Consider the following 226349-nt stretch of genomic DNA (forward strand, 5'->3'; position numbering starts at 1 on the left):
CCGCGCCGTACGAGCTGGAGCGGGCCGACGGCGCGTACTCGCCCGTGGAGATCGCGATCCGCCGGGGCCTGGGACGGGACACCTCCGGTCCGGACGGGGACGGCGCCAACGACAGCGCCGGGTAGACGCGCGCGGCGCGGCGGGTGGGGCATGGGTGGATGTCATGTACAACGGAGGCAGAGACAGCGGTGGATCTGCGGGTGAGTGGCCGCAACGCACGATTCCAGCAGTGGGAGGCTCTCCTCCGGAATCGGACCAAGCGGCAGCGTCGCGGTGAGTTCCTCGTGCAGGGCGTGCGCCCGATCACCATGGCCGTCGAACACGGCTGGCAGATCCGAGAGCTGCTCTACGACACCGGTGCTCAGCTGTCCGGCTGGGCACAGGAGGCCCTGGACACGGTCCGAGCCGAGAAGATCGCCGTCTCCCGTGAACTGATGCACGAGCTGGGAGGCAAGGCGGACACGATTCCGGAGCTGCTGGCCGTGGTCGCGATGCCGGAGGACGACCTGTGCCGGATCCCGGCCGCGCCGGCCATGCTCACCGTCGTGTTCGATCGGCCCACCAGCCCCGGCAACATCGGGACCCTCGTCCGGTCCGCAGACGCCTTCGGCGCCTCCGGGGTCATCATCACCGGGCATGCCGCCGACGTGTACGACCCGAAGGCGGTCCGGGCGAGCACCGGCTCGCTGTTCGCCCTACCCGTGGTCCGGGTGCCCTCACACCAGGCCGTTCTGTCCTGGGTCGCCGACGTCCGCGCCAAGGGCATCGGCATGAGCATCGTGGGAACCGATGAGCACGGCGCACTGGATGCCGCCGTGTACGACTTCACGCAACCCACGCTGACCTTGATCGGCAATGAGACCACCGGTCTCAGCTCCGGCTGGCGTGAGGCCTGCGACCGGTTCGTCCGGATCCCGATGTCCGGGTCCGCCAGCTCCCTGAACGCGGCGGCCGCCGCGACCGTCGTGCTGTACGAATCGGCACGCCAGCGGACCGCCGCCGCCCGGCGGTAGCGCACTGATCGCAGGCGACGGCCCGGCGCCGAACCGCTGGATCCCCGGATCACACGCACTCTCGGCGTACCGGCTCAACGAGATATGCCTCAGAGGATGTGCATGCGGACGCCGAGGCGGCGGATGCGGTCGCGGTAGCTGTAGCGCTCCAGGTCCAGCAGGGTTCGTACGGCCTGCTGGGCCATGGGGTGGTCGCGGACGAGCATCGGGGCGATCTTCTCGGCGCGTTCCAGCTCGGCCACGGCGGCATCGCGCTTGCCGCACCACAGCAGCCCTCGCGCGTAATCGAGGTGGTGGTACCCGGCGCGGCCGGCCTGCAGGCCCTTCGGAAGCTGGACCGTCTGCGCTCGCTGCACGGCCCCCGGCCCGTCGCCCAGCTCGACGGCTACGGCGACACCGTGGATGTCGATGTTGGGCTGGTTCGTGGACAGCTGGTAGTAGTTCGTGCGCTGGCGAGCGCCGAACCGGGTGACCGCCTACGCCTCGCGGCCGGTGTCCGGGACCGAGGAGGTCGCCCGCCTGGTCGCCGCTCGATACGCGGAGCTGCGGCGGAACACGTCGCGAAGGGGCGACGGCATGAGCCCGGAGCGCCGGGCCGACGGCCCGGGGGATGTGACCCCACTGCGCTCCCCCGGCTGACGATCCGCACGGGGCCGTCGCCCGGCACGTTCCCCGGCGGCGATTACCCCTGCACCGGCGGGATTTGGCACACTGCGGGGAGCGCGCGGAGCGAACCCTCCGGCGGATGACGAGGAGTTGTGAGCCGGAGATGAGTGTCCGATGACGTCGGTGGGATTCGACCTGGACATGACGCTCGCCGACACGCGCGCCGGTATCGCGGCCGTCTTCGACGAACTGTCCCTGCGGCTCGGTGTGTTCATCGACAGTGCCGTCGTGGTGGCGAGGCTCGGGCCGCCGCTGGAGTGGGAGCTGGCCAACTGGCTGCCGCCGGAGGAGATCCCGTCGGCCGTGGCTCTCTACCGGGAGCTGTACCCCTCGCTCGCCGTGCCCGCCACCGTCCCCATGCCCGGCGCGCGCGAGGCCGTCGAGGCCGTACGGCGCGGCGGCGGCCGGGTCATCGTGGTGACCGGGAAGAACCCCATCGACGCGACGCGGACGGTCGAGTTCCTCGGCCTGGAGGTGGACATGGTCGCCGGGTCGGTCTTCGGAGCCGCCAAGGGCCCGGCCCTCGTCGACTTCGGCGCGACCGCCTACGTGGGGGACCACGTGGCCGACATCGAGGCGGCCCGGGCCGGCGGCGCGGTCAGCGTGGCGGTGGCCACCGGCGGTCATCCGGCGGAGGATCTGCGCGATCACGGGGCCGACGTGGTCCTGGCGGATCTGACCGAGTTCGGGGAGTGGTTCGGCGGCTGGCGAAACACCGCTGTCGTCGCGTAATTCCGGGGAAATAGACGGTCGCCCCCGGCGTCCTGTGGGCATAACCTACATCCATTCCTTTTCACGACAGTCTGAACGAGGTCACCCCTGTGCCGAGTGGCAAGGTCAAGTGGTACGACGCCGACAAGGGTTTCGGCTTCCTCACCCGCGACGACGGCGGTGAGGTCTTCGTGCATTCCTCCGCGCTTCCCGGTGGCGTGGACTCCCTCAAGCCAGGGCAGAAGGTCGAGTTCGGTGTGGCCGAGGGGCGCCGTGGCCAGCAGGCGCTCTCGGTTCGCGTGATCGACCAGCCCCCGACGCTCGCCAAGGCCGCCAAACCGAAGGGCAAGCGCAAGAAGCCCGACGAGATGGTGGTCATCGTGGAAGACCTGATCAAGCTACTGGATGACGTCTCCACGGCGTACCAGAAGGGCAAGCACCCCGAGCCCGCACACGGCAGGAAGATCGCCGCCATCCTCCGCACGGTGGCCGACGACCTGGAGGCCTGACCGCGCTCCGGTGGCTCCCGGTACGGCGGTGACCACCGCGGCCCCGTGACCGGCCCCCGCGTTCAGCCGTGGGGGTTGGTCAGCGGTTTGGTGTGCTTCTCCGTCTTGTCCGCCGGGTGGTCCCCGTGCCGCACGATCGTGGTGGCCGGCCCGGTGGGCTTCGGGGCGCGCCGCGTCCACCGGAGCCGGCGCGTGCCGGACGCCGGGGCGTCGTCGTGCGGCTCGCCCGCCGGGCCGCCGGACGTCGGGCCGCTGGGCACCGGGCCGTCCGGCGAGGGGCCGCCGGACGAGGGGCCCTGCGGGTCGCCGTCCGGCGCGGGCGGGGCGACGGGCCCCTCGGAGCCGGGCACGTCGTCCCCGGCGACCGTCGTGACGGCGGGGGCGTCAGATGCGGCCGGGGCGCCGGAGGCGGTCCGGGCGGCCTGGGCCCGCTCCTCCACCGCCATCGTCCGCCCGCGGCGCCGCGCCACCAGCCAGCCGAACGAGCCGCCCAGCAGCGCCGCCATCACCGCGAGCCCGGTACGGCCGCCGGCGAACAGCGACAGCAGCAGCCCGAACAGGCCGCCGGCCACCCAGGTGACCTGCAGGATCGCCTCCACCACGCCGAAGGTGGACGAGCGCACCTCCTCGCCGATCTCGCGCTGCACGATGGCGTCGAGCGCCAGCTTGCCCAGCCCCTGGGCGAACGCGGCCACCAGGGCGACGGCCACCGCCGTCCACAGGGTGAACACCACCGCCGGGACGATCGTCGCCACGGTCGTCAACGCCAGCGTGGCCAGCACGATGACCTGGGGAGAGCGGCGGCGCATCCGGGAGGCCACGGCCGTACCGGCGAGGCCGCCCGCCCCGGCGGCCACCGCCAGCAGGCCGATGGTCACCGCGGGCGCCTGGCCCGGCAGCTTGCCGTCCTGCACCAGGAACAGCAGGTAGAACAGCAGGAACCCGGACTGGGCGCGGATGGCCATGTTGGCCCGCATCGCCTCGGTCACCACCGGGCCGACGTTCAGCAGGGTGCGCCAGCGGTGCGGGCGTTCCTCCCCCTCCTCACGGAGCTCCTCCAGGTCGGGGGAGTCGACGTGGCGCGGGAGCCGTACGGCCCACACGCCCTGGAGCAGGAAGACGACCGTCGCCCCGCGCAGCATCCAGTCGCCGCCGACCCAGGCGCTGACGCCCGCGCCGACCGGGACCGCCACCCCGGCCGCCACCAGCGCGAACAACGCGACCCTGGCGTTCGCGGTGACCAGCGGGATGTCGGCCGGCAGCACGTTCGGCATGATCGCGGCGCGGGAGACGCTGTACGCCTTCGACAGCACCAGCACGGCCAGCGCCGCCGGGAAGATGGTGAACGGGTCGCCGCTGACGAACGCCGCCGCCATCGCGAAGCACAGCAGCCCGCGGCCGAACAGCGTGCCGGCCATCACGAAGCGCCGGCCGGAGCGGAAGCGGTCGAGGACCGGGCCGACGAACGGCGCGACCACCACGAAGGGGATCATCGTGATCAGCAGGTAGAGGGCGACCTGGCCGCGGGCCTCGTTGACCGGGAGCTTGAACAGCGTCCCGGCCAGGGCCGCGGTGACCAGCGCGTCGCCGGCGCTCTGCCCGGCGGTCAGTTCGATGAGCGGGCCGAGCCCGGTGCGGCCGGCCCCCTGGGCGTGGGTGAGCCGCCGCGTGGCCCGGCCCATCCGGCGCACCCCGCCGGCCGTGCCGCGACCGGCGCGCGCCGCCGCCCGCCCCGCGCCCCGGCCCGCCCGTACGGTGCCACGCCCCGCCCCGGCCGCCGCCCGGCCCGTCCGGCGGGACGCCTCGCCCACCACCCGCCGCGCCCGGTTCCACCCGTTTCCCACGCATCCAGTCTTACCCGATCGATCCGGCCCTACGATCGGCCCGCGGACCGGACCGGCCCGTTCAGCGGCGCGCTTCCGGCGGGGTCGGGACGCCTTTTTCGCACCGGGCGCCTCTTCCTGAAAAAATGGTGATGGCCAGGTCGTCCGATGGCCACGGCTCGCCCCCCGCCCCAGGGGAGGTACGGTGCCGTCCGCTCCGGACATGGGTGAGAATGAACTGTGAGTCAGCGCAACGAGCGAGCGAGCAAGCACAGCGACCGTCCGGTTGCGGGGCCGACGGGAGCGGGCTCGTGAACCGCGTCCGGACCCGCACCCCGGTTCTCGACCCCGCCTGCGCCGCCGCCGTGGACCTGGCCCGTTCCGCCGTGGAGGAGAACATCCGGCCCGACGAGGTGGGCGGGCACCTCGGAGCGCAGAGCGAGGGCGAGCGGGTCGTCACCCATTACTTCGCCTGCCTCGACCGCGCCTACGCCGGCTGGCGGTGGGCGGTGACCGTCGCCCGCGCCTCGCGGGCGCGCAACGTCACGGTCAGCGAGGTCGTGCTCGTGCCCGGCGAGGGCGCGCTGCTGCCGCCGCAGTGGGTGCCGTGGAGCGAGCGTCTGCTCCCCGGCGACCTCGGCGTGGGCGACCTGTTGCCCACCGCGGCCGACGACGTCCGCCTCGCGCCCGGCTTCACCGACACCGGTGAGGAGACCGACCGCGAGATGTTCTTCGAGTACGGCCTCGGCAGGGCCCGGGTGCTGTCCCCGGTCGGCCGTGACCGCGCCGTGCGGCGCTGGCACGCGGGTGAGGCGGGGCCGCACACCCCGATCGCGCACGCCGCGCCCGCCCAGTGCTCCACCTGTGGCTTCTACTGGCCGCTCGCCGGCGCGCTGGGCGCCACGTTCGGCGTCTGCACCAACGAGTTCGCCCCGGACGACGGCCGCGTGGTCGCCGCCGACCACGGCTGCGGCGCGCACTCGGAGGCGGCCGTGACGCCGCCCCAGGTCGAGCCGGCCGCGCCGATCCTCGACGAGCTCGCCTACGACATCACCGAGCACCTCGCCGAGGAGCTGCCGGGGGCGGACCGCGGTGGTTCGGTGGACGACGCCGCGGCCGAGCCGCTGGGCCACTCCTGACCCGGCCCCCTCCCGCGGGGCCGCGTCCCGGTCCCCGCGGGGCCGTCCGGCGCGGGCGGGCCGTTCACGGCCCGGCGGCCCGGTGCGCGACGTGACCACTGGATCCCTTCGACCCTTGGACTCATCGCTGTGACTGACATTTTCGGCCCCGACACCTTCGGCACCGACCGGATGCGCTCCGCCGTGCTCGCGGCCTGGACCGCCTCGCCCGCGCGGTTCCGCGAGGACGCCAACGCCGAGGAGGACTTCGCGCTCGGCGGCTACCGCGACCGGCTGATCGTCGAGCTCGCCCAGAACGCCGCCGACGCCGCGGTCCGCGCCGGGGTGCCGGGGCGGCTGCGCCTGTCGCTGCGCGAGGGCGTGCTGTCGGCCGCCAACACCGGCGCGTCGGTGGACGCCGCCGGGATCGAGAGCCTGTCGACGCTGCGCGCCTCCGCCAAGCGCGGCGAGGAGGACGCCGCGGGCCGCTTCGGCGTCGGTTTCGCCGCCGTGGTCTCGGTCACCGACGAGCCGGTGATCGGCTCGCTCGGGTCGGGGGTGGTCCGCTGGTCCCGTTCCCAGACCGCCGCGCTGGTGGCCGCCGAGCCGGTGCTCGCCGCGGAGCTGGCCGAGCGCGGCGGGCACGTGCCGCTGCTGCGCCTGCCGTTCCCGGCCGGCCCGGTGGAGGTGCCGCCGGGGTTCGACACGCTCGTCCGGCTGCCGCTGCGCGACGCCGCGTCCGAGGACGCCGTACGGCGGATGCTGCGGGAGGCCGGTCCGGCGCTGCTGCTCGGGCTGCCCGCGCTGGAGTCGATCGAGATCGACCTCGACGGCGAGATGCGCACGATCCTGCCGGACGGCTGGCGGGTGGTCTCGGCGTCCGGGCGGTTCACCCCCGAGGAGGTGGCCGAGCTGTTCGCCGACCGGCCGACCGAGGAGCGGAGCCGGCCTCACTGGCTGGTCCGCTGGGCCGTACCGGTCGCCGGGGAGACGGGGGAGCCCCGGCCGCTGCCCGAGCTGGTCCGGCCGGTGGTGCACGCGCCGACGCCGAGTGACGAGCCGCTCGACCTGCCCGCCCTGCTCATCGCCTCCTTCCCGATGGCGACCGACCGGCGGCACGTGGCCATGGGGCCGCTGACCGACTTCCTGGTGGAGCGCGCCGCCGACGCCTATCTCGACCTGCTGGCCGGGCTGTCCCGCACGCCCGCCCTCCTCGACCTCGTCCCCGGCCTGATGGGCAGGGGCGAGCTCGACGCGCGGATCCGCCGCGCCATCCTGCGCAGGCTCCCCGACCTGCCGCTGCTCCCCGCGCTGTCGCCGCCCGCCGACGCCGCCGTCGCCGAGGGCGCGGGCACGGGCGCGGGCACGCCGGGTGAGGACATCGTCGTCACGGGGCGGCAGGCGTCGGTGGTGGCGGCGCCGGGCGAGCTGCTTGCGAAGATCGCCGGCATGGTCCCCGGGCTGCTGCCGGCCGGGTGGCCGTCCCGGCACCCCGCGATCGCCGCGCTCGGCGTCCGGCGGGTGCAGCTGTCCGACGTGGTGGACATGCTCTCCGGGGACGCCGTCGCCGATCTCGGCCCCGAATGGTGGCGGTCGCTGTACGAGGTGCTGCCCGCCGACGACCCCGAGGCGCTCGGGGCGCTGCCGGTGCCGCTGGCCGACGGCCGCCTGGTCCGGGGGCCGCGCGGCACGCTGCTGCTGAGCGACGGTTCGGCGCTGGACCCGGCCGTGCTCGGCCCGCTGGGCCTGCGCGTGGTGCACCCGGAGGCCGCTCATCCGCTGCTGCTGCGCCTGGGCGCCGCCGAGGCGACGCCCAGGACGGTCCTGGAGGACCCGCTGACCCGCTCCGCCGTCGCGGAGTCGCTGGACGGCCCCGACCCCGAGCCGGTGGCGCAGGCGGTGCTCGCGCTGGTGGACGCCGCCGGGCTGGTCCCCGGTGACGCCCCGTGGCTGTCGGAGCTGGCGCTGCGCGGCGCCGACGGCGAGCTGTACCCGGCGGGGGAGCTGCTCCTGGCCGACGGAGCGCTGGCCGGGCTGCTCGACGCCGAGACCCACTTCGGCACGGCCGCGCCCGACCTGGTGGAGCGGTACGGCCCGCGGGTGCTGGCCGCGGCCGGCGTGCTCGACGGCTTCGCCGTGGTCAACGACGCCGACGTCATGCTCGACCCGGACGAGTTCGACCACGACCTCGACCGCGAGGAGGAGTGGCTGGAGGCGGTGCTCGACCTGCTGCCCGACATCGACGTGCCGCCGGTCGCCAGGGAGTTCTCCGCCGTCCGCGACCTGGAGTACGTCGCCGACTGGCCGTCGGCCCTGGCCCTGCTGTCGCGCCCGCCGCTTCGCTCGGTCCTGCACCCGCTGCGGGTCCTGGCGGCCGGCGAGGTCGTGGAGGTGCCGTCCTACACCGCGTGGTGGCTGTCCACCCACCCGGTGCTGGACGGCCGGCGTCCCACGCAGCTGCGGCTGCCCGCCGCCGACCCGCTGCTGTTCGGCCTGTACGGCGACGCGCCCCCCGTGGTGGACGAGGCCGCGCTCGCCATGATCGGTGTGCGGACCACCCTGACCGACCTGCTCGCCTCGCACGGCGGCCCCGACGAGCTGCTGGACCTGCTGGGCGACCCCTCGGCCGAGGTGGACCGGGCGCAGCTGCGGTCGCTGTGGGTGGCGCTCGCCGGTGTCGAGCCCGCCCGCGTCGCGCCCCCGCGGGCGGTGCGGGCGATCCTCGACGGTGAGATCGTCGTCGTGGACGCCGAGAACGGGCGGCTGCTGGCGGGACCCGACCGCGTCGGGGGCGCCGGGGCCGAGGTGCCCGAGCCGGTCGTGGTGGAGGCCCCGGACCTGCTGCCGCTGGTGGCGGACCGGCCGCTGGTGCTGGCCCCGTTCGACCTCGCCGAGGCGCTGTCGGAGCTGCTCGACCTGCCGCTGGCCGGGGAGGAGGCGGCCGGTGAGGTGACCTCCTCGGGTGCGGTCCGCGAGGTGCCGCCCGCCGTGCGATCGCTGCTGCCCACCGCGCCCGCCACGTACGTGGAGCACGAGAAGCTGCTGGTGGACGGCGTCCCCGCGGCCTGGCGGTTCTTCGAGGGCACGGTGCACGCCTCGGGTGTGGAGGGCCTGGCGCGGGGGCTGGCCTGGGCGTCGGGCCAGTGGGGCGACCGGCTGGCCGTGGCGGCGCTGCTGCGCGACCCGGCGGCCGTGCCGCTGCTGCTCGCCGAGGCCGACCTGGACAGCTGGACCGCCTCGACGAACTAGCGGCCGCCTTCCCGCCGTCCGCCGCCGGTCAGGAGGCGGGCGGCGGGGTGGGGGAGACCGGGGGGATCGCGGTGGCGGGCTCGACCGGCTCCTCGCCGGGAGCCGGGGCCGAGGCCGGGGCGTGCCGGTCGCGCCGCCGGACGTACCACAGGCCGAAGAGGCCGCCGCAGATGCCCGAGACGCAGGTCCATATCCACCAGCGGTGCCCGGCGTCGGGGCCGATGACCAGAAGTGCGACGAGGGCGGCCGCCCACAGGCCGATGCCCGTGAGGATCGTGGCCGTGTCGTTGGTCTTCAGCGGCTGGAGATCCGAGGGGCGAGACTGCTTCACGTGAGCCAGCGTAGGCGACGGGGGCTCACCGCCCGCAACCTGGCCCTGTGAGATCGCGAATCGGTCGCGAAAACATCACCATCGCGGCCTGGCTCTTCCGGCGGCGGACACGCACTGTCACCCTGCGTCCGTGACTGACAGTAAACCCACCCAAATGAGTGGTCTTGACCGTTTCTTTAGCATTTCCGAGCGCGGATCGTCGGTCGGCCGGGAGGTCCGGGGCGGCCTGGCGACCTTCTTCACGATGGCCTACATCGTGGTGCTCAACCCCTTGATCATCGCCACCGCCAAGGACGCGGACGGCCAGTTCATCGCCGACGCGACCTCCGCGCCCACCGGTCTGGTGGCCGCCGGGACCGCCTTCGTCGCCGGGGTGCTGTGCATCCTGATGGGCGTCGTCGGGAAGGTCCCGTTCGCCATGGCCGCCGGGCTCGGCCTGAACGCCTTCGTCACCTACGGCATCGCCTCGCAGATGTCGTGGGAGGCGGCCATGGGCCTGGTCTTCCTCGAAGGCGTGATCATCGCCCTCCTGGTGCTGACCGGGTTCCGGACGGCGGTGTTCAACGCCATCCCGCCCCAGCTGAAGACCGCGATCAGCGTCGGCATCGGCCTGTTCATCGCGCTGATCGGCTTCGTGGACGCCGGTTTCGTCCGCAAGGCGCCGGCCGTGCCGCTGGAGCTGGGCATCGGCGGCAACCTGACGAGCTGGCCGATCTTCGTGTTCGTGGCCGGCCTGCTGATGCTCGTCATGCTCGTGGCCCGCAAGGTGAAGGGCGCCATCCTCCTCGGCATCGTCGCGACCACCGTCCTGGCGATCATCGTGGAGGCCGTCGCCAAGGTCGGCGGCTCGGGCACGGCCGACCAGCCGAACCCCGGCGGCTGGCGGCTCGTCGTGCCCGCGATGCCGGAGAAGATCTTCGGGTTCGAGAACCCGCTGGTGCTGTTCAAGGAGTTCGACCCGTTCGGCGCGTTCGGCTCCGTCTCGGTCATCGTGGCGCTGCTGCTCGTCTTCACCCTGCTGATCACCGACTTCTTCGACACCATGGGCACGATCGTCGGCGTCGGCGGCCAGGCCGGCCTGATCGCGGAGGACGGCACGCTGCCCCGGACCCGGGAGATCCTCCTGGTCGACTCGATCGGCGCGGCGGTCGGCGGCGCGGGCTCGGTCTCGTCCAACACCACCTACGTCGAGTCGGCGGCGGGCGTCGGGGAGGGGGCGCGCACCGGCCTGGCCAGCGTCGTCACCGGCGTGCTCTTCCTGCTGGCGATCTTCGTCTCGCCGCTGGTCGCGGTCGTCCCGCACGAGGCCGCCGCCCCGGCGCTGGTCGTCGTGGGCTTCCTGATGATGACGGCCATCCGCGAGATCGACTTCACCGATTACGAGATCGCCATCCCGGCGTTCCTCACCATCGTGCTCATGCCGTTCAGCTACTCCATCGCCAACGGCATCGGCGCGGGCTTCGTCAGCTTCGTGCTGATCAAGCTGGCGAAGGGCAAGGCCCGTGAGATCCACACCCTGATGTGGGTGGTCGCGGCGTTGTTCGTCCTCTACTTCGCCCTCGGCCCGATCAAGTCCCTCCTCGGCGTCGGCTGAGAGGCACGCGGGAAAGGCCGTCGTGGCGGCGGCGCGGGCCGCCACGACGGCCTTTCCGGTTCTCACGCGGGCCCGGGTCGCCCGAGGACGGGGACCGTCTTCCCGAACAGGGCGGGCAGGTCGACCAGGAGCACATCGCCACGACGGCCGGCGGCCTCCACGAGGCCGGGGTGGAAACCCTCCAGGGAGAAGATCGCCAGCAGGGCCGAGGAGACGTCGTGCCCCTGGTCACGGAGGACCTCCTTCAGGCGTTCGAGCCGTTCCAGGTCGGCGGGGCCTCGCCGTACGAGGGTGGCCTTGGCCTCCCCGATGAGACCCACCACGGCACGGCCGGCCCTTTTGTCCAGGGCGATGACGTCGATCTCGTGCTTGGCCCTGCCGCCCTTGTCGTTGACCACCGTCGAGGCGACCAGGCCGGTTCCGCCGCGCAGCGAGGGGTCAGGGTGGCGGCGGAGCCAGTCGCGGGCGCACTCCTCGAAGTGCGGGCCCAGAACGCGGGAGACGAAGGTGGCCTGCGAGTCGTGCCACGCCTGCGCCGAACCGCCCGTTTCGACGAGATCCCGTTTCGGGACGGTGATCAGGTTGTGGAAGCGGATGATGGGGTCCGCGACGGTGATCACCGGACGCCGCTCCCAGAGTGGGTCCGTCGAACGGCTGAGGTAGCCCGAGTTCGTCAGCATCTCCAGCGGACGGCCCAGAGAGGTGCGATCCCGCTCCAGCATGCCGCCGATCTTCGCCGGGCTGGTCGCCCCGGAGGCGACCGCGTTGATGATCGCGTAGTGGAGCGAGCTGCCGGTGAACCGCGGGTCCTCCCGCAGGAGGTACTCCGCCTCGCTGCGGGAGAAGAGCGCCTGACCCGGGTCGAGGACCGTGGCGGGAATCCAGACGTCGAACTCCGGAAGACTCCGGGGCGCGGGCCCGGGGGCGAGGTTGCGGTAGCCGGGCGACCCGCCGAGTACGGCGTGCACGCGCAGGGCGGTCGCGGGATCGTCGATCCCCCAGTGCCGTGCGGTGGTGGTCAGGTCGAACGGCTGGAGGCGGAGATCGACGGCGGCCCGGCCGCGCAGCGCCTTCGTGCCGGACATGAGCTCGTTCATCACGGAGATGGCGGATCCGCATAGGATCACTCGCCCGCCCTCGTGACCGTGACCGGTCTGCGAGCGGTCGTAGAGGAGCTGGAGCAGGCCGGGGATCTCCGGTGAGTGCGCCATCCAGTAGGGCAGTTCGTCGATGACCAGGAGCCCGGGCGCACCGCTCCGGCGCGCGGTCAGGCTGATCGCCGAATCGAGGAGGGACTCCCAGCCGGCGTCGGCGCCCAGGAGATCTGCTCCGATTCCCGCATAGCGGGCGATGTCCTCCGCGAACCGCCGTCGCGCGGCCGGCGCGCCCTCTTCGGCGACCGCGGAGACGTAGAGCCCGCCCACCGAGTCGGCCAGCGCGCGCAGGAGGTAACTCTTGCCGACCCGGCGGCGTCCCGAGACCACTCCCAGGCGCAGGTGTGGGTCGGGATGCCTGACGAACTCCGTGAGTGTCGACCATTCGGAGTCGCGAGAGAGCAGACGAGAGGGCTTCTTCATTGCCGCCTCCTATTTTGTATGCTTCCAAGCATACAAAACAGGAGTCAGATCTGCATGCAATTTGCGCTCGCCTGATGTGCGAGACCGTGGCACGAGGCGCGGGGCCGGGCCGTGTGGCGGTCGCGTGGAGGGTCCCTTCGCGGGGTCCGGCGGAGAGGCCGGGGGCGCTCGCCGTACTCTGCGAACATGCGGCGGGCGCCGCTGCCCCGGGGCCGGTGACGCGCGCGAGAAACCCCTGCCCCGTCGGGAATTCCGGAGCGTCGTATATAGTTAGCAAAGGTAATGACCCATGATAATGAACCCAAGCAAGGACCAGCGCGCGAACCTGCGCAGCGACGCCGGTCTGGCCTCGGCGCTGCGCGTGTCGCTGGCGCGCCTGAACAGACGCCTGCGCAGGCAGGCCGCCGGACACTCGTTGACCCCCACCCAGCTCGCGACGCTCGCCGCGGTGGAACGGCATTCCGGGATAACCCCCGGCGAATTGGCCGAGCTCGAGAAGGTGCAACCGCCCTCGATGACCCGCGTGACCTCCGTGCTGGACGAGCGAGGGCTGGTGTCGCGCACACCGCACCCGACCGACCGGCGCCAGGTGACGCTGAGCGTGACCGAGGCGGGCTCGGCGCTGCTGAAGGAGGAGCGCCGCCGCAAGGAGGCGTGGCTGACGCGGCAGTTGAAGGAGCTGACGCCCGAGGAGAGGGCGGTGCTGCGGCAGGCGGCTCCGATTCTGGAGAAGCTCAGCCGGATCTAGCCGAACCTGAGGAACCCAGGGCCTCGGCGACCCCGCAGGACGCCGAGGCGCGCACCGTACCGGAGGGGGGGCCGGTACGCCGGGTCACGCGTCGGGTGACGCGCGCGGTGCCCGGGTGGCGGGCGGCCGCGCGCCGCCGCCGGACCGCGCGGGCGGCGGCCGCGGGCGAGCTGCAGGCCGTCGAGACCAGGACCGTTCAGCCCGTCCCCAACGTCCCCAAGTCGGGGGGCGGGATGTTCCGGTCGCTGCGCATCTACAACTACCGGCTGTTCGCCATCGGCGGCGTGATCTCCAACGTCGGCGGATGGATGCAGCGCACCGCGCAGGACCTGCTGGTGCTGGACCTGGCGCACGGCAGCGCCTTCGCCCTGGGCCTGACCACCGCGCTGCAGTTCCTGCCGCTGCTGCTGTTCGGGCTGTGGGGCGGCATGCTCGCCGACCGCTACCCCAAGCGGCCGCTGCTGATGGCCGCCCAGTCGCTCATGGGCCTGCTGGCGCTGACCATGGGCGTGCTCGTGGTGACCGGCAACGCGCAGGTCTGGCACGTCTACGTGATGGCCTTCGTCCTGGGCCTCATCTCCTGCGTCGAGGTGCCGACCCGGCAGTCGTTCGTCGTGGAGATGGTGGGCCGCAAGGACCTGTCCAACGCCGTCGCGCTGAACGCCTCCAGCTTCAACCTGGCCCGCGTGGTCGGCCCGGCCATCGCGGGCGTGCTGATCTCCATGCTCGGCGGCACCGGCCCGATGTTCCTGGTCAACGCGCTGTCGTTCGGCGCGGTCCTCGCCGGCCTGGGGATGATGCGGGCCTCGGAGCTGACCGCCCCCGACCCGGTGCCCAGGGCCAAGGGCCAGCTCCGCGAGGGCCTGCGGTACGTGCTGGCGCGCTCCGAGCTGCTGCTGCCGATACTGCTGGTCGCCTTCGTGTCGCTGTTCACCCAGTCGTTCTCGATGTCGATCGCGCTGATGGCCCGGCAGGTCTTCGGCGCGGGCGCGTCCTCCTTCGGCCTGGCCTCCAGCATGTTCGCGGTGGGCGCGCTGGGCGGCGCGCTGCTCGCGGCCCGGCGGGTACGGCCCAGCCGCAAGCTGCTGATCGGCGGCGCGCTGTCCTTCGGCGTGGCCCAGATCGTCAGCGGCCTGGCCCTGTGGTACCCGCTCTACCTGCTCTTCCTCATCCCCGCCGGGATCGCGCTGATCACGGTCAACACCGCCGCCAACACCAGCGTCCAGCTCGCCGCCTCGCCGGAGATGCGCGGCCGGGTGATGGGCATCTACGTGCTGGTCTTCACCGGCGGCGCCCCGATCGGCGCGCCGCTGCTCGGCTGGGTCGCGGAGGTCGGCGGCCCCCGCACGGGCGTCGTCATCGGAGGGGTGCTCACGATGCTCGGGGTCGGCGCGGCGATAATGCTGACCAGGGTGATCGGCAGGAGGACGCATGCGGCTGTTCGTCGGACTACTGCCGCCGCGGCAGGTGCGTGACGAGCTCGCCCGAGCCCTGGAACCCCACCGGGCGGCCTGGCCCGAGCTGCGCTGGCTGAACCTGGAGAGCTGGCACGTGACGCTGTCGTTCCTGGGCGAGGTCCCGGAGGCGGTCCTGCCCGGCCTGCACATCCGGCTGGCGCGCGCCGCGTCGCGCTACGAGCGGATGACGCTGTCGTTCGCGGGCGGGGGCGCCTTCCCCTCCGCCCGCCGGGCGCGGGTCTTCTGGACCGGGCTGCGCGGCCCCGAACCCCGGCTCGTCCGCCTGGCGGACTCGCTCGGGGCGGGGGCGTTCCGGGCCGGGGCCGAGCAGGCCGACCGGCGGCGGCTCCGGCCGCACCTGTCGCTGGCCAGGACCCGCTCCGGCGTCGACGTCCAGGACCTGGTGGACGCCTTCGCCGCGTTCTCCGGGTCCTCCTGGGAGGCGGACGCCGTGCACCTGGTGCGCAGCCACCTGGGGGCGACGGTCCGCTACGAGACGATCGAGGAATATCCCCTCGCGGCGCCCGCACCCGGTGAGCGGGGCTAAGCTCCAAAGCGTGGATCGTCCCCGTCGCTGGCTGCTGCCCACGGTGCTCGCACTGCTCGTGCTGCTCGTGGTGATCGGCGCCCTCGTCTCCTAGGCCGCCCGGGCTTCGGCCGTACGGGACTTCGCGGCTCTTCCCGGACTCCCGTCGTGCGGCTCCGCCACGCGGCCCCAGCGCCGCTCCGCCGTACGGCCTCCGTGGCTCTCCCGGCTCCCGCCGCGCGTTCTCCGCGCCGCTCCGCCGTACCGCGCGTTGCTCCGCCGTACGGCGTGCGGGTTCGCCGTACGGCGCGCGGGTTCCCGCCGGAACGGGAACCCGCGGGCCGTGTCCGCCGGTCGCCCGCTACCAGGCGTACTCCTCGGGCGCCGTCCTGAACCCGGGGAAGATCTCGTCCAGGCGGGTCAGCGCCTTGTCGTCCAGCGTGATCTCCAGGGCCTTGACGGTCCCGTCGAGCTGCTCGGCCGTGCGCGGGCCGATGATCGGCGCGGTGACGGCACGCTGGTGCAGCAGCCAGGCCAGGCCGACGTTGGCCGGGTCCTCGCCGAGCTCGTCGCAGAACGCCTCGTACCGCTCGATCTTGTCGCGGTGCTTCTCCAGCTCCTTGGCGATGTTCTCGGCGGCCGAACGGCCCTTGTCGATCTTCCGGAGGATGCCGCCGAGCAGGCCCCCCGCCAGCGGGCTCCACGGGATCAGACCCAGGCCGTAGTCCTCACAGGCCGGGATCACCTCCAGTTCGGCGGCGCGGACGATGAGGTTGTAGTGCGACTGCTCGGAGACGAGGCCGAGGCCGCCCCGGCGGCGGGCGGTCTCCTGCGCCTTGGCGATGTGCCAGCCGGCGAAGTTGGACGACCCCACGTACAGGATCTTGCCCTGCTGCTTGAGGATGTCCATGGCCTCCCAGAACTCCTCGAACGGGGTGTTCCGGTCGACGTGGTGGGCCTGGTAGAGGTCGATGTAGTCGGTCTGCATCCGCTTCAGCGACGCCTCGGCGGCCCGGCGGATGTTGAGCGCCGACAGACGGCCCTCGTTGGGCCAGTCGCCCATGTCGCCGTAGAGCTTCGTGGCGATGACGGTCTTCTCGCGGCGGCCGCCGCCCTTGGCGAACCATCGCCCGAGGATGTTCTCGGTGATGCCCTCGCCCTTCTTCCACCCGTAGACGTTGGCGGTGTCGAAGAAGTTGATCCCCAGCTCGTGGGCGCGGTCCATGATCGCGAAGGAGTCTTCCTCCGAGGTCACGGGGCCGAAGTTCATGGTGCCGAGACAGAGGCGGCTGACCTTCAGGCCGGTACGGCCAAGCTGTGTGTAATCCATGACCTTCACCCTAAATACCTGGAGCGCACTCCAGGCGAGCCCGCCGCGCGGAACCCCGACGACCGACAGGCGTCGTCGATGGCCACCTCCCGCACCTGCCGGCGCCGGCCGCGAAGTCGGACGGGCTCTGCGGCGGACTAATGGTGTATCTGGAAGAAGGGACACCATGCGGATGACCGCTCCCCCCGATTCGCCGGGGAGACTTGACGACGCCGCGCTCATCGAGCAGTCGCGGCATCGGCCCGAGTCCTTCGCCACGCTGTACGACCGCTACTTCGGCGATATCTACCGCTACATCGCCGCGCGGATCGGACCGCAGGCCGCCGACGACCTGGCCTCCGAGACCTTTCTGGTCGCGTTCCGCAAGCGAGACGGCTTCGATCCCGAGCGTGGCGCGGTACGCCGATGGTTGTACGGAATCGCCACCAACCTCCTCGCCGGCCATCGCCGAAGCGAGACCCGGAGGCTGGAAGCGCTGGCCAGGGTGCCGGTGGCCAGTCCCGCCGAAAGCGAGCACGCCGACCGCGTGGCGGCGCAGGTGACCGCGGCGGCCACGCAGCGCCGACTCGCCGCGGAGCTCAGCCGGCTGCCCGACGGCGAGCGGGACGTGCTGCTCCTTGTCGCGTACGGCGATCTCAGCTACGAGGAGATCGCTCAAGCCCTCGACATCCCTCTGGGCACCGTGGCCTCCCGGCTCAACCGGGTCCGCAGAAAGCTGCGCGCGGCGCTGAACGACATCACTGCTGAATCTGGAGGATCCGATGGATGAGCCGCACGACGACCAGGACGTCCGTCAGCCGGTCGATCCGCACCACGTGACCGCGGTACGCCACCTGCTGGGATCCCACGAACCCTCACCCGGCACGGTCGCGGAGGGCCGCGCCCGGCTGCTCGCCGAGGCGGCCGCGACCGCCACGGTCAGCAGCCTGGAACCCGTACGGCGGAGGCGGCGCGGGCGGCGGGGCCGGTGGGCCGGCGTCGGGCTGAGCCTCGCCGCCGCGGCGGCCGCGGTGGCGGTTCTCGTCCCCATGGGACTGTCCGGCGGTGGGACGTCCGTCGTGCCCCGCACCGGCGTGCCGGCTCCCGCCACGACCGAGCTGACCGCCCGGCAGGTCCTGCTCGCCGCCGCCGTCGCCGTGGAGAAGGCCCCCGCGAGCGGCGACTACTGGCGCATCGCGACGGTCGACCGGTCGACGTTGACCGACCCCACCCGCAGCTATGTGATCGAGACCAGGTGGTCCGGAGAGCAATGGCTGACGGAACGGCCGGATCTGCAGGGCTGGCGCATCAGGCGGTATCTCGGCGCCAAGCCCGTGACCCCGCGGGACGAGGAGGCATGGCGGGCCGCGGGGGCGCCCACCAGTTGGCGGTACTCCGAGGACATGAAGAGTGAACAGTTCGCCGCCCCGCCGCCCGGGGGGACGCTGGAGGCGGCGGCGGGCGAGCGGACCGCCGAGCGGCTTCGCGGCCGTTGGAAGGGCACGGCCGGTGACCTGATATGGGATTCGATCACCTGGCAGGAGGCGCGCGCGATCCCGGACGACCCCGGGAAGCTTCGGACGTACCTGGAAAAGTACGTCCGGCGGCAGGTGGCGCATCCTGACTCCGGGATAGACGTGGAGAAGGAGATGCCGCGGCTCCTTCGGGCGGTCTGCATACGGATGATCACCGGCTTGCCGGTGTCCCCCGAGGCTCGCGCGTCCGCCTACCGGATCCTCGCGTCCCTGCCCGGCATCCGGGCCGGGGGGGAGATCACGGATCCGCTGGGCCGGCGCGGGCAGGCGCTCGTCTATCGGGAGGAGGCCGAGCCGGGCCTGTTCACTGAGATCCGTTTCGTGGTCGACCCCGGCACCGGTCTGCCGCTCGCCGAAATGCGGATGAACGTGGCCAAGGGCGCCGACGGGCGGACGGTGGAGATCCCCTCATCCACCTCGTACCAGGCGATCGGCTGGACCGACGAAAGACCGGAACCGCCCGCCCACCGGGACTGAGGCGCTCACCGATCCGCGCGCGGGGACCAGGCGGGGGCCGGCCCCCGCGCGGCCCTCCCACCGATCATCGCCGCCGAAGCCGCCGAAGCCGATCATTGGCATGCTCCTTAGAGGTGTACCTCTTAGAGCCATGGTTCTAAGAGGTACACCTCTAAGATCATTCGATACGCCGAGGGAAAGCCGGAGACCGCCGGACCGGCCAGAGGCGGATGAGGGTGGTTCCCGGGTCTGCGGCGATCTCTCACGGTAGGATGAAGATCGATCCCGGGTGGAGCGTGATGACGGCTCCCCGGGATTCTCCGTTTCATGACCCCTTACCGTGCGATCCTCGGTGCCGCCGTCCCCCTCTACCTCTCCTCGGTCGCCTCCATGGCGGGCTCCCTGGTGACCGTCTCGGTCCTCGGCCGGCACGCGACCGCGACGCTGGCCGCCGCCCTGGTCGGCGCGGTCGCCACCCCGGCGATCGCCGCGGTGACCGGGGTCATGCGGGGCCTGATGCCGTTCCTCGCGCCGGTCCGCGACGACGCGGACGCGGCGGTTCCCATCATGCGCGACGCCCGGTGGCTGGCCATCGCCGTCGGGGTGACGGGCGCGCTCGCCGCGGCGTGCGTGCCGGTGATCGCCCGGATCGGCGGGGTGCCCGGCGAGGTCGTCGGCGAGCTCGGGCTCTATCCGGCCCTGACGGCACTGGAGATCCTGGTCAGGGCCCTGGCCGGCGGCGCGACCTCGGCGCTCGTCGCCCTCGGCCGGAGCCGGATGGTGCTCTGGTCGGGGCTGTCGGCCACGGCCGTCGCCGTCACGCTGACCGCCGCCCTGGTCCCGCCGCTCGGCCTGACCGGCGCGGGGATCGCCGAGGTCGCCTCCGCCTGCGTCGGCGCGGCCGTCGCCAACGTCTGCCTGCGCCGCCTGCCGCTGCTCCGGGGGCACTCGACACGCCCGGGACGGCCCCGGCCGAAGGAGATCCTCGACATGGCGCGGGTCGGCCTCCCACTGGCGGGCACCGTACTGGTCAAGTTCGCGGTGCTGGGCGTGGTGGCGTTCGCGGTGGCCCGGCTCGGCACGGGCGACGGGGCGGTCCACGCGGTCCTCAACTCCCTGATCGGATTCGTCATGGTCGCCTCCATCTCGGTGGCGCAGGCGTCGATCCCGGTGGTCGCCCGCGCCGCCGACCCGCGCGAGGCACGCCGCGCCGTCCGGGCCGCACTGGTGATCGCGCTCGCCGGGGCGTCGGCGGGCGCGGCCGTACCGGCGGTGGCCGGGGGCGGGCTGGTCGGGCTGTTCACCGGCGACGCCGCCGTGGCGGGCCGGGTGCTCGGGATGCTGCCGCTGATGATCCTGGCGGCGATGGCGGACGGCTGCCAGGCGGTGACCGGGTTCGGCCTCACCGCGCTCCGGCGGTCCTCGGCCAGCCTGACCTACTTCGCGATCCTGTACGGCCTGCTCGCCCTGGCCGCCTTCCCCGTGGCGGCGACGGCGGGCCTGACCGGCCTCTGGACGGCCAGGATCGCGGTGAACCTGCTGCTCGTCGCCGCCCAGGGAGCGGGCTTCCTCCGCTACAGCGCGCTGGTCGGGTCGCCGGCCGTACCGGGGCGGACCGCGCCGGTACAAGGCTGACCCGTCGGCTCGCGGCCCGCCCCGGCACGGCGAGGCGGGTGGCGTCCGGCGACGGCGCGGACCGGGTACGGCCGCTTCCGCGGGCCGATCGCAGGGCATTATGGCGGGATGGGGAGTAAGGCGGGGGAGATCGTGGTCCGTACGCTCGCGTCGGCCGGGGCGGTCGTGCTGGCCGGCGCGGTGGCGCTCGCCGGACCGCAGGCGCGGGCGCAGGCCCGCGAGGGGACGGCGGAGCGGTCCCGGGCGGTGACGCCTCAGGAGCAGGCGCAGGCGGGGACGCGGGTCGAGGCCCACGGGGCGCCGGGCGACGTGCGGGCCGGGGCTCCGGCGGGGGCCTCGACCCGGGCGGCGGCGTGGGACGACGACGAGGGGAGGCCGCTGTTCACCTTCAAGGACCGGCGGATCAACGAGTCGAGCGGGCTGGCGGTCTCGCCGACGCACCCGGACGTCTACTACACCCACAACGACAGCTCGGCCGCGCCGGTCTTCTACGCCGTCGGGCCCAACGGCCGTACCCGCGCGACGTTCAACCTCCGGGGGGCGTCGGCCCGCGACTGGGAGGGGATGGCGGCGTCCAAGGACCCGGCGACCGGCCGGGGGGTGCTCTGGTTCGCCGACATCGGCGACAACTTCGACGGGGCGTGGCCGGACGTCTCCGTCTACCGGGTGGACGAGCCCGCCGCGATGCGTGACGCCACCCTGCCCGCCGTGCGCTACCGGTTCCGCTACGAGGACGGCAAGCACAACGCCGAGAGCGTCATGGTCCACCCCCGCACCGGGCGGCTCTACATCGTGACCAAGCAGTTCGCCGGCGGGGTCTACGCGGCGCCGAAGCGACTGCGCACCGACCGGATCAACGTGCTCCGCAGGGTCGGCTCCGCGCCCATCATGGCCACCGACGCCGCCTACGCCCCCGACGGGTCGAGTTTCGTCATCCGCACCTACTTCTCCGCCACCGTCTACCGGGCGCCGGGCAAGGAGATCTCCCGGGTGTCGATGCCGCCGCTGGAGCAGGCCGAGTCCATCGCCTACACGCCCGACGGCAGGGCGCTGCTGACCGGGAGCGAGGGGGTCGGCAGCCCCGTCTACCGCGTCCCGCTGCCCGAACGGGTGCTCCGCGAGATCGACGCGACGCGGGCGAAGGCCGCGGAGAACCGAAAGGCCGCGCCGACCCCGACGGGGAACACGGAAGGCCGGGCCACGACGGCAGCCGACGCCGGACCGGACGCCCGGGGTGACACACGGGCGGCCGACGCCGACGCGGGGGTGCCGAACCGGGCGGTGGCACTGTGGCTGGCCGTCGCGGCGGGAGCCACCGGCGTCATCACCTTCATCGCCCGCCGCGCCAGATAGCCGGGCGGGGGCCTCGGACCCGGCGTCGGGCCGGGATGAGTGCTTTCCGCAACCGAACGGCAACCGGCGCCTGCCATCGTCGGCACCATGCCTGATCGAACCCCGCCCCCCGGTGCGCGGCGCCCGCTGGGAACGGGCTGCCCGGAGTGCGACGCGCCCATCGACGCGACGTACGACCGCTGTCCCCGCTGCGCGCTGCCGTTGCGCGGGCCTGTGGCGACCCAGCTGTGGCACGTGGACCGGGCGCTGGCCGACCTGCGGGCCAAAGAGGCCGAGCTGCTGGAGCGACGCGGCGGACTGCTCGCCCGGCTCAGGGCGGAACACGCCCCGGCCCCCGGGCCCGTGCCCGCGGGTTCCCTCGGCAGCCTCGGTGGCCCCGGTTCCCCCGGTGGCCCCGGTGGCCCCGGCGGTCCGGGCGGTCCCGGTGGTCCCGGCGGTCCGGGCGGTCCCGCCGCCCCGCGCCGGGACTTCTCGCCGCGGGCCGTGCAGAACCTCCTCCTCACGCTCGGCGGCCTGCTCCTCGTCGTCGCGGCCGTCGCCTTCACCGTGGTGAACTGGGGGCGCATCGGCATCGGCGGGCGGGCGGTGATTCTCGCCGGGCTCACCGCGCTGACCCTCGCCGCGCCGCGGCTCCTGGTGCGGCGGTCACTCGTCACCACCGCGGAGACCGTCGCGATGCTCGGCGTCGCCCTGCTTCTCCTGGACGGCTACGCGGTCCGGCGCGCCAGCCTGGCAGGAGCCGCCGACCTCGCCGGACGCGACTACGCCGCCCTGCTGTCCGCCGTGGTCGCGCTCGCCATGGCGGGGTACTCGCGGCTGCTGCCGCTGAGGCTGCCGCTGCCGGTGGCGATCGGGTTCGCCCAGCTCCCGCTCCCGCTGCTGTTCGTGCACGGGGTGGACGTCCGGAGCACCGCGGCCCTCGTGACCACGGCCGCGGCCGACGCCGTCCTCGTCGGGCTGCTCACCCGCGGGGCGCGCGGCCCGGTCTCCGTCCCCGGGACGGCGCCGGAGGCAGGCGATCCGAGGCCGGGGGCCGGTGACCCGGGGCCGGAATCACGCGATCCGGAGCCGGGGGCGGGTGATCCGGGGCCGGGGACGCGGGGTTCGGAGCGGGACGCGGGCGGGCGGTGGGCGCGGGCGACCGCGTCCGCCTGTTTCGGCCTGGCCTGGACGTCGGCCGTGCTCTGCGGGGTCCTCCACTCCGTCTTCGGGGCGCCGGCCCCCGGCGCGTTTCCGGGCGCCGCGGCCGCCGGCCTCCTCGACGGGGCTCTGCTGGTCGCGTCGGCCGTGATCGGGGTGGCCGTCGCCGTACGGCTGGGGGCTCCGGCGCGTACGGTCCTCGCGGCCGCGTCGGCGCTCGCGGCGGCCGTCGGCCTGGCCGCGCCCCTCCGATCGCTGTTCCCGGGGGAGTGGTGGGCCGTCTCCCAGGTCACCGCGGCGCTGGTCGTCGCGGCGGTCGCGCTGTACCCGCCGGGTCCGGTGAACGCGCGGATCCGCCGAGCAGCGGGCACGCCGGTCCGCGGGGGCGTGCGGATCCGCCCGGCCGCCGCGGTCTCCGCCGGTCTCCTGGCCGGGCTCGTCGCGGTTCCCACGCTCGCCGCCGGGATCCACGGGTTCTACCACCCGCTCGCCCGGCCTTGGGCGCCGCCGGTGGAGCACGTCCGGCAGCACCCGTCCCTCGTCGTCCTGGCGGTCCTCACGGTGGCCGCCCTGGCGGCGTTCCGCGGCCGGGCCGCCGGGCGCGCCGGTGCGCTCACGGCGGCGTCGGCCGCCGGACCGGTGGTCCCGGCGGTGCTGGCGGCCTCGGTCGCCCCGCCGTACGGGGTGGAGCTGGCGTTGCTGGTCGCGGGAATCGTTCCGGCGGCGTGGGCGGCGGCGCGCGGCCGCGACGGCGGGACGGTTTCCGCGGCCGGAGCGATCCCGGCGATCGGTGCCGCCGGTGTGGCCGGCGTGGCCGGCGCGCTGTGGGCGGGGTCGCTGGCGGTCTCCTGGGCGCTCGCGGCGGAATCCGCCACGCTGGCCGTGCTCCCGGCGGTGGCGGCGATCGGGGCGGCGGTCGCGGTGGCCGGCCGGGAGCCGGCCGTACGGGCCGGCGCGGCGGGCGTGGCGACGCTGCTCCTGGGCGGCGAGGCGCTGGCCGCCGGTCTGGCGGCGGGGTGGCCGGTACGGTACGCGGCGTTCGGCGCGCTGACCGTGGCCTGTGCGGCGGCGGTCGTCGCGGGCCGCCTGCGGCGGTCGGCGTTCGCGGTCGGGGTGGAGCCGGCGGGGTACGCCCTCGCCGCCGCGGGCCTGATCCTGGCCGTCACGGGTTCGCTCCCGGAGGCCGTTCGGGGCACGGCGCCGCTCACGGGGTCCGCGGTGGGCGCGGGCTCCGGCGCGGACCTGCCGGTGATGGCGCTGGCCTGCGCGGTCGCCGGCGTGCTGATGGCCGGTACGGCGCTGCGCCCCGACCGGCGGCAGGCCGGGTACGTGGGGACGGCCCTCCTGCTGGTGGCCTCCTGGCTGCGGCTGCTCGCCTGGGACGTGTCGGTGATCGAGGCGTACACGGTCCCGTTCGCGCTGGTGCTGGTGGCCTTCGGCCGGTGGCGGGCGCGCGGGGCGCGGATCTCCTCCTGGAGCGCCTACGGCACGGGTCTGGCCACCGGCCTGCTGCCCAGTGCGTTCGCGGTGTTCCAGGGCGAGGGCTGGGTCCGGCCGCTGCTGCTCGGTCTGGTCTCGATGGCCGTGCTGCTGGCCGGGTCCCGGCTGCGGCTCCAGGCGCCGGCCCTGCTCGGCGGCCTCACGCTGGCCGTCGTCGTCCTGCACGAGCTGGCCCCGTGGGTCGCGCTGGTCGTCGTGGCCGTGCCGCGGTGGGTGCCGATGGCGGCGGGCGGGCTGCTGCTCGTCGCGCTCGGCGCCACCTACGAGGCCCGGCTGAGGGACGTGCGCCGTCTGCGGGCGGCCGTGGGCAGGATGCGCTGACGACGCGCGGCTGCGGACAGGATGCGCTGACGACGCGCGGCTCCCGCGCGCGGTCCCGGCGTGCGGCTCCCGTGCGGTCCCGGCGTGCGGAGCCGGCACACGATCCCGGTGTGCGGCTCCCGCGCGCGGTCCCAGCCTTTCAGACGGTATGTGGGCAAAAGGTGACGATCGGCGGAAGGGGCTTCACCGCGGGGAAGTGTTGCCGTTAGCGTGCGGGCATGCGCTTTCTGGAGGCCGGTGCGTCCGGCGGCGCCGTCCCCCGCGGGAGCGTGGGGGTCGTCGGCGCGGGAATCGTCGGACTGGCGGTGGCCCGGCAGGTGGCCCTGGGCGGCGCCACGGTGACCGTCCTCGACAAGGAGGACCACGTCGCGGCCCACCAGACCGGGCACAACAGCGGCGTCGTGCACGCGGGGATCTACTACCGGCCCGGTTCGCTCAAGGCGCGGCTGTGCCGCGAGGGCGCGGCGATGCTCAGGGAGTACTGCGCCGAGCATCGCATCCCCTACGACGAGGTCGGCAAGCTCGTCATCGCCTCCACCGCCGCCGAGCGGCCGGGGCTGCGGGACATCGCCGAGCGTGCCCGCGCCAACGGCGTGCCGGGCATCGCCGAGCTGGACGCCCTGGCGCTGCGCGAGGTCGAGCCGAACGCCGTCGGGGTGGCCGCCGTGCACTCCCCGCACACCGCGATCGCCGACTTCCCCGCCGTCGCCCGCCGCCTGGCCCGCGACGTCGAGGAACTGGGCGGCTCGGTGCTCCTGTCGCACCCGGTCCGCGCCCTGCGGCAGACCTCGGGCGGGGTGGACGTGCTGGCCGGCGGGCGGAGGCTCCGCTTCGACCGGTTGATCGTCTGCGCCGGCCTCGGCACCGACGCCGTCGCCCGGATGGCCGGGGCGCCCGGTGACGTGCGGATCGTCCCCTTCCGCGGGGAGTACTACGCGCTGGCCGGCGCGGCCAGGGCCCTGGTCCGCGGGCTGATCTATCCCGTCCCCGACCCCCGCTACCCGTTCCTCGGCGTCCACCTGACCCGCCGGATCGACGGTGAGGTCCTGGTCGGCCCCAACGCGGTCATGGCCCTGGCGCTGGAGGGCTACTCCTGGCGCGACGTCGATCCGGGCGACCTGCGCCGGATCCTCGCCTGGCGGGGCACCCGGCGGCTGGCCGTACGGCACTGGCGGACCGGGGTGCGGGAGGTGCTCGGCTCGCTGTCCAAGGGGGCCTTCCTGTCCGCCGCCCGCCGCTACGTGCCCGCCGTCACCGCCGGCGACCTCGTCAGGGTCGAGGGCGGCGTCCGGGCGCAGGCCGTGGGCAGGGACGGCGCCCTTCTGGACGACTTCTCCGTCGACGTCCAGGACCGGGTGGCGCTGGTCAGAAACGCCCCTTCACCTGCGGCGACGTCCAGTCTGGCAATCGCCAGGCATATTGTGGGGCTAACCTCGGTGTCGTCCTTTTAACTGCGCTTTCATCTGGGGGAGTGAAGATAACCGCCGTGACCGACTCCCCCGAGGCTCGACTCCTGATCGTCGAGGACGAGCCCAACATCCTCGAACTGCTGGCCGCGAGCCTGCGGTTCGCCGGGTTCGGCGTGAACACCGCGGGCAACGGGACCGACGCCGTCGCCTCGGTGCAGCGCCACCGCCCGGACCTCATCGTCCTCGACGTGATGCTGCCGGACATGGACGGCTTCGACGTCGTCCGGCGGCTGCGCGGCGGCGGCACCGACACCCCCGTGCTCTTCCTCACCGCGCGCGACGCCGTGGAGGACAAGATCAGGGGACTGACGCTGGGCGGCGACGACTACGTGACCAAGCCGTTCAGCCTGGAGGAGGTCGTGGCCCGGATCCGGGCCGTGCTCCGCCGTACCGGGTCCGGGGACCTGCTCGCCCGGCCGCCCCGGCTCACCTTCGCCGACGTCGAGCTCGACGAGGAGAGCCACGAGGTGTGGCGCGACGGCAGGGCGGTGGCGCTGTCGCCGACGGAGTTCAAGCTCCTGCGCTACTTCATGGCCAACGCCGGGCGGGTGCTGTCGAAGGCGCAGATCCTCGACCACGTGTGGGACTACGACTTCCGGGGCGACGTCGGGATCGTCGAGTCCTATGTCTCCGTGCTCCGCCGAAAGATCGACAACACCGATCCCCGGCTCATCCACACCCTGCGCGGCGTGGGCTACGTCCTGCGACTGCCTCCCGGCGCATGATCCGCCGGGGCGTCCCGTCGCGGGCCAGGACCCTCACGGCCGCCCCGCCGCGGGTCGTGACCTTCAAGGGCACCCCGCTGCGGGTGAGGCTGATCGTGATCATCCTGGTCCTGCTGGTCATCGCGCTCACCCTCATCGGCATCGGCAGCGTCTCGATCATGCACGGCTACCTGATCGACCGGGTGGACAACCAGACCGCCCTGACCACCGCGACCGCCCTGCGCCGCGTCCAGCGGGGCAACACCATGCTGGCCGGCAAACCGCTCTCGGCCGACACCAGGATGGAGATCCGCGACCGGAACGGCGCGGTCCTCCTGCCGTTCAGCGGCTCGGACGTGGAGGACAAGCCCGGCCCGCACGTGCCGGCCTGGCGCCGGCCGGGGTCGTTCACCAGCGGGGAGTGGCGGGTCCGGGTGACCCCCCTCCCGGAAGGCGGGAGCCTGGTCGTGGCCGTGGACATGTCCGAGGTCCGCCAGATCGTCGGCCAGCTCGCCCTGGTGGAGGTGCTGGGCGGCAGCGGGCTGATGCTGGTGCTCGCCGGGGCGGGCGTGATGGTCATCCGGCGGAGCCTGCGCCCGCTGGAGGAGATCGAGGCCACCGCCCAGGCCATCGCCGCCGGAGACCTGAGCCGCCGCGTCGCCGACGCCGACCCACGCACCGAGGTCGGGCGCCTCGGCCAGTCGCTGAACGGCATGCTCACCCAGATCGAGACCGCCTTCCGGGCGAGGTCGGAGTCGGAGGCGGCGGCCCGCAGCTCCGAGGAGCGCATGCGCCGGTTCGTCGCGGACGCCTCGCACGAGCTGCGCACCCCGCTGACCTCGATCCGGGGCTTCGCCGAGTTCTACCGGCAGGCCCCGGACGTCGACGTCGCGCCGCTGATGCGCCGGGTGGAGTCCGAGGCGGTCCGGATGGGCCTGCTCGTGGACGACCTGCTGATGCTCGCCCGGATGGACCAGCAGCGCCCGATGGCGACGCGCCCGGTCGACCTGCTCGCCATCGCGGCCGACGCCGTCCACGACGCCCGTATCCTGGCCCCCGCCCGCGCCGTCACGCTCACCGTGGACGGCGCCGCGCTCATCGTCTCGGGCGACGAGGTGCGGCTCCGCCAGGTCGTGGGCAACCTGATGACGAACGCGCTCACTCACACGCCCGAAGGCACCCCGATCGAGGTGAGGCTGCGCGCCGAGGGCGGCACGGCCGTCATCGAGGTGGCCGACAAGGGGCCGGGACTCGACGCCGAGCAGTGCGAGCGCGTCTTCGAGCGGTTCTACCGCGTCGACTCGGCCCGCGGCCGCCGTACGCCCGAGGGCGGCGGCAGCGGGCTCGGCCTGGCGATCGTGGCCGCCATGGTCGAGGCCCACGGAGGCCGGGTCGCCGTGGAGTCCGCCCCGGGTGAGGGGGCGACGTTCCGGGTCGTCCTCCCCCTCGCCCCCGAGGCCGACTGACCCTTCCCGGCTCCGGGGCGTCACGGGCCGCGTTCCGGAATCGCGTGGCGGTGTTCCGGGGTGGCGCGACCTCCCGAGGTGAGCCGTACGGCCCCGGGACCCGGGACCGTACGGGCGCTCACATCCCTTCGGGCCAGCCGCTGTCGGGGAACCCGCCGGTGGCCGTGCCGCCGGGGAGCACCACCCGGTCGTTCTCCGTCAGGCCCGTGACGATCTCGACGTACCGGTCGCCGCGGACCCCGGTCTCGACGACGCGTTCGACGCCGCCCTGGACGGTGACCACCGAGACGCCGCCCGCCCGGGACCGTACGGCCTGGGCCGGGAGGTAGAGCGTCTGCTCGGCTTCGGCGACCGTCACGCGGACGGTGGCGGTCTGGCCGACCAGGAGCCCGGCGGGGGGCTTGTCGAACGCCACCGTGACCCCGTACCGCACGAGCCGCCCGCTGGTGGTGGCCGTGGGGGCGATGCGTGTCACGGTGCCGGTGTGTTCCTCGCCCTCCCGGGTGGCGAGGGTGACCCGGGCCCGCTGCCCGAGCTTCAGCCGGCCGATGTCGGACTCGGTGAACAGCGCCTCCACCTGGAGCTCGTCGAGGTCGCCGAGGGTGACGAACGCGCCGGTGCCCGCGCTGTCGCCGACGACGCCCGCCACGGACAGGACGGTCCCGTCCGCGGGCGCGACGATCCGCACGCCGTCCAGCTCCTCGCGGGCGTCGGTGAGGTCGGCCTCCGCCTGCTTCACCTCGGCTCGGGCCTGCTCGACGCTGAGCGCCTGCCGCCCGCCGGCGCCGTCCCCGGTGCCGGTGGCCGAACGGGCGGCCCCCGTGCCGTTTCCGGTCCCGGTCCCGGTTCGGGTGCCGGTTTCGGCTCCGGTACGGGTGCCGGTGCCGTCTCCGGTACGGGTGGCCGTCCGGTCGCGGCCGGAGCCCTGCTCCTGGCAGGCCGGGGTGGTGCGCGTCCCGGGGGTGCGGCCGACGGTCGGGGTGGGGCTCGCCCCGCGCCGCGCGGTCGAGGTGGGGGCGGCGGTGGGGTTCCCGCCGGGCCCGGCGGTGGGGTGCCCGCTCGGCTCGGCGGTGGGCTTCGTCCCGGGACGCGTGGGTCCGGTGGTGACCGGCGGGCGGTCCCCGCCCGGCGCGGCGGTGACCGTGACCGTGGCGGTCACGGTCACGGTCGCCGTCGGGGTCGCCGTCACCGTCACGGTCACCGTCGGCGCGGGCTCCGGGCCGGTGGAGCCGCCGGTGGGCGACGGCGAGGGGACGGCCGTCGGGGTGACCGTGGGCGTGGGCGTGGGCGTGGGGGTGGGCGTCCGCTCCGGGTTCCGGGCGGACGAAGGGACCCGTGCGGGCGCGAGGAAGTACGCGACCGGCGCGATCCCACCGGCCGGGGCCACCGTGACCTGCCGTACCGGCTCCCGTGACCCGGGCGTGGGCGCGGCCGGCGCGCCGGTCGGGACGGGCGTGCCCGTCGGGCGGGCCGTACGGTCGGTGGTGCCGCTGGGCCCGGGGGCGGCGGTGGGACGGGTCGCCGGGGCCGTGGGGGCGCAGGTGGCACGGGCGGTGGGGGCAGTGGGGGCAGTGGGGCCTGAGGTCGCGGGGACCTGTTCCCGGCCCCGCTGCTGCGGCTGTTGCGGCTGCCGGGGCTGCGCGGCCTGCCGGGTGGCCCGCGGCGCGGCGGTCTCCGAGGTCACAGATGTCTCCGAGGCCGCCGAGGTCTCCGCGTCGTCCAGCGTCTCCTGGGCCGCCGCGAGCTGTGCCTTCGCCGCGGCGTAGTGCTCGCGGGCGGCCGCCGGGTCGATCCTGGCGAGGACGTCGCCCCTGCCGACCTTGTCGCCGGCCTTGACGTGGACCTTCGTGACCGTGCCGGACGCGCCGAAGGCCAGCTCGCGGGTGTGGCCGTCCACCGTCTCGCCCGCCGCGGACACCTCGGCCGTCACCGTCCCCCGCCGGGCGGCGGCGAGTTCCACCCGGGGCGCCGGGGCGGAGCCGTCGTCGAGCGCGTAGAGCACGCCCGCGCCCGCCAGGACGAGGGCGGCCAGAGCGAGTCCCCCCGTCCGTACCGGTTTCGGGAGATCAGTCGGTCTCATGGCGGACCATTGTGGCGTGCCCGATCCACTCTCTCCTCAGGAACACCTGAGGGTTTCCTGCGGATCTTCGCCGGAGCCCCGCGGGTCCCCAGGAAACCTTCAGCGATCTGGGGGCTGCGCCTAAGGAAGGTACGCCAAGGTACCGCCCTGTGAAGCTGTCGACCAAGCGCGGAGCGCTGATCGTCAACGGGACGCTCGCCGTCCTGTTGCTGGGCGGCGCGGGGATCGCCTACTCCTCCCTGGGCGGGGAGTCCTCCTCGGCGGAGGCCGCCGGGTCCGCCGGGTCCACCGGGGCCACAGCGCGGACCGTGGCGGTGACCCGGGGCACGGTGGTCGCCTCGGTGTCGGCCTCGGGAGCGGTGACGAGCGCCCGGTCGCGTTCCCTGGGGTTCGGTACGGGCGGCACGGTGGAGAAGATCTACGTCGCCCCCGGTGACAAGGTGCGCGCGGGGCAGATCCTCGCCCGCCTGGACGACACCGCCGCCCGGGAGAGCCTGGACGCGGCGGCCGCCGCGCTCGACTCCGCCGACGACGACACCTCCACCGCCGCCTCCTACGCCCGGTACGTCACCGCCAGGAACACCTACCGGGAAGCGCAGCGGACCGTGGCGGGCACGGTCATCAAGGCCCCGTTCGCGGGCACGGTCACCGCGGTCAACGGCACCGTCGGCGGCTCGGCCTCGGGGTCGGGTTCCGCCTCGGGCTCGGGGTCGGGTTCCGCCTCGGGCTCGGGCGCGTCGGGGAACAACGCGTCGAACGGCTCCACCGCCAGGTCGGGCGGGTTCATCGAGCTCGCCGACACCGGGAGACTCCAGCTCGTCGGCAACTTCACCGAGTCCGACGTCACCAGGCTCAAGGTCGGCCAGCAGGCCGCGGTCCGGTTCGACGCGCTGCCCGGCGTCACCGCGGGCGGCGAGGTCACCCAGATCCAGCCGATCGCCACGACCAGCGACAACGTCGTGCAGTACCCGGTGACGATCTCCTTCGCCAAGGCGCCGGAAGAGGTGAGGCTCGGCCAGACGGTGACCGTCGAGGTGACCGTCGGCCGGGCCGAGGACGTCCTCGCGGTCCCCTCCTCGGTCGTCTCCACGGCGGGCGGCCGCAGCACGGTGACGGTCCTGCGGGACGGCCGGCAGGTGACGACCCCGGTCGAGGTCGGCGTCAGGGGTCTCACGCTCACCGAGATCACGTCCGGTCTCGCCGAGGGCGACCAGGTCGTCCGCCCGGCCGCCACCGGCACCTCCCAGCAGGGCGGCTTCCCCGGCCTCGGCGGAGGCGGGGGCGGCACCGGCCGCCTGGGCCGGATCGGCGGCGGTGGCGGCGGGGGCGGTGGCCGGTGAGCGTCCCCGTCCTGTCGGTCCGCGACCTGTCGAAGGTGTACGGCGAGGGCGACGCCCGGGTCCACGCCCTGCGCGGGGTGTCCCTCACCGTCGAACGCGGCGACTACGTGGCCATCATGGGCGCCTCCGGCTCCGGCAAGTCCACGCTGATGAACATCCTGGGCTGCCTGGACGTGCCGTCCTCGGGCCGCTATCTCATCGAGGGCACCGACGTCGGGTCGCTGGACGAGCGCCGCCTCGCCGTCCTGCGCAACCGGAAGATCGGCTTCGTCTTCCAGTCGTTCAACCTGATCCCCCGGATGAGCGCGCTCGCCAACGTCGAGCTGCCCATGGCGTACGGAGGGGTCGGCGCGGCCGAGCGGCGGGCCCGCGCTCTGGCGGCCCTGGAGCGGGTCGGCCTGGCCGACCGCGTCCGGCACGAGCCGAACGAGCTGTCCGGCGGCCAGCAGCAGCGCGTCGCCGTCGCCAGGGCGCTGGTGACCGCGCCGTCCCTGCTGCTGGCCGACGAGCCGACGGGCAACCTCGACACCGCCTCGACCCGGGACGTCCTGGGGATCTTCGACGAGCTGAACGTCTCCGGCCGGACGATCGTGATCATCACCCACGAGGACGACGTGGCCGAGCGCGCCAAGCGGGTGGTCCGCCTGGTGGACGGCCGGATCGTCGACGACCGCCGGCAGGCGCCCGTCGAGGGCGCCCCGCCCCGGGCCCGCACGCCGGAGGTGCCCGCGTGAGCCGGTTCGAGATCCTCCGGTTCGCGCTGCGCGGGCTGGCGGCCAACAAGCTGCGCAGCTTCCTGACCACGCTCGGCATCCTCATCGGGGTCGCCGCGGTGATCCTGCTGGTCGCCTTCGGCGAGGGCGCCTCGCGGTCCATCCAGCAGAACATCCAGCAGCTGGGGTCGAACACGCTCACCGTCTCCGCGTCCTTCGCGGGCGGCGGCCCCGGCGGGTTCGCCGGCGGGCGCGGGGGCAGGGGCGGCGGGCCGCGCACCCAGGCCAGGCAGCTCACGCTGGACGACGCGCGGGCGCTGACCGACCGCGCGCAGGCCCCGTCGGTCCGGAGCGTGTCGCCGGTGGTGACCGCGAACGGGACCGCCGCCGTGTACGAGGGGACGAGCCACACCGTCTCCCAGCTCGTCGGCACCTACCCCAGCTACTTCGAGGCGACCAACAAGGTGGTCGAGAAGGGGGCGTACTTCGTCAACGACGACGTGGTCGCCGCCCGGAAGGTCATGGTGGTCGGGCGGACCGTGGCCGACGAGCTGTTCGGAGCCGCCGACCCGGTCGGCCGGCAGGTCACCGTCTCCGGGGTGCCGTTCACGGTGGTCGGGGTGCTCAGGGAGGCGGGGTCGTCGGGGATGCAGGACGCCGACGACGTCGCGATCGTGCCGCTGCCGGCCGTACAGCAGAGCCTGACCGGGTTCGGCCCGCTCGGCTCGATCATCGTGCAGGCCACCGGCGCCGGCACGACGGACGCGGCCCAGGACGAGGTGACGGCCATCCTCGACCAGCGGCACGGCATCGCCCCCGGCGGCGTCGCCGACTACCGCATCCTGAACCAGGCCGCCCTGCAGGAGACGGTCAGCTCGACCATCGGCGTCTTCACCGCGCTGCTCGGCGCGGTCGCCGCGATCTCCCTGCTGGTCGGCGGCATCGGCATCACCAACATCATGCTGGTCACCGTGACCGAGCGGACGAGGGAGATCGGCATCAGGAAGGCCATCGGGGCGCCCCGGAGCGCGATCCTCGGCCAGTTCCTGACGGAGGCGACGGTGCTGAGCCTGGCGGGCGGGCTGGCGGGCGTGCTGGTCGCGCTGGCCGGCAGCCGGTTCCCGGTCGCGGGCATCCAGCCCGTGGTCGTGCCGTCCTCGATCGCACTGGCCCTCGGCGTCTCGGTGGGCATCGGGCTGTTCTTCGGCGGCTACCCGGCCAACCGGGCGGCCAAGCTCCGCCCCATCCAGGCCCTGCGCCACGAGTGACCCGGTACGGCGCGCGCCGCGCGCATTCAGGCTGAGGAGAGACACATGGGGCCCAAGGGGAAACACGAGGGCGCGGGACCGGACGACGGGCCGGGCGGCACCGTCCCCGCCGGGGAGGTGCTCGACAGCTCTCCCTTCGGGGACGACCTGGAGACGGAACTGACGGGCCCGCCGCGGCGCGGCCCGTCCACGCTCACGCTCGTGCTGGGCGCCGGGGTGGTGCTCGTCGCCGGGATCATCCTGGGCATCCAGGCGCACAAGGCGCTGGGCGGCCCGGCCGCGGGTCCCGCCGCGTCGAACGCCGCGGTACGGCAGGGCTCCGGGGGCGGTTTCGGCGGCGGCCAGGGCTTCGGCGGCGGCCAGCGGAACGGCCAGCCCGGACAGAACGGCCAGCTCGGACAGAACGGCCAGGGCGGTCAGAACGACCAGGACGGTCAGGGCGCGCAGAACGGCCGGACCGGGCCGGGCGGCGGCTTCGGCGGCCGAGGTGGGTTCGGCGGGGCGGCCGTCGGCACCGTGCAGCGGGTGGAGGGCACGAAGGTCTACGTCCAGACCAGGGACGGCTCCGTCGTCACGGTCAACACCGGCGACGACACGACCGTGCGGGTCTCGAAGAAGGGGAAGGTCGCCGACCTGGAACCCGGTGGCGCGGTGGTCGTCCAGGGGGAGCGGGCCGGGGACGGCTCGATCACCGCCACCGCGATCAGCGAGGGTGGCGGCCGGGGGTGACGGGCGGGCGCGGGCCCGGCGGCGACGGCGGTCCGGGACCGGGTCCGTTTCCCCGGCGGGAACGGTGGCCCCGGAATCGGATCCGTTCACGGGCGCGGGCCGTTCGCCGGGTTCGTTTCCCGGCGGTGACGGCGGTCCGCATACTGAAATCGTTTTCTCAGCAAATGTTCAGCCTGGGCTGAGCTGCGTTCCAGGGCGGTGAGCGAACCTCGTGACCGTGCTGGACAGAGCCGAGGCCAGATTGCTCGTCGTGGACGACGAGCCGAACATCCGTGAGCTGCTCTCGGCCAGCCTGCGCAGGTCCGGGTTCGAGGTGATCACCGCCGCGGACGGGCGGGAGGCGGTGCACTTCGCCGAGCGGACCCGCCCCGACCTCGTGGTGCTGGACGTGATGCTGCCCGACATGGACGGCTTCTCGGTCGCCGGGCGGCTGCGGGACGTGAACGGCCAGACGCCGGTGCTCTTCCTGACCGCCCGGGACGCGACCGACGACAAGGTCGCCGGCCTGCGGGTGGCCGACGACTACGTGACCAAGCCGTTCAGCCTGGAGGAGGTCGTGGCCCGGATCCGGGCCGTGCTGCGCCGTACCCGGGGCGACCTCGACATCCCCGCCCGGCTGCAGGTCGGCACGCTGGAACTGGACGAGGAGGCCCACCAGGTCTGGGTGTCGGGCGAGCCGGTGCGGCTGTCGCCCACCGAGTTCAAGCTGCTGCACTACTTCATGGTCAACACCGGTCGGGTGCTGTCGAAGGCGCAGATCCTCGACCACGTCTGGAACTACGACTTCGGCGGTGACGCCGGGGTCGTGGAGTCCTACGTCTCCTACCTCCGCCGGAAGGTGGACGTGAACGAGCCCCGCCTCATCCACACCCTGAGGGGCGTGGGATACGTCCTGCGCCCTCCCCGTGATGATTGAACTTTCAGCGAACACTCAGGTTCGCCTCATCTGTCCCTGAGGTTCGGCTGCTCCAATGGTCAGCGCATCACCCCAGATCTCCCCGTGACCATGGCGGATCAGGGCTCGCCTCCAGCTGCGGGGGAGACGAGACCGTTCCGGTCCGCCCTCGGGCACCGGGGACCGGGCCCCGTCGCCTACCGGATTCGCCCCCGTGATCCGGTCGTACGGCGGGGCCCTTCTCATGCGCCGGGCCGTACGCGGGCCGTTCTCCGTGGGACCCGGTCCGGGTCCGTCCGTCCTCATCAGGGCTCGTGCGGCGCCCGCTCCGCCGTCCGGCCGTGCCCGTCTCCGTCGTGGTCCGCCCGCCTTCGCCCGGTCGGACTCCGGGCGCGGAACCGATCACGTCGGACGTCTAGGCCGTTCCCTTTCGGGAAGGACCGGTCCTATGAACGGGAACGGCGGTCTGCTGGAGGCGCTGCGGGAGCTGCGGGGCCGCCTCGATCCTGACCCGCTGCCCCTGGAGACCGGCGGTGTCGAGGCGGACCGCAGGGCGCTGCGCGAGCTGGCCGGCCAGCTCGACGACTACCTGATCCCACGTCTGAGCGCGATCGACGCCCCGCTGCTGGCCGTCGTCGGAGGCTCCACCGGGGCGGGCAAGTCGACCCTGGTGAACTCCATCGTCGGGGCCGACGTCACCACGCCCGGCGTCCTGCGGCCCACCACGCTGGCGCCCACCCTGGTCACCAGCCCCGCCGACGAGGCGTGGTTCACCGAGCAGCACGTCCTGCCGGGCCTGCCCCGCGTCACCGGCGGCGGCTCCGGGGAGCCCGGCACGCTGCGGGTGGTCACCGTCGCCGGCCTGCCACCGGGGCTGGCCCTGCTCGACGCGCCGGACATCGACTCGGTCGTCGCCGCCAACCGCGAGCTGGCCGCCCAGCTCCTCGCCGCCGCCGACCTGTGGCTGTTCACCACCACGGCCTCCCGCTACGCCGACGAGGTGCCGTGGGGGTTCCTGCGGTCGGCCAGGGAGCGGAGCACGGCCCTGGCCGTCATCCTGTCGCGCGTCCCGCCCGAGGCCGTCGGCGTGGTCGAGCGCGACCTCGGGCGGCTGCTGGAGGCCAACGGACTGGGCGGGACACGCCTGTTCGAGGTGCCGGAGCTGGTCCTGCCCGAGGAGAACGCCCGCCTGCCGCGCCCGGCGGTCCAGCCGATCGCCGACTGGCTGACCGGCATCGCCGCCGACGCCCAGGCCCGCGCGGACGTGGTCCGCCAGACGCTGTCCGGCGCCCTGGACAGCCTCGCCGTACGGGTCCCCGCCCTCGCCGACGCGGTGGACCGCCAGCGCGCCGCGGCCGAGGACCTCCGCTCGATGACGGGCGCCTCCTACTCGGGCGGGCTGGCCGCCTTCGACCAGGGCATGCTGGACGGCTCGTTGCTGCGCGGGGAGGTGCTGGCCCGCTGGCAGGACTTCGTCGGCACCGGCGACCTGATGCGCTCCCTGGAGAGCCGGGTCGGCCGGTTCCGCGACCGGCTGGTGGCGATGTTCACCGGGCGGCCCGCGCCCGACAGCGAGCTGCGCGTCGCCCTGGAGAGCGGGGTGGGGGCGCTGATCAGGGCGGCGGCTGACGACGCCGCCGAACGCGCGCTGGAGTCGTGGTCGTCGCACCCCTCCGGGCGCGCCCTGCTGGAGGAGGCCGGGGTCGCGGCGGCCGGGCGTCTGGGCCGGGCCGCGACCGACCTGCCCGCCCGCTCCGAGGCCGCCGTCCGGGGCTGGCAGGAGTACGTGCTCGGCCTGGTCCGCGAGGAGGGCGCCGACCGGCGGACCGCCGCCCGCGTCACCTCCTACGGCCTCAACGGGGCGGGGCTGCTGCTGATGCTCGCGGTGTTCGCCTCCACCGGGGGCCTGACCGGCATCGAGGTCGGCATCGCCGGAGGAACCAGCGTGCTGAGCCAGAAGCTGCTGGAGGCGGTCTTCGGCGACCAGGCGGTGCGGACCCTCACCGTCAAGGCCCGGGCCGACCTGCGGGCCCGCGTCGCCTCCCTGCTCGGCGCCGAGGCCACCCGGTTCACCGACCTCCTCGACGCCGTGCAGCCGCCCGAGGACACCGCCGCGGCGCTGCGGGCCGCGGCGCAGGCCGTACGGGAGCACCGGCGCGAGATCCCGGCGGCCGCCGAGGGCCGGGGCGCGCTGCCGCCCGGCGGCGCCACCGGGGGCGTGAACGGCATGGACGGCGTGCCGCGGGGCGGCGCGGACGCCGTTCCGCTGAACGGCACCGAGGGGCGTGAGGCGTGAAGCTGCTGCGACGCAGGACCACGGTCTCCCTGGACGACCGGCTGGACGCGCTGGCCGAGGCCGCCGACCTCGCCGACGGGCGGCTGGCCCCCGTCACGGTCGCCGGGGCCCGCTCGGTGGTCGCCCGCGCCGGCGTACGGCGCAGCCTGTCGGTCGACCACACCGCGGTGGCGCTGGCCGGCGCCACCGGCAGCGGCAAGTCCTCGCTGTTCAACCTGCTGTCCGGCACCACGCTCGCCACGGTCGGGGTCACCCGGCCGACCACCTCGACCGCGCAGGCGGCCCTCTGGGAGGGGACGGGCGCCGGACCGCTGCTCGACTGGCTGGAGGTCCCCCGCCGCCACGAGGTGGACGCCGGGGCCACCGATGACGCCGTCACCGGAGGCTGGGCGAGCGGGAAGGTCCCCGGGCTGATCCTGCTCGACCTGCCCGACCACGACTCGATCGAGGCGGCGCACCGGCTGGAGGTGGACCGGCTGGTCGAGCTGGTCGACCTGCTGGTATGGGTGCTGGACCCGCAGAAGTACGCCGACGCGGCCGTGCACGACCGCTACCTGCGCCCGCTGTCCCGGCACCGCGACGTCACGGTGGTCGTCCTCAACCAGATCGACCGCCTGTCCCCGGCCGCCGTGGAACGCTGCCTCGCGGACCTGCGGCGGCTGCTCGACGACGACGGGCTGGCCGGGGTGCCGCTGGTCGCGGTCTCGGCGCGCACCGGGGAGGGCGTGGACGAGCTGCGCTCCCTGCTCGCCTCGCGCGTCGCCAACCGCCGCTCGTGGGCCGCCCGCCTGGCCGCCGACGTCGGCACGGCCTCGGACGCGCTCGCCCTGGCCGCAAGCGGAGCCGGTCTCCACGACGGGGAGTCCGTCATGGCCGGCACGGACCTCTACGCCGGCGGCTCCGGCTCCGGCTCCGGCCCCGGCCTCGGCGGAGGCCCGGCCTTCGGGGCGGTGCGCGACGCCGGCGCCTCGGCCACGGGCCCGGTCGAGGTGACCACGCCGCCGGAGGTCTCCCTGGACGGCCTCGCGGGGCCGCTGACCAGCGCCCTGTCGGAGGCGGCGGGGGTCCCGGTCGTGGTCGCCGCCGTGGCCGGGTCCCACCGGCACCGCTCCGTCGCCGCGACCGGCTGGCCGCCGACCCGGTGGATCCGACGGCTGCGGCCCGACCCGCTGCGCCGCCTCCGACTCGGTCTCCCCGCCCCGTCCGCGACGAGGGGGGCCGCCGGGTCCGCGACGCCGGAGAACGGCGGGCCCGTGGGCCGCACCTCCATCCCGGCCACGTCCGCCGTGCAGCGCTCGCGGATGGACACCGCCGTCCGCGAGGCCGCCGGGACCGCCTCGGAGGGCCTGCCCGAGCCGTGGGCGGCGGCCGTACGGCGGGCGGCCCGGGGCCGCGCGGACGAGCTGGAGGACGGCCTCGACCGCGCCGTGGCGACCACCTCGCTCGGCGCGTCGGGACGGCCCGCGTGGTGGAGGGCGGCGGGGCTGGCGCAGTGGCTGGTGCTGCTGGCGGCGCTCTCCGGGGCGCTCTGGCTGCTCGGCCTGATCGCCCTGGATTACCTGCGGCTCCCCCGGCCCTACATGCCGACCGCGGGGGAGCTGCCCTGGCCCACCCTGCTGCTGCTCGGCGGGGTGCTCCTCGGGCTGGTGATCGCGCTGCTCTGCCGGGTGGCCGCGTGGCTGGGCGGGCGCCGCCGGGCGCGCCGGGCGTCCCGGGCGCTCCGGGCGAGCGTGGGCCAGGTGGCCCGGGAGTTCGTGCTGGACCCGGTGGGAGAGGAGCTGACCCGCTACCGCCGGTTCGCCGAGATGATCGCGGTGGCCCGGGGCGCGTCCCGCTGAGCCGCTGAGCCGCTGAGCCGGCGGCTCGGCGACCCGGCCGGCGTGCTCCACCGGGCCATGGGGCCGGCGCCCGGCGTGTGCCCCGCCGGGTCGCGGGACGGCGGCCGTGCGCGGGTTCGCGTTCGGGGCGCTAGGTTGATCCTGCCTCGCCGGACGGCGCCGCCCCGGACGACGGGCGGTGAAGCCGCGAGGCGAACCGAGAAGGAGGACCGTGAACCGCAGAAGGCTCGATATCGGCGTGCCCCTCGTCTTCGCCGTCGCGATCGTGCTGACCTCGCTCTTCGGCGCGGAGGGGACCACCGTCGGGATGGTGGCGCTGGTGGGCGCCATCGCCATCGGGTTCTACTTCGCCGCGCTGCGCAAGAACATCGAGCCCTAGCCGGGGCGGCGGGCCGTACGGAGAGGCGTCCGGGACGGGCGAGGCGCGCCTCGGCGGCCGGTGGGCGGGTTCGGGACCGGCGGGTGTCTTCAGAGCCGACGCCCCGGCGGGCGGGTTCGGGGTGAGCGCCTCCCGGTCGGAGGGGGACGGCTCAGCGGAAGGAGACCCGAGGCCGGGCGGACCTCGGAGCCGTCTCCCAGGAGGCGCTCAATGGGGCTTCCTCACCGCGATGCCGACCGGCCGGTGCCGGACCGGCGCCCGGTGAGGGGCCTCGTCAGGCGACGAGGTTCACGTAGTAGCGGGAGTAACCGTTCATGTCGACCAGACGGGTGCCGACGCGCCTGGCCGCGGTGCTGCCGATGTTGAGGCAGGAGTCGAAGGCGGTCTGGTAGACGTACATCGGGCCGTAGGGGCCGGTCCAGACGGCTCCGTTGGCGGCTTCGGCGTAGAAGGCGGCGTAGCGGTTGTCGGTGTTGAGGACGAACGCCTCACCGCCCGGGTCGATGGCCCACCAGCCGCGGGTGCCCCACTGGCCGTGGTCGCGGCAGGTGACGGGGCTGTAGAACATGACCGCCACCCAGACCCTGGACACGTAGCGGTTGCGGAAGTGCAGCTCCATGGCCTACTCCTCCGGTTCCGTGAATCGCAGGGTCAGCGGCCGGTCGTCCAGCGCCTGCTCCGCCAGGGGTGGGAGGTGCTCGTCGGCGGTCGCCGTGATGACGGCGCGGTCGGCCGCCCCGGGACGCTCGTTGCGTTCCCCGGCGTCGGCCTCCGCCGCGCTCGCGAACGCCACCCGGGGGTCGGGAGGGCGTTCACCGCCGTTTTCGGGCATGATCTCACCTACATTCCTCGAATGCACAGAGTGATTCAACGACAACGTACAGTCATGGCAAAGGGCTGTAAAGGGTCGTCTTCCCCTGGTCAAGGCGTAAGTGATCGAAAGGGCGCATCGAGGGCGGAAAGGTCGGAAAAGTCGGAAAAGGTCGAACGGCCGGGGCGCCCCGGCCGTTCGGTGCCGCCTTCGCGATCCGGCCCCGCCATCGGACGGCAGCGGTCGTCACCGGGGCGGAGGCCGCTCGCCGGAGGGCGCTCGCCGGAGGGCGGCGATCACTCCTCGGCGACGACGCGTACGCTCCTGACCTCCGGGTCCGCCGCGTCCGGCACGACCATCCCGGCGTCCACCCCGGTGCGCAGATAGTCCAGCACCGCCTCGGTGAGCCGTTCACCGGGCACCGCGGCGGGGATGCCGGGCGGGTACGGCGTGAGCATCTCCGCGGAGACGCGGCCCGCGGCCTCCCGCCACGGCACCTGCTCGATGCGGCCGAAGAACGCGTCCCGCGGCAGCATGGCCTGCTCCAGCCGCAGCTCCCGTGGGTCGGGGACGTCCATCGATGGGCCCGGGGGCAGCTCGTCGGCGTGCTCGGCCAGGTCCCTCAGCCCGGTGAGCAGCCTGGCGGCGGACTCCTCGTCGTCGGCGTGGGTGAGCTGGACGCTGATCCGGCGGTGGTCGGACAGGTGCAGGTTGAGCCGGTGGTGCTCGCGGAGCCAGTCGGACGCGTGGTAGCCGCTCGGGCGCAGGCCGGAGATGTCGATGATGATCTGGAGCGGATCCATGTCGGCCGCCCGGCCGGGCCCGCAGAAGTCGTCCCGAGTGTGGACGTGCATGCCCTTGATCTCGGAGATCCGCTCGCGCAGGCTCCCGGCCAGCGCCAGCGCGTGGTCGTACAGCTCGCGGCCGTGCTCGGCCATCTGCCGCCGCCAGCCGTCCAGGGCGGCGTAGACCAGCACCGACGGGCTGGTGGTGCTCAGCAGGTCGGCGCGCGACGTGAGCGCCTCCGGGTCGATGAGGTCGCCCCGCAGGTGGAAGACGGAGCTCTGCTCCAGCCCCGATCCCATCTTGTGGACGGAGGTGACGCAGACGTCGGCGCCGGCGTTCATCGCCCAGACCGGCAGGTCGGGGTGGAAGGGCAGGTGCGCGCCCCACGCCTCGTCCACCAGCAGCGGTTTGCCCCGCTCGTGGCACATCCGGGCGAGCCCGGCCAGGTCGCCGCAGGTGCCGTACGGCGTCGGGCTGGTCACCAGGGCGCCCTTGGCGTCGGGGTGCTCGTCGAAGGCCGCGGTGAACGCCTCGACCGACGGCGGGTGGGCCAGGTGCAGGTCCGGGTCGAAGTTCGGGTCCACCCAGACCGGCCGGACGCCGGACAGGATCAGCCCGGCCACCATGGCCTTGTGGGCGTCCCTGCCGAGCACCAGCTTCTCGTGCGGGCCGGCCGCCGCCAGCATGGCGGCCTTGACCGACAGGGAGCTGCCGCAGGTGGAGAAGAAGGTGTGGTCCGCGCCGACGGCGTCGGCCATGAGCTCCTGGGCCCGCTTCAGGATCCCCTTGGAGGAGGTGCGGTCGTCCAGGCCGTTGACGGCCAGGACGTCGGAGTGGAAGACGGCGTCCCCCAGCACCGCGCGGACCCTCGGGTCGGCGCCGCGCCCCTGCTTGTGCCCCGGCGGGGTGAACGGTAGTTGCTTCTCGGCGTGGTAGGCGGCGAGCGCCTCCAGCACCGGTGCTTCTGAATGGTCCATCTCTGCTGGTTGCCCAGGTGAGAGAGGTGATAACTCGTCCCCGGCTCCGCGGGGCTCCTTCCCGCGTCCCGAACCGCCGGGCCCATGCGTCCCGAACCGCCGAGCCCACGCGTCCCGGGCCGCCGGGTCCGCGTGTCCCGGGCCGCCGGACCCGCGCGGCTCAGGCCGCCAGGCCCTCCCCGAGCGAGGCGATGACCTGCGGCCCGTAGCCGCTCGCGGCCAGCGGGGCGCGGATGTCGCGCTCCAGGTTCGGCAGGTAGCCGACCAGCAGGTCGGCCGGCCCGCTGACCCGTACCAGGCCGAGTGCGGCGGGCAGCAGCAGCGTCCGCGCCGGCCCGAGGGTCTCGCACCACCCACCGGCCTCGACCGCCACCGGGGCGCCGGCGTTGCTCACCACGAGCGCGGTGTCGAACCGGCACACCGGCGACACGCCGGCCGCCACCCGCCAGCGCTCCAGGGCGAAGTACGGCCCGGCGCAGCAGATCACCCGCTCGACGTCCTCGCCCGCGGGGATGCGCAGGCCCGGCTGGAAGTCGGGCCGCGACTCCGGCCGCCACTCCTCCAGCAGCCGTTCGATGCCGGCGTGCCACTCGCCTCTCCCCAGGGTGGAGCCGTCCTCCATGCTCCAGGGCATGGCGTGCTGCTGGATGTCGGAGGTCTGCTCGATCTCGTAGACGAGGGTGCGGGGACCGAAGCTGTGCAGCGTCCCGCCCGGCACGTACACCGTCTCGCCCGGCCGCACCGGGAGCCGCCGCATCACCGCGTCGAAGTCCTGCTCCAGGAGCGCCGCGCGCAGCTCGTCGTGGCCCACCCCCTCCTTGACGCCGACCAGGGCGGTGGCGCCGGGGACGGCGTCCAGGATGTGCCACGCCTCGGTCTTGCCGTTCGGCTGGGCCTGCAGCCGCCGCGCGGTCGCGTCGTCGGCGTGCAGGTGCACCGGAAGCATGCCGGTGGCGTCGATGAACTTCGTGAGCACCGGGAAGTGCGGCCCGTTCCAGCCGTGGCACACCAGCTCGCCCGGCCGGTCCTCGATGAGCTCCCGCAGTGTGCACCCGGCCAGGGGGCCGTTGCTCACCACCGCGCTCTCGCCTTCCAGGTCGCTCACCTCCCACGTCTCGGCGACGGGCCCCTTGGGGAGGCCGGTACGGCCCAGCCGCTCGGCGATGGCCCGGCCGCCGAAGACGTAGTCGCGGACGGGGCTGCTGAGACGCAGTGGGTACCAGTTCATCGGAAACCTCCGGGGTGCCCCCGCCCCCGGGCGGGGGCGACGTCGTCAGGTGGCCTTCCGGAGCGGCGTGCGGTCGAGCCCGTCGATCAGGTCGGGAATCGAGTCGAAGACGTGGGCGGCGCCGGCCTCGCGCAGCTCCTCGGGCGAGAACCCGCCGGTGCGGATCGCGATGCCGGGCAGGTCCAGCTTGCCGGCGGCGAGGAAGTCCCAGGTGGAGTCGCCGACCGCCACTCCCGAGGCGCCCTCGACCTTGGCGAGCGCCACCTTCATCAGGTCGGGGGCGGGCTTGGTCTTCTCGACGTCCTCGGAGGTGGTCCACGCCCTGCAGTGCTCGCGGCCGTCGATGAGGTCGAGGAAGCGATCGACGTGCTTCGGCTTGCCGGAGGAGGCGAGGACCACGGCGAACCCGCGCCGGCCCAGCTCGGCCAGCAGGTCGGTGGCGCCCTCGAAGGGCCGCACCTCGTCGATCATCTTGTCGAACTCCTCGGTCCACGCCTCCCGCAGCGCGTCGCCGTGCTCCCGCTCGACGTCCTCCCCGGCGAGGGCGGCCACGATCTGGTCGCCTCCCATGCCGATGTGCCGGTGGATGCGCCACAGCGGCAGCACCACGTCGTAGCGGTCGAAAGCCCGGTACCACGCGAGCGCGTGCTGGTAGTTGGTGTCGACCAGGGTGCCGTCGACGTCGATGATGGCGGTGTCGGCCATGCGGTCCTCCTTCGGCGGTGCGGCCGGGTGCCCGGACTTCGGCGGTGCGGCCGGGTGCCCGGAGGACCCTGCCCCCACGCGCGGCGCTCATCCCCGGTGGCGCCGGTCCGCCCTCGCGGGCCTCCGTCGGAGGCGGACGGCTCCTTCCTCGTTCCTCACCGGCTCCCACCTGCCGAAACCCCGATCGGCCGCCCGTCCCGCACCTTCCTCGCGTGACCTTCGGGTCCCGCCGTACGGCTCGCGGGCCGTACGGCGAGACCCGGCGACGCCGGACCGTGCCCGCCGGCGTCAGCCGACGTCGCGGCGGCGGAAGCCGTACAGGCCGGTGGCCACGAGCGCGGCGGCGATCGCGGTCAGCACGAGCAGCGGTGTCGCCGCCACCTCCCCGCCGGGGAGCTTGGGCAGGTGGCTGAACGGCGAGAGGTCCAGCGCCGCGGGCGGCAGGTCCAGCAGCGCACCGACCTGGCCGAGCAGCAGGAACAGCGCCAGCGCCGCCCACGCCAGCGCGGTCAGCCGCGGCAGCAGGCCGAACAGCGCGACCGCCAGCCCGGCCAGCGACCACACGGCGGGGAGCTGGGAGACCGCCGCGCCCGTCACCCCGGGGAGCCGGCCGGTGACGTCACCGGTGCTCGCGCCGTAGGCGATCCCGACCGCGACTCCCAGGACCAGCATCACCACGGCCGGCCCGAGCAGCGCGAACACCAGGTGGCCCGCCATCCACCGGGTCCTGCCCACCGGGGCGGCCAGGAGCGGCTCGGCGCGCATGAGCGTCTCCTCGCCGCGCATCCGCAGCGCGGCCTGCACGGCGTAGCCGGCGGCGCCCATCCCGAAGATGCTCAGCACGCTCGCGACGAAGACGTCGGCCACGTTCGCCGAGCCGCCCAGCCGGGCCATCATCTCCATGAGCCGCGCGTTGCCGGCCATCGTGTCGGCGGCGGCCTTCGCCGCGGCGCCGACCACCGCGCCGAACACCGCGAAGCCCGCGCTCCAGCCGAGCAGCGGCCCCCGGTGCAGCCGCCAGGCCAGCGCGAGCGGCGAGCCGAAGCCGGGCGCGGCGTCGGTGGGGCCCAGCCGCGGCGGCAGCACACCCGCCGCGAGGTCCCTGCGCCCGGCCAGGGCGTAGGCGGCGAGCGACAGCAGGACGACCGCCGCGAGCGACAGGGCGAGCGGCCACCAGACCTCGCCGGCGAAGGGACGCATCCGCTGGCTCCAGCCGAACGGCGACAGCCACGACAGCCACGAGGCGCCGGTCGAGTCGCCGGCCATCCGCGCCAGGTAGGCGACGCCGAGCGCCGACAGGCCGATCGCCCGGGCCCCGCCCGCGCTCTCGGTGAGCTGCGCGGCGACCGCGCCCACGGCGGCGAACACCATGCCGGTCGCGGCGTAGCCGAGGCCGGTGGCCAGCGCGCCGGCGACCGGGTACCCCGCCCCGGTGAAGGAGACCAGGAGGACCAGCGCCACGGCGAGGTTCGCCGACGCGGCCACGGCCAGCGCCGCCGACAGCCCCGCCTGGCGGCCCAGGACGGTGGAGCCGAGCAGCTCGCGGCGGCCGGTCTCCTCCTCCACCCGGGTGTGCCGGACCACGGTGAGCAGGCAGGCCAGACCCAGCAGCACGGGGGTGAACCCGGCGCGCCACACGCCCAGCGCTGCGGCGTTCCAGTGGGTGAACGGCCCGTACATCGCGACCAGCGCGGGGTTGGCGCCGAAGGACGCGGCGAACTCCCGCAGTCCCCGCTCGGTCGGGTACAGCTCGGCGATGCCGGCGGTCTGGGTGATCGGCAGTACGGCGAGCAGCAGCACCCACAGCGGCAGAACGAGCCGGTCGCGCCGCAGGATCAGCCGGACGAGCGAGCCGGTGCCGGTCATCGGGCGTCTCCGCTCGCCGCACGGGCGTCTCCGTCCACGGGCCCGGCGTCCCCGTTCACGGGCCGGGCGTCTCGGTTCACGGACCGGGCGTCTCCGCCGGCCGTACGGGTGCTCCCGCTCGCCGTACGGGCGTCCCCGTCCCGGTAGTGGCGCAGGAACAGCTCCTCCAGGGTCGGCGGCCGGCTGGTGAGCGAGCGCACGCCGCGGGCCGCGAGCCGCGCCAGCGCGTCGCCCAGCCGGTCGTCGTCGACCTCGAACGTCACCCGGCCGCCGTCGGCGCGCAGGCCGTGGACACCGGGCAGATCCGCCAGCCCGTCGGGCGGGCCGGCCAGCTCCGCGGTGATCGACGTGCGGGTCAGGTGGCGCAGCTCGGCCAGCGTGCCGGTCTCGACGGTGCGGCCGTCGCGGATGATGCTCACCCGGTCGCACAGCTTCTCGACCTCGGCGAGGATGTGGCTGGACAGCAGCACCGTACGGCCCCGCTCCCGCGCCTCGGTGACGCAGTCGGTGAAGACCGCCTCCATCAGCGGGTCGAGCCCGGAGGTCGGCTCGTCCAGCAGCAGCAGCTCCGCGTCGGAGGCGAGCGCGGCGACGAGGGCGACCTTCTGCCGGTTGCCCTTGGAGTAGGCCCGTCCCTTCTTGCGCGGGTCGAGGTCGAACCGTTCGATCAGCTCCCTCTTGCGAGCCCGGTCGAGACCGCCGCGCAGCCGGCCGAGCAGATCGATGACCTCGCCGCCGGACAGGTTGGGCCACAGCGTGACGTCGCCGGGCACGTAGGCCAGGCGGCGGTGGAGCTCGACGGCGTCCTTCCAGGGGTCGCCGCCCAGCAGGCGGACCGTGCCCGAGTCGGCCCGCAGCAGGCCGAGCAGGACGCGGATCGCGGTCGACTTCCCGGCGCCGTTCGGTCCCAGGAAGCCGTGCACCTCGCCGGCCCGGACCTCCAGGTCCAGGCCGTCCAGCGCGCGGGTCCGGCCGAATCGCTTCGTGACGCCGGACACCGAGATGACGTTGCTCATGTTTTAGAATGTACAGAGGCTTCAGAGAAAAATGAAAGTATCTATACGCGTTCTTGACGCTGGAGAATGCGGGAGGACACCAGAGGGGGGACGGATGCGCGACGAGGAGGCCGTACGCCGGTTCGTGGAGCGGATGGGCCGGATGCTGGCCGCCATGGGCGTCCCGCCGATGGCGGCTCGTGTGATGCTCACCGTGATGACCGCCGAGGAGGACGCGCTCAGCGCCGCCGACCTCGCCGAACGGCTCGGCGCCAGCTCCGGCGCCATCTCGGGCGCCGTGCGCTACCTCGTGGACATGGATCTGCTCCGCCGGGAGCCGGTCCCGGGCTCCCGGCGCGACCTGTACCTCCTGAGCAGCCAGAGCTGGTGGGAGGCGATGGTCGGCAAGATGAACCGGCTGCAGCTCATCGCCGACACCGTCGACGAGGGCATAGCCGCGATCGGCGGCCCCGACAGCCGCCCCGGCCGCACCATGGCAGAGATGCGAGATTTCTTCGTCTTCTGCCACGACGAGCTCCTGCTCGTGATGGAGCGGTGGGAGCAGCGGAAACCCGCCCGAGACTGACCCTCGCCCGCCCCGCGGACACGTCCCGCCGCGCCGGCCTGCGGTAACGTCCGGCAGCGGGAAGGCGGTTCCGGCCATGGGCGGGCCGTCGGCCGCGCTCGCCCGGTCCGATGTCGTGGGCGTTCCATGCCGTCCGCGCCCCTGCGGTCGTGACAGAACATGACCTTTGGGATAGACAGAGTTGATCATATTCGACGTGAACGGGGAAAAATGATCACCTTTAAGCGTGGGTTGGGTGCTGTCCTCCTAGCAGCTGCCACGGTGGCCGGCATCGGCGCGGTCGCGGCTCCTGCGGGGGCGCAGAGCCAGACGGCCTCCGGCTGGCAGTACGTCAAGACCTACCCCGGAACCGCCGCCGGGGGCAGCGAGTGCCGGGCGGACGGCAAGCAGTGGGGCGGCTCCTACCAGTGCCGCTACTACGAGGAGGGTTGGCAGGGCCAGCCGAAGTACGAGCTCTGGGTTCTCGCGTAGAGGTATGAGCCCTGAGCTCCGAAGCAGAGGTACGGGCGCCGGCACCTAGGTGTCGGCGCCCGCCGCGTCCACAGCCCGTTAAGGTCGGGAAGGGAACATCTTCGAGGCGGCGAACGGAGCAGGTGCGATGCCGGTGCTCATCGACAAGGTGGCCTGGATACGGCTGGAGGACGGCAAGGTCCTCGGCACGCGCTCCCGGGGCAAGGACGCCTACTACTTCCCCGGCGGCAAGCGGGAGGCCGGGGAGAGCGACACGCAGACGCTGGCGCGCGAGATCACCGAGGAGCTCACCGTGGAGATCCTCCCCGGGACCGTCGCCCTCCTCGGCACCTACGAGGCCCAGGCGCACGGCCACCCGGAGGGGACGGTGGTCCGCATGACCTGCTACACCGGCGACTACCGCGGCACCCTCACCGCGAGCAGCGAGATCGAGGAGGTCGCCTGGCTGTCGTACGCCGACCGCCACCGGGTCTCCCCGGTGGACCAGCTCATCTTCGACGACCTGAGGGCCGCGGGCCGGCTGACCTGAGGGCGCGCCACGCCGGCCGGTCGTCGATCATGACGCCGTGGTGGTCCGGCCCGCGTCGAGCCGCCACGGCGTCGTGATCGATGGATCGTCGATGCTCACGGGGTTGAGCCGGACGGCCAGGGCCCGGCTCTCAGTAGTAGCCCTGCACCGGGACGCGGGCCTCGTCGAACAGGGCCGGGCCCTCCTCGGCGAAGGGGAAGGTGACCGGCGCGGCGCCGGGTGACTTGAGACCGGCGAGCTGCTCGGGGGAGAGCGCGTAGACGACGCGGCCCAGGCCGGACCGCTCGATGGCGCCCGCGCACATGCCGCACGGCCGGCAGCTGGTGTACATGGTGGTGGCGGCCGCGGCGGTCCGGTCCAGCTCGCGGGCCGCCCACCTGGCCAGCTTCAGCTCGGGGTGGGCGGTGATGTCGGCGTCGGTGACGCTCGTGTTGCGCTCCTCCGCGAGGATCTCGCCGTCCGGCCCCGCCAGCAGCGATCCGAACGGCGGGTTCCCGCCCGCCCTGGCCTCGGCGGCCAGCTCGATGGCCCTGCGGAGGAGCCGCTCGTCGTCATCCGTCATGATCGCTCCGTTCGTCGGTGATGGTGTTCCCGGCGGTGAGCGTCCGCCGCCGGTCGGCGACGGCCGCGAGCGCCCGCCATGCCGTCTCCGGGTGGAGGGTCTCGGCGGGGTCCCCGCCGAACGGGTCCAGCACGACGGTCTCGGCGCCGAGCAGGCGCAGCCGCTCCAAGTCCTCGGTGACCTGGTCGATCGTCCCCTCCCCGGCGAGCCGGTCCGGCCCGGTGACCGGCGTCTCGGTGAGCCTCAGGATCATGCGGGGGACCAGCGCGGGCGCGGGCCGCCCCTCCACGGCGGCGACGGCCTTCAGCCGGTCCAGCGCCCCGGTCAGCCAGGGAAGGGTGAACCGCAGCGGGTGCCACCCGTCGCCCAGCCGTACGGCACGGCGCAGTGCGGCGTCGCTGTGGCCGCCGACCCAGAACGGTATGTCGCCGGCGCGGTAGTCGTCGTCGTCCTCCCAGGCGGCGCGGATGGCCCGCAGATGGTCGTCGGTGAGCCTCCCGCGCCGCTCGAACGGCACGCCGAGCGCCTCGAACTCCTGGCGTGCCCAGCCGGCCGCCACGCCGAGGACCAGCCGTCCGCCGCTGAGCCGGTTCAGGTTGGCGGCCATCCGGGCGACGAGCAGCGGATGCCGGTAGGGCACGATGAGCACCGTGGTGCCGAGCCGGATCCGGTCGGTGACGCCGGCCAGCCAGGAGAGCGTGGTGAACGGCTCGTAGAAGGGCGCCGGGTACTGCTCGGCGACGTCCGGGGTCACCACGACATGGTCGGAGACCATCAGCAGGTCGAAGCCCAGCCCCTCCACCGTCCGTGCCCAGCGGCGCAGCGTGTCCGGGTCGGTGCCGGGCCCGAAATTCGGGACATTGACTCCTATTTCCACCAGATCGAGGCTAGCTGTACGGTCGGCCGATCCGGAAGGGATCCCTCACGGCACGACGACCAACATCGTCTACAGCCGCACCCTGCCGTACCGAGGCCCCGGCCCCGCCATCGGGTGAGACGCGCGGCACCGGGCCGGTCCGCGTTCGACGCGTCCCCAAAGCTCGCCCCCACCGCGGCTCCTCCCGGGCGACGTGAGCGGTCAGGCGGCCTTGGGCGTGGCGCGCATGCCGATGTACACGCACGGGGTGCCGTCGGTCAGGGTGGAGAAGACGACGGGGATGTGGCCCTCGCCGTAGGCGGGACCGCCGGAGGCGGCGAACACCGTCTTCGACACCGGCAGCAGGTCCATCTCCAGCGGCGGGGAGAAGTCCTTCATGCCGTCGACGAACTCGTAGCGGATGCGCGCGCGGCCGTCCTCGTCCTGGGTGACGGTGGTGACGACGCCCTCGCGCCGGTAGGTGCCCACCAGCGGCGTCATGTCCACCGCGGGCGGGTTCGCCGCGGGACCGAAGGGGGCGGGCATCCGCACCCCGGCCAGCTCCGCCAGCAGCTCCCGGAACAGCTCGGCGTAAAGCCCGTCGGTGCCGCCGCCGTTGGTCAGCAGGACGACGGCGACGCCCGCGTGGGGGACGACGCGCAGGTAGGAGTGCTGGGCGACGGCGCTGCCGTCATGGCCGTAGCCGGGGACGCCGTCCCAGTCGTACAGGGTCCAGCCCAGGCCCCAGCCGTCGGCGCTGACGGTCCACTTGTCGGGGCTGTCGACCTCGCGGCGCTGCATCGCCGCGACGGCGTCGGCGGACAGCACGCGGGTGCCGTCGGGGGCGGTGCCGCCGTCCAGATGCATCCGGACGAACCGGATGACGTCTCCCGCGGAGATGATGACCCTGCCGTACGGCCCCGCCGAACGCGGCATCAGATCCCAGGCCGGCGCCGGGTCGGGATCCTGGCCGGGCCCGCCCAGGTGGCTCATGGCCACGCGGAAGCGAAGCGCCTCCTCGGGCAGTGTCATCGAGTGCTCCAGCCCGAGCGGGGTGAGGAGCAGGTCCTTCAACGCCTGGTCCCAGGTCATGCCGGTGAGCACCTCGACGACGCGGCCCAGTACGACGTATCCGAGGCTGCTGTAGGAGATGGCCGTTCCGGGCGGACAGTCCAGTGCGACGTCCTTGGCGGCCTCCACGTATCTGGCCAGGCAGTCGTCGCCCCGGCCGGAGTCGTAGTTGAAGTCGCAGGTCAGCCCGCCGGTGTGGCTGAGCAGCCGCCGGATGGTGATCGCGTCGGTGGCGTCGGGGTCCGGGGTGGCGAACTCGGGCAGCACGTCCACGACCGGCGTGTCCAGGTCCAGAACGCCGGAGTCGACCAGTCGCATCACCAGGGTGGCGGTGTAGACCTTGGCCAGCGAACCGGACAGGAACACCGAGTCGGTCGTCACCTCCACCCCGGTTCCCCGGTGCAGTACACCGCCGGCCAGTTCGTGGATCTCACCATCGACCAGTACGGCCAGCGACGCTCCGGGCACATGGTGGGCGGTGCGGAGCGCGTCGAAGCGGGCCTGCCAGCGGGCGGCGTCGAAGATCATCGGAATCTTCCTCATCGGGAGGTGTGCACGACCGGCACGGCCGTGGTGCGGGCACGGTGGAAGGACCGGTGCCGGTGGGGGCAGCGGTGGGGAAAGCGGCCTTACGGGGTGAGGGTCAGGAAGGGCGCGCTCCGGGATCGCCGGGCAGTTCGCCCGAGGCGCGCAGGACGTCGCGGTGGGCGCGCCACTCGGCCGCGAGGGCGGGCATCCGCTCAAGGAGGAAGTCGGCGAAGGCCGCCGTCTCCAGGAGGCGGGCCCGGCGGGCCGCGGGAGCGTCGCCCAGAACCGCGAGCCCGTGTCGCGCCAGCGCGCGGAGGGAGGCGTACTCCGTTGACTTGTCCGTCATCCTCAGCCAGATCGCGGGATGGAGGCTGACGCGGTCCATGCGCTCGCCTGCGGCGCGTGAGCGCTGGACCCAGGACCACTCCTCAAGCGCGGAGACCGCGCCGCTGACGGCGCTGCGACTCGCCCGCAGCGCCTCGCTGAGTTCGGCGATGCTCTGCTGTGGCGGATCGCAGATGAGAAGCCATCCGGCGACCCGGCCGGTGATCGGTGGCAGGCCGTTCTGCCGGGCGAAATGCCGGCCGACCTCGTCGGCGAAGGCGAGCTCGTCATCGAATGTCACGTGCATGAATTTACCTAAATATCTGAAATAACACAAATTTCTGTCATCTCAGATTTTTCCGAGTAGCCGTCGGCGACCTGTCCGGTGACTCTCCCGTATCCGCGTTCCGGCGGGCCGGTCCCCCTTCCGCCCGATGGTTGTCGTGCCCGGCGGATCCGAATACAGTTACCATCCGAATGTTGGATGCATATGTTAACGACATTTTGATTCGAGGAGAGTTCATGAGCGGGACCGAAGCGGGCGGCGGCCGTGAGGTGGGAGGCGTCCCCGAGATCGATCTCACCGACCCCGGGGTGATCCGCGACCCCTTCACCGCCTACGGGCGGGCGCGCGAGCGCTCCCCGCTGGCGCGGCTGCTGATCCCCGGCATGCCGATGTGGGCCGTCACCCGGCACGAGGACGCCCGGGCACTGCTCACCGACCCGCGGTTCGAGATCACCGAGAGCAGCTTCATGCGGCCCGACGTGCCCGCCGACTGCCTGCCGTACATGCGGACGATGAGCGAGATGGAAGGGGCGGAGCACCTGCGGCTGCGGCGGCTGGTGGCGCCCGCGTTCACCGCGCGCCGCGCCGCCGGGTTCCGGCCCCGGATCGAGCGGATCGTCGAGGGGCTGCTCGACGACCTTCCCGCTCACACCGAGGACGGCTCGGTGGACCTGCTGTGGCACTTCGCCCGCCCGCTGCCGATGGACGTCATCTGCGAGCTGGTCGGCATCCCCGAGGCCGACCGCCCGAGCTGGCGCGAGTACGGCGCGACCATCGCCTCCGGCGCGGGGCAGGCGTTCGCCGCGGCGATCCCGGCCATCATGCGGGGCGCCGAGGCGGCGGTGGCACGCCGGCGCGAGGAGCCCGGCGACGACCTGCTCTCCGACCTCGTCCGAGTCCGGGACGAGGACGGCGACCGGTTGAGTGAGACCGAGCTGGTCATGCTGGTCTGGCAGCTCGTACTGTCCGGTCAGACGCCGACGAACCTCATCGTCAACGCCGTGGCGGCCCTGCTGGACCACCCGGAACAGCTCGCCGCGCTGCGCGCCGACCCCGCGCTCGTGCCGCGCGCCGTCGAGGAGCTGATCCGCTGGTGCGGCCCGACGCTGCTGACGATCCCCCGCCACGCCCGGGAGGACGCCGAGCTGTACGGCGTGCCGATCGGCAAGGGCGAGCCCGTCACCATCGCGGTCGCCGCCGCCAACCGTGACCCGCGCGCGTTCACCGACCCCGACCGGCTCGACGTCACCCGGGTCCCCGGCACCCCCGGTACGGCGAGTCACCTCGGGTTCTCCCACGGGCCGCACTTCTGCGTCGGGGCGTCGCTGGCCCGCGTGCAGACCGAGGTCGCGCTCACCGCCCTGCTGCGCCGCTTCCCCGACCTGACGCCGGCCGTACCGCCGGCCGGGCTGCGCGCCCCCGACCCCGGCACCTGGCGCCTCACCGCGCTGCCCGTGACCGTCTGACCTTCCCGCCGCGAGGGCCCCGGCCGGGGCCCTCGCACATTTCGGGGTCCGCCCGCCTTCCGGTCCTCACGTCCGCCCGGACTCCTTCCTGGAGCGTCCGCGCGGCCGTCGTTCGGTCGAGGGCGCCGGCCCCTCGGGGCGGCGACGAAGGCGGCCCACCGGGCGGGGGAGGCGACGGGGGCCGACGTCCCGGAACACCGGGCGGTGAGGACGCACCATGCCGGAAGTCGGCGACAAGAGGCATTGTCGGTGTGAAACAAGGGGTATAGTCTGCCGCGTGTGGTAGAACGAGACGACTACGCGGCCATCCGTGATCGGCTCGTGGCCCTCGCGCGTGCCCACGGGCTGCGCTGCGACTGGGCGGAGACGAGCAGGCGGCAGCGCTTCCTGCTGCTGTGGGACCCGGCCGGGCGCGTCGTGGCGCGCGCGATCGTCCCGCTCTACCCGGGTGAGACACCCGAACTCGTGGCAGCCCTCGAACGCGGGCTCGCCGCCCTGTTCGGTGACGACTGGCTGGAGGACTGATGGCCGACGACAGCGTTGACGTTCACGTCACCAAGAACGGCACGCTGTGGCTCGCCGCCGTGGACGGCGTCGCCGGCGGCATGTCCGCCCGCTCGCTGAAGGAGCTGCACGCCGACGTCGCCGAGGGGCTGCCGTTCCTGTTCGGCGACCGCGCCGAGCCGCCGGCGCCCGTCTTCCACTACACGCTGCCCGGCCTGACCGGGGAGGACCTCAGCGCCTTCGCCGAGCTGCAGCGCCGGGCCGCCGCGATCGCCGAGGACTACAGCCGGACCGCCAGGGCGCGCGTCGAGCACCTGTCGAGCCTCGGGTTGTCCGACGCCGACATCGGCGAGCTGCTCGGCCTGACCAAGCAGCGCATCCAGCAGATCCGCACCAGCAACGCCGAGGCCCGCCAGAGCGCCTGAGCCCCTGGCCGCCGTGGTGCTTCGGCGGGACCCCGACAGCTACCTCGCCGGCCTCCGTCTACGCAGAGCCATCTTGTGGATCCGGAACCTTCAGGCCAGGTGAAGATCCGTACTCCGTACAGGTCCTGGAACGGCTCAGCCGCAGTGCCTGCTGTAGTACGTGGCGCCGTTGCCGCCGATGTATCCCTCGATGTCGATGCACTTGCCCGGAGCGGAGACGTAAACCGGGCCCGCGTACTCGCTGAAGGTCCCCGCGTCGACGGTCCACTTCAAGGTGCCCGAGCGGCGGAGCTTCACGGCCTTGTAGCCGCGCTTGGCGGGCGTGGCGTAGGTGAGGGCGCAGTTCTTCTTGGTGGACCTGGAGTAGTAGAGATGAGTGCGGCCGACCGTCTTGCCCGCGAGGTTCGAGATGTTGTACACGTCGATCTGGTAGTAGCCGCCGCCGCAGGGGCCGGCCGCGCTTGCCGGCGTAGCGCTGGCTACCAGGCAGGTGGAAACCATCGCAGCGCCGGCCAATGCCGCGAGCTTGGTCCGAATGTTCATGCCCGTCCTTTCGCTGAGCACCACCATCCCTACAGAACCCCGTAACGTCTGTGAGGGATGGGGAGATTGTTGCGGTTTTTGATCTTACAGGCGCTAAGTCTCCACTGGGGGCCTATGTCGTTCAGTTAGATCATTTGGGCAAGGCGTGCCCGGCGGTCAGGAGCTGGACGGCTCCGGCCCGGAGGCCGTGGTCGGGTTCAGGGGGAAGCCGCCATCCGGGCCGCGGGAGAAAACCGTCGAGCGCGGCTGGAACCTGCCCCTGGGGGAGGTTCCACACTGGTCGCATGATGAGCATCGGCGAATTCGCGGAGCTGACCGGACTGAGCCTGAAGGCCCTGCGCCTCTACGACGAGCAGGGGCTGCTCAAGCCGGCCTCGGTCGATCCCTGGTCGCGGCACCGGCGCTACAGCGCGGCTCAGCTCGGACCGGCCCTCCGGCTGAAGGCGCTGCGCGCGGCGGGCGTCCCGCTGGCCGACGCCCCTTCGTTCCTGGACGATCCCCGTACGGCCGCGGCGACGCTCGCCGGGCACCGCGCCCGGCTGGCGGCGGAGCGGGAGCGCCAGGACGCCGCCCTCGACACGCTCGACCGGCTGCTCGGCGGCGAGGGCGATCACGAATGGCAGGTGGTGGAACGGCATGCCGAGCGGCGGCACTGGGCGGGCGTCGTGCTGAGGGTGCCCGGCGGGGAGAACCCCACGGCGGAGGACGTCGAAAGCGCGGACGAACGGGCCAACGAGGGGTTCGCGGCGCTCTGGCGGGCGCTGGCGGAGGCGGGCGACGCGCCGGTCGGGCCGTTCTGGTCGACGCTGCGGGCCGTACCCGGCAGTGACAGCGAGGTCGAGGTGGTCTGCTGCTGGCCGGTCGCGCGGCCGCCGGCCGACGGGTTCTCGGTGCCGGGGTGGGAGGTCGAGTCCGGCACGGTCGAGGCCACGCCGGAGCTGGCGGTGCGCTGGCGGTTCGACGACCCGGTGCCGGTGGTCGACGGCGCGACCCACCCCGCGGTGCTCGCCCTGCTGGTGGCGGCCGAGGAACGCGGGCTGGACGTGGAGCTGACCCGCCTGCGCCAGATCGGGCTGCTGGAACAGGGGGAGAGCGTCGGGATGGAGGTCGCCCTGGCCGTCCATTAAGGGATCTCCCTGTCCCGCCCGGTGTGGCGACCGCGGTGGAGGACCTCGTCTTCCCCGGGCCTTCCGGGGGACGAGAACGGCGCGGTGTCGGCGCCTCGCCGTTCCCGGACGACCCCGTACGGCCGCGGTGACGCGCGGGTCAGTCCACGTCGACGTTGTCGAGGAAGGCGAGCATCGCCGTGAGGACCCGCACACAGGCCGTCACGTCGGCGTCGGTCAGGTCTCCGCCGACCTGGCCCAGCAGGGCGTGCTCGCGCGTCATCACCGCGGTGATGGCCGCCCTGCCGTCGTCCGTCAGCCGGATCAGGGAGGACCGCCGGTGGGCGGGGTTGGGGATGCTCTCGACCAGCCGCCGCGCCGCGGCGTCGTTGACCATGCGCTGCACGAACTGCCGGCTCAGCGCCTGCGCGCGGCCCATCTGCGGAACGGTCATGGGCCCGTTCTCGCAGAGCAGGTTCAGGACGGCGCGCACCCCGACGGACAGCCCCTCGATCGGCACGCCCTCCTCCACCTTGCGCTGCGCGCGCCGGTACAGGGGCCCCACGAGGTCGAACACCTCGGTGAGCCGGTGGGCGAGGTCGCCGGGGGCGAGGGGTCGTTCGGCATCGGTCACCCCTCCATGATGACACCTTGGTTGTCAAACCAACACAAAGATGGCACCTTGGTTGTCATGACCGCTACTTCCGACGCGTTCACGTTCGCGGCCGGCGACGGCCGCCTCGATTCGAGCGACCACATCGGCATGGCCGGCCGCCTCGCGCGCACCGTCGCCGACGGCCGCGAGGTCACCGTCGACGGCACCGTGCACTACCCCAACATGGAGCGCCCGGACGCCTTCAACGAGATCCTCGGCGACTTCCTGCGCGCCGTACCCGCCTGACGGAGCCGGCGGCCTTTCGGACCCGGCGGCCTTTCGGACCCGGCCCTTTTCAACAGGGCGGGATCCGCCGCAGGTCCGCCGCGGCGTCGGTGAGGGCGTCCAGCAGGGGGACCAGCAGCGGGTGGCGTTCGGCGCCGCGCCGTACGGCGGCGAAGACCCGGCGCTCCGGGCCCGCGACCGGGCGGACCACCACGCCGGACAGGTCGGCCGCGCGCAGCGCCAGCCGGGGCACCATCGCCACACCGGCCCCGGCCGCCGCCAGGGCGACCACCGCGCTGAAGTTGTCGGAGGAGTGGGCGAACTCCGGGGCGAACCCGGCGTGCTCGCAGGCCAGCGCGATCACGTCGTGGCAGGGGTTGCCGGGGTAGGGGCCGATCCATGTCTCCCCGGCGAGGTCGGCCACGGTCACCTCCCGCCCGGCGAGGGGGTGGTCGCCGGGCAGCACCACGTCGAACGGCTCGGAGTAGAGCGGGATGCGCGACAGGCGGCGGTCGTCCTCGGCCGGAGCCCCGCGGTACTCGACGGCCACGGCGACGTCCACCGCGCCGTCCAGGACCATGGTGAGGCTCTGGTCGCCCTCGGCGTCGAGGACGCGGACCTGGATGCCGGGCTCCTTGCTCCGCAGCGCGCCCACCGCCGGGGCCACGACGAGGCCGATCGCGGTGGCGAAGGAGGCGGCTTTCACCTCGCCCGCCGTACCGGTGGTGTAGGCGGCGATGTCGGCCTCGGCGCGCTGCAGCTGGGCGAGCACCTCGTTGGCGTGGCCGAGCAGGATGCGGCCGACGGCGGTCAGCCGCACACCCCGGCCGTCGCGCTCCAGCAGCCGGTGCCCCACCTCGTGCTCCAGGGCGACGAGCTGCTGGGAGACCGCGGACGGCGTCAGGTGGAGGGCCGCCGCGGCGGCGGTGACCGTACGGTGGTCGGCCACCGCGCGCAGGGTCCGCAGCCGCCGGGTGTCAATCACCCCCTCATTGTCGGGCAGCGCCCGGGGTGCGCGTACCCGGCGGGCCGCTCACTCGACCAGGCCGAAACCGCCCCTGCTGAGGGAGATGATCTCGGGGCCGACGGAGCCCTCGTCGAGGGGGGCGCGGGTGTCGCTCGCCAGCGTGGTGACGACGTAGGTCCTCCCCTTGGCGGTGCGCCCGAGGAACGCCATGTCGAGGACCCCGGCTTCGGAGCCGCCCTTGTACCAGACGGTCGGCCACGCGGCGGGGTCGAGGCCGATCCCGGCGTCGTTGGCCGAGAGCACCTCGTTCAGGCGGGCGTCACTCCGCGTGAGCAGGCCGGCGTAGGCGCGGCAGACGTCGCGGGGGGAGCCGAACCACTCGATGGTGTCGATCTCGCGGGGCCGCTCCCACACCTTGATCTTCGAGAGGGGGAGGCCGGCGACGACGTCACGGAGATAGGCACGGCGCCCCTGCGTGCCGCGCGCGAGGTAGGCGCGGGCGTGCCGGGGATAGTCGACGCCCTTCAGCAGGAACAGCTCGCGCGTGGTGAGGAAGGGGAGGTTCCGCTCGGCGTGGCCGGACCACTGGCGGACCTTCTTCTCCACGGCCTTGCGGCCGACCGTCTTCAGCAGCAGGTCGGCGGCGGTGTTGTCGCTGATCGAGATCATCAGCTTGGCCGCCTCATGGACCGTGACGGTGCTGCCGTCCGGCCGGGTTCCGAGGCCGTCCTCCGCCGGGATCTTCACCCCGGGCGTGACGGTGAGCTTCGTCTCCCAGCTCAGCCTGCCCGCGTGGATCCGGTCCGCCACCGCTCCCAGCACGTAGAGCTTGAAGATCGACCCCAGCGGGCGGGCGGTGTCCGCGTCGACGCCGTGGACGGTCTCGCACCGGCCCCGCCGGTCGATCTCGGCGGCGAGGAAGCCGGTCCGGGGGGCGGTCTTGCGGAGCCGGGCGTCGAGCTCCGCCCAGCCGGTGGGGGCGGGCGGGACCGACGGCGCGACCAGCAGGCCGTCGATCTTCCCTGAGGCGTCCACGGTGAGCCTGACGTCGGACTTCCGTCCGCCGACGGTGACCGTGCCGATCAGGAAGTCCGGGTCGGTCCTGGTCAGCTCGTCGAGCCGGATGCCGGACATGCCCTTGAGGAACTGGTTGAAGCCGTCGACGGTCACCTCCTTGAGGAAGCCGGCGTTCACGTGCTGCCCGAGCTCGTCCGCGGGGAGCGGCGCCCGGGTCGTGGCGTCCAGGAACCAGCGGAGCTGACGCCCGGCCGGGCTGTCGGGAATCTCCGGGGTGGCGGTGGCGGTGGTCGCGGGGCTGGGGGCGGTCCCCACGGCGGCCTGCCGCACCGGCGCGGCGGCGGGCCGTACGGCGTCCGCGGCGGCCGGGAGGGTTCCGCCGACGGTCAGGGGAGCGGCCACGGCGAGGGCGGCCAGGGCCAGTGTGCGGGTCGTTCGGGGCCGTAGGTGCACGGATGTCTCCTTCGCGGGCTGCTTCAAAGGCTGCGGGTCCGCCGTCACCACCGCGGTGACGGCCGTGGTCCACACGCTAGGAAGGGCACGGCGGGCGGGGTATCCGGCGGGCCACCGCCTTCCGGGGTGCGGCCGTCCACCGGCGGATGTGAGGACAACCTCATAGACGGCGGTCGCCCGGGGGGACCACACTGCGTTCCGTGCTCCCCCCGACCCCGACCCGTGTCCTCGCCGCCTCCATGGCGGCGGTGGCGATCCTCGGCATCGTCGCCGGCACGGTGCTGGAGGGCGGCCCGCCGCTCGCCCAGCTGACGTTCGTCGCGCTGGCGCTGCCGCTGCCCGCGCTGGGCTGGCTCGTCGCCCACCGGCGGCCGGACAACCTCTACGGATGGCTGCTCCTGGCCACCGCGGACTGCATGGGCCTGGGGGCCCTGGGGGTCGGGCTCCTCATCTCCGCGGACACGGGGCAGCCCACGCCGCAGCTCGTCCTCGCCGCCGTGCTGTCCTCCCTGTTCGCGCCTTTCTACGGGCTCTCGTGGGTGTTCGTCCCGCTGTTCTTCCCGGACGGGCGGCTTCCCTCGCGGCGCTGGCGGGTGGCGGCCTGGATCGCCGGGGCGGCGATCGCCACGCACTGGCTGGGGGTGCTGCTGTTTCCGGAGGACGTCTACGTCATCTCGCCGCTCGGCAACCCGCTCAGCGTCACCGGGCCGGGCGCGCTGGTCGTGGCGGGCCTGGCCGGACTGGGGCAGCTGACGGTGTTCGGCACGGCGCTGGCGGTGCTGGTCTCCCTCGCGACGCGCACCCGCCGCGCCTCCGGGCCCGGACGCCGCCGGCTCGGCTGGATGACCGCCGGGCTCGCCGCCACCCTCGGCGGGTTCCTGCTGGGCACGTTCTCCATCGTCACGGAGCCGGCGGCGACCGGGGTCCTCGTCATGCCCCTGCTGGGCGCGCTGCCCGCCGCGATCGGGGTGGCCGTGTTCCGGCACAACCTGCTCGACATCCGGGTGGGCGTCCGGGGCTCGCGCTTCTTCCTCGTCTTCGACCTGCGGCCCACGGTGGACGAGCTGCTCTCGGAGCTGGCGCCCGGCCTGGAGGAGGCGGAGCCGGGCGAGCTGCTCGGGCGGCTGGCCGAGGCCGTGCGGACGGGCCTGGACGTCCGGTGGGCGGCCGTCACGCTCGCCGACGGCACCCGGGTCGTGGCGGGCGAGGAGGAGGGCGAGCCGGAGCTGACCGTTCCCGCCGGGCAGGGGCACATCGCCTGCGGCCCTCGGGACGGCGGCCTCACCCGCGACGACCGGCGGCTGCTGCGGGCGCTGGCCGTACCGGTCGGGCTGGCGATCCAGAGCGCGGGGCTGGCCGCCCGGCTGGTCAACGCGCAGGAGGCCGAGCGGCGGCGGATCGAGCGCAACATCCACGACGGCGTGCAGCAGGAGATCGTCGCGCTCATCGCCGGCCTGGAGCTGGCCAGGGCCACCGGAGGGGACGCCGAGACGATGACGCTCCTGCGGGACCAGGCCAGGCAGACCCTCGACGACCTGCGGGAGCTGGCGGCGGGCATCCACCCGTCGGTGCTCAGCCAGGGCGGGCTGGCCGAGGCCCTGGAGGAGCGCTGCTCGCGCCTGCCGGTGCCCTCGACGGTGCGCGTCGACCCCGAGCCGCGTGTGAGACGCTTTCCCGACGAGATCGAGGGAGCGCTGTACTTCACCGTGAGCGAGGCGCTCGCCAACACGCTCAAGCACGCCCGCGCCTCCGCCGTGGACGTACGGCTGACGCTGTCCGGCGGGCGGCTGGGGGTCACGGTCGCCGACGACGGCGAGGGTTTCGACCCGGGGACGGTCACCCGGCGCGGGCTCGTGGCCCTCGCCGACCGGCTGGCCGCGCTCGGCGGCGGCCTGGACGTGGCGAGCGCGAAGGGGGAGGGGACGAGGGTGCGAGCCTGGGTGCCGGTCCATGACTGAGCCGGAGCGGGCCGCGGGACGGCCGCGGGTCGTCATCGCCGACGACCACTACCTGGTCCGCGAGGGCGTCCGGAGACTGCTGGAGACGTCCGGCAAGGCGGCCGTCACCGGGGCCGTGGGCAGCGCCGGCGAGCTGCTGGACGCCGTGCGCAGACTCCGGCCGGACGTGGTCATCACCGACATCCGCATGCCGGGCGGCCCGTTCCGGCCGGGCTTCGAGGGCATCGACGCGGCCCACCGGATCCGCGCCGACCACCCGGCGACCGGTGTCGTGGTGCTCTCCCAGTTCTCCGACGCGCTCTACGCCTTCGAGGTGTTCAAGCACGGCGCCGAGGGCTTCGCCTACCTGCTGAAGGACCGCGTCGGTGACCTGGAGGAGCTGCTCGGCGCGGTGCGGGCGGTGGCCGGCGGCGGCTCGGTCATCGACCCCAAGGTCGTGGAGGCCCTGATGGCCCGCCGCGCCGTACGGGGTCACCGGGGGGAGGAGCTGACCCCGCGCGAGCGCGACGTGCTGTGCGAGATGGCCCACGGCAGGTCCAACGGCGGCATCGCCCGCGCGCTCCACCTGTCGGTCTCCGCCGTCGAGAAGAACGTCAACGCGATCTTCATGAAGCTGGGGCTGGAGAACAGCCCCGACACCCATCGGCGGGTCGCGGCGGTCCTGGCCTATCTCGGCACGTAGCGCCGGCCGTTCCCCGGGCCGTTCCCCGGCCGGTCGCCCCTCGCCGTTCCGGAACGCCGGCCGCGGGCCCGCTCCCTGGCCGGAACGCCGGCCGCGGGCCCGTTCCCTGGCCGGAGCGCGGGAACGGGCCGGGTGGGTGTCAGCCGCGGGCGGCGACGAACGCCTCGACCGCGCGGTCCACGTCCTCGGCCGAGTGGGACGCCGAGAGCTGGACCCTGATGCGGGCCTGGCCCTTCGGCACCACCGGGTAGGAGAAGCCGATCACGTAGATGCCCCGCTCCAGCAGCCGCTCGGCCATCGCCGCGGCCTCGGCGGCGTCGCCGATCATCACCGGGACGATGGGGTGGTCGCCGGGCAGGATGTCGAACCCCGCCTCGGTCATCTTCGTGCGGAACCGCGTCGTGTTGGCGCGCAGCCGGTCCCGGGCGTCGCTGTCACCGCTGATCATGTCGAGGATGCGCAGCGAGGTGGCGGTGATCACCGGGGCGAGGGAGTTGGAGAACAGGTAGGGGCGCGAGCGCTGGCGCAGCAGCGCGCAGATCTCCCGGCGGGCGGCGACGTAACCGCCGCTGGCCCCGCCGAGCGCCTTGCCGAGGGTGCCGGTGATGATGTCCACCCGGTCCATCACGCCGTGCAGCTCGGGGGTGCCCCGGCCGCCGGGGCCGACGAAGCCGACCGCGTGGGAGTCGTCCACCATGACCATGGCGCCGTACTTCTCGGCCAGGTCGCAGATCTCCCGCAGCGGGGCGACGTAGCCGTCCATGGAGAAGACGCCGTCGGTGACGACCAGCTTGCGCCGGGCGTCGGACGCCTCCTTCAGCCGGGCCTCCAGCTCGGCCATGTCGCGGTTGGCGTAGCGCAGGCGGCGGGCCTTGCACAGCCGGATGCCGTCGATGATGCTCGCGTGGTTGAGCGCGTCGGAGATCACCGCGTCACGGTCGTCGAGCAGCGTCTCGAACACGCCGCCGTTGGCGTCGAAGCACGAGCTGTACAGGACGGTGTCCTCCTGGCCGAGGAACTCCGACAGCCGCGCCTCCAGTTCCTTGTGGACCTCCTGGGTGCCGCAGATGAAGCGGACCGACGCCATGCCGAAGCCCCAGCGGTCGAGCGCCTCCTTGGCGGCGGCGACCACCTCGGGGTGGTCGGCCAGGCCCAGGTAGTTGTTGGCGCAGAAGTTCAGCACCTCGCCGCCCCCGGCGACGGCGATGCCGGAGCTCTGCGGGGTGGTGAGGACCCGCTCGGGCTTGAGCAGCCCGGCGGAGACGATCTCGTCGAGGGTCACGCGCAGGTCGTCGCGGACGTTGTCGAACATCAGGCGGTCCAATCCAGGATGATCTTGCCGGTCTTGCCGCTCGCGGCGGTGTCGAAGGCCGCGTCGAAGTCGCGGTGGGAGAAGCGGTCGGTGATCACGGGGGAGAGGTCGAGGCCCTTCTCCAGCAGCACGGACATGGCGTACCACGTCTCGAACATCTCCCGGCCGTAGACGCCCTTGAGAGTGATCATCGAGGTCACGATGGTCGCGAAGTCGACGGAGAACTCCTCGGCGGGCAGCCCGAGCATGGCGATCTTCCCGCCGTGCGTCATGTTGGCGATCATGTCGCGGAGCGCCTGCGGGTGGCCCGACATCTCCAGGCCCACGTCGAAGCCCTCGCGCATGCCGAGGCGCCGCATGCCCTCGGCGATCGGGGTCTCGGCGACGTTCAGCGCGAGGGAGACGCCGAGCTTGCGGGCCAGTTCCAGCCGCTCGGGGCTGAGGTCGGTGATGACCACGTTGCGGGCGCCCACGTGCGTCGCCACCGCCGCGGCCATCAGGCCGATCGGCCCGGCCCCGGTGATCAGGACGTCCTCGCCGACCATGGGGAACGTCAGGGCGGTGTGCACGGCGTTGCCGAACGGGTCGAAGATCGCTGCGACGTCCGGGTCGACCGGCGTGCGGTGCACCCAGACGTTGGACGCGGGAAGCGTCAGGTACTCGGCGAACGCGCCGTCGCGGTTCACGCCCAGCCCGACGGTGTTGCGGCACAGGTGGCGCCGCCCGGCCATGCAGTTGCGGCACTTGCCGCAGACCAGGTGGCCCTCGCCGCTGACGAAGTCGCCGACCGCGACGTCCTCGACCCCGGGCGCCACCTCGACGACCTCGCCGCAGAACTCGTGCCCGACGACCAGCGGCGTGCGCAGCGTCTGCCGCGCCCAGGCGTCGAAGCTCCGGATGTGCAGGTCGGTGCCGCAGATGCCGGTGCGCAGCACCTTGATCAGCACCTCACCCGGCCTCACCTCGGGCACCGGTACGTCCATCAACCACAGACCGGGCTCGGCCTTTGCCTTGACCAGCGCTTTCATACGGATCCCCCCTCGGTTACGACCTTACGCACTGTGCCCGGTCGGCTCCGGAGGTGTCCATCGCGCTTTTCTTAAACCCGCCCACAGCGCTGCTTCACGCTCGGAAAGACGGGGACCCCCTGCCCGGGATCGGCCCGGTCATTCCCCCGCCGTACGGCACCGCCCGCCGTACGGCACCGCCCGCCGTACGGCACCGCCCGCCGTACGGCGCTGCGGGCCGTACGGCGGGCGGGAACCCGGAGGAGGAGCGGACGGGGGGTCAGGCGCCGGGACCGGCCGGGTCCCCGGTGCCGTTGGCGCCGGTCCCGCCCGTGCTCCCGTCGGCCCTGCCCGCGCCGTCGCGGCGGACGGCGGCGGCCGGGCGCTCCTCGTTCAGCCCGGCCAGCGGATCGGTGGCGGCCGGGGCGCCGGGACCGAGCTGGCGGGGGCCGATGTCCGCCTCGGACGCCTCCGCGACCGCCTCGGCCGCGGCCCGCTGCGCCGCGGCCATCTCCCGCTCGGCGGCCTCGTTGACGGCCGGAGCCTGCCGGGTGGCGGACGACTGCGGCAGCGCCTCCGTGAACGCCTTCGACACGCCCTGCAGGGCGGAGGTCACCTCGCTGGGGATCACCCAGAACGTGTTGCTATCGCCCTTGGCCAGCTCGGGAAGCACCTGGAGGTACTGGTAGGCCAGCAGCTTGGGATCGGGGTCGTTGCGGTGGACCGCCTGGAAGACCTCGTCGATGGCCTGCGACTGGCCCTGGGCTTTGAGGATCGCGGCGCTGCGCTCACCCTCGGCGCGCAGGATCGCGCTCTGCTTGTCACCTTCGGCGGTGAGGATCTGCGACTGCCGCTGGCCTTCGGCGGTGAGGATCGCGGCGCGCTTGTCCCGCTCGGCGCGCATCTGCTTCTCCATCGCGTCCTTGATGGTCTTGGGCGGGTCGATCGCCTTGATCTCGACCCGGTTGACCCGGATGCCCCACTTGCCGGTGGCCTCGTCCAGCACGCCGCGGAGCTGGCTGTTGATCGTGTCGCGGGAGGTCAGCGTCATCTCCAGGTCCATGGAGCCGATGACGTTGCGCAGGGTCGTCACGGTGAGCTGTTCGATCGCCTGGATGTAGTTGGCGATCTCGTAGGCGGCGGCCCGCGGGTCTGTCACTTGGAAGTACAGAACCGTGTCAATTTCGACAACCAGGTTGTCCTCGGTGATCACGGGCTGCGGGCGGAAGGAGACCACCTGCTCGCGCAGGTCGATCATCGGGTAGACCCGGTCGATGTACGGGATCACGAAGTTCAGACCCGGCTTGAGCGTGGTGTGGTAGCGGCCGAGCCGTTCCACGTTGCGGGCCCTGGCCTGCGGGACGATGCGCACCGAGCGGGCCACGGTGAACACCACGAACAGGACGATGAGGAGGCCGACGAGCAGCAATGGGTCCATGGTCACATCCGGGAAGTCTGTGAGTCGGTCAGAGGATCACTCTCGGGGATAGACGAGCGCGGTCGCGCCCTCGATTTCGATGACGTCCACGACCGCCCCCGGCGGGATCACCAGTGTCTCGTCATAGGCCCTGGCCGACCACTCCTCCCCGCCGATCCGTACCCGGCCGTCCCGGCCGGTCACCTCGCGCAGGACGTAGGCGGTCTTGCCCACGAGGGCCTGGACCCCGAACCGCTGGCTCTGGGGAAGCTGCCGGAGATGGCGCCTGGCGATCGGGCGGACCCCCAGCAGCCCCGCGGCGGACGCTGCCGCGAAGACCAGGAGCTGGAGTGGCACCGGAAGGCCGAGCCCCGCGGCGGCGGCGGTGACGAGGGCGGCGGCGCCGAGCAGGCCCAGGACGGTGGTCAGGGTGAAGATCTCGGCGATGCCCAGCACCGCCGCGAGAATCAACCAGATGGTCCACTCGTCCATACGCCGGCCCTCCTGCTTGTTACAACGAGTGAGATGCCCGAGAGGTTCCTTCTCCTACGGTATGACGGGACCGGCGAGCCGTCAGGAGTCCCCGCACCGGGCGCGGCCGAACCGCGCGGGCCGCGCCCCGCGCGATCCTCGCGTACGGGCGCGGCCGAACCACGCGGGCCGCGCCCGCGGGACGCGGCCGGATCCCGCGGGGCGCGGACCGCGGGATCCGGCCTCCCTCCTCGCGCGGACCGGGGTCCGCGCGAGGCGGCTCACCGGGCCGGCCGGATCGTGCCCGACACCTCTCCGAGAGAGATCACCTCGCCGCCCGGCCCGGGGGCGGTCGCGGAGATGGTGACCGTGTCCCCGTCCTCCAGGAACGAACGGACCGAGCCGTCGGCCAGCTTGATCGGCTCGGTGCCGTTCCAGGTCAGTTCGATGAGCGACCCCCGCTGGTCCGGCTCCGCGCCGGAGACCGTGCCGCTGGCGTACAGGTCGCCGGTGCGCAGGCTCGCGCCGTTCACGGTCATGTGGGCGAGCATCTGGTCGGGCGTCCAGTACATCTCCCGGTACGGCGGACGGGAGACGACCTCGCCGTTCAGCCGGACCTCCAGCGTCAGGTCCAGTCCCCAGGGCCGCTCGCGGCGCAGGTAGCCGAGCGGCTCGGGGTCCTGCTCCCGCCCGGCGACCCGGGCCTCCGACAGCGCCTCCAGCGGGGTGATCCACGGCGAGACCGAGGTGGCGAAGGACTTGCCGAGGAACGGGCCCAGCGGGACGTACTCCCACGCCTGGATGTCGCGGGCGCTCCAGTCGTTGACCAGCGTCACGCCGAACACGTGGTCCTCGAAGCGCCCCGCCCGCTCGCCCAGGCCGGTCGGCGTGCCGACGACGAAGCCGAGCTCCGCCTCGATGTCCAGCCGTACCGAGGGGCCGAACGTCCCGGCGCCGCGCTGGCCGGAGGGCCGCGTGATCGGGGTGCCGGACGGCACGACGGTCCCGGCCCGGCCGTGGTAGCCGACCGGCAGGTGCCGCCAGTTCGGCTTCAGCGGCTCGTCGTCCGGGCGGAAGATCCGGCCGAGGTTGGAGGCGTGCTCCAGCGAGCAGTAGAAGTCGACGTAGTCGGCCACCTCGAACGGCAGGTGCATCCGCACCTCCGCGAGCGGGACGAGGTACGCGGTGACCGCCGGGTCGTCGCTCAGCCTGTTCTGGATCAGCGTCCGGGTCTCGCGCCAGGCGGTGACGCCGCGGGCCATGAACGCGTTGAGCGATCCGGTGGCGAACACCTCGTCGTGCAGGGCCGCGGCGAGGTCCAGCACGTGGTCGCCGTACCGCACGCCGACGCGCGGGGTCTCGCCCTCCCTCCGGGTGAAGACCCCGTAGGGCAGGTTGGAAAGGCCCCAGGACATTACGCTTCCTCCTCTTTCTTCGTCATCGGGCCGGCGGCTCTTCCTTCGTCGCCGGGTCGGTGGCCGTACCGGCCGTCGCGGGTCCGGTGGCCGCGCCGGTCCCGTACCCCGTCGCGGCCGGCGGCGCACCGATGAGCCCCAGGGCGGTCAGGTCGTCGATCGGCGTGCTCGTGCTGCACGAGCCGTAGGAGACCAGCAGCCGCCGGGCGCGTTCGGCGGTGTCGTCCGGTACGGCCTGCGCGAGCCGTACCAGCTCGCCCACGTCGGTGGTGGTCAGCACCGGGACCGGGTCGCGGCCCTCCACCGCCGCGCAGACCCCGAGGACCAGGTTGAGGAAGCCGTGCCGGTCGGTGCCCAGCCCCGGATGGAAGTGGCGGACCGCGTTGTGCAGGCCCGCCGTCGCCTTGAACGGGATGCCGCGCTCGGCGCAGTGGGTGATGAAGGCGCCCAGCTCCCGCGGGGTGGGGAAGGCCGCCGCCGTCAGGCCGCCGCACCTGATCTTCAGCCCGCCCCCGGGCGGCGGGTCGATCGGCAGCTGCGCCGCGGTGACCTCGACGAACTGCCGTGCCGGGATGTCCAGGGCGACCGCCCGGCCGCCCGGCACCTCGACCAGTTCGACGGTGAGGCCGTCGAGCGGCGGGACCTCGGGGGTGTCGAGGATCAGCCCGAGCCGGATCGGCTCCGCCACCCGCCCGGCCGGGCCCGCCCCGTCGGCCTCGTCCGCCCGTTCGGTTCGGCCCGTACGGCCGGCTTCGTCCGCCCGTTCGGTTCGGCCCGTACGGCCGGCTTCGTCCGTCCGTTCGGTTCGGCCCGCCCGGTCGGCTTCGTCCGCCAGGGGACCCGCGCCGGGGAATCCCGCCTCCTCCAGGTGGGCGCGCAGCTCGGCGAGGCGGCTCGCCGGGCACAGGAACCGGTGGGTGAGCACCGGGCTGCCCGTGTCCAGGTCGTCGCGGTGCCGCCGGAGCGCGTCGGCCATCGGCAGCGCCGTGGGCGGGAACAGCCCCGCGTCGTCGACGAGGGCCTCGAAGAGGCTCATCGCGCCCAGGTCCACGCGTAGGCGGGGTCCTCGACCGACAGGGCGGCCGGTCCCAGGTCGAGCGGGCGGAAGGTGTCGACCATCACGGCCAGCTCACTGGTGCGCGAGTGGCCCTGCCGTACGGCCTCGATGACGGCCTCGACGGCGCCCGGCTGCGGGCCGTGGGTGAACCCGGCCGGGTGCAGCGAGATGGAGCCGACGTCGATGCCCGAGCCGCGGCGCGCGGTGTAGTCGCCGCCCGCGTAGAACATCAGCTCGTCGGAGTCGACGTTGTGGTGGTTGTAGGGGATCGGGATGGCCTCGGGGTGGAAGTCCAGCGGCCGGGGGCAGAACGAGCAGATCACGAAGTTCGGGCCCTCGAACGTCTGGTGCACCGGCGGCGGGGCGTGGGTGAGCTTCACGATGGGCTCGAAGTCGTTGATGTTGAACGCGAACGGGTACAGGCAGCCGTCCCAGCCGACCACGTCGAACGGGTGGTTGCGGTAGACCAGCCGGGTCAGCCCGCCGCGGGTGCGGACCAGCACCGGCACCTCCTCGCCCTCGACGATCAGCGGTTCCTGCGGGCCGCGCAGGTCGCGCTCGCAGTAGGGGGCGTGCTCCAGGAACTGCCCGTGCTTCGACAGGTAGCGCTTGGGCGGGCGGATGTGCCCGGAGGCCTCGATGGTGAAGGCCGTGACCCGGCCCTCGGGGACCCAGCGGTGGATGGTCCCGGTCGGGATGACGACGTAGTCGCCCTCGCCGGCCTCGATCACGCCGTAGGTCGACTCGAACCGGACCCGGCCGCTCGCGATGTAGACGCACTCGTCACCCATGGAGTTGCGGTACAGCTCGCTGGGCGTCTCGGTCGCGACGTACGACATGCGGACGTCGGCGTTGCCCGCCAGCAGCCCGCGCCCGGTCACCAGATCTCCGTTCACCGGGAGGTCCTGGGTGCGGAAGTGCCGGGGCGACAGCGGCAGGTTGGGCGTCAGCGCCGTCGCCGCCGTGGGCTCGACCGCCTCGGACTTGAGGATCGCCGTGGGCAGGTGGCGGTGGTAGAGCAGGGACGAGTCGCTGGAGAAGCCCTCCTCGCCCATCAGCTCCTCGGCGTACAGCCCGCCGTCGGGCCGCCGGAACTGCACGTGTCGCTTGCGGGGGACCTCTCCCACCATGCGGTAGTACGGCATGCGCCTCTCCGAGCCTGCAGAGGGTGACACAGAATGTCCGCTTATCGGACACTACTGTCCTTTATACGTACAACCTTCCGCCACCGGTCCGGGCCCTGTCAAACATGCCCGGCCGCGCCCCGCCTCCGGCGTGGTCAGCCGGGCTCGCCGGGCGCCCGCCGTACGGCCTGCGCCGTCAGCGCCCCGGCCAGCTCGGCGGCGGACGCCTCGGTGAGGGGGGCGTGACCGACGAGGATCCGGTACCAGAGCACGCCGAACGCCTGGTCCACCAGCAGGTCCGGGTCGGTGCCCGGGGCGGTCTCGCCGCGTTCGGCGGCCCGCTCGAACAGGCCCCGCAGCGCGCTCCGCCGCCGGGCGAGGAAGCTCCGCGTCGCCTCTCCCATCTGGGGGTCGAGCTGCGCCTCCACCATCACCTTGCGCAGCAGCCGGGCCATCGTCGCCTGTCCGGCGAGGCGGAACGTCGCGCGCAGGAACGCCTCCAGGTCTCCGGCGAGCGTCCCGGTGTCGGACGGCGGGATGTCCAGGTCGGCGCGCTCGGTCATCGCCTCCAGTAGGACGGCCCCCTTGGAGGGCCACCAGCGGTAGATGGTCTGCTTTCCCACCCCCGCCGCCGCCGCGATCGTGTCGATCGTCACCGGCGCGTCGTCGTCCCGCCCGATCAGATCCACGACGACGTCGAGGATCGCCCGCCGTGCCGCCTCGTTGCGCCGCCGCCCGGTGTGTGGGCGGCGGGCGGCCTGATCACCGCTGCCGGTCTGCATGTCCCGATCCTACTTGACGAGACTCTTAGTCTCGGCAATGATTTGTCGAGACTCTTGGTATCGACAAATCGAAGGGAGCGACCCATGTCGCTGTCCGGACGGCGTTCGCTGGTGATGGGCGGCAGCTCGGGGATCGGTGAGGCCGTCGCCAGGCTCTTCGCCGAGCGGGACGCCGAGGTCGTGATCACCGGCCGCGACCCCGTACGGCTCGACGCGGCGGCCGGGCGGATCGGCGGCAAGGTCACCGCGCGGCGGGTGGACGGCTGCTCGTCCGAGGAGGTGAGCGACTTCTTCGCCGAGGACGTCCGGTACGACCACCTGGTGCTGGCCCTCAGCGGCGGTTCCGGCGCGGGGCCGTTCACCACCCTCGACCTGGACGGCCTGCGCGACGGGTTCGAGCGGAAGGTCTGGCCGTACCTGCGGATCCTTCAGGCGGCGCTGCCCCGGATGGCCGAGGGCGGATCGGTCACCCTTCTCACCGCGTCCTCGGCGCGGGCGGCTCTGCCCGGCACCGCCGGCCTGGCCGCGATCAACGGCGCGCTGGAGGCGATGGTCCCGCCGCTGGCCGCCGAGCTGGCCCCGCTGAGGGTCAACGCGGTCTCACCCGGCGTGATCGACACCCCGTGGTGGTCCGGGCTGCCGGAGGAGCGGCGGGCGGCGATGTTCGCCGAGTACGCCGCGGCCCTGCCGGTGGGGCGCGTCGGCCGGCCCGAGGACGTCGCCGAGGCCGTCCTGCTCGTCGCGACCAACGGGTTCATGACCGGAGAGGTCGTTCCGGTCAACGGCGGTCTCGGCCTGCGGACCGGCCACTGACTCCGGAAGCCGTCCGCGGAACCCGTCCGTCGGCCGGGCCGGGGCGGCGCGGGTGAGGCGGCCGGCGGTGGCGCGGACGCGGTCGGCCAGCTCGGGCGGGTCCAGCACCTCGAACTCCACGCCGATGAGGATCAGGTGGGCGACCAGGGCGTCCAGGGAGTCCGAGCCGGTGGTCAGCAGGCACGTCCCGTCGGCGAGGTCCTCCAGGACGCCGACCGTCGGCGGCACGTGCCCGGCGACGGCGTCCGCCGGGGCGGCGAGCCGTACCCGGGCGGTGAAGGCGTAGGGGCCGGTGGACACGGAGGCGGCGACGAACGCGGCGGCGTCGGGAGGGTCCCGCGGTGTGAAGCGGGCGCCCGTCGGCCGCGGCGCGCCGATCCGGTCGACCCGGAAGGTGCGCCAGTCGTCGCGCAGGAGGTCCAGGGCGACGAGATACCAGCGCTGCCCGGTGTGGACGAGCCGGTACGGCTCCACCGTACGGTCGCTGGGGACGCCGGAGGCGTCACGGTAGGCGAACCGCAGCCGCTCCCGGTCACGGCAGGCGCCGGCGAGCGTCGACAGCGCCGCGGAGTCCACGGCCGCGGCCCGGCCGGGCAGGTGCACGGTCGCGGCGTGCAGTGCGGTCAGGCGGTGCCGCAGCCGAGCCGGGAGCAGCTGCTCCAGCTTGGCCAGCGCCCGGATCGAGGTCTCCTCCAGTCCGGCGACGGCGCCGCCGGCCGCCAGGCGCAGCCCGATCGCCACCGCGACGGCCTCCTCGTCGTCGAGCAGCAGCGGCGGCAGAGTGGCCCCGGCCTCCAGCCGGTATCCGCCCGCCACGCCCGATGTGGCGCTGACCGGGTAGCCGAGCAGGCGCAGCCGTTCCACGTCGCGCCGGACGGTGCGGCGGGTGACGCCCAGGCGCGCGGCGAGCTCGGCGCCCGGCCAGTCCCGGCGCGACCACAGCAGGGACAGCAGCTTCAGCAGCCTGGCGGAGGTGTCCAGCGCCGGTGTGTGGGACATGGGCCGAGATTGCCAGAGATCGAGGACCGATACGGTCCCCGATCGTTTCTATCGTCCCGCCATGACTCATCCCGGTACGACCCTGGACTGGAACCACCTGCTCTCCGAGCAGCTCGACTGGCACTGGCACCACCACCTGCGGCCCCGTCTCGACGGCCTGACCGACGAGGAGTACCTCTGGGAGCCGGTCGCCGGCTGCTGGAGCGTACGGCCCCGCGGCGCCGGCGCCGCGTCCGGCGCCGTCGGGAACGGGGACTTCGTGATCGACCTCGTGCGCCCCGAGCCGAGTCCGTCGCCGGTGACGACGATCGCCTGGCGTCTCGCCCACATCATCGTGGGGGTCCTGGGGGCGCGCGCCGCCGCGCACTTCGGGGGGCCCGCCGTCGAGTACCCGACCTTCCCCTACGCCGGTACGGCGGGCGAGGCCCTGAGACAGCTCGACGAGGTGTACGCCGCCTGGACGGACGGCGTGCGGGAGCTCGGCGCCGAGGGCCTGTCCCGGCCCTGCGGTCCCGCCGAGGGACCGTTCGCCGACCACCCCATGGCCGCGCTGGTCCTGCACATCAACCGCGAGGTCATCCACCACGGCGCGGAGGCGCTGCTGCTGCGCGACCTCTACCGCGACACCCCGGGGACCCGGGCGCGCTCCCGCCCCGAAGAACCGGCGGCTTCGGAGCGGTGACCAAGTGGAGCGATGGATGGCGGCGCGATTCGCGGACGAAGTATCTTGACGTCAAGATGCAAAAGGGGGTCGTGATGCTGCACCACGTCCAGCTCGCCTGCCCGCCGGGGAGCGAGCCCGCCCTGCGGGACTTCTACGGGGGAGTGCTCGGTCTGACCGAGATCCCCAAGCCTCCCGTTCTGGCCGCGCGGGGCGGTTGCTGGTTCCGCGGGCACGGCGTCGAGCTGCACCTCGGCGTCGAGGAGGACTTCCGCCCGGCGCGCAAGGCGCATCCCGGCCTGCTGGTCCGTGACCTCGACGGATGGGCCCGGCGCCTGGCGGAGGCGGGTCACCCGGTGACGTTCGACGACGACTTCCCGGGAATGCGGCGCTTCTACAGCGAGGACCCCCACGGGAACCGCCTGGAGCTCCTCGAACCGATCGCCTGACCCGGGCGGGCCTTCGGCGCCCGGTCCACCCATGCTCTCCTGCGGTGCGGGCCCGCCTGCCGCGTTCCACCGGGTTGGGACAGGTTTGGACGGATTTCATTGAGTTTCGCCGGGTCGGCCGGGTTCCGTCAGGCGAGGGCGCGGCCCAGTTCGGCGGCCGCGGCGGAGACCCGGGGGCCGACGACGGCCGGATCGAGGGCGGTGAAGGCGACGACCCCGACGGACGCCTCCAGCCAGGGCAGGCCGGTGACGGGCGCGGCCACGCCGCGGGCGCCCTCCTGGAGCTGGCCCTCGGTGACGACGTAGCCGGTACGGCCCTGCCGCAGGGCGAGGATGGCGTGCCCGGCCGCGCCCCGGCCGAGCGGGTGGCGGGACCCTTCGCGGTAGGCGACGTGCATGTCGGTCCAGGAGGGCTCCACCACCGCCACCGCCAGGCCGTCGTCCCCCTCGGCCACGGTCAGGTGCGCCGTCGCGCCCACCTCCTCGGCGAGCCCGCGCAGCGTCGGCAGGGCGCCCTCGCGGAGCAGCGGCTGTACGGCCCGCGCCAGCACGAGCACCCCGAATCCCAGGTGGACCCGGCCGTCGCCGCCCCGGCGGACGAAACCCTCGTTCTGGAGCGTGGTGAGCAGGCGGTAGACCACCGGGCGGCTCAGCCCCAGCTCGGTCGCGAGTTCGGTGGGGGTACGGCCACGCCGGCCGTCGGCCAGCAGGCGGAGCAGCCGGAGACCGCGCTCCAGGGTCTGTGAGGACTCGGCCGCCATCAGCGGGCCCGCCGTACGGGGATCATGCTTCGATTATCGGCACCCCGCCGGGGCGGCCGGGTGCGGGACGGGCCGGTGGGGCGAGGGGGAACCTGCTGACTTCCTGACAAAACCTGTTGAGATAGGGATGATCCGGATAGAGTGCCAAACGATCGTTTTGACCGGCTTCACCCGGGAGCTTAAGAATGCGACTCACTCTGCGGCGAACCCTGGCCGTCGGCGCCATGCTCACGGTCATCGGGGTGGTGACTCCCGCGGTCGCCGCCTACTCCCAGGACGATCCCCGGAGCTGCAACGATCTGTTGAGCGCCGACGCCCCGGCGTACGTGGTGTGCCACTGGCTGGCCAAGCCCGACGAGGCCCTCGGCGTCGCGGGGTTCTGGCTGGCCGACGACGGCGCCAACCTCAAGGACGCCACCCCGCTGCAGGGCAAGTTCATCGACTGCTCGGCCCCCGGCAACTACTGCGCGGAGCTTCAGGGCGACGGCGCGGTCGGCGACGAAGGCTCCCCCCTCCCGGAGGACGCCGAGGACGGCGGGACCCCCGAGTGCGAGAGCGGCCAGCAGTGCTCGACCGACGGGCACGGGATCGGCGGTGACGGCAGCGTGACCGGACCCGACAACGGCAGCTTCACCGGCCCCGGCGGCACCGGCGCGAAGACGGCGGCCACCCCGGCGACGACCCAGGGCACGCAGGGCGCCCAGCCCGCCGTACAGGCTCCCACCGCCCAGGAGGCGGCCGCGGCCGCGCAGACCCCCACCGGCAAGGCGGTGACCGCCGCCCGGAGCGGCGGGCTGCGCGTCTGGCTCGACACCGAGCTGGCCGACGACTGGAAGGCGGGCCCGGCGAACTTCGCCGCGGCCGTCAAGCGCGTCGCGGCGCTGGCCGCGCGGCCCGAGGTGACCGGGATCCGCTTCACCTCGCAGCTCGGCTACAACAAGACGTTCGCGACGGACGCCGAGGTCACCGCCTTCGTCACCGGCGCGTCGGCCGCGCTGCGTCAGGCGGCCCCGGGCAAGCGGCTGGGCGTCCACACGGTCGTCCCCGAGTTCGCCTGCGGCGCCGAGGCCGCCTGCAAGACCGAGATGACCAAGCGGTACCCGCTGCTCACCCCCGAGAAGGTCGAGGGCTACGTGAACGCGGGACGCCTCGACCAGCTCTCCCTGGACACCGGCCTGCTGTACGGCGGCTACCAGACCTGGAAGATCGACGCCGAGCAGGCGCACCGCAACCAGTGGATCCAGGTCCGCGCCCGCGCCTGGGACGTCCTGACCCAGGTGGCCGCCGAGGAGACCGGCGTCGTCGGCCAGGTCGCCCCCGAGCAGGTCGCGATGCGGGTGTCCGCGCCGGTCAAGGACGGCGCCGCCCAGCAGGTGAACCTCTGGACCCGCGTCCGGACCGCCCAGGGCACGGTGAACCGGCTGACCGCCTGGGACGAGCTGAAGAAGCTCGCCCCGGTCCAGCGCCGCATCGCGGCCATCTACGACCCGGCCACGCCGGAGACCGACGCGGCCGGCGACCTGAAGAAGCTCGCCGAGGTCGTCAGCCAGGTCTACCTCACCACCGCCTGACCACCGTCTGACCATTGCCTGATCACCGTCTGACCACCGTCTGAGCATCGCCTGATCACCGTCTGGGCGTCGCTCCGGTGGACCCGGCAGCGGATCGGCGGCTGATCCGTGACGCCCCGCCGGCTCTCCGGCGGGGCGTCCGTCATGCGGGGCCCAATCCCCTCCTTGCCGCCAGATTCCCGTACAAGCGGGACTCGCCCGACCGCCTCCGCCCATCGATACCACCGGGGGCGAATAGGCGAGCTTGCCGAGCAACGCAGGCAATCTCTCCCCTTGCGCCCGGATCGGGAGCCGTGCATTCCTGCGGCCGTGCCAAAAAAGCGTCAACCTTCCGCCCGGCCGATGGCGCCGATCGGCCGGTGAAGGTCGGCCCGGGATCGACCGGCCGTCATCGAATCATTCGGCGGGCCGCCGGGGTTACCCGCGTCCGGTCCAGGCGATCTCTCTGATCGTTCATCGTTCGTCCTGGTTCCGTAGTCGTTCGCGGGATTTCCCGGACACGCCGACGCTCCGGGGGGCGTCGGCGCCCGGATCTACCCTTGGAGTCGTTTGAGTGGGACGGCGGGGCGGTTGTTTCGCGGCCGGTCGCGCCGAAATACCGGTCGATCCGGGCGAATCCAGGAAGAAGGCGTTCTCAGGTGCGCGCGAATTCGGAGAGAATACTCGTTGTCGGGGCCGGTGTAAGCGGACTGACGACCGCGTTGTGTCTGGCCAGAGAGGGTTTCCGGGTCACCGTCGTCGCAGACAGGTTCGCACCCGACATCGTCTCGGTCGTCGCGGGGGCGTTGTGGGAGTGGCCGCCCGCGGTGTGCGGGTACCACCACGACGAGATATCACTCGCCCGGTCCAAGGACTGGTGCGTCACCTCGTACCGGATGTTCGAGGAAATGGCCCGCGCCAAGGTGCCGGGGGTGGCCATGCGGAGGTCCAATTTCTATTTCCGGCACCGTGTCGAGGAGAACCCGCACGATCTGCACAAGATGCGGGAGCTCGCCGGGAAGGTCCGCGGTTTCCTCCGCGACCCGGCTCTCGCCGAGCGCAACGGCGTGAACCCCGACTACGGCGTGGTCGACGCCTACTCCCACCTGGCGCCCATGATCGACACCGACCGGTACATGGTGTGGCTGATGCGCGAGGTCGTCGGCCACGGCGTACGGGTGGTACGGCACCGCGTCGAGGGCCCGCTGGCGGCCCGGCAGGGCGAGCTGTGCGAGCGGTTCGGCGCCGGACTGGTCGTCTGCTGCGCCGGACTCGGCACCGCCGAGCTGCGCGGCGTCCCCATGTACCCGCTGCGCGGCGCGCTCGTCCGGGTCCGCAACGGCGGCCTGCGCGGCCCCCGGATCGAGGAGGCCCACTGCGTCTCCCACGACGAGCGCCACGACGAGCAGGACATCGTCTTCATCGTCCCGCGGAACCAGAATCTCCTCGTTCTCGGCGGGCTGGCGGAAAAGGACGAGTGGGACACCGGAATCGATCTGGAGAACCACGCCCCCATCCGCGAGATGTACGAGCGGTGCCTCGCGTTCATGCCCGCGCTGCGCCGCGCCAGGATCGACCCCGACGAGCCGGTACGGGTCGGCCTGCGCCCGTTCCGCGGCGAGAACGTCTGCCTGGAATGGGATGAGGAGGACCAGGTCGTTTACAACTTCGCGCACGGCGGCGCCGGATTCAGCTTTTCCTGGGGGTGCGCCCGGGAGGCCGTCGGACTGGTGCGGACGGCCGTGGAGGAGCGGCGATACTCGCGCTCTTTCTGAGAGTTCTCCCCTTACCGCGGATGGGCGTGGAAAATGCGAAAGACCATTAGCTGCATGCTGACGGCGAACGCGGCTCTCCTGCTGGCGGCGGTCCTGCCGTTCCAGCTCGCACCCGGCGACGTCGCGCCGTCGCGTCCTCCGGTGCCCGCGGGCTCAGCGGGCTCGCCGGGGGTCCCCGGCGCCCCGGATGTCCTGGCGGCCCCGCCGGGACGGCCGGAGAGCCCGGGGCGGCCGGTCTCCGGCCGCGGGCACGCCGCCGTGAGGTTCCCGGTCCTGCGGCCCGGCGCGGAGGGGACGATCGTCCTCGCGGTCCGGCGGAGGCTGAGCCGGCTGGGCTTCGACGAGGGCCCGCCCGGCCTCACGTACGGCCCCGCCATGCGCGCGGCCGTGTGGGCCTTTCAGAAGGCGAACGGGCTGCCCCCGGTCGACGAGGTGGACGGTCCCACCTGGCGCGCGCTCGCCCACCCCGCGCGGATCAGGCCGCTGGTGCCGTCCGGCGGCCCCACGCGGGTGGAGATCGACCTGCGCCGGCAGTTGCTGACCGTGTGGCGGAACGACAGGCCCGAGCTGGTCACCCACATCTCCACCGGGAACGGCGAGCACTACTGCGAGAAGGGCCACTGCGGGGTCGCGGTCACGCCGACCGGCGACTTCCGCGCCTGGCTGCGGACGCCCGGGTGGACCAGCGGACCGCTGGGCGACCAGTTCTACACGGTCTACTTCAACGGCCAGATCGGCTTCCACGGCTCCGAGAAGGTGCCCCGGCACCCGGCGTCGCACGGGTGCATCCGCATTCCGCTCCACAACGCCAGGCCGATCTACGACATGATCCAGCCCGGGGACCCCGTCTACGTCCGCAGACCCGGCCCGGCCGACGAGCGGCCGAAGAGCCGCCGGACCTGAGAACGGAGTGCGGAATGTCCGGGCTGAGGAGGATATGGGTATGCGGCCGCCGACGAGCGGCGATTCCGGCAGGTGTCACGGCCCGGAGAGCCGGGAATGGACCTGAACTGCGTCCGGTCCGTGGCTGGCCCGTCGTGGCCTGCAAGGGGGATCCGCGGGCCGGGCGCCCATCCGCGCCCGGCGCGCCCGGCGGAGAGCGGGGCGGGAGGGAACGGCGCGTCCCCCCGGCCTACCGGAGATATCCGGCGAACTCCTCAAGCGAGATCAGGCCGTCGCCGTCCTGGTCGAGCTTGGCGATGGCGGCACGGGCCGTCTCGGGGGTGACCGGCTGGCCGAGCACCTCCATGAGGCGGGTGAACTCCTCAAGCGAGATAAGGCCGTCACCGTCGACGTCAATGATCTTGAAAGTCGTCGCGTAGTCGTTCGTCATGGGTGCGTCCGCCTTCCGGGAGTGGGGGATCGGGCGTCAAGCACATTAGCGGGCGATCGCGGCCCTGGGGAGACCGCGGGTCCAGGTCTCCCCATCGGAAGTCCCCGCCGGTCCCCACCGGTCCCCGCCGGGAGATGGCCACGCTTCCGTCCCACTTCTCCGGAGTGTTTCGCTTTCAGGATGATGTGCGGCTTTCCGGCTTTTTAACGGCTTCACCGATGTTGTCGGCATAGGGCGCGATAAGGCATTTGGTGGAGCTGTTCGGCCCTTAAGGACATCTGCTTTTATTCGACGTTTTGTGGGGGTGATGGGTAAAGAAACGCGCTCTCCTCGTCAGGTGCGTCAAACGATTCCGGGGGACACCGTTTCCTGATTCCCCGCCGTGGTTCAAAAGTGCCCGCACCGGGTTTTTTGCGAGCGCCGGAAGAGTAGAGAAGACGTCGTGGCTACCCTTATGAAAAGCGTCCTGGCGAGCGGTGCACTCGCCGGGGCCGTCCTCGCCCAGGCGTCCGCTCCGGCGTTCGCCGACACAGCACCCAAGCAGGTGCCGAAGCAGGTGCAGAGCAGCAAGGGGGGTCCTGACCCCTTCTGTGATGACAGCCCGCTCATGGTGACCTTCCACACGTTCTGTACTTCGTCGTGGGGTACGGCGGTGCCTCGTCCCATCCCCACCCCGCCGGCGGCCGCTCCCACTTCCGCTCCGCCCGTGGCGGCGGGCAACTACATCCTGCTGTGCAGGTGGCTCCGTCTTCCCGAGTCCCTCTGTGCCGTTCCCCCCGGTCCTCCCGGACCCCAGGGCCCGGCCGGCCCTCAGGGCCCGCCCGGACCGGTCGGTCCGCAGGGGCCGGTCGGCCCGCAGGGTGACACCGGTCTGCAGGGCCCGGCGGGTCCGCAGGGTCCGGCCGGTCCGGCCGGTCCGGCGGGTCCCGTCGGCCCGCAGGGTGGCGTCGGTCCGCAGGGCCCGGCGGGTCCGCAGGGTCCGGAGGGTCCTGCCGGTCCGCAGGGCGAGTCCGGGCCCGAGGGCCTGCCCGGCCTTCCAGGCCCGCAGGGCGAGCGCGGTCCGGCCGGTCCGGCTGGTCCCGCCGGCCCGCAGGGCCTGCCCGGGATTCCCGGTCCGCAGGGTGAGCCGGGTCCGATGGGTCCGCAGGGCCTGCCCGGTGACGTCGGCCCGGCCGGCCCGCAGGGTCCGGAAGGTCCGATGGGTCCGATGGGTCCGATGGGCATGACCGGTCCGCAGGGCGATGCCGGCCCGGCGGGCCCGCAGGGTGAGCCCGGTCCGGCCGGTCCGCAGGGTCCGGAGGGCCCGATGGGTCCGCAGGGTCTGCCCGGTGACGTCGGCCCCGCTGGTCCGCAGGGTCCGCAGGGTGACACCGGTCCGGCGGGTCCGCAGGGTCCGCAGGGTGACACCGGTCCGCAGGGTGAGCCTGGTCCGGCCGGTCCGGAGGGCCCGATGGGTCCGATGGGTCCGCAGGGTCTGCCCGGTGACGTCGGTCCGGCCGGTCCGCAGGGCCCGCAGGGTGACACCGGTCCGGCCGGTCCGCAGGGTCCGGAGGGCCCGATGGGGCCGCAGGGTCTGCCCGGCGATGTCGGCCCCGCTGGTCCGCAGGGTCCGCAGGGTGACACCGGTCCGCAGGGTGAGCCAGGGCTTCCCGGTCCGCAGGGTGAGCCTGGTCCGGCCGGTCCGGAGGGCCCGATGGGTCCGATGGGGCCGCAGGGTCTGCCCGGTGACGTCGGCCCCGCTGGTCCGCAGGGCCCGCAGGGTGAGCCCGGCCCGCAGGGTCTGCCCGGTGACATCGGTCCGGCCGGTCCGCAGGGTCCGGAGGGTCCGATGGGTCCGATGGGCATGACCGGTCCGCAGGGTGATGTCGGTCCGGCGGGTCCGCAGGGTGACATCGGCCCGGTCGGCCCGCAGGGGCCGGTCGGTCCGCAGGGTGACATCGGTCTGACAGGTCCGCCCGGACCCGAGGGTCCCCAGGGCCCGCCCGGACCCGAGGGTCCGCAGGGTCCGCCCGGACCCGCCGGGACATCCAGTGTGACCGGTCTGCAGGGCCCGGTGGGGCAGGTGACCGTGGTCTATCCGCCCAAGCAGGTCGTCTACCCGAGGACGATGGTGTACACCCGGCCGGTGCTCTACACCCGTCCCGTCGTGGGGGTCGTCCGGGCCTACCCGGTCGGCGGGGTCTGCGCCACCACGATCGTCCCGTTGTGCTGATCCCATCGCCCTGAGCGGGGACATCCCGCTCCACCGGCCGTGCGAGACGCCGGAGGGCCCCGTGAAGGGCCCTCCGGCCGACGGGTCGCACACGTGACCGGCACGCCGGCGGAGCGGGTGGGCACCGGACGAACGGGAAGGCGCGGGCTTCACGGTCCGCGCCTTTCCCATGCGAGCCGGGCTTCACGGCTCTCCCGTGCGAGCCGCGCTCCACGGTTCTCCCATGTGAGCCGCGCTCCACGGCTCCTCCATGCGAGCCGGGCTGCACGGCTTTTCCGCGCGAGGCCGTACGCCACGGTCCGCGCCTCGTCCGTGCGGAGCCGTACTCCGGGACCGGTGCCTTCTCCGGGCTCCGGGACCCGTGCCTTCCCCGGGCGGGGCCGTGCTCCACAACCCGCGCTTTCCTCATGAAACCGTCAAGCGAGGGTAGTGCGGATGCATGCGAATGACCTACACAGCCGACCTGTGGTGGAAGAACGCCGTCGTCTACTGCCTTGACGTCGAGACCTACAAGGACGGCAACGGTGACGGCATCGGCGACTTCCGGGGACTCGCCCAGGAGGTCGACCATCTCCACCGGCTCGGGGTGACCTGCATCTGGCTGATGCCGTTCTTCCCGACCGAGGACCGCGACGACGGCTACGACATTACCGACTTCTACTCGGTGGACCCCCGGCTCGGCACCCTGGGCGACTTCGTGGAGTTCATGCGCACGGCCAGGGACCGGGGGATCCGGGTGATCGCCGACCTGGTGGTCAACCACACCTCCGACCGGCACCCCTGGTTCGAGGAGGCCCGGTCGAGCCGCGACTCGGCCAAACGGGACTGGTACGTCTGGCGCGACGAGCCCGAGCCGTTCGACCCGAAGGCGATCGTCTTCCCCGACAAGGAGGACAGCGTCTGGGAGCTCGACGAGAAGACCGGGCAGTACTACTACCACAGCTTCTACCGCTTCCAGCCGGACCTGAACACGGGCAACCCCGAGGTGCGCGACGAGATCGCGCGCATCCTCGGGTTCTGGATGGAGCTGGGGCTGTCGGGGTTCCGGGTGGACGCGGTGCCGTTCCTGATCGAGGACATCGACGGCGACCCTCACGAGTTCCTGGCCGACCTGCGCGCCTTCATGAGCCGCCGCGACGGCTCCTCGATCCTGCTCGGCGAGGTGAACCTGCCCTACCCCGACCTGATGAAGTACTTCGGCGACGGCAACGGCGACGAGGTCACCCTGTGCTTCGACTTCATCGCCATGCAGCGGTTCCACCTGTCGATGGCCCGCGAGAACCCGCGCGTCCTGGCCGAGGCGCTGCGCGAGCGGCCCGAGCCGCCCGACGACTCCCAGTGGGCCATGTTCGTCCGCAACCACGACGAGCTGACCCTGGACAAGCTCACCGACGCCGAACGGCAGGAGGTCTTCGACGCCTTCGGCCCGGACAAGGACATGCAGCTGTACGGCAGGGGCCTGCGCCGCCGCCTCCCGCCGATGCTCGACGGCGACGCGCGCCGGCTCAAGCTGGCCTACAGCGTGCTGTTCACCCTGCCGGGCACGCCGGTGCTCTTCTACGGCGAGGAGATCGGCCTCGGTGAGAACCTGGCGGGCGAGGGCCGGATGGCCGTCCGGATCCCGATGCAGTGGTCGCCCTCCGGCGGCTTCTCGCCCGACCCGAAGGTCTCCGTCCCCTCCCCGGACGGGAGGTTCGGCCCGCGCAACGTCAACGTGAGCGACCAGCGCCGCGACCCGGACTCGCTGCTGCACTGGATGATGCTGCTGATCGAGCGCTACCGCGAGTCCCCGGAGCTGGCCTGGGGCTCCTACGAGGTGCTCGACACCGGGGACGACGCCGTACTGGCACACCGGGCCGACGCCGAGGGCGGCACCGTGGTGGCGGTGCACAACTTCGCCGGCCGCGAGGCGGAGGTGGAGCTCGTGCTGAAGGACCTGGGCCACTGCGACGTGCTCGTCGACCTGCTGGTGGACGGCACCCAGGAACTTCCCCCGGACGGCCGGGTGAGGTTCACGCTGGAGCCGTACGGCACGCGCTGGCTCCGCGCCACCACGCGCGACACGGCGCCGGAGGACAGCTCGGCCAAGAACCAGTGACCCCGGCCCGGCCGCCCGGCCGCCCGGATCGACCGGTTCGCCAGGTCCCGGCCGTCCGGAGAGGTCGTCCCGGTCGCCCCGGACCGCTCCGCGCCGCCCGAGCCGGTCAGTCCGGGCGGCCGGGCCGCTCAGCGCCGCCCCGGACCGCCTGAGCCGGTCGGTCCGGGCGGCCGGGTCGCTCCGCGCCGTTCCGGGCCGGGGCCGTCGCGGTCGCCGTCTCCCGCGGGCCAGGCGAGCATGGCGAGGTCGGCGACGCGCTCCAGCTCCTCACGGCCGGCGCCGTCGCGGGCCTGGGTGGACATGCCCTGGAGGACGCCGGCGTAGAAGGTCGCCAGCGTGCCGACGTCGGTGTCCGCGGGGAGCCGGCCCGCCGCGACGTCGCCGGCGACGCGCTCGGCGATCGCCGCCTTGCCCGCCTCCCTGCGCCGGCGCAGGCTCTCCTCCACCTCCGCCGACCCCGGTCCGCAGTTGACCGCCGCACTGATCACCATGCAGCCGGGCGGGTGGGACGGGTCGGTGTACTCCGCGGCGGCCTGGCGCAGGAAACGGGCGATCGCGGCGCGGCCGGTCGTCTCCTCGCGCAGCGCCCGTGACGCGAAGGCGCCGTGGGTGCGCTGGTAGCGCTCCACCACCTCGTCGAACAGCCGCCGCTTGTCACCGAAGGCGGCGTACAGGCTGGGCGGGCGGATGCCCATGGCCGTGGTGAGCGCGGCGATCGAGGTCGCCTCGTACCCGTGCCGCCAGAACTCCCGCAGTGCGCTCTCCAGTGCCGCGTCCCGGTCGAACTCGCGTTGCCTGCCCATGTCCCCAATTGTAGCGAACGCTAAAGAACCGTGCTACGGTCTTTTCTGTAGCGACCGCTAAAGATGGGAGTGAGTGACATGAGGACCGCTCTGGTGACGGGTGCGAGCCGGGGGATCGGCCGGGCGATCGCACTGCGGCTGGGACGCGACGGTGTGCGGGTGGCCGTTCACTACGGCAGGGACGAGGTGGCGGCCAAGGAGACGGTGGAGGCCATCACCGGGGCCGGGGGCCGGGCGTTCGCCGTACGGGCCGAGCTGGGCGTGCCCGGAGACGTGGACACGCTCTTCGCCGCGCTGGAACCGGAGATCGACGGGCTGGACATCCTGGTCAACAACGCCGGAGTCAACGCCTCGGTGCCGATCGAGGAGCTCACGCCCGAGCTGTACGACAGGGTGTACGCGGTGAACGTCAAGGCGCCGCTCTTCATCATCCAGCGGGCGCTGCCGCTCATGCGGGACGGCGGCCGCATCGTCAACATCACGTCGGGGGTGACCAGGATCGCCCTTCCCGGGACCATCGCCTACTCCGGGACCAAGGGGGCGATCGAGGTGATGGGCCGGACCCTCGCCAAGCAGCTCGGGCCGCGCGGGATCACGGTGAACTCGGTCGCCCCGGGGTTCGTCGACACCGACATCAACGCCGACTGGCTGCGCGGCAACCCCGAGGCCCAGGAGTACGCGGCGGGCTTCGCGGCCCTGGGCCGGGTCGGCACGCCTGAGGACGTCGCCGACGTGGTGGCATTCGTCACCTCCGCCGACGCCCGCTGGGTCACCGGCACGACCCTCGACGCCACCGGCGGCTCCGCCCTCTGACCAGGGCCGGTACCGATGCCGTCCGTCGTCCGGATCCTCCGGCCGGCCGCGGTCCCGGTCTGCGTCCGGATCCTCCGGCCGGGTCACCGTCCCGGTCTCCGGCCGGTCGGCGGGCCGGCGGTGTCAGGGACGGCGCTGCTGGTGACGGTCCTGCCGGGGGTCGCGCTTGGTCTTGAGCTTGTCGAGCTGCTGCACGAGGTCGTCGCGGACCTCGTTCAGCGCCGAGGTCATGTCCTCCTCGCCGGAGGTCGCCACCAGCGGGTCGGCGCCCGCCAGCCGGCATTCAAGGGTGACCTTCTGCTCGGCCCGGTCGCGGTTCTTGACGTTCAGCAGCAGGTCGACCGAGCTGAGCGGGTGGGAGCGCAGTCGCTTCTCCAGCGGGGTGAACCGTTCCACGATCCCGGGACGCTCGTCGTCGGCGAAGCCCCTGCCGAGGTAGAGCCGCTCGTCGACGATGTTCACCTGCTCCTCGCCCGCGCTCTTCATCGTCATAAGTCCTCCTACCAGCTCTGTGTCTTCTCGTCGTGTGGTCCGCCGGTCAAGGGGACTCGTCTCCGGCGCCGCGCCGTGCGTCACCGTCGTCCCGGCCGTTCCGCACCGGACCACCGTCGCCCCGGCCGGGCCGTACCCGGCCGTCGGCGGTTGTGCTGGCCGTACCCGGCCGTCGGCGGACTATGCGGGCCGCACCCGGCTGAGACACCGGGCGGGTTCCGGGGTCGCGCGTGGCGCCGGACGGGCCGCGGGACCGGGCGTGGAGCCGGGCGGGGCCGGGTCCGATGCGACGTAATCCCGGCGGACGCATATGCTTCGCATGGCTGGAACCAGGTATTGAGCAGGACCTAAAAGGAGAAATTGACCGTGTACAAGGAGTTCGCAGTCGAGGCCGTGGTGTGGCTGATCCCCGTCATCGTGCTGCTCGGCCTGGCGTTCATGATCACTTCTGCCTGACCCCGGCACGGCCGGAACCCCCGGATCCCGGCATGACCGGGATCCCCTGACCCCGCGAAGCCGCCCGGTTACGGCGGGAGCGCCCGCCGCGCCCGCCCCGGGACACCTGTTCCGGAACCGGGCCCGGGAGAGCCGAGCCGTGACACCCGCCCCGGGACACCCTCCTCGAAGCCCTGTCACGCCGCCCGCCTGTGGCGAGGCCGTATCCGGGGTGTCCGCGGCTCATCTCCGCACCCGCCGCAGCACAGGCCGGAGAGCCTCCGCCGCCTCCCGTACGGCGAGCGCGGCGGCCAGACAGGCGACCGGGATGACCGGCAGGACGTAGCGGTGGTCGAAGTCCAGCACCGCCACCGGACCCACCAGCAGCCCTACCGCCACCGCCCACGGCAACAGCACCGAGCGCCACCGGAGAACCGCCCCGGCCGCGCCCGCCAGCAGGATCGCCGCCAGCATCGGGCCGCGCAGGTAGGCGGGGTACTGGTAGGCGACCAGGAAGTCCGCGTACGGCCGGACCGAGTACAGCCCTCGGATACCGGGGTCGTACTCCCGCCTGACCTGGTCGATCAACGGCTGGGCGGGCAGCGCCCAGTCCCCGAGCGCGAAACCGAAGGCCGCGTTGACCCGCTTGGGGTGGGGGACGGGAGTCCAGGGGAAGGCGAGCGAGGTGTCCTTCGCCACCTCGCGGAGATAGTCGAGCGGCTGGGCGGCGACGGCGCGCAGCGCGAACGACCGGGCGAGCGCGTTGTGCGAGAACCGATCGCCGGGAAGCCGGTTGAGCGAGGCCCCGGGGGCCCACACGTACTCCGACGCCGCGTCCACGACCGTGCCGTTGGGGCAGAGCCGCGCCTCATCGGCGGGAGGGTCGATCACCGAGCAGTCGGCGAACGTCATGGTGCGCGCCCACAGCGCCACCCCGTCCGCGCCGCTGAGCGCGAACGCGCCGTGATGCGCGCGGTACCAGCCCGCGTAGGCGGCGAGCGGGAGCGTCCCGGCGAGCACCAGGGCCGCCAGCGGGCGCCACCCGGCCCGCCGTACGGCCAGCACCAGGAGGACCAGGACGAGCAGCGGCAGCGCGATCGTCCTGGTGAGCGCCGCCGCCGCGAACAGCAGGCCCGCCACCGCGGCGGCCCGCGGCGACAGCCTGGGCGACCACATCAACACGGCCACCCCGGTGACGATCAGGAAGATGAACTGCGTGTCCGACAGCACCGCGTGCTCCAGCCGCAGGAACGACGCGTCGAACAGAGCCGGCACGGTCGCCAGGGACGCCCCCCACCCGGGCAGGGACCTGCGGCGCAGCAGGGCGTAGATCACCGCCCCGGTGGCCAGGCCCAGGAGGTGCTGGACGGCCGCGATCACCGTCACACTGTGGAAGGGCAACAGGGCGCGCAGCAGCAGCGGATAGCCGATCGGGTGGAACGTCGCCGACGGCCGCAGGTGGACGGCCGTGTCGAGGTAGGTGAAGGAGTCGTACCAGTACAGCTGTGCGGGGCGGTAGCCGAGCATCGTGATCACGCGCAGCGCGGCGGCCAGGACGAGGACCACCGTGAACACGCGGTGCCGGGCGAGCGCGCGGCGGGCCGCGACGAGCGGGCGGCGGGCGGCGGTGGACGGGCGGAGCGGCCGGGGGGCCGTCGTCGGGCGGGTGTCTGTGAACATGCGGGGTCCGATCGTCTTTCCGGGCACGCCGGAGCCGGGCACGCCGAAGTCAGGTACGCCGGAGTCGGGCATTCCGGAGGTCGGGCGTGCCGCGGTCGGGCATGCCGAGGAGAGCGCGCGGCGCGGAGCCGGCGCCGTGAGGGAACGCGGGGAAAGGGGCGCCCGGCCGCGGGGCGCGGAGGGCGAGAGCTCTCCGGGGAGCGGGAGGGCGGCGGTCCCCGGAGAGCGGGGGAGGACGAGGAGTCCTCAGGCGGAGGCGGAGTCCTCCGGCGGGGCCGTCAGGCGGAGGCGGGATCCTCTGACGGGGCCGTCAGGTGAAGCGGGTCCCCCGAGGGGGAGGGCCCGGTCACCAGGTCCCCGGTCTCGGGTGGGAGGGCTCGTCCTCCGGTGAACGCCTCGGAGAGGAACCGATCACGAGGCCCCCGGTGCCGGGTCGGAGGAGCCGGCCTTCGGTGAGCCCTTCCGGCACATGTTCTCCGGGGCGCCCACCGCCTCGGGCAGGGCGGGTTCCTTCTTGGTGGGCCAGACCAGTACGAGCGCCGAGGTCGCGGACTCCAGGACGGCGTCGTGGACGTACCACCGACCGGGCACCGGCTTCCCCGCCTGCTTGTCGCCGTAGGAGATGGTCTTGATGGTGGTGACGCCGCGGCTCTCCAGCAGCGGCCGTACCTCGGACATGGGGCGGTTGACGAAGGGCACGCAGTGGAGCAGCCCGCCGGGCGCGGCGAGACTGGTTCGCCACCGGTAGGTCTCACCCGGTCGCGCCGGGCGGGCGAGGGAGATCTCGGCCTGTCCCCGGTAGTGGACGGGGACCCTGATCCCGATCGGGCAGTCCTGCCACGGCTGATCACAGCCTCCGGGACGGTCGACCGTGCTGATGAGGTCCTTCCTGAGCCGCAGCTCCACGTTGGACAGACCGTTGGAGCGCCGGTCCATCACCACCATCCGGCCGGCGAGGCCCGGCGGCGCCGGGTCGAGGATGAGTGAGATCCGCAGGCCGCGGTCCCGTAGCTCGCGCTGGTAGGCGGCGGGGGCGGCGTACATGTCCCTGACCATGATCAGCATGTTGTCGCCCTCCCGCCTGATGTCGAGGGCGGCTGAGGCCGGGGCGGTGCCGAACAGGCCGGGAAGCGCCCAGCTCAGCATCGTCACGGCGGCGGCGATCCCGGCCACGAGGGGCGCGGCGAACCGCCGGGCGGGCCGGGAGGGAACCTGCCGCCGGCGACCGTGAGGGACGGTGAGCCATCGGCGGAGCCCGCCGGCGGCGGGGACGGGCATGGCGGTGATCTCGTCCAGCAGCTCCCTGGCGCCGGGGGTCATGCCGGGGCCCGGGTCCGGGGCGATCCCGGCGACGAGACGGTCGATGTCAGGCACCGGATCCACCCTTCACCAGCGCGACCGCGCGCGAGCCGTACCTGGCCATGTCGAACCCTCCGGCCTGCAGCTCCCTGGCGAGCCGCCTGCGGGCGCGGTGCAGCCGCAGCCGCACCGCGCCGTGCGAGCACCCCAGCACCTTCGAGATCTCCTCACCGCTCAGACCCTCCCAGCTGACCAGGGCGAGCAGCTCCCGGTCCTCGGGGCTCAGGCGCATGAACGCCTGGCGCACCCCGTCGGCGTCGTCCTCCACGAGGTCCTCGGCCCAGACGGTCAGCTCGGCGCGCAGCCGTACGGCCAGCGCGGATCGCCGGGTCTCCGCGCGCCGCCGGTTGGCCAGGACTCGCCGGGCCACCCCGTACAGCCAGAGTTTCGCGTCGTGACCGTCGGGGATGTCGCGCATCCGCCGCCAGGCCGTGGTGAACGTCTCGGCGAGCGCGTCGGCGGCGTCGTCGGGGGAGTCGGTACGGCGTCGCACGTAGGCGAGCAGGTCGGGGTAGTGCGCCTCGTAGATCTCCTCGAAGCGCCCCTTCGGGTCAGGGGGGCCCACGCTGTCGCCTTTCGCCGGGTGCTCGTCACCTTGCACCTGTCCGGGTACGGCGCGGTGTTACGTCCCAACCGAGATTTCTGGAAAAAGTATGTTTTCCCGGGTGACACGGTACGACGCCCGGCGGAACGCGGACTCGGTGGGACCCGGGCTTGGCGAGGCGCGGCGCCGGGGAGGCGTCCCGGCGCGGTCGGTGCCGGAGTGGCGCGGTGCCCGGTGGAACGCGGCGATCGGAGTGTTCGGGGGCCCGGGACCGGAGTGCCGGGGCGGTCGGGGTGCAGGGGCGGTCGGGGTGCAGGGGCGGTGGCTGGTGAAGATTTGGGGCCGCGTCGGGCTTGGTGAAGGCCGCTTTTCGGTACGAACCTCCTACTCAGCGTGATGTTTCTTCAAGGGTGCGAGGAGGACTTCCGATGGAGATGCCCATCGTGAACCGATGTCAGGCCGAAACCTGCGCGTACAACAGGAACCAGGGGTGCCACGCGCTGGCTATCACCGTGGGCGACCGGCGGCACGCGCGCTGCGACACCTTCTTCACCGACTCGGTCAAGGGCGGCGATCCGGGCGGCACCGGCCGGGTCGGCGCGTGCAAGATGGCCGACTGCCGGCACAACGACCAGTTCGAGTGTCAGGCTCCCGGCATCACCGTCGGGGCGGGGGAGAGCGGGGCCGACTGCCTCACCTACGACCCCGTCTACCAGACCGCCTGACCGCGCGGCCCGTCATCCGGTCCCGGGGGCGGTCACGAGGCCGGGACCGTGCCCGAGGCCGGGGGCGGGCCGATGACGTCCAGCAGCGCCCGCAATCCCTCGACCACCTCCGGGCCGGTCGGCGACCTCTCCGGGTCGATCAGCCACTGCACCATGACGCCGGAGAGCAGCGCCATCTGCACCGAGCCGAGCGTGCGCGTCGCCGCGTCGGCGACCTCATCCTCCGGGACCCCCGACAGCAGCGCGGTCAGCCCGCGGCGCCCCTCCTGCTGGCTCCCTGACAGGTGACGCCGCAGCTCGGGGGAGTGCTCCGCCTGCAGGGCCGCCTCGATGCTGGCCAGCCACAGCCTCCGGCTGGCGGTGAACGACTCGATGATCCGCGTCCACATGGCCTCGTACTCCTCCGCCGAGGAGGACCCCGCCTCGCCGTAGGCGGCCAGTGTGCGCCCGGTCTCGCTGCCCCACTCGTCGATCGCCTCGATGAGAGCCGCGATGAGCAACGCGTCCCGGGAGCCGAAGTGGTAGCCGATGGCCGCCATGCTGACCCCTCCGGCGGCGGCCGAGATGTCGCGGACGGTGGTCCGCGCCCAGCCCTTCTCCTCCAGGCAGCGCCGGGCGCCGGCGATCAGATCCTCGCGATTTCCCATGCCGGGATGCTACTGGCCTCCCTCTCCTCCCGGCGGCATGCTCTTGCGCAAATGCCTTAGGCATACGCATTGCGCATCTGCGCAAATCGGCGTAGCGTTGCGAGCACACGCCACCGGGGCGTGACCGCGAGACCGCGAAAGGGCCCGCAATGAACCAGAGCACCCCCCAGACGACCACCCCCGTCCGGGCCGAGTTCCGCATCGACGGGCGACGCCTGTCCTACGTCGACTTCGGCGGCCCCGGCCGTCCCCTCATCGCCCTGCACGGCCACATGTCCGAGGGGGCGAGCTTCGCCCGGGTGGCCGCCGCGCTCGCCCCGGAGTGGCGGGTCATCGCCCCCGACCAGCGCGGGCACGGCGAGTCGGACCGGGCGCCCGACTACTCGCGCGAGGGATACGTCGCCGACGTCGTCGCCCTGCTCGACCACCTCGGCCTCGACCGGGCCGTGGTCATGGGCCACTCACTGGGCGGCATCAACGCCTACCAGCTCGCCGCCCGCCACCCCGAGCGGGTCTCCGCGTTCGTCAACGTCGACGCGCCGGTACGGCTCGGCCTGGACGGCGGCCCCGACCCGCTGGCCTTCGTGCTCGCCCTGCCGTACGAGGCGCCCACCCGCGAGGCGATGATCGAGGGGATGGGCCACTTCGCGCCGTTCTTCACCGACGCCCTGCGGGAGAACCCCGACGGAAGCTGGCGCCTGCCGTTCCACCCCGAGGACATCCACGAGTCCGAGCAGTCCAACCGGGGCGACCACTGGGCCGACTGGACGGCGAGCACCTGCCCGGCCCTGCTGATCCGCGCCGCCGAGGGCGGCGTCATCTCCGCCGAGGACGCCCGGGCCATGGTCGAGCGGCGTCCCGGCACCCACCTCGTGGAGCTGCGGACCGACCACTTCGTCTACGCGGCCGACCCCGAGGGCGTCGCCGCCGCCGTCGCGGGGTTCCTGCGCTCAGCCGCCCTGGCCGGCTGAAGGGGCCGGCGTGGCGGTCCTCCCGGAGCCGGTCCTCACCGAACCCCTCTCCGCCGGACCGGTCCTGGCCGAGCCGGTCCTCGTGGAACCGTTCCCGGAGGAGGCGTCCTCGGCGGGGGTCCTCTCGGCGGCGGCGTTCTTCGCGGGGGCGGGCTCGCCGCAGGTGAAGCCCTCGTGGTCCGGCTCCAGTTCGATCCCCTGGAGCACGGTCGAGCCCATCGGACGGCGGAAGGTCTCCCGCCGGGCGCAGTCGTAGAACGCGTAGGTGCCCTCGTGCTCGCCGAGCAGCAGCAGGGGCGTCCCGCCGTACAGGGGAGCCCCCTTGCCGGGGGTGACGGCGACCACCCACTGGTCCTGGAAGCCGGCCAGGCTCAGCACGATGCTCCCCCGCCCCGTGGCGGCGAGCGCCTCCGCGTCCGCCTCCAGTTGCCCGATCAGCGCGAAACCGAGCCCGATGCCGGTGAACGCGGCGATCACCACCCGCATCCCGGCCCGGCCCGTCGGGCGGCGCCGCAGCAGCCGGAACGGCACCAGGAAGGAGACGGCTCCGATGACGGCGGCGACCAGCACGATCGAGGCGAGCCCGGCGCCCTCGTCGAGGTCCAGGTAGCCGAGGAAGCCCCAGTACGTCGCGCCGCACCACACCGCGCCCAGGGTCGCCGCCGCCCACGGCCGTGCCCGTACGGCGCGGGCCAGCCTGGCCGCGTGCCCCAGGGTGGCCCTGTTCACCAGCCAGCAGACGGCCACCAGCGCGCCCAGGATCAGCGAGCCCCCCAGGATCAGCAGGACCAGGGACCCGACCAGGCGTCCGAACATGGTCGCCTGGTCGATGCCCGCCTGCTCGGGGCTGATGTTGAAGATCCCGTACATCTGCTGGACGCCGAGGTAGAGCAGGGCGTAGAGCGCGATGCCCACCGGGAGCACCACCGAGCCGATCCGTTCCAGCAGGTCCATGGCACTGCCCTGGCCGGTGGCGTCCCTGTCGGTCATTTCGCGATTTATCCCGTGTTGGCGTGCGCTGTCCGGAACAGCGTGCCACACCGGGACCCCCGCGGGCACCGGGCGGTTTCCCCCCGATGCCACGGGGCGCCGGGAGCCTCACCCGGCGTCCCTACCCGGCGTCCCTCACTCGCCGTGGGCTCACCCGGCGTCCCTCACTCGCCGCGGGCCTCCGCGAGCGCCGTCTCGAAGGCGTCCATCTCGCGCCGGACGCGGTCCAGCCCGGCAGACGGCAGCCACGCCATCGCCCGGCTGACCCCCGCCTCCTCCATCGCCTGGAGCACGTCGGGGTCGGCGGGCGCCGACATCATGATGACCTCGACGCTCTTCCCGGCGTCGTCGGCCCGCCGGAACAGCTCCTTCACCCGGTCCAGGATGCCGGGGGAGTAGTTCGGCAGCCAGGCGTCGCCGTACGAGAGCACCCGGTCGAAGACCTTGGGCCCCGTTCCGCCCACGAGGACCGGCGGGCAGGGGCGCTGCGCGGGCTTGGGCCACGACCAGATCGGGCCGAAGGCGACGAACTCCCCCTCGTAGGAGGCCTCGTCGTGCGTCCAGATCTCCCGCATCGCCTGGACGTAGTCCTTCATCACCGCGAAGCGCCGCGCCGGGTCCACGCCGTGGTTGCGGATCTCCGGGTCGTTCCACCCGGCCCCGATCCCGAACTCGAAGCGCCCGCCGGTGAGGTCGTCCACGCTCGCCACCGTCTTGGCCAGGCCGATCGGGTCGTGCTGCGGCACCAGGCAGATCCCGGTGCCCACGCGCAGTCGCGTGGTGGCGAGCCCGGCCGCCGTGCAGGCGACGAACGGGTCGTAGGTGTGCCAGTACTTGCGGGGCAGTTCGCCGCCCTCGGGACGCTCGGGCAGTTTCTCCCCCGCGGGGATGTGGGTGTGCTCGCTGAAGAGCAGCGCCTGGTGGCCGCGCTCCTCGATCAGTCTGGCGACCACGGCGGGGCCGACCGCGTCGTGCGTGGCGAAATACCCGAAACCAGAGTCCATCGCCCCAACGTAACCCGCCGCGTTCCCATCCCCCGGAAGGCGCTCGGCCATCTTTTCCCCAGGTCTCCGGCTCGTTTCCCGGCGGGGCGCGGGCCCGGGAACCGGCCCGGCGGCCGGTGAACGCCGGGCCTTCATTCCTGACGGAATGCGATTCACCCTGAAATAAGGTGAAATGTCCAATTCACTTCTTATTTATGTACCTCTTCCCAGCTTTGCCGAAGTATAAGTGCTTTGCGGTTTCTTTTGGTATTCGACGATGGGCATTCTTAGGGCGTCGGTAACTCATGAGGACGAATCTGTCCTCCTGAAATCGGAGGATCGCATGGAAATCAAGACCGCCGCGTCGCTCGCCGCGGCCGCTCTCGGCGCAGTCGTTTTCGCCGGTTCCTACACCGTTCCGGCCCAGGCCGCGTCCGTGGCTCCGGTCACCGCCGCGGGTGCGGGTCTCGGCCTGGGCGTCGGCAACGGCGACAATGACGACGAGTTCTTCCTGGCGTTGGCCCTGCAGGACTTCTTCGACAACGACCGCCGCGGTGACAAGGACTGCGACGAGGACGACGACTGAGACCGTCTCCGCGCGTGACCATGTGCGGACGGGGGCGGACCCGTTTCCCACTCCCGGGCGGACGGCAGGACCCGGTGCCGGGTGAGGCGGAGTATCCACGGCACCACACCTGAACGAGACATCGGCGAACCGGGAACGTCCCGGCTGCGCGCCCGATTCCATTACGGAACGGGCGCGCAGCTCTTTTCTCCGGAGAACACCGGTCTTTTCTCTGGAAGGCGCCGCACGCCGGACCGGGCGGAAAACGGATGGCGCCGGTCACGGGGCGTGCGTCACCATCCGGGCCATGACACCCACCGAACCCGCGTCCCCGTCCGTGTCTTCGTCCCCGCCTCGGCCCTTGCCTCCAGCCGGTGAAGAACCCCGTCCCGCGCCGGATGTCCGTCCCGCCTCGATCCGGGACGCCGCCCTGCTGGCCCGGCTGAACGGCTTCGTGCACTCCGTCCACGCCGGCAACCGGCCGGACGTCTTCCGCTCCGGGGCCGCCCGCGCCGAACTGGTACCGATCTTCGAGACCCACCTGGCCCGCGAGGACGTTCGCGCCTTCGTGGCCCACCTCGCCGGTCGGCCGGTCGGCTACGCCCTCGCCGTCATCGCCGACCGTCCGGGCGACGCCCTCACGCGGCCGAGGACTTTCGTCATCCTGGAGCACCTGGCCGTCGATCCCCGGGCGGCCCGGACCGGCGTCGCCACCGCCCTGGTCGAGGCGGTGCGTACGGCGGGTAGGCAGGAGGGGTGCTCCAGCCTGCTCACCGACGTGTGGGATTTCAACGCCGACGCACGGGCCTTCTACGAGGCGGCCGGTTTCACCACGATGCGGCACATCCTCGAACGGCCCATCTAGGCTCGGAGCTCGGCGGCGTGGGCGGGCGCGGGCCGTCGGCATGGTTCGCCGGAAAGGACTCCTGAGGGAGTACTTATATCCCTAAATGTGTTGATATGTCCTCTTTGGCTAGACTTCGCGGCTTGTGGAGATCTACCTGACCCAGGCGAAAATCGCCCTGCTTCTCGCCCCGCTGGCCATCGCGCTGCTGTTGCTGCCCTTCGTGTCTCGCCAATACGGCCGCTTCGGGCACATCGGGCGATGGTCGGGTTTCGTCACGGCGATGCTCGTCCTGTACGCCTGCGGCGTGGTGGCCTTCACCCTCTTTCCGCTCCCCGAGGTGACGCCGGACTTCTGCGTGATCCGGCAGAGCCTCGCGACGCCGCGCTGGCAGCCGCTGTCGAGCATCCAGGACGTGATCAGAGAGAACGCGGGACGAGATCTGCCCGCCGCGCTGTACAGCAGGTCGGTGCTGCAGATCGTGTTCAACGTCGCCCTGTTCGTGCCGCTCGGCTTCTTCCTGCGCTACCGGCAGGGGCTCGGCGTGGCACGCACCCTGGCGATCTCCCTCGCCGGTTCGCTGACGATCGAGTTGACCCAGCTCACCGGCCTGTGGGGCCTCTACCCCTGCGCGTATCGGCTGTTCGACGTGGACGACCTGATCATCAATACGGTCGGCGCCGGACTCGGCTGGACACTGGCGGGCCCGGCCGCGCGGCTGCTGCCGGGGCCCTGGCCGGCGCCCCGCCAGGACCTCGCCCCGCCCACCGCCGGCCGGCTGGCGCTCGCCATGCTGCTCGACGGCGTGGTGTGGTTCTTCGCCTCGCCGGTGTTCGGGTTGCTCTCCGTCCTGGGCTACCGCCTCGTCACGGGTGGCCCGATGCCCGACGACGCCCTCCTGCGGGACATCCTGCCCGGCCTGTCGTACGCGGTGATCGGGCTGGTCATCTTCGCACTCATCCCGGCGGCGCGCGGGGACGGCGCCACACCGGGCCGCGCGGCCGTGCACGTCGCAGTCCGCCACGCGGTGACCGGGCGGCCCGCGCCTGTGCTCCGGCGGCTGACCCGCTCGGCCGCGCCGTACCTCGCCCTCGTCGGGGGCGCGGCCGTCGGCGGCTTCGTGCCCGTCCTCGCCCTCCTAGCCGTCCTGGAACTGGAACGGCGCGGCGTCATGGCGCGCCGGACCCGGACGCGGTTCATCACTCGGGCCGCCGCCCGCCTGGAAACCGTTCGGGGTCCGGATCATGGGGTTGAGGTGGGAAGCTCCAGCCGCATGGTCGAGCCTCGGAGGTAGAGTCCGGCCTCGTGGTCTTCCGGGGCTTCGTCGTGGCGGGCGGCCGGGCCGGGCGTGGCGGCGGGCGGGTCAGTCGGAGCGGACCTCCAGGCCCAGGGCCATGGCGAGCGTGACGGCCTGCCGTACGTCGACGACCGCGTCCTTCAGCTTGGCGACGAGGGGGTCGAGGGCCGACAGGTCGCTTCCCCGCAGGTCGGCGCGGGTGAAGTCGGTGCTGTGCAGTGAGGCGCCCGACAGGTCGGCGTTCTGGAGCACCGCGCCCTCGCAGCGCGCCTTGGTGAGGTCGGCCTCGCGCAGCCGTACTTCCCTGAAGGTCACGCCGCGCAGATCGGCCCCGGGGAGCCCGGCGAACGACCAGTCGCCGCCCTCGACCTTCAGGAGGTTGAAGGAGCAGTCGTCGAACACGCTGCCGACCAGCTTGCAGCCGGTGAAGGTCGCGTCGAAGAACACGCAGCGCTTGAATACGCAGTTGGTGAACGCGCTGTCGGAGTGGACGGAGGCGTTGAACCGCACGTCGCGGAAGACGCATTCGTGGAACGTCGCGCCCCGGCTCGTCGCCTCGGTCATGTCCACGTCGACGAAGGCGACCCGTTCGTATCGTCTGCCTGAGAGGTCCTCGCTGTCCCAGTCTTCCGACCGGATGGTCGAGTGGGTCTCGGGCACGGGCGCGCCGTGCTTGCGGTCGGCCATCACGTGCGGGTCCTTCGCTCGCGGGAACGGGCGCCGGACCGCGCCCGCGCCGGCCCGGCGGACCGGCTCTGGCAACGGTAGTGACCCGGTCCGACATTCCGGCCCGGCGCCGAACCCGTGTCCCGGCCCGGGGTGGAACCCGCGTCCCGGCCCGGCGCCGAACCCGTGTCCCGGCCCGGGGTGGAACCCGCGTCCCGGCCCGGCGCCGAACCCGTGTCCCGGCCCGGCGCCGAACCCGCGTCCCGGACCGGTGCCGGGTCCGCCGCGGCCGTGAAATTCTCCGGGGCGGCCCGTAACAACGGGCGGGCCCGGACCACTTCCCGGTGTCAGAAGAACATCCGGGACGAAAGGGGCCGGGCGTTGACGGATGATTCACGCAGGTTCACCGGCATGTACGACGAGTGCCGGCAGCGCGTGTGGGCCTACGTGGTCAGCCGCGCCGGGCGGCAGGTGGCGGACGAGGTGGTGAGCGAGACCTTCGCGATCGCCTGGCGGCGGCTGGAGGACGTGCCGGAACCGGCTCTGCCGTGGCTCCTCGGGGTGGCCCGCAACGTGCTGCGCGACACCGTGCGGGCGGAGGCGCGGCGGGAGGCGTTCGGTGCCGAGTTGCAGGCCTGGACCGCCGCGACGGGGGACGGCGTACGGCGGGCGGACGTCGCCGACGAGGTGACCGAGCGCCTCGGCGTGCTGGCCGCGCTGGCGGAGCTGCCCGAGGACGAACGGGAGATCCTGGTCCTGGTCGCCTGGCAGGGGCTCTCCCCGCGTGACGCGGCCCGCGTCATCGGCTGCTCCCAGGCGACCTTCCGCGTACGGCTGCACCGCGCGCGCAAACGGCTCGTCCGCGCCATGGAGAACCCGGTGAGCCCCCGGCCCCGGGTGAGGAACCTCAGCGAGGAGTTGTCATGAACGATCCCATCGACAGGCTGCGAGCCGCCCGTCCCGCGCACCTGGGAGACACCCCGGTCGACGAGCGCACCCGGGCGGCGGAGCTCACGCGCGCCATGGCGCAGCCCCGCCAGGAACGGCGGACGCGGCGGGCACCGGGAAGGCGGGTGATCGCGAGGCCGGCGTGGGGGCTCGGCCTCGCCGGAGCCGCCGCCGCGGTGACCGCGGTGGCCGTCGCGGTCACCGGGACCGGTGGTACGACGCCGCCCTCGCCGTCCGCCGCGCGGACCGGGCAGGCCGTGTCGTCCTCGGAGTCCCCGGCGTCCTCGCCGGGCCGTACGGCTCCGGACGGGCAGGTCCGGCTCTCCGCGCGGACCGTGCTGCTGGCCGCCGCCCACCGGGCCGCCGGCCAGCCGGACGAGACCGGCGCCTGGTGGCACACGGTGTCGGTGAGCCGGACCCTGTTCCGGGCCGAGGGCGCGGACTACACCGTCGTGGACCGGCAGCGGACCGAGAGCTGGACCCCGTCCGCCACCGGCCCCGAGCAGCGGCAGTACAGCGGCTCGCAGTCGCTCGGCGCGCAGCCCGCGACCTCCGAGGACGAGGCGGCGTGGCGCGAGGCCGGCGCCCCGGCCGAGATCCCGGTCGTGGTGCCCGGCAAGAAGGGGGCGAAGCTGTCGCTGTCCACCGGGCCCGGGGAAGTCCAGAAGGGCCAGGCCCCCCTCCCCGACGGGGACAAGGTGTTCTGGCTGGGCCGCAACGTCAGCGTGCGGGACCTGCGCGCCCTGCCGTCCGAGCCGGACGCCCTCAAGGCGTGGCTGCTGCGCTCCTACAAGGGGCACGGCACCGAGTCGAGCGCCCCGATGTCGCGGGACGCCTGGCTGTTCACCGTCACGACGGGCCTGATCGCCGACATGCCGGTCACCCCCGAGGTGCGCGGCGCGGCGTTCCGGATGCTCGCCGGGCTTGCGTCCATCGAGGTCGCCCGGGACGTCACCGACGCCGAGGGCCGCACCGGCACCGCGGTCACGATCGACGAGCCGGAGGCGTCGGCCATGGGGAAGGCGGCGGCCGGGGACGACGGGGCCCTGCGCACCCGCCTGATCTTCGACGAGAAGACCGGACGGGCGCTGGCCACCGAGAACGTCGTGGTACGGCCGGGCGGCCTCCAGGCCGAGGCGGAGCCGGGCACCGTGTGGAACTCCAACGTCGTGCTGGAGTCGGGCTGGACCGACGACGGACCCGCCTCCTGACGGTCACCCGTCGTCGACCGCGGCCGGGGCCGCCGAGCTCGTCTCAGGGCCCGGCGACCCCGGCCCGCTCCTCAGCGTGAGGACCCGTCCTCGTCGCGCCAGAACTGGTCGGTGTAGGCGGTGTCGCAGTCGGACTGGACCGGGTGGGCGTTGTCCTCGTCTCCCCGCACGACCAGGCACTGCTGGCTGGCGAGGTTCCTCAGCTGGAAGTAGCCGTTCCTGGCGAACATGACCTCCCATACCTGGTCGTCGTAGTCGCCGCAGGCGGACTGCAGGGCGGGGGAGCCCTCCGGGCCGCGCACGAGCAGGCATTTACCGCTGTTGGCGTTCACCAGCCGGTATCTTTTGTATTCGGAGTCGGCGTCCTCAAGAATGAAACGCCACTTCTGGTCGGGATAGTCGGAGCAGGACGACTGCGCGGCCTTCGCGCCGTCGGCGTCCCCGCGCACGAGCAGGCATTTACCGCTGTTGGCGTTCCTGACGTTGCGTCCGGACGCCTGGTCGTGGCCCTGGCCCTCCTGTTCCCGCCGTTCCCGGCCCTGGCTCTGACCTTGCGGACTCTGCCGCTCCCGATCTCGCACCTGCTCACGGCCCTGCTCACGGCCCTGGATCCGGTCCTGGATCCCGTCCCGCTCCGCCCAGGCGACCTGGGGCCAGGACGCGGCCGTGACACCCACCGCCAGCAGGGCGAGACCCGCTCTCCCAGCCTTCACAGCCATTGTTCGCGGTATTCGCATCGAATGTCCCCCGATGAAATCGTGTTTCACCATTCCCCGCTTTCCCGCGCACCATAGCAACGCCCCGGGCGGGCCTCAAGGAATGGCTCGGGTGTGAAACGGGAAACGAATCACCGGGGCGGGAACCGCGGTGCGGGGGACGTCACCCGGGAGCCGTGGGCCGGGGAGCCCGGAACCGTCGGTCGGATGAGGCAGGGTTGCGATATGAGCATCGACCTTTCCGCGGTCTCCTCCTTCATGGCCACCCACGCCCGCCTCCTGGACCGCCGCCGGTTCGGGTTGCCGCTGGGCGAGAGCGATCCCGCCGCCGTTCTGGTCGCGCTGGACGGCTATCGCAACCCCGACGGCGGCTACGGCTGGGGCCTGGAGCCCGACCTGCGCTCCCCGGAGAGCCAGCCGGGCGCCGCCGCGCACGCCTTCGAGGTGTTCGAGGAGATCGCCCCGGCCACGGCACCGCAGGCCACAGCACTGTGCGACTGGCTGGAGTCGGTCTCGCTGCCCGACGGCGGGCTGCCGTTCGCGCTCCCCGTCACCTCCAGCGCCGGATGCGCCCCCTGGTGGGCCGGCGCCGACACCACGGTCTCCTCGCTGCAGATCACGTCCGTGACCGCGGCCGCCGCCCTCCGCGTCGCCGCCCACGACCCGGCGGTCGCCGAACACCCCTGGCTCGACCGGGCCGTCCGCTACTGCCTGGCCGCCGTCGAGAAGGTGGACCACACGTCACACGCCTATGTGCTGGCCTTCGCCGTACGGTTCCTCGACGCCGTCCACGGCACCGCCCCCGAGGCGGCGGGCCTGCTGGAGCGTCTGGGCGAGTACATCCCCGCCGACGGGCGGGTGCGCGTCGAGGGCGGCGCCGAGGACGAGACGCTGCGCCCGCTCGACTTCGCCCCGTTCCCGGACCGCCCGGCGCGGGCGCTGTTCGCCCAGGAGGTGATCGACGCGGACCTCGACCGGCTGGCCGGTCTGCAGCGGGACGACGGCGGGTGGACCGTCGACTACGCCACGATCTCGCCCGCCGGCGCCCTCGACTGGCGCGGGTACACCACCGTGCGCGCCGTGGAGGTCCTCCGCCGCAACGGCCGTCTCTGAGACCCCGGGCCCGGAGGACCCGTCCTGGCCCGGACGGGTCCTCCGGGCCCGCGACGAAGAGGCGAACGAACCGGACAGAAACTGACCGGTATGGGATCTAGGCTCGCGGAGCCCCGCAGGACCCCGGAACCGCGGGCCCGACCCCCGAAGGAGCCCCCGTCCCATGACCGCCGTGCCCGTCGTCTCCCGGCGTACCCTCAACCGGACGCTGCTGAGCCGCCAGTTCCTGACCAGCCGTACCTCCCGGCCCGCGCTGGAGGTGGTGCGGCACCTGGTGGCGGTGCAGAGCCAGGAGCCCAACTGGCCCTACGTCGGACTCTGGACGCGGATGGCCCCCTTCACCCACGGCGACCTGGAGTCGCTGCTGCACGAGCGCACCGTCGTGCGCTCCACCTCGCTGCGTCGTACCCAGCACCTGGTCGCCGCCGACGACTTCCGCTGGCTGCGTCCCCTGATCCAGCCCTTCATCGAACGCGCCGCGCTCCGGCCCCTCTACGCCGAGCCGACCGCCGGGCTGGACCTGACGGAGCTGGCCGAGACGGGCCGGGAACTGCTGGGCGACCGGGTCGTCCCGCGCCGGAGGCTGGCCGGGCTGTTCGCCGAGCGCTACCCGGGCCGCGACGGCATGATGCTGGCCCGGAACCTGGAGCTTCAGGTGCCGCTGGTGACCTCCCCGCGGATCGGCGGGTGGGGAGGCTGGGGCACCCGTCCATCGATCGAGGTCGCCCTCGCCGACGCCTGGATCGGCGAGCCCATGGAGGCGGCGCCGTCCGTCGAGGCGATGGTCCTCCGCTACCTGGCCGCCTTCGGGCCCGCCGGCGTCATGGACGTCCAGGCGTGGTCCGGGACCACCCGGCTGCGCGAGGTGATCGACCGTCTCCGCCCGAAGCTCCGCGTCGTCCGGGACGAGCAGGGCAGGGAGCTGTTCGACCTCCCCGGCGTGCCGCTCGCCGAGGAGGACGCGCCCGCCCCGGTACGGTTCCTGCCCGCCTACGACAACATCCTGCTCGGGCATGCCGACCGCACCCGGATCATCAGCGACGAGGACCGCGCCCGGGTCATGCCCGGACGGGCGCTGGTGCTGCCGACCTTCCTCGTCGACGGCTTCGTGCGCGGGATCTGGGAGCTGCGCGGCACGACACTCGTCGTCCTCCCGTTCCGGCCCCTGACGCCGGGCGAGACCGAATCCGTGGCCGGGGAGGCCGAACGGCTCCACGCGTTCGTCGTCCCCGGCGCCTCCGCCCCGGAGGTCATCTTCTCCTGAGCCGGTCCCCGCGGCCGTGCGCCCGGCCGCGGCCGGGCGTCATCGGCGCCGCGCGTCGTCCACGGGCGCCGGCGGCCTTCGAACGGAGCGCGGCGCCGGTCCGCGTCGCCCGTGCCGCGCGTCGTCCGCGGACGACGCGCGGCACGGGGCCGCGTCACCCCTGGTCGCGGCCCGCCCGGGTCCCCTCGAAGGGGCTGTCGATGACGTATCGCCATTTCTCGTCCGGCCCGCGCCGGGCGACGTCGACGGCGGTGCTCTCGATGAGCACGGGCAGGCCGTCGGGGCCGGTGCCCTCGATGACCCAGTCGACGACCAGCAGGGCGACGTCACCGGTGGAGTGGACGTGCCGCGGCCGCACGGTGATGGGCACCCCGAGGGACTGGAACCGCTCGTTGGCGGCGTGGAGGTCCGGGCCGGCCAGCGCCGCACCGGATTCGGGGACGAACACCGCCCCGCTCTCGTACAGCTCCGCGACCGCCTCGGGGTCGCCGCTGTTGAACCGTTCGGCGAACACCGCGGGCACGTCCTCGGGGCGTTCGGCAAGCCGTCGCGTCATCGGCACAGGTCCTTTCGTAGAGCCGCCGACCGGTCCTTTCCGTCGGGCCGCCGGGCGGCCAGGCCGCCGCCGGTCCTCCCACCGGACCGCCGGGCAGAGGGTCGTGAGTCGTGGGTCGTGAGGTAGAAATCACCCGGACGCGGCAACGCTAGGAGGCGCTCTCGTGGCTCACCAAACGGTTGGTCACCCGGTACGGCCGGGCCTGCCCGACGACCCCCGTGCGGGCGTCGCCGAACCCACCCCCGCCTGCCCGGTGGAGATCACCCTCGCGGCCCTGCACGGCCGCTGGACCACCCTGGTGGTCCGGGAACTGCTGCGGGGCGACCGCACCTTCACCGAGCTGCGGGAGGCCCTGCCCGCGCTCTCGGACAAGGTCCTGTCCGAACGGCTGGCGCACCTGGTGCGGATGGGCGTCCTCGACCGCCACCGGCGGGCCGGCTGGCCGCCCCGGGTGCACTACACGCTCACCGCGCACGGCCGTGACCTCGGCCCCGTCCTGCAGGCGCTCTGGGACTGGGGCGCGCGCCACCGGCCGCTCCCGCCGGGTGGACCCGGCGGGAGCTGAGACCCGCCGCTCGTCCGGGACAGGTCCGCCCGCGCGTCCTGATGAACCCGTGACGCCCGAAGCGCGTCCTGATGAACCCGTGACGCCCGAAGCGCGTCCAACCCCTCCGAGGAGGCGCGATGGAAGCGTTGGGCACGGGGGACCCCGACCGGATCGGCGGGTACTGGCTGGCAGGACGGCTCGGTTCGGGCGGGCAGGGGGTGGTGTACGAGGCGTACGACGCCGACGGCGCCCGCTACGCCCTCAAGGTCCTGCACGCCACCACCGACCCCGGGCTGCGCGACAGGTTCCGTAAGGAGATCGCCGCGGCCCGGCGCGTCGCCTCGTTCTGCACCGCCAAAGTGATCGACGCCGACCCGGACGCGGCCCGGCCGTACGTCGTCAGCGAGTACGTGGAGGGCGTCAACCTGCGGCGCGCCGGGCGGCGGTTCGCCGGGGACGACCTGCACCGCCTGGCGACGGCCGTCGCGACCGCGCTGACCGCGGTGCACGAGGCCGGCGTCGTGCACCGCGACCTCAAACCGGACAACGTCCTGCTCGGCCCGGACGGGCCCCGGGTGATCGACTTCGGGATCGCCCGGACCGCGGAGATGTCGCTGACCGCGAGCGGCGCCGTCACCGGCACTCCCGCCTACATGGCCCCCGAGATCCTCACCGGGCAGCGCGCCGGGCCGCCGGCCGACGTGTTCGCCTGGGGATGCGTCGTGGTGTTCGCCGCCACCGGCGAGGACCCGTTCCGGGCCGACGACCTCGGCGCGGTGATGCACCGCGTGCTGACCCACCACCCCGACCTGGGCGCGCTGCCGCCGTCCGTCCGCCCGCTGGTGGCCGCCGCGCTGGACAAGGACCCCGACCGCCGTCCGTCCGCCCGCGACCTCCTGCTCGCCCTGGTCGGAGGCTTCGGGGAGGCCGGTACGGCGGGCGGCTCCGGAGGGGGCGGTCCGGCCGGCGGCTTCGGGGAGGCCGGTACGGCGGGCGGCTTCGGGGCGGACCTCCCGGCCGGGGGCGACCTGCTCGGCGCGGGCCGCCGCCGCGCCGGCGCCCTGCACACCCGGGGCCCGGCCGACCCGGCCCTCGGCGCGCTGGCCGAGGACGCCTACGCCACCCTCGGGCCCGGCGAGCGGGAGTTCGTCCCCGATCTGCTGCTGCGGCTGGTCACGATCGACGCCGACGGCCTGGAGACCGTACGGCGGGTGCCCGCGGACGAGCTGTTGCCCGAGCGTCCCGAGACCCGCCGGCGCATCCTGGACGCCTTCGGCTACCTCGTCACCGAACGCGACGGCGAGGTGGCCATCTCCCGCCCCGCCGTCCTGCGCGCCTGGCCCCGGCTGCGCTCGTGGGTGGAGGCCGACCGCGAGGGTCTGCCGGTCCTCGCCGAGATCGGCCGGGCCGCCCGCGTCTGGGACGCGCACGGCCGCCGCGACGCCGACCTGCCGCAGGGCAGCCGGCTGCAGGAGGCGCTCGGCTGGGCCGCCACCGGGCGGCGGCACCTGACCCTCATCCCGCTGGAACGCGACTTCCTCGCCGCCGCGGGCGGGCTCACCCGGCGCCGTGCCCGCCGCCGGCGGCTGTTCACGGTCACGCTGGCGGTGCTGCTGGTGCTGTCCCTGGCCGGCGCCGCCGCCTCGGTCTACCAGGGCGCCCAGGTCGCCGAGCAGCGCGACCGGGTGGCCGCCGAACGCGACCAGGCCCGCGGCCGGGAGATCGCCCGCGTGGCCGGCGACCTGCGCACCACCGACCCGGTGAAGGCCATGCTGCTCAGCGTCGCCGCCTGGCGGCTCGCCCCCGGGTTCGAGAGCCGCTCCAGTCTCACCGGCGCCATGTACGGCAGGGAGGTCGGCGTGTTCCGGCCCCCGGCGGCGCAGGGAGCCGCCGTGCAGGCGGTGAGCGGCGACGGCCGCACGCTCGCCCTCGTCGGTGAGCGCGGGGTGCGCGTGTACGACGTGGCGACCGGCCGGCAGGTCGCCGCGTGGAACTCGCCCCGGCTGTCCGGGGGAGTGGGCCACGCCGATCTGAGCGGCGACGGCCGCCTGCTGGCCGTCACGGTCTCCCAGGCCATCCTGGTGTGGGAGACCCGCACCGGCCGCCTCGCCGGAAGCCGGCCGATGCCCGGGGTGAGTCCGGAGGGGCTGGAGGCCGACTTCGCGGGCAGCGGCCACCTCCTGACGCTCAGCGACTCCGAACGGCTGTGGGACGTGCGCCGTGACCGGCTCGTCCGCATGGGGTGGTCCCCGTACGAGACGTCGTTCACCGTCGCGCCGTCCGGGCGGATCGGCGCGACGGTGAACGGCGGCAGGGTCCAGGTGTGGCGGCTGCCCGGCGTCGTGGAGGACCGCCGCTTCCCGCGCGGCTGCGGCGGCGACGTCAACGTGGTGAGCTTCAGCGCCGACAGCCGGTTCCTGATCTGCGGCGGCGCGCGGATCGAGCTGTGGGACACGGCGACGGGCCGGCGCGCCCGGCAGGCCGCCGAGGCGCACCAGCAGAGCTACAACTGGATGTGGACCTGGCCGGGCGCGGACACGCCGGTGACGCTGGACGGCGCCTCCGGGATACGGCTCAGCGACGACAACCGGCTGGCCGCCGGCTACGCCGGGACGTCCATCTGGGTCTGGGACGTCCAGGCCCACCGGGAGATCATGACCTATCGGGCTCCCGCCAACGTCTCCGCCGTCTGGTTCGCCCCGGACGGCCGGACCCTGCGTTACCGGCTCGGCGACCGGATCGTCGGCCTCGCCGTGCGGTCCCGGCTCCCGGAGTGGCGGCTCCGCGGCATCCACGACGTCCAGACGATCAGCCCCGACGGCCGGTGGCTCATGGCCGAGCCGTCCGACGCCTCCCGGCTGATGCTCTGGGACGTCCCCGGGCGCCGTCTCGCCGGGACCTTCCCCCACGACCAGACCGTGATGCCCCGCTCGATGTTCGACCCCACGAGCAGGAGCGTCGCCGTCGTCTACGACGACCACCGGGTGGAGGTGCTCGACGTCGCCACGCGGCGCAGACTGTGGAACCACGAACTCGGCGCGGGCCGGAAGGCGACCGGGCGGGCGTTCAGCCCGGACGGCCGGACCCTCACCGTGGCCGACTGCGGCACTCGGGGCGACCCCGCCGACCCGGGGAGGACCGGCGACGAGGCCCCGGAGACCTCCGCCTACCCCGTGCGGAGCGGCTGCCGGCTGCGCGTGTGGGACACGCGCACCGGCCGGGAGATCCGGACCGTCAAGCTGGACACCCCGGTCTCCGGCATCGTCTACCTGCGCGACGGCCGCATGCTGGCCTCGGCCGAGGGCCGTCTCGTCGACACCGTGACGGGCGGGTCCGCCGGCGGGGGATACGTCAGCGCTCCCGGCGGGGCGGTCAACGTCACCGCGGACCCGACCGGAAGGTGGCTCGCGGTCGGCGACGGCGAGCGGGTGACCCTGTGGGACATCCGGAACCGCGGCCCGCTGGCTCCGGACCTGCCCGTCGCGGCGCGCGACTCCGGCCTCATGGTGTTCTCCCCCCGCGGGGACGTGCTCGCCACCGTGGACGACAACGAGATCATCCGGCTGTGGGACACCGCGACCCGGCAGCCGATCGGGGAGGGGATCGACGTCCACGACGCCGACGAGTATCTCGGGCTCTACCCGGCCTTCACCGCCGACGGCGCCCGGCTGCGCCTGGCTGGTGTCGGGGGCTACGTCTACGAGCTGCCCGTCGCCCCCGGCCTGATGGCCGACGAGGTCTGCGCGCGGGCCGGCCGTACGCTCACCCGGCGGGAGTGGGGCGAGTATCTCGGCGGCGTGCCGTACCGCGACGTCTGCGCCGCCTCCTGACCGTCCCTGGCCGCCTCCTGACCGTCCCTGGCCGGTCCTGGCCGGCTCTGACCGGGCTTGGTCGGACCGGTGCGGCCCGGTCAGGGACGCTCGGGCTCGATGAGCAGGGCCTCGGCGCCGACCGGGCGGAAACCCGCCGCGAGGGAGGCCCGCACACTGGCCGCGTTGCCGGGCGCCACCTGTGCCCACAGGGTGTGGGCGGCGCCGTCCACCGTGGTGAGGAGGTGCCGGCCCGCCAGCGCCAGCAGCCTGCCCAGGCCCGCGTCCCGGTGGCCGGGATCGACCTCGCCCGCGATCTCCCAGCGGCCCGCCACGCCCCGGCCGAGCAGCACGACCCCGCCGTCCGCCTCCCACACCCGCACGTCGTCGCGGTGCCGCAGGGCCCGCCGTACCCGGGGGTGGCCGCGGTCGGTGAGCTCCGTGAGCGGCATCGGCGGCGGGCCGGTCAGCGGTCCGGCGGTCAGCAGCATGTCCACGTTGTCCACCCGCCGCCCGGTGCGCTCCTCCAGGGCGCGCAGGAAGCGCGGGTGCAGGGGCGCGGACAGGTCATCGGCGGGAAGCAGGCCGCGCAGCCACTCGTGGTCGACGTCGGCGAACACCACGCTGTGCGCGGTGAACGCGATGACGCCGCAGTCGCGCGGGCTCGGCTGGCCGGTGAACCGCACGGAGCCGTCGGCGGCCGGGAAGTCCCCGCGTCCGGCCGCCTCCAGCAGCCTGCTCAGTTCGTGCACGCGTCGGTCCTTTCGCGGCGCTAGGAGATGCGCTGCCAGTATGTGGAGATGAAGTCCCAGAGGATCTTCCGGTCCGAGGCCAGGCTCGCGTGCCGGTCATGCCAGAGGCCCGTGAAGCCCCGCTGGATGTCGTAGGCGCCTATCTCCGTCTTCGGCTTGAGGCCGAGCTCGACGGTCTTGTTGGGGAACGGGCCGAACAGCCCCGGCTTCCCGGCCAGGTCCGCCTCGTTCCAGCGCGGCCCCAGGACGGGGCCGACGGCCTCTCTCGTCTTCTGCCTGTCGGCTTCCAGCAGCGGCCGGTCGTTGATGACTGACATGTCCTTCTTGTAGAGGACGTTGTAGGCGAGCTGGACGAACTCGTCGAGGCTGGTCCTCGCCCAGAGCGCGCCGACCTTCGTACGCCGCGGATCCGACGCGCCGAGGCTGCCGTCCTTGCCGTCGGTCGTCGACATGGTGCGGCCCTTGGCGATGTCGAACTCGCGGCCGAACTGGCCGACCCGTTTCTGCAGGAAGAAGGGGTTCCTCCGGTCCTCGGCGAACTTCGCGAGGGCGAAGACGGAGACGGCGGGAGCGGTGATCGTGAGAATCCCCAGGGCCCACTTGACGTCGTGCCACCGCTTGGCCGGGCTCTGCTTCCAGTCCCTGCCCCGCAGGCTCGCGTAGCTCGGGGCGGGCCAGGCGCGGGAGGCGATGCCCGCGCCGGTGCTGAGCACGGAGATGCCGAATCCCATCCCGGCGGCGTGCCCCCAGTCCCAGCCGGCGCCGCCGGCCCATCCCACGGTCGCCAGCACGGTCGTGCTCACCGCCCCGCCGACCAGGGTCCGGGAGAACGCCCGCTCCCACGTGGCGGACTCCATGGCCTCGGCCAGGCCGGTGAGAGTGGGGCCGCCCCGGCGCAGGAGGGCGGGCAGCGCGGCGTGCGCGCCGGCCATCAACCCGCCGGCGAGCGCTCCGTGCGACAGGTCCCGGACCAGCTCCGCTCCGTCGACGGTTCCTGTGGCGAACAACTGGTCGATCACTCCCAGCCCGCCGGAGAACATCGCGCCCAGCGCGGCCTGACGGATCATCAGCAGGACGATCCGCAGCGCCAGGCCCTCCATCCGGAGCAGCTTCCTCACCACGAGGTCGAGCACCGGGCCGAGCCGGGGGGCCAGCAGCCTCGCGAGGAGCATCAGCGTCAGCACGAACGCCGCGGACGCGATGAACCGCTGCCTGGCCTCGACGATCGCGTCATGGGCGATGCGGGCGCAGCCGGCGAGGTGCTCGCACCGCCGCCGCAGGTCCGCCAGCCACCCCTCCTCGCCGTGAACCAGCCGCGCGGCCCGTCCGAACGCGGCCGTGGCCGACCCTGACCCGGCCCGGACCGCCCGCCCGGACTGCCCGGCGATCTGCTCCTGGACGTCGCCGACCACCCGCGCCATCGCCGTCGCGGCGTCGTGAAGCCGCGCCACCCCGTCGAGATCGCCGTCCGGCCACGCCGCTCCGAATCCCACGGACTCCAGGAACCAGATCGCCTGGCTCACGAAGCCGGGCGGCGGCGTGGTCGACGGCAGGCCACCCGGGCCCGGCTCAAGCCGATACACCTCCGGGTCCCTCAGCCATCCCGGGCACGGCGGCACGTACGGGACCCCGCTGTTCGCCTCCTCGGCCGTGGCGTACTCGCATCCGGTGACGACCATTCCGGCCGCCATCTCGCGCAGCAGGTTCACCGCCAGGGCGAGGTCCCTCAGGAGGTCGTCGCGTATCCGGGCGAACCCCGGCACGCCCGCCCCGGGATCGCCGTCGAACAGTGCCCGGCCCAGGTCGTCCTGGCCGAAGGGCCGCTCGTCCATCGCCCGGCAGAACCGGTCCACGCCCCGGGCCAGCTCGTCGGCGGCCTCCCGGACGCCTCTCCCCGCGCCGGTCCAGATCTCCGGGTCGAACTCCAGCACTCCCGCGAGGGCCACGTCGTCGGTGGCGATGTCCCTCAACCGCCCCTCAAGTCATGATCAACGGCAGACGCCGCGAACTCTAACAGGGCCTCCGCTTCGTCCCCGGACCGGTGGCCCCCGTCAGGCGACGGTGATCTCCAGCAGGGGCGGCATCCGCCCGCCGCTTCCCGGCCTCCGCCGCCGGCGGGGACGGCGGCCCCGGCCGAGGCGGGACGCCGCCCGTCGCGTCCGTCTGCTCGGACGCCGTAGAAGGCGGGTGGCCGCGGGTGCTAATCTGCTGATCGTTACGCGTCGGATGCTCGGATGAGAGGGAGGTGAGGTTTGATGACCGCGGTGAAGACCGCTGCCGTGCGCAGCGCCCGGACAATCCTCACGTCCCGGGCCCCGGTCTGACCCATTTCCTTCCCTCCGCTGTGAGCCCGTCCGGCTGCTGAGGCGGAGCGGCGCCTGTGTCTCGTCGGGGCCCCTTCCCGCAAGGTGTCTCACATTGTCAAACCTCTCCGACTCCGGCCTGTCCCGCTACGGATGGACCGGAGCACTCGACCACGCCTTCGCAGAACACCGCGAGGCCGGCCTGGTGCCGGCCCGGATCGTACGGGTGGACCGCGGCCTGTGCGACGCGGTCACCGAGTCCGGGCCGGTACGGGCCCGGATCGCGGTGTACTCGCCCGATCCGCTCCAGGCGCCGTGCACCGGCGACTGGGCCGCGCTGCGCCCCGGCCCCGCCCCGGAACTGGTGGCTCTGCTGCCGCGGAGCAGCGCGATCGTGCGCTCGTCCGCCTCCCGTTCCTCCCACGGGCAGGTGCTCGCCGCCAACGTCGACACCGTCGCCGTCGTCGTCTCCCTGGCCGTTCCGCAGGACCCGGCCCGGCTGGAGCGGCTGCTGGCCCTGGCCTGGGACAGCGGCGCCAGGCCGCTGATCGTGCTCACCAAGGCGGACCTGGCACCCGACCCCGCCGCCGCGCACGCCGAGGCGGGCGCGCTGGCCCCCGGTGTGGACGTCCTGCTCACCAGCGTGGCCACCGGCCAGAACATCGACGTGCTGACCGCACTGCTGAGCGGTACCACGGTCCTGCTCGGCTCCTCAGGGGCGGGCAAGTCCAGCCTCGGCAACGCGCTGCTCGGCGACGAGCTTCTCTCCACCGGCGCGGTACGCGCGCAGGACGGCAAGGGGCGTCACACCACCGTCCGCCGCGAGCTGGTGCCCCTTCCGGGTGGCGGTGTGCTCATCGACACGCCCGGCCTGCGCGGCGTGGGTCTCCACGACGCCACCGGCAGCCTGGAACAGGTCTTCGCCGAGATCGAAGACCTCGCCCGGGGTTGCCGCTTCGGTGACTGCGCCCACCACACCGAGCCCGGCTGCGCGGTACGGGCCGCTATCGAGGCGGGAGAGCTGACCGAGCGTCGCCTCAACAGCTATCGCAAGCTGCAACGCGAGAACGCCTGGGCGGCCTCGCGGACGGACGCGCGGCTGCGCGCCGAACGCGGCGACCGGCAGAAGGCCATCACCAGCCACCTGCGCGCGACCTACGCGTTCAGGGACCGGCAGTCATGACCGGCCGCATCCCGCCGGTCATCCCCTCGTCACCACAGACCCACGCCCTGCGCCCGCAGGCGAGCACGGAAACGGACTCCGACCCCGCCATGACCATCTCCTGGACCACCCGCCCCGAGACCGCCGCCGACCTCGTCCCGATCCGCGAGGTCAACCTCGCCGCCTTCCCCACCCCGCTCGAGGCCGACCTGGTCGAGGCGCTGCGGGCCGACCCGCGGGCGTGGATCCCCGGCCTGTCCTGGGTCGCCGAGGCGCCCGGTGGCGGTGTCGCCGGATTCGCCCTGCTCACCCGCTGCCATGTCGACGGGGCTCCGGCGCTCACCCTGGGCCCGTGCGCCGTCAGTCCCGAGTACCAGCGGCAGGGCGCCGGCTCCGCCGCGATCCGCGCCGCCCTGCGCGCCGCCCGCGAGCAGGGGGAGAACCTCGTGCTCGTGCTGGGCCACGCCGAGTACTACCCGCGCTTCGGCTTCATCCCGGCCTCCCGTCACGCCATCCGGCCGCCCTTCGACGTCGCGGACGAGTACATGATGGCGCTCGCCTTCGATCCCACGCGGCCCGTGCCGTCCGGCACGATCCGCTACCCGGAGGCGTTCGGAATCTGACCCCGGCACGTCGGCGGGGTGCCTGAGAGCGACGGAGGACCGATCGCTCTCGGGCACCCTCAGCCGGGCGGCGCAGGCGCGGATGCGCGTGCCCGAACTGAGGCGGATACCGCGAAAAATGTAATTTCTCCCTTCGCGCCCCACAAGAAAGGAAGAGAACACGGTCGGCGAAAGGGCGGAACAGGTGGCAGACACCGCACCCGATGCGGAGGACCTCCGGCGGACGATGCGCGATCCGGAGGCGTTCGAGGAGTTCTACCGAAGACACACCGAGTCAGTGAGCCGTTTCGTGGCGCGCCGGGTGACCGACCCGCACACGGTGGCCGACCTGACGATGGAGGTCTTCCTGGCCGCCGTCGACACCGCGGGCAGCTACCGGCCCGAACGCGGCAGCCAGGCGGCCTGGCTGTACGGCATAGCCCGCAACGTCGTGGCGACCGAGCACCGCAGGGCCGCCCGGGAGGTCCATAAGGCGGACCGGGCCGCGGGCCGGCGCCCGCTGGACGCCGACGACATCGCCCGGCTGGAGGAGCGGATCGACGCCGAACGGGACGCCCGCCGCCTCCTGTCGGCCATCGCCGCCCTGCCGAAGGGGCTGCGGGCCGTGGCTGAACTGGTCCACCTCGACGGACTGCCGGTCGAGGAGGCCGCCGCCGCCCTGCGCATCCGCGTCGGGACCGCCCGGGTGCGGCTGCACCGCGTCCGCCGCCTGCTCAGGACCGAACTCGACGCCCGCCGCCCGGAGCCCGCCATCGCGAAAGGAATGTCATGACGACCAGTGAGAGACGTCTCGCCGGGTTCGAGGAGCGGCAGCTCGCCGAGCTCAAGGAGCACATCGCCGCGCGGTCGGCGGCGGCGCCGGCGAGGAGGCCGCGGGGGCGCCTCCTCCTGGCCGCCGCGGCCGTCGCCGCCGGCGTCTGCGCCGCCGTCGCGATCCCGGCGGTGTCCGGGGGCGGCGGCGAGTCCGCCTACGCCGTCACCAGGGACGCCAACGGGGTGGTGTACGCCGAGCTCCGCGACTTCCGCGACGCCGCCGGGCTGTCGGACCAGCTGCGGAGGCTCGGCGTCCCCGCCATCGTCGACTACACGCCCGAGGGCAAGATGTGCCGGGAGCCGCGCGGGAAGTACGTGAAGGACATCCCGCGGGACCTGTACCACGTGCCCGAGTCGATCCCCGGTGAGAAGGACGGCTGGCGGATGCGGATCGACACCCGGCTCTTCAAGCCCGGCCAGACCTTCGTCTGGACCATCGGGGAGGGCAGCACCAGCACCATCCTCATGGAGGGCCCGGTGGGGCCCTGCGAGCTGGTGGACGCGCCCAAGCCGAAGGAGTATCACCCGCCCTACCGGCTGGCCACCACCAAGGGCCGCTCGCTCGCCGGGTACCGGGTGGACGAGAAGACCGTCGGCGAGGCCGTCCCGGAGATCGAGAAGCGCGGCCTGAAGGTCGTCTACGTGATCATGGGCATCCCCCCGGGCAACCCCGGCGGCTACGGGGAACTGCGCGTCCAGAAGACCCCGGTCGGCGAGGACTGGACCGTCTGGGAGGCGGAGGAGGTCATCGAGGGGCCGAAGGACACGCCCACCGGGGTGATCCGCCTCCTCGTCACCAAGGAGCACTACGACCGGAACCCGGTCTACGGCGGCCCCCGCGACGCCGTCTTCCCCGACGGATCCTGACCGTCGCACGGCCCCTGGGAAGGTCCACCGGCCCGCCGCGACGGTTCACGGCCGTCGCGGCGCCGGTTCACCGGGACCGAACCGGGAGCGAGGATCCGGTGAACCGGCCATATGTACGGTTCGAGATGCCGTGAACCGTACTTTGGGCCGATATCGCCGGGGACCCGAATCCGCAGGATCTTTCCATGCCATACGAAGATCCTTGTCCGGCGCTGGGAGCCGGGAGCCCGGGCGAGCATGCGACCCGGACCGACCACCGTTCGAGCGGTACGAAGCCGGAGCGGAGCGGTGCCGGGCCCGTGTCGAGGGGCGCCCTGGCCGTCGTCGCCGCGCTGCTCGCCCTCGTGGTCGCCGCCCCCTGCGCGTCCACGTCGGCCTCCGCCTCGACCGTGTCCGCGTCCGTGGCCACGGTGACCGTCGCCGTGCCCGCCTCCGTCGGTCCCTCGGCCGCGCGGAGCGGCACGCCGGACGGTACCCCGAGCGGCACACCCGTCGGCACCTCGATCGGCGCGCCGTATCTGCCCAGGCCGACCGGTCCCCATCCGGTCGGCACGACGTCCCTGCATCTGAGAGACCTCTCCCGGCCGGACCCCTGGGTGCCCGGGGTGAAGGCGAGGGAGCTCATGGTCTCCCTGTGGTACCCGGCGAAGTCACCGGGCGGGCGGCGGGCACCGTACATGACACCGAAGGAGTCGGAGCTCCTCCTGAAGGGAACGGGGATGACCGGCGTGCCGGCCGACGCGTTGAGCAGGACGCGCACCAACGCGTTCCGCGACGCGAGCCCGGCCGGACGCAGGCGCGGCCTGCCCCTGGTGGTGCTCTCTCCCGGCTTCACCTGGCCCAGGAGCTCGCTGACGGCGCTGGCCGAGGAACTCGCGAGCCGCGGCTACGTGGTGGCCGGCATCGACCACACCTACGAGACCTTCGCCACGACCTTCCCCGACGGGCGGGTCACCACCTGCGCCGCGTGCGAGCTCGAAACCGACGACTTCGGCGGGAAGGCGGTGGAGAGCCGGGCGGCCGACACCTCCTTCGTGCTGACCGAGCTGGTCGGACCACGCTCGAAGTGGCGGGGCGGCGCCCTGATCGACCCGTCCCGGATCGCGATGGCGGGTCAGTCCCTCGGCGGCGCGAGCGTCGCCGAGACCATGCTGAAGGACTCCCGGGTGCGCGCCGGGATCAACATGGACGGCCGGATGTTCGCCCCGATTCCCGTGAGCGGACTGGCGCGGCCGTTCATGTTCCTGGGCGTACGGGGACCGCACAGCCCGGGAAGCGGCGAGGACCCCACATGGGACCGTGACTGGAGACACCTGACCGGCTGGAAACGCTGGCTCGTGGTGACCGGGGCGGTGCACGCGTCCTTCACCGACTACGACCTGCTCGCCAGGCAGATCGGCGTCGACCTCGGCGGCACCCTCTCCGGACCCCGCACGGTGGAGATCACCCGCGGATACGTCAGGGCCTTCTTCGACCTCCACCTCCGTGAGAAGCCGCAGGCCCTGCTGAGGAAGCCGTCGCCCCGCCATCCCGAGGTCATGTTCTGCTCCCCGGAGACGAAGACCTGCGGGTAGGGGGCGGGCGGGGGAGGTCGGCCGGTGGGTTCCGCCGAACTCCCCGCCCGCTCCGGGCGTCGAACCCCTTCGGGGGCTCACCGAACGCGCCACGCGCGGAGAACCGGAAGGCGGCGCAGGACGACGATGGAACCCACGACGGTGAAAGAGAGAGTCGGCAGGCGGGTCTTCGGCGCCATGATGGCCGGGGCGATCCTCCCGGTGGCGCTTCTGGGCTGGGCGTACGTGATGAGCAAGGTGTCCCCCTCCCGGATGTGCGGTGGGTTCATCGGGTGCCTGGGTTCTGTCGTCCAGGTCTGGGAGGTGGGCCGCTGGGCGGCGATCGTCCTCGCCTGGCCGCTGCTGTACGTCCTGCGGGTGCGGCCCGCCTGGCCCGTCGCCGTCGTGGGCGGGCTGTTCCTGGTGGCGATCTGGGAGTTCGCCCTGTCCTCGGTGCCTCCGCTGAGCATCGTCATCGACCTCATCGTGCTCAGCGCCCTGATCGCCTACTCGTGCGCCGTCCTGGTCGCCGGGCCCGGGCTCACCCGGTTGTGGCGCGCCGCGATCACCGCGGCGTTCCTCGCGCTCTACCTTCTCGGTCTGCTGTCTTCGCGGGGCCTCTAGGAGATCCTGCGGCGGTAGGTGTTCATGGCGAGGACGTACGCGACGACGAGGATGCCGGCGCACCAGGCCAGGGCGATCCAGATGTCGGTGCCGACCGGCTGCCGGGCGAACAGGGCGCGGATGGCGTTGACGATGGACGTCACCGGCTGGTGTTCGGCGAAGATGCGCACCGGGCCGGGCATGGTGCCGGTGGGCACGAACGCCGAGCTGAGGAACGGCAGGAAGATGAGCGGGTAGGAGAACGCGCTCGCGCCTTCCATGGTCTTGGCCGTCAGGCCGGGGATGACGGCGATCCACGTCAACGCCAGGGTGAACAGGATCAGGATGCCGGCGACCGCGAGCCACGCCGACACCCCCGCCGTCGAGCGGAAGCCCATGAGCAGGGCGACGAGCACGACGACCGCGAGCGAGATCAGATTGGCGACCAGCGAGGTCAGCACGTGCGCCCACAGCACCGACGACCGCGCGGTCGGCATGGACTGGAACCGCTCGAAGATGCCGCCCTTCATGTCCATGAACAGCCGGTACGCGGTGTAAGCGATGCCCGAGGCGACCGTGATGAGCAGGATGCCGGGCAGCAGGTAGGTCACATACGAGTCCGACCCCGTGTCGATCGCGCCGCCGAACACGTAGACGAACAGCAGCATGAAGGCGATCGGCATGACCACGGTCGTGATGATGGTGTCCGGGCTGCGCGCGATGTGGCGCAGGGACCGTCCCAGCAGGACGGCGGTGTCACCGAGGAAGTGCTTGCTCATCGTCGCTCCTTACGCGTCCGTGCCGATGTTGCGGTCATGGGCTTTCCCGCCGTCGGCGCCGACGAGCGCGAGGAAGATCTCCTCAAGGGTCGGCTGCTTCTCGACGTACTCGACCTTGGCGGGCGGCAGCAGCCGCTTGAGCTCGGCGAGGGTGCCGTCCACGATGATCCGGCCCTCGTGGAGGATCGCGATCCGGTCGGCGAGCTGTTCGGCCTCGTCGAGATACTGCGTGGTGAGCAGCACCGTCGTGCCGCGCGCGGCGAGTTCCTTGACGGTCTGCCACACCTCGATGCGCGCCTGGGGGTCGAGCCCGGTCGTCGGCTCGTCCAGGAAGATGACCGGCGGATTCCCGACCAGGCTCATCGCGATGTCGAGGCGGCGGCGCATGCCGCCGGAGTACGTCGACGCCTTCCGCCCGCCCGCGTCGGTCAGCGAGAAACGATCGAGCAGGTCGTCGGCGACCTTGCCGGGATTCTCAAGGTGCCGCAGCCGGGCGACCAGCACGAGGTTCTCCCGTCCGGTGAGGATCTCGTCCACGGCGGCGAACTGCCCGGTGAGGCTGATCGACTCGCGCACGTCCGCGGCCTGCGTGGCGACGTCGAAGCCGTTGACGCGGGCCGTGCCCGCGTCGGCCCTGAGCAGCGTGGACAGGATCTTCACGGCCGTGGTCTTGCCGGCCCCGTTGGAGCCGAGCAGGGCGAAGATGCTGCCGCGCGCCACGGTGAGGTCCACGCCGCGCAGCACCCGCAGCTCCTTGTAGGACTTCTCCAGGCCCCGCACCTGGATCGCCGGGGCCTGCTGTGTCGTCATCACTCGGTCCTGTCCTCTCCTGCGGGCTCTTCGCCGGCGGCACGCTTGATGGCGCTGGTGAGACGGTTGCGCTCCCGGTTCCGCCACTGTCCGGCCGGGTAGTTGGCGACGAACGCCTCCACGAACTCCACGGGGTCCTCCCCGAAGAGGTCGCGAATCGGGGTTTCGTCGATGGCACTCCGCTCGAACAGGTCGGCGAGGTCCTCGTACATCGTCATGTCGGCGCCGTCGGTCAGCCCGAGGTGCAGCAGGTACCGCTCCATCGCCTCGGCCGCCGTACGGTAGTCGGGGGGAAGCTGACTGATGCGCGTCTTGTACCGCCGGTAGCGCCGCTTGTCCTCCAGCGACCCGGTGACCACCTCCAGGTACCGCCGGTAGCGGTTCTTCGGCTCGTTCGGCTCTGCCGCCATGGCTACTTGCCTCCTTCGCGGAGCTGTTCGAGCCTTCCGGCCAGGAAGCTCCAGGTCGTCCAGAACTCTTCGAGGTACTCCCGTCCCTGAGCGTTGAGGGAGTACACCTTGCGTGGCGGCCCCTTCTCGGACGGGACCTTCTCCACGTCGACCAGGCCGCGCTGCTCGATCCTGACCAGCAGGGCGTAGATGGTGCCCTCGGCGATGTCGGAGAAGCCCTGGTCGCGCAGCCAGGCAGTGATCTCGTAGCCGTAGGCGGGCCGGCCGGACAGGATCGCCAGGACGATGCCCTCCAGCGTTCCCTTGAGCATCTCCGTCACGAGCTTGCCCATGGAACACCTCCTTTCAGCTATTCGGCGTTGCTAGGTACTGGTACAAAGTAACACTGACTACCGGTACTTAGCAACGCCGAATAGCTGAGGCGCAAGCCGGGACGCGGGCCGAGGCCGGCGTCCGCCGTGCCCCGTCCTCTGTGGTGCGTTCCCTACGGTGTCTCCCCTGGCGTCTCCCGCGGTGTCTCCCCCGGCGTCTCCCGCGGCGGCTCCTCGGCCGGGAACAGGATCGGGCTGAGCAGGTGCCGGGTGCGGTGCGGGGCCGGGCCGTACGCCAGCCGGGGCAGGATCGCGGCGCGCAGCTCCTCGATCAGCTCCGCGCGCTCCTCCTCGCCGAGCCAGACCGCGTGCTGCCGGTAGCCCACCAGGTCGGCGGCAGGGTCGGCGCCCTCCCGGTCGAGGTAGGCGCCGAACTCGGCGATCAGGGTGGCCATGGCGGCGGCGAACACGCGCCGGTGGTCCTCGGGGGGCAGCGACGCGGCCGTCCCGGCGTCCACGACCGCCCGCTCCCGGCGCAGCCGGTAGCTGCGCTCCACCGCGCCGCGCACCCGCTGCTCGCCGGCCACCTCCAGGAGGCCGTGCTCGGCGAGCAGCGCGACGTGCCGGTACACGGTGGCCTTGGAGACGTCGGGTATCCGGTCGCACAGCTGGGCGGTGGTGAGGATCCGTCCACCGGACATGGCGTGCACGACGCGCAGCCGTACCGGGTGTGCGAGCAGTTCCAACGCGTCCACCGCGTCATGCTCGCAGAGCGCCCGACCGTTCGCAATCTTGCGAACGGTGCTGATCGGGTTTACCGTTCTCAAACATGCGAAAGGTCGGACCGCGCGCCCCCGACCCACCCTCCGTCCGAAGGAGCGACGATGCACGGTCAGCCCGCCGAGAGCGGTCCCGCGAGTCCTGTAAGTCCCGTGAGTCCCGCGAGTCCCGTGACGACGGCCGGTACGGCGCCGCCGCTGGGACGCCACCACGACGTGGACGGCCGGCGGCTGCTGCTGCACCGCGCGGGCACCGGCGGCCCGAGCGTGGTGTTCCTGCCCGGCGCCGGCCTGGTCGGGCTGGACTTCCTGAACCTCCAGGAGTCGGCCGCCGGGTTCACCACCGCCGTCGTCTACGACCGCGCCGGAACCGGCTGGAGCGACCCGGCCGACCTGCCCCGCTCCGCCGCCGAGGTCGCGGGCGAGCTCCGGGGTCTGCTGCGCGCCGCCGGAGTGCCCGGGCCGTACCTGCTGGCCGGGCATTCGCTGGGCGCGTTCTACGCCCGCCGCTACGCACAGCTCTTCCCCGGCGAGGTCGCCGGACTGCTGCTGCTGGACCCCGGCCACGAGGACATCTTCGACCACCTGCCCGAAGGGGCCGCCGAGCTGAACGAACGGATGAAGCCGGACCCCGAGACGATGCCGGACCTCACCGGTGAGCAGCTCGCGTCCGCCCGCGCCGCGCTGACCGGGCTGCTGGCCGCATGGCCCGACGGGGTCCGCGAAGCGCTCGTCGCGTACCACCTCACCGACTGGCGGACCCAGCTCCACGAGACGGCCAACTTCGAGACCGAGATCTACGACGAGCTGCGGAACGGCGGGCCGCTCCCCGACGTGCCGCTGATCCTCCTCACCGCGGGCGGGCGCAACCCGTACTGGGCGCACTTCATGACCGAGGAGCAGATGCGCGCCGCGCACGACGGCATCCGCGCCATGCACACCGCGCTGGCCGCGTCCGTCCCCCGGGGGGAGCGCCGGGAGCTGCCCGGCGCCTCCCACCAGTACCTGCACATCGAGCAGACCGACGCGGTGCTGGACGCGCTCCGCGACCTCCTCGCCGCCACCCGAGCCCGGTGACGACGGAGGAACGGGACCGGCCGGGGCCGACCGGGGACGGGGCCGGCGGCGGCGCGCGCCGCCGGCCCCGGGGATCACAGCAGAGCCGGATACGGTGCCGTGACACGGAACCGGGCCAGGCCCTCCTCAGAGCTCAGCCACCGGAAACCGGCCTTCTCCAGCACGCGGACCGAGGGCGGATTCGACGGCTCCACCTTGGCGTACACCGTGTGGACATCGGCGGCGGTGAGGGCGAACTCCGTCAGGGCCCGGGTGGCCTCGGGGGCGTAACCGCGGCCCCGCCGGGAGGCCACGACGCCGTAGCCGATCTCGACCGTGCCGTCGCTCGGCGGCCAGAACAGGCCGAGCGAGCCGACCACCAGACCGCTGTCGCGCTCGATGATCTGGCGGTGACCGTACTCGCCCAGCCACTCGGGATACTCGTCGAACAGGCCGGCGATGACGCGGTCGCCTTCGGCGGGGAAGTCGTCCGCCCAGTGCGCGCACCGGGCGTCCCGCAGAACGGCGTCGACCTCATCGCGGGGCCAGATCCTCAGGACGAGGCGGTCGGTGACCAGGTCGGTACCGGCCGAAGAGAAGAAAGAGAACATGTGACACTCCTGGTCGTTCGGGTGACCGGCTACGCTCCGAACTCACGCGGGCCGGCCGAGGGCATGCTGAACAGGGCTGTCGGCAGCCATATTCATCAGCCCCCCTTCTCCAGAAGTGATCACTGGTCCTTCCCGCGCCGACCCTAGCGACCCTTCGCGGCGCGGGCAAAGCCATATTCCGGATGCGAAAAGCCGCGTTCCGGGTGCGACCGGCCTGCCGGAAGAGGAGGGCGGTAGGCTGCGCGCCGTGGAGCATCCGTCGATCACGGCCCGGCGCGGTGGTTCACCGTCCCGCCGCGTCGCCGCGCGTGCCGTCGCCGCCACGGACGTCATCGGATCACTGCTTCGCGGCGTCGCCGCCGCGGGCGTCATCGGCGCCGTCCTGGCCGCCGGCGGGTGCGCCGCCGATCCCGAGACCGACGGGGACCGCGCGCCGGGACCGGCCGCCCACGAGGTCGTCGTCACCGGCAACGACGTCTCCGGAGTCACCGCCAGGATCGCCGGCTGGGAGCACGACAGGAACAACGCCCTTCCGCCGCAGAACGTCATCCGGGTCGACATCCGCTTCACCGGCAGGACGGAATGGGCGCTGTCGTCACGGTTCATCGAGCTGGCCGTGTGCGCGGTCACCGGGCAGCGGACGGTGGTGACGTGTGGCACGGCCGGAATGCGAATGGACCACACGGTCGAGGACCGGTACCACTACACCGTCGAGACGTTCATGGGCGCCGGCTACCCCCTCGACCAGGTGACGGACGTGCTGCTCCTGCCCGACCAGTACGCGCCCCCGCGGGTGTCCATCGTGACCGATCCCAAGGACGGCGACGACTACGTCGCGCCGCGCCTTCCGAAGCCGGGCGACCGCCTCTGACCGCACCGCGGGCGACCGTGCCCGGATCGGGTCCGGACCGGGGCCGGATCGGGTCCGGACCGGGTCCGAGGCCATCGAACTCATCCTGGGTAAGCCATATAAGACCGATCCTCCTTTTGTAGGATTTCGGCGATCATCGGCGCCCGCCGCGGCGTCCCCCTCCGGTGACGGGAGCGACGGATGGCACACTCGGCGACCGCCGGACGGGCGGCGGGAGCGGCTCTCGCCGTACTGCTGCTGGCCGGCTGCTCGGACCAGCTCGGCGACCGCGGCGGCAAGAACGGCGCCCCGCCCGACCGGATCGGCGACGTCGACTACGTCGAGGTCTTCCGCAACGCCGACAACTTCCCCAACATCGCCCGGATCTGCGTCGAGGGCCTGGCCTTCGCCAGCACGTCGAGCGGGTCGCGGGGCGAGGACGGCGTCGCCAACCCGGCGCTGATCCGCGTCCCGGAGTGGGACGCCAGGTGCGCCAGCCACGCGAAGTCCGCCCCGGGGTCCGGAGCGAGCCCCCTGCCGACCTCCTCGCCCGGCTGACCCGCCGGCCCGGGGACGCCGGTGGACCGGTCGTGGCGGGAGAGCCACCCGGAACGGCCCCGGTCGCGTGGCTCTCCCACAGCGGCTGGCAGACTCTCCCGCGATGAGCGGTGAACGACAGACACTGACCGGGGCCGACGGCGCCCCGGTGGTCGGCTATGTGGAGGACGTCCGTGACGGGCGTCCCTGGGCCCGTCACGTCGAGGAGCTCGGCCCGGGAGCCGTCGACGCCGTCATGTCGCGCCTGCCCGGCTGGGCGGTGTCGGCGCCGGTCGAGCTCGCCCGGCGTCTCGTCGCGCGAGGCGCCCGGACGCTGCGGCACGCGCACCGGATGCGGTGCGACCTGTCGGACGTACGGCCGGCCGCGGACGCGGCCCCCGACGGCCTGCGGTTCACACCCTGGGACCGCGAGCCCGCAGAGGTCTTCCCCGCGTGGTTCGCGGCCTACCCGCCCGGCCATCCCGACCGCCGGTCCCGGAAGATGACCCTCGACGATGAGCTCGCGCCCCTGATGCGTGGCGAGGTGATGGGCCCCCTGCTCCCGTGCGGCGTCCTCGCCGTACGGGACGACGCGGGGGGAGGAGGCGAAGTGGTGGGTGGCGTCCTGGTCACCGACTCGAACGACGGGCCGTGGGTCACCGAGGTCTTCCGGCACCCGGACCGATCGCCCCGCGGCCTCGGCTCGCTCATGCTCTCGGCGACCCTGTCCCGGGCCGCCGCCGACGGGCTGGGCGAGATCGGCCTGGCGGTCACCGAGGGGAACCCCGCGCGGCGCGTGTACGAGACGCTCGGGTTCCGGCCGGCCGGGACCTCGATCACCGTCCTGATCTGACGGCCCCGCCCCGGCGCCCGGGGCGGGCTCTCGTCCGGCTCAGCAGTACGAGCGCAGGTGCCAGAGCTTCAGCAGCGCCTTCGGCGCCTTGTCCAGGCAGCCGCCCGTGTCGCCGCGGTACGACCAGGCGCCGTGAGCGCTCCTGCGCCACACGTGCGGCCCGTCCTGGTAGCTGATCGGGTCGCCCTTGACACCGATGGAGCCGAGCGCCCAGTACACGTCCTTGCCGGCGCTCCTGACCTTGCCGTAGTAGACCTTCTTCGGCCCGTCCACCTTCTTGCGGCTGGTCCCCGGGTGGTGCTTCCTGAGGTTCGGGCCGTAGTACTGGGTCCAGTAGGCGTCGGCGAGCGCGTGACGGACCTTCTCGGTGACCTTGAGATTGACGGCGGTCTCCCGGGACCGCGAGGCCGTCTCCCGAGCCTGTGAGACCGTCTCCCGGGACCGCGCGTCCGCCGGGGACCGTACGGCGCTCATCGCCGTCGCCGGGAAGAAGGCGGTGACGGTGACCGCCGCCACCGCGGTGGCCGCGAACCGGTGCGCGAACTCAGTCATGTCGCTCTCCCATCGCGTTTTGAAGTTTGACGCTCATCCGCGCCGAAAGGTTGGGAGCGGTCCGGACGGGTTCCGGCGATTCAGCGAGAGAGGGCGAACCGCTCGGCGAACGCGGACATCTCCTCGCGCCGCCCCTCCGGATCGGCGGCGGTGGGATTCACCACGACGCGGGTCACCCCCTGCGCGGCGAGCTCCTCGACCCGCTCCGCGGTCATGTCCATCGACCCCCAGCGCGTGTACTCGAGCGCTTCCGGGTCACGACCGGCCTCGACGGCGGCCGAACGGGCGATCTCCAACTGTACGGCGCGCTCCTCGGGACCGAGCGCGCCGCCGGGGAAGTAACCGTCGCCTCGCCGCCCGGCCCGTCGCGCGGCGGCCCGGCTCGACCCGCCGACATGGATCGGCAGGTGGGTGACCCCGGACGGCTTGGGGAAACTCACCAGCCGGTCGAAGGAGAAGAACTCCCCCTCGAAGCTCACGCCCTCCTCGCCGCCGCCCCAGAGCAGCCGCAGCACGTCGATCGCCTCGTCGGCACGACGGCCCCGGCCGGTGAAGTCGACCCCCATCGCGTGTGCCTCGCCCGGCAGGGTGCCGAGCCCTACGGTCAGCAGCCGCATCCGCCCCCCGGACAGCACGTCGATGGTCGCCAGGCGCTTGGCGAGGATGACCGGGTGGTGGTACGGCAGCAGCAGCACGCCCGTGCCGAGCAGGATCCGCCGGGTGGCCGCGGCGACGAAGCTCAGGCAGTCGAGCGGATCGACGTACGGCAGCGACGGCGGGATCTCATAGGGCCCGAACATCGCCCCGGGGTACAGCACGATGTGCTCCGGCAGGTAGAGCGCCTCGAAACCGCAGTCCTCGGCGTGCCGGGCGAAGGCCACGACCTCCTCGGGATCGACGCCGTAGTAGGCCGTGTTGTAGCTGATCGCGAACTTCATCGTCATCCTCCGGTCGACCGACGCGTGCTCGTCCCGCGTCGCGTACGACCGGTTCACCGATCCGCGCCCGACACCCTCCGCACGCCCATCGGGAGCACGCTAGAACCTTGTCACTGACGTCAGGCAAACCCGCTCGGGCATGCCCGAGCGCGCCGGACTCAGGCGGAGGGGGGGTTCGGACCGGATGACGGTGCCGATGGAGTCGCGGTCGGCCATGTCCGTCTTCGACCATCGACGTCGGACTCCCTTTCTCCACGCATGCGGACGTCATCTAAGATCGACCTCTTGCCGATCGTCTGAGGGGCGGTTCCCTGTCCTCCTCCGGCAGAGACGCCTCGCGGTCGACACGTGGAGGGGCTGATCGTGGACGGACCACGCAGGGTTGCCACACATGACGATCTGGCAGGAGTCGCACGCGCGGCTCTGGGCGCCGGACATCGCCTCACCGGCGTCTCACGGCTTCGCGGCGGTAGCAAGAAAGGCGTGTACCGCCTCATCTTCGATGATGATTCCACCGCGATCGTCTACATATGGGACGACGCCGAGGACTACTGGTCCGCCGCGCGGATCGATGAAGACGACGCCGAGGACCATGCGAATCCCTTTTCGCACGCCTCCGGCATCGATCTCTTCGTGGCCGCTCACACGCGCCTGGAAACCCTTGGAATCCGCACCCCGCGGATCCATTCGGCCGACCGGAGCAGGAGCCACTACCCGGCCGACATCGCAGTGGTCGAGGATGTGCCCGGCGCAACGCTGGAAGCGTTGCTCCAACAGGACCCGGACGGCGCGCAGGTGCCTCTGTCGCGGCTCGCCGACGCGCTCGGCGCGATGCAGCGGCACCAAGGACCGGGCTTCGGCAAAGTCGCCCTGATCGACGACGGCGGCATCTCCCAAGGCCATTCGTGTGAGCGGATCGTCCTCGACCGCGCACTTGACGACCTCGCCGAAGCCGCCTCACGCGACACGCGGATCGAGAGCGGTCGCGACCGCCTGGAGGACATGGTCCGCGGGCTGGCCGCCGCGGTGCGCCCGCGTTCGGAATACGGGCTCATCCACGGCGAGCTCGGACCGGATCACGTGCTGGTGGACCGGTACGGGCACCCGGTCCTCATCGACATCGAGGGCCTGATGTTCTTCGACGTCGAGTGGGAGCACGCGTTTCTGCGACTCCGTTTCGGCGAGCACTACCGGTGGCTGCGCAGAAGCGGTCTCGACGAGCAGCGCCTGGCCTTCTACACGCTGGCGACGCACCTGTCGCTCGTCGCCGGACCACTGCGGCTCCTCGACGGCGACTTCCCTGACCGCGACGCCATGATGGGGATCGCCGAGCACAACCTCCAGCAGGCTCTCGCCTTCCTGCCTGGGCCGGCTGGGCCTCCGCGTGCCATCCTCGGAAGGTGACAGCGATCAAGGAAAGCGGGCCGGAGGCCGATCGGAGACTTCCCCGGCGGCTGCTCCTGGCCGCACTGACCGGGGTGATCCTCACCGCCCTCCTCGTGGGAGCCGCCTTCCTGATGATGCGGGCCCTCACCGGCTCGGGAACCTGCGAACAGTCCTTCGCCTGCCTCGGCGCCATCGGCTTCACCTGGGTCGTGGGCCGCTGGGTGGCGGTCATCCTCGCCTGGCCGCTGCTGTATTTCCTGCGCGTACGGCCGACCTGGCCCGTCGCCGTCGCGGCGGTCCTCTCCCTGGTGGTGATCTGGCGGTTCGCCCAGTCGTCCTGGGCGGGGAACAGCGGCTTCGTCCTCATCCTGCTCAGCGGCGTGCTCGCCTACCCGCTCGCCGCCCTGGTCACCGCGCCGCGCCTCGCCTGGCCGTGGCGCGCCGTACCCGCCGCCCTGCTCCTGGCGCTCTGCGTCCTGACCTTCCTGCCGTCACCCTGACACCCGGGGTACGGCGGCGCGCCCTCCACCGGGCTCGCTCACGGTGATTCCGGAGCCCGGCGCCGCGGAGGAACCGATCACGCCGCGCGGAAGTCCAACCCACCATGATCGACACGGCACGCACGCCGCCGCGGCAGGTGCGCATCACGATCGCACTGCTGTGGTCGGTGATCCCACACGGTCTGGCCGTCACCGTGCTCAACGGCGTCGCGCTCGTCATGACCGACCGGCGGCTCCCACACGCGTCGGTGACGCAGAACGCGGACGCCGTCCCCGTCGCGTTGCGCGAGTACGCGGGGTTCGCCTGGGGGCGGACGGCGCTCATCGGGTTCTTCTTCGTGGCCGCCGCCCTCGCGTTCGGGCTGCTCGCCCGGGCCGCCCGGCGGGGCGCACGGCGGTGGCCCGCGGTTCCGCTGCTCGCCGGCGTGCTCGCCGTCCTCCACACGATCGGCCTGGTCCTGGTGGCCGGCTTCAACCCCGTCACGGGCTACGGCCCGCGATTGTTCCCGGTGAACGGCGCCCTGTTCAGTGGAGCGCCCTTCGACATGGTGGCGGCCGCCCCGTCCTGGTACCTGCCCGCTCTCGCGGCACTCCTCTTGATCGGCTGGGCCGGCCAGCTCGCGGGCCTGATCCTGCTGGCACGGCCGGCCACCGTCCGCCGGTACACCCGGAAGGAGACCGCGGGGAACACAGTGGGGGACACGGCGGCCCCGGCAGAGGACACGACGGGGGAGACGGCCGTCCCGGAGGGACGCACCCGGGCGATTCCACTGATGGCACTCGGTCCCGCCTTCGTCGCCGTGGTCGCCGTGTTCAACCACACGGCCATCCGGCTGACCGAGAACGCGGCCGACCCCGCCCTCATCGAGCACGTGGTGCCGGCCGCGCGGACCGCGATGTTCGTCAATTCCGCCTTTCTCGGCGTCCCGGCGGTCGCACTGGCGATCCTCGGCACGCACCCGCGGCTGCGCACCCGGCCGGGCGCCCTGTTCACGTCGGGTGTCCTCGCCGTTCTCTACCTGCTCGCCCTGGCGGTGGCCCAGGTGTACAACCCCCTGAGCACCGGCGTGCTCACCGACGACCAGTCCGGATTCAGCGAGCACATCCCCCCGTGGTACCTGCCCGTCCTCACGGTCATCCAGTCGGTCGCCGCGCTGGCGCACCTGGCCGCCCTCGCCGAGCTGGTCACGCGCGCCCGCGGGCCGCTCACCGCTCGATCTCCAAGACGTCCCCCATCCACCACCAGCCGTCGCCCAGGGCCGCGCAGGTGAAATCTCCGTCATACGCCACGTTGAGGAGGGAGCAGGGGTCCGCGCCGGCTTTCCCGCCGAGCACGCGGGCGAAGCCGATCCGCTCCGGCTTCCACTCCGCCACGGCGAGGAACAGCACATCCCCTCCGGGCACTTCGGGGTCACGCATCCTCTCCACCGCACCCCGGCCGAGAGCGAGCGCCCGGTACCGCTCCGGCAGCGGGGAGTGGTCCGGCGGGAGCCCTTCGCCCAGGCGCGCCAGCTCCGCGAAGGCCGTCCGATGTGTCTCGAACCAGCTCCACCGGAAGAACCGCTCCCAGGGGACCACTCCGGCGATCACCACCGCCACGACGAGCTGGCAGACCATGACCGCCGCCCCTACCCGGACCCGCCGCCGTCCCAGGCGGACGGCCCACCAGGTCGCCAGCCCGACCGCCAGGAGCCACAGCACGGGATAGGCCAGCAGCCACGGCGACAGGATGCCGTCGTCCAGCCAGAAGGAGAAGTAGTACGCCGCACCGAGCGCGACCCAGCTCACGACGGCACAGGAACCGAGAATCATGATCCATCTGACGTGACCGCGCCGGAAAAGGTTGCTGGTGGGTCCGAAGAGGCCGTCTCACCGAGCCCGGCCGGCGGGAGCGGGTGGCGACCATCCGGGATGTGCTTCTATGCCGGGATGGGCATCGAGAGCTTCAGGGCGCCTGATGAGAGGCCGAGTCGCCGCGTCCGGTGGAGGACCGAGGACGACGTCGAGGAGTGCGTGCGGCTCCTCGCGGAGGTCCACCGGCGGGACGGTTACCCGGTGAACTGGCCCGACCGGCCCGGCGAGTGGCTGTCACCCGGCCCCTTGCTGGGCTCCTGGGTCGCCGAGCTCGACGACCGCCTCGCCGGCCATGTCGGCTTGTCGCGGGGCGGCGAAGATGACCTGGCCCCGATGCTGTGGAGCGAGCGGAACGGGACGACGCCGGACTCGGCCGCCGTGGTCGGCAGGCTGTTCGTCACCCCGCAGGCCAGGGGACATCGGATCGGTGCGCTGCTGGTCGGTCGGGCGGTGGAGGAGGCACGGCGTCACGGCCTGCATCCGGTGCTCGACGTCGTCGCGTCCGACACCGCCGCGGCGGCGCTGTACGAGCGGATGGGCTGGGAACTGCTGGCCACCGTCGAGCAGCGATGGAACCCACACCGGACGGTGGCCGTCCACTGTTACGCGGCGCCGTCGTGAAACGGCCGATCACAGCCGCTCCGGAACCGGAACCGGAACCGGAACCGGAACCGGGGCCGGGGCCGGGGGCGGGGGCGGGGCGAGCCGGTAACCATCCGGGATCGGCGTGATTGCGAACGCGTCAGGGCCATGGGAGGACGGCGGGACGCGTGTGATCATCCGAGCATGACCGGTGCCGCGGTGGGGACGCCGCCGAACGGGGAGAAGGTCGCCGACCGGATGATCCGGGCGGGGGTGGTCGGGATGATCCTTCCCGTTCTCCTCCTCGCCGTCGGCCTCCTGTCGATGGACGTCTTCGCCGGCTCCAGATTGTGCGAGAAGTCCAGCGGCTGCCTGGCGCTCCTCTTCTACGTCCTTGCGGTGGGCCGCTGGGTGGCGATCGTCCTCGCCTGGCCGCTGCTGTATTTCCTGCGCGTACGGCCGGCCTGGCCCGTCGCCGCCGTGGCGGCCCCGTTCCTGGTGGCGATCTGGGAGATCGCCCTGGCTCCCTGGATGTCGGGGAGCAGCGGCTTCGGCCTCATCCTGATCAGCGGCATGCTCGCCTACCCGCTAGCCGCCCTGGTCACCGCGCCGCGCGTCTCCTGGCCCTGGCGGGCCGTACCCACCGCCCTGCTCCTCGCGCTCTACCTGCTGACCTTCCTGCCCTCGGCCTGACACCCGGGGTACGGCGGCGCGCCCTTCTCCGCCTCGCACCGCCGTACCGGGCCTGCGGGCCGGTCGTACGCGGTGGACGGAGCCGGCGAGCCCGGAGCACAGCGGCTTCGATCGCGGCGAGTTCCATGACCGCATTTCGTCACCGGACATCAGACACCGGACACCGGACACCGGACATCGGACAGAAAACGGTGCCTCCCTCGTCGCGGGGGAGCGACCGGGGAGAAACTCCCTCCCGGGAGGGAGCGGGAAAATCGCCTGCGTCGGCGATCCGCGCGGCGGGGCCGGATCGGCAGGATCGACGACATCACCGGTACTTCCCCCATCTGACCCCTGGAGATGTCCACGATGAAGCGCACCCGCGTCGCCGCCGCCGGTCTCGCCCTCGCCGCCCTGTTCTCGGCCGCGGGCACCCCGGCGCTCGCCGCCGTCACCGCGGGACCGTCCGCGATCATGGCGGGGCCGTCCGCCGTACGGAGCGAGGTGCCGCCGATCAACGAGGCGGCACTGAAGCGGAGCATCGCCGGGCTGCCCGCGGCCGACGCCACCGCCGCCGAGGTCAGGGTGGGCGGCTCGGCCGGCTCCTGGCACGGCGTCACGGGCGTGACCGACCTGCGCACCGAGCGGCCCGCCAGGGAGGGCGCCCGCTTCCGGGCCGGCAGCGTGACCAAGATCTTCACCGTCGCGGTCGTGCTGCAGCTCGTGGCCGAGGGCAAGGTCTCCCTCGACGACACGGTGCAGGATTACCTCCCCGGGCTGCTGCCCACCGACTATCCCACGATCACGGTCGGCCAGCTCCTCAACCACACCAGCGGCCTGCCCGCGCCGACGAACGAGGGCGGCTTCGAGCGGGTCTACGCCACCAGGTTCGAGAAGGTGACCCCCGAGGAGTACGTCGCGGAGGCCGTGAGGAACCCGATCGAGTTCGAGCCGGGCACCCGGCAGCACTACCTCAACATCAACACGTTCGTGGCGGGCCTGCTGATCGAGAAGATCACCGGTAGGTCCTACGAGCACGAGGTGACCACCCGGATCCTGCGGCCCGTCGGCATGCGCGACAGCTACCTCCCCGGCGAGTCCATCAAGATCCGCGGGTGGCACAACCACGGCTACCAGGTCGTCCCCGAGGGCTTCCCGGACGCCGTCAAGTACGGCCAGGGCTACGTCGTGGACATGACCGAGACCAGTGTGACCTCCACCTGGGCCTCCGGCGACCTGATCTCCACCACGGCCGACCTGGAGAAGTTCATCAAGGCCCTGTTCGGCGGCAAGGTGGTGCCCGCCGCGCAGATCGAGCCCATGTTCACGGTGCCTAAGGTCACGATGTACGGCGGCGACCAGCCCGCGGTCTACACCTCGGGTCTGACCAGGCTGGAGCTGCCCGGCGGCATCGTGGCGTTCGGCAAGACCGGAGCCAGGTACGGCAGCGCGGCCGGCGTCGGCGCCACCCGCGACCTGAGCCGCACGGTCGTCTACTCGATCAACTCCACCGACGCCAAGGCCGCCGGGCAGAACGAACGCGGCCTCGGCATCGCGCTCGCGGCCTTCGCCGAAAAGGCCAAGTGACCCGGCGTCCTCGACGGGTTCGCGGGCCGCTCACCCGGATGAGGTGAGCGGCCCGCGGATTCTTGGGAGGGTCGGATTCTCGGGCGAGGTCTGGATTTTTGGGCGGGACCTGGATTCTTGGGCGGACCGTCAGCCGGGGGAGTGCAGTTCGAACCAGATGACGGTGCCGAGGGAGTCGCGGTGGAAGCCCCAGCGGGCGGCGAGCGTGTTGACCAGCGCCAGCCCACGCCCGCCGACCGCGTCGGGTCCGGGGTCGCGGGGGCAGGGGATCCGTGAGGAGCCGGGGTCCTGGACGGTGACCAGCACGCCACGCTCGACGAAGGTGAGGGTGACGAGGAACTCCCGCGGCCCGTCGTTCACCCCGGCCGCCCTGTCCACCGCGACGTCCGGCCCGCCTGGCTTACCCGCCTCGCCGTCCGGCCCGCCTGACTTACCCGCTTCGCCGTTCAGCCTCCCGCCCGGTCCGCACGCGTGCTCGACGGCGTTGGTCGTCAGCTCGCTGGTCAGCAGTACGGCGTCGTCGCGCAGCGGGTGGCCGTCGCCGAGCAGCCCGGCGACGAAGTCGCGGGCGTGCCTGATCTGGTCGCGGGTCGCTGGGAAGTAGTGGGAGATCACCGGCAGGTCGGTCCCGATCCGGCCGGGGCGCGGCGGCCACGTGGCTTCCGCCTCCGCCCGCGCGACCTTCGGCCATGTCGGTCCGATGGTGTTCGGCCGTGCCGTTCCGGCAGGCCGGACGAGCACGCGGAGCAGCCGCGACAACAACCGCGCCGCCCTCTCCACCTCTTCCCGGTCCGGCTCGCCACCCAGCCGCCTGTCCAGCTCTCGGCCCGGCTCTCTGCCCGGCTTTCTGTCCGGCTTTCTGTCCGGCCGGGACCGCGGAGCCGGGTCCCGCGGGCTGTCGGCCCGGCGCTCCGGGCTCATACCGTCACCCCCTCGCGACGTGCCCCGCGCCTGCTCCCGTACGGCGGGCGTGACCCTGGTGGCGAGTCCCGCACGTACGACGGGTCCTGCGGGTACGGCCCCCGTCCGTACGGTGCGACGGCGGTCGCCGTCGGCCGCGCATGCCGTCCCTGGCTCGCGGGGAGTCCTGTGGACGCCCTGCTCGCCGGAGATCCAGCGACCGGTCTGCCTGCCGGAGAAGCCGTGGATGGGTGGAACAGCCTCGGGTAGCGGGCCGTGGTGGGCTTCGCCGTACCGGGGAAGGGACGGTCGCACAGACCGAGCCGTCGCCGGACGGCCATCCGGGCGCATACCTGGACGGACGTGGGCTGTTCCCACAGGTGGCCGGGCCGGTGCGGCAGGCCGGCGGCGTCGTGGGCGTACGGCGGATGCCCGCACCATCGGCACCCAAGCGGGGTGGGTGGCTGCTCGGCGTGCCAACGGACCCGGATGATCCGTACGGCTCCATTAGGGTTGGACACGGGTCGCACCTCCAGTGTGCGATCAAGGCCCTGCCAGGCGACTTGGCCTCGCTTGGTGGGGCCGTTCTCTTTGGACTATGAGGGTTCCGGGGCTTGCCTGGGATCTTTTTCCACAGGCTGTGGATAAATTCGCGGGCCGTCAGACGGGACCTTGGGGCGGCTTCGGCTCCCGCATTGGCGCCGCCACCCGCTCGCCGGCCTGAGCTCGCGGCAGGTCGGCCCGTTCCTCGGGCTGGGCCTGCCTCGGGTCGGCCCGCTCCCCGAACCGGACTCGCCGCAGCTCCGCGCAGCGAGCGGTGACCAGGCGGGCGACCTCCTCAACCCCGGACACCGGCCGCGAGGCATAGGCGGGCCGCCCGTGCTGCTCGTCCCACCCGGCCTGCCACCAGAACCGGTCGCCGTTGCACCACACCACCAGGCCGTCCCACACCGACACGAGCACCAGCCCGTAACCGTCATGGACATCGGCCACGACACCCAGTCCTTCAAGCGCCCGCCGTAACCGCTCGGCGGTGCCGTGCGGCTCTTCCGAACGTGAGGACGAGGTGCCGTCCGACATGTCGCCCCCAGGTGAGACTTGGTAACTCGACGTAATTCTCTTCCAAGAAAACCGCAGGTGGCTGACGATGGAAGGAGCCTCGAAGGGGCCTGTGAACAGGGGCCTCCGGGAGGCCCCGTACGCCCACGGAGGGGCCACGATCCGGCCTACAAGCGATGAACGAGGGGAGCCGGCATGGTGATGGACGGCCTGACGCTCGAAGAGCTGATCAGACAAGCACGGCAGGCCAGGGACCTCACCCAGGCCGGCCTCGCCGACCGGCTCGCCAGAGTGTCAGGGCAGTCCACGATCACCCGCAACGAGGTCTCCCGCTGGGAACGCGGACGACGGCTGCCCATGGCCTGGTTGCCGTGGTTGAGCATCGTCCTCGATGTTCCGCTGGCCGTACTCGACCAGGCGGCCGTCCTGTCACGCGCCAGGAGACTGGGTGTCACCGTCCCCGACACGAATGATGACCACCTGTCGCTCTTCGGCGACGGCTGGACGAGGGAGAGCAACGAGGCTATGGCAGAAGAACTGACCGTGGAAGATGAGGCCATATCGGAGGACAACGCCCTGCGGATCGCCCACGAATGGCTCATCGTAGAGCCGCCCCAGCTCCACGAGATCCGGGCGGGTCGCCGTGTCGGCCATGAGCTGGTCGACCGGATTGAGGCTCGTATCGATCGGTTGCGGCATCTGGACGACTACGTCAGCGGCCCGGACCTGCACACCCTCATCTCCCAGGAACTACGTGCGACCGCCACGGTTCTCCGGCAGGCCGCCTACAAGGAGGATGTGGGTCGTCGCCTGCTGAGCGCGGTGGGGGAGCTCTGCCAGCTCGCGGGATGGGTCATATCGGACGCCGGGCAGTATGGCCGTGGCCGCGCGTACTACGTCAAGGGCATCCAGGCCGCCCACGCCGCGGGGAACGAACCGGTGGCCGCCAACCTTCTGTCCTCGCTGAGTTACCAGATGGCCAGCGTCGGAGATCCGAGAAAGGCCACCGTCATGGCCCGAACGGCGGTGAAGGGCGCAGAGCGGTCGAGCACGCCACTTACCCGCGCGCTGCTGCTGGAGCGGGTGGCCTGGGCGCACGCGAAGGCGGGGGAGTCCACGTCCGCTGAACGGGCACTCGGCGAGGTGGACGAGGCGTTCGGGCAGCATCGGGAAGGCGACGAGGACCCCAAATGGGTCTACTGGCTGGACCGGACCGAGGTCGATGTGATGGCCGGCCGGTGCTTCACCGAACTCGCCCGCCCGCTCAAGGCCGAGCCGCTGCTCAGCCAGGCCATCGACGCCTACGACACCACCCGGGTGCGGGAGGTTTCCCTCTACCTGAGCTGGCTCGCCGACGCCTACGCCCAGGCCCGCGAGATCGAGCAGGCGACGGAGGCCGCCTCGACGTCCCTGAGGCTGTCGCTCACCATCAACTCGGCCCGCGTCACCGACCGCATCGAGGTCGTACGCTCCCGGCTACGTCCTTTCGCCGCGAGCGCCGCTGTTCAGCGTTTCGAGGACTTCTATCGGTCGACGGTGGCCACGAGCTGAGTGAACTTCGGACATCAGAATCTAGAGGTGATGCTCGCGGTATCCCTATTGGATCTGATCAGCGTCACGCAGGTACTCGTACACCGCTCCGGCGATGGCCTTGGACAGTCCGACCGGTACAGCGTTGCCGATCTGGCGTGCGATCTCCACCTTCGACCCGCACCACAGGAAATCCATGGGAAAGCCCTGTAACAGAGCGGCCTCAAGATGAGTGATGGGCCTGTGCGCGGTGGGGTGGAGGTAACGCCCCTTCTCTGGCTTGTAGAACTCCGTCCTGATCGTCACCGATGGCCGATCCTTATACATACGCCCCATGACATCGCCGGAACCGGTGCGGTGGTTGATCCAGTTCTTGGTCGAAAGGTGCGGTGGAAGGTCGTGACGGTTGCCCCCTGCTGGGATCGCCGCGTAGCGGAGGAGGGAATGCTCGGTCGGGATGCGACCGATGTGCAGTTCAGAGGTACGAAACGGGCCTGGCACCCAGCGGCCGAGGCGGTCGAAACCCGGTTTGTCGGGAAGATGAGTGGTCTTCGTTTCGTGTGGCGTGAGATCGAAGACGGTGCGAGCCGGCATCCAGCCGGGAAGTGCCGGCCTCTCATCGAAGAGGGGCAGATCGTCGGCTCCCTTGCCTTTCCCCGGCTTCTGATGGGTAGCAGCCGGGTGCTGGAGGGGTTCGCGCTTCGGGTGGCGCTCGATCAGATCACGGCGCGTGACCAGGGCGATGGCTCGTCTGCGGGCCTGAGGCACGCCGTAGTCGGCGGCGTTGAGGATCTTGTACTCGAGGACGTAGTCGTCCAGGTCACCTCCGGGCTCTGTGGCCTCCTTGAGGAGGGTGAACTCCACGGACCTGACGAACCGGTCGACGTTCTCGATCACGAAGATCTTGGGCCGGAGGGCCTTCACGACTCTTACATACTCACGCCAGAGCCTGTTGCGCGGGTCTTTGGGGTCCTCCTTGCCGAGGCCGGAGAATCCCTGGCAGGGAGGCCCTCCCAAGATCACATCGACGGGTTCGTCGATCGTGCCGGGATCCCAGTCCTTGATGTCGCCCGGATGGATGTGGGAGATGCCGCCCGCCTCATCGGCGAAATTCGCCGCATACGTCGAGGCAGCCGCAAAGTCGAGTTCCACGGCTCCCACCGTTCGAAACGGTGAGGGGCCGTCGGGTTCAAGGGTGAACTCGTGAAACCCCTGTGTGAAACCACCACACCCTGCGAAAAGGTCGACAACATTGATGGGGCTGGTGGTACGGGGGATCATGGGCGTTACCCTATCGAGGTCGACCCGGTGTGGTTAAGGGGTCATACCGACACGGACGGATCACTCCTGAAGGGCCGTCCAGATCTGGCGCCCCACCGCGGTGGCGATCGCAGGGGGGAACATCTGCGCAACCTGCCTGTATCGTGCCGTCTTGCGGCCTGTGACGAGCCAATCGGCGGGTAGACCTTGCAGGATGGCCACCTGCTCAACGGTGAGCCTCGGCAGGCCGTGCCGGCCTAGATCGGCGTTGAGGACGAACTCGGGACCCGGCACCTCATCGGCCAAGCCACTGCCGTCCACTCCCAGCTCCAGCCATGATCGCTTCGTTCTCGTTGGGCCGAGGTCGGCTCCGCCGTGCTTCTTGGAGCCTCCCACGATCGTAGGGGCCACCCTATTGGCCGACACCGCCCATGCCTCGGCTCCGGTCCAGCCGTTCCTACCCATCGACTCCCGGAGAACCTCGCCCACAGTGGGTGCGCTGTCCTGAGGGCGGGGCCATTCGAAGCGTGCGAAATCCGTGGGCGGCATCGCAATGATGATGCTGCTGCGACGGGTCTGGGGAACTCCGAAATGTTGGGCGTCCAAAACCTTCCAAGCGAGTTCATAGCCGAGGTGTCGCAGCTCTTCCTTGATGAAGGATCGGACTTCCTCGAAGCCGGGACTCGTCAGCAGGCTTGGCGTGGTTTCAAGCAGGATCGCCCTGGGGCGGACGTCCATGGCGAGAAAGACCGCGGTTCTGAGGAGGTCACGGTCGTCGGCCGTGCCTTGCTGCTTGCCCGCTATGGAGAAGGGCGCCGATGGCACGCCTCCGGAGAGAAGGTCCACGTCGGAGACGCCATCATGTTCGGTGCCGACGAAGTCCTTGAGGTCGGTCTGCAGGACCCTCCAGTCCGGTCGGTTCACCCGCAGGGTGGCGCAGGCGTGAGAGTCGTTATCGACCAGCAGAACGGGGTCGAACCCCGCCTGCTCCAATCCGAGCGCCTGGCCGCCGGCCCCCGCGCATACCTCCAGACTGGTGAGACGCTGGCTCACTCGATGGTCTCTTGCTGTTCCGGCCGACCACGTACCGGTGCTTCGGCGAACAGCCGCTCGAAGAGCGGGACCAGCGCCTCAACGGCGTGTTCGGGGACGCGTCCGTCCGTCGGACCGTCGGGTAACGAGTCGTACGGCACCAACACGTTTCCCAGATCCTCGATCCAGTCCCGATAAGAGTCGGCGTCCTGAACGGCATCGGGTGCGAGCGCCTCGTAGGCGAGGGTGCTGCCCGCCGTGTTCACCGCTTGAGCCAGCGCGTTGACCTCGCGCCCGGTTCGCACTGCACCGGTCGACAGCAGGCGGAGGATCGCCTGAGCCGTGGGCCGGTGCAGGATCACCTCAAGGCGTAGCACCGTGTTGAGGACATCCTGGTTACCGCAGGCGACCACGACCGGTCCGTAGTCGGGACCGTTGCGGAACAGCTCCGCGGCCCACCACAGTCGAGAGAACGTCTGGGAGTAGAAAGGTCCGGAGAAGCGTGCTCGATTGACGGCCGGGGTCGGCGGTCGCCCTGGATGCCGCCAGAACACATAGTCGGGCGCCAGCCGTAGGGCCAGGTGGTTCCAGATCCGAGAGTCGGCGGCCTCACGGCGGGTCAAGCGCAAGGTCGCGTGGAGAAGCGGGGCCAGCCAGGCGTCCGCTGCCGTTCGGGACTCGGGCTCGAAGCGTTTCATGGCCTCATCGAGAAGCTGTCGCACCGGCTCGGCCTCCCAGGGTCCCGGCTGAGACGCCCGATCGACGGCGGCCATAGGTAGAGGTTCCCGCTGCTCCAGCACCGCGGATGTGAGGAACTTGACCGCTGCATCATCCGGGAGATGACCGATCCGAGCGAGGATGTCGCTCACTCCTCCTCCTGTCCGGTACGGCGTAGCGTGCGCATGAAGTTGCCGAGGTTCCTCGGCCTACGGGCCTGTTTCCCGGCAGCGTGCAGGATGCGAGTCTGTAGGTCAGCGCCGTCTCCGGTTCGGTGCCGGCTCACCACTTCGGCCAACGCGTCGTCGGGGGAGTGTGTGGGGAAGAGATCCGGAAGCATTCGCCGAAGCACCGACTCACGCCATCCGCCGGGCCACTCAGGAGTGTCACCGTCTTCCTGGTACGTCGCTGCATTGAACAGCACCGTCCACACATCCGTAGCGATCTGGGCGGCGAGCGCGTCTCGTGCCGGTCGGTCGATGGCTCGTCCGCTTGCGAGGAGAGCCTTCAAGCCCTCGAATCCGCTGTTCAGGTAGAGAACGGGCTCCTGACCGACCGCTTCGACCGTCCACGGGTCGTTCTTGAAGGGGTGCAGCTGTGGATGGTCCTCATCACCGAAGTCGACCCAGCGGGTCCGGATCTCTTCACGCCGTGTGGGCGTGCGGGACTGGAGATCTACGGTCCAGGAGGCTTCGGTGGTGGCGATCACGCGGCCCGGCACGTCCCCGACTGTGGCGATCAGCTGCCCGAGCAACTCGGCCCGTTCGAGGTGGTGATCACGTTGAAGCTCGACCTCACCCGACCATTCACCGGGCCCCTCCCAGCGAAGGCGGGTGGCCGTACGCGTGTTGGTGCGGCGTTCCGACAGTGTGGCCAGGCACTCCATGCCCGTCCATGGTCCTTGCTGCAACTCCTGCTCAGGAGCCCTCACCCGCACCGATAACCGAGCACTCCGCCATTCGTCGCGCTCGATCCGATGCAGCGCCACGACCCTCTGTGCGGTGGAGATCATTTCGTACGGCAGGGCGATGTCATCCAGCCTGGCCTCACGAACCTCCAGTGAAAGGTCGCCGACGACGGTCTGGTAGGGAAGGAGTCGCTTCATTGCACGCTCTCCTTCACACGGACGAGGTCCACTTCGACCCCGGCCATGCGCGCGGTCACCGGATGGCTCGTCACGTCGCTGATCCCGCTGAACACGGCGCTTCGAGCGCCGGCCGCACAGCGTAGGTTGCCCTCGTCGGTCACTTCGCAGTGCGACACGGCACTGAGCTGCGCCCACCGAACTTCGGGCCGCGCTCCTGAGCGCGCGGCGAAACGCAACAGCGGCCGGAGGAACCATGGGTCATCGCGCTCAGGCAGCTTGATCTCGACCCTGACGTCCCATGCCCCGTCTTGAGTGATGGATCCCGTGGCGCTCTTGACCGTGGGATAACCCGGACTTCGCGGTGATGGCGGAGGGTCGAGCCGCAGCAGCTCGCGAAGTACGGGCGGGGTCTCGTCCTCCTTGACATGCTCGACGGGGCGGACGGCCTCACGCACTTGGTCGAGCATCGCCCTGCGGAACTCCTTGAGACGCGCAACGGCGCCACGGGCATAGCTCGATGTGAGGTCTTCGGTCTGTTTCCAGTCGTTGTGCTCAGGAGGTTCGGCGGCGCGTAGGAACGCCTCGGCCAGGTCGGCGTCCATACCGGAGGACCCGGTCGCCTTACCTGCGAGCAGCACGGCTTGGAACCGTATGGCGCCCAACGGCACGTCATTGACGGCACGCTCCAGCACGGCCATGCGAGTGCTGCGCATGCAGATCAACCGATTCGGCTTCTCATCGTCGTCCTCTGTCGGGGTGATCAGCAAGACCGCCGGGTGCGTGACGGGCTCAGCCCTCTCGACGTCCTTGAGAGGTGGCACGGTCAGAGGTAAGCGCAACGCGAGAACGTCTTCCGCGGTACTGATCTCTGAGACGGTCTCCTCGTTGAGGAACGCCCGTACGGCTCGGGCACGGGCTGGTTCGTAACGGTGCGGGTCGACGCGCTCCTCGGTGACCACGACCTGGCCGTCCCGAAGCGCCTCTACCGAGGCCTCCAACATGGGGATCGAGTCCCGGCCGGTCACCATCGAAGCCCAGAACCCGGTCGCCAGCCCGCGGACCAGAGCCTGATGCATCTCCTCCAGATTCGTGGCCTCGCCCGAGGGGTCGTAAGCACCGACGATCAGAAAGCTGGTGCCGGGGTCACTGCTCCCCCGAGTGAGGTAGAGCTCCTCGACGGTACGTTCGCCGGCCCACCAGGAACGGGCCGCCCCTTCACGTGAGAGGTCGCCTTCTCCGAGCCAGGCCGGGCCCGCGTACTGGGCGCCGCCGACCTCGCGCCAAGGGAGGTCCAGGCGACCGATGAGGCGGCGTTCACAGCGGCCTTCGTGCGGTTTCGAAAGCGTGCTGTTCATGATGACCATGCCGAACTGACTGGTGGCCCAGAGGGTCGCCTTGCCCAGACCGTAAGAGCCACCCGCCAAGCCCTTTTTGTGACTGTCGAGTTGGCGGCGCACCACGGCGGCGAACCGGCCGTTGTCATACTCGGGGCCGGTCAACCCGCTCGCGTTGTAGTCATCGATCCGCAGCAGTAACAGGCTGCCCCGCTCGTGGAACTCCCGCAGTCCATTGGCCAGGACCTTACCGACCTTCTGGCCGGTGTCCGCCGCGGCTTTGAAATGCGGTACGAGGTCGTCCCAGCGCAGCGCCTCCTGGAGCCGGCGCAGCCGTTCGCCGGTGACCTCGTGAAGGATGAACCGTACACGGACCGGCCGGTTCGCATCGTGACGTTCGTCGAGGCTGTTCTGAGTGGCCTCTCTGGCCAGGACCGTAAGGTTGGAGTCGAATGCGAAGGCGGCGGCGTTACCCAACTCTCGGCCCCCGTCCGGATGCGCAGGACGGTGATACCAGTTGATCAAGCCTCTGGAGTCGGGTGCTTCGTCTCGGGTGGCGGATGAACCTGTCGCCAGACCGAGGACCGCCTCGATGACCTGGATCTTGTCGTTGCGGGGTATCGCTCTACCTGTGATCCATGCCGAGACCGCGGCCCTGGTGACGTCGAGTGCGATGGCGAGCTCGGATTGGGTCATCCCCTTGCGTCGTAACTGCCGGCCAAGCCACGGCCCGAAAGCCTCAGGCTCATATGGTGCGCTGCTGTCATCCTCTGACATCCATGAACCTTCCCGGAGGATCATGCTCATTTGACGCTTAGGCTAGCGTCAAACAGAAGTTGACACTACCCAGGCTTGGCTTTCCCTATACCCGTGGTGTCGAACGTCGCAGCCCGGTCTCGGGAGGCTTGGCGCGTCATCGACGCCCATCGCCGGGGGCTGTAGAGGACCTTGCGGCCTTCGATTTGGGAACATTATGGGATTATCGCCCGTTTTTGAGGCATTGGTCGGTTGTGTCCATAGCGCTCGGCAGGATGAATTTTCCCTATTTCCCTCTTGAAGATGGATGCCCGAGTATGGCAATCTTCGTCCTACGCCTCGATGGACGGGAACGGTCCACCTGAAGGCCGCTTTGTCTTTGATGCGTCATTCTCCTCGCGGTCCAGGCATGGCTTGAGCCGTATTCGAGCGTGCTCGCACCGGCTCGACTCGCAGCACCCATGACCGCTGATCGGCATTGTTGTGCAAGCCGATCCATGCTCCCATTAAAGGCTCCGTACCCCCAGGAGTTGACAGCGCCGTGAGCAATGCAGATTCCTCCGTCCTCCAACTCGTCATCGAGCAGTCCGCCCGCGTCCTGGAGACCTATCGCATCGACCCCGGACTGATTCAAGAGCACGCCAACGGTGAACGCCGGATCAAAGAAGGCGGGTACGGCGATCGTCAGATTTACGAGCTTGTCCAGAACGGCGCGGATGAGCTGCGAAGTGATCCGGGCGGGGAGATTGCCGTTGTTCTGACCAAGAGCCACCTTTATTGCGCGAACCAGGGGTCGCCCATCACCGCGGAAGGTGTGGACACCATTCTTCGGATGGGTGTATCGCGGAAACGGGGTGGACAGATCGGGCGCTTCGGTGTCGGAGTGAAATCAGTCCTGAGCGTCACCGACATGCCGGAGTTCTTCAGCGGGGAAGACGACAAGAGCTTCGGTTTCGACCGGGACTGGTCCGCCCGTCGGATCAAAGAGGTTCAACCTGACGCGGAAGAGATCCCCGTGCTGCGGATGGCCCGGCCGCTCGATCGGGATCGGGCCGCTGCCGTCGACCCCACTCTCAGCGAACTGCTGACGTGGGCCACCACGGTCGTGCGGTTGCCCTTGAAGCCGTCGGCCGTTAACCGCCTCGCCAATGACCTGGCCACTTTCCCGGCGGAGTTCTCGCTGTTCTCTCCTCACGTCGGAACCGTAACCTTGGAAGATCGACGGTCGGCGAAGGTCGTCAAGCGGCAGATCTTCCAGAAGGTGGAGGGTGATCGGCGAAGCCTTCAGGAGACCAGGACCTCCGAAGGTGACCGTACGGACCATTGGCGGGTTTTCGTCCGAACCCACCGTCCCTCCGCTGGATCGCTCCAGGACGCGGGAGAACTCCATGACCGTCCGGATATCGAGCTTTCTTGGGCGGTGCAGGACCACGCTGGAGGAGAAAGCCGCAGGTCGAACAGGGGGGAGTTCTGGGCCTTCTTTCCGACCAACTACAAGACCACCGGGCGTGGTATCTACAATGCCCCATGGAAGACCAGCGAGGACCGTCAGAATCTTTACAGCAAGAACGCCTTCAATGACGAGCTGATCAATGTTATGGCGGACCTCGTCGTTGATTCGCTGCCGTTGCTGGCGCGGGTGAATGACCCATGCGCCCATCTCGACAGCATGCCGGCTCGTGGTAGGGAGGAGCCGCAGTGGGCGGCGGAAGACCTGGTCTCCAAGATCTGGTCGATCGCGGCCGTGAAGCCGACCGTTCCTGATCAGAACGGTGTATTCGGTACAGTGACCGAGGTTCGATTCCACCCGGAAGGGCTTCGTCCGGAATGGTTGCAATTGTGGGCCGGCCACCCGGGGCGACCGATGAACTGGTGTCATCATTCTGTAGAGAACACCAAGCAGAGGCGTGACAGCGCCAATCACATCATTGCCGCCGCTACCAAAGTTTCACGAGCGTCTGTCGACCAGTGGCTGGAAGCGTTGGTGGAAGACCGGTCTCCCGAGGCCTCGGCGAGGGCGATCAAGATCGTAGCCGCCATGAAGCGCCATGAGCCGCTCATGGCCGAGCAGGCGATGAAGGCGCGCGTCATCCTCACCGAGTCGCAGAAACTGGTGTCCCCCTCCGATGTCGTCTTTCGTCGCAGTACCAGTGACGGACTCGCGGACAACACGGTTTACGTGGCCGAGGCGGTCTACGCCGACGACCCGTACGTCGTCCGGGCCCTTGATGAAATCGGAGTCCATGAGGCCGACTACGCGGGCCGTTTCGCCTCGGTCGTCGAGCGAGGGTTCGGTGACTACACCGATCGGGAGTGGACCTCATTCTGGAAGCTTTCCCGGTTAGCGGGCCCGGCGGCCACTCTCTCCACACTGCGCGCGGGAGACATCGTCACCTCCAAGGCGCTGAAGGTGCGGACGAAGTCAGGTGAGTTCCGTCGTATCTGTGACTGTCTGATGCCGGGGAAAGTGGTCCCCGCGGACGGGTCACGTGACGAGCGGATCGCCGTCGACCTGGAGTTCCACAGCACGGATAAGCCGATCTTGCGCGACCTCGGGTTGCGCGACGGGCCGGTGATGAGCATCGATCCGCGTAACGAGCCCTGGTTCGACGAGTACGCCGAGAGCCGATGGAAGCGTTACCGTCGCTCGCTGCCGGCGGACACGGCCGCGCCTTCCAAGTCGGTCATGAAGCTCGACGGCACCAACCCCGCCGGACCTCTGCACTTCCTCACCGAGCTCTCCCACGAAGGTCGGGCAGCGTTCCTTCAGCAACTTCCTGAGACCGGACTGGTGACCACGTGGACGATACAGGTCGGTAAGCAAGTGGCCACCCGGCGCCCGACCATGTCTCCACTTCAATGGGCGGCACGGGCATATGGATACCTGCAGACATCGCAGGGTGTACGTCGAACCACCCGGTGCGTGGGACCTCAGCTTCTTCAACATCAGAGTGTTCTACCGGTGGCGAAGATCTCAGCGAGCCTGGCCGACCTGCTGGCATTGCCCAACGACCTATCCGAACTGCGGGACCCACACTGGGCCGAACTCATGGGAGAGGTGGCCCGATCTGAGGAAGATCTTTTTCCTGGAAGGGCCTACGCGCTGCTCTTGGAGGCGGGAGCGAGGCGGCCCGAAGGGGCCACGACGCGCTGCCGAGTGGGAGAAGAGTGGCGCAGCGACATCGAGGACGGTGACATCGTCGTCACGTCGAGTCGCACGGACTACGACATCCTCATCCAGGAGCGTTTGCCGGCTCTGCTGGTGCCGACGGAGGAGGCGGCGGAGCAGATGCGAGAGGTCTGGCACATGCTCGCTCCGTCAGCTGTCATTCAAAAAGAGCTTCGCTGGGTCGAGCAGGCCGAGGCCGTGCCCCTGGTCGAGGAGTTCCCGCATCTGAAGGCCGTAAAGCGGAGCCAGGTCGAGGGGTGGTCGCTGGTCCGCTGCGGTGAGCTGGAAGAGATCACTCGTACGCCGAACGGCATGCGGACGAAGATGATCCCCGCCGTGGCTCAGGACCGCAATGTGTTCGTGCTCAACCCTGAGAGCGACCTCGCAGCTCTTGTGGAGGTCGACCGGGTGCTCAAACTCGGTATGGGGATGGGCGGCTGTCGGGGGGTCCTGGAGCGACGCGAGCAGCAGCGAAAGAACGAAAGGCTCCAGCGTGCCCGCAAGGCTGAGAAGCCCGCGGAGAAGCTGTTGGAACTGGTCGGCTCCGATGCCCTTAAGAAGGGGCTTCCACAGGGCCTGCTGGAGAGCGAGGAAGCCGAGAAGGGGCGCCCCGCAGACGACCGAAGGATCGCAGAGCTGGCGCACAACGCTTACGGTTCCGAAAGCCTTCGGATCTACCGTAAGGACATCGAGGCGAACATCCCGGCTGTGGCGGTGAGCTTCCGAGGGGACACGAACTCCCTGCGGCTGGTGAACGAGATCGGATTCTCGGAGTCCTACGCGGGGACGAGGAACGAGTCTCTCAGTCCTATCGAGATCGTCGGAGGGCCGACGGCCTACCCCCGTCTCCATGACTACCAAGAGAAGCTCGCTACGAACATGTTCAAGCTGCTCACCCAGTACAGCGCGCCAAGGGCGATGCTCTGTCTGCCGACCGGTGCAGGAAAGACCCGAGTGGCGGCCGAGGCGGTGATCCGCTTCATCAAGGAGCACGGGCTGGGCGGGCGCCCGGTCTTGTGGATCGCGCAGTCCGGTGAACTGTGCGAACAGGCCGTGCAGAGCTGGTCCTTCGTATGGTCGAAGGTGGGCCCGGCTGAGCGGCTGACCATCAATCGGCTCTGGGAGAGCCGGGAGGCGACCCTGATCAAGGAGACACCGCAGCTCGTCGTCGCCACCGACGCCAAGCTCGAAGTCTGTCTCGACAAGCCGGAGTACTCCTGGCTACGGAACCCGGCCCTGGTCATCGTGGACGAAGCCCATGTCTCGATCACCCCTCGTTACACCAGACTCCTCACATGGCTTGGAATCACGCACCGTGAGGCCAACCGCCCCCTGGTCGGACTCACCGCGACGCCTTTCCGAGGATTCAACGAAGAAGAGACCCGCCGGCTTGCGGATCGGTACGGCCGCTACCGGCTGGACGAAGGGGTTTTCACGGATGACCCTTACGCCGAACTTCAGGAGTTGGGTGTGTTGGCGCGAGTCGAACACCGGCAGCTCAAGGGCGCGACCTTCGAGCTGAGTGCAGAGGAGCTGGAGGAGACCGCCGGTTTCGGAGGCGGCAGGTTGCCTCACTCCGTTGAGCATCGGCTGGGATTGGACAATGAACGGAACCGTACGCTCATCAATGAGATCGAGCAGCTTCCTTCGGACGGCCCGGTGTTGCTGTTCGCCACCTCGGTGAACCACGCCAAGATGATGGCGGCCAAGCTCAACGATCGAGGCATCCGAGCCGCCTCCATCGACGCCACCACTCCGGAAGCGGACCGGCGGACACGTATCGATGAGTTCCGTAAGCGAAAGATCCGGGTTCTCGCCAACTTCGGTGTCCTTGCTCAGGGCTTTGATGCACCCGCCACCGAGGTGGTCATCGTGGCCCGGCCGACCTACAGCCCGAACAGCTACCAGCAGATGATCGGACGTGGTCTACGCGGACCGAAGAACGGAGGAAAGGACACCTGCCTCATCCTCGATGTGGCGGACAACATCGTCAACTACGACAAGAAGCTCGCATTCACCGAGTTCGAGTACCTCTGGAGCCGTCGGTGAGCGACGCTTACATGAGCACGCCTTCTCTCACCTCGGAGCAGAGGGCCGTGGTGGACCAGCCGGCGAATGCCCTGGTCGTGGTCACGGCCGGGGCGGGAGCAGGAAAGACCCATACTTTGGTCCGACGGCTGGATCGGTTGGTCGCAGCCGAGGACCTGAGCGCCGGGGAGATCCTGGTGCTCACCTTCTCCAGAGCGGCGGTCCGAGAGCTGAGCGGTCGGCTGGTCCGGCATGGAGAGGCGGCCAGAAACGTTCGTGCGAGGACCTTCGACTCATGGGCGCTCGAGTTGCTCACCCAGGTGGACGCTGCGGGCGACTGGCCGAGTAAGTCCTTCGAGGCGCGGATCAGAGGCGCGCAACAGGTCATTGATGACGGTCTCGCCGATGACCTCTACGAAGACCTGCGGCACGTGGTCATCGATGAGGTGCAAGACCTGGTCGGAGATCGGCGTGAGCTGGTGGAGGTGCTGCTGGAACGTTTCGACTGTGGGTTCACCGTCGTCGGTGATTCCGCCCAGGCGATCTACGGGTTCACGGTCAAGGACCCTGACCAGCGGGCGGGGGAGACCAATCGATTCTTCGACTGGTTGCGTGCGACCTTCCAGGAGGACCTCGTCGAGCTGAGTCTCACCGAGAACTTCCGGGCACGAAGCGAGGAGGCCAGAATCGCCCTTGGCCACGGCGCGCGGCTGCGGTCGCTCGCGGAAGCCGGGGAGGACAAGGACGAAGCCGACTACAAGGAACTGCGGTCAACGCTGGAGCAGGCCCTCAGCTTCGGTGAGCTGGATCGGGACTTCGCCGCCGCCGCCCTGAATGAATACGAGGGCAGCACCGCCGTGCTCTGTCGTACCAACGGTCAGGCATTGGTCGTTTCGGAGAGGCTGCACGAGATCGGGGTTCCGCACCGGTTGCAGCGGTCGGCCCAGGATCGGGCCGTCCCGGCCTGGATCGGGCTGCTCATGCGGCAGTGCGAGAGCTCCTTGGTGAGCCGGTCCCGATTCGACGAACTGCTCGTGGAACTGCCGGTACCCGAGGGAGCGACTCCTGATGAGCTGTGGCGGTTGTTGGGCGGCTCCGGGCGGGTTCGCGGCAACGGCCTTGATCTCGGCCGGCTGCGCGCGGCGATCTCGACCGGGGGGCTACCGGACGAGTTGACCGCCCAGCCGCCCGCACGCCTGGTGGTGTCGTCGTTCCATAGGGCCAAGGGGCTGGAGTTCGACAGGGTCCTGGTCGTCGATCCTGGGCCTCTGCCCTCGCCTGCAGAGGCGGAGAAGATGGGGCGGGTGGTCGACCCGGCGGAGGAGGCCAGGCTCCTGTACGTGGCCATGACGCGACCTCGTGACGAGCTGTGGCGGCTGGAGGCGTTGGAGAAGCAGAACATCCGTTTGGACAAAGCGACCGGACGATGGGGCCGCTTCCACTACCAGCGCTGGATGCGGAAAGGCATCGAGATCATCGGTGGTGACGTGCGCACCGAACAGCCCGCCGGCACCCATGATTTCGAAGCGGATCCCATCGAGGTGCAGAAGTACCTCGTCACGGAAGTGCGGCCGGGGGACGAGGTCGTGTTGGAGCGGCTGCACACCACCGCCATTGGGTTGCAGGAGAGCCCGCCGTACCTCGTCGTGCACAACGGAAGACCCATCGGAGTCACATCCGACCGATTCCATGGGCAGCTCTACCGGCATTTGAAGCTCGGCCGCGGTTACGAGCCGGAGAGGTGGCCAAGGGCCGTCACCGGCATCCGGGTCGACGCGATGGAGACCGTCGCCGGCAGCGAGGCCGCCGGCGCCAATGCCGGGCTTGGGCCGTACGGGGTGTGGCTCGCGCCGAGGCTGTTCGGCCTCGGTCACTTCATTTGGGATAAAGCCGATCAGGAGGAGGACGCGGGTGTCGAAGCACGCTGAGCACTACCGGTTCAGGAAGGAACTGGTCGATCGCCTGCGGCTCGACCTGCTCGGTCCGGTCGGAGGTGAGGAGGAGGTCCTCACCGATGCACCGGTCACCACCTACGCGACCGGCGTGCTCTTTCCTCGCGATGTCCACCTCGACCGTGCCGAGGAGAATCGGGCAGAGCTTGAGAACGAGCAGGTTTCGGCAGCCTTCGCGGTGGACGATGTTCCGGACACGGGCGTCGCCATGGCCAACCGCCAGTTCCCCTCGTCGATGGGACTGACCTTCGCGGTCGATCCGAAGGCGGCATCCGTCATCACGGTGACGGTCACGGCGGCGATGTACGACCCGATCGACACGGCGGGCAGGCCGGTCAAGGCTCAGCGGGCGGCTCGTCGCACCACTGAGGACCAGGACCTGCGGTGGCGGCGCCGGATGCTGGACCTCGAATCGGTGACGGTGGACGTGACCTCGCCGGGGCTGGTCACTGAACAGCTCGCTCCGGGGGTCGAACTGCGACTCCGGATCAGAGCAGCCGACCGGAAGACCGGAGCGGTCGCCGTCACGGCCGCCCTGCTCAACGTTTTCGAGGTCGGGCAATACGACCTCAGGGATGCCCACTGCCTGTTCCAGGCGATGGTTCACGTCGCCGGTCCCGCCGGCACGAAGGCGCTCGTGGAGCGGCCCGTCCCGGTAGGCGCCGACGAGCAGGAAGTTCACGTCAACAGCCTTCTCTACCGGCACATGCCCACCTTCGCCATCGGGCACGGCTGTGCCGCCGACTGGGACTGGACTCCTCCCGCTCCTCGTGATGAGGAGCTTCTCAGGGGGCGTCCCGGTGCGGTGAGCGCCGTGTGGACCTCCTTCGTTCCGACGAAGGAGGCCCTGCTCACCGACTCCAACCCCGAGATCGACATTCCAGGGCTGGAGATGGACTTCCTCGCCAAGGCCGCGCCGGCGGATGTGCTGGCCACGCTTCGGCGCCTGGTCGAGGGATATCGGTCCTGGATCACCGAACGTGCAGAAGAGGCACGGCTGCTTCAGGCCACTTCATACGGCGTGGCCGCCGCGGAGCAGGTGGAGCAGTGTGAGGTGGCATGCGAACGGATGGCCTCGGGAATCGAGGCGCTTCGCCGTGACGAAGACGCCATAACCGCCTTCCGGTATGCCAACCGGGCGATGGCGGACCAGCGTGGCCGTACCGACTGGATCAAGAGGGGGAGGAAAGGCGAGATCAAGCGTGACGGGCGGTGGCGCCCGTTCCAGCTCGCCTTCATGCTGCTCTGTCTGGACGGCATCGTCGATCACGAGCACCCGGATCGTTGTAAGGCGGATCTGCTCTGGTTCCCCACCGGTGGCGGCAAGACCGAGGCGTACCTGGGCCTCATCGCGTTCACGACGTTCCTGCGGCGGCTACGTCGGGGTGACAACGGTGGTGGAGTCACCGCGCTGATGCGGTACACCCTGCGGCTGCTCACGCTGCAGCAGTTCGAGCGGGCCGCCGCGCTCATCTGCGCGATGGAGATGATCCGGGGTGAGCGGCCGACGGAGCTCGGCCGGGAGACCATCTCGATCGGCATGTGGGTGGGTGCTGCGGCCACTCCGAACAAGCTCAAGGAGGCCGCCACCGCCATCAAGCGGTTGCGTGACGGTGAGAAGCTCCAAACAGAGAACCCGGTTCAGCTGCGAAGCTGCCCGTGGTGCGGAACGAAGATCGACGAGTGGCAGTACGAAGTCGATGTGGCGACCTCGCATATGCGGATCTTCTGCGCGGACGACACCTGTGACTTTCATGAGGCCCTCCCGGTGCACGTCGTCGACGAGAAGATCTACGAGGTCCGCCCCACCCTGATCATCGCAACGGTCGACAAGTTCGCCCAGATCGCCTGGAAGGACGAGGTGGCGGCGCTGTTCAACCGGAACGAGGGCAGCACCGTTCCTCCTCCCGAGCTGATCGTCCAGGACGAGCTGCACCTGATCTCCGGTCCTCTCGGAAGCCTCGCCGGTCTTTATGAGACCGCGATCGACATCGCCTCCGACGAGCCCAAGGTCATCGCCTCCACGGCGACGATCCGTCGGGCGAAAGACCAGGGAAAGAGACTGTTCAAAAGGGACGTGCATCAGTTCCCGCCAGCCGGGTTGGACGCCCGTGACTCCTGGTTCGCGGTGGAGACGCCGGCCGAGGACAAGGCGTCCCGCCGTTACGTCGGTCTGTTCGCCCCCGGCTCCAGCCAGGCGACCCTGCTGGTCCGGGCCTACGCGGCGCTGCTGCACCATGTCGCACGCATCGAGAGCAAGGAGGCGGTCAGGGACGCCTACTGGACGCTGATCGGCTACTTCAACAGCCTCCGTCTGCTCGCGGCGGCCGAGCTCCAGGTTCTCGACGACGTTCAGGATCGTCTCAAGCTCCTGGCCGAGCGGGACGGTGTGGAGCCCCGGGCAGCGGAACTGCTCTCCGAACTCACCAGCCGGGTGAACTCCAGTGACGTCCCGCAACGGCTCAAGGACCTGGAACGGGCGTTACCCGACGAGGGGACGTTCGATACCGTTCTGGCCACCAACATGATCTCCGTCGGAGTGGACGTGGACCGCCTCGGGCTGATGGCGATCACGGGACAGCCGCAGACCACCGCCGAGTACATCCAGTCGAGCAGTCGGGTGGGCCGGAGGCATCCCGGACTGGTGGTCGTGCTCTTCAACGCGAGCCGGTCCCGGGACCGCTCACACTACGAGAGCTTCGTCTCCTACCACTCGGCGCTCTATCGACAGGTCGAGTCGACCAGCGTGACTCCGTTCTCCTCCCGAGCGCGGGACAGGGCGCTGCATGCCATGCTGATCGGCTTGGCCCGACTGGTCCGACCCGAACTCCGCCCGAATGGAGCGGCCGCGCTGGTCGAGAACCACAAGCACCGTCTGGAGGAGCTCAAGGACCTGATCCTGCATAGAGTCGAAGAGATCGACCCGGACGAATGGCAAGGTACGTCCGAGGACATCGACTACATCATCGATGAGTGGATCAAGTTGGCGAAGGACAACCCCGCACTGGTCTATTCGGCGAAACCGAGATTCAAGCGGAGCGAGCAACGGGCACCCGACACCGCCCTCCTGTGCAGCCACTCCGACGATGACCTCACCGAGGCGTTCCCCACGTTGTGGAGCCTGCGCGATGTCGATGTCGAATCCGACCTCTACCTGGAGAAGTGACATGGCGCTGCGTAATCGACGCACCGGTGCTGGCCGGAACACCGAGCGGGAAGAGACGAAGAAGCCTGTCGGAGGGGTGCGGCGGGCCCAGGTGATCACCACCTACGGAGTCGGTGGGTTGGTGGCCATCGAAGACCAGTCGTACATCGTGAGCGGCCTGGACGGCTGGCGAAGGGCACGTCCGTCGGAGGTCGTCTACGAACCCCGCCTCCAACATTGGCTGGGGGTTGCGAAGTTCCACCTGCCTCCCGCTGACGAGCCGTCATCCGGATACGGGATCAAGATCAGGCTCTTCCCGGAGATCTACTCCTGCTCCGAGTGCAAGCAGCTTCAGGAGTTCAGGAAGTTCGGCTCTCCGGCGGGCAAGAACCTGTGCGGAGCATGCGAGAAGCCACTCGTCCCGTCCCGATTCGTGATCGCCTGCGAGAACGGGCACATCGATGACTTCCCCTACTTCGACTGGGTGCATAAGAAGACCGAATTCATCGAAGGGGTCAAACACGGGCTCAGTCTGCACAGCACGGGACGGACGGCTTCGCTCCGGTCCGTCGTGGTCAAGTGCCTTTGCGGCAAGTCGGCCTCATTGGAGGGCGCCTTCGGTGGCCGCGCCATGGAGGCGCTGGGGATCAAGTGCAGAGGCCGCCGTCCCTGGCTCGGTCGAGGATCGGAACAGCCGGGCTGCACGGCCATACCCCGTACGCTTCAGCGAGGCTCCTCGGCCACCTGGTTCCCGATCAACCGCACGGCACTGTCGATTCCCCCATGGTCGGAGACCCTTCAGCAACGACTGAACCCGCGCTACGGCGAATTCAGGGTGCTCGTCGAACATGGTGCTCCCGACGACATGATCCTCAAGGTCATCGAGCAGACGGGCATCCTGGAGGACAGTCGCTTCACCGCGGAGGACATCCTGGAGGCCGTCCGGCGGCGGAAGGAACTGGAGGCTAGGTCTCTTCCAGACTCCGATGAGTCGGCAGGGTTCGAGCCGGCGAACGACCTGCGGCGTGAGGAGTACGCGAAGCTGTACGACGGCACGGTCCATGTCGACCGGGGCGAGGACTTCGAGTGCGTTCCGCCGGCTTCTGCTCCCTCCGCCGCGCTGCCGTACGGTGTTGAGAAATCGATGCTGGTCAAGCGGCTGCGCGAGGTGCGGGCGCTTCATTCGTTCACCCGGGTTCATGCACCTGATCCGGCTGCGACCGACCTACGTGGAGCCGCTCTCTCCCTGGAGAAGGTCGGTTGGCTGCCCGCCATCGAGATCAGCGGCGAAGGCGTTTTCCTGGCCATCGACCAGGAGAGGCTTCGCGAGTGGGAGACCCGCCCCGGACCCGTCTCTCGCGCCGAGCGGATTCGGCGCCACCACATCGCACACCTGCGCGGTCAGGTTCATGACGGCAAGCCAACCGATGACGTCAAATCACCGGTCACCCCTCGCTATGTGCTGCTTCATACCCTGGCGCACATTCTGATCAACGAGTGGACGTTGGAGGCCGGGTACCCGGCGGCGGCCCTACGCGAACGCCTTTACGTGGCGAACGACATGGCCGGTGTGCTGATCTACACCGCCACCAGTGACTCGGAGGGCAGCCTCGGAGGTGTCGTGGCTCAGGGCGAGCACAAGCGGCTGTACGACTCGTTCGAGTCGGCCTTGGCCCGAGCCGGCTGGTGCTCCCAGGACCCGCCCTGCATCGAGTCGGAGGCACGCGGCACCGGAAGCCTCAACCTGGCCGCCTGCCACGCCTGCGTCCTCCTGGCCGAGACCAGTTGCGAGGCACAGAACCTCTTCCTCGACCGAGCCCTGATCGTCGGCACTCCCGAAGACCCGTCCATCGGCTTCTTCTCCACGGCGAACGCACTACGTTGATCACTCGCCGCTGCCCGGCTCCCGTCCCCATCCGAGCCGGGCAGCGGTCCATGAACGGATAAGGGAGCCGACATGGCCAAGTTGGGCATCCACCGGGACTTCCTCCAGGACCTTGTCCGCCTGGAACGACCGATCCAGCAGAAGGTCGTCGAGACGATCCTCAAATTCGAGCAGACCTCGCACGCCGGCGCCCATTTGGAGAAGCTCAGCAACGTTCGCGATGACCGGCTCAAGAGCATTCGGATCGACCTGAAGTACCGCGGCATCGTGCTGGCTCCGGAGACCGGTGATCGGTACACCTTGTTGAGGGTGGACAACCACGACGATGCCTACGCGTGGGCCCGGAACCGGCGGATCTCCGTCAACGCCGCAACCGGGCATATGGAGATCCGCGACACCGAGACCATCGACGCCACCATCCAGCGGCTCACGAGGGATACGGGGTCGGCGGTCCGACCGGTGTTCGCTCACGTGTCGGATGCCGATTTGACGCGGCTCGGCGTCGATGCCCAGGTCCGCAAGTTCGCCCGGATGTTGACGGACATCGGAATGTTGGAGGCATTGGAGGGACGCCTCCCTCAGGTTCAGTACGACGTGTTGATCGGCCTGGCGTCCGGGATGTCCCCCGAGGAGGTCTGGGACGACATCGTCGGGTCACCCAAGCCCGAGGCGTACGACCCGAACGATGTGGACGCCGCCGTACGGCGCATGCCCGACAAAGTGGCGCTGGTCGAAGGGGCGGAGGAGATCATCGAGCTGTTCGACAAGCCCTTCGCCCGCTGGCGAATCTACCTGCATCCGACCCAACGAGAGACCGCCTACCGCACCTACTCCGGCTCCGCCCAGGTCCTCGGTGGACCAGGAACCGGTAAGACGGTCGTCGCCCTTCACCGGGCACGACACCTGGCCGCCCAAGGAGGGCGAGTCCTGCTCACCACCTTCACCACGACGCTGACCCGTTCGTTGACGGATTCCCTACGCCTGCTGGAGAGCGATGACGAGGTCCTCTCCCGTATCGACGTGCTGACGGTCGATCAAGTGGCGCGAAGGGCCGTCGAGCGGCGGCTCGGTCGGTTCACACTCGTGCAGAGCGATGAGGAACGGGCCATGTGGCGCAGGATCATCCGCAGGCGAGAGCTCGAATACAGCGAGACATTCCTCATGGAGGAGTGGCGGCAGGTCGTCTTGGCGCAGGATGCGATGGACCTGGACGGCTACCTCGCCGCCCGACGGACCGGTCGCGGTAAGCGCCTCGGTCCGCTGCAACGGGCACAGATATGGCGGGCCATCACCGAGTTCGAGCAGGAACTGAACAAGAGCAACGCCCGTACTTATGAGACCGTCTGCGCCACCGCGGCACGTCTCCTCGCCGAGGAGGACGACAAGCCGTATGACCATGTGGTGGTGGACGAGGCCCAAGATCTGCATCCGGTGCGTTGGCGGGTACTCCGGTCCGCGGTCTCCACGGGACAGGACGACATTTTCCTGGCGGGTGATGCTCACCAGCGGATTTACGACAACCGAGTGTCGCTGGGCTCGGTCGGCATCCATGTGGCCGGCCGATCCACTCGGCTGACGATCAACTATCGGACCACCGCGGAGATCCTCTCCTGGAGTCTCGCCATGCTCGCAGGCGAGAAGGTCCTCGGGCTTGAAGACGAACCGATCACATTGGCGGGCTACCGTTCCGAGATCCACGGTGAGCGACCACGGTTGTTCGGTGCGACCACCAAGAACGCCGAGCTGGCGTACGTCGCGACGGTGGTGAGGGGCTGGATCGACGCCGGAGTCTCCGCCGACGAGATCGGAATCGCGGCCCGATCCGGGCCGCATGCTCAGGACGCCGTTGCCGCCCTCACAAGAGCGGGGATCCCGGCATCCCATCTGACCAGGGACAAGGACGCCGTCGAGGGACATGTCCAGGTCATGACCATGCACCGGATGAAGGGCCTGGAGTTCCGCTGCGTCGCCGTCATCGGAGTCGGCGCCGGTCAGATTCCATCCGCCGGAGCGGTGCGGCCGCTCGAAGAGGACGCGACGACCCACTGGAACGATCTGCAGCGGGAGCGATGCCTGCTGTTCGTCGCCTGCACCCGGGCCCGGGAACGGCTCGCCGTGTCGTGGCACGGCGAGCCGAGCCCTTTCCTGAACTAACCGGTCACTTCTTGGCGTCGACAGTGGTCGACCACGGCGCGGATCTCCTCGTCGGAGATCCGCGCCGTGTACAACAGGCGCGACATGTCTCCTCCGCGAGAACGAAAGAGTGATTGCCCGTCCTGAAGGACCTCCGCACCCCCGCCATCGAGGAGGCGGAAACTGTCTTCCCGCGAGGGCGCGGAGAGCGCGAGACGAGCCGGGACATAGGCCTTGATCGATGGGGTGAGAACACGTTCGTCAAGCTGTGCCGTACGCAGAACGACATGGATTCCCACCGCCCGCCCCAGACGGGTGAGACGCGCCAAGGTGGATTCGGTCATGTCACGGGCCTCTCGCATCAACTCGGCGAGTTCGGCGATGACCATCACGAGAGACGGATGAGGCAACGAAGCGTCGCCCAGGCAACGTAACGGCGCGGGAATCCTGCCTGTAGAGACACCCTCGTTGTACTGAACGACGGTGCGACATCCGGCGGCGGCCAGATCATCGTAGCGGCGGTCGAGTTCCGCGACGGCCCACTGCAGAGACTCCACCGCCGCTTGTGGCGTACCGACGATCGGCTCCACCAGGTGGGGAAGCCCTTCGAAGAGAGCGAGCTCGTTCGTCTGCGCGTCCACGAGGATCATCTGCACCTGGTCAGGACTCGCCTGCATGAGCAGGGAGGTGATGACCGTGAGCACCGGATCGGTTCCGAGACCTCGCACGATGCCTCCGATCAGCAGATGGGGAGCACGCGCCAGGTCCGCGGTGACGGGCATTCCGTCGATGTCGCGGCCGAGTCCTACGACCAGCGGGTTAGCGGAGTCGACCGCAGGTAGATCGCGGAGGACGTCCCCCACGCCGATGACATCGGTCTTGGCATGCGGAACCTCGACCACAACGGCTTGGACGCCGGGCAACGGAGAACTCGATCCGCTCATTGAAACGGCGCGGACTTCGTTGTTCCCGAGGGCCTGAGCGATCCGGGGCGCGAGTGCGATGATCTCTTCAGGCTTCGTGGAGGGTCTCAGTCGAACCTCGTACCGGTTACACGCAGGACCTCGAGTACATCCGGTGACCTTGGCCTCCGCTCCGACCTCGACCAGCACTCGGTCGATGGCATTCGCGACGGTGCCGTGTGAATCGTCGTGGCGCCGTCCCGGTGTGCCGGACTTGAGGAGTCGCATCGGTGGGCGCTGATACAGACGCCTCGTCCTGTCGGAGCGCGGAGGACGGGTATCGACCGGGGTGACGGTTTGAGATGGCGTCGGCTTTTTCGCCTGCGGTTGAACACACATGGCCTTGAGACGTGCCACGACTTCGGACGCCTTCTGCGGCCGTGCAGCCGGGTCTTTGGCCATGAGCTCCAGCACCAGTTCCTCCAGGGCGCCCGGAACCTCACTTCTCATCGTGGACGGAGGTGTCGGTTCGACCGTGGCGTGTTGGTACATGAGCTGGTAGATGTTCATCCCGACGAAGGGCTGGTCGCCGGTCAGCATCTCGTACATCACGCAGCCGAGAGAGTAGAGATCGGCACGCGCGTCCAAACGACCTTCGTACTGTTCCGGTGCCATGTACGCGGCCGTACCGATCCCGGCGGTCCCCATGCCGGCGGAATCCTGTCTGATCCTCGCCACACCGAAGTCACAGACCTTCACCCGATCCTCGGAGAGGACCATGACGTTGGCGGGTTTGATGTCCCGGTGGACGACGTTCTTGGCGTGCGCCGCGGCGAGCGCCCTGGCCATCTGCTCGCTTATGCGGACGACCTTCGCGATCGGCATGCCGTTACGTAAGCGCGCCAGTACCTTGGCCAGATCTTCGCCGGCCAAGAGCTCCATCACGAAGAACCGCCGACCCTCATGTTGGTCGGCGTCGAACACCGCGACGATGCCCGAATGCTGAAGCGCAGCGCCGATCTTCGCCTCGGAAAGGAAGCGCTCGATCTTGCGGGGCTCGGCGGACAGATGATCCGGGAGGATCTTCACGGCCACTTCACGATCTAATCGCAGGTCGAATGCCTTCCAGACGACGCCCATGGCTCCCTGCCCGAGCCGCTCGACCAGTCGATAACGACCGACCAGCGTCACCTCCTCCCGCACCTGTCCCCTCCGCCCGAAAATGCCGCCGTATATGACTATGGCGATGCTCTATCACGGTGCGTGAGTCTTTGGCCACCTGAGGCCTCAATTCGAGCGCTGGGATCTCGATACGGTGGGCAACATGGCTGCAGTGAGACCCGTTGGCGCGTCCAGCGAGGGCGTACGCAAGAGCATGCGGGCGAACAAAGGACGAGACACCAAGCCTGAACTCGCATTGCGGCGCGCGGTGCACGCCCTCGGTCTCCGCTACCGGGTGTCGACACGGCCACTGCCTCAGATTCGTCGGACGGCGGATCTGGTGTTCACCAAGGCCAAGGTCGCGGTATTCCTGGACGGCTGCTTCTGGCACGGATGTCCCCAGCACCACACCAGGGCGGTGACCAACGCCGGTTACTGGGCTGAAAAGGTCATCCGCAATCGCGAACGGGACGCCGAGACCGACAGGCTGCTCACCGAGGCGGGTTGGTCCGTCATTCGAGTGTGGGAGCACGACAGTCCGAACGAGGCCGCGAATCGAGTCGCTGAAGAGGTGCGTACGCGGCGGGCGAAACGGTAGCGGGTGAAGCCGACGGCAGTCTCATCTGCGTAGAAGAGCACGGTCCGTGCTTCGGCGCGTTCGATTTCACTCTTGGTGAGGACGGCACTCCGGTATTTCTGGAGTACGGCCCCAGCGGCCGGTGGAGATGGCTCGGAGACACCAGCGGGCTGCCCATTGCCGACCTGCTCCGTGAGGGAGAGAAGTGACGGACCACGAGACATCCGATCTGGCCATGCGGCTTCGCCGTACGCTGGCTGACCACCTCGTCCGCGACGGCTGCCTCACCGACCCCGCGTGGCGGGCGGCCGTCGAGGCCGTGCCGCGGGAGGTGTTCCTCGGGTCGGCGGTCGCCGGTCCCACCGGGCACGGTGACCGATGGGAGGTGGTCCGGCGGGACGACGTGACGGCCGATGAGTGGCTGGAGCTGGTCTACCGCGACGAGACCTGGGTGACCCAGCTCGACGAGGCCATGGTCGATGGCACGAAGGCCGAAGGTGCCCCTGTGGCGGAGGCGGAGGACGCGCCGAAGGCCGAAGGCGCCGCTATGGCCGAGGACGCGCCAGGGGCCGAAGCCGTGCCGGAGGCCGGGGGCGTCCGGAGAGTCGTCTCCGGCGGACCCACGTCCTCGTCGACCATGCCCGGCCTGGTCGTGTGGATGCTGGAGGCCGCCGGGATCTCCGACGGTGACACGGTGCTGGAGATCGGCACCGGTACGGGCTACTCCACCGCGCTGATGTGCCACCGGCTCGGCCCGGCTGCCGTGACCTCCGTCGAGTACGACCCGGTGGTGGCCGGCCGGGCGCGCGAGGCGCTCGCCGCCGTCGGGTACGCGCCGACGCTCGTGACCGGGGACGGACTCGCCGGATACGACAAGAACGCCGAGTACGACCGGCTGATCGCCACCTGCTCGATCCGCTACGTCCCCCTGCCGTGGCTGTGGCAGGTCCGCGACGGCGGCACGATCACCGCGCCGCTGTCCGGGTGGCTGGGCGGCGGCGCGTTCGCGCACCTCACGCTCGCCGCCGACGGTACGGCCGGCGGACGGTTCCTCCCGGACGACCTCCACTTCATGACCGCCCGGCCCCACGGGCGGCCTCCACTGGCCTCCCCGCACCTCGGGATCGGTGAGGTCCGGGACGGCCGGGTGGACCCGCGGGTCCTGGACGACCGGACCGGGGTGTTCGTGGCGCAGCTCGCCGTACCGTCCGCGGTACGGCTGGGCGGCGGGGACGAGGTCGTGCTGTGGGACGTGGGCACCGGCTCGCTCGCCGAGGTCACCTCCGGGACCGTACGGCAGCGCGGGCCGTTGCGGCTGTGGGACGCGGTGGAGGACGCCGTGCTGACCTGGCGGGCGGCCGGGTCCCCGGACCATACGGCCTTCGGGCTCACCGTCACCCCGGGCCGCCAGTACGTCTGGCTGGGCGAGCCGGACGGCCCGAGCTGGAACCTACCGGCCTGACCTCGGGCTTTCACGCCGAATGAGCGCCGCGCCCTTGCGTGCCGCATGTCATGGCGAGAGGTGAGCCGCGCAGGTGGACCCAATGGCGATCTCCCCTCCAAAACAGGGGCGCAGTCATACAAAGCTTGTAAGACTGCGACCATGAGCAGGAAGGGACGGCTGGCGGTAGGCATCGCGCTGCTGCTGACGGGGCTGACCGTGGCCGGAGTGGTGGTGCTCTTCGGATGGGAGCTCGCCGATCAGGTGGGAGGCGTGGTCGCCGCGGTGACCTCGCTGGCCGGACTGTGGATCGCCATGGCGGGGCGGTCCTCGTCTCCGAGGAGGCCGACCGGCTCGGAGCCCAAGGAGCCGGAGTCGTCGCCTTCCGCGGGTCCGTCCCCTTCTCGTTCGGCGCCGACGCCTGTGAAGCTGAGAAGAGGGTTGCCGTGGCAGATGTACGCGGCTCTGGCCTGTGTGGTGCTGACGTCCCCGCTGGCCGTCGTGGGCGGTCGTGAGGCGATCGGAAGCGGCGGAGACTACTTCGTCGAATTCAGCGGCGAGGAGGAGCCCCTCTACTTTCTTGTCGCGGTGGCGGTCATGCTGATTTCCATGCTCATATTCATCACGATACTCGGGGAGGCGGTCAGGCTTTCCCTTGAGCCTGTCGCCGACGTCATCGGCGGGACCTTGATAGAGGTCTTCGTCGTGGTTCTTGTCATAGGCGGGTTGGGCATCGCCTTCTTTCAGCCCCTGGGGATCGCTCATCTACTTCAAGACTGGTGGTCGCAGCCACGTAAGACCGTCATACCCTTTGCGATTTTCGGTCAGCTGGGCATCGCCGCCCTCGCGTGGTCATGGCACAAGGAGGGGAGACGGAGGATTCCCCCCTCCGAGGCAGAGGCGGGCGGGTGAGCCCGTCCCGGAGAGCCGGCTCACCGCTCCCCGGCCACGCAGGCTTCGGGCGGACGTCGCGTTCTGCCGGGGTGACGCGTCACCGGGCGCGCATGCGACCAACCCGCGGTGATGCGTCACCGGGCGCGCATGCGACCGACCCGCACGTTGCGAGCACGGAAGTAGGTGCTGCCGGCGGGACCCGGCTGCTTGTCCCAGCCGGGACCGCCAGGCGCGATTCCGGACGCCCAGGATCCCATCTGCAGATTGATGATGAGCCACTGGGGGACACCGGCCCAGCCGACTCCCCGGTGGGTCGCCTTCCGGACCCCGTCGAAGTAGTAGTCGAGCATGACGTCGTTTCCCCGCTTGGACATCCGGACGCGGTACCTGTGCCAGGCATCGGGTTTTTTGCCGCTGATCAGCTTACGCTCGACGTGCTCATTGTCGTCGGCGCTCCTGCTCCAGGTGTTGAAAAGGTTGGTGGAATTCCCCACGTATTCCAGGATGTCGCTCTCCGGCGGCCAGTCCGGCCAGATCCCGGTGGTCCAGAAAGCCGGCCAGATGCCCTTCCCGGTCTGCGTGCGGAACTCGCCTTCGATGTCGTACTCGGGGAACTGGTCGTTGACGAGGATCTGCTTCTTGGCGTGGATGGCGCCTGAGCGGTACCACAGCGGAGCGTTCGGCGCGTGCGGGCTGTCTCCGTCGGGTTCGGCCAGCCGGGTCGCCTTCAGGGTCAGCACGCCCTGGGCGAGGGAGACCTGGCTGGAGTGCATCCTGGCGGCGCCGTTGTGGGTGTCGGCGTCGCCGTCCCAGGGGTAGAGATGGTTCCAGTTCTGGTTGAAGGCCGAGGAACTGCTGAAGGAGGACTTCTTGATGACGTTCTCCCATGAGGCGCCGGCCCGGCGGGGGCGGCCGCCGGCTGAAGATGTGGCGTGCGCCCCGGCGGGGACGAGTGAAAGCCCTAATGACAGACCGCCGACGGCCGCCGCCGAGGCCAGGAGCCGACGCCGGCTGACTTCTTGTTCGGACACGTTCTTTCCTTTCTCCGGCCCCTGAAGCCGTCGGCGACCGGCGTCCGAGGGGAGGCCGGTCGCCGAGCCGGGATTCGGGCCTGACCGCAGAAAAGCATATGAACGCCGCGGATCACGTACGGCCCGCCGTACACCTGGGCGCCGGCCTCCTCAGAGGGCTCGGCTGTGACTACGGCTGCGAAGAGGATGCCGGCGACCAGAGCCCGGCCGCGGTGCCATCCTCGACATGCCTGCGATAGGTGAGGACCTTGTCGTGGATGATCTCCAGGCTGGCCGTCAGGTCGGCGAGCCTGTCCCGGACGGTTCTCTCGTGCTCTTCGAGCAGCGCGAGGCGCTCCGCCTCGTTGCCCGGACCGGATCGGACGAGTTGGGCGAACCTCTTCACGGTGGCGATGGGCATGCCGGACTCCCGCAGCCGGTTGCACAGCAGGAGCCATTCCACATCCGCCGGTTCGTAGACGCGCTGCCCTCCGGCCGTGCGCGGGATCGGGCGGAGGAAGAGCTCCTCACGCTCGAAGAACCGCAACGCGTGCACGCCCAGGCCGGTCGCCTTCGCGACGTCTCCGATGGAGAGGCCGTCCGCGTTTCTGCTCATGCCGTACCGCCGTAGCTTGACCTAGCTCGTACTCTAGATTTTAGCGTTGAGCGCATGGCAATCACGCAACACAGGATCGGCTCGGGGTTCGGCGCGCACAGCACGGCGGACGACGTCCTGGCCGGAATCGAGTTGTCCGGCAAGAACGTCCTGATCACCGGTGGTTACTCGGGTCTCGGCTTCGAGGCCACGAGCGCGCTGGTCCGCGCCGGGGCGCACGTCATCGTGCCCGCCCGCCGTCCCGCCGCGGCGATGGAAGCGCTACGCGATGTTCCGCGGACGGAGGTGCGGGAGCTCGATCTGGCGGACTCCGACAGCATCCGGAGGTTCAGTGACCGGTTCCTGGAGACCGGCCGGATCCTCGACATCGTCATCAACAACGCGGGCGTCATGGCCTACCCGCGGAGGCTCGTCGGGTCCGGATGGGAGGCGCACCTCGCCATCAACCACCTCGGGCACTTCGCCCTGGTCAACCGGTTGCGTCCGGCCCTGGCCCCCACCGGGGCGCGAGTGGTGTCCGTCGCCTCGTCGGGGCACTTCCTGTCCGACATCCGCTGGGACGACCCGCACTTCCGTCATGACCACGATCCTTGGCGGGCCTACGGGCAGTCCAAGACGGCCAACGCCCTGTTCGCCGTCCACCTCGACGCCCTGGGCGCGGCCGGTGGCGTGCGTGCCTTCGCGGTGCACCCGGGCAGCATCCTCACTCCGCTGCAACGGAACATCCCCCGCGCGGAGCAGATCGCCCAGGGCTGGATCACCCGGGAGGGCCACCAGGCGGACGGCTTCAAAACCCCGGCGCAGGGGGCGGCGACGGCCGTATGGGCGGCCACGTCACCTCTGCTCGACGAGTACGGCGGCGCCTACTGCCAGGACTGCGACATCGCCGAACCCGCGACCACCGACGACGTGCTCGTCGGAGGCGTCAAACCGTGGGCGATCGATCCCGACTCCGCGTCCCGGCTCTGGGCCCTCTCCAGCGAGCTCACCGGACTGGACTGCTTCGCCTGACCCGGCGGTGAGGCCACCGCGCCGATGTGCCACCGGCCCGGCCCGGCCGCCGTGACCTCCGTGCCCTGGGGCGTACGAGGAGCGGCGGCGATATCGACGTGCCGCCGATCGTGGTTCCGCCTAAGGTCTGCTGGATGACGCTCTCTTATGACATGGCCGGAGATGGCCCCATGCTGGTGCTGTTGCATGCCGGGGTGTGCGATCGGCGCATGTGGGATCCGCAGTGGCCGGCCCTGCTCGATGCGGGATACCGGGTGGTCCGCTGTGACTTCCGGGGGTTCGGCGAGTCCCCGGTGGCGGACCGCCCGTACGGCGACGCCGAGGACGTCGTGGATCTGCTCGGGAACCTCGGCATCGAACGGGCAGCGCTGATCGGGTCCTCGTACGGCGGGCAGGTGGCCATGGAGGTGGCCGCCCGCCGGCCGGACATGGTCACGGCCCTGGTGCTGCTTTGTTCCGCTCTACCCGGGCACGTGCCCAGCGACGTGCTGCGATCCTTCGCCGAACAGGAGGAGGCGCTGATCGAAGCCGGTGACATCGCGGGGGCCGTTGATCTGAATGTGGAGAACTGGCTGGGCCCCGAGGCGGATGACACGGTTCGGGAACAGGTCCGCCGGATGCAGCGACGCGCATTCGACGTGCAGCTGGCCGCGGCGGAGGAGTTCGCGCCGACCGAGGCGGAGGTGGATCTCTCGCTGATCAAGGCCCCGTGTCTGGCTCTCTCCGGCGGCCACGACCTGGTGGACTTCCGGGAGACCGCCGCCCGGCTACCGGAACGACTCGCCGATGCCCGTCACCGCGAGCTGCCCCGGGCGGGTCACCTGCCCAACCTGGAGCAGCCCGCCGAAGTGACGGACCTGCTGATCCGGTTCCTGCACGAGACAGTCCCGGCACGCTGAGCGGGCTCGATCTCAGCCGCGCCGGCCCGGCGGCCCGCTCAGGCCCCGGTGGCGCCGGGCAGCAGCAGTGACTTGCCCACCGTGGCACGCTCGGCCAGCGCGCGGTGGGCGTCGGCGGCCCGCTCCAGCGGGTAGACGGCGCCGATCGCGGGCCGTAGCCGTCCCTCCGCGGCCAGCTCCAGCGCCAGGGCCAGCCGTTCGCGCGCGGCCTCCCGGGTCGGCGGGCCGTCGAGCAGCGGGGTGGACACCCGGAGGCCGCGACGCGCGGCCAGCTCCCGGTCCGGGGCGGCGAAGCCCTCGGCGGTGCCGTAGGTGACGAACCGCCCGCCGTCGGCCAGCGCGTTCAGGGCGGCCGTACCGAGCGGGCCGCCCGCGCCGTCGTAGACCAGCGCGGCGCCGCCGCCGGTCGCCTCGCGGACCCGCTCGATCCAGCCCGACCGCGTGTAGTCGACGGTGACCTCCGCGCCCAGTTCGCGGGCCAGCGCCAGTTTGGCGTCGCTGGACGCGGCGGCCACCACCCGGGCGCCGGCGTCGATCGCCAGCTGCACCAGCAGCGATCCCGCCCCGCCGGCCGCCGCCGTCACCAGGACCCACTCGCCCTTCTCCGCCACACCCAGCCGTTCCATCATGATCGCGGTCGTGCCGTCGTGCACCAGCGCCGCCGCCGTCTCGAAGGCCATTCCGTCGGGGATCGGCATGATCTCATCGGCGTCGGCGACGACCCGCTCGGCGTAGCCGGTGCCGGTACGGGTGACCACCCGCCGGCCGATCCACGCCGGGTCCACGTCCTCGCCGATCGCCACCACCTCGCCCGCTCCGCCGCCGCCCGGGATGTACGGCAGCTCGCGGGGGAAGATCTCCTTGCCCCAGCCGCTGCGCAGCAGGGTGTCGAGGAAGATGACATCCGCCGCGGCCATGCCGACGACGACCTGGCCGCGGCCGGGCACCGGGTCGGGCAGGTCCACCGGGGTCAGTACTTCCGGACCACCGAACTCGGCCACCTGGATCGCACGCATGAGCAAACACCCTTCATCGGGAGAGACCGTCCCGCCCAGCCTCCAACCTGAATCATGGTTGAGGTCAAATCGGCGGCCGGACGGGCCATGATGCGTCCTTCTCGCGCGGCGCCCGGACTCAGCCTGGCGTGGATCGCCTCTTCGACGTCGTACGGGGCAGCGCCGTACCGGTCGATGAGTGCGTCGGCACCGCCCGATCCGCCCGATAACGATCGGATGCCGTTCACCCAGGGGCGGGCCGCGGGCAGCTGGAATGGGAGGCATGCCGTTACTGCCGCGTCGTCGTTCCTCTTCGGTCGATGTGCCTGTCGTCGCGGCGGAGGTGGTTCCGCCGCAGTTGCGTACTCCCCGGCCGGCCGCGTGGTGGATCGTGCCGGTCACGTTGCTGGTGGGCGGCGCGGTCGGCGGGGTGGCCTGGCTGTTGCTGGGGGCCGGGTGGAGCGTGGCCGAGGCCACCGCCCGGCAGGGTGCGATCCAGACCGCGCTGGCGGCCGGCGCCGGGGTCGGCGCGGCGGTCACGCTGATGCTGGCCTTCCGCCGCCAGCGCCACCAGGAGCACGCCGCGCACGTCACCGCCTACCTCGCCGAGCGCAACGCCGCGCTGGCCGAGCAGGTGGCCGACAACACCAAGCACGACGCCACCGAGCGCCGGGTGACCGACCTGTACACCAAGGCCGCCGAGCAGCTCGGCCACGACAAGGCCGCCGTCCGCCTGGCCGGCCTGTACGCATTGGAGCGGCTGGCCCAGGACAACCCCGGTCATCGGCAGACGATCGTCAACGTGATCTGCGCTTACCTGCGCATGCCGTACACCCCGCCCGAGCCTGCACCCGCCCCTGATCCCGAGCGGGATCACAAGGCCGCGTTGCGGGCGGCCCGGCGTCGTCACCAGGCGGCCCGTGCCGGTGTCGCCCTGCCCGCCGAACCCGCGCCGCGGCAGGAGGACGGCGACCGGGAGGGCGAGCTGCAGGTACGGCTGACCGCCCAGCGCATCCTGGCCGCCCACCTCCGCGACGACCGCCCCGCGGACCGGCGCTCCACCCTCCCGGCCGCACCGGCCTTCTGGGAGGGGATGAGCCTGGACCTGACCGGCGCCACCCTCATCGACTTCGACCTGACCGGCGGCCATGCCACCGAGGCCGTCTTCGACAAGGCGACCTTCGCCGGGGACGTCCGGTTCGTCGGGGCGATCTTCGCTGGGGACGTCCGGTTCAACGGGGCGACCTTCACCGGGGACGCCTGGTTCAACGGGGCGACCTTCACCGGAGACGCCACGTGCGACAAGGCGACCTTCGCGAGGCACGCCATGTTCGTCGGGGCGTCCTTCGCCGGGCGCGCCATGTTCGTCGGGGCGACCTTCACCGGAGTCGCCTGGTTCGACAAGGTGCCCTTCATCGGAGTCGCCGGGTTCGACAAGGCGTCCTTCGCCGGGGACGCCAGGTTTCTCGGGGCGACCTTCTTCGGGCGCGCCAGCTTCCTCGGGGCGTCCTTCGCCGGGCGCGCCATGTTCGCCGAGGCGACCTTCGCCGGGGGCGGCGGGTTCGCCAAGGCGTCCTTCGCCGGGGACGCCTGGTTCGCCGAGGCGACCTTCATCGGGCGCGCCCAGCTGGACGGGGCCGTGGTGGTCGATCCGGCGGCCGACCATGTGTGGCCGGACGGGTGGCGACTGGAGGCGACATCGGAGGGAACGGGCCGCCTGATCCGAGAGGAGACAGGCGGCGACCCGGCCCCGGATGCCTGACCGGGGGCGGCGGGCCGGCGGTGGTGTCCTGAAGCGGATACCGGACGGTGCGTCGATTCTGCCGGGTGTGTCTCGTTCGATTGCGGTCGGCCGGCCAGGCGTGACGTGATCGCGTGTTCCTGGGATCTCGGTAGCGGAGGCTTTCACAGTGCCGCGTGTTTGGCCTCGGCCGTGACCGTCAAGGGATGGTCGGCGCCGAGAACCGCTGTTCGGGCGGCCACCACCTCGGCCAGCAGAGCGCGGGCCTCGGCGTGCCTGCCCAGCTTGCGGAGGTCGTCGCTCAGGCTCTCCGCCGTGACCAGAGTCGCGGGGTGCTGGTCGCCGAGAAGTTCACGACGGCTGGCCAGTGTGGTCTCGTGCAGCGCTCGAGCCTCCTCCAGGAGGCCGAGCTCACGCAGGTCCTCGCCCAGGGCATGGATGGAGCCGAGGGTCGCGGGGTGGTCGGCCCCGAGCAGTGACCGTTGCCGCTCCACCGTGTCCTCATGCAGGGCCCTTGCCTCATCCAGTCTTCCCAGCATGCGCAGGGTGTCACCCATGGCCGAGGCGGAGCTGAGCGTATTGGGATGGTCCTCACCGAGGACGCGCCGCCGCCGGGCGTATGTCTCCTGGTGGAGGATGAGTGCGCGCTCATGCTCACCAAGGGCGGACAGGTCGCCCGCGAGGTTGTCGGCAGTGATCAGGGTGGAGCCGTGATCGCCGCCCAGGACACGCCTGCGGCGCTTCAGCGTGTCCTCGCGCAAGGTCCTGGCGGCTTCATAGTGCCCGAGCCGGTGCAGCACGGTGGCGAGGTTGTTGGCGGAAATCAGGGTCTCGGGGTGATCATTTCCGAGCACGCGCCTACGTCTGGCTAATGTGTCCTCGTAGATCCGGCTCGCCTGGGCATACCGGCCGCGCCGGCCTATGACCGCGCCGAGGGAGTTGGCAGCCGCCAGGGTGACGGGAGCGTCGCCGCCAAGTGAGGCGATGGCACGCGCAAGTGTCAGTTCCAGTAGTGACTCCGCCTCCGTGTGCTGTCCGAGATCGCGCAGGACATCGCCGAGTCGCGTGGCCGCCGTGATGGTACGCCGGTCGCCGGGGCCGAGGTCGGCCAGGCAGTTCTCGTAGGACTGCCGCGCGAGCGGCAGAACGACCCGGTCCGCTCCCCGAGCGTGCAGGTAGGTTACGGCGTGCGGCGTCATCACGGGATCGTCGACCGTCAGTACGTGCGGCAAGAGGCCGGCCCACCGGGGCCAGGAGGACGGATCGGCAGTGTCGCTGGGACACGCGGCCCGCAGCAGGTCCACGGCTTCCGCCCGTGCCTCCTCGTACTCCTCCTGCGCCATGCTTTCCCGGACGACGGCCTGAACCAGGCGGTGCATGACCACGGTCGTCTCTCCAGCCTGCAGGAGCCCATGGCGTCCTGCCCGACCGAGCCGCTGGCGAGCGTCCCAGACGGCGACGCCGTCACCGAAGAGCGCGATCGGCACGGGTTCCGGGGCCAGGACACCGCACAGCCTCACCAGGCGCGTAGCCTCCGCATCCTCCCCCGACAGCCGCTCCAGGCTCACCAGTACGGCCGCCGCCAGCGGGCTCGGATATCCGGGCGGCACTCCGGCACTCATCACCCGCGTGCACGAGTCACGCAGCGCGGTGAGGTACTCACCCGGGAGCATGCCGGTCTCAGCCACGACGCCCACGGCCTGCGCCAGCGCCAGCGGGAGGTCGCCCAATGCCTCCGCCAGCTGTCCGGTCTCCTCGGCCGTCAACCCGGGTACTCCGGCGCGCAGCATGGTCGTCGACTCCTCACGAGCGAAGATCTCGACGCCGACGGGGGAGGCCACCTCGACCCATCGGCGGCCGCGCGAGGTGATGAGCACGTGCCCAGGACCGTCCGGCACCCAGGGTGCGACCTCCGCCGCAGCGGCGACGTTGTCGAACACCAGCAGCCAGCGCGAGCGCCGCCGAAGCGTGGACCTGAGCGCGGCCAGCGCCGTCGGCGTCGACGTTCCGTCCGGAACGTCACCGAGCGCCATGGCCAGCGCCGCCAGCTGCTCGCCGATCAGTGCTGCCCGCTCGGCGCCGACCCACCAGACGATGTCGTAGTCGCGGGCATGCCGGTGGGCGTACTCGATGGCCAGCTGCGTTTTGCCCACCCCACCCATGCCGTGCAACGCCACAGGGCCGGAGGCCAACCGTTGCGGCAGCTCGGCCAGGAGCCGCTCCCTGCCCGTGAACACCGCCGAGCGGGAGGGCACGCTCCACACCGAGCCGGCGGCAGGCATCTCCTGGCCATCGACCAGGATGCGCGCACGGGCGGCGACCCAGCCAGCCGGGTCCTGCCCGCAGGCCTGTACGAACGCGGCGAGCGTCGCCGCCCGGGGCATGCCTGTACGGCCATTGACGAGGCCGAACACCGTGGCGGGTGACAACCCGGCTGCCGTCGCCAGGCGATGCACGCTCCATCCGCCCGCGTGGAACAGGGCGGCCAGCTGATCCGTGAGCTGCGCGCGTGTCTTGATCCGCCGCAGGTCGATGGACGCCATCGGACCCTCACCGCCGTTCGGTTCCGTTCGGTTCCGCCGTGACACCAGGGTCTCCTGCCGGGCCTGGAGGACAACATTGTCATGCTGCGTCGAAACCGAACAGCCCCTTGGCGCACGCTGACACCAGCACCTCAGGCCCGCGACAAGGGAGAGATCATGGCCACGCCCAGCACGAAGGCACCCGTCCAGACGATCGCTGAACTGGTCGCCACCGCCCTCGAAAGCTGGTCGGCCACCTTCCGCTTGTCTCTGATCGGCCTGGCCCTCTCAATCCCCACCGCTGTGATTTTTGTACTGTTCCTTCTGCTCCGGTGACCGGTGCCGGGAACACGCCTCCGGTGTGTGTTCAGTAAACGGCTCTGTCTCCCTTTCGGTGGTGACAGAGCGTCAGTCCAGGATGCAGCAGGGGGTCGAGGAAGATGACATCCGCCGCGGCCATGGCGACGACGACCTGGCCGGGACCGGGCACCGGCTCGGGAAGGCTCGCCGGGAACAGCACTGATCTCGGCCCGGGAGCGGCCGTCCTGACGGGTCTCGCGGACGGCGGCGTCCAAGTGGGTCTGGTCGACGCGGACCTCGGCGACGGCCTACGCGGACGGCGATCAGCGATTTCGGCTCCGAGTGGCCCAGCCACTTGGCGCAGATCGCCTCTTCGGCGTCGTACAGGGCATCGCCGTACCGGTCGATGTCCGGTCGCCGGAGCTTACGGGCAGTGGTGTCCTGCTCCTCAGGGGAGCGGACCCGCTCCCGGGGCGGGTCAGGCCGACCGCGGTCGCATGTCCTCGCCTGCCGGCCGCCAACCGGCGCAGGGCACGACCTCGAACCCCCGGCTCGGGAAGACGGAATCCATGAAGAAGTCGTGCATCGCCGGATCGCCGTCGGCGCAGCCGTCACGCAACACGGTCACCCGGTAGCCGCGGTCCGCCGCGTCGTAGCACGTCGCAGCCACCATCGCGCTGGTCGCGACACCGGCGATCGCAAGAGTGTCGACGCCACCCGCGCGGAGCACGAGGTCGAGGTCCGTGCCGGCGAACGCGCTGGCGCGGCGTTTGGTCACGACGACGTCCTCGTCGGCGACCGGCAGATCGATCTCGGTTCCGGCCGATCCCTCGTGGAAGGCGTCCCCTGCTTCGTAGAACGTCCTGAACAGTGCGTTGCCCGGCGGCAGGTCGGCTCCGTTGCCCCGGACGGCGAAGTGGACGAACACGATGAGAGCGCCGGCCGTACGGGCGCGCGGGAGCAGTTCGGTGAGCGGTGGCACGACCTGCCTGGCGAACGGGTAACTGCTCGTGATGCCCCGCTGGATGTCACCGATGATGAGTGCGGTGGTCATGACGGACTCCCATCCGATATGTCCATCCGGCGCCCTGCGGCTGGCAGGCAGACCAGAGGACTTCCCCCGATGTGTGACGCCGACTGTTATGTGGCGATTGGCACCTTATCGGGCTGTTGCTCGTAGCCGATGGGGTAAAGGTGATCCGGTTCGGAACATGGATGGGGGAGCGGTGCAGAGGGTCTGCTCGGCGCCGTACTCCTCGAATGCGATGACGGGGCGGAAGCCGAGGCAGGCGGTGGATAACGCCCGATCCGCCTGGTAACGATCGGATGCCGTCCGGCCAGGGACGGGCCGCCGACGGCTGGAATGGGGGGATGCCGTTACTTCCGCGTCGCCGTGCCCGCAGCTCCGCCGTCGTGGTCACCGCTCTGCCGGTGATGCGTGTGCCGCGCCCGGCGGCTTGGTGGATCATTCCGGTGATCGTGCTGGTCGGTGCGGCGGTGGGCGGCACCCTGTGGTGGCTGCTGAGTGATCCGGCTTTGACCGCTCCGGGGCCGGGGTCGCCTGGATCGGCCGGGGCCGGCACCGCGCGGGGGGAGATCCTGCGCACCGCGCTGGCCGCCGGCGCCGGAGTCGGTGCCGCCGTCACGCTGATGCTGGCGTTCCGGCGGCAGCGGCAGCAGGAGATCGCCGCCGCGCACGCCACGCACGACGCCACCGAGCGGCGGGTGACCGAGCTGTACACCAAGGCCGTCGAGCAGCTCGGCAGCGACAAGGCCGCGGTGCGGCTGGGCGGGCTGTACGCGCTGGAGCGGCTGGCCCAGGACAACCCCGGCCATCGGCAGACGATCGTGAACGTCATCTGCGCCTACCTCCGCATGCCGTACACCCCGCCCGATCCCGTACCCGCCCCTGATCCCGGGCGGGACCGCAGGGAGGCGCTGCGGGCGGCCCGGCGCCGTTACCAGGCCGCCCGCGCCGGCGCCCCCCTGTCCGCCGACCCCGCACCGCAGCGGGAAAGCGGCGATCGGGAGGGCGAACTGCAGGTAAGACTGACCGCCCAGCGCATCCTGACCGCTCACCTCCGCGACGACCGCCCAGCGGGCCAGCGCTCCACCCTCCCGGCCGCACTGTCCTTCTGGGAGGGGATGAGCCTGGACCTGACCGGCGCCACCCTCATCGACTTTTACCTGACCGGCGGTCACGTCACCGAGGCCGTCTTCATCGGGGCGACTTTCACCGGGGTCACCACGTTCGCCTACACGACCTTCACCAGGGACGCCACGTTCCGTGAGGCGACCTTCACCGGGATCACCACGTTCGCCGAGGCGACCTTCGCCGGGAACGCCACGTTCGCCGGGGCGACCTTCACCGAGGGCGCCTTGTTCGTCGAGGTGACCTTCATCGGGCACACCACGTTCCGCGGGGCGACCTTCGCCGGGAACGCCTGGTTCATCGAGGCGACCTTCACCGAGGGCGCCTCGTTCCTCGAAGCGACCTTCACCGGGGAAACCTGGTTCGACGAGGCGACCTTCGCCGGGAACGCCACGTTCGCCGAGGTGACCTTCGTCGGGGACGCCACGTTCCGTGAGGCGACCTTCACCAGGCACGCCACGTTCCGCGGGGCGACCTTCACCAGGCACGCCACGTTCGCCGGGGCGACCTTCACCGAGGGCGCCCGGCTGGGCGGTGCTGTGGCGGTCGATCCGGCGGCCGATCACGCGTGGCCGGAGGGGTGGCGGCTGGAGACGACGCCGGAGGGAGCGGGCCGCCTGGTCCGAGAGGAGACGGACGGCGACCCGGCCCTGTGGGCCTGACCGGGGGGCGGCGGGGCCCCTGAGCGGGATGCCGGACGGTGCGGAGAACCTGTCCGGTCGACCCGGTCGCCAACGGGTACCACCGACGACTGTCCCGCCGTTCCTCAACCCCGTGGTCCTTCTCGCCGCTTCGTTCCTGGTCGTAAGGGCCCGAGCGGAGAGCCTTCTTCCCCGCTGCAGAAAATCTGTAGTGGTGACGGTAGACATTCGCGGTGGGGGAGGGTAGAGTTTCTGGCATCGCAAGGGACGGATCCACGAGGGCAGAGCAGTATCAGGCATCACGACGAACTGCCCGGACGAACGTGGACAGCAGAAGACGAGGTGGATGGACGGCAGAAGGTCGGACGTGCCGGGGCCGACGAGGTTGAAGGGTCCTGGCCGTGGACGCGCTGCCGGAGCAGTGGCAGATGAAGGCGAAGTAGAGATACCGAAGGGAGTGTTGAACGCCATCAGGATCGCCCGTCGTCGGCTGAAGTTCGCCGCACGGGTACCGCACCTCCACGGATTGGATGGTGGTTTACGGTCACGCATACGCGATCCCCGCATCCCCGCCTCCTCGGGCGGCCGGTGCGGAAGCAGTGAACCGGTCACAGGACCGGTAGATGGTGTTGAACCTCAATCGGGCCCCGGCGCATCATGGCGCCGGGGCCCCTGTCGGCGTTAGGGAAGGTTTTATGGATCAAACAGTCACCCATCCCCGGGACAACGCCGGGAAAGCGAAGACGGAGGCGGCCCGGACGCCTCCCGATGCGGCCGGCGACAAGCCCGGCCAAAAGCTCGACGACGAGAACTACCCCGCCTACAGCATGGGCCGGGCAGCGGAGATCCTCGGCGTCACCCCGGCCTTCCTGCGCAGCCTGGGCGCAGCCAAGCTGATCGAGCCGCAGCGCTCCGAAGGTGGCCACCGCCGCTACTCGCGCTACCAGTTGCGTCTGGCCGCCCGCGCCCGGGAACTGGTCGACCAGGGCACCGCCCTGGAGGCGGCCTGCCGCATCATCATCTTGGAAGACCAGCTCACCGAAGCCCTGCGCATCAACGCCGAACTGCGCCGACGCGGCTGACCGGCCACCCGCCTCGCCGCGCCCGGATCCGCGATCCGTCCCGCCTTCCGCTGCCGGATGTCAACCGCCCGGTGCGGGGCGGCGTCGGGGCGGGGGCCCACCCGGACCGCGGACCGGTGACGTGCCGCCGACGCCTGAAGCTCACCGGTGCCGAGTCGCTCGGCGAGCGGCTGGAGCTGCTCCCCGGCCCGGAGAAGGGGTGCCGTTGAAAACCTGTCACCATCTGTAAGCGAGAGAGAAGGAGCAGGCCGGCGGCTTGCATTGGAGATGTTGGGATGGGGGTGGGCGAGTCGATGCCTCTATGGAGGCATACCTTTCCGACCTGCGAGAACGTTGCTGTTGGCGGCCGGTGACACGTTTCTTGACGGCACCCTGTCCAGGCGGCGGGGCATGCGGGAACGGCTGAACGTGTGCTAGGTTAGATCCAGTTGCAGTTGTGGTACCCATAAGAACTTGTGTGCACCTGACGGTATGTGGCGTCAGGTGCATTTTTTTGTTTGCCGGTTTTCTCCGGGTGTGGGCCTATTTCGGCGACGCGGAATTCGTGCAGTGCGAATTTCGGCTTTGCACCTACCAAGAGGAGACCAACATGGCTTCTGGCACCGTGAAGTGGTTCAACGCGGAAAAGGGCTTCGGCTTCATCGAGCAGGACGGCGGCGGCGCCGACGTCTTCGCGCACTACTCCAACATCGTCTCTCAGGGCGGCTACCGCGAGCTGCGCGAGGGCCAGAAGGTGGCCTTCGATATCACCCAGGGCCAGAAGGGCCCTCAGGCCGAGAACATCGTTGCCGCCTGACCAAGCACCGCCACTGATCAGGGCCCGCACCCGTGAGGGTGCGGGCCCTGATTCGTTTTCGGCTGTCACCGCCCGTGCGAGGCCGCCGGGGATCCAGCCCACATGAGCCCAGTCCGATCTCGATGTACCGGATAACGCTCCCGAGTCGCGCGGCCACCGTCTCGACGGACCCGCAGGTCACCACCCTCCGTCCGGCGGTCATGCACCCGATGGCTGTTCCTTGTCCGGTGCATGCGCTCCGGAGCGCTCTCGACATCCCAGGTCGGCGGATCGCCGGGTGAACTCGTCGTCGGCTCCGGGAGGGGAGCGTTCAGGGCGCTACGGTCGCAGCCGGGCGGCGCGGGACTCCAGGTAGCGCTGCTCGGCGATGCTGGCGGTGGCCTTCGCCGCGCGCCGGTAGTGCTCGTACGCCCCGGCCGCGTCGCCGGTCTTCTCCAGCAGGTGCGCCCGTACGGACAGCAGCCGGTGGTGCCCGGCCATCCGCTCGTCGCCGTCCAGCGTGGACAGCAGGTCCAGCCCGGCCGCCGGGCCCTCGACCTCGGTGAGCGCGATCGCCCGGTTGAGGGTGACCATCGGGTTGGGCGCGATCCGTTCCAGGATCAGGTAGAGCGCGTGGACCTGCCGCCAGTCGGTCTCCGTGGCCGTGGCCGCGGCGGCGTGCGTGGCGGCGATGGCGGCCTGCAACTGGTACGGCCCCAGCGCCGGGCCGGCCAGCGACGTCTTGACCAGCTCAAGGCCCTCGTCGATCATCTCGTGGTCCCAGCGCGTACGGTCCTGCTCGTCCAGCGGCACCAGGTCGCCGGTCGCGGTCGTGCGTGCCGTACGGCGGGCGTGGGTCAGCAGCATCAGCGCGAGCAGCCCGGTCACCTCGCCGTCGTCGGGGAGCTGCGCGTGCACCATCCTGGTCAGCCGGATCGCCTCGTGCGCGAGGTCGGCGCGGTGCAGCTCGCTGCCCGAGGAGGCGGTGTAGCCCTCGTTGAAGATCAGGTAGAGCACGTGCAGGACGACCCGGAGCCGCTCCTCGCGTTCCGGGCCTTCCGGCAGGCTGAAACCGTCCGGGCCGGAGCCGTCCGGGGCGGAGCCGCCCGGCGGGCCGAACGAGCTGCCGGCGGCCTTGATGCGCTGCTTGGCCCGGCTGATCCTGGCCGCCATCGTGGCCTCCGGCACCAGGAACGCGCGGGCGATCTCGGCGGTGGTCAGGCCGCCGACCGCCCGCAGCGTCAGGGCGGTCTGGGAGGCCGGGGTCAGTGTCGGGTGGCAGCACAGGAACAGCAGGACGAGCGTGTCGTCGGTGTCCGGCACGTCCTCGGGCGCCGTCTCGGCGGCGGCCGTCGCCGTCTCCCGCTCGCGGCGCGCGTGCTCGCTGCGGATCTGGTCGATGAGCCGCCGGGACGCGACGGTCACCAGCCAGCCGCGCGGGTTGTCCGGCACCCCCTCGGAGGGCCACTGCACGGCGGCGGCGAGGAGGGCCTCCTGGACGGCGTCCTCGCATTCCTCGAAACGGCCGTGCCGGCGGATCAGCGTGCCGAGGACCTGCGGCGCGAGCTCGCGCAGCAGGTCCTCGATGGGTGGTGCGGTCACATCTCCAATTGTCCATCGGCGAACATGACCTGGCGCACCTCGATCCCCAGGCCCTCGACCGCGGCGTCCGGGATCTGCGCCGCCAGCTCGATCGCCCGCTCCTTGTTCTCGCAGTCGACGAGGTAGAAGCCGCCCAGGTACTCCTTCGCCTCCAGGAAGGGGCCGTCGGTCACCACCGGCTGGCCGTTGCGCACGGACACCACGGCGGCCTGCGACGGGTCGGCCAGCGCCTGCGTGGTGATCAGCTCACCGGACCGCTTCAGCATCTCGATGAACCTGCCGTGGCCGTCGCCGATCGCGGTCTTCTCCTCGTCGGTCAGCGCGTCCAGCACGGCCGGGTTGATGTGCATGCTGATCAGGAACTGCATCCCGTACTCCTCGTGGTCCGCGGGCCCCGTCCGGGCCCTTCGCCGGTCGGTCGGAGCGGCCGCCGCCGTCTTGACATCCGTGCCGGAACTTTCGCACAAGATTTTCACCGCCGTGCGTGGCGGGTGCCGGCGATCACCCGCCGTACGGATGTCAAGAAGCCCCCGGCCGTTCCGACCAAGCGGCGAGACGTCGAGAGAACAGGGGTTTTCCGATATGAGAGTCGACCGGACATGGCTGGGGCTGGCACTCCTCACGCTGCCGACGCTGCTCGTCGCGATAGACACGACGGCGCTGCTTCTCGCGCTCCCGCAACTGAGCGCCGACCTGGGGGCCACCAATGTCCAGCAGCTGTGGATCAGCGACGGCTACGGGTTCATGGTGGCCGGGCTGGTCATCACGATGGGCACGCTCGGCGACCGGATCGGACGGCGGCGGCTGCTGCTGATCGGCGCGGCGGCGTTCGCGACGCTGTCGGTCGTGGCCGCCTTCGCGGCCGGCCCGCTGATGCTGATCGCCGCGCGGGCGCTGCTGGGCGTCGCCGGAGCGACCCTGGCGCCGTGCACGCTCGCCCTGATCACCGACATGTTCCGTGACGAGCGGCGGCGCGGGAAGGCCATCGCGATCTGGGCGACCTGCCAGTTCACCGGCGGCGCACTCGGGCCCGTGCTCGCCGGGTTCCTGCTCCAGCACTTCTGGTGGGGATCGGTGTTCCTGATCGCCGTCCCGGCGATGGCGGTGCTACTGCTCGCCGGGCCCTTCCTGCTGCCGGAGTTCCGCGACGACCGGGCCGGTCGGCTGGACCTGCCCAGTGTGGAGCTGTCGCTCGTGGCGGTGCTCGCGATGGTCTACGGCGTCAAGCAGCTGACCGTCGAGGGCGTGTCGGCCGTGCCCGCGGTGGCGCTCGCCGCCGGCGCGGCCGTCGGGGTCGTGTTCGTACGGCGGCAGCTGCGGCTGGAGACGCCGCTGCTGGACCTGCGGCTGCTGCGCAACCGCCCGTTCACGGCCGTGATCGTCGGGTTGGTCTTCGCCGGTGTCGCCATGGCCGGTACGGGGCTGATGGTGACCCAGTACCTGCAGGGCGTGCTGGGCTTCTCGCCGTTCGCGTCGGCGGTGCTGTTCGCGCCGATGGGCCTGGGCGTGGCGGCCGGCACCATGGCCGCGCCGGCGCTGACCCGGTGGATGAGACCGGCGACCGCGATCGCGGGCGGGCTGGCGGGGTCGGCGCTGGGCGGCCTGCTGCTGGTCGGCGTCAGCGGCGGCGGTGACGGTGGCGTCGGCGGTGCGAGCGCCCTGCCGCTGGTGATGACCGGCATCGCCGTACTGGCGCTGGGCACCGGCCCGCTGTTCGCGCTGGGCACCGGGCTGGTCCTCGGGTCCGTGCCGCCGGAGCGCGCCGGTTCGGCGGCGTCGATGTCGGAGACAGGTAACTACTTCGGCGGCTCGCTCGGCTTCGCGCTGCTCGGCGTGGTGGCCGCGGTGGTCTACCGCGACCGGATGGGCGGCACGTCCGACTCGCTGGCCGCCGCGCTCGTGGCCGGTGAGCGTCTTCCGGCGGGGCAGGGCGCGGAGCTGCTGCGTGCCGCGCGGGAGGCGTTCACCGCGAGCCTGCACGTCACCGGCGTCGTCGCCGCGGTCATTTTCGCCGGGCTGGCCGTACTGGTCCTGACCATGCGCCCGGCGGCCCCGGACATCCCGGCCGCGCTCCCCGAGCACGAGGCGGCTCACTCGTAGTGCCCCGCCGGGGCCGGTGCCACGGCCCGAAGTCCCAGTCCTCGGCCTCAAGACCGTCCTGCCCGTCCGCCAGGGGAGCCGTCACGTGTCGTGGACCTCGGTGTTCTGGCAGGCGGTCAGGAGCCAGCGCCCGTCCTCCTTGGACATGACGTACATCGGGCTGCCCGCGTTTCCGACCGGCTCGCCGCCGGGTGTGAGGTAGCGCTGGCGCACCTTGACGGCGGCGACATCGGGCCGGATGAACAACACGTGCTCCACCTCGTACGTGGCCGTGACGTCCGTCATCGCGCCGGGGAGCACCTTGTGGGTGAACTCCGAGATCTCGTCGCGGCCGAAGAGCCGCCTGCCGTGGGCCGTCGTCCAGACGGCGTCGTGCCGGAACAGGCCGACGAACTCCTCGGGGAGCATGTTCCGCTGGGAGTGCTGGACGGCGGCGACCACCCGCCTGATCGCCTCGATCTCGGTTTCACGGGTGCGCTCGTCGATGTGTTCCGCGTTCATGCGGATCACGGTGCCACCTCAACCTGACTTGAGGTCAAGCGGGCCCGCGCGCCGATGCCGCTCAGTACGCGGCGCGGCGCGGGGCGGCGGTGGAGCGGCGCGTGAGGTGCGGCTGCGCCGTGGGGTTCACGGCGCGAGCCGGTACGGCGGAGCGGCGCGGCGAGCGCGGGTCGCCAGGACGGGCGGTGGCGGCGGTGAGGGAGGCGGGCAGCTTGATCTGGATCGGCTTTCGCATATGAGTCCTTCGGATGAGGGGTGTTCGGTCTCGTGGGGTCGTCGCCCGGCGGCTAGGCGGTGCGCTGGAACCAGGTCACCTGCGCCCCGTTGCTGAACGACTCCCGCTGGACGGGGGTGAAGAGCGTGGGGTCGAACCCGCCCTGGAAGGCCGGGATGCCCGCGCCGGCGACCACCGGGTACCACTTGATGATCAGTTCGTCGATCTCCGGCAGCAGTGCCCCGGCCAGCTTGCCGCCTCCGGCGAGGTAGATGTCCTTGCCGGAGGATTCCGCCTTGAGCTCGCGGACCAGCCCGACGGGATCGCCGGAGACGAGTTCGACCGACGGGTCGTCGATCTTCTCCAGCGTCGAGGACACCACGTACTGCCGCAGGTGGGCATAGGGACTGGTGATGCCGACGTCCAGGGCGGGCCGGTAGGTGCCGAGGCCCATCACCACCGTGTCGAACCTCTTGCTGGGCGCGTCGGTCAGGCCGACGTGCGCGCGGATGTGCGTGGGGATCACCTCGGGGTACCGCTCGTTCATCCACGCGGCCATGTCGTCGCTCACCGGGTAGAAGTCGATCTCTTCGCCGGGGCCGGCGATGTAGCCGTCGATGGAGACGCCGACGTAGTAGACGAGCTTTCGCATACTTGGTCACTCTTTCTGTAGTACTTCAGGTGAAGTGGTGCAAACGTAGTACTACGCCGTTAGGATGTCAACATGCGAAAGAACGACCAGCGCAGGAACGCGCTCCTCGACGCGGCCATCGAGGTGCTGGCCGAAGAAGGGGCGCGCGGCCTGACCTTCAGGGCGGTCGACGCCGAGGCGGGCACCCCGGTGGGCACGGCCACCAACTACTTCGCCAACCGCGACGACCTGCTCATGCAGATCGCCGAGCGGGTCTACCAGCGGTGGATGCCCGATGAGGCCACCTGGGCCGCCGCGGAGGCGGGGCCGCAGGACAAGGCCAAGGTGACCGAGCTGATGCGGGAGACGGTCGGGCGGGTCGCCGGATTCCGCAGCGGCTATCTCGCCATGCTGGAGCTGCGGCTGGAGGCGACCCGGCGGCCCGAGCTGCGCGCCGTGCTCACCGAGAGGGTGCGCGCGGACATGAACGCGAACGTCGCCTACCACCTGAAGCGGGGCCTGCCGGGCGATGCGATCTCGGTCAAGCTGCTCATGCTGGCGCTCAACTGGCTGATCGTGGAGACGCTGACGCTCCCGGGGCTGTTCGCCCCCGAGGAAGTGGACGAGCTGGTGGTCAAGGCGGTCGAGCGCAGTCTCGCCGCCACCTGACCCCGAGGACCGGTCCGATACCCACGGGGGCGCTTCCGCACGGCTCGGCTCAGCCCGCGGTCAGACCGATCCGCCCGCCGGTGCCCGCGTCAGCGCCGGCACCGGCTTCGGTGTCCCAGAGGTCGGTGGCGTGGGACTCGACGAGGGCGCGAATGCGGGCCAGCGCCTCGGCGGCGGGCAGTCCCTCCGGCCGGCGGCCGTCGCGCAGCCGCAGGGCGACGTGGCCGGCGGCGGCCTCCCGGGCGCCGATGACCGCGTGGTAGGGCACGAGGCGGGCCTGCCGTACCCGGGCGCCCAGGCTGCCGTGCTCCGGCCCGGCGACCTCGGCCCGCAGCCCGAGGTCGGCGCAGTGTTCGGCGAGCGCGGCGGCGTTCGGCAGCTCGGCGTCGGACACCGGGAGGACCGCCACCTGGACGGGGGCGAGCCAGGCGGGGAAGGCGCCGCCGTGGTGCTCGATGAGATGGGCCACGGCGCGCTCCACGCTGCCGATGATGCTGCGGTGGACCATCACCGGCCGGTGCTTGGCGCCGTCCGCGCCGATGTAGTGCAGGCCGAACCGTTCGGGCTGGTGGAAGTCGACCTGGACGGTGGACAGGGTGGACTCGCGGCCGGCGCCGTCGGCCACCTGAATGTCGATCTTGGGCCCGTAGAACGCGGCCTCGCCCTCGGCCGCCTCGTACGGCAGGCCGGAGCGGTCGAGGACCTCGGTCAGCAGCTCGGTGGAGCGCCGCCACAGCTCGGGGGCGGCGACGTACTTCCCGCCGGGGCCGGGCAGGGACAGCCGGTAGCGGGCCGGGCTGATGCCGAGCGCCCGGTACGCCCGGCGGATCATCTCCAGCGCGGCCCCCGCCTCGTCGGCGACCTGCTCCAGGGTGCAGAAGATGTGCGCGTCGTTGAGCTGGATGGCCCGGACGCGGGTCAGCCCGCCGAGCACGCCCGACAGCTCCGAGCGGTACATGCCGCCCAGCTCGGCCATGCGCAGCGGCAGCTCGCGGTAGCTGCGCGAACGGGAACGGAAGATCAGGGCGTGGTGCGGGCACAGGCTCGGCCGCAGGACGACCTGCTCGCCGCCCAGGTCCATGGGCGGGAACATGTCGTCGCTGTAGTGCGACCAGTGCCCGGAGATCTCGTACAGCTCCCGCTTGCCGAGCACCGGCGAGTACACGTGCCGGTAGCCGGCTCTCCGCTCGGCCTCGCGGATGTACTCCTCCAGCGCGTGTCGTACGGCCGCGCCGTCGGGCAGCCAGTACGGCAGGCCCGAGCCGATCAGCGGGTCGGTGTCGAACAGGCCGAGCTCGCGGCCGAGTCTGCGGTGGTCGTGCATGGCGGTCTCCTCGTGGATGCGGGTCCAGGAGGCGAGTGACCACAAGACGAAGCCCCGGGGCACTCGCCCCGGGGCTTCGGATCAAGACATCTGTCAGCGCGCCGGGACACTCTCCGGCGTCGTCGTCATGGCGGCACGCTGCATACCGAAAACGGTAGCAGGGCGACGTCCCCGGTCTCCAGTCCCGAGGCGCCGGTCACGGCTCGGCGCGGGTCGCGCGGTCGAACAACTCGAAGAGCTCGCTCGCGCAGACATCGGGGTCGAGGCCGTCGATGACTCGCTCGGCCATCGTGTCGATGGACGCGCGCAGGGCCGCTCCCATCACGGTGCAGTCGAATGTCCGGAAGGCCCCCGTACGCTGCCCGTCCGCGAACAGGGCCACCAGCCTGGCTATCGCGGCGTCCCGCTCCTGGCCTCCGACGGGGGCCTGGTTGAAGGCGATCTGCTGCACCGCGCGCACGTGCCCGGGGTGGCGGGCGACGAAGGCGATGTTCGACCTGATGAACGCCTCCAGTTGGGCGCGGGCTCCACGCGCGGCCTCCAGCGCCGGGCGCATGAAGGTCGCGGCGTCGGCGACGACCTGCTGGACGACGGCCTCGAACAGCCGGTCCTTGCTGGAGAAGTGGTAGGTGATCAGTCTCTTGCTGCTGAGCCCGGCATGTTCGCAGATGGCTTCGAACGTGGTCTCCGCGTAGCCGCGCTCGGCGAGCACGGCGATCGCGGCCGAGGCGATCTGAGCCCTGCGCGCCTCGGTGGCCGCCTGACGAGTCCCGGGGCTTCTCATGTCACCTCAGCTTGCCACCCTTGGGGTACGCCTCACGCATGGAGCGTCGGTTGACGATGAGCGCGACGGCGGCGACCAGGACCCCGACCACTCCTTGCTCCGCCTTCATCCACACCGGATAGCCGCTGTCGGGTGCGAGCAGGATGAGCACGATTCCGATGGGCGCGGCGATGCTGACGAAGCGGATGCGTACGTACGCGGATCTCCTGCCGCGCGCGGCCTGCCCGGTCAGGGCGACGAGCCAGACGGATGCCGCGGCCACGGCCGTCCCGCGCAGCCACACCACCCAGTTGCCGCCGACGACGGCGGCCACGCCGAGCGTCGCGATCGAGAGGACGAGGACGGCGACGAAGATCACCCGGACGGGAGTCCATGCCGACTTTTTATCCATGCGAATAAATTTATCCGCTCGGATAATCAAGCGCAAGCCTCATCCCGGCCCGCGCGTGGCCGTCGCCGCAGGGAACGCCGGGCGCACCCCTGACGAAGGTGGGGGGCGCGGGTGTGCCGATCGGCCGATGTGGCGGGACCCGCCGGGCTTCTACCTTCGATCTCGGCCCCTTCGGAGGGGCTCGATTCCGGCCCCCTTCCGCCCCGCAGAACGGAGTTCCCATGGTCATGTCCGTGCGCCGCGCCGCCGCCCTGACGCTCTCCCTGTCGGCCGCCGCCGCTCTCACCGCCGTCACCGCGTCACCGTCGAACGCCGCGTCGGCCGCCACCACGCCGCCGGATGCCGCCGGAGCCGTCGCGTCGCCTTCCCGCCCCGCGGGAACGGCCGCGCCGTCGAACGCCGCCGTGCCGTCGAGCGGCGGGAGGGCCACCGGTGTGGAGCTGCGGCTTCCCGCGCCCAGTGGCCCGTACGCGGTCGGCCGGGACGTCCTGCACCTCACCGACACCGCGCGCACCGACCCCTGGGTGCCGTCGGCGGGCGCGCGGCGGCTCATGGTGTCGATGTACTACCCGGCCCGTACCGCCGGGGACGGCGCTCCGGCGCCGTACATGACGGTCGAGGAGGCCCGGCTGCTGCTGAAGGCCCAGGGGCAGGACAAGCTCCTCGCGCCCGAGGTGCTCGCCGGGGCCCGGACGAACGCGCGGTTCGGGGCCCGGCCCGCCGGGGGCAGGCATCCGCTGGTGCTGGTGTCACCCGGCTTCTCGCTGAACCGCGCCACGCTCACCGTGCTCTCCGAGGACCTGGCCTCGCGCGGCTACGTCGTCGCGCTTGTCGACCACGCCTACGAGTCGTTCGGCACCACCTTCCCGGACGGCCGGACCCTCACCTGCGTGGCCTGCGAGACCGTCGAGGGCGCGCCGACGGACGCGGCCGAGAAGGAGCTGCTGGCCAGGGCCGCCACCGGCCGGGCGGCCGACCTCTCCTTCGTCCTGGACGCGCTGACCGGCCGCCGGGCCTCCGCGGTCGGTCAGGCGTCCGGCGACGGGTCCGCGACCGGTGAGGCGCCCGACCGGACGTCCGTGAAGGACCAGGCGGCCGTGAAGGACGAGGCGGCCGTGAAGGACGAGGCGGCCGTGAAGGACGAGGCGTCGGCGGCGGGCGACCGTACGGCGGATCAGGCGTCGGCGGTGGGCGACCGTACGGCGGGCCGCCGGCCCGTCTGGAAGCGCTCGGGGATGATCGACACCAGGCGGATCGGGGCGGTGGGCCACTCCCTCGGCGGCAACGCCGCGGCGAGCCTCATGGCGGGCGACCGGCGGGTCCACGCCGGGGTGGACATGGACGGCACGTTCTTCGCGCCCGTCCCCGACTCCGGGCTCGGCGGCCGGCCCTTCATGATGCTCGGCACCGCCGCCGGGCACTCGCCCGGCTCCGAGGACGCCTCCTGGTCCCGCGACTGGGCGCGCCTCGACGGCTGGAAGCGCTGGCTGACCGTGAAGGACACCGGGCACTTCTCCTTCATCGACATCCCGGTCCTGGGCGAGCAGCTCGGGGTGACCGACCCCGGGGCGCCGCTGCGGGGCAGCCGTTCGGCGAAGATCACCACGTCCTACGTGGGCGCCTTCTTCGACCGGCACCTGCTCGGGAAGGCCCAGCCGCTGCTCGACGGACCGTCCCCCGCCGACCCCGAGGTGACCTTCCACAACCCCTGACCCGCCCGGCCGGCACGGCAGGCGGGCGGGGTCGGCGGATGGCCGGCACGGCGGGCGGGTGGGGTCGGCGGGTGGCCGGTACGGCGAGCGGGCGAGGGGCGGCCGGCGGGAGGCCGACACGGCGGGAGTGGGCGGGTCAGTGGGAGAGGCGGTCGAGCAGGAGCGCCATCCGGCGGTCGTGGTGCTCGCGCCGGAACCTGCCGTTGCGCGTGAGCGTGACGATACCGTGCATCCCGCCCCAGAAGACCTCGGTGAGCGCCTCCAGGTCGGCCTCCGTCTCGTCGTCCCGCATCAGCGGCCGTACGGTCTCACGCAGTTCGCCGAAGGCCTCCTGCAGGGCGGGCGGGGCCTCGGCGGTGGCGAACGGCAGATCGACGATGTGCGTGAACATCGCGTCGTACAGCGCGGGCCGCCGTTCGGCGAACCCGACGTACGCGGCGGCGACGTCGGCGAGGGTCCGCCGGGGGCCGGCCGCCGCCGTACGGGCCGCGCGCAGCTCGACGGCGAGGTCGGCGCAGCCCTCGATCGCGACCGCCGCCATGATGGCGTCCTTGCCCTTGAAGTGGCTGTAGAGGACCGGCTGGCTGTACTCGATCTCCTGGGCGAGGCGGCGCGTGGTCACCGCGTCCCAGCCCTCCGACTCGGCCAGCTCCCGCGCGGCCCGGATGATCAGCCGCTCCCGCTCCGCTCGTTCGCGCTCCCGGCGCGTCTGGATCGACATGCTCTTGATTCTAGCGTCACTAGCAGAACTGTCGAGGCTATGCTAGCTTCACTCTTGTTCCTAGCAGCGCTAGAAAAAGGAGGGGCAATGCTCACCCCCATCGCCTACGGGCTCGCCGTCGTGCTCAACCTGCTCATCTTCTTCATCGGCGCGCGGTTCCTGCTGTCCCCACGGCCCGCCGCCACGGGCTACGGCGTCCCCGCCAAGGAGAACGGGGACGCCGCCTACCTGACGATCAAGGGCCTTCGCGACCTCACCTACGGCATCCTCGGCCTCGCGTTGCTGATCTTCGCGGGCGCCCGCGCCGAAGCCTGGTACATGCTCGTCGTCGCCCTGGTACCCCTCGGGGACACCCTCATCGTCCTACGCAACGGCGGCACGAAGGCGGTGGCCTTCGGCATCCACTTCGCCACCGCCGTGGTCGTCCTGATCAGCGCCGCCCTGCTGTTCGCCGTGTGATCCCCGGGGCCCGCCCGATCTCCGGACCCCGTCCCGCCGGGCAGGTGCGGCGGGTGCGGCGGATGTCCGTCCCGCGGCCGTGCGGAGGGCGCGTTCCGTCCGCGGGAACCGGGGGCTCACACGGCGGGACGGCGCCGAATGCTCAGCAGACGCAGAACTCGTTGCCCTCGGGGTCGGCCATGACCACGTGGTGGCCGGGGAACTCGTGCAGCGCCGTGCCGCCGGCCGCCGTCAGCCGCTCGACCTCCTCGACGACCCTGGCCCACCGCTCCTCGGGACCGCCCGTCCCGGCCACCCGGACGTCGATGTGCAGCCGGTTCTTGGCCGTCTTCGGCTCGGGAACCTCCAGGAACACCAGGCGGGGGCCGACCCCGTCCGGATCGCGCAGCCAGGCCCCGCCCTCCGCGGTGTCGGAGGGGTCGAAGTGCTTCACCCACTCGTCCCTGGTCGTGAACGGCGCGGGCGGCGGTTCGTCCTCGTATCCCAGCGCCAGCTTCCAGAACTCGCCCAGCCTGCCCGCGTCCGAGCAGTCCATCGTCAGGTCGACCCCGCGTGCCATCCGGTCTCCTTCGTCCAGGGGGCAGGACCATAACGAACGGGTACGACGGTTTCGGGATCGTGCGGCGCCGTCCCCGGGGCGGGCGGCGGTTGACGATCCGCCGTCCGGATGGTGGAATCTCGGCTCAGCGTCGCGGTGCACCCGGCAAAGAGACCGCCGTGGGCATGGAGGCGCCGAATCATGGGACAGCCATGACCACATCTGACCGGCCGGGCGACCGCCTCGCGGCGTTCGGCAACCAGCTCGTCGAAGTTCACCTCCGGCTCCGCGAGGATCTCGACCGGATCCGCGAGGATCTCGATTCCTACCTCGACGGCGGCGAACGCCCGCGCATGCTGTGGGCGCACTGCATGACCTTCTGCTCCGCGTTGACCAGGCATCACACCGGTGAGGACGGCGGCGCGTTCCCCGTCCTCGCCGAGCGGTTCCCCGAACTGCGCCCCGTGATCGAGCAGTTGGAGCACGACCACCGGATGGTCACCGGGATCCTGTCACGGGTGGAGGAGCTGCTCGGCGGCCTCGCACCGCGTGCCGGCCTGCCCGAAGCGGGCGACGGGACCGGCGCGGCCGACGGAACCGAAGCAGCCGACGGAACCGACGCGGCCGGTGCGGCCGACGGGACCGACGCGGCCGGCGCGGCCGACGTGCGGGCCGTACGGGACGAACTGGACGGCCTGAGCGCCATCCTGGAGTCGCACTTCCGCTACGAGGAGAAGAAGATCGTCGAGGCCCTCAACTCCCTGGACGTCCCCGAGTGGAAAGGCTCGCCACCCGCGTTCCTGCTGACCGGGGACGACTGACCGGGACAGCCGGACGGGGCGCCCGGACGCGGTGGCTGACGTGATCAGCCACCGCCCGTGCTTCCCGCCCGCGTTTCCCGCGCGCCCGGCCACGACGATCAGGCCGGCGGTGCTCCGTATCCGATGAGCGGCCGTATCAGGGACACTGCCATGGTGGACCGGGCACCGGGTACGTCACCGCCTCCGGCGGTCTTGCACCGGGCGAGACGCGGTTCTACTTTCGGGAAAAGCGCGGCCTGCCGAGGGGGACCCGTGGATTCCGGAACGATCGTCGCCGTCAGCGCCACCGTGATCGCCGTCGCCTCCCTCGTCGTCTCGATCTACCAGCTCAGAGCGACGCGGTTGCACAACCGTCATACGCTTCGCCCCCTTCTCCAGTTGCGCGTCGCGCTCATTCCGGGAGGGAAGGCCGGCCTCCTGCTCGTCAACACGGGCCTCGGCCCGGCCATCGTCACCGGCACCCGCGCCTGGTGCGACGGTGAGCCGATCGGCCCGTGGACCAGGGCGGCGGCGAAGAAGATGGCGGATCCGACGATTCCTGGATTCATGAGGTACACGCTGACCGACGGCTACGGTCTCCCGAGCGGGCACACCACTTTCCTGCTGAGCGTGGACGATTACGACGATGACCTCCACAGCACGTTCAAGAAACTGGTCGAGCAGCGGTTCGACGTGGAGATCCAGTACGAATCCCTCTACGGCGGGGAGAACTTCGTGGTCAGCACCCGGTTGGAGGCGTGGCGGACGGCCACGATCGCTCCCTGGGCAAAACCGGACCGGCGACAGGTGCCGGAGCCGGAGGATCCGCGGACGGTGACGGCGGCGTCCGGCGAACCGCAGGAAGCGGTGGCGGTACCGGAGGAGCCTCGGGGGGTGGCGGCGGCGCCGGAGGAACCGCAGGAGGTGCTGAAGGGGGAGGAGGACTCCCCGCCCGTTGACCGCTGAAAACCACCACTACGGCGGGCGGTACTGACAGGTCGCCCCCGCGGAAATCCACCTTCAGGTGCTCCCGGCCGCCGATGGTGACCGTCGCAGCGGACGGGGCGACGCCGACCGTCTTCACGTCCTGCCCGGCGAGCAGGCCGCGCGTGCTCCGCCGCCTCCGGGGTCACCCACGGTGCCTCCACCGCACGCGCGGCCGTTTCGGAGCCGGGGAGCCGGACGCGGAAGGTTCCGGGGTGGAGAGCCCCGTCGTGGAGGAAGATTCCGGAGTGGGAGGCCCGGACGTGGAGGAAGGTTCCAGAATGGGGGGCCCGGACGCGGAGGCGGACGGTTTCGCGGGCGCGGACCCACCCGGTGGGATGGAGGCGGTGGGTTCGTCCGCCGCCGGGGTGAGGGCCTCTTGGACCTTGTTGTAGGAGGGGTCGGAGGCCGTCGCCTCGGCCGTGTCCTGAGCCGCCATGCCTTGAGCTTCGGTCCCGGTTCCGCTCCCGGTCCCGGTTTCGGTGTCGGTCTGAGCTGCGGTTTCGGCCCTGGACTCGCTCAAGGGCCCGGTCGAGGCTCCGGACCCGGTCCCGGCTTCGGTCGCGGGTTCGGCGCCGGTCGCGGCTCCGGGCCGGGGTTCGGTCTCGGCCGGTTGCCGCGCCTCGGGATCGGTCCGGGGGACGGGCCGGGGCGTCCTGCGGGGACGGCCGGTCCGGGAGGTCCCCGGCGTCACGGCCGGTGCGGAGACGCTGCGGCGGATGAGGTCGAGGTCGAGGCCGAAGAAGGGGCGCGCCGTACCCGGGGCGGAGGCGTGGCCCGGCGTGGTGTCACGGGCGGGAGCGGCGGAGGAACGGGCGGGGGCGGCGGAGGAAGCGGAGGTCGTGGAGGAACGGTCGGCGGAGGAGCGGCGGCCGGTGACGGGAGCGGCGGAGGAGGCGGGGCCGGGCCACGGAGAGACGGGCGGGGCCGAGCGTCCCGTGAGGTCGGGCGACGGAGGAACGGCCGCGGCCCGGCGGCCGGCGGGGGAGCGGGACGGGGACGTGGCTCCGCCGTACGGGCCGCCGCCCATGAGACCGGTGTACATCAGGCCGGGGTAGAGGAACGGGGTGAGGTACCGGCCGTCGGTGTCCGGCACACCGGGGGCCTCGCCGCCGGCGGGCCACTCCGTGCCGGACCGCTCCTCGGTGATCACGTCGTCGGCGGCGGCGACATGGTCGGCCAGATCGGAGAGCGTGGTCGCCCCCGGATACCGCGCGTCGAGGGCGTCGCGGTGGTCCTGTCCGGCCCGGACGAGCCCACCGGCGGGGACGGCGTCGCCGGTGGCGGCCGTGGACAGCGCGATGTCGTTCAGGGTCCGCTCGCCGATGTGCGCGACGGTCAGGCGGGCCAGCCGCAGCCGGGCGGAGACGAGCGCCAGGGTGGAGGCGTCGCCGGTCATGGCGGCGGCCAGCAGGTGACCCAGTTGCGTGACCGCCAGCCGTACGGTGGCCTCGATCGTGTGCCTGGCGTTCCGGACCCGCACCCCGGCGTCGTTGATCGCTATGGCGGTGCCGACCAGCCGGGTGACCAGCTCGGCCTCCCGCCCGCCCACCGCCCCGGCAACGTGCTCGGCGAAGGCGGCGTGGGCCGCGCCGTCCCACGCCCGTCCGGTCTTCCCGTCGCTCATGAGGGGTCCGGCCCCGGTCTTCGCGACGATTCCGCGGTCGGCTCCGGCTTCCGTGGCGATCTGACGGTAGGCCCCGGTGTCCGGGGTGATCCGGCGGTCGGCTCCCGGTCCCGCGACGATCCGGTGGGCGGCGGCGACGCAGGCGTCGGCGAGCCGGAAGCACCGTTCCTCGTCACCTTCGGGCCAGTCCTGCCCGACCATCCAGTCGACGTAGGGTTCGGCCCAGCCCGGGATCGGCTTTCCGTCGAGTCTCACGGCCGATCACATCCCGGCGCGGGTGACGCGATCGGTCCGCGCGATCGATCCGCGTGGTCTGCCCGGCGCGACCGGCCGGCGCGGTCCGCCTGACGCGGCTCGCCCGGCGTGATCGGTTCGCGCGGCCTGTCCGGCCCGCTCGTATCCTCCGGCGTCCATGTGGCACCCGCCTCCGACACGTGCTCGTGCGGTCACTCCTTCCGGTTCCTCCGGCCTCCCGGGACCTTTTGGGGCCTCCCGGTTGGGACCGGCACGGAACCGCTCAGGTGATCATGTCATCGGCGAGGGCCCGCGTGTTGGCGATTCGCGCACACGTCTTGCCGGTTTCCGCCCGGATTCCGGCCGGCGCGATGCGCCCGCGGCCGTCCTCTCAGGGGACCGGCCATCTGTAGGGGCCGGCGATCGCGTGCGGTGAGGCCATCATGAGACCGCCGCGGGGACCCGGTGAGTGGCAGGGTCGTCGAGCGCGGCGAGGTCGGCGCGGCGAGGACGTACGCGGCGAGGTCTGCGCGTCGCGGGGCGGCATCCGGTCAGTGCCGGGTGCGCGGGCGGGTGGCGGGCTGCAGGGCGAAGGAGAATGCCTCCATCAGCCTGTTGTGCTTGGTCTTCTGGATGGCGGCGATGCGCCACCGGCCGTCGGCGCCTCGGACGACGGTGTAGGTCTGCAGCTTGCCGAGCTTCTTCGGCCTGCCCTTGTGGACGTCGCCACGGCTGACGACGACGGCGGTGTCCGGGCCGTAGAAGCGGATGTCGAGGATCTCCATGGTGAGCCGGGTCCCCTTGAGGAAACTGTCGAACAGGGCCTGGTGCGCGGCGCCGATCTCCTCGGCGCCGCGGTAGACGGTGCCGACGAAAGTGACGTCGGTGGCGTCGTCGGTGAAGGCGGCGCCGTAGGCGATGCCGTCTCCCCGGTCCCAGGCTTCCCTGGTCTCCTCCAGCAGGGCGCGGACGGCGGCGGTGTCACCCATGATCTCTTCCTTCCCATGATATCTTCTCATAAGAAGATTCTTCTTTAGAGATTTCTCTTCCTTAAAGAAGAGATTATGGAGTCGGGTGGATCATGTCAACACCGGAGAGCCGGGCCGACGCCGGCGCGATCTACCGCCGTTACCTGAGCGCGGTGATGCTGCACGGCCACGCCAGCGCCAAGGCGTGCGACCTCGGGGCGACCGACCTTTACGCGCTCAACCTGCTGGAACTGGAGGGACCGATGACCCCCGGCGTGCTCGGCGCCCGCGCCGGCCTGACGACCGGGCCGACGACCCGCATGATCGACCGGCTGGAGGAGGCGGGCTACGTGCGCCGCACCCCATCGCCCGACGACCGCCGCAAGGTGATCGTCGAGCCGATCGGCAGGCCCGTCCGGCTCGACGAGGTGATGACCCCGGCCAGGGAGGAGGTCGGGAAGATCCTGCGCGGTTACTCGCCGGAGCAGCTCGACGTGCTCTTCGACTACTTCACCCGGGCGGCCGAGGCGTACCGGCAGGCCGTCGACGACCTCCACGCGACGCCCTGACACCGTACGGCCGGCCGTGCCGGACGGGTCGTGACGGCGCGTACGTGCCGCCGGCCGGTCTTCGGGTGGCCGGCCGGTCTTCGGGCGGCCGGTCAGCGTCCTTGGGCGGCCGGTCAGCGTCTCCGGATGGCCGGTCGGCGTCTCCGGGTGGCCGCCCGCCGTACGGCGACGGCGGGCGGGACGGCGAGGGGCAGCACCCACCAGGCCGGCCACCAGCCCAGGAAGCCGAAGACGACGACGAACAGCACCGGCCCGGCGACCGCGAGCGCCCACACGAACGAGGTGTCGCGGCCGTACCAGGCGTTCCCCAGGTCGAGGACGGTCGCCCCGATCACGAACACGGCGCCCACCCAGGCCGACACCCAGCCCGCGATGAACGGGGTCGAGGGCAGGTACGCGTACCCGGTGGCCTCTCCCACGGTGACGCTGAGCAGCCGGCCGCGCCACATGTCGGCCCGGCACCTCGTCCCCGGCCTGGCCAGGTCATAGAGGGTCTCGCCTGCCGAGACGGTGTACCGGCGGCCGGAGACCTCGACGACGACCTCGTAGGAGGTGCGGTCCAGCGCGGCGACACCGGCGGAGACGAGCGGGCCCGCCGGCTGGAGCAGGCGCAGCGGCGGGACGTACGGGGGCAGAACGGGAGGCCGCGGGAACGGGTCGACGGGGGTGTCGGGGAAGTCGTGGTCGTGCGTGGTGGACCTCGAACGCGACACGACGGACGCGTCCACGGTCGCGACGCAGTCACCTCGTCCGCCGGGCGGGAGGTCGGCGCAGCGGGCGGCTCCCCGGTAGGCCGCGGCGTCGCCGTAGGCGGCGATGCCCAGCATGAGCCCGAGGAGGAGCAGGGCGGCCCCGATGACGAGGTACGCTGCCCGGCGCATCGCCGCCTCCCGTCGCGGAGGAGGCCGGGAACCCGGCAGGAGGAGGACCGGGCGCCCGGCGGTTCACGCCTCATGCTTCCAAGCGCGGCCGGACCGGTCAACGGGGACCGACCGGGGCGGTGACGGGCGGTGGGAGACCTCGGAGGACGGCGGCGGGACCTGGAGGCTCGACGTCGAGCCGGCCTGCGGCCGCCCGCGCCGAACCGGCTCCTCGTGGGCCGAACCGGCCGATTGCGGAAGCGAACCTTCCGCGGCCGGTCCTACCGTTCCGGTATGAACGACGACCGCGAGATCCGTCCCTTCCGCATCGACATCCCCCAGGCCGACCTGGACGACCTGCGCGACCGGCTCGGCCGTACCCGCTGGCCCGACGAACTGCCCGACGTGGGCTGGTCGTACGGCGTGCCGCTCGGCCGGCTGCGGGAGCTGACCGAGTACTGGAGGACGGGGTACGACTGGCGCCGGCACGAGGCGAGGCTGAACGCGTTCCCGCAGTACACCACGACCATCGACGGGCAGAACGTGCACTTCCTGCACGTCCGCTCGCCGGAGCCGGACGCGTTCCCGCTGGTCCTCACGCACGGCTGGCCGGGTTCGGTCGCCGAGTTCCTGGAGGTGGCCGGGCCGCTCGCCGACCCCCGCGCGCACGGCGGCGACCCGGCCGACGCCTTCCACCTCGTCATCCCGTCGATCCCCGGCTACGGATTCTCCGGGCCGACGACGGAGACCGGGTGGGACGTGTCACGCGTCGCGCGGGCCTGGGCGGAGCTGATGAGCCGCCTCGGCTACGAGCGCTACGGCGCCCACGGCGGCGACTGGGGCGCGCGGATCTCCCCCGAGCTGACCCGGATCGACTCCGGCCACGTCGCCGGGCTGCACATGAACTCCTTCGTGGCCTTCCCGAGCGACCCGGCCGAGGCCGGGGACCTGAGCGAGGCCGAGCGGAAGCGGCTGGAGAAGATCACCCGGTGGAGCGACGAGCGGTCCGGGTACGCGCAGATCCAGTCCACCCGGCCGCAGACGCTCGCCTACGCCCTCGTCGACTCGCCGGTCGGCCAGCTCGCCTGGAACACCGAGTGGTTCGACGACTACGGGCACGGCGCCGGTGCGATGGACCGGGACGCCATCCTCACCAACGTGACGCTGAACTGGCTGACCGGCACCGCCGGGTCCGCGGCCCGCCTCTACCGGGAGGCCGCCGCCTCGTGGGGCCGGAAGGTGGAGTTCTGCCCGGTGCCGACCGGCCTTGCGGTGTTCCCGGGCGACTCGACCGTCCGGCCGTTCGCCGAGCGGGAGCACCGGGTCGTGCACTGGTCGGAGTTCGACCGCGGCGGCCACTTCGCCGCACTGCAGGCGCCGGACCTGCTGACGGGGGACATCCGGGAGTTCTTCCGCCTGGTCCGCTGAGCCGCCCCGACCCGCCGTACGGCACGGCGCGCCTCCCCGGCCGCCCGCCGTACGGAGGTCGACGGCGGTCCGGCCCGGCGGCGTGGCCCGCTCCGGCCACGGCCTTCCCGGATGAAATGATCCCGGGGTCTCCGACATGAAGGGGTGTCCGAACATCCCGACCCCGAGGAGGCCGACCATGTGGACCGCCCGTGAGTGATGACCGGAGACGTCGCTTCGAGGAGGCGTATCTCGACGCCTACGAACGCATCCTCGGCTACGCGACGCGCCGCTGCGACTCCCCCGAGGACGCGCTGGACGTCGTGGCCGAGACATTCGAGGTCGCCTGGCGGCGGATCGACGACCTGCCCCCGGGCGACCAGGCGAGGCTCTGGCTGTACGGCGTGGCCCGCAACGTCCTGGCGAACCAGCGCCGGGGGAACCTGCGCCGCCACGCCGGACAGGCGGAGCTGAGCGAGGACATCGCCAACCTCTACGCCCGCACCGCGCCGCCCGCCGAACGCGCCGGCCTGGACGCGGTGGGCCGGGTGTTCCGCGCGCTGTCCGACGACGACCGGGAACTGCTGTCCCTGGTCGCCTGGGAGGGCCTGGACGCAGGGGAGATCGCCCGCGTCCTGGGCTGCTCCCGCAACGCCGCGCGCATCCGGATCCACCGGGCACGCAGGCGCCTCTCCCGCGCGCTGGCCGCGGCGGACGTCGAAACACCCCTGATGAGCAGGCCGACGCGGATTCCGACAGGAGGGTCGCTGTGAACGACACCGAAGAGATGGTGGGCCGGCTGGCCCGGGTCCGGGACGGCGAGCTGACCGGGCAGGTGTCCGCCGCGGGGGCGCGGACATTGCTGGCGTCGATCGTCGCGGGCTCCGCTCCGGACGGCGCCGCCGGCACGGCCGGCGCGACGGGCGGGACCGGTCCGGCCACGGCGGGCGCGGGTCCCGTCGAAGCCGGAACCGGGGCCGGGGCCGGCCGGGCCGCCGGACGCGAGGACCGGCGGACCGGCGCCGGGGGGAGAACCGGCCGATGGCACCGGCCGGGGACGCGACCGCGGTCGTGGACGGTCGTGGGGGGCGGGCTGGTCGCGGCGGCCGCGGCTGCCTTGGCGGTCACCGTGGCCGTCCCGGGGGGAGACCCGGTGCGCCTGTCGCCCGGCGCGGGCACGTCCGCCACGGCGCAGCCCGCGCAGCCGACCGCCCGGCGGATCCTGCTCGCCGCGGCGTCGGCCACGGTGACCGGAGCGGTGAAGGAACCCGCCGACGGCTCCTACTGGCGCGTCCGGACGGTCACCGACCTGCCGGTCGTCGATCCGACCGGCCGTTACCTCCTCCGGCACCGCGTCTCCGACGAGACGTGGCTGGCCCGGCGGCCCGGTGGGCGGAGCGTGCAGGTCCGCCAGGACCTCGGCACCCGGCCCGCCACCCCCGAGGACGAGGCGGCCTGGCGCGCGGCGGGATCCCCCCGCACCTGGCGGTATCCGACCGGCACCCGGGACATGGGATACGTCTCCCCGGGGGAGAGGCTGCGCTCCTCACCGGGCACGCCGGTGGCGACCCCGCTGACCGGCGTGCCGGAGGGGAAGGGCGGGACCCTGCTCACCAGGACGCTCACCTGGGACGAATTCCAGAAGATCCCGGACGACGCGGGGAGGCTGCGGGCCTACCTGGAGGAGCGCATCACCACGGAACTGGTGCACGGCAACGGCGGGGCTCCGGACCTGCGGATGGAGCGGGTCCTCCAGAAGAGCTGCGTGGACCTCATCGTGCGGCTGCCGGTCACGCCGGAGGTGCGGGCCGCCGCCTACGAGATCCTGGCCGCGCTGCCCGACATGCGCTCGGCGGGGGAGGTCACCGACCCGCTGGGCCGTACCGGGCAGGCGGTCGGCTACCGCAGCGAGGACGGCAGGCGTGACCTGCTCTTCGTGATCGAGCCGGGAAGCGGTCGGCCCCTCGCCGGAGAGGAGAGGTTCGACGGCAGGCTCGCGGACGGGCGGACCGTCCGGGTCGGCGCCGTCACCGCCTACGAGGAGAGCGGCTGGACCGACGAGAAGCCGCCGGTCCCCTCGGCGGCCGAGGAGAAAAGGGCTCCCGCGCCCGGAGAGGTCAGGGTCCGCCGCATCCGGTGAGGATTCGGCGAAGACTCGGTGAAGAGAGGTCTCCCGGGTCCGGCGAGGACGGCCCTTCCGCATCCGGCGAACGACCCCGCCGTACGGCACCGCCCCCGGGCCGCCTCGGGCCGCCCCGGACGGCTCACCCGGGGCGGCTCGGTTCAGCGCGGTTCGGCGCGGTTCAGCTCACGGTGGCGGCCTCCTCCTCGTCCGGGGTCGTCGCGCCGGTGAACTGTGCCGAGTACAGCCGGTGGTAGGCGCCCCGCGCGGCGAGCAGCTCGACGTGGCTGCCGTGCTCGACGATGCGGCCCTCCTCCATCACCAGGATGAGGTCCGCGTCGCGGATGGTGGACAGCCGGTGGGCGATGACGAAGCTGGTGCGGTCGGCGCGCAGCGCGGCCATCGCCTGCTGCACCAGCAGCTCGGTGCGGGTGTCGACCGAGCTGGTCGCCTCGTCGAGGATCAGCAGGGACGGCTCGGAGAGGAAGGCACGGGCGATGGTGATCAGCTGCTTCTCGCCGGCGCTGATGTTGCCGCCCTCCTCGTCGATGACGGTGTCGTAGCCGTCCGGCAGGGTGCGCACGAACCGGTCGACGAAAGCGGCCCGCGCGGCGGCGAGGATCCGCTCCTCGGTGGCCGAGGGGTCGCCGTAGGCGATGTTGTCCCGGATGGTGCCGCCGAACAGCCAGGTGTCCTGCAGGACCATGCCGATCCGTGAGCGCAGGTCCTCGCGGCGCATCGCGGTGACGTCGACGCCGTCCAGGGTGATGCGCCCGCCGTCCAGCTCGTAGAAGCGCATGATGAGGTTGACCAGGGTGGTCTTGCCCGCGCCGGTCGGGCCGACGATCGCGACCGTCTGCCCGGGTTCGGCCACCAGCGACAGGTCCTCGATGAGGGGCCGGTCGGGGTCGTAGCGGAAGGACACCTGCTCGAACTCGACCCGGCCGCGCCGGGTCTCGGGCAGGGCGGGCTCGGCCGGGTCGGGGGTCTGCTCGTCGGCGTCGAGCAGCTCGAAGACCCGCTCGGCCGACGCCACCCCCGACTGCAGGAGGTTGGCCATCGAGGCGACCTGGGTCAGCGGCTGGGTGAACTGCCGGGAGTACTGGATGAACGCCTGCACGTCGCCCAGGCTCATCGACCCGGTGGCCACCCGGACGCCTCCGACGACGGCGATCGCGACGTAGTTGAGGTTCCCGATGAACATCATCGCCGGCATGATGATCCCGGAGACGAACTGGGCGCCGAAGCTCGCCTTGAACAGCTCCTCGTTGCGCTCCCGGAAGACCTCCTCGACCTCCGGCTGCCGCCCGAAGACCTTCACCAGCTCGTGGCCGGTGAACGCCTCCTCGATGTGGGCGTTCAGCGAGCCGGTGTGGGCCCACTGGGCGACGAACAGCTTCTGCGAGCGCTTGGCGACCTGCCCGGTGACGATCGTCGACAGCGGGATGGTCACCAGCGCGATCAGTGCGAGCAGCGGCGAGATCACGAACATCATCGCCAGCACGCCGACCACGGTCAGCAGGGACGTCAGCAGCTGGCTCAGCGTCTGCTGAAGGGTCTGCGAGACGTTGTCGATGTCGTTGGTGACCCGGCTGAGCAGCTCGCCGCGCGGCTGGCCGTCGAAGAACCGCAGGGGGAGCCGGTTCAGCTTGTCCTCGACGTCGGACCGCAGCCGGAACACGGTGCGCTGCACCACGTCGTTGAGGAGGTGGCCCTGCAGCCAGGCGAACGCCGTCGCCGCGAGGTAGAGGGCCAGCGCCCAGGCCAGGACCGTGCCGAGTGCGGCGAAGTCGATGCCGCGGCCGGGGACGACGTCCATCTTCTCCAGCAGCGCGGCGAAGTCGCCGTGGCCGGACGCGCGGGCCGCCTCGGCCGCCTGCCGGATGGTCGTCCCGGCGGGCAGCCGGCCGCCGATGACACCGCTGAAGATGAGGTCGGTGGCGCGGCCGAGGACCTTCGGGCCGATGACGGAGAACACCACGCTGGCCACGGCGAGCAGGATCACCGCGATGATCCGGGGGCGCTCGGGGGCGAGGCGCCGGACCAGCCGCCGCGCGGACGGTCCGAAGTCCATCGACTTCTCGGCGGGCATCCCGCCGAAGGGGCCGCGCCCGAAGGGCCCGCCGCCCGCCGGGGGACGGGGACGCGCGGCCGCGGGAGAGGCGGCTGCGGGGGCGGCCGGGGAGGCGGCCGAGGCCGCCGGGGTCGTCGGGACCGCGGCGGCCCCCGGCGCGGCCGGGGAGGCGGGGGATACGGACCGGTCGCTCATGCCGCACTCTCCACGGCTCGCTGGGACTCGACGATCTCGACGTATGTCGGGCAGGAGGCCAGCAGCTCCTCGTGGGTGCCGATGCCGGCGATCACACCGTCGTCGAGGACGACGATCTGGTCGGCGTCGGCGACGGTGGAGATGCGCTGGGCGACGATGACGACGGCGGCGTCGGAGGTGCGCGGGCGCAGGGCCGCACGCAGCCGGGCGTCGGTGGTCAGGTCGAGAGCCGAGAACGAGTCGTCGAACAGGTAGATCTCCGGCTTCCTGACCAGCGCCCTGGCGATGGCGAGGCGCTGTCGCTGCCCGCCGGAGACGTTCGTGCCGCCCTGGGCGATGGGGGCGTCGAGACCCTCGGGCATCGCCTCGACGAAGTCACGGGCCTGGGCGACCTCCAGGGCCTCCCACAGCTCCTCGTCGGTGGCGTCGGGATTGCCGTACCGGAGGTTGCTCGCGACGGTGCCGGTGAACAGGTACGGCTTCTGAGGCACCAGGCCGATGCGCCGCCAGAGGACCTGCGGGTCGAGGTCGCGCACGTCGACGCCGTCGACCGAAACCGTGCCGGAGGTGACGTCGAAGAGCCGGGGGACCAGCGACAGCAGGGTCGTCTTGCCCGAGCCGGTGCTGCCGATGACGGCGAGGGTCCGGCCCGCCTCGACGCGGAACGAGATGCCGGACAGCACCGGGGACGCCGCGCCCGGGTAGCGGAACCCGACGTCGCGCATCTCCAGCTCGCCCCGGCCGCGCACCTGGCGTACCGGGTCGGCGGGCGGGAGGACCGAGGACTCGGTGTCCAGCACCTCGGCGATGCGCTCGGCGCAGACCGAGGCGCGCGGGATCATCATCGAGATGAAGGTGGCCATCATCATCGAGGTCAGGATCTGCATCAGGTACATCAGGAACGCGGTCAGCTCACCGACCTGCATCTCGCCGGTGTTCACCCGCGCGGCGCCGAACCACAGCACGGCGACGCTGGAGGCGTTGAGGATCAGCATCACGGTCGGGAAGATGAGCGCGGTCAGCCGCCCGACGCGCAGGGCGGTGGCGGTCAGCGCCTCGTTGGCCTCGGCGAACCGCCGGGTCTCCTCCCGCTCGCGCACGAAGGCGCGCACGACGCGGATGCCGGTGAGCTGCTCGCGCAGCACCTGGTTGACCGTGTCGATGCGGTCCTGCATGGCGCGGAACTGGGGGACCATCCGGGAGATGATCAGGCCGATCGACACCAGCAGGGCCGGGACGCACACCAGCATGAGCCACGACAGGCCGACGTCCTGGCGCAGCGCCATGACGATGCCGCCGACGCCCATGATCGGTGCGGCGACCAGCATCGTGCAGGACATCACCACGAGCATCTGGACCTGCTGCACGTCGTTGGTGCTGCGGGTGATCAACGACGGTGCGCCGAACTGGGAGACCTCCCGGGCGGAGAACGTGCCCACCCGGTGGAAGACGGCCGCGCGGACGTCGCGGCCGAAGCCCATCGCCGAGCGGGAGCCGTAGTAGACCGCCGCGATGGAACAGGCGATCTGCGCGAGGGAGACGGCGAGCATCCAGCCGCCGGTGGTGAGGATGTAGCCGGTGTCGCCGGTGGCGACGCCCCGGTCGATGATGTCGGCGTTCAGGCTCGGCAGGTACAGCGAGGCGATGGTGCCGAGGAGTTGCAGCACCACGACGGCGACCAGGGAGCCGGTGTAGGGGCGGAGATGGGTGCGGAGCAGCCGGATCAGCACGGGACCTCCTCTCCGGAGGCGCCACTCGGGGCCGGACGGCAGGCGGCGTGCTCGGGAACGAGGATGCCGTGCAGGAGCATGCGGGCGATCTCCTCGGGCGGCAGCGGGTCGCCCTCGGTGAGCCGGGGGTGGCTGCACGCGACGGTCAGCAGCTGCAGCCGCCGCGCCGTTTCGTACGGCTCGCAGCGCAGCAGGACGCGGTCGGGGGAGATCAGGTCGGCGAGCGCCCGCTGGACGGTGACGCTCTCGTCGGCGCAGGCCTGGCGGTGGTGGTGGGCGACGGCCGGGCCCGTCGCCCCCAGCGCGTCGGCCAGCCGGAAGACGCGTGCCGCACGGCGCTGCAGGACCCGCACCGCCGTGGCGAGCCGGGCCTCCAGTGGGGAGGAGCGGTCGATGGCGTCGAGCTCGCGCACCATCGGGGCGGGGTCGAAGGCGCTGGCCACGGCGGCGTCGACGAGTTCGTCCTTGGTGGCGAAGACCCGGAAGATCGTGCCCTCGGCCACGCCGGCCGCCTGGGCGATCTGCCGGGTGTTCACCGCGGGGCCGTGGTCGAGGATCAGTGAGAGGGTGGACTCGATGAGGGAGGCTCGCCGTTCCTCCGGGGGGAGGGGCGCGGCGCGCTGGGAGGTGGAGATCACGCGACCACCATAGCGAGTGAGTGAGCGGCTCACTCACTCATTTATGGAACTCTCCTCGGTGATCTCTGACGGCGAACGGCGCGGGAGCGGTGCGCGGCGAACGATACGGGGACGGCGAACGATGCGGAGGTGACGCGCGATGAACGATACGGGGGCGGCGCGCGGCGAACGATGCGGAGGTGGTGCGCGGCGAACGGCGCGGCGGCGGTGCGCGGTGACGGGCGGCCCGGCTTAGAGGGTTGTGAGCCGCGCGCGGTGGTTTGACCCGGACGGTTGTTAAGCCGGGGAAAAGCCCGGGTATGGCCAGGTCACCGGTGAGGGGAGGTGGCTCATGGCGCTCATCGACCGCGAGTGCGTCCGGCAGCTGCTGGAGGCCGAGGACCCCGACACGGCCCTGGTGTTCGTCCGCGGTGAGTGCCTGGTCCTCACGAGCGGGCAGATCGACGACGACCACCGGCCGCTGATCGTCGCGCGCCGCCGGGACCTGCCGGAGTCGCTCTCCGGCGACACCGTCACCGGAGAGCAGCTCGACGCCCTGGCGAACTGCCTGGACAACACCGCCCGCGACCTGGGCGAGTGAGCGGGGCACCCCGCACCGCCGCCCGTGACCCGGCCGGGCGCACGAGGACCGCTGCGGCCCCGGGCGGACAGCGGGTGCAGAGGGTCAGGAGCGCGAACGCCACCTGGCCAGCAGCTCCGCCTCCCGCTCGGGAGTGATCTCGGCGCCCGTGGCGTACTCCGCCTCGGACTCGCGGATCTCGCGCACCGAACGGGCCAGGGGACGGGGCGCCAGCCCCGCCGCGTTGGCGGCGGCCGGGTCGGCGGTGTTGAGCGCGCCCCGGTGGCCGCCGCCCGACCACAGCGGCAGTGACCGGCCGTTCTCGCCCTCGGCCAGCAGGAAGTCCTCCCCGACCCAGGTCAGCGTGGTCCCGGGCGGGCCGACCTCGTCCGCGATCGCCTGGAGCATGTCGCCGAAGGTGAACGGCGGAGCCGGGCTGACCGCGTGGAAGACGCCGGTGCCGTCCAGCGGGTCCGTCCCGGCGGTCTGACCCTTCTCCCCGGCGGTGGCCCGGGCGGCGGCGGCCCGCTCGGTCATCGAGATGATCCAGGTGGCCATGTCGCGTCCGTCGATCACCTGGATCGGGTCGGAGGGGTCGCCCGGGGCCAGGACCTCGCCGCCGCGGGCGATCCGGTTCACCCAGTAGGTGAACCGGCCGGTGTGGTCGTGGGGGCCGATGACGTACGTCGGGCGGACGATCAGCGTGCCCGGGCCGAACAGCTTGACCGCGGCCTGCTCGCACAGCACCTTCAGCGGGCCGTACGACGCGGGGGTCACCTCCTCGGAGGTCAGGCCGGCGGTCTCGGCCAGCGGCGCGTCCTCGGCGTAGCCGCCGGGCGTCTCCGGAACGGCGTAGACCGCGCAGGTCGAGATGAAGACGTACTGGCCGGTGGTCAGCACCGACGCGAGGGACTCCACCTGCGACGGCGCGTAGGCGGTGACGTCGATCGTGGCGTCCCACCCGCGGCCCCGCAGGAGCGACAGGTCACCGTCGCGGTCGGCGACGAGGTGCTCGGCCTCGGGGAAGAGGTCCGCGCCGGTCCTGCCGCGGTGCAGAAGGGAGACCTCGTGCCCGGCCGCGATCGCGGCCTCGGTGATGTGCCGGCCGACGAACCGGGTGCCGCCGATGATCAGAATTCGCATGTCTCCCATCTTTTCCTATAGGGGAAATTTTCTGCATAGAGGGCAGATAGCCGGGTAATCATCGGTATGGCCTTCCGCTCTTACCCGATACCGCTGAAAAGGATCATTTGCTCGCCCATGCTGGAGGGGCCGCAGGTGGCGAAGGGGGACGAATCAGGAGCGGTCCATTCCGATGACACTCCGCGCTCCATCCCTTCGACCTCATACGGGATAGCGGGTACGTTGGAGGTGCCCATCGTCAACCTCAGGGTGGTCATCATGTCGATCTGGCCGGGTGCGAGACCGCGTGGACAACCCCCGCCCAGCAGTGGCGATTTTCCGCGCGACGCGCGCGAGCAGCTCCTCCACGGGCTGCGGATCAGCGTGCTCGCCGCGCCGGTCCGCCTGAAGGTGAGCGGCGAGATCGACCGGACGACCAGGGTGCCCTGGGCGGAGGCCCTGGACGGCCTGACCCTCGGCGGCGACGACATGCACCTCGACCTCTCCGAGCTGACGTTCATCGACGTCAGGGGGGTCTGGCTGCTGACGGAGGCCGCGCGCAACCTTCCCTCGGGGAAGAAGGTATACCTGCACCACTCCCCTTACTGCCTGCGATCCGTGCTCACCCTGATCGGATCGGATCCCTCTCCGATCCAAGTGGAGATCTCATGACCACCACCACCGCGACGACCGAGGCGGACCCGTTCGTCCACCCGGCGTTGTTCTACCGGGGGAGCAGGCAGTACCTCCAGGGGACGACGCCGTTCGTGCTCGGCGGCCTGGACGCGGGCGAGCCGGTCGCGGTGGCCGTGCCGGAGCGGAACCTCCGGCTGATCCGTGACGAGCTGGGCGAGCTGGCCTCCCAGGTGCGTCTCATCGACATGAGCGAGGCCGGCCGCAACCCCGGGCGCATCATCCCCGCCGTCCTGACCGCCTTCGCCGACCTCCACCCCGGCCGCCGCGTGCGCATCATCGGCGAGCCGATCTGGCCCGAGCGGTCCGCCACGGAGTACCCCGCGTGCGTCCAGCACGAAGCGCTGATCAATCTCGCCTTCGCGGGCCGCGGCGTGACCATCCTGTGCCCGTACGACCTCGACGGGCTCGACCCCGAGGTCATCCGTGACGCCAGGATGACCCACCCCGCCATCATGGACGCCTCCGGGCTGCGCGTCAGTGAGGAGTACGCGCCCGAGTACGCCGTCCAGGAGTACAACCGGCCGCTGCCCGCCCCCGGGAACGCCGCCGAGTTCGCCTTCGGCGAGACCGACCTGTCCGGGGTGCGGGCCTTCGCCGTCGAGCACGCCTCACGCATGGGGCTCTCCGGCGAGCGTCTCCAGGACCTCAGGCTGATCGCCAGCGAACTCGCCTCCAACAGCCTCGACCACGGCGGCGGATCGGGAACGCTGCGCCTCTGGTTCGAGGACGGCCGGGCGGTCATCGAGGTCAGCGACGCCGGCCACATCGTCGACCTCCTCGCCGGTCGCAGACCCGCCGCCGCCAGACAGCAGGGCTCCCGCGGCCTGCTCATGACCAATCTGCTCAGCGACCTCGTTCGCATCCACACCGGCGGGGACGGCACCACCGTCCGCGCGTACTTCGCCGTCTGACATCCCTGTGCGGGCCTCGTCGCGGGCCGGATCGCTCCGGGCCGACGCCTGGCCGTATGGAAGGACGCCACCCTGAAATCCGTCAACGAACGTCGCCTGCTGTTTCCCGGCGGGCCGGACGTCATCGAAACGGCTCCCGAGGCCGAGCAGGTCACCGCGGCCGGAGCGGTCCCCGATGCCGGAGGGGCCGCCGCCGGGCTGTCCGGGAGCCGGGAGGGCGCGGCCCGGCGGGCGGAGGAGAACCGGCTCACCGCCAGCCTCCACGAGCTCATCATGCCCGCCTCCGACGAGCCCCGGGTCCTGCCCGGGATGCGGGTGGCCGCCCGCTACCAGCCCGCCGTCGCCGAGGCGTACCTCGGCGGCGACTGGTACCAGGCGATCCCCCTGGACGATGGCGAGGTGCTGCTCGCCGTGGGGGACGTGGCCGGTCACGGGCTGCCCGCCGCCTCGGCCATGGCGAAGCTGCGCCACGCGATCACCGGCCTGGCCTTCGCCGGCCACGACCCGGCGGAGATCCTCGGCGTGCTGAACCGCATGCTGTGCAGGCTCCGCCCCGACGTGCTCGCGACCGCCCTCGTGGCCCGCTACCGCCCGGCCGACCGGACCCTGCGCTGGACCCACGCCGGCCACCCCCCGATGCTCCTCGCCCGGAGCACCCGGGTGGAGCGCCTGCTGCACCCGGGCGTCCTGCTGGGCGTCTCGGAGGACGCCACCTACACCTGCGGCTCCGTACGGTTGCACCCCGACGACCTGCTGGTGATGTTCACCGACGGGCTCATCGAGAAGCGCGGCGGCGACCTGTACGAGGGCCTGGACATGCTGAGCCGCGCGGTGGCCGGGGCGATCGGCCCGGCTCCCGTGGCCTCGTCCCCGCTCCCGCCGGCGCTCCCGTCCGCGGTCGCCGCGCTCCTCCCGCCCGTGGTCCCGGCCCTCGGCGTGGCACCGGCCGCGTCGCCGTCCACGCCACCGGCCCCCCGCGACCGGCTCACGGCCGTCATGGACGCCATGGTGCCCAGCAACGAGGCCGACGACACGTGCGTCCTGATCGCCCAGGTGACCGGCGCCCCCGCGTAGCCCCGGCACGGCGCCTGACCCCGTACGCCATCGCGCGAGCGGGGTCACGCGCCCAGGATCGTGACGGGCGCGTGCCCAAGGAGTACGGCGGGCGTCGCGTCAACGGAGGCTCGCGAACCATCGCCCCGCCTCCTTCCACGCCTCCACGCGGGTGAAACCGGTACGCCCGGCCAGGGAGCCCAGGTCGGACACGGAGACGGTGGCCCACGTGAACCACGTGCCGGTGAGTCCGCGACCGCGCAGCCGTACCCGCTCGACCCGGCCCGCCGTACCGGGCGGCCGCACCTCGGCGATCACCTCACCGCCCGGCCGGACCAGCTCGCGGACCCTGCGGAGCAGGGCGTCCGGGTCGCCGCCGATGCCGATGTTGCCGTCGGCCAGCAACGCGGTCGCCCAGCGGCCCGCCCCGGGCAGTGGCTCGAAGACGTTCCGGCAGATCGCCCGGCCGCCCGCGCGCCGGGTGAGGTGGACGGCGTAGGGGGTGACATCGACTCCCAGGGCCGCGACCCCGCGCCGGGCGAGCGCGACGGTGAGCCGCCCAGGCCCGGAACCGACGTCCAGGGTCGGGCCGTGACACCGGGACAGCATCGCCTCGTCGCCGTCGACGGGGGCGAGCCAGCGGGTGGCGTCGAGCGGTGCGGTACGGCCGTCGGCGTACTCCACCTCCACCTCGGCTCCGGCCAGTGACCGCTCGTAGAGCCGCCCGATCACCGCGGCGCTCCGGCCGTCAGCCCGTCGGACGGCCCGATCATCACGCGATTCTCGTGCGGGGGGCAGGAGGTGGGACGGGGGCCATGCGGATGGCGGACGGTGGGGCGGGGCCCGTGTGCGTGACGGGTGGCAGGGCGGGGCCCGCGCGGATGGCGGGTGGCGAGGCGGGTTCCGCGCGGGTGACGGGTCATCGGGCCGCTCCCACGCGGATGCCGGCCAGGGCGGCGGCGAAGCGGGACGACGGGGCCTCCGCCGCCACGGCCGCCGCGTCCTCCGCGGTGTCCACGTCCCGCAAAACCGGCAGCAAGCCCACCGAAAGCCCCGCCGCCCGCAGCCGCCGCAACTGCTCGGCGCCGGTGGTGGGCAGGGACATCGGGACGCCGAGCAGCAGCGCGGGATCGGGCCGGCGCAGGCCGAGCAGCCAGAACCCGCCGTCGGCCGCCGGACCGAACACCGCGTCGCGGACGGTCAGCGCGTCCACCGCGGACACCAGAAGCGGTGAGGTGACCTGCGGGGTGTCCATGCCGATGAGGACGACGGGCCCCGGGTGGGCACGGTGGACGTCACCGAAGGCGGCCGCCAGCCGCTCGTCCAGTCCGTCGCCCCGCTGCGGCAGCACGGTGAAGCCCGGCGGCAGCCACGGCCCGGTACGGCCCCGCAGCGCGAGCACCCGGCGGCGCACCTGGACGCGGGCCACCGCGTCCAGGGTGTCCGCGAGCGCGGCGGAGGCCAGGGCGGCGGCCTCCACCGGGGTGAACGGCGGGGTGAGCCTGGTCTTCACCCGGCCGGGCACCGGCTCCTTGGCGATGACGACGATCTGTCCCTCGCCCCCGCCGGGGGCCGGGCCGTCCGGCACGCCGTTCCGCTCAGGGGCCATGCCCTGACGTACGCCGTGCCGTTCGGGGTTCACGCCTCGCCGTACGTCGTTCCGTTCGGGGTTCACGTCCCGCCCCCCGGCCCGCTCGCCACCTTTCGTACGGTCTCCTCCCGGGCCGGGGACGTGCCCTCCTCCGGGGTCGGGGAGGCGACCTTCTCCCGGCTCGGGAACATGCCCCTCCTCGGGGCCGGGGGCGTATCCCTCCTCCGTACCAGGGACAGAGCCCGCACCGATCCGCCGTCGCGGGCGTCGTCCGTACCGCCGCGCAGGACCTTCCGCATGTCGGCGACCGCGCGTGCCGTACCGCGCACCGTGCCGGTCACCTTGGACCGTCCGGCGCGGGGAAGGTAGTCCACTCCCGTCTCGGTGATTCGCCAGCCCCGGTCCGCCGCCCGCAGGACCATCTCCAGCGGGTAGCCGAACCGGCGGTCGGTCAGCCCGAGGCCCAGCAGGTCGGCGCGCCGGCAGGCCCGCATCGGCCCGATGTCGCGCAGCCGGGCGCCGGTACGGCGGGCCAGCCGCCACCCCAGGAAGGCGTTGCCCAGCCGCGCGTGCGGCGGCCATGCGGACCCCGGACCCGGAACCCGCCTGCCGAGCACCAGGTCGGCCTCGCCCGAGACGACCGGCCCGGCCACCCTCGGCAACTGGCGGGGATCCAGCGAGGCGTCGGCGTCCATGAAGCACACCACCTTGGCCGTGGCGGCCAGCAGCCCGGCGTGACACGCCGCTCCGAAACCGCGCCGGGGCTCCTCGACCACGAGCGCGCCCAGTCCGGCGGCGATCCGCGCGGACCCGTCGGTGGAACCGTTGTCCACCACGATCGGGCGGTAGCCGTACGGCATGCGCTCCAGCACCCAGGGCAGGGCCGCCGCCTCGTTCAGGCAGGGGAGCACCACATCGATCTTCATGCCTGCGACGTTAGGTCCGCCGGAGGCCGCCAACTCTTACGGTGTGATGACGCGTCCCGGGTGGGGGACCGGGCCGCGCCTACGCTGAAAAAGTGATCATCGACTTTCCGTGGCGGCCCGGTGGCCCGCGTGCCGGACACCACCCGGCCCGCCCGGGAAGCGGTTCGGGAGGCGGGCCGGGAACCGGCCTCGAAGGTCGTCCGGATCGGGGTTCTTCCGCCGGGGCGGGCGCGGGGCCGGGGCTTCGTCCGGATCGGGGTTCTTCCGCCGGGGCGGGCGCCGGTCCGGGGTTCCGTCCGGAGGACGGTCCAGCGGGCGAACCGGGTGCCGGCTCCGCCGGGAAGGCCCTCGCCGGCTGGGCGGCTCTCATCGTCGCGGCGTTCGCGGTGGGGGCCGTGCTGCACGGCGCGGGAGCGCTGCGCATCGACCATCTGCCGCCGCTGCACGGGCACCTCCGCGTGCCGTCGGCCGCGCTGCTGTCGCCGCTGGCCTTCGCCGCCCTCGCGGTCGCCGTGCTCCCGGCCCTGGTCACACGGCTGCGCTTCGGCTCGGCCCTCCTCGTCGCGTACGGTGCGGCCCTCGCCTGGGCGGTGCTGCTGGCCTCCTCCGGGGAGGGGCTCGCCTGGCCGTTCACCCACCGGCAGGAGTATCTCGCCGTGCTGCCCGCCGTGGGCGGCGACCCGCTCGGCTGGCTGGCGTCCTTCACCGAGCGGCTGCCCGCCTACCCCACTCACGTGCGGGGACATCCACCGCTGCCCGTGCTGGTGCTGTGGGTGCCGGCCCGGGTGGGGCTGCCAGGACCGCTCCCGGCGGCGCTGCTGGCCGTCGCGACCGGCTGCTCGGCGACCGTGGCCGTCGCGCTGACCGTCCGGCGGGTCGCGGGGGAGGAAACGGCCCGCCGCGCCCTGCCGTACCTCGCGCTGACCCCGGCCGCCGTCTGGATCGCCACGACCATGGACGCCTTCTTCGCCGGGGTGGGCGCCTGGGGCGTCGCCCTGCTGGTGCGCGGCGGGACCCGGGTCGTCACGGGGGCGCTGTACGGCGCGGCGGCGGGTGTGCTGCTCGGGGCTCTGCCGTACCTCAGCTACGGGCTCGTGCCGTACCTGCTGGTCCCGGTGGTCGCCGCCGTCGCCGTACGGATCACCCGCGCCGTCGCAGTCGCCTGTCTGGCGGGCGCGGCGGCGGTGACGGCCGCCTTCGCCGCCGGAGGTTTCTCGTGGCCCGCCGGTGTGGCGGCCACCCACGTGGAGTGGGCCGCCGATCCCGGGGCCGCCCGGCCCTACCTGTACTTCCTCGTCGCGAACCTCGCGGTGCTCGCCCTGCTGACCGGCCCGGCGACCGCGGCGGGGCTGGCCGTCCTGACGGATCGGGCGGCTGCGGTCCCGGCCGTTCCGGTGGGCCGGACCGTTGCGCGTCGGGTCATCGCGGCGGGTCGGACCGTTGCGGGCCGGGTCGTTCCGGCGGGTCGGACCGTTGCGGGCCGGGTCGTTCCGGCGGGTCGGACCGTTGTGGGCCCGGTCGTCCCGGTGGGCCGGGTTCCGAACCGCCTCGGGGCCGCCGCCGGCCCGGTGCGGTGGCCGGGCGGCGGGGTCGGCGCGCTGGTCGCGGCGGCGGCCGTGGCCGTGCTCGCCCTCGACGTCAGCGGGGTGACCAGGGGAGAGGTCGAGCGCATCTGGGTGCCCTACGCGGTCTGGATCTCCCTGGCCGCCTCCGCCGTCCCCGGACGCCGGTGGCTCGCCGCCCAGGCCGCCATCGGGCTACTGCTGCAGGGGCTCGTCCTGTCACCGTGGTGAGCGCGGCGAGGCCGGGGCTCCCAGCGGGGCGGTGCGGAACTCCCGCATGCCGTCCGCGAAGCGGATCCCGGCGCGGAAGCCCAGCTCCGCCTCGGCCCGCCGCGGACTGGCGACGATGTGCCGCACGTCGCCCAGGCGGTACTCACCGGTGACCACTGGTGCCGGTCCGTCCCCTTCCCCGGCGAGGGCGAGGGCCATCTCACCCACCGTGTGCGGCTCCCCGCTGGCGATGTTGTAGGCGGCCGGCGTGCCCGGGACGCCCCCGCCGAGCGCCGCGAGGTTGGCCCGCGCCACGTCCCGCACGTGGACGAAGTCCCGGCGCTGGCCGCCGTCCTCGAACACGCGTGGGGCCCGGCCCGCCTCCAGCGCCGACCGGAAGATCGCCGCGACCCCGGAGTAGGGGGTGTCCCGCGGCATCCCGGGCCCGTAGACGTTGTGGTAGCGCAGCGCGACGGCGGTGCCGCCCGTCTCGCGGGCCCAGTTCGCCGCCAGATGCTCCTGGGCGAGCTTGGTGGTGGCGTAGGCGTTGCGCGGGTCCGCCGGGGCCTCCTCCCCGATGTCGGCCGGGTCCAGCGGCAGGTCGCAGTGCGGGCAACGAGGCTCGAACCGTCCGCGAGCGAGGTCCTCCTCCCGCCGGGGAGCGGGCCGTACCCGGCCGTGCGACGCGCAGTCGTAGGCGCCCTCGCCGTACACCACCATCGACGAGGCGAGCACCAGCCGCCGCACGCCGTGCCGCGCCATGGCGGCCAGCAGTATGGCGGTGCCGAGCGCGTTGACCGAGGTGTAGTCGGGGAGGTCGGACACGTCCACGCCGAGGCCCACCTTCGCCGCCTGGTGCACCACGGCGTCGATCCCGTCCAGCGCCTTTTCGACCGCCCCGGCGTCCCTGACGTCGCGCCCGCCGTCCCGCAGGTCGAAGCCCCGGACCTCGTGCCCGGCCGCCCGCAGCGTCTCGACGACGTGGCTTCCGATGAACCCGGCGGAGCCGGTGACCAGTGTTCTCATGCGGGGACGGTAACCGCGCCACGGCGGGCCGGAGGAGGCTCCGCGCGATGACGTTCGCACCTCGTAAGGACTCGTGAGGAAACGCGCCCCGCGGGGGAGCGGGTCACCTGAGGGGCGGGCCTCGCAGGGAAACGGACCTCGTAGGGGAGCGGATCACGGGAGAACGGGGGCCGGCCGCCGCGCACGGACCGGCCGTCGGCGTCGGGGAGCCTCCGCTGTCGGGATGGCCGCCGGTGCCGGGACGGCCGGAGTCAGGACGACGGCGGTCGCCGCAGTCCCTCCAGGAGCAGTCCGACCAGCCGGCGGGGGTCGTAGCGCGGGTCGCCGTCGTGCCCGGCGCAGAGGTTGCCGATGCCGCGCATCAGCTCGTAGGCCTGCGTACCGGGCCTGATCTCACCGGCGTCGGCCGCGGCGTCGAGCAACCGCGCGCAGACGGGCACCAGGCGGTCGAGGAAATAGGCGTGCAGCGCCTCGAAGCCGCCGCTGTCCGACCGCAGCGCGTTGGCCAGCCCGTGCTTCGTGACCAGGAAGTCGACGAAGAGATCGACCCACCGGCCGAGCGCCGTAAAGGGGGATCCGGCGTCGGCCAGCAGGGCCGGGCCGGCCTCGGCGCACGCCTCGACCTGGTGGCGGTAGACGGCGACGACGAGGTCCGCCCGCGTCGGGAAGTGGCGGTAGATCGTCCCGATCCCGACGCCGGCCCTGGCCGCGATCTCACGTATCGGCGCGTCGACGCCGGAGGCGACGAACACCTCGGCGGCGGCGGCGAGCAGCGCCTGCTGGTTGCGCAGCGCGTCGGACCGCTTGCTCCGGGCCGGTGCCCGCCCTGTCACCTGGTCTCCATCGGACACCGGGTTCTCCTTCCGGTCGGCGACTTGACTAAGCGGAACCGTGTTCCGTATCGTTCCGGAACGTGGTTCCGCTTCAAGTCCGAGCGTAGCCGAAGCGCGGCCTTCCCCGGTCGCCCCACCTACTCACCCGCCGCCGGCCGTACGGTTCCGGCGGCGAAGCCTCCGAAACGGGAAACGACATCATGAGCGAATCGACCCACACGGCCCGCGCCGCCGGCGCGCCCACCCCCGTCCTCTCGATCGGCCCGGTGACGCTGCCGACGCCTGACCGCGCCGTTGACCTGCAGGTACGCGTCTCCGCGCCCGTGACCGGAGACGAGCTGCCGATCATCCTCCTCTCGCACGGCCACGGCCCCTCGAACAACCTCTCCTCGCTGAACGGCTACGCCCCCCTCGTCAACCACTGGGCGGCGGACGGCTTCGTCGTGATCCAGCCCACCCACCTGAGCTCCAGGACGCTGAGCCTGGACCCCGCCGACCCCGAGGCGCCGCTGTACTGGCGGTCGCGGGCCGAGGACATGAAGCGCGTCCTCGACCGGCTCGACGAGATCGAGGCCGCCGTCCCGCAGCTCTCCGGACGCCTGGACCGCGGCAGGGTCGCCGTGGCCGGGCACTCGATGGGCGCGCACACCGCGAGCCTGCTGCTGGGCATGCGGCTCACCGACCCGCTGGACGGAACGGAGGCGGACCTGGCGGAGCCCCGGATCAGGGCGGGCGTGCTACTCGCCGGGCCCGGCAGGGGCGGCGACGCCCTCAGCGACATCGCGGCCGCGAACTACCCCTTCTTCCTGAACCCGGACTTCTCCACGATGACGACGCCCGCGCTCGTGGTCGCCGGGGACAAGGACCTCTCCCCCCACCTGACGGTCCTGGGCCCGGAGTGGCACACCGACCCGTACCACCTGTCCCCGGGCCCCAAGTCCCTGCTCACCGTGTTCGGCGCGGAGCACGGGCTCGGCGGGGTCTCCGGATACGACGTCGCCGAGACCACGGACGAGAACCCCGCGCGGGTGGCGGCGGTCGCCGGGCTCACCGCGGCCTACCTCCGCAGCCGGCTCCGCCCCGGGGACCCCGCCTGGCAGACGGCGTGCGACGCGCTGGCGGCCGGACCCGACCCGATCGGACGGGTCGAGTCCAAGGCCGCGTGAACGCGTCTCAGCCATGGGAGTCCCACGGCTTCAGCCGTGGGGAGGAAGCCGACCACGTGTCGGTCCGCCGGCCCGTGCCCGGTTCGGCGCCCTGCAACGGCGTCGCCCTGATCTCGGTCGCGGTGAACCCGTCCACCGTGTACCGCTCGTGCAGCAGGAAACCGAGGACGCCCGCGACCGCCTGGACGCTGTCGCGGGCCGGGGTGCGGCCGGTCAGCAGGTAGACCAGCGGCGTGGACGGCTGGTCGATGGAGAACTGGCGGCCGTGGTGGTGGACGTCCTGCAGGGTCCTGATCGGCAGGGGCTGCTCGGTGGTGAACCAGGCGGTGACCTCCCACGCCGGAGGCCCGGCGCCGGGGGCGGCCGACTCCGCGTAGCAGGCCGCGCAGCCCTGACGGGCGTCCTGCCCGTGAGGGCACGCCCAGGAGGCGAAGTCATGCGGCATGCTGCGTTCGGCCATGTTCCGACCGTACCCGTCCGCGCGCCGGCGACTGGCACCCCGCGGCGACCACGGCGTGGTCCCCGCACGTTCGGAGGTGACGGACGCGGGCCCGTGAGGGATCTCTCCGGTCACGGCGCGGTCCCCGCACGTTCGGAGGTGACAGGCATCGGCCCGTGAGGGATCTCCCGGTCACGGCGTGCTCACCGCACGTTCGGAGACGACAGGGGAGCCGGGGGCCGGTGACCATGAAGGTGCTCCCGATACCCGGTGCCGGGACGCGCCCTGCCACGCCGGTCCGACCCTCGCCCCCGGCCGTCGCCGGGGCGCGGCGGAAGGGGGCCCGAGGTCTCTCGAAGAGGCGTGCCGGGGCGCTGACCGGCGCAGACGCGGTATCCGTCCACCCGCGAGGATCGAGGATCCGACATGACGTTCACCGGCCCCGCCGAAGGCCGCCACCGGGCCACGGACCCGGTTTCCACCCCCGGACCCGTCTCCCCCGTACCGCCTCGCCGAGGGCGCCTGGTCCTTCTCAGCGTGCTGGCCGGCGCGGCGATCGCCTCCCTGTGGTCCTACCACTTCGTGGACAGCGTGATCGGCGACAACGTCGCCAACACGCTGCTCGGCCACGACGCCAAGGGCACCGCGATCACCGGCGCCGTGGCCGGGGCGGTCTTCGCGTTCGTGTCCGGGCTGGCCGGCACGTTCACCGCCTGTAACGTGGCCGCGTTCGGCGCGGTCGTCCCGCTCGTCCGGCACGGCGACTCCTGGCGCGTCAGGCTCCGGGAGACGCTGCGCCCGCTCGGCCGGCTCGCCGTCGGCATGATCGTGGTCAGCGGCGTGTACGGCGCGGTCGGCGCGCTCCTCGGTGACCGGCTGCCGCAGCTCTCGACCGCGACCGTGGGCGACGGGATGCCCGTGCGGCTGCTCCAGGCGTCGGTGGTGTTCGGGATCATCGGGCTGGCGTTCATCTGGCTCGGCCTGGCCGCCCTGCGCCTCGTGCCCGACCCCCTAGCGCGCCTGGAGCGCCGTTTCCCGAACGTCCGCCTCGTCGTCCTGGGCGCGTTCGTCGGCGGCTTCCTCATCGGCCGGCCGTTCCCGCTCTTCCACAAGCTGTTCACCTACGCCGCCCAGACCCACAACCCCCTGTACGGCGCGGCCGTGTTCATCCTGCAGTCGGTGGGCAACATCGCGGTGATGGCGGTGCTGTTCGCCGCGCTCATGCTCGCGGCCCGGGGCCGGTTCGCGCGGTGGCTGGCGGCGAGACCGGCCCGCCTGGTGACCGTGACCGCGGTCGCCTTCCTCGTCGCGGGCTCGTTCACGCTGCTGTACTGGGACCTGCGGCTGCCGTCGATGTTCGGCTACGGCTGGTACCCGGTCGTCCCCTGGTAGCCGAGCCGGCCCGCCCGGCTGCCCGGAGCGGTACGGGATCATGACGCCATGGCCCTGCAACCGCCGGCCGAACTGGTCGCGCTTCTCAACCTCGTCGGACGACCGTGGCCGGCGGCCGACGAGGACAGGCTCTACGCGTCCGGGCAGCGGTGGATCGCCTTCGCGGAGGCGATGAGCCGCCACACGGTCGCGGCCGGCGCGCACGTCGTCCGGACCACGACACGCAACGTCGGCGAAGGCGTCCGGGCGCTCGACGAGGACTGGCGGGAGACCTCCGAACACTCCGACGACGCGATCGCCGCCGCCCGGCTCATCGGCTGCGCCCTGCAGCTCTCCGCCATGATCGTGCTCGCGGCCAAGATCACGTTGATCGTCATCCTCCTGCGGCTCGCGCTGAACCTGCTCCGGCTCGCCGCGGTCTCGGGTCCCACGGCCGGGGCCTCCCTCGCCGCGGTGCCCGCCGTCGTGGGAGGTTCCCGCCTCGCCACCCGGCAGCTCCTCCGCGGGACGACCGGACTGATGGAACGGAGCGTGCTCCGCCTCTTCGACCGGGCCACCTCACTCCTGCGGAAACCTCGCGTCCGGGACGGCGGCACGCGGTTCCCGGACTCGGAGCGTCCGCCCACACCCGTCCGCGGACCGGACAACTATCTGGAGGCCGCCGCCGACGACAGCGTCGTCGTGCGGGACATCACCCCCTATCCGATATGGCGCAGGGACCGCGAGCCGCTCTACCGCGCCGACGACAGGCCGCCGGACGAGGTGTTCGAGGAGGGGCTCCACCCGTGGGATCCGTCGGCCACCCGCCTGGACGACTACGTGAACAAGTCCACCCCCTCCGCCTTCGTGGGGACCAGCTACCGCAGGGACGTCGACAACCTCCTCCCGCGCCGCCACCTCTACGAGGTGGACGCCCCCGGCGGGATCGACATCCGGGAAACCGTCCCGGCGAGCGCGCGGCTGGGCCACGAACAGGAGATCGCCTTCCCCGGCGGCATCCACCGGCGGTACATCTCCGGCGCCTGGCCCGGAGGAGTGCCCAGAACACCGGAGAACTTCATCCCCAACCCGCACTACGACCCCTACCCCGGCTACCCTCGGCAATGATCGGAACCATGTCCGGCCGCCTCCGCCGCGCGTCCACGAACCGCAGGGGCGGGCGCGTCGGCCGAAGCCGCTCCCAGGAACGGGTACGACAGTGAACGACGCCCCGGCGCCGCCCCCGCTCACCGACGAGCTGCGGGAACAGGCGCGACGCAGCCCCGGGACCTGGCTCTACGCGATCGACCCCTTCTTCGGCCCCGGTGACGAGGTCCCGCCGTACGGCATCGTCGGCGCGTGGCGGACCGACGACCGCGGGGAGATCACCGGCGAGTTCCGCCACAACCCGAACTACCGGCCCTCACCGGTCGCGCTCGGCTATCCCGAGCCGACCGACCCCGTCGACAGGGCCGTCCAACTCGGCGCGACCGGTTACGCCGGCGGGCAGGACATCGTCCGCCTGCTCCTGGCGGCCGAGGTGATCGTGGCCGTGGGCCCGGGAGGCGGCATCCCCGTGTTCGAGACGGGCGGGGGCCGCGCGGCGTTCGCCTACACGGCTCACGCCCACCTGCCGGACGGGTTCCCGGAAGGCACGGCGGGCTGGCAGCCGATCCGCGGCGGCGACCTGGTCGCGCTGCTGCCCGCTGACGTCGGCGTCGCGATCAACCCGTCCGGATCGGCGAGCGTGATACTCCCGCCCGCCGACCTGCACCGCCGGCCCTGACCGCTGGTCCTCGGTCCTGGGCCGTCGACCGCGGCCGCCGGCCTTCATCGCAGTCCGTGACCGCAGTCCGTGACCGCAGTCCGTGACCGCGGGCCGTGACCGGTGATCCTCGCCGCCGGCCGCCGGGCCGGCCTCAGGCCTGCCGTACGGCCCGCAGGATCCGGTCGGCCTCCTCCTCGCTCCGCTGTTCCGCGGAGCGGTGGTTCCCGGCCATGAGGCCGGTGCCCTCACCCGTCGTCACGTGCCGTTCCGCCAGCGACTCGTAGACGTCCAGCGCGTGCCGGGTCATCGCGTGATATGCCGCCCCCACCATGCTCCCCAGCTCGTCGTCACCCCACGGGTCACCCTCCCCCTCCAGATAGGCGCGCATGGCCCGCACCTCCGTCAGGTGGTCCGCGCCGTTCTCGGTGAGCCCCCTGCTCGTGTCACGCAGGTCGGCGTGTGAGACGTCCATCCGGGAATCGCCGGTCATCGCTCCTCCAGCCTCCGCACGGTCGACTCGATTCCCGCCGCGAACTCGTCCATGCGGCGCATCACGTCGTCGTGAACACCCTCCAGGCTCCTCGCCAGCGCCCCGGGGTCCGGAACCGTCGCCGGATCCAGACCGGGGACGTTCATACGGAGATCGTCCAAGGCCGCGTTCACCGCGGTGAGGATCTCCCGCGCGAGGTCCTCGGACGCCATCCGCATCACCCGCGGGTTGAGGTTCACCTCACGAAGCCGCCCGTCCGGGCCGACCAGAACGCTCACCTGGCCGTCCGCGGCCTGGCCGCCACCCCGGAGCGTCTCCCACTCCGAGTCCTGTGCGCCGTCCGCCTCGCCGAGGGAGCGGACGCTCTCCGAGAGCATGTCGCCGAAGCGCCGTCCGTCCTCGTGTGTGCTGCTCATCCCCGGTTCTCTTCCTCAGGTTCTTCGGTGAGGGCTCACCCATACCGGGCGAGCGGCCCGGATCACACAACTTACGCGCGGCCGGCCGCCCCCGGCATCCACATGGCCCAGGGATCCGGTGACGTGTCCGCCGGGTTCTCCGTCATCCGATGGGAAGCAAGAAATGATCTTTGGGTAAGCCGCGCGAGCCGGGAGACCGCGGTTCACGGCGGGGTTCCATGATGTCCGGGAGGCGCGCCCGCCGTGCCTCAGGGACGTCATCACGTGGTCCGCGCCGTTGGACCGTACGGAGGCCGGAGTGATCCGAGTAGCCGGAAGGCACGCTGTTTCCCTCGCCTGCGTCGTGCTCGCCGGCGGAGGGCCGGCCGCCGCTGCGGGGCCGATCACCGGTACGGGGCCGGCCCTCGGGCCGGTGGTCGCCGGGTCGGTGGTCGCGGCGGGCCATCCGATGGCGGTGGCGGCGGGTCACCCGGTGGTGACGGCGGAGGACCGCCCGGTGGTGACGGTGCCGGGCCGCCCGGTGGTGGTGGCGGCGCCGGGCCGTCAGCCCTATCCGCCCAGTCCGGCGCCCGTCGAGCGCGTCTTCGGCGACATCGTTCAGATCGGCAGGGACACGATCAAACTTCTCGACGACGCGGGCAAGCTGGTACGGGACGCCCGCGACCTCCTGAGACTCATCTTCGGCAGGGGCGCCCGGTCCAGCCCCGCGGCCGATCGGATCTCCTCCGACGCCGAGAGGCTGGAATCCCAGGCCACCGAGCTCAGCCGCATGCCGCTGCAGAACGGCCGGGACGCCGAGAGGGTCGCCGCCGAGGCCAGGCGGATCGCCGTACGGGCGGATCGGGCCGCCTCCTTCGCGGCGCGGTTCGGCCCCGTGGCCGACGCCGTGGTCACCGACGCGAGGAACGTCGCCGCCCTGGCCAGGCGGGTCATCGCCGGCGCGGACCGGATCGCCGCGGCGCGGCCCGGCACCACCCGGAGGTAGGACGGAAACGGCCGGGCACGGCCGGATCACCCCGGAGGCCGCGACCGCCGGGCTCGGTGACCGTCACGCGCCCGGAGGCCGCGACCGCTGGGCTCGGTGACCGTCACGCGCCCGGGGACGGCGGCGGAGACGGGGGCGGGGCGACCGAGGACCGGGTGACGAGGCGCGAGCGGAGGGTGTGCATCTCGCGGCGGGGCTCGGCCCCTTCGACGATGTCGAGCAGCACCTCGGCGGCCTTCGCGCCGAGCTGGTGAACCGGCTGCTCGATCATCGTCAGGGGCGGTTCCATGACCGCCGCCCAGGTGCTGTCGTCGAAGCCGATCAGCGAGACGTCGCGCGGGCAGGACAGCCCCGACGTCCGAAGGGCGCGCAGCGCCCCCGTCACCGCGTCGGTCTCGGTGCAGAACAGCGCGGTGACGCGGTCGGGGAGGGCGAGCATGCGGGCGACCTCCCGGGTCGCCTGCTCCTCGACCTTGCGCCCCATCATCACCAGGTCGGGGTCGAAGGGGATGCGCGCGTCGTCGAGCGCGTCGAGGTAACCGCGCAGCCGTTCCCCGTCGGTCCACAGGTTGCGGGACGCCGCGGCCAGCAGCGCCCGCCGGGTCGCGGGCGGCTCCGCCATCGGCGGGCCCCACACGAACCCGATGCGGCGGTGCCCTGCGGCGATGAGCGTCTCGACCGCCCGGCGCGCCGCGTCGCGGTTGTCGATGACGACCGCGTCGAGGTCGACCGACGCGACCGCCCGGTCGACGAGCACGACGGGGATGCCCCGGTCCAGCGCGGCCCTGATGTGCGCGACGTCGCCGCGGCCGACCGCGGCCGAGGCGAGGATGACGCCGTCGACGCGCTTGTCGATGAGCACGTTCGCCGCCGCGACCTCATCATCCAGGTTCTCGTACGTGCTCAGCACGAGCGTGTCGAAGCCGCGGGCGCGGGAGGCGTCGGAGATGCCGCGCATCACCCCCGCGAAGAAGGGGTTGCCGATGTCGGCGACGATCACGCCCAGCGTGTGGCTCACGCCCGTCGACATGCTGCGCGCCAGCGCGTTCGCGCGGTAGCCGAGCTTCTCGGCCGCCGCGAGCACCCGCTCGCGCAGTTCGGGGCTGACGTATCCGTACCCGCCGAGTGTGCGGGCCGCGGTCGCCCTGCCGACACCGGCCTCGGCGGCCACCTCGGAGATCGTCGGCCGTCCCGCCTGGCTCCGCTCACCTGGCATGGATCGCGTCCCTCGTTTCTCGCGTTCGGATCTCGCGCTCGGAGGCTCGCCACATGCTAGATCCTTTTCATGGACCGGGCGCGTTTCCCCCGGTCACCCATCCGGCCCCGCGCCACGGCGAGGACCGCCGAGAGGACCCGGGGCGTGCCTCGCCGTTCCTGGCTAACCCTGTGGTACGGCGGGACGGCCGCGGCCGAACGCGCCCTCGACGAGGCACTGCTCGTGGGCCGCCTCCGCGCCGTCGCGCAGCGCCCGCTCGATCATGTCACGCCGCGGCCGGGCCCCTGCCGACCAGCCGCCGCGCAGCAGCGAGACGGCGAACCCGGCGAGGAAGGCGTCGCCGCAGCCCATCGTGTCGACGATCTCCCGGGGGTCCGCCACCGGGTGAGCCGGGGCGGCGACGGTGACGTCGCCGTCGTACGCGATCGCCCCGTCCACGCCGCGGGTGCCGAGCGCCAGCCGCGCGCCCCGCCGTACGACGTCGGCGAGGAGGTCGCGCGTGGCGGCCTCGTCGAGGTGGGAGCACGACAGCAGGACGAGGTCGGCGTGCGGGCAGACGCGGTCGAGGTAGGCGGGGGAGCGGAAGTCCTCCTCGCTGGACAGGTCGAAGCTCACCAGCGGGCCGAGCCCGGCGAGCTTCGGCAGTTCGCTCTCGCTGCCGGAGTAGACGCTGGAGTGCACCAGGTGGAAGCCCGACACGTAGCCGAGCAGCTCGTCGTCGAGCACGAGCGGCTCCCGCACCGTCACCCCGCCGCCGTTCCAGCCGAGGAAGACACGGTCGCCGTCGTCGACGCGCAGGGTGGAGACGCCGCTCTCGCCGGCCCGCACCACGCACCGGTCGACGGCCACCCCCTGGGCGTCGATCGCCTCCCGCAGGAACCGGCCGAGGTCGTCGTCGCCGAAGACCCCGAGGTAGGCGGCGTCGAGGCCGAGCCGGCGGGCGTAGACGGCGACGTTCACGCTGTTGCCGCCCGGATAGTCGACGTCGCGGTCGACGAACCGGTCGACGATGTTGTCGCCGAAACCGAGGACTCTCATGGGTTCTCCTGTGCGCGGGTTCCGCGCACCGCGGCGCGGGACAGGGGGAGGGCACGCGTACGGGCCGGCATGACACCGGCCCGCGCGTACGGCCGGGCGGGTATCCGGGGGAGCGGATACCCGGGAACGGGGAGGAGGGCTCAGTAGTCCATGACGCGGTAGTAGCGGCGCAGGTCGAGCGAGTGGTCGCGGACCCGCTCCAGGTGCTTGCTGACCCGGCTCAGCACGGTGTCGAGCACGAGCGGTGCGAGCAGGCCGCGGAACTCCGGGCTGATCCCGTCGAGCGGGTAGTCACGCGTGTCGAAGACGGTGACGTCCTTGGAGACGCGCTTGGCGAACGCCTCGGCCCGGTCGGTGAGGGCGCGGGTCTCGTCCTCGCCCTGGAAGATGACGACGCTCGTGTCCTCCTCCAGCAGTTCGAGCGAGCCGTGGAAGAACTCGGCGCTGTGCACCCGGGTGGTGCGCAGCCACTGCATCTCCTCCAGGATGCACATGGAGTACAGGTAGGTGAAGCCCCACAGGTTCCCGCCGCCGATGAGGAAGTGGTAGTCGGTGTCCCGGTGGGCCTCGGCGAAGGCGGCGGCGACCGGCTCCGCCTGCTTGGCGACGTCCACGAGGATCCGCGGGATGTCCGCCAGCTCGTCGGCGAGCTTGTCGTAGCCGTCGAACTCGCCGCGGCGCGAGAGCAGCCGGCCCATGAAGAACAGCATCTGGACGTCGAAGGGCCAGGTCTCCGGCTCCGTGACGAGGGCGGCGTCCACCAGCTTCGCGATGGGCGAGTCGGGGTGGCCGGTGAAGCCGATCGTGTAGGCGCCCCGGGCCTTGCAGTACTCGATGGCGCGGATGCTGTCCTCGGTGGTGCCCGAGACCGAGGTGAAGACCACGACCGAGCGCTCGCCGAGCCGCGCGTCACCGGAGACGATCAGCTCGGCCGCGATCGCGGCGCGCACGTCGAGGGTGGAGGAGCGCCGGGCCAGGTGCTCGTACGGCCACATCTGGGCGTACGTGCCGCCGGCGCCGACGAGGAGGAGGTTGTCGAACCCCTCGTCCACCAGGCGGTCGACGAGCTCCTCGATCTGCGGGCGCAGCGCCGCCGCGCTCGCCGTCCGGGAGAGGAACTCGGGCTCGTTGAAGCGGAGCATCTACGCGTCCTTTCGGGAATGCCACGACCGGTGTCGCCCTGCGACCTGATACCGGTATCACGCAGGGGTCACGCTGGCACAGCGAACCGCAGGACGTCAACACCGAGCCCGTGATCGGTTGATTTACCTGGTCAGATTGCGCGAATGTCACGGCGCGGTCTCGGTGGGTGCTCTCGAAAAATAAGATCTTGTTTTAGGTCTGGTACCGGTATCAGATTCTCTGTACAGTCAGCCGACAACCGGGCGGGCCAGGTCGCAGACACCCCCACGGCGCGGATCCGAGGTGCCACGGCACCGGTGGTCCCTCTCCTCTCACGAGAGAAAGGAAGCCCATGCGCTCTCGCGTACTGACGACGTTCGCGGCAATCGCCGGGACCTCGGTGCTCACACTGACCGGCTGCACCGGTGGTGGCACCCCGGCGAAGGCCCCCGCCGCCGACGCCGCCGCGAAACCGGACTACTCCGGAACGCTGAGCATCCTCACCAAGTTCGCCGGCGAGCCGCTGGAGCCGTACTTCGAGAAGGTCGCCGCCGACTACGAGAAGGCGCACCCCGGGGTGAAGGTCGAGCTCATCCAGGAGACCGATCAGAGCATCAAGGACAAGACCAAGACCCTGACGGCCTCCAACGCCCTGCCGGACATCTACTTCACCTGGACCGGCAACTGGGCGGAGAACTTCATCCGCGGCGGACGCGCCGCCGACCTCACCGACGTGATCGGCCCCGACACCCCCTGGGGCAAGACCTTCGGCAAGGGGTCGCTGTCGGCCTTCGCCTACGACGGCAAGTACTACGGCATCCCGCTCTACAACAACGGCAAGTTCATGGGGTACGACAAGCCCGCCTTCGACAAGGCCGGGGTCAAGGTGCCCACCACCTTCGAGGAGCTCATCAGCAGCTGCGCCCCGCTGCGCAAGGCCGGCTACGAGCCGATCGCCTTCGGCAACAAGGACGGCTGGCCCGCCCTGCACTACCTGCAGCAGCTCTTCGCCTACAACGTGCCGCCCGCCACCCTCCAGGCCGACCTCAAGCCCGAGACGGCCAAGCTCGACGACCCCGGCTACGTCACCGCGCTCAAGCAGTTCAAGACCCTCGTCACCCAGTGCACCGACACCGGGACCGGCACCAACGGCGTCCTCTACAGCTCCGCGCAGGAGGCGTTCGCCGGCGGCAAGGCCGCGATGTACTACCAGGAGATCCTGGAGTTCGACAACGCCACCGCCAAGGGCAAGCTCGACCCCGCCGACTTCGGCATCTTCCCGCTGCCCGTCCCCCAGGGCGCCAAGGGCGACCCGGCGACGCTGGAGGGCGCGCCCGAGGGATACCTGATCAACGCCGCCTCACCGCGCGTGCCGCTCGCCGTCGACTTCATGAAGTTCGCCACGAACCAGGAGAACGCCAAGACGCTCTCCGCCCCGCCGTACGGCCAGCCCAGCACGGTCATCGGCGCCGTCACCACCGACACCTCCAGCAAGGCCGTGTTCGAGGGCATCGAGGCGGTCAACAACGCCCCGAGGCTCGCCGCCTGGCTCGACACCGTGACCGTGCCCGAGGTCGCCGACGCGTGGCTGGCCGGCGGCGAGGCGCTCATCACCGGCGGCAAGACCCCCGAGCAGGTGCTCGAAAGCGTGCGCCAGGCATCGGCGTCGGCCAAGTGACCCGCCCGTCCACGACCCGCCCGCGACGGATCCGTCCGCGGGCGGCCCGCCCGGAGCCGGTCCACGCGGAGCCGGTCCATGCGGGGCCGGTCCATGCGGGGCCGGTCCATGCGGGGCCGGTCCATGCAGGGCCGATCCGCCCGGGGACGGCCCGCCCTTCCGTGACCCGCCCGCACACGACCCGCTCGGCGTAAGGAGAGCATGCCGGTGCCCACCATCGTCAAACGAGCGCTCGGGCTCGCGTGGGTCCTCCCCGCGCTCGCGCTGGTCGGGGTGTTCGTCTACTTCCCGCTGGCGGAGAACCTCGGGTTCAGCACCCTCAAATGGGACATCTACAGCGGAAGCCAGGAGTTCGTCGGCCTGGAGAACTACCGCAAGCTCGTCGACGACCCCGTCTTCTGGAGGTCGCTCGGCAACAACGTGATGTACGCGGTGGTCTCGATCGCCTTCCAGGTGTGCGGCGCGCTCGTGCTCGCCGCGCTCATCGAGGGCATCCGCAGCCAGCGGTGGCAGCGGATCCTCCGGTCGATCTACTTCATCCCCTGCGCCATCTCGCTGACCGTGGCGGGCCTGCTGTTCTACTTCATCTACGAACCCAACCTCGGCCCGCTCAACCACCTGCTGGACGCGGTGGGACTCGGCGACCTCAGCCGCTCCTGGCTCGGCGAGGAGAGCACCGCGATGCCCGCGATCATCGCGATGAGCCAGTGGCAGGGCTTCGGCTACTCCACCCTGCTGTTCGCCGTCGCCATCCAGCGCATCCCCGCGGAGATCTACCACGCCGCCGCCCTCGACGGCACCGGCCCCGTCCGCCGCTTCTTCCACGTGACGGTCCCCCTGGTGCGCGAGATGACCGGCCTGATGATGATGGTCACCATCTCCGGTGCGTTCCAGGTGTTCAACGAGGTCATGGTGATGACCGGCGGCGGCCCCGACAACTCCAGCCAGGTGCTCGGAACCTGGCTCTACCGGAGCGGCTTCGTCCGCAACGACTTCGGCTACGCCGCCGCCATCGCGACGGTGATCTTCGTGATCACGCTCGCCATCGCCGTGGCGCAGCTGTGGGTCGCCAACAGGAGAAGGGTGGAATGGTGAGCCGCATCGGCTTCCTCGGCGTGATCGCACGCGTCTTCCTGTGGGTGTTCCTGCTCGGCCTCGCCGTGGTCGTGGTCTACCCGCTGCTGTGGATGGTGCTCAACGGGTTCAAGACCAACTCCCAGCTCTTCGGGAACCCCTTCGCCCTCCCCGTCGACTGGAGCTTCGAGAACTACCGCAAGGCGTGGAACCGGGGGGTGAGCGACTACCTCACCACCAGCGTGCTCGTCACGGTGACCTCGACGGTCGCCACCGTGTTCGTCAGCGCCTGGGCCGCCTACGGCCTCACCCGGGTGAAGATCCCGTTCAGCGGATTCATCACCGGGACGATCCTCGGCGGCCTCATGCTCGCCCCCAGCGTGGCGCTCGTCCCGCTGGTGAAGATGTTCCAGGCGATGGGCCTGTACAACAGCTTCTGGGCGCTGCTCATCCTCTACACCGCCTTCCGGGTGCCCTTCACCACCTTCCTCATCCGCGCCTACATGCTCGACCTCCCCCGCGAGGTCGACGAGGCGGCGGAGATGGACGGCTGCGGCCGGTGGACGGCGTTCTGGCACATCATCCTGCCGATGTGCAAGCCGATCATCACCTCGACGGTCCTGCTGCACATCCTCTTCGCCTGGAACGAGTACCTCTTCGCGATGATCTTCACCAGCGGCAGCGGCGTGCAGACCCTCCCGGTCGGCCTGATGAGCCTGATGAGCAAGCACGGCACCGAGTTCCCCGTCGTCTTCGCCGGCATGACCATCGCGGCGATCCCGGTCATGCTGCTGTTCTTCTTCGGCCAGCGCTACATCGTCAAGGGCATGGCCGACGGCATCGGCAAGTGACCGGTCCCGCCGTACGGCCGCCCGCACCGCCGTACGGCGGGTACGGCGCCCGCGCGGCCGTACGGCGGGTACGGCGCCCGCGCGGCCGTACGGCGGGTCCCGTACCGCGGTCCCGGGTCCAAGGTCCCGGGACCGCGGACCCAGGACGGCGCCTCGCGGAGACAGGACGATGGCGGGGCGGAGCCCGGCGCGTCCGGGACCGGCCGTCCGAGCCAGGCCCGCCCGGAGCCGGCGCCCGAGCCCGGCGCGTCCGAAGCCCGAGTCGAGCAGCGGACCCCGGCCCGGCCCGCGCCGCACCCCACACGACAGGAGCACCGATGACCCTCTCCCTCGGCCAGATCACCGCCTCGAACTTCGCCTACCAGCACCAGCCGTTCGAGCGGTTCCTCGACGACGCCGCGGCCCTCGGCCGGGAACACGTGGAACTGTGGGGCATCGCGCCGCAGTTCCACGTGCCGCAGGTGAGCGACGCCGAGGCGCGCGCCGTCCGCCGCCGCCTGGAGTCGCGCGGCCTCACGGTCCGCTGCCTGACCCCCGAGCAGGTGATGTACCCGGTCAACGTGGCCTCGCCCGTCACCTGGCTGCGCGCCGCCAGCATCGGCATGTTCCGCCGCGCGGCCGAGCTGTGCGCCGAGCTCGGAGCCGAGCTGCTCCTGCTGACCCCGGGCCGTGGCTTCGAGAACGAGCCGGTGGAGGCGGCCTGGCGCCGCTCCGCCGACGCGATCGGCGAGATCGCCGCCTACGCCGCCACCCTCGGCGTGACCTGCGTGCTCGAACCCCTGCAGCGCGTGGAGTCGAACCTCCTCAACGACTCCCGGGCGCTCGCCAGGATGATCGGCGAGGTGGGAGCGGCCAACCTCGGCGCGGTGCTCGACACGGTGGGCATGGCCGTCGCCGGGGAGAGCGTGGACGACTACTTCGACGCGCTCGGCGACCGCGTCCGCCACGTCCACCTGATCGACGGCCGGCCCGCGGGCCACCTGGCGTGGGGCGACGGCGAACTGCCGCTGGCCGACTACCTCGCCGCCCTGGACCGCCGGGGGTACCGGGGCCACATGACCTTCGAGCTCTTCGGCGACGGCACCTACGCGTTCGACCCGCGCCCGGTGGTGGAGCGCTGCCTGGAGGCCGTACGCGCCGCCCTCCCCACCCCGGACACCGCCTCCGGCCGCCCCTGAACCGGACCGCCGCCCCGGCGGGGGAGCGGTCCGGCGGGGCCGGCTCAGCGGTTCGGCAGGAGGACGGTCCGGCGGGCGCCCGGCTCAATGGTTCAGCAGGAGAGCGGGGAGGAGCTCAGGGCCACGTCGTCGTACCAGATCGTGTCCTGGTCGCCGCCGTAGCTCTCCCAGCCCAGCCGCAGCGTGGTCGGACGCGGCGCGGTCGTACGGTGAAGCCACTGGGAGTCGACGTCCTGCGTGGGAACCCCGTCCACGCGCAGCCCGGCGACTTCCTGGTCGTCCAGCAGGGTGCGGATCGACTGCCGGGTGGTGTCGATCTCGTACCGCAGGCAGACCCAGCGGCCGACCGGCAGCGGGACGCTGAGCGCGACCCCCGCCGGGCTCTGCTCGGGAAGCGTGGCGTCGTCGGACTCGCGGTTCCACTGCAGCGCCCCGTTCTGGCCGCCGACGCGCAGGTCCCGGCCGCCGTCCCGGGAGTCCGCCATGGTGATCATGCTGACGTGTCCGGCAGGCAGGGCCGTCGTGTGCCGGACCCACATCCGCGCGTGGACCACGGGGCCGACGGCGGAGACGTCCCGGGTGGTACCGGCGAAGACGTGGTTGCAGTACCCGCCGCCGCCGTTGATCCGCAGTGACCTGCTCCCGCCGTGCGCGACCGAGGTGTCGATCACGGCGGTGCCGGAGCTCGAGCAGTTGGGCGTCACGACCTGCCAGTCACCGGCCGGGACGCCCGCCTGGTCCTCGAACCCCGAGCAGACCGCCGCCCCCGCGCACTCCGGCCCGCCGGTCGGCGTCACCGTCGGCGTCACCGTCGGTGTCGCGGTGGGCGTGACGGTCGGTGTCACCGTCGGTGTCGCGGTGGGTGTGACGGTCGCTGTCGCGGTGGGTGTGGCCGTCGGGGTGACGCTCGGGCTCGGGGAACCGGTGCCGTTGCAGGGCGCGTCGTTGAGGGTGAAGTCGGCGGGCACCGGGCCGGCCACCGTCCAGGTGCCCTGCAGGCCGAAGTCGGCGGTCCCGCCGGTGGGCAGGGAGGCGTTCCACGAGACGTTCGCCGCGGTCACCGTCGTGCCGTTCTGCCCGACCTGCGCGTTCCAGGCGTTCGTCACCCGCTGGTCACCGCCGAAGGTCCACCGGAGTCGCCAGCCGTTGACCGCCGCCCCCAGGTTGGTCACCTTCACCTGGGCGGTGAACCCGCCCTGCCACTGGTTCACGGTGTAGTCC

Annotated in this window: 208 protein-coding genes and 1 pseudogene (1 of these 209 running past the window's edge); 113 read left to right on the plus strand and 96 right to left on the minus strand. The window is 71.9% G+C overall.

What is annotated here, in order from left to right:
- Positions 1–200 precede the first annotated feature (200 nt).
- Positions 201–1013, plus strand: coding sequence for a TrmH family RNA methyltransferase (locus IEZ10_RS09685; protein ID WP_229811107.1), 813 nt, complete (start codon positions 201–203; stop codon positions 1011–1013).
- An 89-nt stretch (positions 1014–1102) separates the two neighbouring features.
- Here the strand turns inward: IEZ10_RS09685 and IEZ10_RS09690 are convergent, their stop codons facing one another.
- Positions 1103–1369, minus strand: coding sequence for a hypothetical protein (locus IEZ10_RS09690; RefSeq protein WP_189246166.1), 267 nt, complete (start codon positions 1367–1369; stop codon positions 1103–1105).
- Positions 1370–1457: 88 nt separating this feature from the next.
- Between IEZ10_RS09690 and IEZ10_RS09695 the strand changes: the two genes are divergently transcribed.
- The 3 genes from IEZ10_RS09695 (at position 1458) to IEZ10_RS09705 (ending at position 2899) form a co-directional block, all read left to right on the plus strand.
- Complete coding sequence (locus IEZ10_RS09695) at positions 1458–1652, plus strand: hypothetical protein (protein ID WP_189246167.1); 195 nt, start codon at positions 1458–1460, stop codon at positions 1650–1652.
- Positions 1653–1793: 141 nt separating this feature from the next.
- Positions 1794–2411 carry an HAD family hydrolase gene (locus IEZ10_RS09700; RefSeq protein ID WP_189246168.1) on the plus strand — a complete coding sequence of 206 codons (618 nt, stop codon included), beginning with the start codon at positions 1794–1796 and terminating at the stop codon, positions 2409–2411.
- An 89-nt stretch (positions 2412–2500) separates the two neighbouring features.
- Positions 2501–2899 (plus strand): cold-shock protein, encoded by a 399-nt coding sequence (locus tag IEZ10_RS09705; RefSeq protein ID WP_189246169.1) that lies wholly within the window; start codon positions 2501–2503, stop codon positions 2897–2899.
- A 62-nt stretch (positions 2900–2961) separates the two neighbouring features.
- Here the strand turns inward: IEZ10_RS09705 and IEZ10_RS09710 are convergent, their stop codons facing one another.
- A complete protein-coding gene (locus IEZ10_RS09710; protein WP_229811108.1) occupies positions 2962–4743 on the minus strand; it encodes an MFS transporter in 1782 nt (593 codons plus the stop codon).
- A gap of 290 nt (positions 4744–5033) precedes the next feature.
- Here IEZ10_RS09710 and IEZ10_RS09715 point away from each other — a divergent pair, with 290 nt between their 5' ends.
- Both IEZ10_RS09715 and IEZ10_RS09720 read left to right on the plus strand, forming a co-directional pair.
- A complete protein-coding gene (locus IEZ10_RS09715; protein ID WP_229811109.1) occupies positions 5034–5861 on the plus strand; it encodes a DUF3027 domain-containing protein in 828 nt (275 codons plus the stop codon).
- Between the two features lie 171 nt (positions 5862–6032).
- A complete protein-coding gene (locus tag IEZ10_RS09720; protein ID WP_189246521.1) occupies positions 6033–9089 on the plus strand; it encodes a sacsin N-terminal ATP-binding-like domain-containing protein in 3057 nt (1018 codons plus the stop codon).
- 28 nt (positions 9090–9117) lie between these two features.
- Here the strand turns inward: IEZ10_RS09720 and IEZ10_RS09725 are convergent, their stop codons facing one another.
- Entirely contained in the window at positions 9118–9420 is a 303-nt protein-coding gene (locus IEZ10_RS09725) for a DUF2530 domain-containing protein (protein ID WP_189246171.1), read from the minus strand.
- 154 nt (positions 9421–9574) lie between these two features.
- Between IEZ10_RS09725 and IEZ10_RS09730 the strand changes: the two genes are divergently transcribed.
- Positions 9575–11014 carry an NCS2 family permease gene (locus tag IEZ10_RS09730; RefSeq protein ID WP_189246172.1) on the plus strand — a complete coding sequence of 480 codons (1440 nt, stop codon included), beginning with the start codon at positions 9575–9577 and terminating at the stop codon, positions 11012–11014.
- A gap of 62 nt (positions 11015–11076) precedes the next feature.
- On the opposite strand, the gene IEZ10_RS09735 is transcribed toward IEZ10_RS09730, so the two are convergent.
- Positions 11077–12591 (minus strand): ATP-binding protein, encoded by a 1515-nt coding sequence (locus IEZ10_RS09735; RefSeq protein WP_189246173.1) that lies wholly within the window; start codon positions 12589–12591, stop codon positions 11077–11079.
- 295 nt (positions 12592–12886) lie between these two features.
- Between IEZ10_RS09735 and IEZ10_RS09740 the strand changes: the two genes are divergently transcribed.
- The 3 genes from IEZ10_RS09740 (at position 12887) to thpR (ending at position 15343) form a co-directional block, all read left to right on the plus strand.
- Complete coding sequence (locus IEZ10_RS09740) at positions 12887–13339, plus strand: MarR family winged helix-turn-helix transcriptional regulator (RefSeq protein ID WP_189246522.1); 453 nt, start codon at positions 12887–12889, stop codon at positions 13337–13339.
- Between the two features lie 233 nt (positions 13340–13572).
- Positions 13573–14814: an MFS transporter gene (locus IEZ10_RS09745; RefSeq protein WP_189246523.1), complete on the plus strand. Its 1242-nt coding sequence runs from the start codon at positions 13573–13575 to the stop codon at positions 14812–14814.
- A complete protein-coding gene (gene thpR, locus IEZ10_RS09750; protein ID WP_189246174.1) occupies positions 14771–15343 on the plus strand; it encodes an RNA 2',3'-cyclic phosphodiesterase in 573 nt (190 codons plus the stop codon). The genes IEZ10_RS09745 and thpR overlap by 44 nt, the downstream gene beginning before the upstream one ends.
- Before the next feature lie 340 nt (positions 15344–15683).
- Here thpR and IEZ10_RS09755 read toward each other — a convergent pair whose 3' ends face one another.
- Positions 15684–16652, minus strand: coding sequence for an aldo/keto reductase (locus IEZ10_RS09755; protein ID WP_189246175.1), 969 nt, complete (start codon positions 16650–16652; stop codon positions 15684–15686).
- 172 nt (positions 16653–16824) lie between these two features.
- Between IEZ10_RS09755 and IEZ10_RS09760 the strand changes: the two genes are divergently transcribed.
- From IEZ10_RS09760 to IEZ10_RS09795, 8 genes are all read left to right on the plus strand, one after another.
- Positions 16825–17421, plus strand: coding sequence for an RNA polymerase sigma factor (locus IEZ10_RS09760; protein WP_189246176.1), 597 nt, complete (start codon positions 16825–16827; stop codon positions 17419–17421).
- Positions 17414–18643 (plus strand): CU044_5270 family protein, encoded by a 1230-nt coding sequence (locus IEZ10_RS09765; protein WP_189246177.1) that lies wholly within the window; start codon positions 17414–17416, stop codon positions 18641–18643. The genes IEZ10_RS09760 and IEZ10_RS09765 overlap by 8 nt, the downstream gene beginning before the upstream one ends.
- Before the next feature lie 306 nt (positions 18644–18949).
- A complete protein-coding gene (locus IEZ10_RS09770) occupies positions 18950–20257 on the plus strand; it encodes an MATE family efflux transporter (protein WP_189246178.1) in 1308 nt (435 codons plus the stop codon).
- A 108-nt stretch (positions 20258–20365) separates the two neighbouring features.
- Positions 20366–21610, plus strand: coding sequence for a hypothetical protein (locus IEZ10_RS09775; protein ID WP_229811110.1), 1245 nt, complete (start codon positions 20366–20368; stop codon positions 21608–21610).
- 87 nt (positions 21611–21697) lie between these two features.
- Positions 21698–24571 (plus strand): SCO7613 C-terminal domain-containing membrane protein, encoded by a 2874-nt coding sequence (locus IEZ10_RS09780; RefSeq protein WP_189246179.1) that lies wholly within the window; start codon positions 21698–21700, stop codon positions 24569–24571.
- Positions 24572–24789: 218 nt separating this feature from the next.
- Positions 24790–26022, plus strand: coding sequence for an L-2-hydroxyglutarate dehydrogenase (gene lhgD, locus IEZ10_RS09785; protein WP_189246180.1), 1233 nt, complete (start codon positions 24790–24792; stop codon positions 26020–26022).
- A 35-nt stretch (positions 26023–26057) separates the two neighbouring features.
- Entirely contained in the window at positions 26058–26765 is a 708-nt protein-coding gene (locus IEZ10_RS09790; protein ID WP_229811111.1) for a response regulator transcription factor, read from the plus strand.
- The gene (locus IEZ10_RS09795; RefSeq protein WP_189246181.1) at positions 26762–28210 is read left to right on the plus strand and encodes a sensor histidine kinase; all 1449 of its coding nucleotides are present in this window, start codon (positions 26762–26764) and stop codon (positions 28208–28210) included. The genes IEZ10_RS09790 and IEZ10_RS09795 overlap by 4 nt, the downstream gene beginning before the upstream one ends.
- 118 nt (positions 28211–28328) lie before the next feature.
- Here the strand turns inward: IEZ10_RS09795 and IEZ10_RS09800 are convergent, their stop codons facing one another.
- Positions 28329–30290, minus strand: coding sequence for an efflux RND transporter periplasmic adaptor subunit (locus IEZ10_RS09800; RefSeq protein WP_189246182.1), 1962 nt, complete (start codon positions 30288–30290; stop codon positions 28329–28331).
- A 149-nt stretch (positions 30291–30439) separates the two neighbouring features.
- Between IEZ10_RS09800 and IEZ10_RS09805 the strand changes: the two genes are divergently transcribed.
- The 8 genes from IEZ10_RS09805 to IEZ10_RS09840 all read left to right on the plus strand — a co-directional run bounded on the left by IEZ10_RS09805 (position 30440) and on the right by IEZ10_RS09840 (position 39748).
- A complete protein-coding gene (locus tag IEZ10_RS09805) occupies positions 30440–31630 on the plus strand; it encodes an efflux RND transporter periplasmic adaptor subunit (protein ID WP_189246183.1) in 1191 nt (396 codons plus the stop codon).
- Entirely contained in the window at positions 31627–32364 is a 738-nt protein-coding gene (locus IEZ10_RS09810; RefSeq protein ID WP_189246184.1) for an ABC transporter ATP-binding protein, read from the plus strand. Before IEZ10_RS09805 ends, IEZ10_RS09810 begins: the two co-directional genes overlap by 4 nt.
- Positions 32361–33611: an ABC transporter permease gene (locus tag IEZ10_RS09815; RefSeq protein ID WP_189246185.1), complete on the plus strand. Its 1251-nt coding sequence runs from the start codon at positions 32361–32363 to the stop codon at positions 33609–33611. Before IEZ10_RS09810 ends, IEZ10_RS09815 begins: the two co-directional genes overlap by 4 nt.
- A 45-nt stretch (positions 33612–33656) precedes the next feature.
- A complete protein-coding gene (locus IEZ10_RS09820; RefSeq protein WP_189246186.1) occupies positions 33657–34340 on the plus strand; it encodes a hypothetical protein in 684 nt (227 codons plus the stop codon).
- Positions 34341–34551: 211 nt separating this feature from the next.
- A complete protein-coding gene (locus tag IEZ10_RS09825) occupies positions 34552–35256 on the plus strand; it encodes a response regulator transcription factor (RefSeq protein WP_308426260.1) in 705 nt (234 codons plus the stop codon).
- Between the two features lie 427 nt (positions 35257–35683).
- A complete protein-coding gene (locus IEZ10_RS09830) occupies positions 35684–37531 on the plus strand; it encodes a GTPase family protein (RefSeq protein WP_229811112.1) in 1848 nt (615 codons plus the stop codon).
- On the plus strand, positions 37528–39369 hold the full coding sequence (locus IEZ10_RS09835) for a GTPase family protein (RefSeq protein WP_189246187.1): 1842 nt from the start codon (positions 37528–37530) through the stop codon (positions 39367–39369). Before IEZ10_RS09830 ends, IEZ10_RS09835 begins: the two co-directional genes overlap by 4 nt.
- Positions 39370–39580: 211 nt before the next feature.
- A complete protein-coding gene (locus IEZ10_RS09840) occupies positions 39581–39748 on the plus strand; it encodes a hypothetical protein (protein ID WP_189246188.1) in 168 nt (55 codons plus the stop codon).
- A gap of 274 nt (positions 39749–40022) precedes the next feature.
- On the opposite strand, the gene IEZ10_RS09845 is transcribed toward IEZ10_RS09840, so the two are convergent.
- The 7 genes from IEZ10_RS09845 to IEZ10_RS09875 form a co-directional block, all read right to left on the minus strand.
- On the minus strand, positions 40023–40367 hold the full coding sequence (locus tag IEZ10_RS09845; protein WP_189246189.1) for a DUF1036 domain-containing protein: 345 nt from the start codon (positions 40365–40367) through the stop codon (positions 40023–40025).
- Between the two features lie 3 nt (positions 40368–40370).
- Complete coding sequence (locus tag IEZ10_RS09850; protein ID WP_189246190.1) at positions 40371–40580, minus strand: hypothetical protein; 210 nt, start codon at positions 40578–40580, stop codon at positions 40371–40373.
- Positions 40581–40855: 275 nt separating this feature from the next.
- A complete protein-coding gene (locus IEZ10_RS40265; protein ID WP_189246191.1) occupies positions 40856–42322 on the minus strand; it encodes an aminotransferase class I/II-fold pyridoxal phosphate-dependent enzyme in 1467 nt (488 codons plus the stop codon).
- A 160-nt stretch (positions 42323–42482) separates the two neighbouring features.
- Positions 42483–43550 carry a type I phosphomannose isomerase catalytic subunit gene (locus IEZ10_RS09860; protein WP_189246192.1) on the minus strand — a complete coding sequence of 356 codons (1068 nt, stop codon included), beginning with the start codon at positions 43548–43550 and terminating at the stop codon, positions 42483–42485.
- Positions 43551–43595: 45 nt separating this feature from the next.
- Positions 43596–44255 (minus strand): HAD family hydrolase, encoded by a 660-nt coding sequence (locus IEZ10_RS09865; RefSeq protein WP_189246193.1) that lies wholly within the window; start codon positions 44253–44255, stop codon positions 43596–43598.
- A 288-nt stretch (positions 44256–44543) separates the two neighbouring features.
- Complete coding sequence (locus IEZ10_RS09870) at positions 44544–46121, minus strand: ABC transporter permease (protein ID WP_189246194.1); 1578 nt, start codon at positions 46119–46121, stop codon at positions 44544–44546.
- Positions 46118–47137 (minus strand): ABC transporter ATP-binding protein, encoded by a 1020-nt coding sequence (locus tag IEZ10_RS09875; RefSeq protein WP_189246195.1) that lies wholly within the window; start codon positions 47135–47137, stop codon positions 46118–46120. The genes IEZ10_RS09870 and IEZ10_RS09875 overlap by 4 nt, the downstream gene beginning before the upstream one ends.
- Positions 47138–47231: 94 nt before the next feature.
- Between IEZ10_RS09875 and IEZ10_RS09880 the strand changes: the two genes are divergently transcribed.
- The 3 genes from IEZ10_RS09880 to IEZ10_RS09890 all read left to right on the plus strand — a co-directional run bounded on the left by IEZ10_RS09880 (position 47232) and on the right by IEZ10_RS09890 (position 48702).
- Positions 47232–47702, plus strand: a complete 471-nt coding sequence (locus IEZ10_RS09880) for a GbsR/MarR family transcriptional regulator (protein ID WP_189246196.1) — start codon at positions 47232–47234, stop codon at positions 47700–47702.
- A gap of 261 nt (positions 47703–47963) precedes the next feature.
- Complete coding sequence (locus tag IEZ10_RS09885) at positions 47964–48173, plus strand: hypothetical protein (RefSeq protein ID WP_189246197.1); 210 nt, start codon at positions 47964–47966, stop codon at positions 48171–48173.
- A gap of 127 nt (positions 48174–48300) precedes the next feature.
- Positions 48301–48702: an NUDIX hydrolase gene (locus tag IEZ10_RS09890; RefSeq protein WP_189246198.1), complete on the plus strand. Its 402-nt coding sequence runs from the start codon at positions 48301–48303 to the stop codon at positions 48700–48702.
- Between the two features lie 130 nt (positions 48703–48832).
- Here the strand turns inward: IEZ10_RS09890 and IEZ10_RS09895 are convergent, their stop codons facing one another.
- The 4 genes from IEZ10_RS09895 to IEZ10_RS09910 all read right to left on the minus strand — a co-directional run bounded on the left by IEZ10_RS09895 (position 48833) and on the right by IEZ10_RS09910 (position 52344).
- Entirely contained in the window at positions 48833–49264 is a 432-nt protein-coding gene (locus tag IEZ10_RS09895; protein ID WP_189246199.1) for a nucleoside deaminase, read from the minus strand.
- The gene (locus tag IEZ10_RS09900) at positions 49254–50141 is read right to left on the minus strand and encodes an LLM class flavin-dependent oxidoreductase (RefSeq protein ID WP_189246200.1); all 888 of its coding nucleotides are present in this window, start codon (positions 50139–50141) and stop codon (positions 49254–49256) included. Before IEZ10_RS09900 ends, IEZ10_RS09895 begins: the two co-directional genes overlap by 11 nt.
- 201 nt (positions 50142–50342) lie before the next feature.
- Positions 50343–51719 carry a serine hydrolase domain-containing protein gene (locus IEZ10_RS09905; RefSeq protein WP_189246201.1) on the minus strand — a complete coding sequence of 459 codons (1377 nt, stop codon included), beginning with the start codon at positions 51717–51719 and terminating at the stop codon, positions 50343–50345.
- A gap of 115 nt (positions 51720–51834) precedes the next feature.
- Complete coding sequence (locus tag IEZ10_RS09910) at positions 51835–52344, minus strand: GbsR/MarR family transcriptional regulator (protein ID WP_189246202.1); 510 nt, start codon at positions 52342–52344, stop codon at positions 51835–51837.
- A gap of 221 nt (positions 52345–52565) precedes the next feature.
- Here IEZ10_RS09910 and IEZ10_RS09915 point away from each other — a divergent pair, with 221 nt between their 5' ends.
- The 3 genes from IEZ10_RS09915 to IEZ10_RS09925 all read left to right on the plus strand — a co-directional run bounded on the left by IEZ10_RS09915 (position 52566) and on the right by IEZ10_RS09925 (position 54724).
- Positions 52566–53795, plus strand: coding sequence for a cytochrome P450 family protein (locus IEZ10_RS09915; RefSeq protein ID WP_189246203.1), 1230 nt, complete (start codon positions 52566–52568; stop codon positions 53793–53795).
- Positions 53796–54074: 279 nt separating this feature from the next.
- Positions 54075–54320 (plus strand): hypothetical protein, encoded by a 246-nt coding sequence (locus tag IEZ10_RS09920; protein WP_189246204.1) that lies wholly within the window; start codon positions 54075–54077, stop codon positions 54318–54320.
- Complete coding sequence (locus IEZ10_RS09925) at positions 54320–54724, plus strand: hypothetical protein (protein WP_189246205.1); 405 nt, start codon at positions 54320–54322, stop codon at positions 54722–54724. Before IEZ10_RS09920 ends, IEZ10_RS09925 begins: the two co-directional genes overlap by 1 nt.
- A gap of 135 nt (positions 54725–54859) precedes the next feature.
- Here IEZ10_RS09925 and IEZ10_RS09930 read toward each other — a convergent pair whose 3' ends face one another.
- Complete coding sequence (locus IEZ10_RS09930) at positions 54860–55267, minus strand: hypothetical protein (RefSeq protein WP_189246206.1); 408 nt, start codon at positions 55265–55267, stop codon at positions 54860–54862.
- Between the two features lie 287 nt (positions 55268–55554).
- Between IEZ10_RS09930 and IEZ10_RS09935 the strand changes: the two genes are divergently transcribed.
- Positions 55555–56394, plus strand: coding sequence for a MerR family DNA-binding transcriptional regulator (locus IEZ10_RS09935; protein WP_229811113.1), 840 nt, complete (start codon positions 55555–55557; stop codon positions 56392–56394).
- 139 nt (positions 56395–56533) lie between these two features.
- On the opposite strand, the gene IEZ10_RS09940 is transcribed toward IEZ10_RS09935, so the two are convergent.
- Complete coding sequence (locus tag IEZ10_RS09940; RefSeq protein ID WP_189246208.1) at positions 56534–57007, minus strand: MarR family winged helix-turn-helix transcriptional regulator; 474 nt, start codon at positions 57005–57007, stop codon at positions 56534–56536.
- Between the two features lie 57 nt (positions 57008–57064).
- Here IEZ10_RS09940 and IEZ10_RS09945 point away from each other — a divergent pair, with 57 nt between their 5' ends.
- Positions 57065–57274, plus strand: a complete 210-nt coding sequence (locus tag IEZ10_RS09945; protein WP_189246209.1) for an alpha/beta fold hydrolase — start codon at positions 57065–57067, stop codon at positions 57272–57274.
- A 49-nt stretch (positions 57275–57323) separates the two neighbouring features.
- Here IEZ10_RS09945 and IEZ10_RS09950 read toward each other — a convergent pair whose 3' ends face one another.
- Positions 57324–58238 carry a LysR family transcriptional regulator gene (locus IEZ10_RS09950; protein WP_189246210.1) on the minus strand — a complete coding sequence of 305 codons (915 nt, stop codon included), beginning with the start codon at positions 58236–58238 and terminating at the stop codon, positions 57324–57326.
- A gap of 48 nt (positions 58239–58286) precedes the next feature.
- Positions 58287–59690 carry a serine hydrolase gene (locus IEZ10_RS09955; protein WP_189246211.1) on the minus strand — a complete coding sequence of 468 codons (1404 nt, stop codon included), beginning with the start codon at positions 59688–59690 and terminating at the stop codon, positions 58287–58289.
- Between the two features lie 200 nt (positions 59691–59890).
- Here IEZ10_RS09955 and IEZ10_RS09960 point away from each other — a divergent pair, with 200 nt between their 5' ends.
- Positions 59891–61648, plus strand: coding sequence for a sensor histidine kinase (locus IEZ10_RS09960; protein WP_189246212.1), 1758 nt, complete (start codon positions 59891–59893; stop codon positions 61646–61648).
- Entirely contained in the window at positions 61641–62330 is a 690-nt protein-coding gene (locus tag IEZ10_RS09965) for a response regulator transcription factor (protein ID WP_189246213.1), read from the plus strand. The genes IEZ10_RS09960 and IEZ10_RS09965 overlap by 8 nt, the downstream gene beginning before the upstream one ends.
- A 139-nt stretch (positions 62331–62469) precedes the next feature.
- On the opposite strand, the gene IEZ10_RS09970 is transcribed toward IEZ10_RS09965, so the two are convergent.
- The 8 genes from IEZ10_RS09970 to IEZ10_RS10005 all read right to left on the minus strand — a co-directional run bounded on the left by IEZ10_RS09970 (position 62470) and on the right by IEZ10_RS10005 (position 70915).
- Entirely contained in the window at positions 62470–63642 is a 1173-nt protein-coding gene (locus IEZ10_RS09970) for a glycine C-acetyltransferase (protein ID WP_189246527.1), read from the minus strand.
- Positions 63642–64670: an L-threonine 3-dehydrogenase gene (tdh, locus tag IEZ10_RS09975; RefSeq protein ID WP_189246214.1), complete on the minus strand. Its 1029-nt coding sequence runs from the start codon at positions 64668–64670 to the stop codon at positions 63642–63644. The genes IEZ10_RS09970 and tdh overlap by 1 nt, the downstream gene beginning before the upstream one ends.
- Positions 64671–64929: 259 nt before the next feature.
- Entirely contained in the window at positions 64930–66087 is a 1158-nt protein-coding gene (locus tag IEZ10_RS09980; RefSeq protein WP_189246528.1) for an SPFH domain-containing protein, read from the minus strand.
- A gap of 36 nt (positions 66088–66123) precedes the next feature.
- A complete protein-coding gene (locus tag IEZ10_RS09985) occupies positions 66124–66558 on the minus strand; it encodes an NfeD family protein (RefSeq protein WP_189246215.1) in 435 nt (144 codons plus the stop codon).
- Between the two features lie 260 nt (positions 66559–66818).
- The gene (gene fahA, locus IEZ10_RS09990; protein ID WP_189246216.1) at positions 66819–67952 is read right to left on the minus strand and encodes a fumarylacetoacetase; all 1134 of its coding nucleotides are present in this window, start codon (positions 67950–67952) and stop codon (positions 66819–66821) included.
- A gap of 22 nt (positions 67953–67974) precedes the next feature.
- Positions 67975–68988 carry a hypothetical protein gene (locus tag IEZ10_RS09995; protein ID WP_189246570.1) on the minus strand — a complete coding sequence of 338 codons (1014 nt, stop codon included), beginning with the start codon at positions 68986–68988 and terminating at the stop codon, positions 67975–67977.
- The gene (locus tag IEZ10_RS10000) at positions 68985–70154 is read right to left on the minus strand and encodes a homogentisate 1,2-dioxygenase (protein ID WP_189246217.1); all 1170 of its coding nucleotides are present in this window, start codon (positions 70152–70154) and stop codon (positions 68985–68987) included. The genes IEZ10_RS09995 and IEZ10_RS10000 overlap by 4 nt, the downstream gene beginning before the upstream one ends.
- 134 nt (positions 70155–70288) lie before the next feature.
- Complete coding sequence (locus tag IEZ10_RS10005) at positions 70289–70915, minus strand: TetR/AcrR family transcriptional regulator (protein WP_189246218.1); 627 nt, start codon at positions 70913–70915, stop codon at positions 70289–70291.
- A gap of 84 nt (positions 70916–70999) precedes the next feature.
- Here IEZ10_RS10005 and IEZ10_RS10010 point away from each other — a divergent pair, with 84 nt between their 5' ends.
- Positions 71000–71728 (plus strand): SDR family oxidoreductase, encoded by a 729-nt coding sequence (locus IEZ10_RS10010; RefSeq protein ID WP_229811114.1) that lies wholly within the window; start codon positions 71000–71002, stop codon positions 71726–71728.
- 30 nt (positions 71729–71758) lie between these two features.
- Here the strand turns inward: IEZ10_RS10010 and IEZ10_RS10015 are convergent.
- Positions 71759–72727, minus strand: a pseudogene (locus IEZ10_RS10015) (helix-turn-helix transcriptional regulator); the annotation flags it as partial.
- Between the two features lie 61 nt (positions 72728–72788).
- Between IEZ10_RS10015 and IEZ10_RS10020 the strand changes: the two are divergent.
- Both IEZ10_RS10020 and IEZ10_RS10025 read left to right on the plus strand, forming a co-directional pair.
- Complete coding sequence (locus tag IEZ10_RS10020) at positions 72789–73409, plus strand: DinB family protein (protein ID WP_189246219.1); 621 nt, start codon at positions 72789–72791, stop codon at positions 73407–73409.
- 56 nt (positions 73410–73465) lie between these two features.
- Positions 73466–73837 (plus strand): VOC family protein, encoded by a 372-nt coding sequence (locus IEZ10_RS10025; RefSeq protein ID WP_229811115.1) that lies wholly within the window; start codon positions 73466–73468, stop codon positions 73835–73837.
- A 128-nt stretch (positions 73838–73965) separates the two neighbouring features.
- Here the strand turns inward: IEZ10_RS10025 and IEZ10_RS10030 are convergent, their stop codons facing one another.
- A complete protein-coding gene (locus tag IEZ10_RS10030; RefSeq protein ID WP_189246221.1) occupies positions 73966–74598 on the minus strand; it encodes an IclR family transcriptional regulator in 633 nt (210 codons plus the stop codon).
- A gap of 185 nt (positions 74599–74783) precedes the next feature.
- Here IEZ10_RS10030 and IEZ10_RS10035 point away from each other — a divergent pair, with 185 nt between their 5' ends.
- The 3 genes from IEZ10_RS10035 (at position 74784) to IEZ10_RS10045 (ending at position 78826) form a co-directional block, all read left to right on the plus strand.
- Positions 74784–76169, plus strand: a complete 1386-nt coding sequence (locus IEZ10_RS10035) for a hypothetical protein (RefSeq protein ID WP_189246222.1) — start codon at positions 74784–74786, stop codon at positions 76167–76169.
- 638 nt (positions 76170–76807) lie between these two features.
- Complete coding sequence (locus IEZ10_RS10040; protein WP_189246223.1) at positions 76808–77923, plus strand: FAD-dependent oxidoreductase; 1116 nt, start codon at positions 76808–76810, stop codon at positions 77921–77923.
- 54 nt (positions 77924–77977) lie between these two features.
- Entirely contained in the window at positions 77978–78826 is an 849-nt protein-coding gene (locus tag IEZ10_RS10045; protein WP_189246224.1) for a L,D-transpeptidase family protein, read from the plus strand.
- A gap of 229 nt (positions 78827–79055) precedes the next feature.
- Here IEZ10_RS10045 and IEZ10_RS10050 read toward each other — a convergent pair whose 3' ends face one another.
- A complete protein-coding gene (locus IEZ10_RS10050; RefSeq protein WP_179826028.1) occupies positions 79056–79256 on the minus strand; it encodes an EF-hand domain-containing protein in 201 nt (66 codons plus the stop codon).
- A gap of 2032 nt (positions 79257–81288) precedes the next feature.
- Between IEZ10_RS10050 and IEZ10_RS38840 the strand changes: the two genes are divergently transcribed.
- Positions 81289–81468 carry a hypothetical protein gene (locus tag IEZ10_RS38840; RefSeq protein WP_229811184.1) on the plus strand — a complete coding sequence of 60 codons (180 nt, stop codon included), beginning with the start codon at positions 81289–81291 and terminating at the stop codon, positions 81466–81468.
- 445 nt (positions 81469–81913) lie between these two features.
- Complete coding sequence (locus IEZ10_RS10060; RefSeq protein ID WP_229811116.1) at positions 81914–83566, plus strand: alpha-amylase family protein; 1653 nt, start codon at positions 81914–81916, stop codon at positions 83564–83566.
- Positions 83567–83694: 128 nt separating this feature from the next.
- On the opposite strand, the gene IEZ10_RS10065 is transcribed toward IEZ10_RS10060, so the two are convergent.
- Entirely contained in the window at positions 83695–84369 is a 675-nt protein-coding gene (locus tag IEZ10_RS10065) for a TetR/AcrR family transcriptional regulator (RefSeq protein ID WP_189246226.1), read from the minus strand.
- Between the two features lie 78 nt (positions 84370–84447).
- On the opposite strand from IEZ10_RS10065, the gene IEZ10_RS10070 reads away from it, so the two are divergent.
- A complete protein-coding gene (locus tag IEZ10_RS10070; protein ID WP_308426261.1) occupies positions 84448–85182 on the plus strand; it encodes an SDR family oxidoreductase in 735 nt (244 codons plus the stop codon).
- Positions 85183–85305: 123 nt separating this feature from the next.
- Here IEZ10_RS10070 and IEZ10_RS10075 read toward each other — a convergent pair whose 3' ends face one another.
- From IEZ10_RS10075 to IEZ10_RS10090, 4 genes are all read right to left on the minus strand, one after another.
- A complete protein-coding gene (locus IEZ10_RS10075; protein WP_189246228.1) occupies positions 85306–85674 on the minus strand; it encodes an HPF/RaiA family ribosome-associated protein in 369 nt (122 codons plus the stop codon).
- A 678-nt stretch (positions 85675–86352) separates the two neighbouring features.
- Positions 86353–87789: a hypothetical protein gene (locus IEZ10_RS10080; RefSeq protein ID WP_229811117.1), complete on the minus strand. Its 1437-nt coding sequence runs from the start codon at positions 87787–87789 to the stop codon at positions 86353–86355.
- A 411-nt stretch (positions 87790–88200) separates the two neighbouring features.
- A complete protein-coding gene (locus IEZ10_RS10085; protein WP_189246229.1) occupies positions 88201–89163 on the minus strand; it encodes a hypothetical protein in 963 nt (320 codons plus the stop codon).
- The gene (locus IEZ10_RS10090; protein ID WP_189246230.1) at positions 89156–89713 is read right to left on the minus strand and encodes an RNA polymerase sigma factor; all 558 of its coding nucleotides are present in this window, start codon (positions 89711–89713) and stop codon (positions 89156–89158) included. Before IEZ10_RS10090 ends, IEZ10_RS10085 begins: the two co-directional genes overlap by 8 nt.
- A 407-nt stretch (positions 89714–90120) precedes the next feature.
- On the opposite strand from IEZ10_RS10090, the gene IEZ10_RS10095 reads away from it, so the two are divergent.
- Positions 90121–90417 carry a DUF1540 domain-containing protein gene (locus tag IEZ10_RS10095; RefSeq protein WP_189246231.1) on the plus strand — a complete coding sequence of 99 codons (297 nt, stop codon included), beginning with the start codon at positions 90121–90123 and terminating at the stop codon, positions 90415–90417.
- 32 nt (positions 90418–90449) lie between these two features.
- On the opposite strand, the gene IEZ10_RS10100 is transcribed toward IEZ10_RS10095, so the two are convergent.
- Positions 90450–91064: a TetR/AcrR family transcriptional regulator gene (locus tag IEZ10_RS10100; RefSeq protein WP_189246232.1), complete on the minus strand. Its 615-nt coding sequence runs from the start codon at positions 91062–91064 to the stop codon at positions 90450–90452.
- 149 nt (positions 91065–91213) lie between these two features.
- On the opposite strand from IEZ10_RS10100, the gene IEZ10_RS10105 reads away from it, so the two are divergent.
- Positions 91214–92035, plus strand: coding sequence for an alpha/beta fold hydrolase (locus IEZ10_RS10105; protein WP_189246233.1), 822 nt, complete (start codon positions 91214–91216; stop codon positions 92033–92035).
- Here IEZ10_RS10105 and IEZ10_RS10110 read toward each other — a convergent pair.
- Together IEZ10_RS10110 and IEZ10_RS10115 are read right to left on the minus strand one after the other, a co-directional pair.
- A complete protein-coding gene (locus IEZ10_RS10110) occupies positions 92015–93025 on the minus strand; it encodes a hypothetical protein (RefSeq protein WP_189246234.1) in 1011 nt (336 codons plus the stop codon). The genes IEZ10_RS10105 and IEZ10_RS10110 overlap by 21 nt on opposite strands.
- Positions 93026–93189: 164 nt before the next feature.
- Complete coding sequence (locus IEZ10_RS10115) at positions 93190–94029, minus strand: LLM class F420-dependent oxidoreductase (RefSeq protein WP_189246235.1); 840 nt, start codon at positions 94027–94029, stop codon at positions 93190–93192.
- 322 nt (positions 94030–94351) lie between these two features.
- Between IEZ10_RS10115 and IEZ10_RS10120 the strand changes: the two genes are divergently transcribed.
- The 3 genes from IEZ10_RS10120 (at position 94352) to IEZ10_RS10130 (ending at position 96711) form a co-directional block, all read left to right on the plus strand.
- Positions 94352–94594: a hypothetical protein gene (locus tag IEZ10_RS10120; protein WP_189246236.1), complete on the plus strand. Its 243-nt coding sequence runs from the start codon at positions 94352–94354 to the stop codon at positions 94592–94594.
- Between the two features lie 340 nt (positions 94595–94934).
- Positions 94935–95438, plus strand: coding sequence for a GNAT family N-acetyltransferase (locus IEZ10_RS10125; protein ID WP_189246237.1), 504 nt, complete (start codon positions 94935–94937; stop codon positions 95436–95438).
- Between the two features lie 124 nt (positions 95439–95562).
- A complete protein-coding gene (locus IEZ10_RS10130; RefSeq protein ID WP_189246238.1) occupies positions 95563–96711 on the plus strand; it encodes a VanZ family protein in 1149 nt (382 codons plus the stop codon).
- A gap of 69 nt (positions 96712–96780) precedes the next feature.
- Here the strand turns inward: IEZ10_RS10130 and IEZ10_RS10135 are convergent, their stop codons facing one another.
- On the minus strand, positions 96781–97401 hold the full coding sequence (locus IEZ10_RS10135) for a pentapeptide repeat-containing protein (RefSeq protein WP_189246239.1): 621 nt from the start codon (positions 97399–97401) through the stop codon (positions 96781–96783).
- Positions 97402–97761: 360 nt separating this feature from the next.
- Here IEZ10_RS10135 and IEZ10_RS10145 point away from each other — a divergent pair, with 360 nt between their 5' ends.
- A complete protein-coding gene (locus IEZ10_RS10145) occupies positions 97762–98307 on the plus strand; it encodes an RNA polymerase sigma factor (protein ID WP_229811118.1) in 546 nt (181 codons plus the stop codon).
- Positions 98304–99539, plus strand: a complete 1236-nt coding sequence (locus IEZ10_RS10150) for a CU044_5270 family protein (protein ID WP_189246241.1) — start codon at positions 98304–98306, stop codon at positions 99537–99539. Before IEZ10_RS10145 ends, IEZ10_RS10150 begins: the two co-directional genes overlap by 4 nt.
- Positions 99540–99610: 71 nt before the next feature.
- On the opposite strand, the gene IEZ10_RS10155 is transcribed toward IEZ10_RS10150, so the two are convergent.
- The gene (locus tag IEZ10_RS10155; RefSeq protein ID WP_229811119.1) at positions 99611–100252 is read right to left on the minus strand and encodes an RICIN domain-containing protein; all 642 of its coding nucleotides are present in this window, start codon (positions 100250–100252) and stop codon (positions 99611–99613) included.
- 228 nt (positions 100253–100480) lie between these two features.
- Between IEZ10_RS10155 and IEZ10_RS10160 the strand changes: the two genes are divergently transcribed.
- The gene (locus IEZ10_RS10160) at positions 100481–101368 is read left to right on the plus strand and encodes a hypothetical protein (RefSeq protein ID WP_189246243.1); all 888 of its coding nucleotides are present in this window, start codon (positions 100481–100483) and stop codon (positions 101366–101368) included.
- Between the two features lie 163 nt (positions 101369–101531).
- A complete protein-coding gene (locus tag IEZ10_RS10165) occupies positions 101532–102632 on the plus strand; it encodes a winged helix DNA-binding domain-containing protein (protein WP_189246244.1) in 1101 nt (366 codons plus the stop codon).
- Between the two features lie 154 nt (positions 102633–102786).
- Here IEZ10_RS10165 and IEZ10_RS10170 read toward each other — a convergent pair whose 3' ends face one another.
- Positions 102787–103188 (minus strand): YybH family protein, encoded by a 402-nt coding sequence (locus IEZ10_RS10170; RefSeq protein ID WP_189246245.1) that lies wholly within the window; start codon positions 103186–103188, stop codon positions 102787–102789.
- 163 nt (positions 103189–103351) lie between these two features.
- Here IEZ10_RS10170 and IEZ10_RS10175 point away from each other — a divergent pair, with 163 nt between their 5' ends.
- Together IEZ10_RS10175 and IEZ10_RS10180 are read left to right on the plus strand one after the other, a co-directional pair.
- Positions 103352–103753, plus strand: coding sequence for a winged helix-turn-helix transcriptional regulator (locus IEZ10_RS10175; protein WP_189246246.1), 402 nt, complete (start codon positions 103352–103354; stop codon positions 103751–103753).
- Between the two features lie 119 nt (positions 103754–103872).
- Complete coding sequence (locus tag IEZ10_RS10180) at positions 103873–107565, plus strand: serine/threonine-protein kinase (protein WP_189246247.1); 3693 nt, start codon at positions 103873–103875, stop codon at positions 107563–107565.
- A gap of 80 nt (positions 107566–107645) precedes the next feature.
- On the opposite strand, the gene IEZ10_RS10185 is transcribed toward IEZ10_RS10180, so the two are convergent.
- The gene (locus IEZ10_RS10185) at positions 107646–108296 is read right to left on the minus strand and encodes a GNAT family N-acetyltransferase (protein WP_189246248.1); all 651 of its coding nucleotides are present in this window, start codon (positions 108294–108296) and stop codon (positions 107646–107648) included.
- 20 nt (positions 108297–108316) lie between these two features.
- The gene (locus IEZ10_RS10190) at positions 108317–110266 is read right to left on the minus strand and encodes a sugar transferase (protein ID WP_189246249.1); all 1950 of its coding nucleotides are present in this window, start codon (positions 110264–110266) and stop codon (positions 108317–108319) included.
- Positions 110267–110714: 448 nt separating this feature from the next.
- Here IEZ10_RS10190 and rsgA point away from each other — a divergent pair, with 448 nt between their 5' ends.
- The 6 genes from rsgA (at position 110715) to IEZ10_RS10220 (ending at position 116241) form a co-directional block, all read left to right on the plus strand.
- Complete coding sequence (rsgA, locus tag IEZ10_RS10195; RefSeq protein ID WP_189246250.1) at positions 110715–111782, plus strand: ribosome small subunit-dependent GTPase A; 1068 nt, start codon at positions 110715–110717, stop codon at positions 111780–111782.
- A gap of 89 nt (positions 111783–111871) precedes the next feature.
- Complete coding sequence (locus IEZ10_RS10200; protein WP_189246532.1) at positions 111872–112384, plus strand: GNAT family N-acetyltransferase; 513 nt, start codon at positions 111872–111874, stop codon at positions 112382–112384.
- Positions 112385–112568: 184 nt separating this feature from the next.
- Complete coding sequence (locus IEZ10_RS10205) at positions 112569–113156, plus strand: RNA polymerase sigma factor (RefSeq protein WP_229811120.1); 588 nt, start codon at positions 112569–112571, stop codon at positions 113154–113156.
- Complete coding sequence (locus IEZ10_RS10210) at positions 113153–114064, plus strand: hypothetical protein (RefSeq protein WP_189246251.1); 912 nt, start codon at positions 113153–113155, stop codon at positions 114062–114064. Before IEZ10_RS10205 ends, IEZ10_RS10210 begins: the two co-directional genes overlap by 4 nt.
- A 299-nt stretch (positions 114065–114363) precedes the next feature.
- Positions 114364–115638 (plus strand): alpha/beta hydrolase family protein, encoded by a 1275-nt coding sequence (locus IEZ10_RS10215; RefSeq protein WP_229811121.1) that lies wholly within the window; start codon positions 114364–114366, stop codon positions 115636–115638.
- 141 nt (positions 115639–115779) lie between these two features.
- Complete coding sequence (locus tag IEZ10_RS10220) at positions 115780–116241, plus strand: hypothetical protein (RefSeq protein WP_189246253.1); 462 nt, start codon at positions 115780–115782, stop codon at positions 116239–116241.
- On the opposite strand, the gene IEZ10_RS10225 is transcribed toward IEZ10_RS10220, so the two are convergent.
- The 5 genes from IEZ10_RS10225 to IEZ10_RS10245 form a co-directional block, all read right to left on the minus strand.
- A complete protein-coding gene (locus IEZ10_RS10225) occupies positions 116238–116999 on the minus strand; it encodes an ABC transporter permease (protein ID WP_189246254.1) in 762 nt (253 codons plus the stop codon). The two genes, IEZ10_RS10220 and IEZ10_RS10225, sit on opposite strands and share 4 nt — an antisense overlap.
- Before the next feature lie 9 nt (positions 117000–117008).
- Complete coding sequence (locus IEZ10_RS10230) at positions 117009–117809, minus strand: ABC transporter ATP-binding protein (protein ID WP_189246255.1); 801 nt, start codon at positions 117807–117809, stop codon at positions 117009–117011.
- On the minus strand, positions 117809–118219 hold the full coding sequence (locus IEZ10_RS10235; protein WP_189246256.1) for a DUF1048 domain-containing protein: 411 nt from the start codon (positions 118217–118219) through the stop codon (positions 117809–117811). The genes IEZ10_RS10230 and IEZ10_RS10235 overlap by 1 nt, the downstream gene beginning before the upstream one ends.
- A gap of 2 nt (positions 118220–118221) precedes the next feature.
- Positions 118222–118551, minus strand: a complete 330-nt coding sequence (locus IEZ10_RS10240) for a PadR family transcriptional regulator (RefSeq protein ID WP_189246257.1) — start codon at positions 118549–118551, stop codon at positions 118222–118224.
- 152 nt (positions 118552–118703) lie between these two features.
- The gene (locus IEZ10_RS10245; RefSeq protein ID WP_189246258.1) at positions 118704–119285 is read right to left on the minus strand and encodes a helix-turn-helix domain-containing protein; all 582 of its coding nucleotides are present in this window, start codon (positions 119283–119285) and stop codon (positions 118704–118706) included.
- A gap of 177 nt (positions 119286–119462) precedes the next feature.
- Here IEZ10_RS10245 and IEZ10_RS10250 point away from each other — a divergent pair, with 177 nt between their 5' ends.
- Positions 119463–120386 (plus strand): alpha/beta fold hydrolase, encoded by a 924-nt coding sequence (locus IEZ10_RS10250; RefSeq protein WP_229811122.1) that lies wholly within the window; start codon positions 119463–119465, stop codon positions 120384–120386.
- 74 nt (positions 120387–120460) lie between these two features.
- Here IEZ10_RS10250 and IEZ10_RS10255 read toward each other — a convergent pair whose 3' ends face one another.
- Entirely contained in the window at positions 120461–120976 is a 516-nt protein-coding gene (locus IEZ10_RS10255) for a GNAT family N-acetyltransferase (protein ID WP_189246260.1), read from the minus strand.
- 247 nt (positions 120977–121223) lie between these two features.
- Here IEZ10_RS10255 and IEZ10_RS10260 point away from each other — a divergent pair, with 247 nt between their 5' ends.
- From IEZ10_RS10260 to IEZ10_RS10270, 3 genes are all read left to right on the plus strand, one after another.
- Positions 121224–121847, plus strand: a complete 624-nt coding sequence (locus tag IEZ10_RS10260) for a hypothetical protein (RefSeq protein ID WP_189246261.1) — start codon at positions 121224–121226, stop codon at positions 121845–121847.
- A gap of 180 nt (positions 121848–122027) precedes the next feature.
- Positions 122028–122384 carry a hypothetical protein gene (locus tag IEZ10_RS10265; protein WP_229811123.1) on the plus strand — a complete coding sequence of 119 codons (357 nt, stop codon included), beginning with the start codon at positions 122028–122030 and terminating at the stop codon, positions 122382–122384.
- Positions 122385–122487: 103 nt separating this feature from the next.
- Entirely contained in the window at positions 122488–123216 is a 729-nt protein-coding gene (locus IEZ10_RS10270; protein WP_189246262.1) for a GNAT family N-acetyltransferase, read from the plus strand.
- A 39-nt stretch (positions 123217–123255) separates the two neighbouring features.
- On the opposite strand, the gene IEZ10_RS10275 is transcribed toward IEZ10_RS10270, so the two are convergent.
- Entirely contained in the window at positions 123256–123768 is a 513-nt protein-coding gene (locus IEZ10_RS10275; protein WP_189246263.1) for a hypothetical protein, read from the minus strand.
- Positions 123769–123848: 80 nt separating this feature from the next.
- Entirely contained in the window at positions 123849–124706 is an 858-nt protein-coding gene (locus IEZ10_RS10280; RefSeq protein ID WP_189246264.1) for a TIGR03619 family F420-dependent LLM class oxidoreductase, read from the minus strand.
- 483 nt (positions 124707–125189) lie between these two features.
- On the opposite strand from IEZ10_RS10280, the gene IEZ10_RS10285 reads away from it, so the two are divergent.
- The 3 genes from IEZ10_RS10285 to IEZ10_RS10295 all read left to right on the plus strand — a co-directional run bounded on the left by IEZ10_RS10285 (position 125190) and on the right by IEZ10_RS10295 (position 127863).
- Positions 125190–126110: a phosphotransferase family protein gene (locus IEZ10_RS10285; protein WP_229811124.1), complete on the plus strand. Its 921-nt coding sequence runs from the start codon at positions 125190–125192 to the stop codon at positions 126108–126110.
- Complete coding sequence (locus IEZ10_RS10290; RefSeq protein WP_189246265.1) at positions 126107–126592, plus strand: hypothetical protein; 486 nt, start codon at positions 126107–126109, stop codon at positions 126590–126592. Before IEZ10_RS10285 ends, IEZ10_RS10290 begins: the two co-directional genes overlap by 4 nt.
- 104 nt (positions 126593–126696) lie before the next feature.
- Positions 126697–127863, plus strand: coding sequence for a hypothetical protein (locus tag IEZ10_RS10295; RefSeq protein WP_189246266.1), 1167 nt, complete (start codon positions 126697–126699; stop codon positions 127861–127863).
- On the opposite strand, the gene IEZ10_RS10300 is transcribed toward IEZ10_RS10295, so the two are convergent.
- Positions 127799–128380, minus strand: coding sequence for a hypothetical protein (locus tag IEZ10_RS10300; RefSeq protein ID WP_189246267.1), 582 nt, complete (start codon positions 128378–128380; stop codon positions 127799–127801). The genes IEZ10_RS10295 and IEZ10_RS10300 overlap by 65 nt on opposite strands.
- Before the next feature lie 141 nt (positions 128381–128521).
- On the opposite strand from IEZ10_RS10300, the gene IEZ10_RS10305 reads away from it, so the two are divergent.
- The 3 genes from IEZ10_RS10305 (at position 128522) to IEZ10_RS10315 (ending at position 131287) form a co-directional block, all read left to right on the plus strand.
- Positions 128522–129067, plus strand: a complete 546-nt coding sequence (locus IEZ10_RS10305) for a GNAT family N-acetyltransferase (RefSeq protein WP_189246268.1) — start codon at positions 128522–128524, stop codon at positions 129065–129067.
- A 165-nt stretch (positions 129068–129232) separates the two neighbouring features.
- Positions 129233–129721: a hypothetical protein gene (locus IEZ10_RS10310; RefSeq protein ID WP_189246269.1), complete on the plus strand. Its 489-nt coding sequence runs from the start codon at positions 129233–129235 to the stop codon at positions 129719–129721.
- A gap of 348 nt (positions 129722–130069) precedes the next feature.
- Positions 130070–131287: a serine hydrolase domain-containing protein gene (locus IEZ10_RS10315; protein ID WP_189246270.1), complete on the plus strand. Its 1218-nt coding sequence runs from the start codon at positions 130070–130072 to the stop codon at positions 131285–131287.
- A gap of 129 nt (positions 131288–131416) precedes the next feature.
- On the opposite strand, the gene IEZ10_RS10320 is transcribed toward IEZ10_RS10315, so the two are convergent.
- Together IEZ10_RS10320 and IEZ10_RS10325 are read right to left on the minus strand one after the other, a co-directional pair.
- On the minus strand, positions 131417–131902 hold the full coding sequence (locus IEZ10_RS10320) for an ATP-binding protein (RefSeq protein ID WP_189246271.1): 486 nt from the start codon (positions 131900–131902) through the stop codon (positions 131417–131419).
- Positions 131903–132847: 945 nt separating this feature from the next.
- Complete coding sequence (locus IEZ10_RS10325) at positions 132848–133180, minus strand: hypothetical protein (protein WP_189246272.1); 333 nt, start codon at positions 133178–133180, stop codon at positions 132848–132850.
- A 261-nt stretch (positions 133181–133441) separates the two neighbouring features.
- Here IEZ10_RS10325 and IEZ10_RS10330 point away from each other — a divergent pair, with 261 nt between their 5' ends.
- The gene (locus IEZ10_RS10330) at positions 133442–134797 is read left to right on the plus strand and encodes a helix-turn-helix domain-containing protein (RefSeq protein ID WP_189246273.1); all 1356 of its coding nucleotides are present in this window, start codon (positions 133442–133444) and stop codon (positions 134795–134797) included.
- Positions 134798–134842: 45 nt separating this feature from the next.
- Here the strand turns inward: IEZ10_RS10330 and IEZ10_RS10335 are convergent, their stop codons facing one another.
- Genes IEZ10_RS10335 through IEZ10_RS10355 form a run of 5 tightly spaced genes read right to left on the minus strand, consistent with a single transcriptional unit; the run spans position 134843 to position 141013 of the window.
- Complete coding sequence (locus tag IEZ10_RS10335; protein WP_189246274.1) at positions 134843–136057, minus strand: DNA cytosine methyltransferase; 1215 nt, start codon at positions 136055–136057, stop codon at positions 134843–134845.
- 60 nt (positions 136058–136117) lie between these two features.
- Positions 136118–137089: a DNA cytosine methyltransferase gene (locus IEZ10_RS10340; RefSeq protein ID WP_189246275.1), complete on the minus strand. Its 972-nt coding sequence runs from the start codon at positions 137087–137089 to the stop codon at positions 136118–136120.
- The gene (locus IEZ10_RS10345) at positions 137086–137937 is read right to left on the minus strand and encodes a DUF6339 family protein (RefSeq protein WP_229811125.1); all 852 of its coding nucleotides are present in this window, start codon (positions 137935–137937) and stop codon (positions 137086–137088) included. The genes IEZ10_RS10340 and IEZ10_RS10345 overlap by 4 nt, the downstream gene beginning before the upstream one ends.
- Positions 137934–138890: a hypothetical protein gene (locus IEZ10_RS10350; protein WP_189246276.1), complete on the minus strand. Its 957-nt coding sequence runs from the start codon at positions 138888–138890 to the stop codon at positions 137934–137936. Before IEZ10_RS10350 ends, IEZ10_RS10345 begins: the two co-directional genes overlap by 4 nt.
- A complete protein-coding gene (locus IEZ10_RS10355; protein WP_229811126.1) occupies positions 138887–141013 on the minus strand; it encodes a helix-turn-helix domain-containing protein in 2127 nt (708 codons plus the stop codon). Before IEZ10_RS10355 ends, IEZ10_RS10350 begins: the two co-directional genes overlap by 4 nt.
- Positions 141014–141503: 490 nt before the next feature.
- Here IEZ10_RS10355 and IEZ10_RS10360 point away from each other — a divergent pair, with 490 nt between their 5' ends.
- The 5 genes from IEZ10_RS10360 to IEZ10_RS10380 all read left to right on the plus strand — a co-directional run bounded on the left by IEZ10_RS10360 (position 141504) and on the right by IEZ10_RS10380 (position 155295).
- Positions 141504–146180, plus strand: coding sequence for a DEAD/DEAH box helicase (locus IEZ10_RS10360; RefSeq protein ID WP_189246277.1), 4677 nt, complete (start codon positions 141504–141506; stop codon positions 146178–146180).
- Entirely contained in the window at positions 146177–148087 is a 1911-nt protein-coding gene (locus IEZ10_RS10365; RefSeq protein WP_229811127.1) for a UvrD-helicase domain-containing protein, read from the plus strand. The genes IEZ10_RS10360 and IEZ10_RS10365 overlap by 4 nt, the downstream gene beginning before the upstream one ends.
- Positions 148071–151277, plus strand: coding sequence for a helicase-related protein (locus tag IEZ10_RS10370; RefSeq protein WP_229811128.1), 3207 nt, complete (start codon positions 148071–148073; stop codon positions 151275–151277). Before IEZ10_RS10365 ends, IEZ10_RS10370 begins: the two co-directional genes overlap by 17 nt.
- Before the next feature lies 1 nt (position 151278).
- Entirely contained in the window at positions 151279–153141 is a 1863-nt protein-coding gene (gene drmB, locus IEZ10_RS10375) for an MrfA Zn-binding domain-containing protein (RefSeq protein ID WP_229811129.1), read from the plus strand.
- A 72-nt stretch (positions 153142–153213) separates the two neighbouring features.
- Positions 153214–155295, plus strand: a complete 2082-nt coding sequence (locus IEZ10_RS10380) for a UvrD-helicase domain-containing protein (protein ID WP_189246279.1) — start codon at positions 153214–153216, stop codon at positions 155293–155295.
- Here the strand turns inward: IEZ10_RS10380 and IEZ10_RS10385 are convergent.
- Positions 155292–157379, minus strand: a complete 2088-nt coding sequence (locus IEZ10_RS10385; RefSeq protein ID WP_189246280.1) for a serine/threonine protein kinase — start codon at positions 157377–157379, stop codon at positions 155292–155294. The genes IEZ10_RS10380 and IEZ10_RS10385 overlap by 4 nt on opposite strands.
- Positions 157380–157500: 121 nt before the next feature.
- On the opposite strand from IEZ10_RS10385, the gene IEZ10_RS10390 reads away from it, so the two are divergent.
- The 3 genes from IEZ10_RS10390 to IEZ10_RS10400 all read left to right on the plus strand — a co-directional run bounded on the left by IEZ10_RS10390 (position 157501) and on the right by IEZ10_RS10400 (position 160267).
- Entirely contained in the window at positions 157501–157935 is a 435-nt protein-coding gene (locus IEZ10_RS10390; RefSeq protein WP_189246281.1) for a very short patch repair endonuclease, read from the plus strand.
- A gap of 184 nt (positions 157936–158119) precedes the next feature.
- Positions 158120–159376, plus strand: a complete 1257-nt coding sequence (locus IEZ10_RS10395; protein ID WP_229811130.1) for a methyltransferase domain-containing protein — start codon at positions 158120–158122, stop codon at positions 159374–159376.
- 141 nt (positions 159377–159517) lie between these two features.
- Positions 159518–160267 carry a hypothetical protein gene (locus IEZ10_RS10400; RefSeq protein WP_189246282.1) on the plus strand — a complete coding sequence of 250 codons (750 nt, stop codon included), beginning with the start codon at positions 159518–159520 and terminating at the stop codon, positions 160265–160267.
- Positions 160268–160383: 116 nt separating this feature from the next.
- Here IEZ10_RS10400 and IEZ10_RS10405 read toward each other — a convergent pair whose 3' ends face one another.
- Positions 160384–161280: a family 16 glycosylhydrolase gene (locus tag IEZ10_RS10405; RefSeq protein WP_189246283.1), complete on the minus strand. Its 897-nt coding sequence runs from the start codon at positions 161278–161280 to the stop codon at positions 160384–160386.
- Between the two features lie 169 nt (positions 161281–161449).
- Complete coding sequence (locus IEZ10_RS10410; protein ID WP_189246284.1) at positions 161450–161875, minus strand: MerR family transcriptional regulator; 426 nt, start codon at positions 161873–161875, stop codon at positions 161450–161452.
- Positions 161876–161929: 54 nt separating this feature from the next.
- On the opposite strand from IEZ10_RS10410, the gene IEZ10_RS10415 reads away from it, so the two are divergent.
- Positions 161930–162886 (plus strand): SDR family NAD(P)-dependent oxidoreductase, encoded by a 957-nt coding sequence (locus IEZ10_RS10415; RefSeq protein ID WP_189246285.1) that lies wholly within the window; start codon positions 161930–161932, stop codon positions 162884–162886.
- Between the two features lie 134 nt (positions 162887–163020).
- On the plus strand, positions 163021–163785 hold the full coding sequence (locus tag IEZ10_RS10420; protein ID WP_189246286.1) for an alpha/beta fold hydrolase: 765 nt from the start codon (positions 163021–163023) through the stop codon (positions 163783–163785).
- Between the two features lie 38 nt (positions 163786–163823).
- On the opposite strand, the gene IEZ10_RS10425 is transcribed toward IEZ10_RS10420, so the two are convergent.
- Complete coding sequence (locus IEZ10_RS10425; protein WP_189246287.1) at positions 163824–164801, minus strand: zinc-binding dehydrogenase; 978 nt, start codon at positions 164799–164801, stop codon at positions 163824–163826.
- 337 nt (positions 164802–165138) lie between these two features.
- Between IEZ10_RS10425 and IEZ10_RS10430 the strand changes: the two genes are divergently transcribed.
- Entirely contained in the window at positions 165139–166542 is a 1404-nt protein-coding gene (locus tag IEZ10_RS10430; protein WP_189246288.1) for a pentapeptide repeat-containing protein, read from the plus strand.
- Positions 166543–166685: 143 nt separating this feature from the next.
- Here IEZ10_RS10430 and fxsT read toward each other — a convergent pair whose 3' ends face one another.
- Entirely contained in the window at positions 166686–169064 is a 2379-nt protein-coding gene (fxsT, locus tag IEZ10_RS10435; protein ID WP_189246289.1) for an FxSxx-COOH system tetratricopeptide repeat protein, read from the minus strand.
- Positions 169065–169220: 156 nt separating this feature from the next.
- On the opposite strand from fxsT, the gene IEZ10_RS10440 reads away from it, so the two are divergent.
- Together IEZ10_RS10440 and IEZ10_RS39855 are read left to right on the plus strand one after the other, a co-directional pair.
- Positions 169221–169379 carry a hypothetical protein gene (locus tag IEZ10_RS10440; protein WP_189246290.1) on the plus strand — a complete coding sequence of 53 codons (159 nt, stop codon included), beginning with the start codon at positions 169221–169223 and terminating at the stop codon, positions 169377–169379.
- 61 nt (positions 169380–169440) lie between these two features.
- The gene (locus IEZ10_RS39855) at positions 169441–169566 is read left to right on the plus strand and encodes a hypothetical protein (RefSeq protein ID WP_268246292.1); all 126 of its coding nucleotides are present in this window, start codon (positions 169441–169443) and stop codon (positions 169564–169566) included.
- Between the two features lie 255 nt (positions 169567–169821).
- Here IEZ10_RS39855 and IEZ10_RS10445 read toward each other — a convergent pair whose 3' ends face one another.
- Positions 169822–170397: a cysteine hydrolase family protein gene (locus IEZ10_RS10445; protein ID WP_189246291.1), complete on the minus strand. Its 576-nt coding sequence runs from the start codon at positions 170395–170397 to the stop codon at positions 169822–169824.
- Positions 170398–170816: 419 nt separating this feature from the next.
- On the opposite strand from IEZ10_RS10445, the gene IEZ10_RS10450 reads away from it, so the two are divergent.
- The 3 genes from IEZ10_RS10450 (at position 170817) to IEZ10_RS10460 (ending at position 174014) form a co-directional block, all read left to right on the plus strand.
- The gene (locus IEZ10_RS10450) at positions 170817–172157 is read left to right on the plus strand and encodes a pentapeptide repeat-containing protein (RefSeq protein ID WP_189246292.1); all 1341 of its coding nucleotides are present in this window, start codon (positions 170817–170819) and stop codon (positions 172155–172157) included.
- A 674-nt stretch (positions 172158–172831) separates the two neighbouring features.
- Positions 172832–173218, plus strand: a complete 387-nt coding sequence (locus IEZ10_RS10455) for a MerR family transcriptional regulator (RefSeq protein ID WP_189246293.1) — start codon at positions 172832–172834, stop codon at positions 173216–173218.
- Between the two features lie 589 nt (positions 173219–173807).
- Positions 173808–174014, plus strand: coding sequence for a cold-shock protein (locus IEZ10_RS10460; RefSeq protein WP_189246540.1), 207 nt, complete (start codon positions 173808–173810; stop codon positions 174012–174014).
- Between the two features lie 318 nt (positions 174015–174332).
- On the opposite strand, the gene IEZ10_RS10465 is transcribed toward IEZ10_RS10460, so the two are convergent.
- Both IEZ10_RS10465 and IEZ10_RS10470 read right to left on the minus strand, forming a co-directional pair.
- On the minus strand, positions 174333–175595 hold the full coding sequence (locus tag IEZ10_RS10465; protein ID WP_189246294.1) for an RNA polymerase sigma factor: 1263 nt from the start codon (positions 175593–175595) through the stop codon (positions 174333–174335).
- Positions 175592–175963 (minus strand): YciI family protein, encoded by a 372-nt coding sequence (locus IEZ10_RS10470; protein WP_179825917.1) that lies wholly within the window; start codon positions 175961–175963, stop codon positions 175592–175594. Before IEZ10_RS10470 ends, IEZ10_RS10465 begins: the two co-directional genes overlap by 4 nt.
- A 214-nt stretch (positions 175964–176177) precedes the next feature.
- On the opposite strand from IEZ10_RS10470, the gene IEZ10_RS10475 reads away from it, so the two are divergent.
- Positions 176178–177695 (plus strand): MFS transporter, encoded by a 1518-nt coding sequence (locus tag IEZ10_RS10475; RefSeq protein WP_189246295.1) that lies wholly within the window; start codon positions 176178–176180, stop codon positions 177693–177695.
- An 81-nt stretch (positions 177696–177776) separates the two neighbouring features.
- Here IEZ10_RS10475 and IEZ10_RS10480 read toward each other — a convergent pair whose 3' ends face one another.
- From IEZ10_RS10480 to IEZ10_RS10490, 3 genes are all read right to left on the minus strand, one after another.
- Positions 177777–178196, minus strand: a complete 420-nt coding sequence (locus IEZ10_RS10480; RefSeq protein ID WP_189246296.1) for an SgcJ/EcaC family oxidoreductase — start codon at positions 178194–178196, stop codon at positions 177777–177779.
- Positions 178197–178257: 61 nt separating this feature from the next.
- Positions 178258–178431, minus strand: coding sequence for a hypothetical protein (locus tag IEZ10_RS10485; RefSeq protein ID WP_179825903.1), 174 nt, complete (start codon positions 178429–178431; stop codon positions 178258–178260).
- Between the two features lie 52 nt (positions 178432–178483).
- Positions 178484–179062, minus strand: a complete 579-nt coding sequence (locus IEZ10_RS10490) for a dihydrofolate reductase family protein (RefSeq protein ID WP_189246297.1) — start codon at positions 179060–179062, stop codon at positions 178484–178486.
- A gap of 72 nt (positions 179063–179134) precedes the next feature.
- Here IEZ10_RS10490 and IEZ10_RS10495 point away from each other — a divergent pair, with 72 nt between their 5' ends.
- On the plus strand, positions 179135–179710 hold the full coding sequence (locus IEZ10_RS10495; protein WP_189246298.1) for a TetR/AcrR family transcriptional regulator: 576 nt from the start codon (positions 179135–179137) through the stop codon (positions 179708–179710).
- Positions 179711–179759: 49 nt separating this feature from the next.
- On the opposite strand, the gene thrS is transcribed toward IEZ10_RS10495, so the two are convergent.
- The 3 genes from thrS to IEZ10_RS10510 form a co-directional block, all read right to left on the minus strand.
- A complete protein-coding gene (gene thrS / locus IEZ10_RS10500; RefSeq protein ID WP_268246293.1) occupies positions 179760–181097 on the minus strand; it encodes a threonine--tRNA ligase in 1338 nt (445 codons plus the stop codon).
- A gap of 133 nt (positions 181098–181230) precedes the next feature.
- On the minus strand, positions 181231–181818 hold the full coding sequence (locus IEZ10_RS10505) for a TetR/AcrR family transcriptional regulator (protein WP_189246300.1): 588 nt from the start codon (positions 181816–181818) through the stop codon (positions 181231–181233).
- A gap of 1 nt (position 181819) precedes the next feature.
- Positions 181820–182209, minus strand: coding sequence for a hypothetical protein (locus IEZ10_RS10510; protein ID WP_189246301.1), 390 nt, complete (start codon positions 182207–182209; stop codon positions 181820–181822).
- Positions 182210–182430: 221 nt separating this feature from the next.
- Here IEZ10_RS10510 and IEZ10_RS39860 point away from each other — a divergent pair, with 221 nt between their 5' ends.
- Positions 182431–183921, plus strand: a complete 1491-nt coding sequence (locus tag IEZ10_RS39860) for an alpha/beta hydrolase family protein (protein WP_268246294.1) — start codon at positions 182431–182433, stop codon at positions 183919–183921.
- Between the two features lie 136 nt (positions 183922–184057).
- Here IEZ10_RS39860 and IEZ10_RS10520 read toward each other — a convergent pair whose 3' ends face one another.
- Positions 184058–184642 carry a TetR/AcrR family transcriptional regulator gene (locus tag IEZ10_RS10520; protein WP_189246302.1) on the minus strand — a complete coding sequence of 195 codons (585 nt, stop codon included), beginning with the start codon at positions 184640–184642 and terminating at the stop codon, positions 184058–184060.
- A gap of 87 nt (positions 184643–184729) precedes the next feature.
- On the opposite strand from IEZ10_RS10520, the gene IEZ10_RS10525 reads away from it, so the two are divergent.
- Entirely contained in the window at positions 184730–185101 is a 372-nt protein-coding gene (locus IEZ10_RS10525; protein WP_189246303.1) for a DUF4267 domain-containing protein, read from the plus strand.
- A gap of 142 nt (positions 185102–185243) precedes the next feature.
- Here the strand turns inward: IEZ10_RS10525 and IEZ10_RS10530 are convergent, their stop codons facing one another.
- Complete coding sequence (locus IEZ10_RS10530; RefSeq protein WP_189246304.1) at positions 185244–185660, minus strand: VOC family protein; 417 nt, start codon at positions 185658–185660, stop codon at positions 185244–185246.
- 191 nt (positions 185661–185851) lie between these two features.
- Between IEZ10_RS10530 and IEZ10_RS10535 the strand changes: the two genes are divergently transcribed.
- Together IEZ10_RS10535 and IEZ10_RS10540 are read left to right on the plus strand one after the other, a co-directional pair.
- Positions 185852–186460, plus strand: coding sequence for a hemerythrin domain-containing protein (locus tag IEZ10_RS10535; protein WP_189246305.1), 609 nt, complete (start codon positions 185852–185854; stop codon positions 186458–186460).
- A gap of 252 nt (positions 186461–186712) precedes the next feature.
- On the plus strand, positions 186713–187405 hold the full coding sequence (locus IEZ10_RS10540) for a hypothetical protein (RefSeq protein WP_189246306.1): 693 nt from the start codon (positions 186713–186715) through the stop codon (positions 187403–187405).
- 163 nt (positions 187406–187568) lie between these two features.
- On the opposite strand, the gene IEZ10_RS10545 is transcribed toward IEZ10_RS10540, so the two are convergent.
- Together IEZ10_RS10545 and IEZ10_RS10550 are read right to left on the minus strand one after the other, a co-directional pair.
- A complete protein-coding gene (locus IEZ10_RS10545) occupies positions 187569–189305 on the minus strand; it encodes a hypothetical protein (protein ID WP_189246307.1) in 1737 nt (578 codons plus the stop codon).
- 530 nt (positions 189306–189835) lie between these two features.
- Entirely contained in the window at positions 189836–190273 is a 438-nt protein-coding gene (locus IEZ10_RS10550) for an SgcJ/EcaC family oxidoreductase (protein WP_189246308.1), read from the minus strand.
- Between the two features lie 92 nt (positions 190274–190365).
- Here IEZ10_RS10550 and IEZ10_RS10555 point away from each other — a divergent pair, with 92 nt between their 5' ends.
- Complete coding sequence (locus IEZ10_RS10555; protein WP_189246309.1) at positions 190366–190821, plus strand: MarR family winged helix-turn-helix transcriptional regulator; 456 nt, start codon at positions 190366–190368, stop codon at positions 190819–190821.
- Positions 190822–190934: 113 nt separating this feature from the next.
- Here the strand turns inward: IEZ10_RS10555 and IEZ10_RS10560 are convergent, their stop codons facing one another.
- A complete protein-coding gene (locus IEZ10_RS10560) occupies positions 190935–191702 on the minus strand; it encodes a hypothetical protein (protein ID WP_189246310.1) in 768 nt (255 codons plus the stop codon).
- Positions 191703–191975: 273 nt separating this feature from the next.
- Between IEZ10_RS10560 and IEZ10_RS10565 the strand changes: the two genes are divergently transcribed.
- The 3 genes from IEZ10_RS10565 to IEZ10_RS10575 all read left to right on the plus strand — a co-directional run bounded on the left by IEZ10_RS10565 (position 191976) and on the right by IEZ10_RS10575 (position 195228).
- A complete protein-coding gene (locus IEZ10_RS10565) occupies positions 191976–193109 on the plus strand; it encodes an epoxide hydrolase family protein (RefSeq protein ID WP_189246311.1) in 1134 nt (377 codons plus the stop codon).
- A 191-nt stretch (positions 193110–193300) separates the two neighbouring features.
- Complete coding sequence (locus IEZ10_RS10570; protein ID WP_189246312.1) at positions 193301–193861, plus strand: RNA polymerase sigma factor; 561 nt, start codon at positions 193301–193303, stop codon at positions 193859–193861.
- Complete coding sequence (locus IEZ10_RS10575; RefSeq protein ID WP_189246313.1) at positions 193858–195228, plus strand: CU044_5270 family protein; 1371 nt, start codon at positions 193858–193860, stop codon at positions 195226–195228. The genes IEZ10_RS10570 and IEZ10_RS10575 overlap by 4 nt, the downstream gene beginning before the upstream one ends.
- A gap of 163 nt (positions 195229–195391) precedes the next feature.
- On the opposite strand, the gene IEZ10_RS10580 is transcribed toward IEZ10_RS10575, so the two are convergent.
- From IEZ10_RS10580 to IEZ10_RS10590, 3 genes are read right to left on the minus strand one after another with little or no spacing between them, the layout of a single operon-like run.
- Positions 195392–197479, minus strand: a complete 2088-nt coding sequence (locus IEZ10_RS10580) for an ABC transporter ATP-binding protein (protein WP_308426262.1) — start codon at positions 197477–197479, stop codon at positions 195392–195394.
- Positions 197476–199209 (minus strand): ABC transporter ATP-binding protein, encoded by a 1734-nt coding sequence (locus IEZ10_RS10585; RefSeq protein ID WP_189246314.1) that lies wholly within the window; start codon positions 199207–199209, stop codon positions 197476–197478. The genes IEZ10_RS10580 and IEZ10_RS10585 overlap by 4 nt, the downstream gene beginning before the upstream one ends.
- Positions 199203–199847: a TetR/AcrR family transcriptional regulator gene (locus tag IEZ10_RS10590; protein ID WP_189246315.1), complete on the minus strand. Its 645-nt coding sequence runs from the start codon at positions 199845–199847 to the stop codon at positions 199203–199205. Before IEZ10_RS10590 ends, IEZ10_RS10585 begins: the two co-directional genes overlap by 7 nt.
- A 331-nt stretch (positions 199848–200178) precedes the next feature.
- On the opposite strand from IEZ10_RS10590, the gene IEZ10_RS10595 reads away from it, so the two are divergent.
- Entirely contained in the window at positions 200179–200427 is a 249-nt protein-coding gene (locus tag IEZ10_RS10595; RefSeq protein WP_189246316.1) for a hypothetical protein, read from the plus strand.
- Positions 200428–200511: 84 nt separating this feature from the next.
- Here IEZ10_RS10595 and IEZ10_RS10600 read toward each other — a convergent pair whose 3' ends face one another.
- Positions 200512–201549 (minus strand): NAD-dependent epimerase/dehydratase family protein, encoded by a 1038-nt coding sequence (locus IEZ10_RS10600; RefSeq protein ID WP_189246317.1) that lies wholly within the window; start codon positions 201547–201549, stop codon positions 200512–200514.
- 228 nt (positions 201550–201777) lie between these two features.
- On the opposite strand from IEZ10_RS10600, the gene IEZ10_RS10605 reads away from it, so the two are divergent.
- From IEZ10_RS10605 to IEZ10_RS10615, 3 genes are all read left to right on the plus strand, one after another.
- On the plus strand, positions 201778–202200 hold the full coding sequence (locus tag IEZ10_RS10605) for an STAS domain-containing protein (protein WP_229811176.1): 423 nt from the start codon (positions 201778–201780) through the stop codon (positions 202198–202200).
- Entirely contained in the window at positions 202197–203135 is a 939-nt protein-coding gene (locus IEZ10_RS10610; RefSeq protein ID WP_189246319.1) for an anti-sigma factor RsbA family regulatory protein, read from the plus strand. The genes IEZ10_RS10605 and IEZ10_RS10610 overlap by 4 nt, the downstream gene beginning before the upstream one ends.
- 273 nt (positions 203136–203408) lie before the next feature.
- Positions 203409–204209 carry a PP2C family protein-serine/threonine phosphatase gene (locus IEZ10_RS10615; protein ID WP_189246320.1) on the plus strand — a complete coding sequence of 267 codons (801 nt, stop codon included), beginning with the start codon at positions 203409–203411 and terminating at the stop codon, positions 204207–204209.
- Positions 204210–204308: 99 nt separating this feature from the next.
- Here IEZ10_RS10615 and IEZ10_RS10620 read toward each other — a convergent pair whose 3' ends face one another.
- From IEZ10_RS10620 to IEZ10_RS10630, 3 genes are all read right to left on the minus strand, one after another.
- The gene (locus IEZ10_RS10620) at positions 204309–204920 is read right to left on the minus strand and encodes a class I SAM-dependent methyltransferase (RefSeq protein ID WP_229811131.1); all 612 of its coding nucleotides are present in this window, start codon (positions 204918–204920) and stop codon (positions 204309–204311) included.
- Between the two features lie 187 nt (positions 204921–205107).
- On the minus strand, positions 205108–205863 hold the full coding sequence (locus IEZ10_RS10625; RefSeq protein WP_373287387.1) for a TIGR04282 family arsenosugar biosynthesis glycosyltransferase: 756 nt from the start codon (positions 205861–205863) through the stop codon (positions 205108–205110).
- Positions 205860–206705: a glycosyltransferase family 2 protein gene (locus IEZ10_RS10630; RefSeq protein ID WP_189246321.1), complete on the minus strand. Its 846-nt coding sequence runs from the start codon at positions 206703–206705 to the stop codon at positions 205860–205862. Before IEZ10_RS10630 ends, IEZ10_RS10625 begins: the two co-directional genes overlap by 4 nt.
- A 395-nt stretch (positions 206706–207100) precedes the next feature.
- On the opposite strand from IEZ10_RS10630, the gene IEZ10_RS10635 reads away from it, so the two are divergent.
- On the plus strand, positions 207101–208498 hold the full coding sequence (locus IEZ10_RS10635) for a hypothetical protein (RefSeq protein ID WP_229811132.1): 1398 nt from the start codon (positions 207101–207103) through the stop codon (positions 208496–208498).
- Here IEZ10_RS10635 and IEZ10_RS10640 read toward each other — a convergent pair.
- Both IEZ10_RS10640 and IEZ10_RS10645 read right to left on the minus strand, forming a co-directional pair.
- Positions 208487–209503: an NAD-dependent epimerase/dehydratase family protein gene (locus tag IEZ10_RS10640; protein WP_189246323.1), complete on the minus strand. Its 1017-nt coding sequence runs from the start codon at positions 209501–209503 to the stop codon at positions 208487–208489. The two genes, IEZ10_RS10635 and IEZ10_RS10640, sit on opposite strands and share 12 nt — an antisense overlap.
- 251 nt (positions 209504–209754) lie before the next feature.
- Positions 209755–210354 carry a TetR/AcrR family transcriptional regulator gene (locus tag IEZ10_RS10645; protein ID WP_189246324.1) on the minus strand — a complete coding sequence of 200 codons (600 nt, stop codon included), beginning with the start codon at positions 210352–210354 and terminating at the stop codon, positions 209755–209757.
- 182 nt (positions 210355–210536) lie between these two features.
- On the opposite strand from IEZ10_RS10645, the gene IEZ10_RS10650 reads away from it, so the two are divergent.
- The gene (locus IEZ10_RS10650; RefSeq protein WP_189246325.1) at positions 210537–211502 is read left to right on the plus strand and encodes an alpha/beta hydrolase family protein; all 966 of its coding nucleotides are present in this window, start codon (positions 210537–210539) and stop codon (positions 211500–211502) included.
- A gap of 7 nt (positions 211503–211509) precedes the next feature.
- On the opposite strand, the gene IEZ10_RS10655 is transcribed toward IEZ10_RS10650, so the two are convergent.
- On the minus strand, positions 211510–211962 hold the full coding sequence (locus IEZ10_RS10655) for a hypothetical protein (RefSeq protein WP_189246326.1): 453 nt from the start codon (positions 211960–211962) through the stop codon (positions 211510–211512).
- 405 nt (positions 211963–212367) lie between these two features.
- Here IEZ10_RS10655 and IEZ10_RS10660 point away from each other — a divergent pair, with 405 nt between their 5' ends.
- From IEZ10_RS10660 to IEZ10_RS10670, 3 genes are all read left to right on the plus strand, one after another.
- A complete protein-coding gene (locus IEZ10_RS10660) occupies positions 212368–213333 on the plus strand; it encodes a hypothetical protein (protein WP_229811133.1) in 966 nt (321 codons plus the stop codon).
- Positions 213334–213381: 48 nt separating this feature from the next.
- Complete coding sequence (locus IEZ10_RS10665; protein ID WP_189246327.1) at positions 213382–214440, plus strand: scabin-related ADP-ribosyltransferase; 1059 nt, start codon at positions 213382–213384, stop codon at positions 214438–214440.
- Between the two features lie 91 nt (positions 214441–214531).
- Entirely contained in the window at positions 214532–215098 is a 567-nt protein-coding gene (locus IEZ10_RS10670) for a type VII secretion system-associated protein (RefSeq protein WP_189246328.1), read from the plus strand.
- 133 nt (positions 215099–215231) lie between these two features.
- On the opposite strand, the gene IEZ10_RS10675 is transcribed toward IEZ10_RS10670, so the two are convergent.
- Positions 215232–215570 (minus strand): hypothetical protein, encoded by a 339-nt coding sequence (locus tag IEZ10_RS10675; protein WP_189246329.1) that lies wholly within the window; start codon positions 215568–215570, stop codon positions 215232–215234.
- A complete protein-coding gene (locus IEZ10_RS10680) occupies positions 215567–215986 on the minus strand; it encodes a YbaB/EbfC family nucleoid-associated protein (RefSeq protein ID WP_229811134.1) in 420 nt (139 codons plus the stop codon). The genes IEZ10_RS10675 and IEZ10_RS10680 overlap by 4 nt, the downstream gene beginning before the upstream one ends.
- A 298-nt stretch (positions 215987–216284) precedes the next feature.
- Between IEZ10_RS10680 and IEZ10_RS39865 the strand changes: the two genes are divergently transcribed.
- Positions 216285–216971: a hypothetical protein gene (locus tag IEZ10_RS39865; RefSeq protein WP_189246330.1), complete on the plus strand. Its 687-nt coding sequence runs from the start codon at positions 216285–216287 to the stop codon at positions 216969–216971.
- 103 nt (positions 216972–217074) lie between these two features.
- Here the strand turns inward: IEZ10_RS39865 and IEZ10_RS10690 are convergent, their stop codons facing one another.
- The 3 genes from IEZ10_RS10690 to IEZ10_RS10700 form a co-directional block, all read right to left on the minus strand.
- Positions 217075–218187: a LacI family DNA-binding transcriptional regulator gene (locus tag IEZ10_RS10690; protein WP_189246331.1), complete on the minus strand. Its 1113-nt coding sequence runs from the start codon at positions 218185–218187 to the stop codon at positions 217075–217077.
- Between the two features lie 162 nt (positions 218188–218349).
- Entirely contained in the window at positions 218350–219225 is an 876-nt protein-coding gene (locus IEZ10_RS10695; RefSeq protein ID WP_189246332.1) for a PfkB family carbohydrate kinase, read from the minus strand.
- Between the two features lie 140 nt (positions 219226–219365).
- On the minus strand, positions 219366–220367 hold the full coding sequence (locus tag IEZ10_RS10700; protein WP_189246333.1) for an SIS domain-containing protein: 1002 nt from the start codon (positions 220365–220367) through the stop codon (positions 219366–219368).
- Positions 220368–220699: 332 nt separating this feature from the next.
- On the opposite strand from IEZ10_RS10700, the gene IEZ10_RS10705 reads away from it, so the two are divergent.
- From IEZ10_RS10705 to IEZ10_RS10720, 4 genes are all read left to right on the plus strand, one after another.
- Positions 220700–222025, plus strand: a complete 1326-nt coding sequence (locus IEZ10_RS10705) for an ABC transporter substrate-binding protein (RefSeq protein WP_189246334.1) — start codon at positions 220700–220702, stop codon at positions 222023–222025.
- 201 nt (positions 222026–222226) lie between these two features.
- Positions 222227–223120, plus strand: a complete 894-nt coding sequence (locus IEZ10_RS10710; RefSeq protein ID WP_189246335.1) for a carbohydrate ABC transporter permease — start codon at positions 222227–222229, stop codon at positions 223118–223120.
- Positions 223114–223950: a carbohydrate ABC transporter permease gene (locus IEZ10_RS10715; RefSeq protein WP_189246336.1), complete on the plus strand. Its 837-nt coding sequence runs from the start codon at positions 223114–223116 to the stop codon at positions 223948–223950. The genes IEZ10_RS10710 and IEZ10_RS10715 overlap by 7 nt, the downstream gene beginning before the upstream one ends.
- A 317-nt stretch (positions 223951–224267) precedes the next feature.
- Positions 224268–225128 (plus strand): sugar phosphate isomerase/epimerase family protein, encoded by an 861-nt coding sequence (locus IEZ10_RS10720; RefSeq protein ID WP_189246337.1) that lies wholly within the window; start codon positions 224268–224270, stop codon positions 225126–225128.
- Positions 225129–225220: 92 nt separating this feature from the next.
- Here the strand turns inward: IEZ10_RS10720 and IEZ10_RS10725 are convergent, their stop codons facing one another.
- Positions 225221–226349, minus strand: partial view of a cellulose-binding domain-containing protein gene (locus IEZ10_RS10725; RefSeq protein ID WP_189246338.1) — the 3' portion only. The gene runs 128 nt beyond the window's last position; 1129 of the gene's 1257 nt are visible here — the last part of the coding sequence; the start codon falls outside the window, past its right edge — the gene reads right to left on this strand; it ends in the stop codon at positions 225221–225223.

The sequence above is a fragment of the Streptosporangium pseudovulgare genome, assembly GCF_014648055.1.
Taxonomy (GTDB): Bacteria; Actinomycetota; Actinomycetes; order Streptosporangiales; family Streptosporangiaceae; genus Streptosporangium; species Streptosporangium pseudovulgare.

Bases quoted from the DNA above. Each gene is read 5' to 3' on its own strand.
- IEZ10_RS10505 (WP_189246300.1), bottom strand. From the start codon at position 181,818: ATGAGAAGCCCCGGGACTCGTCAGGCGGCCACCGAGGCGCGCAGGGCT.
- IEZ10_RS10655 (WP_189246326.1), bottom strand. From the start codon at position 211,962: ATGGCCGAACGCAGCATGCCGCATGACTTCGCCTCCTGGGCGTGCCCT.
- IEZ10_RS10630 (WP_189246321.1), bottom strand. From the start codon at position 206,705: ATGAAGATCGATGTGGTGCTCCCCTGCCTGAACGAGGCGGCGGCCCTG.
- IEZ10_RS10335 (WP_189246274.1), bottom strand. From the start codon at position 136,057: ATGATCCCCCGTACCACCAGCCCCATCAATGTTGTCGACCTTTTCGCA.
- IEZ10_RS10400 (WP_189246282.1), top strand. From the start codon at position 159,518: ATGAGCAGGAAGGGACGGCTGGCGGTAGGCATCGCGCTGCTGCTGACG.
- IEZ10_RS10120 (WP_189246236.1), top strand. From the start codon at position 94,352: ATGGAAATCAAGACCGCCGCGTCGCTCGCCGCGGCCGCTCTCGGCGCA.
- IEZ10_RS10720 (WP_189246337.1), top strand. From the start codon at position 224,268: ATGACCCTCTCCCTCGGCCAGATCACCGCCTCGAACTTCGCCTACCAG.
- IEZ10_RS10650 (WP_189246325.1), top strand. From the start codon at position 210,537: ATGAGCGAATCGACCCACACGGCCCGCGCCGCCGGCGCGCCCACCCCC.
- IEZ10_RS09850 (WP_189246190.1), bottom strand. From the start codon at position 40,580: ATGCCCGAAAACGGCGGTGAACGCCCTCCCGACCCCCGGGTGGCGTTC.
- IEZ10_RS09865 (WP_189246193.1), bottom strand. From the start codon at position 44,255: ATGGCCGACACCGCCATCATCGACGTCGACGGCACCCTGGTCGACACC.
- IEZ10_RS10475 (WP_189246295.1), top strand. From the start codon at position 176,178: ATGAGAGTCGACCGGACATGGCTGGGGCTGGCACTCCTCACGCTGCCG.
- IEZ10_RS10200 (WP_189246532.1), top strand. From the start codon at position 111,872: ATGACCATCTCCTGGACCACCCGCCCCGAGACCGCCGCCGACCTCGTC.
- IEZ10_RS10330 (WP_189246273.1), top strand. From the start codon at position 133,442: ATGGTGATGGACGGCCTGACGCTCGAAGAGCTGATCAGACAAGCACGG.
- IEZ10_RS10225 (WP_189246254.1), bottom strand. From the start codon at position 116,999: ATGAGCAAGCACTTCCTCGGTGACACCGCCGTCCTGCTGGGACGGTCC.
- IEZ10_RS09995 (WP_189246570.1), bottom strand. From the start codon at position 68,988: ATGAGCCTCTTCGAGGCCCTCGTCGACGACGCGGGGCTGTTCCCGCCC.
- IEZ10_RS09770 (WP_189246178.1), top strand. From the start codon at position 18,950: ATGACCCCTTACCGTGCGATCCTCGGTGCCGCCGTCCCCCTCTACCTC.
- IEZ10_RS10355 (WP_229811126.1), bottom strand. From the start codon at position 141,013: ATGAGCATGATCCTCCGGGAAGGTTCATGGATGTCAGAGGATGACAGC.
- IEZ10_RS09930 (WP_189246206.1), bottom strand. From the start codon at position 55,267: ATGAACATTCGGACCAAGCTCGCGGCATTGGCCGGCGCTGCGATGGTT.
- IEZ10_RS09775 (WP_229811110.1), top strand. From the start codon at position 20,366: ATGGGGAGTAAGGCGGGGGAGATCGTGGTCCGTACGCTCGCGTCGGCC.
- IEZ10_RS09880 (WP_189246196.1), top strand. From the start codon at position 47,232: ATGCGCGACGAGGAGGCCGTACGCCGGTTCGTGGAGCGGATGGGCCGG.
- IEZ10_RS10510 (WP_189246301.1), bottom strand. From the start codon at position 182,209: ATGGATAAAAAGTCGGCATGGACTCCCGTCCGGGTGATCTTCGTCGCC.
- IEZ10_RS10710 (WP_189246335.1), top strand. From the start codon at position 222,227: ATGCCGGTGCCCACCATCGTCAAACGAGCGCTCGGGCTCGCGTGGGTC.
- IEZ10_RS10420 (WP_189246286.1), top strand. From the start codon at position 163,021: ATGACGCTCTCTTATGACATGGCCGGAGATGGCCCCATGCTGGTGCTG.
- IEZ10_RS10525 (WP_189246303.1), top strand. From the start codon at position 184,730: ATGCTCACCCCCATCGCCTACGGGCTCGCCGTCGTGCTCAACCTGCTC.
- IEZ10_RS10460 (WP_189246540.1), top strand. From the start codon at position 173,808: ATGGCTTCTGGCACCGTGAAGTGGTTCAACGCGGAAAAGGGCTTCGGC.
- IEZ10_RS10255 (WP_189246260.1), bottom strand. From the start codon at position 120,976: ATGTTCTCTTTCTTCTCTTCGGCCGGTACCGACCTGGTCACCGACCGC.
- IEZ10_RS10615 (WP_189246320.1), top strand. From the start codon at position 203,409: ATGCCCGCCTCCGACGAGCCCCGGGTCCTGCCCGGGATGCGGGTGGCC.
- IEZ10_RS09745 (WP_189246523.1), top strand. From the start codon at position 13,573: ATGTTCCGGTCGCTGCGCATCTACAACTACCGGCTGTTCGCCATCGGC.
- IEZ10_RS09870 (WP_189246194.1), bottom strand. From the start codon at position 46,121: ATGACCGGCACCGGCTCGCTCGTCCGGCTGATCCTGCGGCGCGACCGG.
- IEZ10_RS10165 (WP_189246244.1), top strand. From the start codon at position 101,532: ATGACCGCCGTGCCCGTCGTCTCCCGGCGTACCCTCAACCGGACGCTG.
- IEZ10_RS09740 (WP_189246522.1), top strand. From the start codon at position 12,887: ATGAACCCAAGCAAGGACCAGCGCGCGAACCTGCGCAGCGACGCCGGT.
- IEZ10_RS10705 (WP_189246334.1), top strand. From the start codon at position 220,700: ATGCGCTCTCGCGTACTGACGACGTTCGCGGCAATCGCCGGGACCTCG.
- IEZ10_RS10295 (WP_189246266.1), top strand. From the start codon at position 126,697: ATGATCGACACGGCACGCACGCCGCCGCGGCAGGTGCGCATCACGATC.
- IEZ10_RS10265 (WP_229811123.1), top strand. From the start codon at position 122,028: ATGGCACACTCGGCGACCGCCGGACGGGCGGCGGGAGCGGCTCTCGCC.
- IEZ10_RS10530 (WP_189246304.1), bottom strand. From the start codon at position 185,660: ATGGCACGCGGGGTCGACCTGACGATGGACTGCTCGGACGCGGGCAGG.
- IEZ10_RS10680 (WP_229811134.1), bottom strand. From the start codon at position 215,986: ATGAGCAGCACACACGAGGACGGACGGCGCTTCGGCGACATGCTCTCG.
- IEZ10_RS10160 (WP_189246243.1), top strand. From the start codon at position 100,481: ATGAGCATCGACCTTTCCGCGGTCTCCTCCTTCATGGCCACCCACGCC.
- IEZ10_RS10105 (WP_189246233.1), top strand. From the start codon at position 91,214: ATGAACCAGAGCACCCCCCAGACGACCACCCCCGTCCGGGCCGAGTTC.
- IEZ10_RS10595 (WP_189246316.1), top strand. From the start codon at position 200,179: ATGGCGCTCATCGACCGCGAGTGCGTCCGGCAGCTGCTGGAGGCCGAG.
- IEZ10_RS09800 (WP_189246182.1), bottom strand. From the start codon at position 30,290: ATGAGACCGACTGATCTCCCGAAACCGGTACGGACGGGGGGACTCGCT.
- IEZ10_RS09720 (WP_189246521.1), top strand. From the start codon at position 6,033: ATGCGCTCCGCCGTGCTCGCGGCCTGGACCGCCTCGCCCGCGCGGTTC.
- IEZ10_RS09905 (WP_189246201.1), bottom strand. From the start codon at position 51,719: ATGATCTTCGACGCCGCCCGCTGGCAGGCCCGCTTCGACGCGCTCCGC.
- IEZ10_RS10115 (WP_189246235.1), bottom strand. From the start codon at position 94,029: ATGGACTCTGGTTTCGGGTATTTCGCCACGCACGACGCGGTCGGCCCC.
- IEZ10_RS10415 (WP_189246285.1), top strand. From the start codon at position 161,930: ATGGCAATCACGCAACACAGGATCGGCTCGGGGTTCGGCGCGCACAGC.
- IEZ10_RS09875 (WP_189246195.1), bottom strand. From the start codon at position 47,137: ATGAGCAACGTCATCTCGGTGTCCGGCGTCACGAAGCGATTCGGCCGG.
- IEZ10_RS09965 (WP_189246213.1), top strand. From the start codon at position 61,641: ATGACTGAGCCGGAGCGGGCCGCGGGACGGCCGCGGGTCGTCATCGCC.
- IEZ10_RS10640 (WP_189246323.1), bottom strand. From the start codon at position 209,503: ATGAGAACACTGGTCACCGGCTCCGCCGGGTTCATCGGAAGCCACGTC.
- lhgD (WP_189246180.1), top strand. From the start codon at position 24,790: ATGCGCTTTCTGGAGGCCGGTGCGTCCGGCGGCGCCGTCCCCCGCGGG.
- IEZ10_RS10110 (WP_189246234.1), bottom strand. From the start codon at position 93,025: ATGACCGACAGGGACGCCACCGGCCAGGGCAGTGCCATGGACCTGCTG.
- drmB (WP_229811129.1), top strand. From the start codon at position 151,279: ATGGCGCTGCGTAATCGACGCACCGGTGCTGGCCGGAACACCGAGCGG.
- IEZ10_RS10485 (WP_179825903.1), bottom strand. From the start codon at position 178,431: ATGCGAAAGCCGATCCAGATCAAGCTGCCCGCCTCCCTCACCGCCGCC.
- IEZ10_RS10060 (WP_229811116.1), top strand. From the start codon at position 81,914: ATGACCTACACAGCCGACCTGTGGTGGAAGAACGCCGTCGTCTACTGC.
- IEZ10_RS09860 (WP_189246192.1), bottom strand. From the start codon at position 43,550: ATGAACTGGTACCCACTGCGTCTCAGCAGCCCCGTCCGCGACTACGTC.
- IEZ10_RS10240 (WP_189246257.1), bottom strand. From the start codon at position 118,551: ATGGGCAAGCTCGTGACGGAGATGCTCAAGGGAACGCTGGAGGGCATC.
- IEZ10_RS09935 (WP_229811113.1), top strand. From the start codon at position 55,555: ATGAGCATCGGCGAATTCGCGGAGCTGACCGGACTGAGCCTGAAGGCC.
- IEZ10_RS09760 (WP_189246176.1), top strand. From the start codon at position 16,825: ATGACCGCTCCCCCCGATTCGCCGGGGAGACTTGACGACGCCGCGCTC.
- IEZ10_RS09845 (WP_189246189.1), bottom strand. From the start codon at position 40,367: ATGGAGCTGCACTTCCGCAACCGCTACGTGTCCAGGGTCTGGGTGGCG.
- IEZ10_RS09730 (WP_189246172.1), top strand. From the start codon at position 9,575: ATGAGTGGTCTTGACCGTTTCTTTAGCATTTCCGAGCGCGGATCGTCG.
- IEZ10_RS10380 (WP_189246279.1), top strand. From the start codon at position 153,214: ATGGCCAAGTTGGGCATCCACCGGGACTTCCTCCAGGACCTTGTCCGC.
- IEZ10_RS09985 (WP_189246215.1), bottom strand. From the start codon at position 66,558: ATGGACGAGTGGACCATCTGGTTGATTCTCGCGGCGGTGCTGGGCATC.
- IEZ10_RS10410 (WP_189246284.1), bottom strand. From the start codon at position 161,875: ATGAGCAGAAACGCGGACGGCCTCTCCATCGGAGACGTCGCGAAGGCG.
- IEZ10_RS10010 (WP_229811114.1), top strand. From the start codon at position 71,000: ATGTCGCTGTCCGGACGGCGTTCGCTGGTGATGGGCGGCAGCTCGGGG.
- IEZ10_RS10080 (WP_229811117.1), bottom strand. From the start codon at position 87,789: ATGTTCACAGACACCCGCCCGACGACGGCCCCCCGGCCGCTCCGCCCG.
- IEZ10_RS10065 (WP_189246226.1), bottom strand. From the start codon at position 84,369: ATGGGCAGGCAACGCGAGTTCGACCGGGACGCGGCACTGGAGAGCGCA.
- IEZ10_RS09700 (WP_189246168.1), top strand. From the start codon at position 1,794: ATGACGTCGGTGGGATTCGACCTGGACATGACGCTCGCCGACACGCGC.
- IEZ10_RS10050 (WP_179826028.1), bottom strand. From the start codon at position 79,256: ATGACGAACGACTACGCGACGACTTTCAAGATCATTGACGTCGACGGT.
- IEZ10_RS09755 (WP_189246175.1), bottom strand. From the start codon at position 16,652: ATGGATTACACACAGCTTGGCCGTACCGGCCTGAAGGTCAGCCGCCTC.
- IEZ10_RS10135 (WP_189246239.1), bottom strand. From the start codon at position 97,401: ATGGCCGACCGCAAGCACGGCGCGCCCGTGCCCGAGACCCACTCGACC.
- IEZ10_RS10280 (WP_189246264.1), bottom strand. From the start codon at position 124,706: ATGAAGTTCGCGATCAGCTACAACACGGCCTACTACGGCGTCGATCCC.
- fahA (WP_189246216.1), bottom strand. From the start codon at position 67,952: ATGTCCTGGGGCCTTTCCAACCTGCCCTACGGGGTCTTCACCCGGAGG.
- IEZ10_RS09795 (WP_189246181.1), top strand. From the start codon at position 26,762: ATGATCCGCCGGGGCGTCCCGTCGCGGGCCAGGACCCTCACGGCCGCC.
- IEZ10_RS10480 (WP_189246296.1), bottom strand. From the start codon at position 178,196: ATGAACGCGGAACACATCGACGAGCGCACCCGTGAAACCGAGATCGAG.
- IEZ10_RS09780 (WP_189246179.1), top strand. From the start codon at position 21,698: ATGCCTGATCGAACCCCGCCCCCCGGTGCGCGGCGCCCGCTGGGAACG.
- tdh (WP_189246214.1), bottom strand. From the start codon at position 64,670: ATGAAAGCGCTGGTCAAGGCAAAGGCCGAGCCCGGTCTGTGGTTGATG.
- IEZ10_RS10675 (WP_189246329.1), bottom strand. From the start codon at position 215,570: ATGACCGGCGATTCCCGGATGGACGTCTCACACGCCGACCTGCGTGAC.
- IEZ10_RS09925 (WP_189246205.1), top strand. From the start codon at position 54,320: ATGGCCGACGACAGCGTTGACGTTCACGTCACCAAGAACGGCACGCTG.
- IEZ10_RS10310 (WP_189246269.1), top strand. From the start codon at position 129,233: ATGACCGGTGCCGCGGTGGGGACGCCGCCGAACGGGGAGAAGGTCGCC.
- IEZ10_RS10070 (WP_308426261.1), top strand. From the start codon at position 84,448: ATGAGGACCGCTCTGGTGACGGGTGCGAGCCGGGGGATCGGCCGGGCG.
- IEZ10_RS10470 (WP_179825917.1), bottom strand. From the start codon at position 175,963: ATGCAGTTCCTGATCAGCATGCACATCAACCCGGCCGTGCTGGACGCG.
- IEZ10_RS10555 (WP_189246309.1), top strand. From the start codon at position 190,366: ATGTCAACACCGGAGAGCCGGGCCGACGCCGGCGCGATCTACCGCCGT.
- IEZ10_RS10560 (WP_189246310.1), bottom strand. From the start codon at position 191,702: ATGCGCCGGGCAGCGTACCTCGTCATCGGGGCCGCCCTGCTCCTCCTC.
- IEZ10_RS10660 (WP_229811133.1), top strand. From the start codon at position 212,368: ATGACGTTCACCGGCCCCGCCGAAGGCCGCCACCGGGCCACGGACCCG.
- IEZ10_RS09945 (WP_189246209.1), top strand. From the start codon at position 57,065: ATGACCGCTACTTCCGACGCGTTCACGTTCGCGGCCGGCGACGGCCGC.
- IEZ10_RS10695 (WP_189246332.1), bottom strand. From the start codon at position 219,225: ATGAGAGTCCTCGGTTTCGGCGACAACATCGTCGACCGGTTCGTCGAC.
- IEZ10_RS10550 (WP_189246308.1), bottom strand. From the start codon at position 190,273: ATGGGTGACACCGCCGCCGTCCGCGCCCTGCTGGAGGAGACCAGGGAA.
- IEZ10_RS10600 (WP_189246317.1), bottom strand. From the start codon at position 201,549: ATGCGAATTCTGATCATCGGCGGCACCCGGTTCGTCGGCCGGCACATC.
- IEZ10_RS10490 (WP_189246297.1), bottom strand. From the start codon at position 179,062: ATGCGAAAGCTCGTCTACTACGTCGGCGTCTCCATCGACGGCTACATC.
- IEZ10_RS10005 (WP_189246218.1), bottom strand. From the start codon at position 70,915: ATGCAGACCGGCAGCGGTGATCAGGCCGCCCGCCGCCCACACACCGGG.
- IEZ10_RS10235 (WP_189246256.1), bottom strand. From the start codon at position 118,219: ATGGCGGCAGAGCCGAACGAGCCGAAGAACCGCTACCGGCGGTACCTG.
- IEZ10_RS10230 (WP_189246255.1), bottom strand. From the start codon at position 117,809: ATGACGACACAGCAGGCCCCGGCGATCCAGGTGCGGGGCCTGGAGAAG.
- IEZ10_RS10075 (WP_189246228.1), bottom strand. From the start codon at position 85,674: ATGACGATGAAGAGCGCGGGCGAGGAGCAGGTGAACATCGTCGACGAG.
- IEZ10_RS10275 (WP_189246263.1), bottom strand. From the start codon at position 123,768: ATGACTGAGTTCGCGCACCGGTTCGCGGCCACCGCGGTGGCGGCGGTC.
- IEZ10_RS10180 (WP_189246247.1), top strand. From the start codon at position 103,873: ATGGAAGCGTTGGGCACGGGGGACCCCGACCGGATCGGCGGGTACTGG.
- IEZ10_RS10520 (WP_189246302.1), bottom strand. From the start codon at position 184,642: ATGTCGATCCAGACGCGCCGGGAGCGCGAACGAGCGGAGCGGGAGCGG.
- IEZ10_RS10440 (WP_189246290.1), top strand. From the start codon at position 169,221: ATGGCCACGCCCAGCACGAAGGCACCCGTCCAGACGATCGCTGAACTG.
- IEZ10_RS10150 (WP_189246241.1), top strand. From the start codon at position 98,304: ATGAACGATCCCATCGACAGGCTGCGAGCCGCCCGTCCCGCGCACCTG.
- IEZ10_RS09830 (WP_229811112.1), top strand. From the start codon at position 35,684: ATGAACGGGAACGGCGGTCTGCTGGAGGCGCTGCGGGAGCTGCGGGGC.
- IEZ10_RS10170 (WP_189246245.1), bottom strand. From the start codon at position 103,188: ATGACGCGACGGCTTGCCGAACGCCCCGAGGACGTGCCCGCGGTGTTC.
- IEZ10_RS09915 (WP_189246203.1), top strand. From the start codon at position 52,566: ATGAGCGGGACCGAAGCGGGCGGCGGCCGTGAGGTGGGAGGCGTCCCC.
- IEZ10_RS09895 (WP_189246199.1), bottom strand. From the start codon at position 49,264: ATGACGGATGACGACGAGCGGCTCCTCCGCAGGGCCATCGAGCTGGCC.
- IEZ10_RS10100 (WP_189246232.1), bottom strand. From the start codon at position 91,064: ATGGGAAATCGCGAGGATCTGATCGCCGGCGCCCGGCGCTGCCTGGAG.
- IEZ10_RS10495 (WP_189246298.1), top strand. From the start codon at position 179,135: ATGCGAAAGAACGACCAGCGCAGGAACGCGCTCCTCGACGCGGCCATC.
- IEZ10_RS10565 (WP_189246311.1), top strand. From the start codon at position 191,976: ATGAACGACGACCGCGAGATCCGTCCCTTCCGCATCGACATCCCCCAG.
- fxsT (WP_189246289.1), bottom strand. From the start codon at position 169,064: ATGGCGTCCATCGACCTGCGGCGGATCAAGACACGCGCGCAGCTCACG.
- IEZ10_RS10610 (WP_189246319.1), top strand. From the start codon at position 202,197: ATGACCACCACCACCGCGACGACCGAGGCGGACCCGTTCGTCCACCCG.
- IEZ10_RS10270 (WP_189246262.1), top strand. From the start codon at position 122,488: ATGAGCGGTGAACGACAGACACTGACCGGGGCCGACGGCGCCCCGGTG.
- IEZ10_RS10020 (WP_189246219.1), top strand. From the start codon at position 72,789: ATGACTCATCCCGGTACGACCCTGGACTGGAACCACCTGCTCTCCGAG.
- IEZ10_RS39860 (WP_268246294.1), top strand. From the start codon at position 182,431: ATGGTCATGTCCGTGCGCCGCGCCGCCGCCCTGACGCTCTCCCTGTCG.
- IEZ10_RS09765 (WP_189246177.1), top strand. From the start codon at position 17,414: ATGGATGAGCCGCACGACGACCAGGACGTCCGTCAGCCGGTCGATCCG.
- IEZ10_RS10455 (WP_189246293.1), top strand. From the start codon at position 172,832: ATGGATCAAACAGTCACCCATCCCCGGGACAACGCCGGGAAAGCGAAG.
- IEZ10_RS10035 (WP_189246222.1), top strand. From the start codon at position 74,784: ATGCGACTCACTCTGCGGCGAACCCTGGCCGTCGGCGCCATGCTCACG.
- IEZ10_RS10095 (WP_189246231.1), top strand. From the start codon at position 90,121: ATGGAGATGCCCATCGTGAACCGATGTCAGGCCGAAACCTGCGCGTAC.
- IEZ10_RS10580 (WP_308426262.1), bottom strand. From the start codon at position 197,479: ATGAGCGACCGGTCCGTATCCCCCGCCTCCCCGGCCGCGCCGGGGGCC.
- IEZ10_RS10030 (WP_189246221.1), bottom strand. From the start codon at position 74,598: ATGGCGGCCGAGTCCTCACAGACCCTGGAGCGCGGTCTCCGGCTGCTC.
- IEZ10_RS09890 (WP_189246198.1), top strand. From the start codon at position 48,301: ATGCCGGTGCTCATCGACAAGGTGGCCTGGATACGGCTGGAGGACGGC.
- IEZ10_RS10045 (WP_189246224.1), top strand. From the start codon at position 77,978: ATGCTGACGGCGAACGCGGCTCTCCTGCTGGCGGCGGTCCTGCCGTTC.
- IEZ10_RS10025 (WP_229811115.1), top strand. From the start codon at position 73,466: ATGCAAAAGGGGGTCGTGATGCTGCACCACGTCCAGCTCGCCTGCCCG.
- IEZ10_RS10210 (WP_189246251.1), top strand. From the start codon at position 113,153: ATGACGACCAGTGAGAGACGTCTCGCCGGGTTCGAGGAGCGGCAGCTC.
- IEZ10_RS10715 (WP_189246336.1), top strand. From the start codon at position 223,114: ATGGTGAGCCGCATCGGCTTCCTCGGCGTGATCGCACGCGTCTTCCTG.
- IEZ10_RS09735 (WP_189246173.1), bottom strand. From the start codon at position 12,591: ATGAAGAAGCCCTCTCGTCTGCTCTCTCGCGACTCCGAATGGTCGACA.
- IEZ10_RS40265 (WP_189246191.1), bottom strand. From the start codon at position 42,322: ATGGACCATTCAGAAGCACCGGTGCTGGAGGCGCTCGCCGCCTACCAC.
- IEZ10_RS10700 (WP_189246333.1), bottom strand. From the start codon at position 220,367: ATGCTCCGCTTCAACGAGCCCGAGTTCCTCTCCCGGACGGCGAGCGCG.
- IEZ10_RS10445 (WP_189246291.1), bottom strand. From the start codon at position 170,397: ATGACCACCGCACTCATCATCGGTGACATCCAGCGGGGCATCACGAGC.
- IEZ10_RS10690 (WP_189246331.1), bottom strand. From the start codon at position 218,187: ATGCCAGGTGAGCGGAGCCAGGCGGGACGGCCGACGATCTCCGAGGTG.
- IEZ10_RS10305 (WP_189246268.1), top strand. From the start codon at position 128,522: ATGGGCATCGAGAGCTTCAGGGCGCCTGATGAGAGGCCGAGTCGCCGC.
- IEZ10_RS10000 (WP_189246217.1), bottom strand. From the start codon at position 70,154: ATGCCGTACTACCGCATGGTGGGAGAGGTCCCCCGCAAGCGACACGTG.
- IEZ10_RS10350 (WP_189246276.1), bottom strand. From the start codon at position 138,890: ATGAAGCGACTCCTTCCCTACCAGACCGTCGTCGGCGACCTTTCACTG.
- IEZ10_RS10665 (WP_189246327.1), top strand. From the start codon at position 213,382: ATGGCCCTGCAACCGCCGGCCGAACTGGTCGCGCTTCTCAACCTCGTC.
- IEZ10_RS10535 (WP_189246305.1), top strand. From the start codon at position 185,852: ATGACCACATCTGACCGGCCGGGCGACCGCCTCGCGGCGTTCGGCAAC.
- IEZ10_RS10390 (WP_189246281.1), top strand. From the start codon at position 157,501: ATGGCTGCAGTGAGACCCGTTGGCGCGTCCAGCGAGGGCGTACGCAAG.
- thpR (WP_189246174.1), top strand. From the start codon at position 14,771: ATGCGGCTGTTCGTCGGACTACTGCCGCCGCGGCAGGTGCGTGACGAG.
- IEZ10_RS09970 (WP_189246527.1), bottom strand. From the start codon at position 63,642: ATGTTCGACAACGTCCGCGACGACCTGCGCGTGACCCTCGACGAGATC.
- IEZ10_RS09980 (WP_189246528.1), bottom strand. From the start codon at position 66,087: ATGGACCCATTGCTGCTCGTCGGCCTCCTCATCGTCCTGTTCGTGGTG.
- IEZ10_RS09820 (WP_189246186.1), top strand. From the start codon at position 33,657: ATGGGGCCCAAGGGGAAACACGAGGGCGCGGGACCGGACGACGGGCCG.
- IEZ10_RS10425 (WP_189246287.1), bottom strand. From the start codon at position 164,801: ATGCGTGCGATCCAGGTGGCCGAGTTCGGTGGTCCGGAAGTACTGACC.
- IEZ10_RS10315 (WP_189246270.1), top strand. From the start codon at position 130,070: ATGAAGCGCACCCGCGTCGCCGCCGCCGGTCTCGCCCTCGCCGCCCTG.